This is a genomic window from Burkholderia sp. S-53, from assembly GCF_025560745.1.
Lineage (GTDB): Bacteria > Pseudomonadota > Gammaproteobacteria > Burkholderiales > Burkholderiaceae > Burkholderia > Burkholderia pyrrocinia.
Genome location: NZ_CP090484.1, coordinates 1,133,821 through 1,364,506, shown reverse-complemented (window position 1 = coordinate 1,364,506; position 230,686 = coordinate 1,133,821). Strand labels below are relative to the sequence as shown.

Sequence of the window (230,686 nt, the reverse complement as noted above, 5' to 3'; positions counted from 1 at the left end):
GCCGACCGGCATGACCAAGCACCCGGGCCTGCCGCTGCCGGCCGAGCTGCTCCACGCGGGCATGTGGGTGGCCGACATCGTGTATTTCCCGCTCGAAACCGAACTGATCCGTGCCGCGCGAGCGGCCGGCTGCGCCACGCTGCCGGGCGGCGGGATGGCCGTCTACCAGGCCGTCGACGCGTTCGAGATCTTCACCGGACGCACGCCCGACGCCGAGCGGATGTTCGATCACTTTCAGTCGCTCGTCGCGCGCTGACCCCCTTACTGCTACAGAAAGAGAGACCAGGAGACGACCATGCAGCACACCACCCACACGAATGCCGCGCCGGCGCAGGCGGCCGGCACGGTCCGGCGCACCTCGGCGCGCTACAAGATTCTCGCGCTGCTCGCGATCGGCACGATGATCAACTACCTCGACCGCACCGTGCTGGGGGTGGCTGCGCCGCAGCTCACCAAGGAGCTCGGCATCAACGCGGCCGTGATGGGCATCATGTTCTCCGCGTTTTCGTGGACGTACGTCGCGATGCAGGTGCCCGGCGGCCTGTTCCTCGACCGCTTCGGCAGCAAGATCACCTATTACTGGTCGATGACGCTGTGGTCGCTGTGCACGTTCCTGCAAGGTTTCGTGCCGGGCATCGCGACGCTGTTCGCATGCCGGCTCGGCCTCGGCGTGACGGAGGCGCCGTGCTTCCCGACCAACAGCCGCGTCGTCGCGACGTGGTTCCCGCAGAACGAACGCGCGATGGCGACCGGCACCTATACCGTCGGCGAGTACATCGGCCTCGCGTTCTTCAGCCCCGTGCTGTTCGCGCTGATGGGCGCGTTCGGCTGGCGCTCGCTGTTCTGGGTCGTCGGTGCGGTCGGCATCGCGTTCGGCCTGGTCTGGTGGAAGTTCTATCACGAGCCGCGCAATCATCCGGGTGCCAATTCGGAGGAGCTTGCGTATATCGAGGCGGGCGGCGGTCTCGTGCACGGTGCACGCAAGGGCGGCGACAACGGCGGCAAGGGCGAGCAGAAGAAGTTCAGCTGGGCGATGGCAGGCAAGCTGCTGAAGAAGCGCCAGCTCGCGGGCATCTGCCTCGGCCAGTTCGCCGGCAACTCGACGCTCGTGTTCTTCCTGACCTGGTTCCCGACCTACCTCGCGACCGAGCGCCACATGGGCTGGCTGAAGATCGGCTTCTTCGCGGTGATGCCGTTCATCGCCGCGTCGGTCGGCGTGATGTTCGGCGGGATCTTCTCCGACTGGCTGCTGCGCCGCGGCAAGTCCGCGAACCTCGCGCGCAAGCTGCCGATCATCGCGGGCCTGCTGCTCGCATCGACGATCATTCTCGCGAACTACGTGAAGAGCAACGAGGCCGTGATCGCGATCATGTCGGTCGCATTCTTCGCGCAGGGGATGGCTGCGCTCGGCTGGACGCTCGTGTCGGATATCGCGCCGGACGGCCTGCTCGGCGTGACGGGCGGCATCTTCAACTTCGCGGCGAACCTCGCGGGGATCGTCACGCCGCTGGTCGTCGGCTTCATCGTCGCGTCGACCGGCTCGTTCGTCGGCGCGCTCGTGTTCATCGGCGTGATCGCGCTGGTCGGTGCGCTGTCGTACATCTTCGTCGTCGGCGACATCAAGCGGATCGAGCTGTAAGCACCAGCTCCACGCACATCTCGTGCGTTCGCCCGGCGGCCGGTTGGCCGCCGGGCTTAATAGGATGGTCAGCCCGATCCTCACTCAGTGGACTACGCTGAGTGAGGATTTTGTCCTTCTGGAGGGCCATCATGGACACGGTATCGCTGATCGGAGTCGATCTCGGCAAGCACTGCTTCCACCTGCATGGACAGGATGCGTCCGGCAGGATGGTGTTCCGTAAGAAGCTCACGCGTAGCCAGATGTTCACGCTGCTGGGCAATTTCCCGAGTTGTACGGTGGTCATGGAGGCGTGCGCCGGTGCGCACTGGATCGCTCGCCGACTTCAAGCGCTGGGCCACGAGACCAAGCTGATTTCCCCGCAATTCGTCAAACCGTTCCGGCAAGGCAACAAGAACGATTTCGCGGACGCCCAGGCGATCTGCGAAGCGGCTTGCCGTCCGAGCATGCGTTTCGTGAGCCCACACAACGAAACCCAGCAGATCGTTTCAGCCTTGCACCGCGTGCGCGAGAGGCTGGTGCGGGAGCGCACCGGCACGATCAACCAGATTCATGCGTTTCTGTTGGAGTTCGGCATCAGCTTGCCGCGCGGCATGGCGGTGATCCGGCGACTGCCTGCCGTGCTGGAGGCAGAATCGTTGCCGCCGAGGCTGGTGGCTGTGCTCGAACGCTTGCAGGCGCACTTCAAGTATCTGGACGAGCAGATCCGCCAGCTCGAACGTGAGTTGCTTTCCCAGCTACACGAGGACGGACGCAGCGAACGGCTGCTCGAGATTCCCGGCATTGGCCCGATGACCGCCAGCGTGTTGATGTCGGAGTTGGGCGATGCTCATCAATATGGTTCGGCAAGGCAGTTTGCAGCGTCGGTCGGCCTGGTGCCGCGGCAGTACAGCACCGGCGGCAAACCAACGCTACTGGGCATTAGCAAGCGCGGGGACAAGGAACTGCGACGGCTGCTGGTGCAATGTGCGCGGACCATCATGCAGCGCATCGAGCACCGCACGGATGCATTGGGCGTCTGGATTCGCAGCCTGTTGGCGCGACGACACTCGAACGTGGTGGCCTGTGCCTTGGCCAATAAATTGGCGAGGATCGCCTGGGCCATCCTCGCCAAAGGGACACACTACCGAAGCATCGAGGCTGTTCCTTCAGTCTGACGCTTCTTGTCGCTTACGGCTTCAGTTGCAGTAGTCACACCTGGTTTTGCGACGCGAGATACGTGAAGGCATAAACGACTCAACGGCCGGACAAGTAACCTGACAACGAAAACAGCATCTCGATGCTGCGGGCTTTTTGAGGTTTGTCCGGTGCGGCTCCCATCATGGGGCGGGATCTTTCCCATCCACGACCCCGGATAGATTCGAGCAAGTCCACTTTAGGTCAACACTGCCTCGCTTGCAAAAATCGGGCTGACCATAGATTTTTGTTGGTGCGCCGACTGGTGTGCCGACTTGTATCCTGGCTCGCGTTGCGCGCTATGCGCGCTGCACCGCGATGCCGAGCGATTCGACCGCCTGCGCGATCGCCGCCACCGCGCGCCGGATATCGCCGGCATCGATCGCGCCGATGCAGCCGACACGGAACGTCTCGAGCCGCGTGAGCTTGCCCGGATACAGGATGAAGCCCGCGTCGCGCACCGCGTCGTAGAAGCGGCGGAAATCGTAGGCCGGATGGTCGGGCGCGTGGAATGTGACGATCACGGGCGCCTGCACGCTCGCGTCGAGGAACGGCACGAAGCCGAGCGCGCGCATCGATTCCACCAGCGTCCGGCAGTTTTCCGCATAGCGCGCGCCGCGTGCCGGCTGGCCGCCTTCGGCGAGGTACTGGTCGAGCGCGGCGCGCAGCGCGGCGATCACGTGCGTCGGCGGCGTGAAGCGCCACTGGCCGGTCTTGCGCAGGTACGCATATTGATCGTGGAGATCGAGCGCGAGCGACGGCGAGTTGCCTTCGCTCGCGTCGAGCGCGTCGCGCCGCACGATCGCGAAACCCATCCCCGGCACGCCTTCGAGGCACTTGCCGCTCGCCGAGATCAGCGCATCGATGCCGCTGTCCGCCAGCGCGATCGGCAGCGCGCCGAACGAACTCATCGCATCGACGATCAGCCGCTTGCCGTGGCGGCGGCACACGGCCGCGATTGCGTCCAGCGGATTCAGGATGCCGGCGCTCGTCTCCAGGTGCACGAGGGCGACGTGCGTGATGCGCGGCTCGCGTGCGAACGCAGCCTCGACCGCTGCCGCGTCGACGGCCGCGTCCTCGCCGAACGGCAATGCGATCGCGTCGAGGCCGAGACGGCCGAGGATCTTCAGGATGCGCGCGCAATACGCGCCGTTGTCGGGCACGAGCACGACGCCGTCGCGCGGCAACAGCGTGCCGAGCGCCGCCTCGACCGAGAACGTGCCGCTGCCCTGCATCGGCACGCACACGTAGTCGTCGCCGCCGCGCGCGATGGCGACGAGGTCCGCGCACACGCTGGCCGTCAGTTGGTTGAAAGCGGCGTCCCACGACCCCCAGTCATGTTGCATTGCGTGGCGGGTTGTGGCGGACGTGGTGAGCGGGCCGGGCGTGAGCAGGATCGGATCGGGCATGTTTTTTCTCCAGCAAAGGTCGGGCGAAACGCCGGGCGGCATTTCCGAATGACTTGCATGATAGTGGCAAAATGTGTCATTTTTTGGAAATTGTGGCATTCGTCACGGCTTTGTCACCGAACGCTGTGATCCTTCGGTTGCCGCGCGAAACCACCTTCGGCGCGGCAACGAGGCGGGCCGGCTAATCGGTTCGCCCGGATCGATAACAGGCTTTGCATGGGGCTGGAGTCGGCGCTGAAGCGCTAACGCCAGCCGACCGCGAAGCATGGGGCCAGGGTAAGCGCTGAAGCGCCAACTCTGGCCGACAGCGCCGGGATCGTGCCCCCGGCCAATTGGTGTTCCGCCTACGGAGAAGTGAGATGACACTGCAGAATTCCTCGCGCGCCGCTGCCGGCGCGTTCCGCAAGCTCGCGCTGGCCGCCTGCGCCGCCGGTCTGCTGCAAGGTGCCGCGATGCCGGCGCACGCGGCAAACGCGGTCGTGCTGTATACGGCGGACGGTCTCGAGAACCTCTATCGCGATGTGCTGCCGGCCTTCGAGAAGAAGGAAGGCGTCAAGGTCAACATCGTGACGGCGGGTAGCGGCGAGGTCGTCAACCGCGCGAACATCGAAAAGAATTCCCCGAAGGCCGACGTGATCGTCACGCTGCCGCCGTTCATTCAGCAGGCCGGCCAGATGGGCCTGCTGCAGCCGTACCAGAGCGTGAACTACAAGAACGTGCCGGCCATCGCAAAGGCCGAGGACGGGACGTGGGCGACCTTCGTGAACAACTACTTCTCGTTCGCGATCAACCCGGACGTCGTCAAGAACCAGCCGAAGACGTTCGCCGACCTGCTGTCGCCGAGCTATGCCGGCAAGGTCGCGTACTCGAACCCGGCGACCGCCGGCGACGGGATGGCCGTGCTGATCCTGACGACTTCGCTGATGGGCGAGGACAAGGCGTTCGACTACCTCGCGAAGCTGTCGCAGAGCGTGAAGTTCCACACGAAGGGCACGGGCTACCTGAACGTGCTGCTGTCGCGTAACGAGATCAGCGTCGCGAACGGCGACCTGCAGATGGACCTCGACGATGCCGAGCACGGCGCACTGTCCGTCAAGCCGATCTTCCTGGCCGCGAAGGACGGCGACCAGCCGACCACGTTCCAGCTCCCGTACGGCATCGGCCTGATCAAGAGCGGCCCGAACCAGGACGTCGGCAAGAAGCTGATCGACTACCTGATGTCGACGGAAGTGCAGTCGAAGGTGCCGGACATGTTCGGCATCCCGGGCCGCACCGACGTGCCGCTGGCCGGCAAGAACGGCGAGGCGGTCAAGAAGGCGATCGCGGGCGTGAAGCTGATCCCGGTCGACTGGACCCAGGTGATGGCGAAGAAGCCGGTGTGGATCGAGCGCTGGAAGAAGGACGTGATCGGCAGCTCGGGCAAGCAGCTCGACGTCGTCAAGCCGAAGTGATCGGCGCACGCCGCCTGTATTAGTGAGCAAGAGGATGAACCCGGTGGAAACCACCCTGACCCATCCCGGCGCATTCGGCGCCGCCGAACCGCACGCGACGCTGCGGTCCGGCGCGCCGGGCGGCGTGCAGATCGAGCACCTGAGCGTGCGCTACGGCGCGCGCACGGTGCTGGAAGATCTGTCGCTGTCGATCGGCGCCGGCGAATTTCTGACCGTGCTCGGCAAGAGCGGCTGCGGCAAGACCACGCTGCTGCGCTTCATCGCCGGGTTCGTGAAGGCCGACGGCCTGACCGGCACGCTGACCGTTGCCGGGCGTGACCTGACCTATGCGCCGCCGCACAAGCGCAATCTCGGTCTGCTGTTCCAGAATTACGCGCTGTTCCCGCACCTGTCGGTGTTCGAGAACGTCGCCTTCGGGCTGCGCGCGCGCGGCATGGCGTCGTCGGAAGTGACGCGCCGCGTCGCCGACGCGCTGAAGCTCGTGCAGCTCGGCGATGCGGGCCATCACCTGCCCGCGCAACTGTCGGGCGGGATGCAGCAGCGCGTCGCGCTGGCCCGCGCGCTCGTGATCGAGCCGGACGTGCTGCTGCTCGACGAGCCGCTGTCGGCGCTCGACGCCAACCTGCGCGCATCGGTGCGCAGCGAACTGAAGGCGCTGCACGAGCGCCTGCCGAACCTGACCGTCGTCTGCGTGACGCACGACCGCGACGACGCGCTCGTGCTGTCCGACCGCGCGCTGCTGATGCGCGACGGCCACATCGCGCAGCTCGGCACGCCGCAGCAGCTTTACGACGAGCCGCAGGACGGCTACGTCGCACGCTATCTCGGCCCGGCGAACCTGCTGCCGCCGCACGTGATCTTCCCGCTCGGCGATCCGCGCCACGAAGTGCGCGGCAAGGTCGCCTGCGTGCGCCCCGAGCGCCTGACCGTGATGCCGCCTGCGGCGGGCGGCTTGCACGGCACGGTGTCGTCCGTCGAATGGCAGGGTGCCGACCTGTCGATCGCGGTCGTGATCGACGCGGCGCCCGACGAACCCGTGCGCGTGACGATGCAACGCGGCCGCGGTGCGGCCCCCGAACGCGGTGCGCGCGTGTCCCTGCATTGCGAGGCAGACGATGTCGTCCTTATCGAGCCCTGAAGCCGGCCTGCCGCCGCACGTGCTCGCGTCGGCCGCCGCGCACGCCGCCGTCGCGCGGCGCCGCAAGCGCATGGGCGACCTGCACCTGGCCGCGCTCGCGGTCGTCGTGCTGGGCCCGCTCGTCGTCTATCCGCTGGTGCGGCTCGTGCTGCTGAGCGTGTCGGGCGATCACGGGCTGAGCTTTGCCGCGTACCGGACCTTCTTCGGCAACCCCGACACGCGCACCGTGCTGCTGACGACGCTCGGCGTGCTGTTCGCGAGCGCCGGCACCGCGTCGGTGCTCGGCGTGCTGCTCGCTGCGCTGCTGTTCTTCAAGCCGTTTCCGGGCGCATCGCTCGTCACGCGTTTCCTGGAACTGTACGTCGCGTTTCCGTCGTTCCTCGTCGCGTTCACGCTGATCTTCCTGTACGGCTCGCAAGGGTCGATCAGCATCGCGCTGCAGCACCTGTTCCATCTCGAGAATCCGCCGCTCGATTTCCTGTTCGGCATCGGCGGCGTGATTCTCGCGCAGACCGTGTTCTATACGCCGTTCGTCGTGCGGCCGACGCTTGCGTCGTTCGCGACGCTCGACCTGCGGCTGATCGAAGCCGCGCGCAGCCTCGGCGCGCCCGGCTGGATGCTCGCGCGCCGCGTCGTGCTGCCGATCGCGTGGCCGGGCATCGCCGCCGGCACCGTGCTGTGTTTCCTGCTGACGCTGAACGAATTCGGGATTCTGCTCGTGCTCGGCAGCGCGCGGCTCGTGACGCTGCCGGTCGCGATCTACAGCAGCGCGACCGTCGATCTCGACCTGCCGACCGCGTCGGCCGGCGCGGTCGTGATGCTTGCGCTGTCGCTGGCGCTGTATACGGTTTATCGCCGGGTGAACCGGCGTGCGACGGGAGGGAACGATGTCCGCTGAATTCCGTATCGGGCAGGGCGTGCCGCGCCACCAGATCGGCTGGAGCGACGCGCTGCTCAAGCATGCGTCGCGCGTCGCGCTCGCGCTGGCCGCATTCGCGTGCTTCTGGCTGTTCGTGCTGCCCGTCATCGTCGTCGCGCTGTCGAGCGTGTCGACGCAATGGTCGGGCACGATCTTGCCGGCCGGCTACAGCCTGCGCTGGTTCGAGCGGCTCGGGTCGCCGGAATACGATGCGCTGCTGACGAGCCTCGAAATCGGCTTCGGCGTGTCGGCGATCGGCACGATCCTCGGGCTGTGGCTCGCGCTTGCGCTCGAAGGGCGCGACCGGCGCGGCCTCGGCGCGGTGGTCGACGCGTTCGTGATGGTGCCGAACGGTGTGCCGAGCGTCGTGCTCGGGCTCGCGGTGCTGATTGCGTATCACCAGAAGCCGGTCGACCTGTCGAGCTCGGCGGCGATCGTCGTGCTCGTGCAGCTCGCGCTGATTCTGCCGTTCTGCTATCGCTGCGCGGCCGCCGCGCTGCGTCCGGAGCTGACCGTGCTGCGCGAAGCGGCGGCGAGCCTCGGTGCGCCGCCCGCGATGGTGCTGCGCCGCGTGCTGCTGCCGCAACTCGTGCCGGCGCTGCGCGCGAGCCTCGCGCTCGGCTTCGCGCTGTCGCTCGGCGAGCTCGGCGCGACGCTGACGGTTTATCCGCCCGGCTTTGCGACCGTGCCGATCGTCGTGATCGGCCAGGTGGAGCGCGGCTACTACCTGCCCGCCTCGGCGCTGTCGCTGCTGATGCTCGGTGCGTCGCTCGCGGCGCTGCTGCTGATCGCCGCGCGTGTGCCGCGCGGCAAGCGGGCGGCATCATGAACGCCGCGTTCGCATTGCGCCATCCCGGCGACACGTCGGCATCCGGCGCGTCGCCGGAACTCGCGGGACGCTCCGTCGACGTCAACGGCCGTCGCTACCGGCTGCCGGTCGAGCCGACCGTCGTCGTCTGCGTCGACGGCTGCGAGTACGCGTATCTCGAACGTGCGGTGGAAGCGGGCGTCGCGCCGTTCATCGGCCGGATGATCGCGGAAGGCACGGCGTGGCGCGCCGATTGCGTCGTGCCGACCTTCACCAACCCGAACAACTTGTCGATCGTCTGCGGCGTGCCGCCGTCGGTGCACGGGATCTGCGGCAACTACTTCTGGGACGCGACCGCCGACGGCGGGCGCGGCGCCGAAGTGATGATGAACGACCCGGCCTATCTGCGGGCCGGCACGCTGCTCGCGGCGGCGTCCGACGCCGGCGCGCGGGTGGCCGTCGTGACGGCGAAGGACAAGCTGCGCCGGTTGCTCGGCTGGCAGATGAACGGCATCTGCTTTTCGGCCGAAAAGGCCGCTCAGGCGAATCTCGCGGAAAACGGCATCGTCGACGTACTCGACTGGGTCGGCCTGCCGTCGCCGGATGTCTACAGCGCGGCGTTGTCCGAATTCGTGTTCGCGGCCGGCGTGCGGTTGGCGCAGACACGCCAGGTCGACCTGATGTACCTGTCGACCACCGACTACGTGCAGCACAAGTGCGAGCCGGGCAGCGCGGGCGCGAACGCGTTCTACGCGATGATGGACGGGTACCTCGCGCAGCTCGACGCGCTCGGCTGGGCGATCGGGCTCACGGCCGACCACGGGATGAACGCGAAGCACGATCCCGTGACGGGGCGACCGAACGTGATCTATCTGCAGGACGCGTTCGACGGCTGGTGCGGCGCACAGGCAGCGCGCGTGATCCTGCCGATTACCGATCCGTACGTCGTGCACCACGGTGCGCTGGGCTCGTTTGCAACCGTCTATCTCGCGCCGGACGTCGACCGGGCCGAGGCGATGTGGCGCGTCGGCGGCCTCGATGGCGTCGAGCTCGTGCTCGACAACGCGGAGGCCGCTGCACGCTTCGAGTTGCCGGCCGACCGGATCGGCGATCTCGTCGTGATCGGCCGCCGCGACATGACGCTCGGTACGCGCGAGCGCGAACACGATCTGTCGGGCCTCACGGTGCCGCTGCGTTCGCATGGCGGCGTGTCGGAGCAGGAAGTGCCGCTGCTGTTCAATCGCCGCATCGAGCGGGACGATCCCGCGCGTCGCCCGCGCAACTTCGACGTGTTCGATTTCGTGCTGAACCGGATCGCGACATGATGGCTCATCCCCGGCAAGACCATCCCGAGTTTCGCGCCGAGGCGCTGCGCTGGTGCGGCACGCGCGCGTCGCGCGAGCGCACCTTCGATATCGTCGATCCTTATACGGGCGCCCGGGTCGGCACCGCGCCGCTCGCAAGCGTCGACGACGTGCGCGCCGCGTTCGATTACGCGATGGCTTACCGGCCGAAGCTCACGCGCTACGAGCGTTCACAGATCCTCGAACGTGCGGCCGCGCTGCTGCGCGAGCGCACCGAGGAAGCATCAGATTTGATCACGCTCGAATCGGGGCTGTCGAAACAGGATTCCCGTTACGAGATCGGCCGCGTTGCCGACGTGCTGAAGTTCGCGGCGGTCGAGGCACTGCGCGACGACGCGCAGAGTTTCTCGTGCGACCTGACGCCCCACGGCAAGGCGCGGCGCGTGTTCTCGCAGCGGCAGCCGCTCGACGGCGTGATCGTCGCGATCACCCCGTTCAATCATCCGATGAACCAGGTTGCGCACAAGATCGCGCCGGCGATCGCGACCAACAACCGCGTGATCGTGAAGCCGTCGGAGAAGGTGCCGCTGTCGGCGTTCTATCTGGCCGACCTGCTGTTCGAGGCCGGATTGCCGGAGCCGATGCTGCAGGTGCTGACCGGCGATCCGCGCGAGATCGCGGACGAGCTCGTCACGCATCCGCATGCATCGCTGATCACGTTTACCGGCGGCGTCGCGATCGGCAAGGCGATTGCCGCGCGGGCCGGCTACCGGCGCATCGTGCTGGAACTGGGCGGCAACGATCCGCTGATCGTCCTCGAAGACGCCGATCTCGAACGCGCGGCATCGCTGGCGGTGCTCGGTTCGTACCGGAACTCGGGCCAGCGTTGCACGGCCGTCAAGCGGATGCTGGTGCAGCGCTCGATCGCGCCCGCGTTCACCGAGTTGCTCGTCGAGAAGACGCGCGCGTGGAAGTACGGCGATCCGTTCGATCCCGCGAACGAAATGGGCACGGTAATCGACGAGGCGGCGGCGCGGCTGTTCGAGGCGCGGGTCGACGAGGCGGTCGCGCAGGGTGCGCGCCTGCTGACCGGCAACGTGCGGCGCGGCGCGCTTTACGCGCCGACCGTGCTCGACAACGTCGATCCGTCGATGACGATCGTGCGCGAGGAGACGTTCGGTCCCGTATCGCCCGTCATCGCGTTCGACACGATCGACGACGCGATCCGGATCAGCAACGGCACCGCATTCGGGCTGTCGTCGGGCGTCTGTACCGACAGCACGGCGGCCGTCGTACGGTTCGTGAACGAGCTGAACGTCGGCACCGTGAACGTATGGGAAGTGCCCGGATACCGGATCGAACTGTCGCCGTTCGGCGGGATCAAGGATTCGGGGCTCGGTTACAAGGAAGGCGTTCAGGAGGCGATGAAGAGCTTCACGAACCTGAAGACGTTTTCGCTGCCCTGGGAGTAAACGAATGGCATTGACGGTGGAAGAGATCCACGGGCTGTATCGCGAGCATGGCCATGTGGCCTATAGCGGTGAACCTGTCACGCAGCTCGAGCATGCGTTGCAAAGCGGATTGCTGGCGGAAGAGGCGGGCGCTGACGAAGCGCTGGTCGCGGCGGCGTTCCTGCACGACCTGGGGCATCTGCTGAACCGTCAGGGCGAGACGCCGAGTGCGCGCGGGATCGACGATCTGCATCAGTATTACGTGCTGCCGTTCCTGCGGCCGCTGTTTTCCGACGCGGTGCTGGAGCCGATCCGGCTGCACGTCGACGCGAAGCGCTGCCTGTGCCGCACGGACGCCGGCTACTTCGAGAGCCTGTCGCCGGACTCGGTGCGCAGCCTTGCGCTGCAAGGCGGCATCTTCAGCGAAGAGGAGACGGCGGCGTTCCTGCAGCGCCCGTTTGCGGAGGACGCGCTGCGTCTGCGCCGCTGGGACGATACGGCGAAGGAAGAAGGAAAGGTGACGCCGGATCTCGATCACTATATGGAGATCGTCGCGCGTCAGGTGCGCGTGGCCTGACGGCTCGGCTGCTTCTATATAAGGCCCCGCACGCGGCAGCGTGCGGGGCCTTATATTTTTTTGAGAAACCCCTTGCGCGAACGGCTTGGGGTGCATAGAATCACGCCTCTTTCGCGCTAACGGAAACGCGGCGCGGAAGAGGGGAAGCGAAGTCGGTGGTGTGCAGCAGGTTGGGCGCACGGCTGGCGAAGGAAGATGGACCCCGCAGTCGCAACGAAGTAGTTCAAAAAGTTGTTGACGATCTGTGAAACACGGTTCATAATCTCGCTTCTCTGCTGCTGAAAACGCAGCGCTGCTGAGAAACACGACGTTCCTCGCAGAATGCTCTTTAAAAATTAACAGCCGATAAGTGTGGGCGCTTGATGGCAGCGAGCTGATCCTCGGATCAGAAAGCGAAAGTATCAAGAGTCTCACACTAAAGTAAGTCAGGTTTATGAAGCAATTCATATTCCTGTCAGCTTTGAGTGAGCGACCGGTTCGAAAGAACCGAAAACAGTAACAGGTTTAAACTGAAGAGTTTGATCCTGGCTCAGATTGAACGCTGGCGGCATGCCTTACACATGCAAGTCGAACGGCAGCACGGGTGCTTGCACCTGGTGGCGAGTGGCGAACGGGTGAGTAATACATCGGAACATGTCCTGTAGTGGGGGATAGCCCGGCGAAAGCCGGATTAATACCGCATACGATCGGATGAAAGCGGGGGACCTTCGGGCCTCGCGCTATAGGGTTGGCCGATGGCTGATTAGCTAGTTGGTGGGGTAAAGGCCTACCAAGGCGACGATCAGTAGCTGGTCTGAGAGGACGACCAGCCACACTGGGACTGAGACACGGCCCAGACTCCTACGGGAGGCAGCAGTGGGGAATTTTGGACAATGGGCGAAAGCCTGATCCAGCAATGCCGCGTGTGTGAAGAAGGCCTTCGGGTTGTAAAGCACTTTTGTCCGGAAAGAAATCCTTGGTTCTAATATAGCCGGGGGATGACGGTACCGGAAGAATAAGCACCGGCTAACTACGTGCCAGCAGCCGCGGTAATACGTAGGGTGCGAGCGTTAATCGGAATTACTGGGCGTAAAGCGTGCGCAGGCGGTTTGCTAAGACCGATGTGAAATCCCCGGGCTCAACCTGGGAACTGCATTGGTGACTGGCAGGCTAGAGTATGGCAGAGGGGGGTAGAATTCCACGTGTAGCAGTGAAATGCGTAGAGATGTGGAGGAATACCGATGGCGAAGGCAGCCCCCTGGGCCAATACTGACGCTCATGCACGAAAGCGTGGGGAGCAAACAGGATTAGATACCCTGGTAGTCCACGCCCTAAACGATGTCAACTAGTTGTTGGGGATTCATTTCCTTAGTAACGTAGCTAACGCGTGAAGTTGACCGCCTGGGGAGTACGGTCGCAAGATTAAAACTCAAAGGAATTGACGGGGACCCGCACAAGCGGTGGATGATGTGGATTAATTCGATGCAACGCGAAAAACCTTACCTACCCTTGACATGGTCGGAATCCTGCTGAGAGGTGGGAGTGCTCGAAAGAGAACCGATACACAGGTGCTGCATGGCTGTCGTCAGCTCGTGTCGTGAGATGTTGGGTTAAGTCCCGCAACGAGCGCAACCCTTGTCCTTAGTTGCTACGCAAGAGCACTCTAAGGAGACTGCCGGTGACAAACCGGAGGAAGGTGGGGATGACGTCAAGTCCTCATGGCCCTTATGGGTAGGGCTTCACACGTCATACAATGGTCGGAACAGAGGGTTGCCAACCCGCGAGGGGGAGCTAATCCCAGAAAACCGATCGTAGTCCGGATTGCACTCTGCAACTCGAGTGCATGAAGCTGGAATCGCTAGTAATCGCGGATCAGCATGCCGCGGTGAATACGTTCCCGGGTCTTGTACACACCGCCCGTCACACCATGGGAGTGGGTTTTACCAGAAGTGGCTAGTCTAACCGCAAGGAGGACGGTCACCACGGTAGGATTCATGACTGGGGTGAAGTCGTAACAAGGTAGCCGTATCGGAAGGTGCGGCTGGATCACCTCCTTTCCAGAGCTATCTCGCGAAGTTGAGCGCTCACGCTTATCGGCTGTAAATTAAAGACAGACTCAGGGGTCTGTAGCTCAGTCGGTTAGAGCACCGTCTTGATAAGGCGGGGGTCGTTGGTTCGAATCCAACCAGACCCACCATTGTCTGACGTGTCGGTGATCGTTAGCGCTTTAGCGCTTACGAGTACCTCAAGCCGACCGGCTCACACCTGAGAATATTCTGTACATGGGGGCATAGCTCAGCTGGGAGAGCACCTGCTTTGCAAGCAGGGGGTCGTCGGTTCGATCCCGTCTGCCTCCACCAATCTTCAATGGGAAGCGTTTGGATCACACGAAAGTGACGTGTGAGACGAGCATTTGCCATTGGCGATTGAGCCAGTCAGAGTGATACGTAGTACGTATCGGCTGTCGTTCTTTAACAATCTGGAAGAAGTAAGTAATTTGGATAGCGGAAGCGTCTTGAGATGGACGTGAAAACTATCCGGGTTGTGATTGTATCGATGTATCTCAAGATGATTCGAACTCTATGTTTGACTCAATTGGAATACGGCACAACGCGAAAACTCAACCTGTAACGACTGTCGGAGAGACAGACTCGTTATAGGGTCAAGCGAACAAGTGCATGTGGTGGATGCCTTGGCGATCACAGGCGATGAAGGACGCGGTAGCCTGCGAAAAGCTACGGGGAGCTGGCAAACGAGCTTTGATCCGTAGATGTCCGAATGGGGAAACCCGGCCCTTTTGGGTCATCCTAGACTGAATACATAGGTCTAGTGAAGCGAACGCGGTGAACTGAAACATCTAAGTAACCGCAGGAAAAGAAATCAACCGAGATTCCCAAAGTAGTGGCGAGCGAAATGGGATGAGCCTTGCACTCTTTATTTGTATTGTTAGCCGAACGCTCTGGAAAGTGCGGCCATAGCAGGTGATAGCCCTGTAGGCGAAAACAGTATGAAAGAACTAGGTGTGCGACAAGTAGGGCGGGACACGTGAAATCCTGTCTGAAGATGGGGGGACCATCCTCCAAGGCTAAATACTCGTGATCGACCGATAGTGAACCAGTACCGTGAGGGAAAGGCGAAAAGAACCCCGGGAGGGGAGTGAAATAGATCCTGAAACCGCATGCATACAAACAGTCGGAGCCTCGTAAGGGGTGACGGCGTACCTTTTGTATAATGGGTCAGCGACTTACGTTCAGTAGCAAGCTTAACCGTATAGGGCAGGCGTAGCGAAAGCGAGTCCGAATAGGGCGTTCAGTTGCTGGGCGTAGACCCGAAACCAAGTGATCTATCCATGGCCAGGATGAAGGTGCGGTAACACGTACTGGAGGTCCGAACCCACTAACGTTGAAAAGTTAGGGGATGAGCTGTGGATAGGGGTGAAAGGCTAAACAAACTTGGAAATAGCTGGTTCTCTCCGAAAACTATTTAGGTAGTGCCTCGTGTCTCACCTTCGGGGGTAGAGCACTGTCATGGTTGGGGGGTCTATTGCAGATTACCCCGCCATAGCAAACTCCGAATACCGAAGAGTGCAATCACGGGAGACAGACATCGGGTGCTAACGTCCGGTGTCAAGAGGGAAACAACCCAGACCGCCAGCTAAGGTCCCCAAATATAGCTAAGTGGGAAACGAAGTGGGAAGGCTAAAACAGTCAGGAGGTTGGCTTAGAAGCAGCCACCCTTTAAAGAAAGCGTAATAGCTCACTGATCGAGTCGTCCTGCGCGGAAGATGTAACGGGGCTAAGCTATATACCGAAGCTGCGGATGCGAGCTATGCTCGCATGGTAGGAGAGCGTTCCGTAAGCCTGCGAAGGTGCGTTGAAAAGCGTGCTGGAGGTATCGGAAGTGCGAATGCTGACATGAGTAGCGATAAAGGGGGTGAAAGGCCCCCTCGCCGTAAGCCCAAGGTTTCCTACGCAACGTTCATCGGCGTAGGGTGAGTCGGCCCCTAAGGCGAGGCAGAAATGCGTAGCTGATGGGAAGCAGGTCAATATTCCTGCACCATTGTTAGATGCGATGGGGGGACGGATCGCGGAAGGTTGTCCGGGTGTTGGAAGTCCCGGTCGCTGCATTGGAGAAGGCACTTAGGCAAATCCGGGTGCGCAATTCAAGGGTGTGGCGCGAGCTCCTTAGGGAGCGAAGCAATTGGAAGTGGTTCCAAGAAAAGCCTCTAAGCTTCAGTCTAACGATGACCGTACCGCAAACCGACACAGGTGGGCGAGATGAGTATTCTAAGGCGCTTGAGAGAACTCGGGAGAAGGAACTCGGCAAATTGGTACCGTAACTTCGGGATAAGGTACGCCCTTGTAGCTTGACTGGCCTGCGCCAGGAGGGTGAAGGGGTTGCAATAAACTGGTGGCTGCGACTGTTTAATAAAAACACAGCACTCTGCAAACACGAAAGTGGACGTATAGGGTGTGACGCCTGCCCGGTGCCGGGAAGATTAAATGATGGGGTGCAAGCTCTTGATTGAAGTCCCGGTAAACGGCGGCCGTAACTATAACGGTCCTAAGGTAGCGAAATTCCTTGTCGGGTAAGTTCCGACCTGCACGAATGGCGTAACGATGGCCACACTGTCTCCTCCCGAGACTCAGCGAAGTTGAAGTGTTTGTGATGATGCAATCTACCCGCGGCTAGACGGAAAGACCCCATGAACCTTTACTGTAGCTTTGCATTGGACTTTGAACCGATCTGTGTAGGATAGGTGGGAGGCTATGAAACCGGAACGCTAGTTTCGGTGGAGCCGTCCTTGAAATACCACCCTGGTTTGTTTGAGGTTCTAACCTTGGCCCGTGATCCGGGTCGGGGACAGTGCATGGTAGGCAGTTTGACTGGGGCGGTCTCCTCCCAAAGCGTAACGGAGGAGTACGAAGGTACGCTAGGTACGGTCGGAAATCGTGCTGATAGTGCAATGGCATAAGCGTGCTTAACTGCGAGACCGACAAGTCGAGCAGGTGCGAAAGCAGGTCATAGTGATCCGGTGGTTCTGTATGGAAGGGCCATCGCTCAACGGATAAAAGGTACTCTGGGGATAACAGGCTGATACCGCCCAAGAGTTCATATCGACGGCGGTGTTTGGCACCTCGATGTCGGCTCATCTCATCCTGGGGCTGTAGCCGGTCCCAAGGGTATGGCTGTTCGCCATTTAAAGAGGTACGTGAGCTGGGTTTAAAACGTCGTGAGACAGTTTGGTCCCTATCTGCCGTGGGCGTTGGATATTTGAAGGGGGCTGCTCCTAGTACGAGAGGACCGGAGTGGACGAACCTCTGGTGTACCGGTTGTCACGCCAGTGGCATCGCCGGGTAGCTATGTTCGGAAGAGATAACCGCTGAAAGCATCTAAGCGGGAAACTCGCCTTAAGATGAGATATCCCTGGGGACTAGATCCCCTTGAAGGGTCGTTCGAGACCAGGACGTTGATAGGTCAGGTGTGTAAGCGCAGTAATGCGTTCAGCTAACTGATACTAATTGCCCGTAAGGCTTGATCCTATAACAAGTCTGTCTCGATAGCCGTTAGCGCTTCAGCGCTTACGGATATCGAGCGTCGAGTGCAAGGCACTCGACGTACGACGGTTGAGCAACCGCGTACGTGTGAGATACAGCTCACAACCCAAAATTACTGCTTCTTCCCGATTGGTCGCGCTGCGAAGCAACGCGACAACCCTCTTTGCCTGATGACCATAGCGAGTCGGTCCCACCCCTTCCCATCCCGAACAGGACCGTGAAACGACTCTACGCCGATGATAGTGCGGATTCCCGTGTGAAAGTAGGTAATCGTCAGGCTCCCTAAGCCAAGAACCCCCGCCCGAAAGGCGGGGGTTTTTGCATTGGGGCGGACAAAATGCAGGTCGGCCAGGACGGGGCAGCGCGCTCGGAACTGGGCCGCCGAAGGCGTTGATCCAAGCATCGCAGTCCGTCCACACGATCGGCCGGGACATTCAAGTGATCCTGGATCCGCAATTCCGCGCCGCTGATATCTTCAGGCCCGTTCCTCTGCGCATCGCATCGATGCACCTCCACCCAGCGCTTGGTTGATGTCGATACATCCAAAGATGATGTTGCGATGACTCATGATGAGCGACGTTAATCGACAATGCTCGATAAATGACGCTTTCCTGCGAAAATCCTCCAGCTTTACCCACTCATCCTTCCACGCTTCGCCTCGACCCGTTCGAGCACGTCACTCGGTGGACGCAGCACGAAACCGTCCCCGAAATCTATGCGCATAAAGTGCATTCGTCCGACATGAGTCGGCAAAGCGAAGACCAAGCCCTTCGGGGTAATATCGCCGTTCGTTCCGATCCCCGGCGCTCGTCTGCATCTGCTGGCGGTCGGTGTCTTTCGAATTCCGTCTCCTGCACCGTTCATGACTGACAGCCCTGCCCAAGGTGGTCGGACGACCGACTTCTTGCCGTATCTCGTCGCCGCAACGTTCTTCATGGAGTACCTCGACACGACCGTGATCGCGACCGCGCTGCCGCAAATGGCGCACTCGTTCGGCGTCGGGCCGAACGCGCTGAGCCTCGGAATGACGGCCTACATGCTGGCGCTTGCGGTATTCATCCCGATCAGCGGCTGGATCGCGGACCGGTATGGATCGCGTACGGTGTTCGCCAGCGCGATCGTCGTCTTTACCGGAGCGTCGGTGCTGTGCGGGCTGTCCGATGGCGTGGTGACGTTCACGGCTGCGCGGCTGCTGCAGGGCGTCGGCGGGGCGATGATGGTGCCGGTCGGACGGATGATCGTCGTGCGCAGCACCGAGAAAGCAAGGCTGATGCGCGCAATCGCGACGATCACTTGGCCGGGCATCGTCGCGCCTGTCGTCGGGCCGCCGATCGGCGGCTTCATCACGACCTATGCGTCCTGGCGATGGATCTTCCTGTTGAACGTCCCGTTCGGCGTCGCCGCGCTCGTCTGTACCTGGCTGATCGTCCGGAACACGCGGGCCGACGAGCAGCGGCCGCTCGACTGGGTTGGCTTCGTGCTGGCCGGCGGAGCGCTGACTTGCCTGTTGATCGGCACCGAGACGGCGGGCCAGCAGGATGTCGATTTCACGCGTGCGGCGGTGCTGGTGGGCGCGAGCGTGCTGTTCGGCATCGCCGCGTGGTTGCATGCGCAGCGTAGCGCACATCCGCTGCTCGATTTCACGACGCTGAAGGTGCCGACGTTCTCGGTGACGGTGATCACCGGCTCGATCACTCGGATGGCGATCAACGCCGTGCCGTACCTGCTGCCGCTGCTGTTCCAGATCGGCTTCGGGCTGTCGCCGTTCCAGTCCGGCCTGCTGCTGCTTGCGAGCGCGCTCGGCAATCTCGGCATGAAGGCGGGTACGTCGTGGATCCTCGACCGCTACGGTTTCCGGCGCGTCGCGCTCGTCGACGTGACGATCGTCGGCATCTTCACGATCGCGTGCGGCTGGCTGACCGCGTCGACGCCGCTGGCCATCACGCTGCTCGTCGTATTCGTCTACGGGCTCACGCGGTCGATGCAGTTCACGACGCTCGCGACGCTGGCCTATGCGGATATCCCGGCTCACCAGACGAGCGCGGCCAGCACGTTGTGGAGCGCCGCGCAGCAGATGACGATCGGGATGGGGATCGCGTTCGGCGCGTTGTCGCTGCGGCTCGCGGCGCTGGTGCGTGGCGATGCGGCCGGCATGCATTACGTACTCGACGATTTCCGCTGGGCGTTTGTCGCGGCGGGTGTGCTCGCACTGTTGACGTTGCCGGGCTACGCGCGATTGGCAGCCGATGCAGGCGACCGGCTGCGGGCGAATATGGCGCGGGGGTAGGCCGAACCGCCAATCGCGTTGGTGTCGCGGCAGATGAGTGCTTTGGCTTTCTGTCGCTCACTTGAATCGTCGTCCGTCCTGGCTGCGATGACCTGACAGGTAGCGAAATCAGTCATCTGTCATGGTGGACAGGTGAGCAGATCGCACGGCGATGTCCAGCCGTAACGAACCGTGAGTGATGACGCGCGATTGGCGCGACAGATGCACGTCGTTTCCTGTGCGAATCCATCGACGTGACAAGCCGCACGACCGTACCGTGTTCGTCCCGGTGACCGTCACCTGTCACTGCGCGTCGTGGAAGATGATGCCGACCGTGTGGCGGTGTCCGCTTCTGATCCGGCTTACGCCGTGGCGCAGGTTGACGCGATAGACGCCGCGCGTTCCTTGCACGGGCCTGCCGTGCACGGCGAAGATCACCGCGTCGCCTTGCGTCAGCGGCACCACTTCCGCACGCGACTGCATGCGTGGCCGCTGTTCCGTCAACACGAACTCCCCTCCGGTGAAATCGCGGCCGGGCGCCGACAGCAGGATCGCGACCTGCAGCGGAAACACGTGCTCGCCATACAGATCCTGATGGAGGCAGTTGTAGTCGTCGGCACCGTATTGAAGGATCAGCGGTGTCGGTCGTGTCTGTCCCGCGGCGTGGCAGCGGTCGAGGAAGGCCGCATGGTCTTTCGGATAGCGGACGTCAATCCCGAGCGCCTGGTTCCAGCGATTCGCGATTGGCGCGAGATGGGGGTAGATCGTCGTACGCAGCTCCGCGACGATCGCGGGCAGCGGATACGCGAAATACTTGTATTCGCCGCGCCCGAATCCGTGCCGCGCCATCACGACGCGTGAACGATAGAGCGCATCACGCGGATAGAGCGATGCGAGCGCATCGCACTCGCTCGCCGAGATCACGCCCGGCACGCGCGCGCATCCGTAGCGATCAAGGTCGGCATCGACGGTCGTCCAGTCGAGTGTGTCGACGCGTTGCGCGATGTCCAGCGATTCGACGGCAGGTTGCAGATCGGCGATGTTCACGGGCGTACCTCGTTCGTCAGCAGTGTGGCGTCGTGCGGTCGCGCGGAATGCTCGGGAAACGTCGCGCGCACGGGTGAATCCACGATGAAAGTTGATGAACCCAGTCTAGCGATGTCCGTGCGCCGGCGCGCTCCAGATCTTGCGCTCCAATTCGGAAAAGGAAGAGGGGAAAGTTCCCGATGTGGCATGGGCGCACGCGAATGCGTCGAAGTGTCGAAGTGTCGGGGCGGAGAAGCGGAGAAGCGGGGAAGCGGGGAAGCGGAGAAGCGGAGAAGCGGAGAAGCGGAGAAGCGGAGAAGCGAGGGGCGGACCTTCTACGGAAGGCGGCCGGCTGCCGCCGGCCACCCGCCGCGTCCCCGATCAGGCCACCGACCGGAACAGCCAGTAGAGCCCGCCCGCGAGCGCGATCGACGCCGGCAGCGTCAGCACCCATGCGAGTACGAGGCTGCGCACCGTGCTCCATTGCAAGCCGGACCCGTTCGCCGCCATCGTGCCCGCGACGCCCGACGACAGCACGTGTGTCGTCGACACGGGCAGCCCGTACACGTCGGCGGCGCCGATCGTCAGCATCGCGACGAGCTCGGCCGACGCGCCCTGTCCGTACGTCAGATGCTGCTTGCCGATTTTCTCGCCGACGGTCACGACGATCCGCTTCCAGCCGACCATCGTGCCGAGGCCCAGCGCAATCGCAACGGCAACCTTCACCCACGTCGGAATGAACTTGGTCGCTTGATCGAGCTGCTTGCGATAGTTGTCGATCGCGAGCTTGTCGTCGGCGGCAAACGCGGGCTGACCCGACTTCTCGATCAGGCGAATCGCTTCGGACACCAGATACATCGTGTTGCGCACGTTGTCGACGTCGCGCTGCGGCACCGCCGCCATCGAGCCCGACGCGCCGACCGCGGTCGCGAGCGACGTGGACAACTGCTGCACGGCCGGCAGCACTGCGGGCGTCAACTCGCGGCGCTGCACGTAGTGTTCGACGTCGGCACGCGGGTTCGCGGACGGCGCAACGCCGTTCGTGTATTTCCCGAACGTCGCGGCTGCCTGGTTCGCGACCGCCACGAAGGTCTGCGATTCGGCCGGCGTAACGGCCTTGTTCAGCGCATACGCGGTCGGCACCGTGCCGATCAGGATCAGCATGATGAGACCCATCCCTTTCTGCCCGTCGTTCGAACCGTGCGCGAACGACACGCCCGTGCAGGTCAGGATCAGCAGGCAGCGGATCCAGAACGGCGGCGGCTGATCCTTCGGCGGCTCCTTGTACAGCTCCGGAATCCGCACGACGGCCTTCAGCACGAGCAGCAGCAGCGACGCGCACAGGAATCCGACGATCGGCGACAACAGCAGCGACTTGCCGACGCCGAGCGCCTGGCCCCAGTCGACGCCGCTCGTGCCCGACGGCCCGTGCATCAGCTGGTTCATCAGCCCGACGCCGATGATCGACCCGATCAGCGTATGCGAGCTCGACGACGGCAACCCGAAATACCAGGTCGCGAGGTTCCACACGATCGCGGCGATCAGCAGTGCGAACACCATCGCGAAGCCCGCGCTGCTGCCGACCTGCAGGATCAGCTCGACCGGCAGCAACTGCAGGATGCCGAACGCGACGGCGCCGCTCGAGACCATCACGCCGAGGAAGTTCCACATGCCGGACCAGATCACCGCGACGTTCGGCGTCAGCGCGTGCGTATAGATCACGGTGGCGACCGCGTTCGCCGTGTCGTGGAAACCGTTGACGAATTCGAAGCCGAGCGCGATCAGCAGTGCCGCGCCGAGCATCAGGTACGGGAACAGCGACCCTTCGCGGACCGGCGACAGATCGTCGATCAGGTGCGTGGCGATATAGACGGCGCCGACCGCGAGCACCAGCAGGAAGACGGCATAGCCGACCTGCCGGGTGCGTTCGACGGAGCCCGGATTGTTCGACGCGGACGAAGCTGGTTGATTCATGACGGCATCTCGTAAGGGAACCGTGTCCGATCCTAGCTTCGGCCAGCAGTCAGTTTGATGACAGTCGGGATGACGAACGGTATGTCTTGCAGTGATGTCAGGCAGGCATCGATATGCGATCGCGACGAGATACGTCGGCTCGCATCGCGGTCCACATAGTGAACGCAACACGGCAGGGGCTTACGCGTCGATGTCGTGGCGATCGCCGTCCGCGATCAACGTCCAGCCGTGCGGCGATGCAACGAACGTCGTGCACGACAGCGGTGCGACGTCGATGCCGGTTGCTGCCCTGGAATCCATCCGCAGCGTATGCGCGACGGCCGCGCGAACGATCGCCGCATGCGTGATCGCGACAATGTCGCAGCCGTGCTGCAGCGCATTCAACCATGCGCCGACGCGGCGCGTGGCTGCGTCGAACGATTCGCCGCCGTGCGGCGACGCGGACGGATCGCCGATCCATGCGCCCAGTTCATCCGGCAGGTCGCGTGCGAGGTCGTGCAGCCGCTTGCCGCGCCAGTTTCCGTAGTCGATGTCGCGCAACGCGTCATCGATGCCGGCACGCAGCCCGAGCGCATCGGCGGTCTGTCGCGCGCAGCATGCGGGGCTGCACAGCACGAGCGCGCCGGCGACGCCCGCCCAACGGTCGCGCAGCGCGGTGGCGTCGGCGAGCCCGCGTGCATCGAGCGGATCGTCGTCGGAAAACGTGCCGGTGCGCATCGCCCGGGTCGATGCGTGTGCGATCAGGCGCAGCGAGGCATGCATGTTCATGTCGGTTTTCGGCGGGGGCGGGGCAGTGCGCGGCCGTCCGCTGGGCTTCACTTCAATACGCGGATGTTCGAGCGTACAATTCGCCCGATACGAAACGCGGAAGCCGGTGCAATTCCGGCGCGGTCGCGCCACTGTAACCGGGGATCCTCGATCCCGGAAGCCAGACCTGCCTTCGTACCCATCCAACATTTGTCGGGGCGCGATTCCCCTGAGGTGCATCCATGAGCGAAGCAGTGCTGAAGCCGGCGGTCGTGCCGGCCCCCATCCCCGTCCGTGAACTGTTGCCGTGGGCCGTGTTCGTCGGCCTGATCCTGTTGCTCGCACTCTATTTCGTCGGCGCGGAACAGGGCGCGACGTCGCTCGTGCCGGGCATGTATGTGCACGAATTCGTCCACGACGGCCGCCATCTGCTCGGCTTTCCCTGCCACTGACGCGGAGTACACGATGGTCGGAAAGCTGCTCATGCGCGGGATGCTCGCAGGCATCGCCGCGGGCCTCCTCACGTTCGGTTTCGCGAAAATTGTCGGCGAACCGCAAGTCGATCAGGCAATCTCCTTTGAAGAAAAGCTCGATGCCGCCAAAGGCGACGCGCCGGAGCCCGAGCTGGTCAGCCGCGACACGCAGGCCGGCCTCGGCCTGCTGACGGGCGTCGTGACCTATGGCGCGGCATTCGGCGGGCTGTTCTCGCTGGTCTTTGCGTATGCATACGGGCGAGGCGGCCGCCTCCCGGCACGGCCGCTGGCCGCATGGCTTGCGCTGGCGGCGTTCGTCGCGCTCGTGATCGTGCCCAACATCATGTACCCGGCCAATCCGCCGTCGGTCGGCGATCCGGACACGATCGGCTATCGCACGGGGCTGTTCTTCCTGATGATCGCGATCTCGATCGCGACGATGGTGTTCTCGATCAGCGTGCGCCGCCATCTGCTGGCGAAGCTCGGCCAATGGAACGCATCGATCGTCGCGGGGCTCGTGTTCGTCGCGATCATCGCGGCCGTGCAGTTCGGGCTGCCGTCGATCAACGAAGTGCCGGCCACCTTCCCGGCCGCCGTGCTGTGGAAGTTCCGCGTCGCGGCCATCGGGATGCAGGTGATCATGTGGACGACGATCGGCCTGCTGTTCGGCGCATGGGTCGAGCGTGGCGAACGCACCGGCATGCGCGCCGCCTGAACGCATGGCAACAGGGCGCGCCTAGCGCAGCATGCGCGGCGCGCTCCACGTCGATTCGCGCGCAAGCGCGACGAACGCGGCCAGATAGTCGATCGACGCATCCGCTTCGCGGATGCCGAGGAAGATCTGCTTCGCGATCCCCTTCTTGCCGAGCTTGACCGGCACGACCGGCATCCGGTCCGCGTATTCGTCGGCGAGCCATCTCGGCAGCGCGGCCACGCCGCGCCCGCTCGCGACCATCTGCAGCATGATGTCGGTCGTCTCGATCGACTTGTGTCGCCTCGGCACGATGCCGGCCGGCGTCAGGAACTGGTTGTAGATGTCGAGCCGGTCGGTTTCGACCGGGTACGTGATCAGAATCTCGTCGGTCAGTTGCTCGGGCGTCACGTAGTCGGCGTTCGCGAACCGGTGCGAGTCGGCGACCACCAGCACCTGCTCGTAGTCGAACACGGGAACGAAGTGCAGGCCCGGCTTGTTCAGCGGATCGGGCGTGACGAGCACGTCGATGTCGTAACCGAACAGCGCGCCGATACCGCCGAACTGGAAGCGCTGCTTCACGTCCACGTCGACGTCGGGCCAGCGCGACAGGTACGGCGACACCACCTTCAGCAGCCATTGGTAGCACGGGTGGCACTCCATCCCGATGCGCAGCGTGCCGCGCTCGCCCTTCGCGTACTGCTTCATCCGCTCCTCGGCGAGCTCGAACTGCGGCAGCAGCCGGTTCGCCAGCTTCAGCAGATACTGCCCGCCCTGCGTGAGCCGCAGGCCGCGGCCCTCCCGATCCCAGATCGGCGTGCCGAGCTGCTGCTCGATTTTCCGGACGGTATGGCTGAGCGCCGATTGCGTGAGGTGCAGCGCATTGGCGGCCGCAGTCAGCGAGCCCTGGCGCTCGACTTCACGAATCACGACGAGATGGAATCGTTCCAGCATGGTTATCGCTCACCCAACGGATACATGAACAACTTTAATGGATGAATGAAATAATGCCATTTTATTTCATGTGTTGAAATCCCTATCATGGCTGCCGGACATTCACTACATCTGGACGGCAGCGTCATGGTCACCACACACAACCTCGGTTTTCCGCGCATCGGCGCGCAGCGCGAACTCAAGTTCGGTCTCGAACGCTACTGGAAAGGCGAATCGTCGCGCGACGAGCTGAAGGCGCTCGGCGCCGAGCTGCGCCAGCGTCACTGGAACGACCAGCGCGATCTGGACCTGGCACCGATCGGTGATTTCGCGTTCTACGACCAGGTGCTCGACATGAGCTTCACGCTCGGCAACCTGCCGAAGCGCGTGCAGGGCTTCCACGGCGACGTGCTCGACAACTATTTCCGCGTCGCGCGCGGCCGTTCGGCGCAGTCGGCGGACGAGCACGCCGCGTGCTGCGGCGGCGTCTCGGCCGGCGAAATGACGAAGTGGTTCGACACGAACTATCACTACATCGTGCCGGAATTCCACGCGGACACGAACTTCTCGCTCGACCCGTCGCGCCTGCTCCAGCAACTGTCCGAGGCGAACGCGCAGGGCGTGAACGCGAAGCCGGTGATTCTCGGCCCCGTCACGTACCTGTGGCTCGGCAAGGCGAAGGACGATTCCGATCGCCTCGCGCTGCTGCCGAAGCTGCTGCCCGTGTACGGTGCGCTGCTCGATACGCTGACCGCGCAGGGCGTCGAATGGGTGCAGATCGACGAACCGATCCTCGTCACCGAGCTCGACGCCGAATGGCGGCAGGCATTCCGCACCGCCTATGCGGCGCTGGAGACGCGCCGCATCAAGCTGCTGCTCGCCACCTACTTCGGCCAGCTTCAGGACAACCTGACGCTCGCTGCCTCGCTGCCGGTCGACGGCCTGCATATCGACGCGATCAATGCACGCGACGAAATCGATGCACTGGCGCGCGAACTGCCGGCCGGGCGCGTGCTGTCGGTTGGTGCGATCAACGGCCGCAACATCTGGAAGACGGACCTGAACGCGACGCTCGACTGGCTCGAACCGCTCGCGAAGCAGCTCGGCGATCGCCTGTGGCTCGCGCCGTCGTGCTCGCTGCTGCACGTGCCGGTCGATCTCGCGAGCGAGGAGAAGCTCGACGCGGAGATCCGTTCGTGGCTCGCGTTCGCGCTGCAGAAGCTCGACGAGCTGAAGGTGCTCGCGACCGCGCTGAACGAAGGCCGCGACCAAGTGGCCGATGCGCTTGCCGCGAACGCCGCCGCGATCGATTCGCGCCGCCGCTCGCCGCGCGTGAACAACCCGGCGGTGAAGGCCGCGATCGCGCGCATCGACGCGCAGCTCGGCAACCGCGCGAGCCCGTATACGCAGCGTGCGCCGAAGCAGTCGGCGCGACTGAACCTGCCGGCCTTCCCGACGACGACGATCGGCTCGTTCCCGCAGACGGCCGAGATCCGCCAGGCGCGCAGCCAGTTCAAGGCCGGCGCGCTGGATGAAGCGGGCTACCGCACCGCGATGAAGACTGAAATCGAACGCAGCGTCCGCGAACAGGAGTCGCTCGAACTCGATGTGCTCGTGCACGGCGAGGCCGAGCGCAACGACATGGTCGAGTACTTCGGCGAGCAGCTCGACGGCTACGCGTTCAGCCAGTTCGGCTGGGTGCAGTCGTACGGTTCGCGCTGCGTGAAGCCGCCTATCCTGTTCGGCGACATCAGCCGCCCGAAGGCGATGACGGTCGAATGGATCACATACGCGCAGTCGCTGACGAGCAAGCCGATGAAGGGCATGCTGACCGGCCCCGTGACGATCCTGAACTGGTCGTTCGTGCGTGACGACCAGCCGCGCTCGGTGTCGTGCTACCAGCTCGCGCTCGCGATCCGCGACGAAGTGCTCGATCTCGAGACGGCCGGCGTGCGCGTGATCCAGATCGACGAGGCCGCGCTGCGCGAAGGGCTGCCGCTGCGCCGCGCGCAATGGAGCGAGTACCTGAAGTGGGCAGTCGAATCGTTCCGCATCACCGCGAACGGCGTGCAGGACGATACGCAGATCCACACGCACATGTGCTATTCGGAGTTCAACGACATCATCGCGTCGATCGCCGACATGGATGCGGACGTGATCACGATCGAGACGTCGCGTTCGGACATGGAACTGCTCGATGCATTCGACAACTTCAGGTATCCGAACGAGATCGGGCCGGGCGTGTACGACATCCATTCGCCGAACATCCCGACGCAGGATCACATCGTCGGCCTGATGAAGAAGGCGGCGGAACGGATTCCGGCGGAGCGTCTGTGGGTGAACCCGGACTGCGGCCTGAAGACGCGCCAGTGGGCGGAGGTCATTCCGGCGCTGACGAACATGGTCGCGGCCGCGAAGACGCTGCGCAACCCGATGCAATAACGCGCGAACGCTGTGCGCCTGCTTGTCGCGATCGACGATCCGGCGACAGGCGCTGCATCGGTCCAGACCGTCCCGGGCAGGCCCCGGGACGCGTCGTTATCCGGATCGGCGTGAAGTACTACCGTGTGAAAACACCTGACGAAGGCAGTCGGGAAGACTGACGGTGACGTCGTCGCGAAACAGGCGGGGAGTGGATTCCCGGAAGAAGAACGGGCGACCTGTCGGCCGCCCCGTATGCGCGAGAACCGGGCAGGCGAAGCCGCCTGCCCGTCGTGCGTAAATTACGCGGTACGCGCCCCGCGCGGCAGCGACTCGTTCGTCTTGCCGGGCGCACTGGCATCGTCGATGCTGACGCGGCGCGAGATCAGCCACACGCACAGCGACGACAGGATCGCGGCACTCGTGTACTGGATCGCGAGCGGCCACCATTGCGGCGCGACGTTCTGCGCGATGACGGTCGCGACGAGCGGCGTGAGGCCGCCGGCGAGCGCGCCGCACACCTGGTATGCGATCGAGATTGCCGTATAGCGGATCCGCGCGACGAAGATGCCGCTGACGAAACCCGCGACCACCGAGTAGTAGCCCGATTCCGCGAGCGTCGCGAGGCCGACGCCGACCGTGATCGACAGCGGCGTGCCCATGTGCACGAGCGGCAGCATCACGAACGGGACGATCGCGGCCCATGCGCCGGTGATCAGCAGCACGCGCGTGGTGCCGAAGCGCTGCGCGAGGAACGCGGCCGCGAGCTGCACGACGAACTGCAGCACCGCGACGATCGTCATGCAATGCAGCACCATCGACCGGTCGAGCGACAGGAATTGCGTCGCGTAGCTGATCATGAAGATGTTGCTGAAATACACGCCGGCGATGCCGTACACGTTCGCGCCGATCGCGAGCAGCAGCAGCGGCCAGTACTTGAGCGCTTCGCGCACCGGGTTCTGCGCGGTGTTGCCGCTCCTCTTGACCTCCTCGAACTCGGGCGACTCGGACACGCTCGCGCGGATCACGAAGCCGACGATCAGCAGCACGGAACTCGCGAGGAACGGCACGCGCCAGCCCCAGCTCATCATGTCGTCCTTCGACAGCGTGCTGATCGCGCCGAACGCGAGCATCGACAGGATCAGCCCGCTCGCGCTGCCGAGCTGCGCGAACGATGCGAAGAACGTGCGCTTGCCTTCGGGCGCATGCTCGCCGGCGAGCAGCACCGCGCCGCCCCATTCGCCGCCGACCGCGATGCCTTGCAGCACGCGCATCAGCACGAGCAGGATCGGTGCGATCACGCCGGCTTGTGCATGGGTCGGCAGCAGGCCGATCGCGACCGTCGACACGGCCATCAGCATCAGCGTCGCGAGCAGCGAACGCTTGCGGCCGAAGCGGTCGCCGAGATAGCCGAACATCACGCCGCCGAGCGGTCGCGCGAAGAAGCCGACCGCGAACGAGCCGAACGACGCGAGCAGGCTGATGAAGCGGTTTTCGCCGGGAAAGAACAGCGGCCCGAACACGATGGCGGCGGCGGTCGCGTAGCTATAGAAGTCGTACCACTCGATCGTGGTGCCGACGAACGACGCGAGCGCCGCCCGCTTCGGTTGTTTGACGGAAGTCCCCATCCTTGCTTTGCTCCTCTTGAATCCTTTGATTTGGAATGTGTGTCGTGGTGTTGCGGCGGGATCAGTCGCGGTACTTGACGCCCGGCAGCACGCACAGCAGCTCGTACGCGAGGTTCGCGCCCAGCAGCGCTGTGGTGCCGAACGGGTCGTACGGCGGCGCGACTTCGACGAGATCGCAGCCGACGATGTTCAGCCCCTTCGCGCCGCGGATGATCTCGAGCGCCTGCGGCACCGTGAGGCCCGCGATTTCCGGCGTGCCCGTGCCCGGTGCGTAGGCCGGATCGATGCCGTCGATGTCGAAGCTGATGTAGACGGGCGTGTCGCCGACGCGGGCGCGCACTTCTTCCATCAGCGGCGCGAGCGACTTGTTCCAGCATTCCTCGGCCTGGACGACGCGGAAGCCCTGCTCGCGGCACCAGTCGAAATCCTCGGCCGCGTAGCCCGTGCCGCGCAGGCCGATCTGCGTGACCTTGTCGCCGTGCAGCAGGCCTTCCTCGACCGCGCGGCGGAACGGCGTGCCGTGCGCGATCTTTTCGCCCATCATCGTGTCGTTCACGTCGGCGTGTGCATCGACGTGGATCAATGCAACCTTGCCGTGCTTGCGGTGGATCGCGCGCAGGATCGGCAGCGCGATCGTGTGGTCGCCGCCGAGCGTGACCGGCTTGCAGTCGTGCTCGAGGATCGCGTCGTACGCGGCTTCGATGCGCGCGATGGAATCGTGCAGGTTGTACGGATTGATCGCGACGTCGCCGATGTCGGCGACCTGCAGCGAATCGAACGGCGCGGCGCGGGTGGCCATGTTGTACGGGCGCAGCAGCACGGATTCGGTGCGGATCTGGCGCGGGCCGAAGCGCGCGCCGGTGCGGTTGGACGTGCCGAGATCGAACGGCACGCCGACGAAGCATGCGTCGAGGCCTTCGGCGCTCGCCACGTGCGGCAGGCGCATCATCGTCGCGATGCCGCCGCAGCGCGGCATCTCATTGCCGCCGAGCGGCTGGAAATGGGTGTGGTCGTTCATGGGGCGCCTCTTCCGATGTGGGGTTGCCGTATCATTCGACGCGGCTTGGCGCACAGTTTTACGCGCTCCGCCGGGAAAGAAGAATGCGAAGATATCGACGTTAACATCGATTTTCATCGATGTATGGAAGGGGAAGAGCGTGCTGGGGAATCTGTCGACCCTCGATCTGCGGTTGATCCGCGTGTTTCTCGCGGTCACGGACGCGGGCGGCGTATCGGCCGCGCAGGCGGTGCTGAACGTCGGGCAGTCGACGATCAGCGCGCAGTTGTCGTCGCTCGAGACGCGGCTCGGCTACCGGCTCTGCGAACGCGGCCGCAGCGGCTTCCGGCTCACGCCGAAGGGCGAGCGGTTTCATGCGATGAGCCGCAAGCTGCTCGCGGCGCTCGATGAATTCGGGATGGCCGCGCGGCACATGGACCGCCAGCTGGTCGGCACGCTGAACATCGGCCTGATCGGCCATACGCCGGTCAGCCAGAACGCGCGGATCGCCGAGGCGATCGCCGCGTTCCGCACGCGCGACGAGGCCGTGCGCTTCTCGATTTCCGTGCGCGCGCCGGGCGATCTCGAGGAGAAACTGCTGAGCGACGAGATCCAGATCGCGGTCGGCTACTTCTGGCACCGCGTGCCGTCGCTGCACTACACGCCGCTGTTCATCGAGCGCCAGGTCGCGTACTGCGGCCGCGGCCATCCGCTGTTCGACGGCGCCGGCGCGCTGACGCCGGCCGACGTGGCCGGCTTCGAATGGGCGTGGCGCTCGTATCCGCTGCCGGAAGCGCAGATGTCGACGACGCCCGACCGCGTGACCGCGACCGCCGACAACATGGAGGCCGTCGCGCTGCTGATCCTGTCCGGCCATCACCTCGGCTACCTGCCGCAGCACTTCGCGGCGCCGTACGTCGCGCAGGGGCTGCTCGCGCCGCTCAATCCGGAGCAACTGCGCTACGACGTGACATTCCACATGGTCGTCGCGCGCAACGGGCGCGGTAATCCGCTCGTGGAGGCGTTTCTCGAGGATCTCGAGCGCGCACACCAGGCGCCGGACATCGCGTGATGCCGACGCCGCCGGCAATGTGAACGAGCGTTACATCGGCGCGGCCCGCCGCGCGCATCACGGCACCGGCAACCCCGCGTCGTGCTTCACCTCGCGCAGCGACAGCGCCGATTCGATCGACGTCACGCCCGGCAGCATCCGCAGCGAGTCGCGCAGGAACGTGCCGTAGTCGTCGAGGTCGCGCGCGACCACCTGCAGCAGGTAGTCGGCCGTGCCCGCGACGTTGTGGCACGCGAGGATCCGCTCGATGCCCAGCACTTCCCGTTCGAACCGGTCGGCGACCTTGCGGTCGTGCGTCGCGAACCGCACGAGCACGAACGCGACGACGCCGAAGCCGAGCGCCTGGCGCGACAGTTGCGCGCGGTAGCGCTCGATGTAGCCGTCGCTTTCGAGACGTTTCAGGCGTCGCGCGCAAGGCGTCTCGGACAGGCCGACGGATTCGGCGAGACGCGCGATCGGCAGGCGGCCGTCGCGCTGCACCGCAGCGAGGATCGCGCGATCGGTTTTGTCGAGTTCGGTCATTTTGGCGGAATCCGTGTTCAGGTTCCGTGATTGTGGCGGATTCCACTATGGAACGGCAATCCCGAGCCAAAGATGGCCAATAATCCCTCCATCTTCAGCGGCAACATATCGTCATTGAAGGACGGGGGCAGAACATGATTTCCACGCATTTGCTGTTGATCTATCTCGCCGCGCTGGCGGCCATTTATGCGGTGCCGGGGCCCGACATGGCGCTCGTGCTGCAGACCAGCATCGGCCGCGGCGTGCGGCCGGGATTGGCGGCGGCGGGCGGCCTGTCGCTTGCGCGCACCGCGCACGTGACGCTGTCCGCATGCGGCGTCGCAGCACTGATCCGCAGCGCGCCGTGGCTGTACGAGGTGATCCGCTACGGCGGCGCGCTGTATCTCGCGTATGTCGCGATCCAGGTGTTCCGCTCGCCCGTGTTCGCGCTCGGCGACAGCGATGCGGCCGCGACCGCCGACGAGCTGCGGCAGTCGTTCGTGAAGGGGCTGTTGACGAACCTGCTGAACCCGAAGGCGCTGCTGTTCTGCTCGGTGCTGCTGCCGCAGTTCGTGCGGCCCGAGGCCGGGCCGGTCGTCGTGCAGATGTTCGAACTCGGCGCGCTGCTGGTCGCGGCCGGCGTGTGCTTCGACCTCGCGTGCGTGTTCGGCGCGTCGCGCATCGCGGCGTGGATGCGCGCGCATCCGCTCGCGCAGACCGTGCAGCGCTGGACGTTTTCCGCGGCGCTGATCGGTTTCGCGCTGCGCCTGTCGATGGACTGAGCGCCACCGGCGCGTCGATACCGCGCGGGCCGACACTGGCCGAGCGGTATCGATGCACCGATCGGGTCAGGCCGCGCGCAATGCCGGCCTTCGCGCGCAAGCTCTGCTGCAGAAGGGCTTGCGCGCAAATCGTCTGACTGATCTAAACTCCGTTTAACTTCGCGCTGCTGCGAACCGACTGACCGAACGGAACCGACTTCCGCCGGCTATGTCCGATTTCCTGGCTGTTCCGTGCAACGCGGTACCAAGGAGGGTCAGAACATGGCAAGGCATCTTCACGCCGACCGTGAACCCCGAATCGTCGCCGAGTCCAAGTGCCTCGGTCCGTGCGATCCGGCAGAACGCATCCACGTCACGATCATGTTGCGGCGGCAGGAAGAAGGGCAACTCGACACGCTGCTTCACCAGCTCGCCACCGGCGACGCGCAAGCGAAACCGGTGTCGCGCGAAACCTTCGCGCAACGTTTTTCCGCCAATCCCGACGACATTCGCAAGGCCGAGGACTTCGCGCGCCGTCACCAGCTGACGGTCGATCGCGTCGATCCGGTCGAAAGCGTCGTCGTGCTGTCCGGCATGATCCAGCAGTTCGAAGCCGCGTTCGGCGTCAAGCTCGAGCGCTTCGAGCATCAGTCGATCGGCCAGTATCGCGGCCGCTCCGGCCCGATCGTGTTGCCCGACGATCTCGGCGATGCCGTCACGGCCGTGCTCGGTCTCGACAGCCGCCCGCAGGCGCGGCCGCACTTCCGGCTGCGTCCGCCGTTCAGGCCCGCGCGCGGCGGCGCGGCGGGCGTCACGTTCACGCCGGTCCAGCTCGCGTCGCTGTACGGCTTTCCGGCCGGCGATGGCGCCGGGCAATGCATCGCGATCGTCGAACTGGGCGGCGGTTATCGCGCGGCCGATATCCAGCAGTATTTCAGCGGGCTCGGGATCAAGACGCCGCCGACGCTCGTCGACGTGAACGTCGGCACCGGCCGCAATACGCCGTCCGGCGACCCGAACGGCCCGGACGGCGAAGTCGCGCTCGACATCGAGATCGCCGGCGCGATCGCACCGGCCGCGAAGATCGCAGTCTACTTCGCACCGAACAGCGACGCAGGCTTCATCCAGGCCGTCAACGCGGCCGTCAACGACACGACCAACAAACCGTCGGTGATCTCGATCAGCTGGGGCGGCCCGGAAGCGGTCTGGCAGGCGCAGTCGGCGCAGGCGTTCAACCGCGTGTTGCAGGCGGCAGCCGCGCAGGGCATCACGGTGTGCGCGGCATCGGGCGACAGCGGTTCGGGCGACGGGCTGCAGGACGGCGCCGATCACGTCGACTTCCCCGCATCGAGCCCGTACGTGCTCGGCTGCGGCGGCACGCAGCTCGACGCGCTGCCCGGGCAGGGCATCCGCAGCGAGGTCACGTGGAACGACGAGGCGTCGGGCGGCGGTGCGGGCGGCGGCGGTGTCAGCACGCTGTTCGACCTGCCGGCGTGGCAGCAGGGGCTCACCGTCACGCGCGCCGACGGCAGCAGCACGCCGCTCGCGAAGCGCGGTGTGCCGGACGTCGCCGGCGATGCGTCGCCGCAGACGGGCTACGAGGTGTCGGTCGCCGGAACGGCCGCCGTGATGGGCGGCACGAGCGCGGTCGCGCCGCTGTGGGCCGCGCTGATCGCGCGAATCAATGCGGCGGCCGGTGCATCGGCCGGCTGGGTCAATCCGGTGTTGTACAAGAATCCGGGCGCGCTGCGCGATATCACGAAAGGATCGAACGGCACGTATGCGGCCGCGTCGGGCTGGGACGCATGCACGGGCCTCGGCAGCCCGGACGGCGCGCAGCTCGCCGCGGTCCTCGCGCGCAAGCCGTCGAGCTGACGCATCGCCACACGCTTTTCCGTTCGACGCGGGTTTCCTGCCCGCGTCTTTTTTCACCTCCAGGAGCAGCACGATGGGCATCGATTCCGCATCTTCCGGCGGCGTTTATCCGCTGCATCACGGCGACCACAATTCGCAGAGCGTGCCGCCGACCGTCAATCCGGTCGCGTTGAGTCACGGCCGCGACCAGCCGTTCTTCGATCCGGTTGCGTACGGCAACGGCCCCGACGATTCGGTGACCGACACGACCGAAGCGGCCGCGATCACGCATCACGCGATCCTGATCGGCGGGAAGCGCATCGCGTACACGGCAACGGCCGGCCACCTCGTGACGGTCGACCCGAGCAGTTCGCAGCCGGCCGCGAAGATCTTCTACGTTGCATTCACGGCCGACGGCGCGACGGAGGAAACGCGGCCCGTGACATTCTTCTATAACGGCGGGCCCGGTTCGTCGTCGGTGTTCGTGCTGCTCGGCTCGTTCGCGCCGAAGCGCATCAAGACGTCGATGCCGGGTTTCACTCCGCCCGCGCCGTACCAGATGGAAGACAACCCGGACAGCATGATCGACCACAGCGACCTGGTGTTCATCAACCCGGTCGGTACCGGTTATTCGGCGGCCGTCGCGCCGAACAAGAACCGCAACTTCTGGGGCGTCGACCAGGATGCGGATTCGCTGAAGCAGTTCATCAAGCGCTACCTGACGAAGAACAACCGCTGGAATTCGCCGAAATACCTGTTCGGCGAATCGTACGGCACCGCGCGCAGCTGCGTGCTCGCGTACAAGCTGCACGAGGACGGCATCGACCTGAACGGCGTCACGCTGCAATCGTCGATCCTCGACTACCGGCAGGCCGGCAACCCGGTCGGCGCGCTGCCGACCGCGGCGGCCGACGCGTGGTATCACAAGAAACTCGGCGTCACGCCGGCGCCGACCGATCTCGGCGCGTTCGTCGAGGAAGTCGCGCAGTTCGCGCGCACCGACTACCTGAACGCGCTGCGCGCGGTCCCGCATGCGGATCCGGCCGCCGTGCAGAAACTGTCGGAATACACGGGCATCGACACGGCGACGCTGCAGTCGTGGAACCTCAACATCGCCGGCTACGACACGCGCGGCAATTCGCTGTTCCTGACGACGCTGCTGCATGCGCAGGGGCTCGCGCTCGGCTCGTACGACGGCCGCGTGACCGCGATCTCGACGGGCATCGCCGGCAAGATCGACCCGAACTCGGGCGGCAACGATCCGACGATGACGGCCGTGACGGGCGTCTATACGGCGATGTGGAACAGCTACCTGAACGAGCAACTGAAGTACACGTCGAATTCCGCGTTCACGGATCTGAACGACCAGGCGTTCCGGAACTGGGATTTCAGCCACATCGACCCGACCGGCGCGCAGCAGGGCATCGATGCGCAGGGGAACGTGATCCTCTACACGGCCGGCGATCTCGCCGCGGTGATGGCGTTGAACGTCGACCTGAAGGTGCTGTCGGCGAACGGCTTGTACGATTTCGTCACGCCGTTCTACCAGACCGTGATCGACCTGCAGCAGATGCCGCTCGAGGATCAGAAGGTGCGGCAGAACCTGTCCGCGCGTTTCTATCCGTCGGGGCACATGGTGTATCTCGACGGCGGCTCGCGCACTGCGCTCAAACGCGATCTCGCGACGATGTACGACACGACGGTCAGCGATACGGGCGCGCGGATGCGGATTCGCGCGCTGCAGGTGAAGAAGACGGAGACGGGCGGGCACGCGTAGCGTTGCCTGTCTCCTGGTTGCCGCGCGTTGCCGCCAGGGCTCGCGCGGCGGTCGGGTTCCGACGCTGCCGGCCGGTTGTCAGGCCGCAGCGCCGGATCGCGGCGGTATTTCCGCGTCAGTGGCCGGCTTGAGCGGTCGGCCAGTCGAACGGCGTGTACGGCAGCGCGCGCTTGTGGCGCGAACCGTCGTAGAAGCGCAGCACCGTTTCGTACACATGGTCGCTGACCGGCTTGCCTTCGAGGAAATCGTCGATCTCGTCGTAGCTGACGCCGTATGCGTGCTCGTCGGGGCGCAGCGGGCGCAGTTCCTCGAGGTCGGCCGTCGGCACCTTCATCACGATCGATTCCTCGCCGCCGAGCGCGCGGGCAACCGCGCGCACGCGGCGCTTGCTCAGGCCCGCGAGCGGCAGGATGTCCGCGCCGCCGTCGCCGAACTTCGTGAAGAAACCCATCAGCGATTCGGCCGCGTGATCGGTGCCGATCACGATGCCGCGCCGCGCGCCGGCCACCGCGTACTGCGCGATCATGCGCTCGCGCGCCTTGATGTTGCCGTGCACGAAATCCTGTTGCGCGGGCGTGTCGAATGCATGGCCGGATGCGACCAGCGACGCGAGCATCGCATCGGCGGCCGGCTTCACGTCGACGGTCAGTTCCTCGTCCGCACGCACGAACGCGAGCGCGCGCTGCGCATCGGCTTCGTCGTTCTGCACGCCGTTCGGCAAACGCATCGCGATGAAGCGCGCATCGTAGCCGTCGGCGCGCAGGCGTTCGACCGACAGTTGCGCGAGCCGCCCGGCCGTCGACGAATCGACGCCGCCGCTGATGCCGAGCACGTAGGTCCGCAGGCCGGTTGAACGAAGGTAGTGCGCGAGGAAATCGACGCGGCGGGCGATCTCGGCCTCGGCGTCGAAGTGCGGGGCGACGTTCAGTTCGGCAATGATCGCGCGTTGGCGGCTGGCGTAATCGGCGGATGTCATGAAGGGAGTTCCGGAACGAAATGCAAGGCGCCCATCATAAGCGCAATCGCGGCGGGGCGCCGCGCCGGGCATGCGATCCGGCCGCCCTGCGTTGCTTCGGCGAGACGCGCTGCCTCGCCGTGGTGCACGGTGCGCCGGGCGGGTGCAGGATGCTGCGGGAAGGGCGTTCGTGACGCAGGTCTCGATGAGCTTGTCGGCAAGCGTCGGCGCGGCCGCGCGACCGCACGACCGCACGACCGCACGACCGCACATGTGCGCCCGCGTCAGCGCCGCGCGAGCACGACGCCCGCCAGCGCGAGCGCGAAGCCGAACAGCTGGATCGCCGCGAGCGTCTCGCCGAACAACAGGTAACCCTGCAGCGCGGCAAGCGGCGGCGCGAGGAACAGCAGCGACGTTGCGCGCGCCGCGTTGCCACGCCGCAGCATCCACATCAGCATCGTGACCGCGCCGCCGGACAGGAACACGACGCCCCACACGAGCGACACCCACAGCGCCGGCGCGCCGATCCAGCGGGTTTCATGAAGCAGCACGACGAAGATCGCCGCGACGATCGCCGCGCCGAAGTTCTGCACGGCGACCGCGGTGCGCAGGTCGCTCTGCGCGAGCCTGCCTTTCTGGTACAGCGAACCGGCGGTGATCGACCCGACCGCGAGCACCGACACGGCAACCACGAACCATGCGGGCGCCGCGCCCGGCGGCGGCGCGACGCCGCCCGCGACCTTCGGCGCCAGCACGAGCGCGACGCCGGCGAGCCCGAGCGCCATCCCGAACCAGCCGCGCGCGGGCAGGCGCTCGTTGAACAGCGGGACGGCGAGCACGGCGGTGGCGAGCGGCTGCAGCGCGCCGAGCAGCGCCATGACGCCCGCGTTCAGCCCTTGCGCGACGGCCCAGTAGCTCGCGCCGAGATAGACGCCCTGCAGCAGCGCGCCTGCGATCAGGTGGCGCGGCCACTCGCGGCGGGCCGGCCACGGCGCGCGCGCGACGAGCGCCACCGTGCCGAACAGCGCGGCCGTGCCCGCGAAACGCGCGAGCAGGAACAGGTTGGGATCGGCGTAGGGCTTGATGGCCCGTGCAACGATGAAGCCGGTGGACCACAGCGCGACGAAAGCGGCGGCGACGATCGAGGTAAGCATGCGAGGCGGGCCGCGATGCGGCCGGACGGAATCGTAAAGTCGGCCAGTATCGGGGGAAGCGGCAGCGGCGTCTTGTCGAATCCTGCACTCGGGCCGCGCATCGTGTGAATGCGCCGGCGCTCGTTGCGTGCCGGGCGTCCTGCTTGAGGCGCGGGCCGGCTATCGGCGGGCGCGAGCGGAGCGCGGACGGGAAGGGCGCCACACCGCACGCGGTGCGGGCAAGCGAGAAGCGGCGGAGATCAGTCGATCGAGAACGTGTCGAGCGGCTGGTTGGCGCGCGCGTCGGTCGCGAAGCGTGCGGCGAGCTGCTCGTAGAGCCGGCGGGCCTCGTCGAGCGTCAGGTCGATCCAGTACGGATCGCCGGCCGCATCGTTGAGTCGTTCGGGCGGAAACTGGATTTCGATCACGCTGCCTTTGCGATACATTGTGCGGACCCCTTTGCCTGGTCTGTCGTTCGAGGAAGCGCAAAGTGTAGCAACCGGCACCGCGCCGATTCGCGCGCGTCAGGCAATACAGAATTTCGCTTTCGCGAAACCGGCCGGCCGCGTTTCGCGCCGCAGTCAAATCGCGGTCAAACGGCCGTAATACAATGGCCGGCTTACCCATTACCAGTCGCCTCGGGCGCACACGCGATGCTGGCGGAACAACGTCATCAATACATCCTGTCGGAGCTCGGACGGTCGGGCGCGTTGTCGGTCGCGGAGCTCGTGCGCTCGCTCGACGTGTCGCGCGAGACCGTGCGGCGCGACCTGAACGCGCTCGCCGCGCGCGGCCTGCTCGTGATGACGCACGGCGGCGCGCTGGCCGCCGATCGCCGCGAGCCGAGCCTGTCCGAGCGCGAAGCCGCGAACGCCGAAGCGAAACGCACGATCGGGCGGCGCGCGGCCGAGTTCGTGCCCGACGACGCATCGGTGCTGATCGATTCGGGCAGCACGCCGCATGCGGTCGCGCTGGCGCTCGCCGACCGGCACCGGCTGTCGATCTACACGAACGACTGGCGCACCGCGTTCGTGCTCGCGCGGCGCAACGGCAACCGCGTGACGCTGCTCGGCGGCGAGCTGTCCGACGACGAGGACGCAACCTTCGGGCTCGACACGATTCACCAGCTCGCGCAATACCACGTCGATTTCGCGTTCGTCGGCGCCGGCGGCATCACGCCCGACGGCGAGTGCACCGACTACTCCCGGATCGCGGCCGAGGTGCGCAGCCGGATGATCGCGGCGGCCGGCACGGCAATCATCGTCGCCGACCATTCGAAATTCGGCCGCGTGACGCCGGTGCGGATCAACGGCGCGGCCGCCGCGCGCTATCTCGTGACGGAACGCGCGCCCGACAAGGCCGTGCGCCGCGCGCTGACCGCACGCGGGATCGAACTGCTCGTGTGCGACTGACGCGCGTCCGACATACAAGGTTCATCGAACCGTCATTCCGCGGGAAGAACCTCTGCCGACACTGACCCATTCATTTCGACCGGCCTCGCGGCCAGGGAGCAACGAATGACCGTCAGCGTGCGCAGCTATCTTTCCCCCACTCTCGTCCTGCTGGCCTTCGACTGGGCCGATGCGCAGTCGCGCAACGATTTCCTCGGCTTTGCGATCCGGCGCACGCCGGGATTCTGGTCGGCCGACGGCAGGACGCGTGCACCGAACAACTGGCTGCCGAACCGCCTGACGTTCGACGGCCCGGCCGCCGACACACAGGGCGACGCGCCGACCGACCAGGCGCCGATCCAGAAATTCATGTGGTGGGACGCGCGCATCGATCCGCAGGACCGCGGCGCGTCGTTCCGCTACGACGTCTATCCGGTCGTCGGCACGCCGGCGAACCTGCAGGTGCTCGACGCGCAAGCCGGCGTGTGCGACGTCGTGCTGCCCGCGCATATCGAGGACGGCATCGGCACGTGGTTCAACCGCGCGGTGGTGAGCTCGCAGGCGTTCGCGAAGCAGGTCGCGGCGCTGGGCCTCGCGCCGAATGCGGCGCCGAGCGATGCGCAGGCACTGAAGCTGCGCACCTGGCTCGCGAACGACATGGAGCAGGTGTTCGCGGAGATGCTCGACCCCGCGTCGCGCGCGGCGTCGGCCGTCTATCACCTGACCGACACGCTGTGGGCGCTGCCCGCGTTCGAAGCGTTCGGGCACAAGCACGGCGACGCGTCGCTCGCGATCGTCTACGACGCGCACACGACGGCGCGCAAGGGCAAGCCGCCGCTGCCGTCGCCGAACCAGCCGGCTGTCGACGCGCTGCAGGGGCTTGCGACGCTCGCGCCGCGCGACAAGACGCACATCATGCACGACAAGTTCATCGTGACCGACGCGCCGTCGAACCCGGCGCCCGCGCGCGTGCTGACCGGTTCCGCGAACTTCACGACCGAGGGGCTGACGGAGCAGGCGAACGTGCTGCATGCCTTCGACTCGCCCGCGCTTGCCGCGCTGTACAACGACCGTGCGCATGCGCTGGCCGGCAATCCGTCGATCGCGGACACGGCACGGCTCTCACCGGGCTGGTCGGCGCCGATGACGATCGGCAGCGCGCAGGTGCGGCTGGCGTTCTCGCCTGAACCGGCGGGGCAGCGCACCGAGATCGACACGATCGTCGCCGCGATCGCGGCCGCTAAGCATTCGGTGTCGTTCTGCCTGTTCATGCCGACCGACGCGGCGTTGCGCGACGCGTGCTTCGCGGCCGGCGACCGCGGGCTGATGATGTTCGGGCTGGTGAACAAGATCAACATCGGCAGCGCGACGAAGGCCGATGCCGCGCAGCAGGCCGGCCAGCCGCTCGATGCGGCGACGCTCGCGAACCTCGAGCTGTATCACCGCAGCCGCGACAACCACGACGTGATCGACGCCGAGTACTTCTCGCCGGCGACGGTGCCGCAGGGCTTCGAGCCGGAATGGCGGCAGTTTCCGGGCGAACCGGCGCCGGCCTATCCGCCCGTCGTGATCCACCACAAGTTCATCGTGATCGATGCGGAAGGCGCGAATCCGGTCGTCTATACGGGCTCGGCGAACATGAGCCGCAATTCGGAGCAGTACAACGACGAGAACCTGCTCGAGATTCGCGACAAGCGGATCGCGGCGATCTATCTGGCTGAATTCCTGCGGCTCTACGAGCACTATCGCGCGCGTGCGCTGGCGATCGGGGCGAAGCAGCACGGCACGAGTACCGGCACGGGCACGCATGTACGGCTCGCGCTCGCGCCCGATTCGAGCTGGGCGAAGAAGTATTACGTGGCGGGAAGCCCGGAAGAGAAGGCGCGGATCGCGCTGGCGTCGACCGCGCCGACGGACTGATGCGGGAAGGGCGCGGTTGCTGCGTGCCCCGGGGTGCGCTGCCCGGGAGCCCGGGCAGCCGCCGCTTACGCGGCGACGTAGCGCAGCACGGCGTCGGCGATCGTGTCGCGATGCCGCGCGCGCAGGCGCGGCGCCGACGGATCGCGGCCGAACGCGGCGCCGAACGTATAGCGGTTCGACACGCGGTGGAAGCAGAACGAACTGATCAGCAGGTGCAGGTCGAATGCGTCGATGTCCTTGCGGAACGCGCCGCTTGCCGCGCCGCGCTCGACCAGTTCCTCGAGCGTCTTGATGATGCTGACGTTGCGGTTCTTGAACGACTTGAGCTGTTCGAGATACTTCGCGCCGTGGATGTTCTCGATCGACACGAGGCGGACGAAGTCGCGATGCTTGTCGTGATAGTCGAACGTGAATTCGACGAGGCGGCGCATGCCTTCGCGCGGCTCCATGTCGCCGACGTGCAGTTCCTGCTCGAGCGCGCGGATGTCGCCGTACACCTTCTCCAGCACGGCCTCGTACAGGCCTTCCTTGCTTTCGAAGTAGTAATAGAGCATCCGCTTCGTCGTGTTCGTGCGCTCGGCGATCGCGTCGACGCGCGCACCGGCGAGGCCCATCGCGGAAAATTCCTGCGTGGCGACATCGAGGATGTTGCGCTTGGTTTGCTCGGGATCGTATTTGCGCCGCGCGTCGGACGCAAGCGCGCGGCTTTCGGACGTGGCGGCCTTGCTTCCTGCTTTCATGTGATCTTGTTCTGGCTTCGCGGCGGCTTGGACCAGCCATTCTAGCATGTGGGAAATCCGCGTCCGGCCGACCTTCCGCTCTAATCGGCCAGGCCGTTTCGGCCGCCGCGGCTGCTCAGCGGCGGCAGGACGCGAGCGCGTCGCGGGCCTGGTACGCCGTGTACGTGAGCTGCGCGGCGGCGAGGCCGGCCAGCCCGAACGTGCGCGTGAGCCCGAACGCGGCGAAACCGTCCGGCACCGGCCGGCCTTCGGCCAGCGCGGCCGCGAGCGCTTCGCCGGCGACCGTGGTCGGCGCCATCCCGTGGCCGCCGAACGCGATCGCGTGCCACACGCCGTCCGCGTCGCGTCCGATCTGCGGCATCTTGTGCCGCGCGTAGCTCATCAGCCCGCCCCACGCGTAGTCGACCTTCACGCCTTCGAGTTGCGGATACACGCGCAGCAGGTCGCGCCGCAGCAGGCGCGCGATCGCGTCGGGGCCGCGGTCGAGCACCGAGATCCGGCCGCCCCACAGGATCCGCGTGTCCTTCAGCGGGCGGTAGTAGTCGAACGCGAAACGTGTGTCGTAGATCGCGTACGGCGCGTCGATCGCGTCCGGCAGGCGCGCGCCGAGCGGTTCGGTCGCGATCACGTAGGTCGCGATCGGCAGCACCGCGCGTTCGATGCGCGGCGACACGCCGCGCGCGTAGCCGCCGCCGGCGAACACGACGTCCTTCGCGCGCACCGCGCCCTGCGCCGTGCGCACGACGTATCCGGCGCCTTCGCGCGCGATGCCGAGCGCGGCCGAGCGTTCGTAGATGCGCGCGCCGCCGCGCGACGCGGCCGCCGCGACGCCGAGCACGTACTTGAGCGGATGGAAGTGGAATGCGTTCGGCTCGAACAGGCCGCCGTAGTAGCGCTGCGTCTTCAGCCGCGCGCGCAGCGCGTCCGTCGACACGGGTTCCCAGTCAACGCCGAGTTCGCGCTTCATCAGCGTACGCACGCTGTCGAGCCTGGAAGGATCGTCGAACCAGTTCGCGAGCATCACGCCCTCGTCGACGATGTCGCAATCGATCCCGTAGCGCGCGATCCGCGCGCGGATCAGGTCGACCGCATCGACGGTGAGCCGGTACAGCCGGCGCCCTTCGTCGCGGCCGAGCGTGCGCAGCAGGTCGGCGTTGTCGAGGCTGTAGCCGCCGAACACGAAGCCGCCGTTGCGGCCCGATGCGCCGAAGCCGACCCGTTCGCTGTCGAGCACGACGACGTCGTGCACGCCGCGTTCGACGAGGCCGAGCGCCGTGCACAGGCCGGCGAGGCCGCCGCCGACGATGCAGACCTGCGTGTCGATCGTGCCGGTCAGTTGCGGGTAGGGCTGGCGGGTAACGGTGGCTTCGTAGAAGTTCTGCATGCGATTCAATGACTCTTGACGGCGGAAAAACGGACGGCGCGCGTCGATCTTGCCTGAACGTGCGCGCCGCGTCGAATGGGGGCGCAGGGCGCCGGCTGCCGCGGTCGCGCGGCGGCCGGCGCGATGCGGATCGTCACGCGCCCGGCGTCGGGTTGGCCGGGCGGGCGACGTAGCCCGCGTAGCCGGTTTCGGCCTGCGGTGCCGCTTCGGGTATCGCGTTGCGTTCGATCCACGGTGCGATCTCCATGTCCTCGTAGCGCACCAGGCGGCATTTGCGCACGAGCGCGTAGCCGAGCCAGATCGCGAGGAAAAACGGCAGGCCGATGTAGGTCGCGGCGATACCCACCCAGTCGACCTTGTCGGCGAGGAACGCCTGGTAATCCTGGCCGAGCGCGACGACCGCGCACAGCGCGAACGCGAACAGCGGGCCGAACGGGAACCACTTCGCGCGGTACGGCAACTGGTCGAGCCGGTAGCCCTGCTTCAGGAAACCCTTGCGGAACCGGTAGTGGCTGACCGCGATGCCGAGCCACGTGATGAAGCCGGCCATGCCCGACGTGTTCAGCAGCCACAGGTACACCGTCTTGTCGCCGTACAGCGACGTGAGGAAGCACAGCGCGCCGACGGCCGTCGTCGCATACAGCGCATTGCGCGGCACGCCGCCCGGCGACAGCTTCGCGAACAGCCGCGGCGCGCGGCCTTCGACCGCGAGGTTGAAGAGCATCCGCGTCGACGCGTACATGCCCGAGTTGCCGGCCGACAGCACGGCGGTCAGGATCACCGCGTTCATCACGCCGGCCGCGAATGCGAGGCCCGCGTGGCGGAACACGAGCGTGAACGGGCTCACGCCGATGTCGGTCACGTCGCTCTTCAGCAGGCTCGGGTCGGTATAGGGAATCAGCACGCCGATCACGAAGATCGCGAACACGTAGAACAGCAGGATGCGCCAGAAGATCTGCTTCACCGCGCGCGGGATCGTCGTGCGCGGGTTTTCCGATTCGCCCGCCGCGACGCCGATCATTTCGGTGCCCTGGAACGAGAAACCCGCGATCATCGCGACGCCGAGCATCGTCGCCCAGCCGCCGGCGAACGGCGCGTCGCCGATCGTGAAGTTGCCCCAGCCCGCGCTCGGGCCGCCCTGCATGATCCCGAAGATCATCAGCAGGCCGACGCCGACGAACGCGAGCACCGTCAGCACCTTGATCAGCGCGAACCAGTATTCGGCTTCGCCGAAACCGCGCACCGACAGCGCGTTGAGCGCGAAGATCAGCGTGAGGAACAGCGCGCTCCACCAGACGCCCGGCACATGCGGGAACCAGTAGTTCATCACGAGCTGTGCGGCGACGAGTTCCACCGCCAGCGTCACGGCCCAGCTGTACCAGTAGTTCCAGCCGAGCGCGAAGCCGAAACCTTCGTCGACGAACTTCGCGCCGTAGGTCGCGAACGAGCCCGACACGGGCATGAACGCGGCCATCTCGCCGAGGCTCGTCATCAGGAAATAGACCATCAGGCCGATCACCATGTACGCGAGCATCGCGCCGCCGGGGCCGGCCTGCGAGATCGACGCGCCGGACGCGACGAACAGGCCCGTGCCTATCGAGCCGCCGATCGCGATCATCCGCAGATGGCGGGCCTGCAGCGCGCGGTGGAGGGACGGCTTCGCGGGCGGCGAGCCGGACGGACGGGGCGAATCGGGGCGGGCATCTGAGTGCATGGCGGGCGCTGGGTGCTGTCTCCGGGATTGTTTTTCGGTGACGAAGCGCGACGCGTTGCCGGCCGCGAGCCGGGCAGCGGTGATGCGTTGCGGAAACGGGCCGGATGAACCGGGTCGCGATGCGTGTCGCCTTCGTCGGTCGTCCGGCTGCCGTAGTGGCGGCCGGCGGCGCGCCGGGTGCGTTGCACCTCGACGTCGCATCGATTGTGTGTGCCCGATGCATGGGCCGGCAAACGATATTTCCGAACAGGGTGATGCGGCTTTGTCATCAACTTGCGTCACGTCGAGACGCGTCCGGCGGCCCGGCTACTGGCTTTGGAAACGTCCCGTGTCAGCACAAAAACACATCGGTCTGGCCGGCCGAGGTGTTGCGTTTTGGGAATGAAGTCGTGAGTTAATATCAATAGCGGCCCGACTTGTGGCCGCCGACAATGTGTTTCATGGATCGTGCCTCGCGAGGCGAGGGCGTGCCGTCCTGCCGGGCTTCCGGCGGCGGCGCAGCGCGATGCGCCGTGCGGCGCACCGGGCCCGCCGAGCTGCGCATCCGCTTGCACAGGGCGCGCGAACGCGCTCCAATCGAATCACGCGGGCGGCGCTGCCGCCGCACCGATCAATCTGTCCCTGAAGAGGAAGTGATGCAATTCAACGACATTCTTGCCGCGCTCGATATCGATCTCGCCCAGTGGAAAGGCAATGCGCTGACCGCGCGTTCGCCGCTCGACGGCGCGACGCTCGCGACGCTGGCTGTCGACACGCCCGCCGACGCCGAGCGCAAGATCGACGCCGCGCACGACGCATTCCTCAAGTGGCGCACGGTGCCGGCGCCGGTGCGCGGCGAACTCGTGCGCGTGTTCGGCAACGTGCTGCGCGAGCACAAGGCCGAGCTTGGCCGCCTCGTCACGCTCGAGGCCGGCAAGATCACGTCGGAAGGCCTCGGCGAAGTGCAGGAAATGATCGACATCTGCGATTTCGCGGTCGGCCTGTCGCGCCAGCTTTACGGCCTGACGATCGCGTCCGAGCGCCCGGGCCACCGGATGATGGAAACGTGGCACCCGATCGGCGTGTGCGGCGTGATCTCGGCGTTCAACTTCCCGGTTGCGGTGTGGGCATGGAATGCTGCGCTCGCGTTCGTGTGCGGCGATTCGGTCGTGTGGAAGCCGTCCGAGAAGACGCCGCTTACCGCGATCGCGTGCCACGTGCTGCTCCAGAAGGCGCTTCGCGAATTCGACAAGACGCATCCGGGCGTCGCGCCCGCGGAACTGAGCCAGCTCGTGCTCGGCATGCGCGATGTCGGCGAGGTGCTGACGGCGTCGAAGAAGGTGCCGGTCGTCAGCGCGACGGGCAGCGTGCGGATGGGCCAGGAAGTCGCGAAGGTGCTGAGCCAGCGTCTCGCGCGCGGCATCCTCGAACTGGGCGGCAACAACGGGATGATCGTCGCGCCGAGCGCCGATCTCGATCTCGTCGTGCGCGCGGTCACGTTCGCGGCGGTCGGCACGGCCGGCCAGCGTTGTACGACGCTGCGCCGCCTGATCGTGCATCGCAGCCTGGTCGAGCAACTGCTGCCGCGCATCGAGAAGGCCTACGCGTCGGTGAAGGTCGGCAACCCGCTTGAAGAAGGCACGCTGGTCGGCCCGCTGGTCGATCGCGCATCGTTCGATGCGATGCAGAAGGCGCTGGGCGACGCACGCGAACAGGGCGGCGAGGTGAAGGGCGGCGAGCGCGTCGACGTCGGTCACGCGGATGCGTACTACGTGCGTCCGGCCATCGTGCGGATGCCGAAGCAATCGGCCGTGGTCGAGCGCGAGACGTTCGCACCGATCCTGTACGTGATGGTCTACGACAACTTCGACGACGCGATCGAACTGCACAACGCGGTGCCGCAAGGCCTGTCGTCGGCGATCTTCACGAACGACATGCGCGAGGCCGAGCAGTTCATGTCGGCAGCGGGCAGCGACTGCGGGATCGTCAACGTGAACATCGGCACGAGCGGCGCGGAGATCGGCGGCGCATTCGGCGGCGAGAAGGAAACGGGCGGCGGCCGCGAGTCGGGTTCGGATGCGTGGAAGGCGTATATGCGCCGCGCGACGAATACGATCAACTACAGCCGGCAGCTGCCGCTGGCGCAGGGTGTGAAGTTCGACGTGTAATGCGGGGCGCCTGAAAGGGCGCGGCGCATGAATCGGAAGGGCCGGTTGCCGCGATGCGGCAACCGGCCCTTTGTTCGTCTGCGCAACGGCGATTTCGCGTGCGCGTCGTTACGCGTCTCCCACCGCCGGCATGTTCTGCACCACCAGCATCTGCGGGCTCGACAGCGTGATCCCCGCCGCGCGCAACTGCTTCAGGATCTCGAACAGCAGGTCGCTCTTCGTCGAACTCGCGATCCGCGGGCTCGCCACGTAACCCGTCACGCTCAGCGTGATCCCGTCCGGCGTGAGCTGGCTGAACGTTACCGACGGCGCCGGTTTCTCGAGAATCGCGTCATGCGTGCGATATGCGTCGAGCAGCAGGTCGCGCACCTGCTCGGGATCGGTGTTCAACGGGAACGTCAGCACCAGCGTCGCGACGCCCTGCGTGCTGTTGCCCATCGTCACGTTGCGCAGGTTCTGCGAGATCAGTTGCGAGTTCGGCACGATCACGGTCGAGCGGTCGCTGAGCTGGATCTCGGTTGCGCGGACGTTGATGCGGCGGATGTCGCCTTCGACGCCCGCGATGCTGATCATGTCGCCCACCTTCACCGGACGCTCGGTCAGCAGGATCAGCCCCGACACGAAATTCTTCACGATCTCCTGCAGGCCGAAGCCGATACCCACCGACAGCGCGCTGACGATCCACGCGAGGTTGTTCCACCGGACGCCGAGCAGGCCCAGCGTCATCAGCACGAGCAGCACGTAGCCGACGTTGGTGAACAGCGTGATCAGCGACACGCGCATCCCCGTATCCATGCCGAGCGCGGGCATGAACTCGCCGTCGAGCCAGCGGCGCAGCGAACGCAGCAGGTAGAAGCCGATCGCGAACCCGATCACGGCGTTCAGGATCCGGTCGGGCATGATGTTCAGGCTCTGCAGCCGCTGGCTGCCGATCATCGCGACCGCGCTGTCGAGCAGGTCGCCCGGCGTCGTGCCGAAGCCGCCCGTCAGCAGCGCGATGGCCGCGATCAGCATCAGCAGGCTCGTGCCGAAACCGGACAGGACCGTGCGGGCCTGGTCGAGGTGCCGGTCTTCGAGCGCGAACAGGTGTTTGATCTGCTGGCCCGTCGACAGGCTCACGGAGAACAGGCTTTCGCTCGCGTCGCGCGTCAACTGGATCAGGATATAGGTGGCACACAGCACGATCTCGAACCACACGAGTTCGTAGGTGATGAAGCGCGCGACCGTGATGTAGCCGATCAGGAGTGCGATCAGCGATACGACGATCGCCAGCGTGACGCCGGCGTGGATCAGCCCGGCGAGCGTCGAGCGCTGCTCGGGCGCCTCGCCGGCCGCCGCGAGCACACTGCGCGCGCGGTTCGAACGCAGCAGCGACGCGCCGACCGTCAGCGCGACGACGAGCGACACGATGCCGCGACCGAACAGCGTGACCGACAGGCTGGTGTCGACGATCCGGTTGATCGATTCGAGCGTGCCGGACATCAGCAGCAGCGCGGCCAGGATGCCGGGGAACGGCCTCATCGCGCGCGCGACGGGATCGGCCAGTGCCGGCAGGCGCCACGACGGATGCCTCGTGCAGAGCAGCGCGCGGCCGAGCCCGGCGATCAGTGCGCAGGTCGCGGCGAGTTTCGCGAACTGGTCCCACAGATCGGTCAGCGACGGCGTGAGCTCGTAGTGGCGTGCGACGGCGAGGTAGAGGATCTGAACGGCAAACGCGGTTGCCAGGAATGTCGACAGCGCGGTCGACAGCGCCAGCGCGCTGCGGCGCAAGCGGGTGGGCGGCAGGCGGTTCAGGCAGATCCACGCGAGCCCGCGCTCGATGAGCCGGCGGCCGCCGAGCCACATCGCGAACGACGCGATCAGCAGCAGCGCGGTGATCGCCCGATATCCTGGCACCCACGACGAGCGCAGCATGTCGCGCAGTTCGTCGTTGAAATCCTCGAGCCGCTGGACGTCGTCCGGCGAACGCTGGAACAGCGGCAGCCAGAACTGCGCGCTGAAGATGCCGCCAGAACGGAACGCGAGCTGGTTCTTCAACTGGCTGCGATGCAGCTTCGCGAACTGTTCGGTCAGGTTCGCGAGGTTGGTCTTCTGGTCGGCGGCCTGTTTCAGCGCGGCATCGAGTTGCGTCTTGCGCGCGTCCAGCGTCGCGCGCTGCTTCACGACGGCCGGCGTTTCCGGCGCGGCGCCTTCGGCCGGCGCCGGGCCGAGCACGTCGAGTTGCGCCTGGACCTGCGCGCGCTGCGGAACGAGCTGGCTCTGCAGCTTCGCGACATCGGTGCTCAGCTCCTGCGTTGCATCGCCGAGCGCGTCCAGCTCCTTGCTGTTGGACGCGGTCGAGGTCTGCTGCTTGATGCGGTCCTGTTCGACCTGCATCTGCTTGAGCTGCGCGACGGCGTCGTTCAGCGAGATGGTCGGCACGGACGCGTCGGTGCCGCTTGCGCCCGGGGCGGAAGCGGCCGCCGGAAACGCCGACGCGGTCGCGATCGCCGCGAACTGCAGCAGCGCGATCAGCGCGACCCGGCGGGCGTACGTGGATAGTCGTTGTATGAACATGGAATGCTTACGATTTGCCGACAATTCCGGCCGCCGAAAGGCGTCCGGAAGCCGGTAGTTGGCCCGGTAAGCATGTTACCGGGGCGGGGAACGCGTGGTTGTCCCGATTGCGTACCCCGTTTGCGGCGATTTCCGCGACCCGCGCCCGCGCGAAACGGCGTGTCAGGCCCGTACCGTCGGGCCGGCACCGCCGACGCGCGGCGCGGGCGGCGCCGGATCGCCGTTCCGACGCGATTGCCGTACCCGACACACGGTTACGCAATTTACACAATATCCGGCGCGAAATCGGGTGTCCGAATCGGTTCGGGGCGTGCAATACGGCCGGGCCGCCGGCGTGCACGTGCGCCGGACGGACGGGCCGGTACAATGCAGCGATTCACCCGACGGCGGCTCGACGGTCGCCGGACAACAATACACAACACGACACGATCAGGAGACGCGCCCAAGATGGCCTCAACGGACAGCCTTTCGCAGGCATCTTCCCAATCCCCCTCCATCGACCCTGGCTCGATCTCGGCCCGCCTCGACCGCTTGCCACCGACCCGCAGCGTCTGGAAACTCGTCGTCCTGCTGAGCCTCGGCTTCTTCTTCGAACTCTACGATCTGCTGTACAGCGGCTACGTCGCGCCCGGCCTCGTGAAAAGCGGCATCCTTTCGGCGACCACGCACGGCCTGTTCGGCACCACCGGCGTCGCGAGCTTCATCGCCGCGCTGTTCTCCGGGCTGTTCATCGGCACGATTGCGTGCGGCTTTCTCGCCGACCGCTTCGGCCGCCGCGCGATCTTCACGTGGTCGCTGCTGTGGTACACGGCCGCCAACGTCGTGATGGCGTTCCAGGACACCGCGGCCGGGCTGAACTTCTGGCGCTTCGTCGTCGGCCTCGGGCTCGGCGTCGAGATGGTGACGATCGGTACGTACATCTCCGAACTCGTGCCGAAGCAGATCCGCGGCCGCGCATTCGCGTGCGAGCAGGCGGTGGGGTTCGTCGCGGTGCCGGTGGTCGCGTTCCTCGCGTACCTGTTCGTGCCGCATGCGCCGCTCGGTCTCGACGGCTGGCGCTGGGTCGTGCTGATCGGCGCGCATGGCGCGCTCTTCGTATGGTGGATTCGCCGCGAACTGCCGGAAAGCCCGCGCTGGCTCGCGCAGCAGGGCCGCGTCGACGAAGCCGACCGCATCATGCGTGCGCTCGAAGCGAAGGTCGAAGCCGAATACGGGCGGCCGCTGCCGCCGCCTGCGCCGGCCGAGCCCGTGCCGCCGCGCGGCAGCTTCCGCGACATGTGGGTGCCGCCGTATCGCAGCCGCACGATCATGATGACGATCTTCAACGTGTTCCAGACGGTCGGCTTCTACGGCTTCGCGAACTGGGTGCCGACGCTGCTGATCAAGCAGGGCATCACGATCACGTCGAGCCTGATGTATTCGAGCGTGATCGCGCTCGCGGCGCCGATCGGCCCGCTGATCGGCCTCGTGATCGCGGATCGCTTCGAGCGCAAGTCGGTGATCGTCGCGATGGCCGCGGCGATCGTCGTCTGCGGGCTGCTGTTCAGCCAGACGACGGTGGGCGCATTCCTGATCGTGCTCGGCATCGGCCTCACGCTCGCGAGCAACATCATGTCGTACAGCTTCCACGCGTATCAGGCCGAGTTGTTCCCGACGTCGATCCGCGCGCGGGCCGTCGGTTTCGTCTATTCGTGGAGCCGCTTCTCGGCGATCTTCTCGTCGTTCGCGATCGCGGCCGTGCTGAAGGGCTTCGGCACCTTCGGCGTGTTCGCGTTCATCGCAGGCGCGATGGCGATCGTGATGGCCGCGATCGGGCTCATGGGGCCGCGCACGAAGGGCATCGCGCTCGAAGCCATTTCGAAGTAGCCGGTGGTTGTGCACGCGTGTCGCATGGTTCGTGCGGCATGCGTGCGATGCAGTTTTCTCCAGGGAGAAACTGCACCGCCGAAATGATTCGGCATACGAATTTACTGGGTGAAAACATCGTTGCGGACGGAAAGTGCAAGCGTCCCGGGCACACGCGCTGAAACGCCCAACGGACAAGCTTGCCGCGCAACGAAGCCGCAAGCGGAAACGCGTTGAAACAAAGCGTGACGAAGCGCAAGTCCGCCGCACAACCGCGACTTTCGCCGCTGCAGATGCTGGCGCGGACGCGTAAAATGAAGGGCCTGACGACTCATTAGCCGCCATCGGAGCGCACGCGTTGCATCAGCGAACGGCTCCGCCGCGAAGAGGCGTCGGCGCCGGGCGCACACGATGTGCCGGACGTATCGATGGCTCGCGCGGAAGATGCGCCGCTCGCAACAGCAACATGCGGCGGCCGGATCGGCCGATGGCTTCGAACGTATGATGCTTTCCAGCCTGACGCGGCGATTTGCGAAGCCGCGTTGCCTTACCCGCACAGTCGCCGCGTATATGTGGCTCGCCGCCGCGCTGGCGGTTTCCGTGCTTGCCGGGCGGCCTGCCTTTGCCGCGCCCGATGTCCCGTCGTCCGCTGCTACGTCATCCTCATCAGTTGCGTCGCCCGCGCCGGCGGCTTCCCGTGTGCATCCGGCGCCGCACGCGCATGCATCGTCGGGTGCATCGGCCGCGCAGCCCGCGTCCGCGGCATCGCACGTGCATCATGCGGATTCTGCCGGTGCGGCATCGGGTGCGTCTGCGTCCTCCGCAGCGCCTGCGTCTGCGGCATCCGCGGCGTCCGCTGCAGAACCTGCGTCGGCCGCATCCGCCGTACCGGCCAGCGAGGCCGAGGCGCCCGCGCCGACCCCGCCGCGCCGGCATCCGCCGCTGTCGGCCGACGACGCGAAAAACGCGACGGCACGCGCGATCGACATGCGCAAGCGCTTCACGCAGGAAGTCACGCGACGCCTGAACGCACCCTTGAGCGAGCAGCGCGCATACGGCGAGCGGCTCCAGAAGGCGCTCGCCGATGCAGACCTCGGCGACCTGGCCGGCGAATACGTCGCGATGGTCGACCGCGCACCGAACGTGCAGGCGCTGTTCATCTACTTTCGCGCGACGCCGGCCAATGCGTGGCTGATGATCGGCGCATCGCCGGTCGGCACCGGGCTGCCCGGCAAGTACGATCATTTCCTGACGCCGCTCGGCGTGTTCCATCACTCGCCCGACAACATGGATTTCCGCGCGGAAGGCACGACGAACGAGAACGGCATTCGCGGCTACGGCCGCCGCGACATGCGCATCTACGACTTCGGATGGGAGGACGGCGAGCGCGGCTGGGGCAAGGGCGGCGTGTCGCCGATGCGCTTCCAGATGCATGCGACCGACCCCGACCGCCTCGAAGCGCTGCTCGGCATCCGGCACTCGAAGGGATGCGTGCGGATTCCCGCGTCGCTGAACATGTTCTTCGACCGGCACGGCCTGCTCGACGACGACTACCAGGCGCGCGTCGAGGCCGGCAAGTCGCTGTGGGTGCTGCGTCGCGATCGCGACATCACGCCGATCGCGGGCCGCTACCTGGTCGTGATCGACAGCGCACGCAAGACACGCCCGGCGTGGGCGCCGTTGCCGGGACGCAACGCGTGGTCGAAGCTGCCGAAGGGCGGCGACACGGCGGATTGACCGCCGCTCCGGCGGGTGCGGGACACGTGAGGATAAGAATAAATCCGTTTTATTGATACATAAGAAAAGCAAACTTTTATTATCCGATCCGGGTTCGTATAGTCGAGGCCAGTTTCGCGGAACCCTGCCGCGCCTGGACCACCACCGATCACACGACCCGCATGAAAACTCTCTACAAGCTCGCCCCGCTCGCGATGCTCGGCGCCTTCGCGACCCATGCCTGCGCGCAAAGCAGCATCACGCTGTACGGTCTCATTTCGGCTGGCGTCGGGTTCGCGACGAACCAGGGCGGCAAGAACGCCTGGCAGGCGTTGTCCGGCACGAACCAGAACCCGCGCTGGGGGCTGAAGGGCAAGGAGGATCTCGGGCAGGGGCTGTCCGCGATCTTCCAGCTCGAGAACGGCTTCAACGTGATGACGGGCACGGCCGCGCAGAATGGCCGTGAGTTCGGGCGCATGGCCTACGTCGGTCTTGCCGACCGCACGTACGGCTCGCTGACGTTCGGCCGCCAGTACGACGCGATCCACGACTACCTCGGGCCCGTGATCATCGCGAGCAACGGCGTGAACATCGGCGACAACGATAACGGCTACAACGACATCCGCGTGCAGAACTCGGTGAAGTACGTGAGCCCCGTCTACTACGGCCTGAAATTCACCGCGCTGTACGGCTTCAGCAACGCGACGGGCTTCGCGAACAACAGCGCATACAGCTTCGGGCTCGGCTACGAGCAGGGCCCGCTGCGCTGGAGCGCGGTCTATGCGCAATACAACCATCCGTACAGCAGCACGAACCAGGACGGCGCGATCGCGAACGACTATGCATCGCCGCTGCTGATCTTCAGCAAGAGCGCGATGACGCCGGCGGCGTACGCGAGCCGGCAGCGGATCGCGGGCACGGGCGGCTTCTACACGATCGGCCGCGCGCAGTTCGCGGCGATGTTTACCGACGTGCGCTACGATTACCTCGACAATTCGCACCTGCACCTGCAGAACCTCGGCGTGAACGTCGTCTACACGATGACGCCGCAGCTCTTTCTCGGCGCCGCGTATGCGTTCACGAACGGCAGGTACGACGTGATCGACAAGCGTCCGAAATGGCACCAGGTGAACCTGCAGGCCGACTACTTCCTGTCGAAACGCACCGACGTCGCGCTGACGGTGATCGCGCAGCAGGCGGCGGGCGACGCGGAGCATGCGCAGATCTTCGCGTATGCGCGCTCGACCAGTACGCGCCAGATGATGGCGACGCTCGGCGTCCGGCACGTCTTCTGAGTCCGACCATGACCCATCCGATCGCATCCCGCCGCACCTTCCTGAAACTGTCCGCCGCGCTGGCCGGCACCGCATTGCTGCCCGAAACGGGCGCGTTCGCCGCTGGCGGCGACGCCGCGCGCCGCACGGTGATCATCGATACCGATCCGGGGCAGGACGATGCCATCGCGATCCTGTTCGCGCTCGGCGCGCAGGACCGGCTCGACGTGCGCGCGCTGACCGCCGTCGCGGGCAACGTGCCGCTCGATCTGACCGAACGCAATGCGCGGATCGTCCGCGACTGGGCCGGCCGTACGAAGACGCTGCCCGTCTATGCAGGCTGCCCGCGACCGCTCGAGCGCGAACTCGTGACGGCTGCGAACGTGCACGGCAAGACGGGGCTCGAAGGCGTCGAACTGCACGAGCCGCGCGCGCCGCTCGCGACCGGCCACGCGGTGTCGTATCTCGTCGATACGCTGAGCCGCGCGGCGCCGGGCAGCGTGACGCTGTGCGCGCTCGGCCCGCTGACGAACCTCGCGACCGCACTGGTCGAAGCGCCGCGGATTCGCGGCGCGTTGCGCGAAATCGTGCTGATGGGCGGCGCGTTCTTCGAACGCGGCAACATCACGCCGGCCGCCGAGTTCAACATCTATGTCGATCCGCAGGCAGCGGAAGTGGTGTTCGGCAGCGGCGTGCCGATCGTCGTGCTGCCGCGCGACGTCGCGGTGAAGGCGCCGATCACGCCGGCACGCGTCGCGCCGTTGCGCGCGCTCGGCAATCGCTGCGGCGCGATCGTCGCGGACATCATGGAAGCCGAGCTCGCGTACAACAAGAAGCGGCGCGGCGTCGACGACGGGCCGATGTACGACCCGACCGCGGTCGGCTATCTCGTCGATCCGACGATGTTCAACGGACGCAAGGTGAACGTCGTGGTCGAGACGACCGGGCAGTGGACGCTCGGCGAGACGATCGTCGACTGGAACGGGCGCAGCGGCCGAGCGGCAAATGCGACGTGGATCAACGAGGTCGACGCGGACCGTTTCTACGCGACGCTCGTCGAGCGCATCGCGAAGCTGCCCTGAGTGCGGGCCGTCGCGCGGCGAACGGAATCAGATGTGCTTCGCAATCCACTCGCGGCACGCGCGCACGTGCGGACCGCGATCGTCGGCGGCGAGCGAGATCAGCGAGATCGCGCGCGTGACGCGCGGTTTGTCGACGCGCAGCGCGACGAGTTCGGGATCGTGCAGATGCATCGTGTAGAGGCTCGGCAGCACGGCGGTCGCGAGGCCGTTGCGCGCGAGCGCGTAGAGCGGCTCGGTGTATTCCATCCGGTACGTGACGTTCAGGCGCAGCTTCTCGGCGCCGCCGGTGCGATGCAGCGATTCGCTGACGCTGCCGCGCACGAACACGGCCAGCTCGCGATCGACGAGCTTCGCCCACGTGACGCTCTTCGCGCGGGCGAGCGGATCGTCGTGCCGCACGACGATCACGATCTCGTCCTCGAACAGTTGCCGGTAGCGCAGCGTGCCGTCGTCGCTGTCCGGTTCGCGCACGCCGATGCCGAGATCGGCGACGCCATCGCGCACGGCTTCGACGAGCGCGCTGTTCGGCAGGTCGGTGAGCGTGAAGCGCAGCGTCGGGTGCGTGCCGCGCAGCGTGTTGAGCGCGGGCAGCAGGCGGCCCGCGACCGACGGGATGAACGCGATCCGCACCGTCTGGATGCGCTCGCCGATGAGCCGCGTCATGTCGTCGAAGGTGCCGCGCGCCTGGTTGAGCAGCCGTTCGGCGAGCGGCAGCACGGCTTCGCCCGCGGACGTCAGCGTGAGCCGGTGCGCGGAACGCGCGAACAGGCGCCCGCCGAGCAGGAACTCGATCTGGCGGATCGACGCGGTCAGCGCGGGTTGCGTGAGCGACAGCGCCTGCGCGGCCTGCGTGAAGCTGCGTGCATGGGCGAGCACGACGAAGTGCTGGACCTGCCGCAGCGTGAGCGCGGGCAGCAGCGACGAGCGGTCGGACGACATCGGGCAGTAACGGTCGGGGTGCGGTACGCGGCAGTATAAGACCGCGCTGCATGAACCGACACAGGACAATATTCGGAATCACAGGAGAACCACCATGTCAGCGACTGACACGATGCCGGCGCGAGCGCCGGCCAACTGGCTCGAACGCCGCTTCGCACTCGCCGCGCGCGGCACGAGCGTGCGCACCGAGACGATCGCGGGCATCACGTCGTTTCTCGCGGCCGCGTACCTGCTCGTCGTGATCCCGTCGCTGCTCGCGACGGGCGGCATGGAGCGCGGCGCGGCGACGACCGCGACAATCATCGTGTTCGTGCTGTTCACCACGCTGATGGGGCTCTATGCGAACCTGCCGTTCCTCGTCGGCCCCGGCATCGGCGGCTCGGTGATCATCGGCGTGACGCTCGCGACGACGGAACACGTCGGCTGGCAGACCGGCCTCGGCATCGCGTGCGTGTCGGGCGTGCTGTTCTTCCTGCTGACGATCCTCGGTGCGCGCGGCGTCGTGGTGCGGCTGATTCCGGTGCAGATCAAGCTCGGGCTCGGCGCGTCGATCGGCCTGTTCGTCACGATGCTCGGACTGCGCAATGCGGGGATGGTCGTCGCGAACGCGAAGACCAACGCGTTCGCGCTCGGCGACTTCTCGCGGCCGGGCGCGCTCGTCGCGCTGATCGGCCTGGCCGTCGCGGTCGTGCTGCAAGCGCGCAAGGTGCCCGGTGCGATCCTGATCGCGATCCTCGTTGCGGCCGCGGCCGGCGTGCCGCTCGGCGTCACGCACTTGCCCGCGTCGTTCGTGTCGCTGCCGCACAGCATCGCGCCGATCGCGTTCAAGCTCGATATCGGCAGCGCGTTGAGCCTGGCGGCCGCGCCGTACCTGTTCGCGTTCTTCGCGGCGGAATTCTTCTCGACGCTCGGCACCGCGCTTGCGGTCGGCGCAAAGGCGAACCTGCTCGACGAACACGGCAACCTGCCGGACATCAACCGGCCGTTCCTCGTCGATTCGCTGGCCGCGACGCTCGGGCCCGTGTTCGGCATACCCGCGCTGACCGCGCTGATCGAATCGGCGGCGGGCGTCGAGGCCGGCGGGCGCAGCGGGCTGTCGTCGCTGGCCGCGGCCGTGCTGTTCGCCGCGATGCTGCTGTTCGTGCCGGTCGCGCTCGCGATCCCGAAGGAGGCGACCGCGCCGGCACTGATCCTGATCGGGCTGTCGATGTTCGCGACGATCCGCCATACGCATTTCGACGACTTCACCGATGCGCTGCCCGTGATGTCGATGGTGCTGCTGACGCTGATGTCGAACAGCTTCGGCACCGGCATCGCGGGCGGGCTGCTGTGCTACGTGCTCGTCAAGCTGCTGGCCGGCCGCTGGCGCGACATGTCGTGGGGGCTCGTCGTGCTCGCGATTCCGCTCGGCTATTACTTCTGGACCGTCGTGAAGCCGCACTGAGAGACGGCTTTCATGACGTATCGGCACTACCCCAAACGAGACTGAAATGAAGGGAACACCAGGCAACGTCCCGGCCGCGCGCACGGGCATCGAGATCACGCCGGCCCACCGGGCCTTCTTCCACGCGCTGCCGAAGGTCGAGCTGCATTGCCACCTGCTCGGCGCGGTGCGGCACGACACGTTCGTCGCGCTTGCGGAACGCAGCGGCGCGCCGATCGAGCGCGCGGAAATCGACGCGTTTTATGCGCGCGGCGAGAAGCCGGTCGGCGTGCTGCACGTGCTGCGCGCGCTCGACAAGTATCTGCTCACGCAGCCCGACGACCTGCGAAGGATTGCATACGAATATCTGGAGGACGCGGCCGCGCACAATGTGCGGCATGCTGAATTCTTCTGGAATCCGACCGGTACGGTGCGCGTATCGGGCATCGCGTATGCGGACGCGCAGGCCGCGATCGTGACGGCGATCCGCGACGCCGCGCGCGACTTCGGGATCGGCGCGCGCCTGATCCCGAGCATCGACCGCGAGCAGGATCCCGACGAGGCGGTCGCGATCGTCGAATGGATGAAGGCGAATCGTGCGGACGAAGTCGCCGGGCTCGGCATCGACTATCGCGAGAACGACCGGCCGCCGGAACTGTTCTGGAAGGCGTACCGCAATGCGCGCGAGGCCGGCTTCCGCACGACCGCGCATGCCGGCGAGTTCGGGATGCCGTGGCGCAACGTCGAGACGGCCGTCGACCTGCTGCAGGTCGATCGCGTCGATCACGGTTATACGATCGTCGACAACCCGGAGCTGTGCGCGCGTTATGCGGAACGCGGGATCGTCTTCACCGTCGTGCCGACGAATTCGTACTATCTGCGCACGCTGCCGCCGGAGCAATGGGCGGAGCTGCATCCGATGCGCAAGATGCCGGGCCTCGGGCTGAAGATCCATCCGAACACCGACGATCCGACGCTGCACAAGGTCAATCCGGGCGAGGCGTGGGAGTTGATGTTCAGCCATTTCGGCTTCACGGTCGCCGAGCTGAAGCAGTTCATGCTGAACGGGATCGATGGCGCGTGGGTGGACGACGCGACGAAGGCCGCGTGGCGTGCGGCATGGGCGCCGGAGTTCGATGCGCTGGCCGCGACGCTCGCGGCGGGCTGAGCGCGGCTGCGTTTTGTGCCGGCGGGCACGTCAGCCGGCCGGCGATTCGTTCCGGTTCAGGTGGTAGCGCAGGTCGCCCGCGAAATCGAACAGCGTGTAGTCGCGGAACGTAAAGCGCCACACGCCGTCGACGCGTTCGAACGCGTCGTGATAGCGGCCCGCGGCGATCGGCTGCAGCGCGAGGCCGTCGACGGCCTGCAGCACCGTGTAGTACGAGCGCGCCGTCGCGCGATGCCCGGCCTCGTCGATCTCGATGATCGGATTCGTGACGACATGCTTCGTGCGCGGCGTACCGCACGCGTAGCGCTTCACGCTCGCGTCGAACAGCGCGAGCAGTTCATCGGCGCCGATCGTCGGCGCGCCTTCCTTCGTCTTGATGCGCGCGTGCCGGAACAGCGCCGCGACGCCCGGCAGGTCGCCGGCATCGAGCCGCTCCGCGTAGAGATACAGAAGGTTCGCGATGTCGACTGCGCTTTGGGTCATGGGGCCTCGATCATCGATGGTCAGTGACGACGATGGTGCGCGGCGCGCGGTGGGCCCGCTTCGTCCGGGTGGACTAATTCGGCGCGCTGCTGCGCTAATCGCGACGGGAAGGTCGGTCTCGTCGACGTGACGTGACGGGACGCGTCGTCGTCGAGCCGCGCTAATCGGCGGCGACGACGCGTCGATGAAACGGGCCGCCGTCATGCCGGCCGGCGTTGTCTGCCTGCGCCGCGCTCAGCGGAACAACTTCAGCCAGTCGAACAGGCCGGGATGCGGGCGGCGCCTCGGCGCCGGCGCCGGCGCGCTGCGTGGCCGGAAGTCGGGCGAGAACTGCGCGTGCGGATCGATCGCACGCGTGCGCAGCGCCGCATCGTAGAAACCGCCGACGATCGGCAGCGCGCTGTGCGCGCCCGCACCCCAGTAGTCGCTGCGCAGCGTCACGCTGCCGTCGTCGAAGCCGACCCATGCGCCGGCCACCAGTTGCGGATGCATCAGGATGAACCAGCCGTCCGCGTTGTCCTGCGTCGTGCCCGTCTTGCCGGCGACGTCGACGCGGATTCCGTAGCGCGAGCGGATGTCGGCGCCGGTGCCGTAGTCGACGACATCGCGCATCACGTCGACGAGCGTCTGCGCGGCAGGCGCCGGCAACGCGCGTTCGGGCGGCGCGCTGCCGAATGCGGCGAGCACCTTGCCGTCGCGATCCTCGATGCGCGTGATCATCTGCGGCGCGACGTACACGCCGCGGTTCGCGATCGTGCCGTACGCGGACACCATCTCCTTCAACGTGACGGGGCTCGTGCCGAGCGCGAGCGACGGCACCGCGTCGAGCGGACTGTCGCGCACGCCCATCGCGCGCGCAAGCTGCACGACTTTCGCGGCGCCTTCATGCTGCATCACCTGCGCGGTGATGCGATTGCGCGACAGCGCGAGCGCGTCGCGCAGCGTCATCGGTTCGCCCGTCGGCGGCTCCTCATCGGTCGGGCGCCAGACCGCGCGGCCGTCGATCGGGATCGCGACCGGGCGGTCGACGAACGTATCGCCCGGCCGCATGCCGTCCGCGAACGCGGCGCCATAGACGAACGGCTTGAACGTCGAGCCCGGCTGCCGCCGCGCCTGCGCGACGTGATCGAACGGCTCGCTGCCGAAATCGGGACTGCCGACCCATGCCCGGATCGCGCCGTTGCGCGGATCGATCGCGACGAAGCCGGCCTGCACCTGCGTCTTGCGCTCGCACAGCGCACGCATGAATTCGCGATTCGCGCCGAGTTGCTTCAGCGCCGCCGCATCGGCGAGCCCCGCGTCGCGAGCACTGCGATAGTCGGGTGTCTGGCGGATGAAGCCGCGGAACAGGTCGTTGCGCAGCCCGCAGCCGGACGGGCCGCGCCATGCGCTGTCGGCAATCGCCTGCAGCCGCTCGGTCTGCTGCGTCAGCGCCTGCGTCGCGATGTCCTGCAGCCGCGCATCGAGCGTCGTGCGCACGACGAGACCATCCGAGTAGAGGTCGTAGTTGTTGCGGTCGGCCCACGCGATCAACCACTTGCGAAGCTGCACCGCGAAGTGCGGCGCGAGGCCGGGCTGCGCCGTCTGCGGCTCGAAGTCGACGCGCAGCGGCTGGCGCTGCAAGTGTGCGAGCTGCTGCGGCGACAGCATGCCCATCGTCGCCATCCGGTCGAGCACGATGTTGCGCCGCTGCACCGCGCGTTCGGGATTCAGCACCGGGTTGTAGTAGCTGTTGCCCTTCAGCATCCCGACGAGCGTCGCGCTTTCGGCGATGTCGAGCTGGTCTGCCGATTTGCCGAAGTAGGTGCGCGCGGCCATCTCGACGCCGTACGCGTTGTACAGGAACGGCACGGTATTCAGGTAGGTTTCGAGGATCTCGTCCTTGCTGTACACCGTCTCGATCTTGAAGGCGGTGATCAGCTCCTTCACCTTGCGCGTGAGCGTCAGCGAACGGCCGACTTCGTCGGGGTACAGGTTGCGCGCGAGCTGCTGCGTGATCGTCGAGCCGCCCTGGCGTCCGCCCGAGAACGTGTGCAGCCCGGCCGCGATCGTGCGGCGCCAGTCGATGCCGTGATGCGAGTAGAAGCGATGATCCTCGGTCGCGATCAGTGCATCGACCATGTGCGGCGAGATCTGCTTGAGCGGCACCCATTCGCGGTTGACGGGCCGGAACTCGGCGATCAGCTCGCCGTCGGCCGACAGCACGCGCGCGGGGCGGTCGATGCGAGCCTTGCGGATGTCGCCGATGCTCGGCGTGAACGGAACGAACGCGAGCAGGACCAGCAGGCTCAGCACCGGGATCGCGGCGAGCGTCAACACCACGCCGCGCCGCGTCGGATGACGCAGGCGCTGCAGCGCGCCGGCACACAGCGCGCGGGTGCGCGCACGGCAGGCGGCGGCGAGCGGCGCGACGCTGGCGCGGCAACGGAGCCACGCGTCTCGAAGAAACGGCACGATGCGATTCACGGCGGCAGGGGCGTGGACGGAAGAGGCGCGATCCTAGCAAACCGCGCACGCGTGCCGGCGGCCGAAACGGCCGTTTGCTTGCAGGATTTACAGACGATTACGTTTGTTGCCTGCGGACAACCTTTTGCGGCGCGACCGGCCGCGATTCCTCCGACGAAACCACGTCCGCGAGCCGCTGCGCGGCCGCCTCCATCTGCGCGCGGCCGAACCCGCCGAAGCCGAGCACGAGCCCCGGGCGGGCGGTGCCCGGCGCGAACATCGGCGACACCGCGCGCACCGCGACGCCGGCCTGCGCCACGCGGGCGACCACATCGAGATCGTCGATCCCTTCGGCGAGCCACAGCACGACGTGCATCCCCTGGTCGCCCGGCTGCACCCACGCGCGTTCGCGCGGCAGCCGCGCGCCGAGCGTGTCGATCAGCAGCGCGCGTTGCTCCGCGTACACGCCGCGCACGCGGCGGATGTGGCGATCGAGATGGCCTTCCGCGATGAACGCGGCCAGCACGTGCTGGTCGGCGGTCGGCGCATGGCGATCCATCAGCACGCGCGCGCCGCAGAACGCGGGCACGAGATCGTCGGGCGCGATCACGTAGCCGAGCCGCAGCGACGGAAACAGGATCTTGCTGAACGTGCCGAGATAGATCACGCGGTCGGGGTCGAGCCCCTGCAGCGACGGGAACGGATAGCCTTCGTAGCGCAGCTCGCTGTCGTAGTCGTCCTCGACGATCCACGCGCGCTGCGCGCGTGCCCATGCCAGCAGCGCGTTGCGCCGCGCCATGCTCAGCGGCATGCCGAGCGGGTACTGGTGCGACGGCGTGACGAATGCGGCACGCGCATGCGGCGCGATGCGGATGCCCGCATCGACGTCGAGGCCGTCGGCATCGACCGGCACGCGGACCATCGCGTCGCGCCGCCCGGTGCTTTCGAGCAGCGCGGTGATGCCGCGATAGGCCGGATTTTCGACCCACGCCTGATCGTTCGTGCCGAGCAGCACCTGGCTCGCGAGATGCAGCCCCTGCTGCGTGCCGCTCGTGATCACGACCTGGTCGGCCGTGCAGCGCACCGAGCGCGACCGGCGCACGTAGTCGGCGATCGCCTCGCGCAGCGGCAGCGCGCCTTGCGGATCGGCATAGCCGGACGGCGCGCCGGCGCCGCGTGCGCGCAGGCGGTTGCCGAGCCGGCGCCAGATGTCGTCGGGCGCGGTGAGGCCGACCGGCACCGAGATCGCGAACGGCATGGCCGGCAGCGGCAGGAATTCGCGAGCGATTCGCGCGAAGGTGGCGGCCGGTTCCGGCAGCCCGGCGCGCGCCGGGCGCCCGCGTTGGGCTGGAGGTTCGGGTTCGTGGACGGGCGGCGGTTCGGCGAGCGCGTGCGCGACCCGCGTGCCCGCGCCGCCGCGCGATTCGAGGAAGCCTTCGGCGACGAGTTGCGCATACGCGTCGACGACGGTGCCGCGCGCGACCTGCAGCGCGGCCGCCAGCAGCCGCGTGGACGGCAGCGTATCGCCCGGACGGACGTCGCCGCGGCGCACGGCGTCGCGCAGCGCCTGCGCGAGCTGGCGGCTCAGGTCGCCGGCCGTGCGATCGAGCGCGCCGAGCGACGGGATTTCGACGTTCCGGGCCGTTCTTGCCATGATTCTGGTCTGCTGAAATTGTTCCAAACCGGCTCTACAGCATAAACCAGTTTGAGATCACAATCGGCGCATGACGGGCCAGCGCCCGCGCCATTCCAACCGCCGCACGACCGTGGAGCCGACATGTACGTCCCCGCCGATTTCAACGAGCCCAACCCCGACGCGCTGCGCGAGCTGATCGTGCAGCATCCGTTCGGCAGCCTGATCACGCACGGGACGAACGGGCTCGACGCGAACCACATCCCGTTCGAGCTGCTGCCGGGCGACGGCGGGCTCGGCGAGCTGCATGCGCACGTCGCGCGCAAGAATCCGGTCTGGCAGGACGTCGCGAATGGCGACGAGGTGCTCGTGATCTTCCGCGCCGGCGATGCGTACATCTCGCCGAACTGGTACCCGAGCAAGCACGTCGCGCACCGGCAGGTGCCGACCTGGAACTACGTGGTCGTGCATGCGCACGGCCGCATCACGGTGCGCGACGACGAGAAGTTCGTGCGCGGCGTGGTCGCGCGGCTGACGCGCACGCACGAAGCGTCGCAGCCGGTGCCGTGGAAGATGGCCGACGCGCCGGCCGATTTTCTCGACACGATGCTGCAGTCGATCGTCGGGCTGCAGATCGAAATCACGCGGCTCGTCGGCAAGCGCAAGCTCGGGCAGAACAAGGCGGTCGAGGATATTCGCGGTGCTGGTGATGCGCTGATCGCGGAGGGGAATCTCGCGATCGGGGAAGCGATGCTGATGGAAATCGAGCGCAAGGTTAAATAGCGCTGCGGCAGTACGGTGAACCTGGGTCACCAACAAGGTCACGGCGGCGCACGAGATGGCCCATCTGCGCCAAGGCCATTGTTTGTATGACAAGGCCTTGAGTGTGGCAAAGACAATCGACGGCCATCGGGGAACAAGGAAGCGTCGCCGAGACTAACTCGCCGTGAGATTCACATGGTGTCGCACAACCGGCTGAAGGCGGTGATGGCCTGGTTCAATTGATTCGGTTGACTTATAGAGCGACGTCTCCGTGACGATTGGGCGCCATACGAGATCTGAAACAACGAAAGCTGTTCGCTATATTTCACGTTAGATACGAAGTATGCGCACGCTTAGGAACATCAACAGCCAATGTGTTGCGATGGCGATTGCGATGTATCCGGCGATGACTTGCGGGCGGCGGCGGCGAGCAAACAGGATGAAGCCCAATGCCGCAAAGATAACCGGTGGCCCGAACACATAGAGAAACAGAGAGAGAGTTGAATGAAGGGTGGAGGCGCAGGCATCAACGCCGCCACCACACTCACCGAAGCGTGGCGCGCAGAATGACGCAAATTTTGCGCATATGCGCGTGTCTATCGCCGCCCATACAACGACGCTGATAAAGCCCGCGATGGTGAAAGCGACTACAGCGAAGAAGCGTCGCATTATTTTATTTCCCAAAAGTGTATCTGTTTGGAGTTGCGGAGGTCTGACCAACCGAAATCCGTTTCGGGGAGGAATGCGTGCATGCCAAAAGCTCGGCCAAACGTTGCTACAACACCGGGCATGCTGCTAACGGTCAGTCGCGACCCGTTCCACAAATCGATGTGACCTCCGCTCGCGTTTGCGGTCGATTCGCCACTGCGTGTCCAGTACCTCGAGAACTGGATGATACCGGTGCGGCCCTTGACCTTCGACTCCCAATCTTCTCCGGTGATGTTTTCGGCTTTTGGGAGCCCGGCGAACGGCTGTAGCTGCAACCATGCGCCTAGCTCATCGGCGCGTGTTGCAGCGGGTTTTCCGTCAAGCAAAATGCGACCGATACTGCTTGCGCCCAACATCGGCTTCACGTTCTTTGCATTGAATGACTTCATGCCGACGCCAACGCGATGCAGGGTGACGCTGAGGCGAATGGCGCATTGATTCGTATACTCAGCGTTGTCGTACGGATTGCCGGACGGGAAGTTATCCCAAAGCTCTTTGAAAGTGACGCCCGCTAACGGCACCTCTTTCTCCGAGCCTTTTGTGTCGGTAGAGCGGACTTTAGTGGGTTCGGTGTGCGGCATGAATTATTCTCCGTGTTGCTTCGCAAGCGCATCGTCGCCCCAGTAAACGATGTAATCGTTTGCCTCGTCGCCGGTATGGATGCGAGGTAGCGTGCCGCGTGCATCAAGCCGCCCGAAATGTACGCGACCGTCAGCGGTTTCGATGTAGTAGGGCAACCCTTCTGTTGCTTCCTTGGTTGCTCTCACCCGCTCATCGAATGCGCCTTTCCTGATCGATGCGACGCCTCCCGTCGTGGTGCGGCTCGAAACGACTTCACCGAGGCCCTTTAGCCCGTCACTGCACCACGCTTCACCGGCAAGCAATGCGACGATGCGAGGTGGAGTCGAGCAGCCACATAGGACGACATCGTCGTCTAGCGCGACTTCTCCCCGGAACTTGAGTCGATATGGGCCGCCCGCCTTTGCGATGGTGCCGATGCTTTGGCACGCGGTGCAGAATGCGCTCCCCCCAATCAGGGCCGCTTGATGGCCGTGCACGAGGAATCGCGGGCCGTCGTATGCGCTAATTGTCCCGCCGCTTGAAAGACTATCGCCAACAACTGCAATTCTTCTATTCATTGTTTGGCCCTCTCGGAATGCAGTCATCTTAGCTGTGCGGCGCTATAACGTATCTTGATATTGATAGGATGGTTTGAGATGAAACGTTTCAGCCATCACCTGTTGCGGGCAAAACAGCATGCTGCGATTGCCGAATCCGTTTCCGTCGGCCACTGGTGCCCTCTAATGCGTTCGTCCCACCGATGTTCCCGCCTGCGCGAGCGCACCGCGAATCGCCGCCTCGGTCTTGTCGTACCCGCCTTCGCCATAACGCGTATAGACGACCTTCCCGTTCGCATCGATCAGGTACAGCGCGGGCCAGTACTGGTTGCCGTACGCGCGCCACGTGTCGTAGCGGTTGTCCTGCGCGACCGGATACTGGATCCCGAAGCGCTTGATCGCATCGGCGACGTTGCCCGCGTCGCGCTCGAACGGATATTCGGGCGTATGCACGCCGACCACGACGAGCCCCTGGTCGCGATACTTCCGGTACCAGTCTTTCACGTACGGAATCGTATGAATGCAGTTGATGCACGAGTACGTCCAGAAATCGACCAGCACGACCTTGCCGCGCAACTGGTCGAGCTTGAGCGGCGCGCTGTTGTGCCAGCGGTCGATGCCGGTGAAGTCTGGTGCCGGCGTGCCGGCGAGCGAGGTTGTCATGCCCGGGTCGTCGCGGGTGCCGGCGAAGGCGGCGAGGCCGGCCGTGGCGGCGAGGGCGATGACGAGGGCGGTGGTCTTGAGTCGGGGCAGCATGGCGTTCTCCTGATCGGGAGGCCGCCGCTCGGGCGCGGCGGCCGGACGTGTTTCGACAGGCCCCATTAGGCTGCGCCGACGTATCTGCGATGTGTCCGGCGAACCGCGCGTGTGCAATGTTGTGTGTCGTCGCGGCGGCGCGATACATTGGGATACAAACGCGGGCCGGCCGTGCGGTATAACAGCGGACATCGCCAGCCCGAACACCCCGACACCGACTGCGACACCGACTTATGGACAAGACCGACCACGTGCTGATCGTCGACGACGATCGCGCGATCCGCGAACTGATCGCGGACTACCTGGAGAAGAACGGCATGCGCGTGTCGCTGGCCGCGAACGGCCGCGAGATGCGCAACGTGCTGGACGACGGCGCGCCCGACCTGATCGTGCTCGACCTGATGCTGCCGGGCGAGGACGGCCTCACGCTGTGCCGCGACCTGCGCGCCGGCAGGTTCCGCACGGTGCCCGTGCTGATGCTGACTGCGCGCGGCGAGGAAACCGACCGCATCATCGGCCTCGAGATGGGCGCCGACGACTACCTGGCCAAGCCGTTCGCGGTGCGCGAGCTGCTCGCGCGGATTCGCTCGGTGCTGCGCCGCGCGCGCATGCTGCCGCCCGGGATGCAGGTCACGGAAACGGCCGAGATGCTCGCGTTCGGCGAATGGCGGCTCGACACGACGGGGCGCCACCTGCTCGACGCCGAAGGCACGCTGGTCGCGCTGAGCGGCGCCGAATACCGGCTGCTGCGCGTGTTCCTCGACCATCCGCAGCGCGTGCTGACGCGCGACCAGCTGCTCAACCTCACGCAGGGGCGGCAGTCCGACCCGTTCGACCGGTCGATCGACCTGCTCGTGAGCCGGCTGCGCCAGCGGCTGCGCGACGGTGCGCGCGAACCGCGCTACATCAAGACGCTGCGCAACGAGGGCTATGTGTTCTCGTCGGCCGTGACCGCCGTCGACGGTACGTCATGAGCGCGCGCACGCTGTGGCACTGGCCGCGCTCGCTGTTCGCGCGGCTCGCGCTGATCCTGTGCGTGGGCCTCGCGCTCGCGCAGACGCTGTCGTTCTGGCTCACGGTGACCGAGCGCGACCAGGCGACCACCAACCTGATGATGGGCTACATCGAGCGCGAGGTCGCGAGCACGGTCGCGCTGCTCGATCACCTGCCGCCCGCCGAGCGGGCCGCATGGCTGCCGCGCCTCGCGCGGCGCAGCTATACGTTCATCCTCGGGCCCGGCGAGACCGGCACGCCGCCGGAGGCGCGGCTGTCGGCGCGCGTCGAGCGGTCGATTTCCGACGGCATCGGCGGCGACTACCCGCTGACCGCGAACGCGATCCCCGGCGACCGCGAACATCTGCAGGTGCATCTGCGGCTGACCGACGGGTCGCCGCTGACGATCGACATCCATCCGATGTCGACGGTGCCGCTGTCGGGCTGGCTGCCGGTCGTGCTCGTGCTGCAGCTCGCGGTGCTGGCCGCGTGCTGCTGGCTCGCGGTGCGGCTCGCGACGCGTCCGCTCAAGCAGCTCGCGCAGGCCGCCGACGCGCTCGGCCCGGACCTGAAGGGCGAGCGCCTGAACGAAGGCGGGCCGTCCGAGGTCGCGCGCGCCGCGCGTGCGTTCAACGCGATGCAGGATCGCATCGCGCAGTACATGGCCGAACGCATGCAGATCCTCGCGTCGATCTCGCACGACCTGCAGACGCCGATCACGCGGATGCGGTTGCGCGTCGACGTGATGGACGACGACGTGCAGGGCACGAAGCTGCGCCAGGACCTGCTCGAAATGGAGCATCTGGTGAAGGAGGGCGTCGCGTATGCGCGGACGCTGCATGGCACCGAGGAAGCCGCGCGACGCATCGATCTCGACGCGCTGCTCGACAGCATCGTGTGCGACTACACGGATGCGGGGCAGGAGGTCGCGCTGCACAGCCGCGCGCCGCTCGCGCTCGTCACGCGGCCGAAGGCGCTGCGCCGCATCGTCGGCAACCTGGTCGACAACGCGCTGAAGTTCGCGGGCGCGGCCGAGATCGACGTGCACGCCGCGCCGGACGGCGGCGCGGTCATCGCCGTGCTCGACCGCGGGCCCGGCATTCCGGAAGATCAGCTCGACGCGGTGTTCGAGCCGTTCCGGCGCGTGGAGACGTCGCGCAACCGCGAGACGGGCGGCACGGGGCTCGGTCTGGCGATCGCACGGCAACTCGCGCTCGCGATGGGCGGCACGCTCACGCTGCACAACCGGCCGGACGGCGGCGGGCTGGAGGCGACGCTGACGCTCAGGAATGCGGGGTGATACGGCGCGCGTGAGCGTCGCGGTATCAGGTTCAGGTTGAAGCAGTGGCGCGCGCGGTCACACGCGCCGCAGATGCGCGTCGACGAGCGGCGCGGGCGCGTCAGCACCGGCCGGTGCGCAGCGCGACCGTCCAGTCGTCGCGCCCGCGCGATGCCGCGGTGGCGGCGGCCGTGTGCCAGTCGTATTCGACCGCGTGGAATTCGACGTTCCAGCCGGCCGCCGTGCGCGACACCATCGCGTAGCGCGCATGCGGCGAGCCCGTTTCGATCCGGTGCGGATGCGGCAGGTCGTCCGTGTACGCCTGCAGCCCGACGCTGCCCGGGTTGACGATCAGCCGGCCGTCCGCGAGCTTCGCGGTGCGCGGCACGTGCGTGTGGCCGCACAGGATCAGCGACGCCGGCGCGTCGCCCGCGCGCTGCGCGATCTCGTCGGGCGTCGCCGCGCGGCAACCGTCGGGCGTGACCGTTTCGAGGAAATAGACGAGGTCGCTGGCCGGTGTGCCGTGCACCATCAACACGTCGTCGTCGAGCGTCGCGCGTTCGGGCAGCGCGGCGAGCCAGTCGAGATGATCGGCGCGCAGCGTGTCGTGCGCCCAGCGATCCGACAGCCGCATCGACTCGCGATCGCCGCCGAGCAGTTGCCGTTCGTGATTGCCCCTGACGGTCGGCAGGTCGAGCGCGATCAGGCGGTCGGCCGTTTCGGCCGGATGCAGCGCGCCCGACACGATGTCGCCGAGATTGACGATCACGTCGGCGCCGCGGCGGCGGACGTCGTCGAGCACCGCGTCGAGCGCGGCGAGGTTGCCGTGGATGTCGGAAAGCGCGGCGATTTTCATGGCGGGTCGTCGAGGCAGGGAACGGCGATTGTCGCCAATTCGGTGCGGGCCGTCCATTCGTGCCCGCCGGTGACGCCGCGCGCGGCGCGTCAGTCGGTGGCGAGCCGCGCGTACATCGCGAAATCGCCCGGCGTGCCGCGCACCATCCGGTACGCGCGCAGCAGCCCTTCGTAGCGGTAGCCGCACTTCTGCAGCACGCGCGCGGAGCCCGCGTTGCCGGTCAGCACGACACCCTGGATGCGCATGAAGCCGCCGTCGGCGAACGCCCACGCGGTGACGGCTTCGCACAGCGCGCTCGCGATCCCGCGCCCCCAGTGCGACGGCGCGACGTCGTATGCGATTTCCGCCGAACGGTTCGCGGTGGACACCGTATGCAGCCCGATCGTGCCGGCGAGCGCGCCCGATGCGGCGTCGACGATCGCGAGACGCCGGATCGAATCGGGGTGGGCCGATTCGATGTTGTCGAACAGCGGCAGCAGATCGTCGCGCGAGCGCAGGTTCCAGCTCGTATGACGGACCACGTCGGGGTTGGACAGGTACGCGTACCACGCGTCGAGATCCGCGCGTTCGAGCTGCCTGAGCGACAGGCCCGGAAAGCCGGAGCGGGGCGGCGCAGCGACCCTCATCGGCACCCGCCCCTATGCGGCATGTCGCCGGTACAGCGCCAGCGAACCGGCGAGCGCGAGCAGCATCGCGCCGCACGTGCGCTCGAGCCACAGCGCGCCCGAGCGTTTCAGCAGCCGCACCGCGCGTGCGCCGAGCAGCGCGTAGCCGAACATCACCGCGCCGTCGAGCAGCGCGAACGTGACCGCGAGCGCGACGTATTGCGGCGCGAGCGGCGCGGACGGATCGAGGAACTGCGGCAGGAACGCGGAGAAGAACAGATAACCCTTCGGGTTCGTCACCGCGGTCAGGAAGCTCTTCGCGAAGATCGACGCATTGCGTTCGGGCGCTGCGCCGCCATGCGCGGCGACGACGTCGAGCGAACCCTTCGACGCCAGCAGCCGGATGCCGACGTACGCGAGGTACGCGGCGCCGAGCCACTTCACCACCGAGAACCAGAACGCCGACGCCATCAGCAGCGCGCCGAGGCCGAGCGCGACTGCGACGATCAGCACGAAGTCGGACAGCATCGCGCCGGCGAAGCCGTACGCGGAGCGGCGCACGCCGTAGCGCGAGCCGTTGGTCAGCGCGAGCAGCACGGTCGGGCCGGGTGTCGCGATGCCGACGAACGCGACGGCGGCGAAGATCAGCAGGGTCGTTTCACGCATGAAGGAACTCCCGATGGAAGGCGCGCGTTCGATTATCGGGTGCGCGCGCCAGCGTTGTACAGACACGGCAGCCGTGCGGCCGGTCGCGCTTTCGACTATCTCGATTTTGGCAAGAAACTGTTTTCATCATTGCGCTTTAGTCTGGGATCGGTTCCATCTACCATGGCGGCCGCAGCGGGCCTGCCCGCCGCGACGCCGCGCGCGCCTGTCGCATGCGCGCGCTCCCGCGTGCGGACGCCTCGGCCGCGCACGGCCGGCGGCGCTCGCCTCCGCACGCGCTACTCGCACAGAACAACGGGTTCACCGCCCGGAGACACAAAACCATGAACAAGCCACTGATCGCAGCACCGCTGCTGCTCTCGCTCGCGGGCGGCGCCTTCGCGCAAAGCTCCGTCACGCTGTACGGCATCGTCGATGCGGGCGTGACCTATCGCAGCAACGAACGGGTCGGCTCGGCCGGCGCGTACACCGGGCATTCGAGCGTCGGGCTCACGACCGGCAACCTGTCCGGCAGCCGCTGGGGCATCAAGGGTTCCGAGGATCTCGGCGGCGGGATGCGCGCGCTGTTCGTCCTCGAGAACGGCTTCGACATCACGAACGGCACGTCGGGCCAGGGCGGCCGTCAATTCGGCCGGCAGGCATTCGTCGGCATCGGCAGCGACCGCTACGGCTCGGTCACGCTCGGCCGCCAGTACACGTCGCTCGACGATTTCGTGAGCCCGGTCGGCCCGTCGTCGTTCATCGGCGGGTTCGGCGCGCATCCGGGCGACATCGATGATCTCGACCAGACCGCGCGCGTCGACAGCTCGATCAAGTACACGAGCGCGAACTATTCGGGCTTCACGTTCGGCGCGCTGTACGGCTTCGGCGGCCAGCCGGGCAGCATGAAGCAGCGCAACACGTGGAGCGTCGGCGCGGCGTACGCGGCGGGTCCGCTGCGGGTCGGCGTCGGCTACGAGCGCTCGGACAACAGCAAGACGGGTGCGACCGACCCGACTGCGGGCAAGTGGCAGAGCACCGACGACGGGCTGTTCAACTCGTCGATCAACGAAGGTTATGCGAGCGCGCAGTCGCAGCAGGTCATCGCGACGGGTGCGACGTATGACTTCGGCCCGGCCGTCGTCGGCGTGAACTACAGCAACGTGCAGTACCGCGGCGGCGACCGTTCGCTGTTCGCCGGCCGCGCGACATTCAACGTCGCGGGCGTGTTCACGCGCTGGAACGTGCGGCCGCAGACGCAACTGTTCGCAGGCTACAGCTACACGCGCGGCAGCGATGTCGATGGCGTCGACGACCGCGCGCAGTATCACAACGTCACGCTCGGCGCCGTCTACGACCTGTCGAAGCGCACCAGCGTGTACCTGCTCGGCGCGTACCAGCATGCGTCGGGCATGACGCTCGACGCGCTCGGCCGGCCGGTGGCCGCGACCGCGTCGGTGTCCGACAAGGCGAACGGCCACTCGTCCGACTCGCGGTCGCAGGCGATCGTCAGCCTCGGGCTGCGCCAGAAGTTCTGACGCGCAGCGGTCGTTGCGGTCGCAACGTCGTTCGCAGCCGGTGCGGACGACGTTGCATGCCCGCACCTATACTGTCGCCTCCTTTCTTCGAGAAGACGACATGACCCGAACGCATTCCGCGAACTGCCTGTGCGGTGCCGTCACCGTCACGCTGCGCGGCGAGCCGGCGGCGCGCGCGAACTGCCATTGCGCGACCTGCCGCGATTTCTACGGCACGTCGATGCTGTCCGCGACCGCGTGGCCGCCGGAGCAGGTTGCGATCGACGGCGGCAGCGCGACGTTCCCGCATCCGTCGAAGTCGATGTCGCGCACATGGTGCGCGTCGTGCGGCGAGATCGTGTTCGGCACGAACCGGTTTGGCATGCGCGTCGTGCCGAACAGCCTGACCGCGCGTGCGCACGGCGGGCAACTGCCTGACGATCTGCAGCCGACGATGCACCTGTTCTACCGGCACCGCGTGATCGACGTCGTCGACGCGCTGCCGAAATACGTCGACGGCTGGGACGGCCCGACGCTCGACGACGCGAGCTGAACGATCGCGACCGCGTGCCGGCACGGCCGGCGCGCGGTTTGTTCCGCCGCCTCCTTCTTCCCCCTTCCTTGCTTCCGCCCGCCGCGTTCGCGGCACGCCCGATCCGCCGAATCGCGAAACGCCGATTGATCCGGATAATATTTTTTCTCTTTCATTTTAATTTCGATTTGTAATCATCGAGCCCACTCCGGGGAATGAAAAAGCAATGCGGTGTATCAGAAAAAATGACGCATTCGTTTTTGGTGACTCGGAAGAAAATGCCGGAAAAAAGCGCTTCAACCGCGCCGCCGGCAAGCCGTTGCGGCGCGGTGAGCGGGTTTGACCATCGTTGACGAAAAAAACGCCGGACGGAAAAAAGCATGGAGTGAATAATTCGGGATGGCGGCGAATGCGCCTTTGCCGGAATCACCAATATTTCATGCGCCGCGATTTACAGTGTCGACAAACGATCGTCTGGGAGAATTATTCATGTCAATGAAACAAATTCGCATGGCATTGCTGGGAATGTGCATGGCCATGCTGACGCCAGCGATTCACGCGCAGGTGCAATACACGACCGACTGGCTCGCGAACACGTTCGGCACGCTGGCCTCGCACGTCGGCAACGGTGCGCGCTCGATGTGGGTCGCGCCCGAGGGCGTGATCTACACGGCGTCGCGCTGGGACGAGAACGCGGGCGGCGTCGCGATCTACCAGAACGGCCAGCCGCTCGGCACGATCGGCATCCACGACGAATTCCAGGGCGGCGCAATCACCGGCAACTCGACGTCGCTGTTCGTCGCGCTCGGCTACAACCGCACGTTCGGCAGCGGCTCGGTGGGCCGCTACAACCGCGGCACGAACCTGCGCGACCTGCGCATCCCGGTCAGCACGTGGACGGGCATCCAGTACGCGGACGTGATCACGGGCCTCGCGACGGCCGGCAACCTGCTGTACGTGAGCGACTTCTACGGCAACCGCGTGCGCGTCTATACGACGGATGGTGTCTGGCAGCGCGACATCGGCGTCTCGGGGCCTGGCGCACTGGCGCTCGACGCCGCCGGCAACCTGTGGGTCGCGCGCAAGAGCGCGGGCGTCGTCGCGCAGTTCAGCGCGACCGGCACGGCGATGAACACGATCCAGATGGCGGCCGGCGCGCGGCCGGCGTCGCTGTACTTCGACGCGTCGATGGGCCAGCTGATGGTGGGCGACCAAGGGCCCGACATGAACATCAAGGTCTACAGCGGGCTGCTCGGCCTGCCGATGCAGGTCGGCACGTTCGGCGTGCAGGGCGGCTATCTCGACACGACGACGGGCATCAAGGGGCAGGTCGGCGACAAGCGCTTCACGCGCGTCGCCGCGCTCGGCAAGGATTCGGGCGGCAACCTGTACGTGCTGAACAACGCATGGGGCGGCGGCTGGGATCTCGGCCGCAACGGCAGCACCGACCTGCATTCGTACAGCCCGACGGGTGCGCTGCAATGGAAGCTGCAGGCGCTGAACTTCGAAGGGATCGCCGCGCCCGATCCGGTGACGGACGGCGCGTTCTTCTACAGCGGCAACAACGTGTACACGGGTTCGGCCGGCGGCACGTTCGTCGCGAACACGGTCGACCCGTTCACCTATCCGAAGGACCCGCGCCTCGACATGAACGACTACCAGCGCGGCCAGCACTTCGGCCAGGTCGTGATGGTCGGCGGCAACCGGATTCTCGTCGCGTCGGGCCAGAACCCGGGCAACTTCAACTTCTATTACTTCAACACGGCGAGCGGCTATATCGCGATTCCGGCCGGCTCGCTGCCGGGCAAGCCGTTCAATACGACGCTCCAGGTGACGGCCGGTTTCGACATCGACGGCAACGGCGACGTATGGGCAGGGCTGAACGGATCGAACGTGATTTCCCGCTTCCCGATGACGGGCTTCGACGCGACCGGCAAGCCGTCGTGGGGCAAGCCGACGACGACGCCCGTGCCGAGCAGCGTTGCGCCGGTCACGCGCATCATCTACCAGGCGGACAGCGACACGATGATCCTCGCGCAGGGTCTCGCGGGCAATTGGGACTGGACCGCGATGAACGGGCACATCGAGGTCTATCACGGCTGGAAGAACGGCAACACGAGCGCGCCGAATCCGGTGATCAACCTGACGAGCGCGAATCCGAAATCGATCGCGGCGGCCGGCCACTACCTGTTCGTCGGCTACGTGCACACGGTGCCGAACATCGACGTGTACGACCTGAACACCGGTGCGCTCGTCACCACGCTGACGAATTCGAATACGTCGGCGATGGATGTCGGCAACGACGTCGACTCGATGTACGGCGTGCGTGCGTACCTGCGCTCGACCGGCGAGTACGTGATCACCAAGGACAATTACAACGGCACGAGCATCGTCGTGTATCGCTGGCGTCCGTGACCGCGCCGGCCGGGCCGGCCTTCGCAAGCCAGCACGAATACGGTTCGAGCGCGACGGGGATCGGGTCGTCGGCCGGCGGCGCCTTGTCGTTCGTCGGATTTCTTCCGAGAAACCTTGCGGGCGAGGAATGAAAGGAGCGTAGCTGAATGGCCGCTTGTACCAAAGCTTGAGGCACGCGAGAGCTTATGACATGGTTAAGGCATGGATATCAAGCGTGCCTACAGATTCCGGTTCTACCCGACGTTCGAGCAAGAAGCCGTTCTTGCTCGAACGTTTGGATGTGCGCGCTTTGTGTATAACCAAATGCTACGAATGCGCACCGATGCGTGGCAGCAGCGTCAGGCCCGCGTTGGCTATCACGAAACCTCCGCCGCGCTCACGATACTGAAGAAAACCCCGGAACATGCGTGGCTTAACGAAGTCAGTTCGGTCCCGCTCCAGCAAGCGCTACGCCACTTGCAGACGGCGTTTGCGAACTTCTTCGCCAAGCGCGCCAAGTACCCAAAGTTACGGCGCAAAGTCGGCATGCAAACGGCCGAGTACACCGCAAGCGCTTTCAGATGGGATGGCACTTCGCTGAGGCTGGTGAAGATGAATGAGCCACTAGCGATCCGCTGGTCGCGCTCAATCCCTAAAGGCGCGAGGGTAACGACCGTCGCGGTGTCGAAAGACGCGGCCGGTCGATACCACGTATCGATGCTGTGCGACGACGTGGTTTCTGCAAAATCGAAAGCGACCGCCGTGGTCGGCATCGACTTCGGGTTGACAGATTTTGTCGTTCTTTCGACGGGCGAAAAGATCGCAGCACCGAAAGTGTTTCGCAAGAATGAAGCCGAGCTTGCCAAGCTTCAACGGCGGCTGGCGAGAAAGCAACCCGGTTCAGCCAATCGCAAAAAGGCAAGACTAAAAGTCGCACGCATGCATGCCCGGATAGCAAATTGCCGCAGGGACTTCCTGCACAAGCTTTCGGCACGATTGATCAACGAAAACCAAGTGATCGCCATCGAGAGCCTTGCCGTCAGGCACATGCTGAAGAACCGAAGACTCGCAAAGTCGATCAGCGACGCTAGCTGGTCGGAATTCGTGAGGCAGTTGACGTACAAAGCCAAGTGGTACGGCCGCACGTTGATCCGCATCGATCGCTGGTATCCGTCCAGCAAGCGATGTAGCGATTGCGGGCACACCGTCACCACGCTGCCGTTGAATGTGCGCGCGTGGGTCTGTCCGAATTGCGAGACTGCCCACGACCGCGACATCAACGCTGCGTGTAACGTTTTGGCCGCCGGACTGGCGGTATCAGCCCATGGAGAAAGCGTAAATCCCATGTCTCTTTGAGGCGATGTCGGGTGGCATTCGGTGAAGTGGGAATCTGCTTCTTTCAGGAAGGAGAGCAGTCAAGCTGTATTGAAAGCATCGCGGATTCGGTGGGCGGCGTGAGCGGCTTCGCGGTTGAAGCCGATGTGGAAGCGGCGGCCGACGGATGCAGCGTGATTGCGTCGGCTGCCCCGAGCCGTCAGAACGACACCTTCGTCGTCAGCGTGACGAGTCGAGGTTCACCGACCGCGATGATCAGGTTGTTGTTGCTCGACGGGTAGCAGATCTTGTCGAGCAGGTTTTTCGCGTTGAGCTGGAAGCACGCGGGGAACTTGCCGATCGCCGTTTCGCAGGTCGCGAACGCGTCGACGGTCACGTAGCCGCGCGGCGTCAGTGCGCCGTGCGTTCGCGCAGGACTTCCGACGGCCGGCTATTGCGCACGAATACGGCTGCCAGCACGGCGCCCGCCAGTGCGATCGCGCCGGCCAGCACGAATGCGGCCGCGAACGAGCCGCTGCGTTCGACGATGAGGCCGGTCACGGCCGGCCCGATCACGCCCGACAGGCTGCCCATGCAATGCAGGAAACCGCTCACGCCGCCGACGCGCGACGGGTGCACGACATCCTGCACGATCGCCCAGTAGATCGCGCCGGTGACGTACAGGAAGAACAGCGACACGGACATCAGCGCGACGGCGCCTTGCGTCGACTGCACGGTGCCCGCGATCGCGACGCATGCACCCGCGCCGAGCAGGCACGTGACGAGCACGATCCGGCGCGACAGCAGCAGGTTGCCGGTGAGCCGGTAGAGCGCATCCGAGATGGCGCCGCCGCACGCGAGGCCGACCGTGCCGACGAGCCAGGGCACGACGGTGGCGATGCTCATCTCCTTGATGTTGAGGTGATGCGCGTGCACCAGATAGCTCGGGAACCAGCTCAGGAAGAAGAACAGCACGTAGTTGTAGCTGAAGAACGCGGCCGCCGTGGCGAGGATGCGCGGCTGGCGCACGTAGTGCGACAGCGTGCGCGCGGGCGCCGATGCGTCGTTTCCGCTCGCGCGGGCGGCGGCCGGCACGCCGGGCGCGTCGTTCACCGGCACGGCCGGACGATCCGACGTCGACACCATCCACAGCACGACCCATGCGAGCCCGATCGCGCAGACGATCCAGAATGCCGGCCGCCAGCCGAACTGCGCGGCCAGCAGGCCGACGATCGGCCCCGCGATCGCGCCGCCGAGCGGCGAGCCCGCGCTGAGCAGGCCCATCGCGGTCGCGGCGGCGTCGCGCGGCAGCCAGTTGTTGACCATCTTGTTCGCGGCCGAGCACAGCGGGCCTTCGGCCATGCCGAACAGCAGCCGCACGATCAGCAGGCTCACGAAGCCGACGGTCAGCGCGGTCATCCCGCAGAAGATCGACCAGAGCCCGACCGACAGCACGTACACGAGCTTCGGCCCGAGCCGGTCGGACGCGAGGCCGCCGATGAAATTGAACAGTGCATAACCGACGAAGAACGTGCTGAAGACGAGGCCCATCTGCGCGGCGTCGATGCCGAGATCGGTCTGCACGATCGGCGCGACGATCGACAGCGCGACGCGGTCGAGATAGTTGATCCCGTACACGAGAAACAGCAGGAATACCGTGAACCACGCCTGCGTCTTTTGCTTCATGTTCGTCTCCTTCGTGCCGGTGGGCCAGCTGTCATGTCTGGTCTGTCATTCGCCGCGCCGACGTGCGCGCCGGCGGAATGGCGTCATGCGATTCGCGCGTGGCAGCGCAAACCGGTCGTGAGGTCGGTCAGCGCGTGTGCAGCGGCGCGAGCAGCGCATCGGTGCCGTGCGCACGCAGTGTCGACAGATGCGCGCCGACGCGCGCGACGAGCGCGTCGGGCCACGCGGCCGGGCCGGCGAGCGCGGCACTGGCGAGTGCCGCCCGCACCGCGCCGTTTGCATCGCCGGCAGCGCCGAGCAGCTCGGCGAGCGCGGCCGCGCCCGGGTCGCTGATCGTCAGCGGCCGGCCGTCGGCGTCGTGCGCGGTGGCCAGGTAGTGCAGCCAGAGCGCGAGCGCACGCTCCAGATACGGGCGCTCGATGCCCGCCGCCGCGCTGTCGGCGAGCGCGGGCAGCCAGCGCAGCGGCACCTTTTGCGTGCCGTCCATCGCGATCTGTTCGGTGCGGTGCGCGAGCGTCGGATTCCGGAAGCGCTGCACGAGCGTCGCGCAATAGTCGTGCGCGTCGAAGCCGGACGGCACGTCGACGGTCGCGAGCAGGTCGTGCGTCATCACGCCGTCGACGAACGCCGCGATCGCCGGATCGGCCATCGCGTCCGACACGGTCGCGCGGCCGCGCAGTTGTCCCGCATACGCGATCGCCGAATGCGAGCCGTTCAGCAGCCGCAGCTTCATCGTTTCGTACGGCCGCACGTCGGCGACGAGGCGCGCGCCGGCGTCTTCCCAGCGCGGGCGCGGGCCGGCGAAGCGATCCTCGATCACCCATTGAGAGAACGGTTCGCAGACGATCGCCGCCGCGTCGCGTGCACCGAGGTGCGCTTGCGCCCAGTCGAGCGACTCGGGCGTGGCAGCCGGCACGATCCGGTCGACCATGCTGTTCGGGAAGGCGACGTCGTCGCGGATGCGCCGCGCCAGCGCGCCGTCGTCGATGTATGCCGCGTAGTCGAGCAGCAGCGCGCGCAGCGTGTCGCCGTTGGACGTCATGTTGTCGCAGCAGACGACGGTGAGCGGTGCGCTGGCCGGCCGCCGCCGGAGGCCGGCGGCGATCACGCCGAGTGCGGTACGCGGCGTGTCGGGCGCGGCGAGGTCCGCGCGGAGGGCGGGATCGTCGGTGTCGAGGCCGCCGCCGGGACGGCGGCAATAGCCTTTCTCGGTCACGGTCAGGCTGACGATCGACACGCCCGGATCGGCGATCAGCGCAAGCAGCGCGGGCAGCGATTCCGGCGCGAACAGCGCGCCGTGCACGGCGCCGACGATCCGGGTGCGCGCGCCGTCGCCGTCGCGTTCGGTCACCGTGTACAGGTGGTCCTGTGCGGCGAGCAGGTCGACGGTATGGCGCCGCCGCAGCTCGACGCCGACGATCCCCCAGCGCAGGTCGCCCTGCTCGAGCACGGTCTCGGTATGGACCGCCTGATGCGCGCGGTGGAACGCGCCGAGGCCGAGATGGACGATGCCCGTGCGGACCGCGTGCCGGTCATAGCGGGGGCGGCGCGTGCCGGGCGGCGCGGTGCGCAGGAAGTCGGGTACGGGTGGCATGTCGGTCGGTGACGGTGTGTACCATGGTAGATAATGGAGTGAGTGAAGGTTATTGCGAGTTTTTGCTGGAAGTTATTGGTGTAAACGCCAGTTCGAACAATTTTGCTGTGTTGTGTACCATGGTAGTTATCGATATCAAGTCGGAAGCATCGGCAAACATGAACGAAACCGCAGCATTTGAGGAAGGCGTCGTCGTCACGGCGTTGCAGGCGTTCTCGCTGGACGAGAGCCGGTCCTATACGGAGCAGGTACACGCGCTGCTGCGCAACGCGATCGTGCGGGGCGCGCTGCCGCCGCACACCGCGTTATCCGAAGCCGTGATCTCGACGACGATCAAGGTCAGCCGCACGCCCGTGCGCGAAGCGTTCGCGCAACTGGCCGACGAGCGGCTCGTGCAGATCCACCGGAAGGTCGGCACGTTCGTCGCGCCGATCTCGGTATCGCTCCTCGAGGAAGGGCGGTTCGCGCGCAGCACGCTCGAATGCGCGAATCACGTCGAACTCGCGCAGAAGATTGCGCCCGCCCAACTGACCGAGCTCGCGCGGCTCATCGACGCGCAGCGCGACGCGGTCGACGTTGGCGATGTCGATGTGTTTTTCGCGCTCGACGAGAAGATGCACGCCCGCATGTTCGAGTTCGCCGGACGGCCGCACGTGTGGGAAATGCTGCAGCCAATCAAGCGTCAGTACGATCGCGTGCGCTGGCTGCTGCTCGACGACGTCGAGGGTCACGCTCGTCTCGCGTTGCAGGAACACGAGCAGATCCTCATGCATATCGCGTCGCGCAACATGGCGCTGCTCGGCGCGTCGGTCGCGTCGCACGTCGACCGGATCGGCTCGCATCTGCCGGCCGTGCGCAGCCGCGCCCCCCAATACTTTGTCGACTGAATCGCCCGCTGGAGGAGTGCAGTGAAAATCGAACGCTTGCAGACCATCGTCACGTGTCCGGGCCGGAACTTCGTGACGGTGAAGATCGTGACCGACGAAGGCGTCTACGGTCTCGGCGACGCGACGCTCAACGGGCGCGAGCTCGCGGTGCGCGCGTATCTGGAAGATCACGTGTTTCCGTGTCTCGTCGGCCGCGACCCGCGCAACATCGAGGACATCTGGCAATACCTGTATCGCGGCGCGTACTGGCGGCGCGGCCCCGTGACGATGACGGCGATCGCCGCGATCGACATGGCGCTGTGGGACATCAAGGGCAAGCTCGCGGGCATGCCCGTCTACCAGCTGCTCGGCGGCAAGAGCCGCGACGGCCTGATGGTGTACGGCCACGCGAACGGGCGCGATCACGAGGAAGCGGTCGACGCGGTGCGCGCACACATCGAGGAAGGCTTTCGTGCGATCCGCGTGCAGTCGGGCGTGCCGGGGCTCGACAAGGTGTACGGCGTCGGCAAGACCGCGGGCGCATACGAACCCGCCGAAAAAGGCTTGCCGCCCGAGGAGCCGTGGGACACCGCGCTCTACCTGCGCCATACGCCGGAACTGTTCCGCAAGGTGCGCGACGCGGTCGGCGACGCACCGCACCTGCTGCACGACGCGCATCACCGCCTCACGCCGATCGAGGCCGCGCGGCTCGGCCGCGATCTCGAGCCGCATCGCCTCTTCTGGCTGGAAGACGCGACGCCTGCCGAGAACCAGGACGCATTCCGCCTGATCCGCCAGCACACGACGACGCCGCTCGCGGTCGGCGAAGTGTTCAACTCGATCTGGGATTGCAAGGACCTGATCCGCGACCAGCTGATCGACTACATCCGCGCGACGATCGTGCACGCGGGCGGGATCACGCACGTGCGGCGCATCGCCGACTACGCAGCGATGTACCAGGTGCGCACGGGCTTTCATGGCGCGACCGACCTGTCGCCGGTCTGCATGGCGGCGGCGGTCAATTTCGGGCTGTGGGCGCCGAACTTCGGCATCCAGGAACTGATGCCGCACAACAAGCTGACCGATGAAGTGTTTCCGCACAGCTACCGCTTCGAGGACGGTTATCTCGTGATGGACGACGTGCCGGGCCTCGGCGTCGACATCGACGAGACGCTGGCCGCGAAGTATCCGTACGAGCGCGCGTACCTGCCGGTCGCCCGGTTGCGCGACGGGTCGATGTGGAACTGGTGAGCGGCGAAGAACCGAAGGAGAGAACCGAAATGTTGAGCGTCGTTGTCGATCGTCCGAACAGCATGAGCGTGCGCGACGTGCCGCTGCCCGCGCCCGCCGCCGGCGAAGTGCGCGTGAAGGTCCGCTATGCGGGCATCTGCGGGTCGGACCTGCACATCTTTCACGGCAAGAATCCGTTCGTGTCGTATCCGCGCATCATCGGCCACGAATTCGTCGGGACGATCGAGTCGGTCGGCGAGGGCGTCGATGCGGCGCGGCTCGGCGAGACCGTCGCGGTCGATCCCGTGATCAGCTGCGGGCATTGCCATGCGTGCACGATCGGCCGGCGCAACGTGTGCCGGCACCTGACCGTGCTCGGCGTGCATCGCGACGGCGGGTTCAGCGAGTATACGTGCGTGCCGGCCGGCAATGCCTACCGGATTCCGGCGGAGATCGCCGATACCTGCGCGGCGATCGTCGAGCCGTTCGCGGTCGCCGCGAATGCGACGTCGCGCACCGGCGTGCTGCCGGGCGATGTCGCGCTGATCTATGGCGCGGGCACGGTCGGGCTGACGATCCTGCAGGTGCTCAAGCGCGTGTACGGCATCCGCGCGTTCATCACCGACCGGCTCGACGCGCGCTTGCAGCTCGCGCGCAAGTGCGGCGCGGCGGAGGACGAGGTCATCAACACGAGCGTCGAGTCGTTGCCGGAAGCGTTGGAGAAGCGCGGCGTCGACGGCGGCCCGACGCTGATTTTCGATGCGGTCTGTCATCCGTCGATTCTGGAAGAGGCCGTGCGGCTCGCGGCGCCAGCGGGCCGGATCGGCGTGCTCGGCTTCTCGTCGGAACCGTCGGCGATCGTGCAGGCCGAGCTGACGAAGAAGGAACTCACGCTCGCCGCGTCACGGCTCAATTGCGCGATGTTCCCGCAAGTGATCGACTGGATCGGCCGCGGGCTGATTCAGCCGGAGCACATCGTCACGCACAAGGTCGGCTTCCGCGACGTCGTGCAGGCGTTCGAGATGGCCGAGCAGCGGCCTGCCGAGAGCTGCAAGATCCTGCTCGATTTCGCGGGCGATTGACGAGCGATACCGGCTCGCGCCGCGAGCCGGGGCGGCGGCATCCGGCTCCGGATCGAACCGCACCACAAGAACTTCAGGAGACACGCAAGATGATTCGAATTCCGTTCGAGGAGTTGCAGGGCGCCATTTATCTCGCGCTCCTGAATGCGGGCATGAGCGAGCACGACGCGGGCGTCTGCGCACGGGTGCATGCCGAGGCGACCTGCGACGGCGTCAATTCCCACGGCATCAATCGCGTCGCGCGCTTCGTCGACTACGTCCGCAAGGGTTGGGTGAATCTGCAAGGCGTGCCCACGCCGGTCAAGCGCTTCGGCGCGATCGAGATCCTGGACGGCAACCGCGGCCCCGGCATTCTCAATGCGTTGTCCGCGACCGAGCGCGCGATGGCGATCGCGTCCGAGCAGGGCGTCGGCATCGTCGCGCTGCGCAACACGACGCACTGGATGCGCGGCGGCACGTATGGCTGGCACGCGGCGGATCGCGGCTACATCGCGATCTGCTGGACGAATACCGAATCCTGCATGCCGGGCTGGGGCGCCAAAAAGCCGCGCGTCGGCAACAACCCGTTCGTGATGGCGGTGCCGCGGGACAAGGGCCCGATCGTGCTCGACATGGCCATGTCGCAGTACTCGTACGGAAAACTGCAGGCGACCCGCCTCAAGGGGAAGAACATGCCGTTCCCCGCCGGCTTCGACAGCGACGGGAAGCTGACCGTCGAGCCCGGCCCGATCGAGGCGTCGATGCGGATCCTGCCGATGGGTTACTGGAAGGGCTCGGGATTCGCGATCATGCTCGACGTGCTGGCCGCCGTGCTGTCGGAGGGGCTGGCGACGAACGGGATCGATGCGGTGCAGCAGGGCAGCTGCACCGGCTGCTCGCAGGTGTTCATCCTGATCGACCCGCGCAAGCTGGGCGGCGAAGCGTTCACGAACGAGGTCGCCGACGGCGTGGCCGATTACGTGAATACGTCGGAAGTCGCGGAAGACAGCGACGAGGTGCTGTATCCGGGGCAAAGCGCGCTGCGGACCCGCATCGACCAGCGGCAGCACGGCGTTGCCGTCGACGACGGCATCTGGGCCGACGTGCTCGCGCTCGCGCAGCAGTGAGGCCACCGAATCCGTGACGCGGCGCCGGCACGCAACCCGGCCCGCCACGAGCATGTGAAACGAACCGGCGTACGGATCGATCCCATCGCCGCCGAGGTTCTTGTTTTAGTCTGGAGAACTGACCATGAAGGCGGACGTCACGCTTGCGCTCGGCGCAAGCACCGAAGCACTGCACGAAGACGCGTTGTACCGGAAGGTGATACTGAGGATCGTCCCGCTGTTTTTCCTCGGGTTCATCATGTCCTATCTGGACCGCGTGAACATCGGCTTTGCCAAACTGCAGATGGCGGCCGATTTCGGGCTGACGAATGCGTCCTTCGCACTCGGCGCGAGCGTGTTCTTCTGGGGCTACATGTTGTTCGAGATTCCGAGCAACCTGATCCTCCGCCGGGTCGGCGCACGCGCATGGATTGCGCGGATCATGATCACGTGGGGGATCGTGTCGACCCTGATGATCTTCTCGCGGAACGCGGCCGCGTTCTATTCGCTGCGCTTCCTGCTTGGCGTGTGCGAGGCCGGTTTCGTTCCGGGCGTGATGTATTACACGAACACATGGCTGCCCGCCCGGCGCCAGAGCGGCATGTATTCGCTGTTCCTGATGGCGTTGCCGATTGCCGTCGTGTTCGGTGCGCCGCTGTCCGGCGCGATCATGGAGACGATGGACGGCGTGGCGGGCATCCGGGGGTGGCAGTGGCTGTTCCTGCTCGAAGGGCTGCCGTCCGCGGTGCTGGGCGTCGTGATTCTGGCGCTGCTGCGGAACCGGCCGGCCGACGTCGACTGGCTGACGCCGCGCGAGAAGCAGATCATCGAGGCAAATGTCGCGAAGGAGGCGGCGTTCAAATCGCATCGCGTCGCGGATGCGTTCCGGACGCCGAAGATCTATGCGCTGATCGTCGTGATGATCCTCTTCAACACCGCATTCTATGGGCTGACGTTCTGGATGCCGACGCTGTTTCATGACGCCGGCGTTGCGAACAGCCTGAATGTCGGGCTGTTCACGGCCATCCCGTTCGGCGTCGCGGCGATCTGCATGTACGTGAACGCGAAGTTCGCGGAGCGGTCCGGGCGGCTGCGCAGGCACGGCGTGGTGCCGGTCGCGCTGGCCGCCATCGGCCTGTTCGTCGCGACGGTCGCGCACGACAGCTTCTGGCTCGCGCTGATCATGCTGACCGTCGCGACGTCGGGCATCCTGTCGCTGATGCCGATCTACTGGACGCTGCCGGGGCGCGTGCTGTCCGGTGCGGCCGCGGCGGCCGGCCTCGCGCTGATCAACGCGTGCGGGAGCCTGTCGGGGATCCTCGGCGCGATGATCATCGGTTATGCGGGCATCCGGACCGGCATGGCGATCCTTGCCGGCTTCCTGCTGCTGTGCAGCGTCGTGTTCTACCGGGTCTGTCCGCCGACGGCGGAATGACGTCGAGCCGGGCCCGGCTTCCGGCTGCGCCGGGTCGTCAGAACGATACCGTCGTCGTCAGCGTGACGAGGCGCGGCTCGCCGACCGCGATGATCAGGTTGTTGTTGCTCGACGGGTAGTAGGTCTTGTCGAGCAGGTTCTTCACGTTGAGCTGGAAGCGCGTCGGGAACTTGCCGATCGTCGTTTCGTAGGCAGCGAACGCGTCGACGGTCACATAGCCGGGCAACGTGAAGCTGTTCGCGGTGTCGCCGGAGCGTGTGCCGACGAGGCGTGCGCCGCCGCCGAAGCGCCAGCGGCCGGGCAAGTTCGCGATCGCTGTGTCGTACACCGCGAACAGGCTGCCCGTGTGGCGCGCGACGTTGACGAGCGGCGTGTTGCTGTCGCGATTGTTCGCGTTCGTGTACGCATAGCTGCCGATCACGCTCAGGTGACGCGTGATCTGCCCGGCGACGTCGAGTTCGATCCCGCGCGAGCGCGCGGTGCCGATCGTCGACGTGATGTCACCGTTCGTGACCGCGACGTTGCGCTTGTCGATCTGGTATATCGCGAGCGTGCCCGTGATCGCGGGCTTCACGCTGAATTTCAATCCGGCTTCGAGCACGCGGCCGTATTCCGGCGCAAGCGGCGCGGCGACGTTTGTTGCGACGTTCGTCTTGAACGAGCGGCTGACGTTCGCATACGCGGTCAGCGCCGGCGTGAGCGCATACGCGAGCCCGAACTGCGGCAGCCAGACGTTGCCGCGCGAACGGTCGGCGAACACGAACGGCCGGCCCATCCCCGATTCCTGCTGCCAGTTTTCCCAGCGCAGCCCGCCGACCGCGGTGAGGCGCTCGGTGAGCTTCACCGAGTCCTGCACGACCATCGAATACGCATGCACCACCGAGCGCGAATCGCTTTGCTTCGGGTTGGGCGTGCCGCCCGGCGCGAGCAGGCCGTACACGGGATCGTAGAGATTGAAGCCCGTCGTCGCCTTGCCGCGGATCGTGTCGCCGCGGAAGCTGCGCTGCCGCTCGTATTCGCCGCCGATGTAGATCGCGTGATTCATCCCGGCAAGCGTCACGTTGCCGAGCACGCCGAGCGTTGCGATCTGGTCGGAATCGTTGCGTCCGAGATTCGCATCGGACGAGCGCGTCATTGCGCCCGTCCTGCTGTTGAACGTGTTGGCACGCGTGATGTACTGGTCGTAGCGGTCGCGGCCCCAGCCGTAGGTCGCGCGCACGCGCCACGCATCGGAGAAGCGGTGCTCGATGCGCGCACGCAGCGTTTCCTGGATGCCGCTGCTCTGCGACCACGCTTCTTCGTAGCGGCGGTAGCGCAGCGCGTCGTCGAGCTGGCCGTTCACGAGCACGGTGCCGCGATCGAACGGCGTCGTGTAATCGACGTACTGGTAGCTGACGTCGACCGACGTGTTCGCGTCGTGCCACGACAGCGCGGGCGCGATCAGCGCGTCGCGCTGGCGGCCGAAACTGCGCCAGTAGCGGCTCGTGTCGTATTCGCCGGTCAGCCGGAACGCGAGCGTGCCGCCCGCGACCTGGCCGGGCTTGCCGAGCGGGCCGGTGAGATCGAACAGCGCGCTGCTGCCGCCGTGGCTCGTGCGCGATGCCGAGATCGAGCCGCCGTACGTGTCTTCCGGCTTGCGCGTGACGAGGTTGATCACGCCGCCCGGGTCCTGCATCCCGTAGAGCAGCGAAGCGGGGCCTTTCAACACCTCGACGCGGTCGATCGTCGCGAGATAGCTGTGCAGCACCGGCGTGCGCACGCCGTCGACGAGCACGGAGCCGTCGTTGTTCGACCCGAAGCCGCGCTTGGTGAACGCGTCGCGCGTGCCGCCGAGCGTGTTCGTCTGCGTGACGCCGCTGATGTTGCCGAGCACGTCGTCGAGCGAGCGCGCCTGCTGGTCCTGCATCACGCTGCTGCTGACCACCGCGACCGATTGCGGAATCTCCTTGAGCGGGCGGTCGCTGCCGCCCGCGATGCTGCTGCTGCGCGGCTGATAGCCGATCGTCGGATCGACAGCCGCCGAGGCGTTGACGCTGATGGCCGGGAGTTCGCGTTCGGCGGGTGTGGCGGGCGTTGAGGCGGATGCGGACGCTGCGGGTTCGGCGTCGGCATGCGCGCCGCTGGCGACGCAAAGGGTGATCAGGGCAGGCAGGCTTGTACGCCACGGACGAAGAGTCCGGGTGCGGCGGGGCGTTCGACGGGATGGCATGAATCGATGCAGGACGGAGTGCTAAGGATCGTGTCGCGGGCCGCAGCGTTTCGCCGCAACCGGGGCGTGCATGATATATGGAATGAGAATCATTTGCAATTGTAATGAGATGATCGGTAGTGCGCGTGCCTTGGTTGCCGGGCCTTCGACCGTCTGCTACCGTAGCGGCCAAAATCAGACGCAGTGAAATTCAATGAGAGCCGGGGGCCGCACCATGTCATCTTCCTGTCGCGTCGCGTTCAGCGCGACGCACCGCACCGCACTCGACCATGCGGGTGGTGAAGTGATCGCAGCCGTGTTCCGCCATTCGAACGATTAAAGCAACGGAAGCGAAACCATCCGGCGTTGTGCCACGCAACCGGCGTAGCGCCGCCTTCAATCACTTCAACCACCACGCTTGACGGGAGACCACCCAATGAAGAAGATTTCCGCGCCGTTCGCGGCGGCCGCGCTGGCCGCGTGCGCGATGCTGGCGGGCGTCAGCCAGAACGTTTGTGCCGAAGCCGCGATCGACGCGCATTACAGCGCCGTGATCGAGGCCTATACGCAGGACATGGCCGCCGCAAAGGCGAAATACGACGGCAAGCGCCTCGCGTTCGTCGGCGCCGTGATCCGGATGGGCAGCGATCCGGGCGGCACGTACTTCGGCGCATTGACGACCGATGGCGGGCAGTTCGACACGCACTTCGACGTGGCCGACCAGGACGCGCTGAAACCGAAATTCCCCGGCGGCGAGATCAAGCCGTTCACGGCATCCGCGAATTTCCGGTTCAGTTGCGTGAACGAAGGCTATATCGACGCGCCGGTGCTGCCGGGGTTGAAGCTCTCGCATTGCCGGCTCGCCGATTGAGGTAGCGCGGGGGCCGGGGTTCAGAACTTCTGCTGGATGCCGGCCATCACGCCGAGCTGATTCATCCCGGTGCCGACCGTCCCGCCGGCGGCGACCGCGTTCGCGGCCAGCGTGCTGTTGAACATGTAGCCCACCGACGTATAGACGGTCGTCCGCTTCGACAGGAAATAGTTCGCGCGGCCGACGAGCAGCGTGGCGTTCGTGCCGCCTTCGCCGTTTTCGCGACGCTGCAGGTAGCGTACGCCCTGCAGGTCGAGCGCGAGGGTGGGCGTCGCATAGTATGTGCCGCCGGCGAACACGATGTCGGCCTGCAGGTGTGCGGCCGCCGCGAGGTTGCGGCGGATCCACCCGGCGCCCAGTTTCGCGGGGCCGATCTTCACGTAGCCGACGACGATGTCGCGCGTGTCGGTATACGCCGGATTGTTCAGCGGCGCGAGCGCGCCGCCGCCGCCGCGCATCACGTCGTGCGATGCGGCCAGCCCGAAATTGCTCGCGTCATACGCGAGCATCGCCGTGTATTGACGGCACGCGACGATGTCGCCGGGCACCTGTCCGGCGCAGCCCGTCGCCGACGGTCCCGCCGGCCCGGCCGCGTCGCGGCCGAAGCTGTAGGTGGCGCCGAGCGTCACGCCGTGGAACGTGCCCTTGTAGCCGATCGCATTGTCGCTGCGCGCGTTCGGCAGATAGGAGTCGAAATCCGCCATCGAATGAATCGACGGGCCGATCACGTCGGCATTGGTCAGCACGATCATCGACATGTTCATCTGGCGGCCGAGGGTCAGCGCGCCGAACGGACTGTTCACGCCCACGTTCGCCTGCCGCCCGAACAGGCGCCCGCCGTAGTTCAGCGCGCCGGTGCCGGGCTGGAAACCGTTTTCGAGCACGAAGAACGCCTGGTAGCCGCCGCCGAGATCCTCCGTGCCTCTCAGGCCCCAGCGTGAAGGCACCTCGCCGGTCAGCGTCGGCATCCCGGTGAACGACCCGCCGTGCGCGGCGTTGTTGTAGTAGGACACGCCGGTATCGATGATCCCGTACAGCGTGACGCTGCTTTGCGCGCAGGCCGGTCCGGCCAGCGCCATCGCCGTCGCGAGTGCGACGCCCAGTTTTGTTTTCATGGCTGTCTCCAAACAGTATGTAGATATGCTTATTGATTTTTTGATGACCCGGACATGTCCGGGATACCGACGGGTCTCGGCAGGACTGCGGGCGTCGCGCGTTACGACATCGCCGGATCGCGTTGCCGGTGCGGTGCCGCGGTGCGCGCGCCCGCCACGGCGACGGCGATCGCCGCGCCGGCCATCGGCACGAGGAACGCGAGATAGAGATGGGACACGGACCAGCCGTCGTCCAGCAGCGCACCGACCGTCATCGGCGACAGGATCGCGCCGAGGCGGCCGATGCCGACCGCGAGGCCGATGCCGGTCGTGCGGATCTCGGCGGGATACGGCGTCGGCGACAGCGCATACATGCCGGCCACGCACGCATTGATCACGGCGCCGAGGAACACCGCGACGGTCATCCCGATGCCGAGGGCGCCCGTGTTCATGCCGAACACGACCATCAGTGCGCCGCCCAGCAGCAGCGTCGCGCCCAGCAGGTTGCGCAGGCCGAAGCGCGTCGACAGCAGGCTGAAGAGCGACGCGCCCGCAATGCCGCCGAGATTGAGCAGCACGCCGCCGGTCACGCCCTGCGACGCCGACAGTCCGGCCTGGACCAGCAGTTTCGGCGTCCAGCTCACGACGAAGTAGAAGCTGCCCATCACGAGAAAGAACGCGATCCACAGTGCGATCGTGCGGCGCGCGAGCGGGGCGCGCAGCACGGCCGTCCAGCCCGACGCGGGGTGCGCCGTGTCGATGGAAGCAGTCGCAGCCGGCAGCGTGTCGATCGGCGCGCGCTTCATTCTCGCGAGGATGCGGTTGATTTTCTGCAGCGCGTTGTCCGGACGCCGCGCCAGCAGGAAGTCGAGCGATTCCGGCAGCAGCGCGAGCACCATCGGGATCGCCATCAAGGTCAGGATGCCGCCGAACGCGAACACGCTGCGCCATCCCCACACCGACAGCAGGTAACCGGCGATGACGCCACCGGCGGTGGCGCCGATCGCGTAGCCGGTCGACTGCATGCCGATCGCGGCGCTGCGCCATTTGTTCGATGCGTACTCGCCGCTGATGACGGTCAGGCTCGCGAGCATGCCGCCGATGCCGAGCCCCGTATAGGCACGCGCGACTGCGAGTTGCAGCGTGCTGTGCGTGGCCGCGCAGGCGAGCATCCCGGTCGAGATCACGGCGAGGCAGAGCAGGATGATGCGGCGGCGGCCGACCCGGTCGGCCAGCGGCGCGATCAGCACCGAGCCGATGCCCATGCCGGCTAGCCCGGCGCTCAGCAGCAGGCCGATTTCCTTGCCGCTCAGTTTCCATTCGGCCGCCAGATGCGGCGCGGCAAATGCGATGGCCAGCACGTCGAACCCGTCGAGCATGTTCAGCACGACGCAGGCCGTGACAGCCATCGTCTGGAACGCGCTCATCGGGGATGCGTCGATCGTATTGCGGATATTTGCGCTCACGTCAAAGATCCTTCATAAAATATAGTATGACTAATCAAATGGGATGGAATCGAAGCCGGCAGTAGCGAATGGGACGACAGCGTATGCGCGGGTCGACGGGCAACCCCGGGGAACGCCCGCCGCGACCGGCAGGCGTCGTTCGCGCGCCGGCGCGATGGTTATGCGGGTTCGGGTTGCAGCAGCAGCCGCTCGATCACGCGCCGTGCGCGATTGGGCCCCGCGTCGACGTGAATGTCGATCTGGCGGCCGCCCGGAAACCGCCTCTGATTCCGGTATTGCGCTTCGATCACGGTCTTGTCCTCGTCGAACGTCGCCGCGGATTGCGCGATGACCGTTTGCGCGACGCGTTCGACATCGTGTTGCGGATTGGTCGCGACGGTCCAGAAGTAGTGCGTCGTGGTGTCCGTCTCGGGCGTGATGCCGTGGAAGCCGCGCATGTGAAAGCCGCCGCGCGCCGGATCGAGCAGGTCGCCGGTTCCGGCGTCCATCGCGCCGGTCCAGATCCGGATGTGCGACACGTGGAATTCGATTTCCTGCCAGCGATCGACGCGGCCCTCGAACGGCCATGCGGCGGTGTAGGTCGGCGGCGGGTCGGAATCCGGCATCCGGCGGACCAGCGTCACCGTATCGCCGTCGGTGCTGACGCGGGTTTCCGCGCCCATGTGCAGCGGCGCGTTGCCGCCGATCGTTTTCAGGTGGACATAGCCGAGGTGGCTCAGGTCCATCAGGTTGTCGTGAATCAGCTGATACGGTGCGTCGTAATGGTAGTTGCCGCCGCCGAACCGATAGTGCGGATCCGTGTGGAACGCATAGCGCGGCGGCGCGCAGGTCGGTCGGGCGTGCGCGTCGGCGCCGATCCAGATCCACACGATGGCATCCTGTTCCTGCACCGGATACGACGATACGCACGCCTTCGCCGGAATCCGGTCCTGGCCGGGAATCTCCACGCATGTACCGCCGCGGTCGAACAGCAGGCCGTGGTAGCCGCAGCGCAGGCCGCGCGCTTCGAGCGAGCCGCACGACAGCGGCAGCGACTTGTGGCAGCAGCGATCCTCCAGTGCGCCGACTTCCCCTGACGGCAGCCGGAACAGGACGACCGGGCGGCCGAGCAGGGTGCGGGCGACGGGTTTGTCCGTCAGTTCGGATGACAGCGCGGCGACCCACCATCGGTCGATCGGAAATTTAGTAGTATTGATCGGTGGTCGGGCATCTTGCTCCATTGATCGTCTCCAGTATTGTGGTTGGCCGCCGCGTGTCGGGCGGTCCGTCTACAGGTCGAGCACCAGCAGGTCGGTTCGCGATCGCGAACAGCACGGCATGAACTGATCGCCGGCCGCTTGTTCCGCTTCCGTCAGGTACGAATCGCGATGATCGGGCTCGCCTTGCAGCACGCGCGTCACGCAGGTGCCGCATACGCCTTGCTCGCACGACGTCAGTACGTCGACGCCGTGGGCCGCCAGCGCCGCGATGACCGTGCATGCGGCCGGCACGTCGATCACCTTGCCGCTGCTCGCGATCCGGACCTGGAACGCGCGATCCGCGCCGGACGACGCAACGGCGCCGCCGAAGAACTCGTAGTGCAGCCGCGCGTCGGCCCAGTTGCGCTCGCGCGCTGCGTTCAGCACCGCATCCATGAAGCCGCGCGGGCCGCATACGTACAGGTGCGTGCCGTCGGGCGCGGCGGCGAGCACGGCGGCCAGGTCGAAGCGTTGCGCGGGAGCGCCGTCGTCGACATGGAAGCGGGCGCGGTCATGAAACCCGGCTGCGCCGATCCGCTCGACGAAGGCCATGCGGTCGGTCGAACGCGCGCAGTAGTGCATGTCGAACGGCATGCCGGACGAGAACAGCCGTTCCGCCATGCAGAGAATCGGCGTGACGCCGATCCCGCCCGCAAGCAACAGGTGGTGCGGTGCGTCGGGGGCGAGCGGGAATTGATTGCGCGGCATGCCGATCCGCACGAGGTCGCCTTGCCGGATTTCGTCGTGCATGGCGCGCGACCCGCCGCGGCCCTCGGCATCGCGCAGCACCGCGATCCGATAACGATCGCGTTGCTCCGGGTGATTGCACAGCGAGTACTGGCGCACGAGCCCGCCCGGCAAATGCACGTCGATATGGGCGCCGGCGTCGAAGCTCGGCAACGGCGAACCGTCGTCGCTGACGAATTCGAAGCCGCAGATGTCGCGCGCTTCCTGCCACTTGCGGGCCACCCGGACCGTCAGCGTCGCGGCGCTCATGACGCCTCCTTGATGTGCGCGAGCGGAATCACGGGCCGCTGCGGATTCGACGCGTTTTCGTCGGCGAGCAGCCGTTCGATCACCTTGCGCGACAGCACGCCGCCCGCGTCGATGTTGAGCTTGAGCAGCTTGCGGTCCGGCCACTTCTCGAGGTTGAGCTGCTGGCGCTCGAGCATCTCGAGATCCTCGGCGAAGATCTTGCCCTGGCCTTCGCGGATCTCGGCGGTCAGCGCGCGATCGTCGGGCCGGAAGTTGCGCGCCATCCCCCAGAAGTACCAGATCGAGGTGTCCGTCTCGGGCGTGATGAAGTCGACCACGATCGACGACGCCTTCAGGGCGGCCGGCGCGTCGTAGCCGCCGTGGCCCGCATGCGCGACGCCCACTTCGATCATCACGTGGCTCGGTGGCGTGAAGCGGCAGATCTGCCAGCGGTCGACCGGCACGTCGTCGGCGAGGCCGTTGCCGCGCAGCGCCATCTGCCAGAACGGCGGCGGCATCACGTTCTCCATGAAGCGGCTCGTGACGACTTCGTCGCCGTGGCTGGCCGTCTTCGGCGGCGCTTCGTCGATTTCCTTCTGGCCGATGCTCGTCGCATGCACGTAGGTCTCGTGCGTGAGGTCCATCAGGTTGTCGATCATCAGCCGGTAGTCGCAACGGATGTGATACAGGCCGCCGCCGTGCGCCCAGGCCGGATCTTCGGCCCACGGCAGCACGGGCAGCTTGCCGGGATCGGCTGCGGACGCATCGCCCGGCCAGACCCAGACGAATCCGTACCGCTCCACCACCGGGAAGCTGCGTATCGGCGGGAATCCGCCGACGCGCTGGCCCGGCATGCCGGCTGTCTTGCCGTTGCAGCCCATTTCCAGCCCGTGATAGCCGCACACGAGCACGCCGTCGCGCACGAATCCCAGCGACAGCGGCGCGCCGCGGTGCGGGCAGAAATCCTCGAGCGCGGCGATCTGGCCGTCCGCCCCGCGGTAGAACACCATCGATTCATTGCAGATCCTGCGGCCCAGCGGCTTGCCGTCGATTTCATCGGGCGTGCAGGCCACATACCAAGCGTTCTTGAGAAACACGTTCATCGTCTCCTTCGGGGCGGTGCCGCTGGTACGCGGCAGTTCTTCATTCCGTGTACTGAATGAGATTCAGTGTACTCATTGAGATTGGCAGGGGCAAGGCGGGCGGTATACTGGTTTTCCCGGGAAATGGCGCGAGGCAGCGCCATGCCGCGAGCGCACGCAACGGCGTGCGCCGCCTATGTCATCGACTCATTCATGGAAAAAACGAATCCCGCCGACGTGCCGGCTTTCCCGCTCGATCTGTATGACGAACCCGGGCACCTGATCCGGCGCGCACACCAGATCGCGGTTGCGATGTTCTACGAGAAGCTGGGCCGGGACGTGACGCCGGTGCAGTACGCGGTCCTGAGGATGCTGTACGAGTGTCCGGGGCTCGATCAGGTGACGCTCGCGCAGCGGGTGGCGCTCGACACGTCGACGACCGCGGACCTCGCGGTGCGGCTCGAAGCGAAAGGATTGATCGTTCGCGAAGTGCTGCCGCGGCGTCAGCGGCGCTTGCTGCTGACGCCGGCGGGCGTCGAACTGCTTACGCACCTGATTCCGTCGGTGAAGGAACTGCGTGCCGGCCTGTTCGACGGCATGGGCGAGGACGATTCGCAGGAACTGATGCGGCTGTTGCGCAAGTTCGTCCATTTGAACAACGAGCAGAGCCGCGCGCCGCTGCGGGTCGGCGAGGAGTCGTAGCGGCTGATTTCCGCGCGATGGAAGAGGAGATGCGGCAAGGCGGCGGGCGCTTCGCGCCGCCTGCCTGCATTACGGGCGTGACGCTTGCCCTTCCAGTCGCCGCACCGCTTCCGCGACTTCGTTCCTGAAGCGCACGAGCGCCGCCTGTTCCGGCGCGGGCGGCTGCACGGCGGCCCACAGCATGTCGACCAGCTGCGTGGCCGTCGTTTCCGTATCGAGCTTGCGGTGCCCGAGGATCGCATCCCACAGCACGTGCTCGATCGGCCCGAACACCATCGAGCGCAGCAGGCTCAGCGGCAGGTCCGCGCGGACCTGCCCGGCCGCCTGGCCGCGCGCGAGCACGTCCATCAGCGGCGCCGTGTAGCGGCGCTGAAGCGCGGTGAGCTCGTCGCTCAGTGCGTGCTGTTTCGCGCGGCCTTCCGACAGCACCAGCGCGCACAGCCCCGTGCCGTTCACGAGCATCAGCCGCAGGTGGGTGCGCACGATGAACGCGAACTGCTGCTGCACCGACGCATCCTGCGGCATCCCGTGCTCGAACGCGGCGATGATTTCGTCGTACCAATCCGCGATGACGCGCGCGCACAGCTCGCGCTTGCCGCGGAAATAGCTGAACACCGTCGCTTCCGACACGCCCACGCGCTGCGCGATCTCGGCGGCCGTCGCGTGCTCGTAACCTTTTTCGGCAAACACTTCACGACCGGCGCGCAGGATGTCCTGCACGCGCTGCTGGGATTTGCGCCCGGCGGGGGCGCGCGGCGTGTCGGCGCGGTCGGCTTTGACGGTGGCGGTCATGGTGTCGGCGGTAGCGGCTGTCATGTCCGCATGATATCTGAGTGTCACTCAAAAAACTATTGACGCCGAACCCGACGAGGCGCGAAACTGTGCAAAATTTCCGCTGTATTGGTCAATGAATCGACGCATTCATTCGATTTGAGCGAAACTCAGAAATCGGTGCATGCGACACACTTTCTGGAGACGGAGGAGACATGATCAACCTGCCCGGCGTGCAATTCATGCTCGGTGAAGACATCGAGATGCTGCGCGATGCCGTCGCGACGTTCGCGGCGAAGGAAATCGCGCCGCGCGCGGCGGAAGTCGACCGCACCGACCAGTTTCCGATGGATCTGTGGAAGAAGTTCGGCGATCTCGGCGTGCTCGGCATGACGGTCGCCGAGGAATACGGCGGCTCGAACATGGGCTACACCGCGCACATGGTCGCGATGGAGGAGATCTCGCGCGCATCGGCGTCGATCGGCCTGTCGTACGGCGCGCACTCGAACCTGTGCGTGAACCAGATCCACCGCAACGGCACCGAGGCTCAGAAGCAGAAATACCTGCCGAAGCTCGTGTCGGGCGAACACATCGGTGCGCTCGCGATGAGCGAGCCGAACGCCGGCTCCGACGTCGTCAGCATGAAGCTGCGCGCCGACAAGCGCGGCGATCGCTACGTGCTGAACGGCACGAAGATGTGGATCACCAACGGCCCCGATTGCGACACGCTCGTCGTCTACGCGAAGACGGACGTCGAAGCGAATTCGCGCGGCATCACCGCGTTCATCGTCGAGAAGGGGATGAAGGGCTTCTCGGTCGCGCAGAAGCTCGACAAGCTCGGCATGCGCGGCTCGCACACGGGCGAGCTGGTGTTCCAGGACGTCGAGGTGCCGGAAGAGAACATCCTCGGCCAGCTCAACGGCGGCGTGAAGGTGCTGATGAGCGGCCTCGACTACGAGCGCGCGGTGCTGTCGGGCGGCCCGACGGGCATCATGGCCGCGTGCCTCGATGCGGTCGTGCCGTATATCCACGACCGCAAGCAGTTCGGCCAGGCGATCGGCGAATTCCAGCTGATCCAGGGCAAGGTCGCCGACATGTACACCACGTTCCAGGCATGCCGCGCGTACCTGTACGCAGTCGGCCGCCATCTCGACTCGGCGGGCAGCGACCACATCCGCCAGGTGCGCAAGGATTGCGCGGGCGTAATCCTCTATACGGCCGAGAAGGCGACGTGGATGGCCGGCGAGGCGATCCAGATCCTCGGCGGCAACGGCTATATCAACGAATACCCGGTCGGCCGGCTGTGGCGCGATGCGAAGCTCTATGAAATCGGCGCCGGCACGAGCGAGATCCGCCGGATGCTGATCGGCCGCGAGCTGTTCGCGGAAACGATGTAACGCCCCACGATACGCGAACGGAGCCCCGTCGATGCCGATCATCGAATCCAGACTGAACCCGCGTTCGGAAGACTTCCGCGCGAACGCCGCGGCGCTCGAGGCGGTCGTCGCCGACCTGCGCGCGAAGATCGAACAGCTTGCGCAAGGCGGCGGCCAGGCCGCGCGCGACAAGCACCTGTCGCGCGGCAAGCTGCTGCCGCGCGACCGCATCGCGCAACTGCTCGATCCGGGCGCGCCGTTCCTCGAGCTGTCGCAGCTCGCGGCGAACGGCATGTACAACGACGACGCGCCGGGTGCGGGCGTCATCACCGGGATCGGCCGGATCGCGGGCCGCGAGTGCGTGATCGTGTGCAACGACGCGACGGTCAAGGGCGGTACCTACTACCCGGTCACGGTGAAGAAGCACGTGCGCGCGCAGGAAATCGCCGCGGAAAACCGGTTGCCGTGCGTGTACCTCGTCGATTCGGGCGGCGCCAACCTGCCGAACCAGGACGACGTATTCCCCGATCGCGATCACTTCGGCCGCATCTTCTTCAACCAGGCGACGATGTCGGCGGCGGGTATCGCGCAGATCGCCGTCGTGATGGGCTCGTGCACGGCGGGCGGCGCGTACGTGCCGGCGATGAGCGACGAGTCGATCATCGTGAAGGACCAGGGCACGATTTTCCTCGGCGGGCCGCCGCTCGTGAAAGCCGCGACCGGCGAGGAAGTGAGCGCCGAGGATCTCGGCGGCGGCGACGTGCACACGCGCCTGTCGGGCGTGGCCGACCATCTCGCGCAGAACGACGCGCATGCGCTGTCGATTGCGCGCAACATCGTCGATCATCTCGCACCGAAGATCGCGTCGCCGGTGGCGCTGCGCGAGCCGAAGCTGCCGCGCTACGACGCGAAGAGCCTGTACGGCGTGATTCCGGTCGATACGCGCAAGCCGTTCGACGTGCGCGAGGTGATCGCGCGCATCGTCGACGATTCCGAGTTCGACGAATTCAAGGCGCGCTACGGCACGACGCTCGTCACGGGCTTCGCGCACATCTGGGGCCATCCGGTCGGGATCGTCGCGAACAACGGCATCCTGTTTTCCGAATCGGCCGTGAAGGGTGCGCATTTCATCGAGCTGTGCTGCCAGCGCAAGATCCCGCTCGTGTTCCTGCAGAACATCACGGGCTTCATGGTCGGGCGCAAGTACGAGAACGAAGGCATCGCGCGGCATGGCGCGAAGATGGTCACGGCCGTGTCGAACGCGAAGGTGCCGAAGTTCACGGTGATCATCGGCGGCTCGTTCGGTGCCGGCAACTACGGGATGTGCGGCCGCGCATTCGGGCCGCGCTTCCTGTGGATGTGGCCGAACGCGCGGATTTCGGTGATGGGCGGCGAGCAGGCCGCGTCGGTGCTCGCGACCGTGCGCCGCGACGGTATCGAGGCGAAGGGCGGTTCGTGGTCGACCGACGAAGAGGAAGCATTCAAGCAGCCGATCCGCGACCAGTACGAGCGCCAGGGGCATCCGTATTATGCGAGCGCGCGGCTGTGGGACGACGGCGTGATCGATCCCGCGCAGACGCGCGACGTGCTCGGGCTCGGTCTTGCCGCGTCGATGAACGCGCCGATCGACGATACGCGCTTCGGCGTGTTCCGGATGTAACGAGCAAGGAGCGGACGATGCGATACGAAACCATCAAGGTCAACGAAGCAAACCGCGTGGCGACCGTCACGCTTGCGCGTCCCGACGTGCGCAACGCGTTCAACGAGACGACGATCGCCGAGCTGACCACCGCGTTCGAATGGCTCGATGCACACGAAGGCGTGCGCGCGATCGTGCTCGCGGCGGAAGGCACTGCCTTCTGCGCGGGCGCGGACCTGAACTGGATGAAGAAGATGGCCGGTTACTCGGACGACGAGAACCGTGCCGACGCGCGCAAGCTCGCGCGGATGCTCGAGGCGATCCATCGCTGCGGCAAGCCGGTGATCGCGCGCGTGCATGGCGACGCGTATGCGGGCGGCGTGGGCCTCGTCGCGGCGGCCGATATCGCGATTGCCGCCGACGGCGTGAAGTTCTGCCTGTCCGAAGCGCGGCTCGGGCTGATTCCCGCGACGATCGCGCCGTACGTCGTGCGTGCGATGGGCGAGCGCGCGGCGCGCCGTTACTTCACGACGGCCGAGGTGTTCGACAGCGCGCGCGCTGCGTCGCTCGGCTTCATTCACGACGCGGTGCCGGCCGACGCGCTCGACGAAACGGTCGCGAAGCTGGCCGCGACGCTCGTCGCGAACGGCCCCGACGCGGTGCGTGCGTGCAAGCGGCTCGTCGCCGATGTCGCCGGCCGCGCGCTCGACGCGACGCTGATCGACCAGACCGCCGACTGGATCGCGCGCACCCGCGCCGGCGCGGAAGCGCGCGAAGGGATCGCGGCCTTCCTCGAGAAACGCACGCCGTCGTGGCGTGAATGACGTCGTCGTGATCCACCCTTTCCGGACGAAACCGAAGCCATGTTCGACAAGATTCTGATCGCCAACCGCGGCGAAATCGCGTGCCGCGTCGCCGCGACGTGCAAACGTCTCGGGATCGCGAGCGTTGCCGTCTATTCCGACGCCGATGCGAACGCGAAGCACGTGGCCGCGTGCGACGAAGCCGTGCACATCGGCGGCTCGGCGGCCGCGGACAGCTATCTGCGCATCGAGCGCATCATCGAAGCCGCGCGCGCGACCGGCGCGCAGGCGATCCACCCCGGCTACGGCTTCCTGTCGGAGAACGAAGATTTCGCGCATGCGTGCGAAGCGGCCGGCATCGCGTTCATCGGGCCGCCGGTCGACGCGATCGCGGCGATGGGGTCGAAGGCCGCCGCGAAGGCGCTGATGCACGCGGCCGCCGTGCCGCTCGTGCCCGGCTATCACGGCGACGACCAGGACACGGCCTACCTGCATCGCGAAGCCGACGAGATCGGCTACCCGGTGCTGCTGAAGGCCAGCGCGGGCGGCGGCGGCAAGGGGATGCGCGTGGTCGAGCGCTCCGACGATTTCCCGGCGGCGCTCGCGTCGTGCCAGCGCGAGGCCGCGAGCAGCTTCGGCAACGACCGCGTGCTGATCGAGAAATACCTGACGCGCCCGCGCCACGTCGAGGTGCAGGTGTTCGGCGACACGCACGGCAATGCCGTGTACCTGTTCGACCGCGACTGCTCGGTGCAGCGCCGTCACCAGAAGGTGCTCGAGGAAGCGCCGGCGCCGGGCCTGCCCGACGACTTGCGCCGCGCGATGGGCGAGGCAGCGGTCGCGGCCGCGCGCGCGGTCCGTTATGTCGGCGCGGGCACCGTCGAATTCATCATGACGGGCGACGCGTTCTACTTCATGGAAATGAACACGCGTCTGCAGGTCGAGCATCCGGTCACCGAGATGGTCACCGGGCTCGATCTCGTCGAATGGCAACTGCGCGTCGCGTCCGGCGAGCCGCTGCCGCTGAAGCAGGACGAGCTGCGCGTGCAGGGCCACGCGCTCGAGGCGCGCCTTTACGCGGAGAACCCCGCGCGCGGCTTCCTGCCGTCCACGGGCACGCTGAAGCACCTGCGGCTGCCGGACGGCGTCGAGTTCGACATCGGCGCAGCGGTGCGTGTCGACAGCGGCGTGCGCGAAGGCGATGCGATCACGCCGTTCTACGATCCGATGATCGCGAAGCTGATCGTCCACGGCGCGGACCGCGCGGAAGCGCTGGGCCTGATGCTGCGCGCGCTGCGTGCATGCGAGGTGGTCGGCCTGCACACGAACGCCGCGTTCCTGCAGCGGATCGTCGCGTGCGAGCCGTTCGCGGCGGCCGATCTCGACACGGGCCTGATCGAGCGCAACCACGACGCGCTGTTCGCACCGCAACAGCCGCCGCGCGCGACGCTCGCGCTCGCTTGCGCGGCGCTGCTCGCGCGCGAACGCGGAGCGGCCGCACCGGGTGCGTCGCCGTGGGGCGCGCTGCCGGACTGGCGACTGAACGGCGGTTATCGCCGCACGCTCGAATGGCGCGCGGTCGATCGCGAAGCGGACGTGACGGTCGCATACGAAGACGACGGCGCCGTTGCGCGCATCGCGGCCGGCGACGCGGCCGCGCAGCCGTTCGCATGGACGCGCGGCGCTACGCCGCTCGATTTCGACGTGACGCTCGGCGGCGTGCGCAGCAGCGGCCGCGTGTATGCGGACGGCGACACGTTCCACGTGTTCACGCAGGGCGCGGCCGAGACGTTCGAATGGCGCAACCTGCTCGCGCATGCGGGCGATACCGAACAGGGCGGCGGGCGTTTGACGGCGCCGATGCCCGGCAAGGTGATCGCGGTGCTGGTCGAACCCGGCCAGAAGGTCGAAGCCGGTACGCCGCTGATCGTGATGGAAGCGATGAAGATGGAGCACACGATCGGCGCGCCGGGCGCGGGCGTCGTCGCGGAAGTGCTGTACGGCGTCGGCGACCAGGTCGCGGATGGCGCGCAACTGCTGATGATGGCGGAAGGCTGATCGAGGCTTTCGCCGTACGCGGGCCGGCGGCTGCCGGCCCGTGAAAACCGCTTCGCGAATCACCGCACGCAGGCGGTTGCGACAGGTGCTGCTTCGATTGCATCGGCACGCCGGCGCCGCACGAGGCTTTCGATCGCATTACGTTTTTCCGGCGAAACCCATACTTCCGTCGAACGCGCGGCCTGCTGCGCCACACTCTCCCTCCGCACGTCCATCTACACTCGACACTGTCGTGTAACAAGTCGAACATAGCATCTCGCCGTCGATATGACCGACGCGGATTCGCGTCCGCGTCACGTCATCACATCCACGGAGATACGTTATGCGAACGTCGGCCCTACGGCCTTTCGCGGTCGTCGGTCTGGTTGCGCTGATAGCACTCCTCAGCGCCTGCGGCGACGATCTGAATGCAGACCCCGCACCCGTCGCGCAGCAGAAGGCCGCCTGCGGCGGCGCCGCCGTCGCCACCGCGCAGATGCGCTGCCCGCCGGGTTTCACCGCGCCCGCATCCTCGCCCGCTTCCTGATACCGGTCGTTCCAACCAGAAATCCAATCAAGAGCAACCAGCATGGCCACCCATTCGCGACGCGATTTTCTGAAGTTCTCCGCCGGCCTCGCCGGCGCGACCGCCGCCACCGCACTGCTTCCCGAATCGATCCGCAAGGCGCTCGCGATCGAGCCGAATTCCGTGACGGGCACGATCCAGGATGTCCAGCACATCGTCGTGTTCATGCAGGAAAACCGCTCGTTCGACCACTACCTCGGGCACTTGAGCGGCGTGCGCGGCTACAACGACCGCTTTCCGGTCACGCTGCCGAACGGCAAGCCGGTGTGGTTCCAGCCGCGGCAGGAGGACAAGACGAGCGTGATCGCGCCGTTCCGCTACGACACGACCGACCCGGGCGTCAACGCGCAGTGCATCGGCGGCCTGCCGCATACGTGGGCGACGACGCACGGCGCGATCGACAACGGCCGCGCGGACCAGTGGGCGGTGCAGAAGTCCAACATGACGATGGGCTACCACGTCCGCGACGACATCCCGTTCCACTACGCGCTCGCGGATGCGTTCACCGTGTGCGACAACTACTTCTGCTCGATTCCGGGCAACACGCACCCGAACCGCATGTACCTGATGACGGGCATGGTCGATCCGCTCGGCACGGGCGGCGGCCCGCTGCTCGACAACACCGACTACATCGACAACCAGTTCGACAAGATCAAGTTGCCGCCCTTCAGCTGGAAGACCTACCCGGAGCGGCTCGAACAGGCCGGCATCTCGTGGCAGGTCTACCAGCAGGGCACCGGCTTCGACAACTTCACCGGCAACTACGGCACGAACATGCTGGCGTGCTTCGACAACTTCGTGAATGCGCCCGCCGGTTCGTCGCTGCAGACGCGCGGGATGAGCACGCGCCCGATCACGCAACTGAAGGCCGACGTGCAGGCGAATGCGCTGCCGCAGGTATCGTGGCTGCTGCCGCCGGCCGCGTATTCGGAACATCCGAAGTTCACGCCGCTGTACGGCGCCTACTACCTGTCGACGATCCTCGATGCGCTGACGTCCAATCCGGACGTGTGGAGCAAGACCGTGCTGCTCGTCATGTACGACGAGAACGACGGCTTCTTCGACCATGTCGTGCCGCCGCAGGCGCCGACGCTGCTGGGCTCCGGCATGAGCACCGTCGACGTGTCGCTCGAGCGGCACAACGTCGTGACCTCGACGCAGACCGGCACGTATACCGCCGACAACCTGCCGTACGGCCTTGGCCCGCGGGTGCCGATGTTCGTCGTGTCGCCGTGGTCGAAGGGGGGCTTCGTCTGCTCGCAGGTCTTCGATCACACGTCGGTGCTGCAATTCATCGAGAAGCGCTTCGGCGTGATGGAAACGAACATTTCGCCGTGGCGCCGCGCGATCTGCGGCGACCTGACGTCGGCGCTCGACTTCTCGAAATCGGATGCGACGTTGCCGACCTTGCCGAGCACGCAGGCGTATGTCGCGCAGGCGGACCTGCAATGCTCGCGTGCGTCGTCGCAGACCGCCCCGGCCAGCACCGCGCAGCAGGTCGTGACGGCGCAGGAGCCCGGCACGCGGCCGGCGCGCGCGCTGCCGTACGAACTGCACGTCACCGGCCAGCTCGGGGCGCAAGGCTACGCGCTGACGTTCGCGAATACCGGCACGCAAGGTGCGCACTTCTGGGTCTATACGGGCGACGCCACCGCGATGCCGCGCCGCTACACGGTCGAAGCGGGCAAGCAGTTGACCGATACGTGGGCGCTCGACGCGAACGGCAACTACGTGGTGAGCGTCTGGGGCCCGAACGGCTATTTCCGGCGCTTTGCGGGATCGGCGGCCGCGGACGCTGCCGCGAAGCCTGAAATCACCGCGTGCTACGACGCTGCGAACGGCGACGTCTACGTGACGTTCGCCAATGCGGGCAGCAGCGCGCTGACGGTCACGGCGACCGATGTCGCGTATGGCGGGGCGGCACGCACGCTGACGATTCCGGCGGGGCAGCGCGTCGAAGCGCACTGGGATCTGTCGTGCAGCAGCCACTGGTACGACCTGCAGTTCGCGGTTGCGGGGAATGCAGGCTGGACGCGCCGCATCGCGGGGCACGTCGAAACCGGCAAGGCCAGCATCACCGATCCGGCCGCGGTGGCGCCGACGATTACGCCGATCTGAGGGTAACCGGCACGTGCCGCCGGCCGGTTGCATCCGGCCGGCGCACGCGCTTGCGATGTCGATGTCGCGGTGCGGGCGTCAGCGCAGCAGCCCGTCGTCGTGCGCCATCATCAGCGCCCGCATCGCGGACCACATCCCGTAGTAATGCACGATGTAGCTGTCCGCGCGGCGAAACAGCCAGGGCGTGTTGAAGGTGACGAGGTCGGCCACGCCTTCGCCGTGCAACTGCCCGTCGCGCTCCATCGCACGAATGAAATGCAGCTGGTCGCCATCGCTGGCATAGACGCTCGACCTGTCCTGCAGCGCGGCGATCGTGGCCATCATGTCGCGCAGCATCGCGTCGTTGCGTTCGGTGCGGCGGAACGCCATCACGCCCGAGTTGAACGCCCACTGGCCGATATCCTGTGCGAGCAGCCAGTCGCGCCCTTCGAGCAGCGGCTCCAGCGCCTTCTGCTGGTCCGCGATCAGCACGTCGGCGTCGAGCCACACGACCCATTCATGGTGCTGCAGGTATGCGTGCAGCAGCCAGGGCTTGAACCAGTTGCCGGTCGCGTTCAGTCCGATCTCGGCGGGAATGTCGCGATGTACGTAGAACGTATAGCCGTGCGCGTCGCAATAGCGCCGGAAATTCCGCTCGGCGATGCGCGCATAGCTGCCGATGTTCGGCGTATAGAGCATCATCAGCGCAATCGAGCGGCCGGGATTGTAGGTGCTGCGCTCGGCGGATTCGTCCGGTGCATCGGCTGCGTCGTGATCGAACGAGAACATCGGCCGGCCGGCGGCACGGCATCGATTGACGTACGCGACTAGCGTGTCGCGAAACCGGGGCGTCGCGCCTTTCCGTTCGGGATCGTGCGGCGTGTCGTCGATGCTGATCGCGAACGTCGGTTCGCGGCTCCACATGGGATCGAGGTTGGGGCTGGCCGGCATGACCGGATACAGCCCGTCGATCTGCGTCATGTAGCGATGCGTGTCGAGATCCGCGAACAGCGCGGCCTCCGACGTCAGCCGCGGCTTGCTGCCGAGCTTGCACCGCTGCACGAGCCGCATCGCGATCGCGCGCACGGCCGCCGTGTTGCGCCAGACCTGCACGTCGACTTGCGGCAGCGGCGGCGCGAACGCGTCGACGAACAGCATGTCGCGCCCGGTCATCAGGCGATCCAGCGCGACGGGTTCGATGATCGCCGCGTCTTCGCTGAGCAGCAGCACGAGTTCGTCGGGCTGCGCGCCGCGCAGCACATGGAGCAGCGATTCGTAGCGATGCAGCGGCCGCAACGGCAGCGCCTGCGGCATCGCGGAGGCGTCGACGAATTCGTGACGATACCCGTGCGCCTGCGCGTACTGCCGGTGATTCTCGAGGCTCGCGGGCGCGTCGTGACTGAAATGGCTGAGGACGATCATCGTGCGCTCCGAAGCCCGGAAAGCGGGTGATGGCGAGTGATCCGCGCGGTTTTTTTCAGCGCGAAATCGCGGACGGGCACGCTTTCCCGTGCGGGCCACCCTTGTTCGTCATGGCGTGTCCGGAAGACTTGCGCGGCGTCGCGTTCCATTCTGTCAGTCTCTTTTCCAATAGCGTTGCTGCGAGGTCGTTTCTTGTCCGTTCCTGAATGCCGACAGTGCCGGACAACCCGGCGGCGCGGCTGGTCGCCGGAGTATCGCATAACCGAACTGGCGGCGAACGCCCCTGCCGTTCCTTGCTTCGGCAAGGGCGGTGTCGCTACAGCGGCGCAGGCGCGAATGGGTGAACGCGATGCGTTTCTTCTCGAGCATGGCGGCGACTTCTTGGTTGATATCGCGCAGAGGCTCGACGAAATACCGGTAGTGTGATTAGGGGCGACGGATTGTACGAACCGGTGCTGCGTGACGTCAGACGTGTCGTTTTGCAACAAGTACCAGCATTCCACTTTCTCTGCTAATTAATTTCTCAATAATTCTATTGAACTGGAAATCATTGCATGAGCGTTTGTCGCGAGAGATTTCGATGTTTCATTTCGGGTTGGAAATTACGAAATTTTAACGATTTGCAAACTTAATTTTGATGTTGCAGATTTAATTTGCAACTTTCGAAAATTTCGTATTTGTCTCATGGATTTTGTTATGAAGATTTGCTTAACTCGGGAAAATATGACGGCATCTTATTCCTGAGGTTGTAGCGAATGGGCGTGCCGATGTATGTAACCCGTCATGCAACGGTGGCCATGCGAACCATTCAGGATGTGCTCAAACACCCGAGCGCGATCGTTACCCAGTCTCTTCATCTCGAGATCGCGACGCTTGCCTCTCCGCTTTCCGTGTTCGAATTCACGCTCACGGAGGCGATGAACACGCCGTTTCTGGCCGACATCACGGTCACGTCTCCAGACAAGCATATCGATGGCGCGGCCTGCGTCGGGCGGCCGGCGATCTTCATGATCGACGAGCATGCTTCGGTGCCGTCCCTGCCGGGGTTGATCGACCCCGTGCGTCGCACCGCACGCACCGTGCACGGTATCGTCACGCAGTGGACGCGGATCAAGACCACGCGTGACGAGGCAACCTATCAACTGCATCTGAAGCCGCGCCTCGCGCTGCTCGAGTCGGTGCATGACTCGGCAGTGTTTCTCGACCGATCCTTGCGCGAGTTGCTCACCGACGCGATCGTCGACCGCAATCTGTTCCATTCCTTCGATGTCGAGTTCGAGCTGGAAGGGCTTGACGGGAAGTTCGAACAAACCGTGATGTACGAGGAGACGGTCGCGAACTTTATCGACCGGCATTGCCGGCGCGCCGGGGTCTACTACTACTTCAAACAGGCGAAGAAAGAAGACGGTCCGCAACGAGACACATTGGTGTTCGGCAATACAGCGCGAGGTTATGTGCGTGCGCTCGAAGTGCCGTTGCTGCCGCACTCTGGTCTGGTGAGTTGGCACGAGGCGATTCTGACGTTGGAAGCCACGCGTGCGCTGGTGCCGCAGACGGTACGCGAATGGGATCACAACTATCGCACTCCAGACGATCCGTTGCAGGTCGAATCGGTCGTGTCCGACGACGACCGCTCGGTCTATGGGAGCGTGAACCGCAGCATCGAGCACTTCCATTCGGTCGACGAGGGGCAGGCGCTGGCTGACGCGCGGCGTGACGAACTGCTCACGCGGCAGATGCGGCTCGCGGGCACGAGTAACGTGATTGGCATGATGCCCGGCATGGTGGTGCGGATCACCAATGACGTGGTGCCCGAAGCGCCACACGGGATCGTGATCACGAAGCTCGTCACGACCGGCAGTCGCAGCCAGTCGGTGATCAATACCTTCGAAGCGATCCCCGCGCACCAGACCTACCGGCCGGAGTATGTGCCCGAAAAGCACTGGCGATGGATCACCGGCATGCTGATCGGTGTGGTCGAGTCCGGCGATGACGAACCGTACGCGTGGATGGATGAACACGGGCGCTATCGCGTCAAGTTTCTGTTCACTCGGCACAGCGGCAAACGTGGCACGAACAGCATGCCGTTGCGCCTGCTGCGGACGTCTGCGTCGTATCAGGGTGGCTTGCACATCCCCTTGTTGCCAAGAACGGAGGTTCGCGTTGTCCCGACGCAAGGCAATTGCGATCGATTGCTGATTGCCGGGGCGGTTCATGACTACGCGCGCCGGGATCTGGTGCATGGCAAGGAGGGCTGGTATAGCCGTGCCGTGTTCCGTTCACCGTTGCTTGGCAACAAGCTGCGCTTCGAAGATTTGAAAAATCACGAGGGCATTCGGCTGGCGACGGTGTTCGGGCAGTCGTCGCTCAACTTGGGCTTCCTGGTCGACAGGGAGAAGAACAAGCGCGGTGAGGGCTTCGAACTGACCACGCAGCACTGGGGCACGGTGCGCGCGCCGAAGGGGCTGTTTTTCTCGGCGGACGCAGCAGCCGGGTCCGAGACGCCGCACCTCGATATGCCTGCCGCGATCGCGCAGCTCAAGGCAGCTTTGCAGCGCGTAACGGACCTTGCGGCAGCGACGACGCAGGCCAAGGCCGCCCCTGCGGACCGTGCGGCGCAGGCGGCACTGCTCGACGGGCTGAATCAGCTTCGCGACGCGGGGCTGCTTGCGAGCGCTCCCGGCGGCATGGCATTCGTGACACCGAAATCGACGCAGCACTCGGCGGGCGAGAACGTGATCGTCACCGCAGGCCAGGACATGGACGTGAGCATCGTCAAGCGCCTGCGCATGGTGGCGGGCGACCTGATATCGCTGTGCGCGCACAAGCTTGGCATCAAGATTTTCTCGAAAGGGAAAATCGAGTTGCAGGCACAAGGCGCCCCCATGGATCTCTTTTCCGACCAGCAATTGCACATGTCGAGCGCCAACGCGAACGTGCTCGTGAACGCCAAGACAAAGGCGATGGTGGCCAGCGGCGGCGCGTCAATGACCATCGAAAACGGCAGCATTGTCTTCAACTGTCCGGGTGAATTCCGTATCAAAGCGGCGTCGTTCAAGTTCGAAGGGCCAGGCCATACATCGGTCGACCTGCCACAACTGCCGGTAAGCGACTATCAGCCGAACACCCGATATAGCCACACGCATTAACGACCATGATCATCAGCCCTCCCTTTTTGCCGGAAGCAGGTCTCGCGGCCCCGACCGGGACGAACCCCGATCTGATGATGGACGCGGTGGACAAATTCGAATGCGCCCATGGTGTCTACCCGATCGCCTTCGATCGGCGCTGGCATTGTGGTGTGCATCTTCAGCCGAATACAAAGAGCAAGGTGTACGCGATCGCCGATGGTGAGGTCGTTGCCTACCGGGTGTGTCAGCATGGGGTTGACAGCGGCACGAGCCATACCGGCTTTGTGTTACTCAAACATACAACCGAGACTGGCGAAGGCCGCACGCTGACGTTCTATTCTCTCTACATGCATCTGCTGCCGTTGGTGGAATATGGGGAGCACAGTGCGGACTCTAAAGAGTTGCCTTACGAGTTCTTGCGCATGCCGACTGGCCCGGTGAGCAAGGGGCAGGTGACGCCGGCGGTCTCGGGGGAGGGCAAGAAGGTCCGGCGCAAGGACGTGCTTGGGTGGCTTGGAAAATATGAAGATATGCCGCATTTGCATTTCGAAATCTTCATGTTGCCGGAGGATTTCGACGCCTATTTTGGGCGCACGCAACTGGGTAACAGCACGCCTACCCCTCCCGCTCCTACTGAAACAGACTGGTGGGGGCATGCGTACTTCGTCATTCCAGCAGGCAGCACGTTTCGCCGTCTGCCTGAAAAGGCCGATGCCCGCAACAAATTACACGGAATCGCATTCAAGCCAGGTCACGAGGGCTCGAACACCCTGCCGTTGCTTGTCGAGACGTACTTCAGCCTCGGCTCGAAATACACCAATGTTTGGAGCTTGGCACAGGACGGCACCCGCGCGCTGCTCACGCCACAGCCCGTTGAGGAAAAGGACTACGAATACGATCTGTATAAGCGTGCCACAGCGCTTTATTCGTCATGTCCGAGCGATGGTTACGAACTGCTGCGTTTTGGTCGCATCCTGTCCACGGACAAAAAATTGGCTGCCGATGCATGCGTGACATGGATGCAAGTCAACTGGGCGGCGGACAGGGCTGGCTACATCGATATCAACGATTCGAATATTCACAAATTCTCCGACGCGGATTTCCTGTCCTTTATGGGCTGGCAGAAAATTAGCAACGGCAATACACCGTTCGGCAGCGACGGTCTATGCGATGTAGATGCGTTGAAAAAAATCGTCAAGGTCGCTGCAGAAGGTGAACAGCCAACGGTAGTGGTAAAAACGACCGAAAACCAGAAGGCAGCTGCGCTTTCGAACTATGTGAAATACAACGATCAGGTACGCCAGCAGTTGTACGGATTTGTCTGTAACGCGCCCAGCGAGTGGGACAGTACAAATAACGAGGAGCGCTACGCGAAGTTGCTTGATGAGGGGGGCTATTACCACGGCAATGACAAGGGCTACAACGATTTCATGAAGTATCTGAAGGAAGTTCAGTTTTGGAACAAGACAGGACTTCCGGCAGGGCAGAAGCTGTGGTTTTTCCATCCACTTGCGTTTATTCGGCACTTCAGAAAATCGGCATGGTTCAGCAAAGAGGAGTTCGCATTGCTTTACTCAGATAGTCACATGTCTGGCAATGCGAGTGCTATCCGGGAAAAATACAGAAAATCCTTGAATTTTTCTCTGCGAAAATACGGGCTGATGAGTTATCTGAAGCAGGCACATTTCTTAGGACAGGGGGCGGTGGAGTCCAATTTTCTCTGCACCATGCAGGAGTCGAGTATGGTGGGGAAAGTGACTGAAGTTGCGGTTTACGGGGTTCGCACAAATCCAATTTCGGTAAAATCTGAAAAGGACCTTGGGCATTGGTACGGTGAAATTCCCTCTGAGGATGATCCATACTTCAGACTGACCAAATACAATTCAAAAGGCGGCTTCATAGCGTCATCATATGATTGGAGATTTGGGAACTGTGATAGAGAGGATGCTCAAAAATTCCGTGGTCGCGGGTTTAAGCAGATTACATTTCGAAGTAATTACTCTGACTATTGGTTGTATCGAGGGTGGATTCATCAATCGAATTTTACTGCCTCGTGGTGGAGTGATCCTCAATATGGATCGAAAAATCGCGTGCTGATGAAAAAAATACCTGCCCGCATCGACAATCCTCAAATTATTGCCACGGAACCGGAAAATTGCTTGGATTCTGGAGCTTGGTATATAGCCTGCCTCAGGCCAAAAGTTGTCCGCGCTATCGATAAGGATAGTTTTTGTATACCGAAAACAGTGGCTGATTTCACGAAAGAGGAGCAGGTAATAAAGGATGTTACTAAGGGGATTAATGGAGAATTAAACGGGATTGATAAGAGAATCAAGTATACGCGCATGATCAAGGAGATCCTTCTTTGAAAGTAAAAATGTTCGCACTTATTGGTCTGCTAGCTGTCTCGGTTCAAGGGTACTGTCAGACTAATGGTGCCGTGAACACAGCGAAACCTTACAGCTTATCTGTGCGAACGATGGCTGGCGACCTTCATTGCCTAATCGACAAAAAACCCATAGACGCGACAGTCAGTTCAGATGGTGAGGCAATTATAGTTTCTGGTACTGACTACGTTCCTGTCGACGAGTTAAGTCATTGCAAGGCTGACACGCCGGTTCATGTTAGGCGTGCAGCCCCCCACGTCGGCTTCCTATCGGACATAAACATTAAATCGGGAATTTATGCATCAATGGTACCGGTTGCTGTTTCTCCTTTGAGTTTTGTGGCGGTTGTTGGGAGGATCGGAAGTGACAGGAATTTGGTTGAAATGCCAGGCTTCTATCGGAATACTGTAAGAAAGTCTAAATTGGGAGAGGAGGCATCTCCAGACATGAACCCCGTTATATCGCTTGATGGAAAATATATATCGCTAGATCGACATCAGTGCGGGACCGACTTGAAATTTGACGTCATTGAAATAAGAACGGGAAAGGTAGTGGAAATTGGCAGCAAAGCGTGTACAACATTGTTTAATTTTGGTAGGTAGTTACTTGTGGGTGTTGGTGGTTGTGGCGATTGGTTGGGTAAGATATTTTATCCTGTTTGTATTGAAGATTTTCTCGGCTGATTTTCGTGCTCAAGTTGTTAATTATTATCTTGGAGTTTATTCGGTAAATATTGTTGTTCGCAATGAAATGATTGTTCCGTGAGATGGGAAGTGCGTTGGGCGATGAAGGTTAATCAATGCATCGACAGCGGAGCGGTGCGACGGTGCGAGTGCTATTAAGGGGCAATTGGGGCGACGCCTTGCATTCGTGCGTTTTTGCCAAAAACAATTTCATGATGGCATGAAAATGGACAAATTTAGGCGACATTTGCTTGTGCTGGCTTCATCTTTTATTGCTGGGAGCGTATATGCGGGTGACGCCTATGAGGTAGTCGGGGCCTCGTTAAAAGTGGGTAGCTCAAAAATTTGCTCACTTGATAGAGAGCCGCGTTACGCGGTCGAAAGCTTCGACAAATCGGCAGTCATGCTCTCCGAGACGAGTTATGTTGATAAGCATCAGCTAGATCATTGCCGAGCTGGGGAAGGGGTTCACGTTCTGTCGATTCCTTCGGGTGTTGGTGTGCTATCGGATATAAATGTCTCGAAGGGAATTTATGTTGCGCTTGATTTTGTTAACGCGCAACCATTTACATATCTGGCTACCGTAGCTCGTGTCGGTACTTCGCGAAACCTTGTGTCTGTGAAAGGTGCATATGTTGTCGGTCGAAAAATCAGTGAACTGAAGAAAACAGCCTTTGGTGGTGGTGATGCGGGGGCAGCGATAATTTCTCCTGACGGACGCTATGTTGCGCCAACTGGGAGAATGGATTGTTCTCAAGAATCCTATCCGGGGGTATGGGATATCGAAAATAACAGACGGGTCGTAACAACGGATGATGCCTGTGTGGCACTTTTTAAACAAAAATGAAACCCTTGAAACAATCTGAGCTTAATGATGAGGTTGATGTTGCCGGAGAAGTGTTGACTAATTAACTTCACTCAAAAAATTGATTTTGGCAAACATGCTTGGGCCAGAGTGATATATGACGTTTATCAGAATTTTGCTGGTTTTGGTAGCGCTCGCGATATCATTTTTGACGTTTGCTGCTGATTTCTCAAAACGTTTTATGCCGTCTCCGGGAGCCGTGGCTGTAGTGGAGATCAAAGGTTCAAATTTGGTTTGGAGGCTATTCGGAAAGAACGGGATTAAGCAGGGCGAGGTAAGCGTCGATACAGAAAAGCCCCCGATTATCGAAATCGATAGTTATGATTTTAGTGGGCGGCTTGGCTTTTCGGTGTCGCACATAGACGATGGGATGGGGGCGTATGAGGTCGATAGAGTTTTCACGTTTTCTCCATCGTCTAATGAGTTCGTGGAGAGATTTCCGTCATGTGGGGATGAATTTGCTAACCTTTGGGTGGATAAAAAGAGGCGTTACTTGGTTAGCACTTATTGGGATCAAGGTGTCCCCAAAAGGTGTATCACTAAATTGTCAATTGCAAGGTGATAAGTGGATTAATTTTGGCGGCAACATGAATGCAAAATCGTCGATTCGCAAAGGCGACAAACTCAAACATGGCGATGAGGTCACCAGCGGCTCGCCCCGGAGGACATTCATGGGCAGGCCACTTGCTTGCAAGGGCGACGAGTCGACCTGCGAACTGCACGGTCCGACCGTCATTGACGAGGGCGCCGACAAGTTTCCCGATCGCGACCTCAAGCTGTTCGCGCTGGACGGCCATCGCTGCGCATGTGGCTGTCGGTTGATCTCGTCGTTGCCGAACGTCAACTTCGCGTAATGCCCGTCGACCTTTCTCGGGCCGGGCGCCCGAGCGCCTATCCGCGCCGCCCACGCTTCTGGCCGTGGTGGTTCTGCATCTGGCTGGCCTGCGCGGTGGTCGGGGCGGGCATTGTCCTGCCGATTTGGCTGGAAAGTTGTATTAACCACACTCAACGGACTTCAAAAATACTAATGGATCTAACATGAAAAATATAACCGCCATCACGCTTATCATTTTAACCGGGTTGCCTTGGCTCACATCACCTTCATATGCACAAAATCTTACATTTAACAACGGGACAAAGATTCATCTGCCAACTTACGAAAACAAACGAATCAACCCAGATGGCTCCGGCTCCGTATGCGTAGATGTTAATCGACTGGAAACGACAGCCGCCATATGTCTGTACAACAACGCTTCCGACAAAATTGCACAAGACAATGGATTCGTTAAATATAGAGAAATTTCTTCGGAAGGTAGAAATCGGATTTCTCCATTGCCTGATGATGCTCTTGTGTACGTAGAAGGTGGCTATAGCACGCTCTACGAAACAAGAAAGGAAAAAATTGGTGATTTTATCGTATATGAGGCTGATAACACGCTCTGCGACATTTCTGAAGCTGAAGAAAAACGTCCCGCAGTCTGTTATGTGGCAGCGTTAATTTCATCAAAAGAAATCAATATGCCTCCGGCAATTTTTGTCTCCGCCATCATTGAGCAGCCACCCACTCCCGGTGGAAAGTCTGGCAAAAAATCGGCAGATAAATTAAATTCAATCAAAAGAATTATTGAATCCATAAAGATCGGAAAATAGTCGTAAGGTGCAAGCCAAAATGAAATCTCCCATCCGCAAAGGCGACAAACTCGAACATGGCGGCGAAGTCACCAGTGGCTCGCCCTGGACCGAATTCATGGGCAGGCCGCTTGCCCGCAAGGGCGACGAGGCGATCTGCGAACTGCACGGCCCGACCGTCATTGACGAGGGCGCCGACAAGTTTCCCGATCGCGACCACAAGCTGTTCGCGCTGGACGGCCATCGCTGCGCATGTGGCTGTCGGTTGATCTCGTCGTTGCCGAACGTCCACTTCGCGTAATGCCCGTCGACCTCTCTCGGGCGGGGCGCCCGAGCGCCTATCCGCGTCGTCCACGCTTCTGGCCGTGGTGGTTTTGCATCTGGCTGGCCTGCGCGGTGGTCGGGGCGGGCATTGCCCTGCTGATGTGGCCGAAGGGGGATCGAGCGGGCGGCACATGGTTCTGGTTCTGTGTCGTCGGTATCCCGAACGGCTTGTTCGGTTTGCTCTTCACGATCGAGCGCGCACGCTATGAGGCCGTATGGTATCGCGCATACCACCGCAACCTCCATCGCGACCGATGGCTGGCGGAGCGCATCCGTGTCGCGCAGCAGCCGCTTCGAGTGCTTGGCGTCGGCTACTGCTTGCCCTTGAACGACCAGACGCTTTCACATGCCATTCATGCTGGCGCGCGTCTGCCGCGGCAGCAGCAGCCCCGCTCGGGCGCGGGTGTCATCGAGCATTGCCGCTTTGATGACCCGCCGGAAACGTTCGACGAGCCCGACTTGGCCGATCCGGATGACGAGAGTGGGGCCGGTGCCGTAGAGGATGCGGCTCCAAAGCGACCCGTTACTCAGCTTGCACTCAGGATTGCCGAAGCGCTTGAACCGCTCACTGCGAGCCTGCACGCGCTCACGCTCTATGAATCGGCTTATTGGCCAAAGGTGCGCGTGCTGGCCGAACCCGGCGAGGAAGTCTTGCGCGAGCAGGAGGTGCGCGACGCGCTGCAATTGGACGGTCTGCCACCGCTTACCGTGTTGGCGGTACCGGCTTCGCACGGATTGCTGGTGGCTGACGCGTGGCTCGACGCCCGCGAGGCATGCCCGCTGCTCGTGATTGCAACGGCATGGCACGAACGACAGCCTCCGGCCGGCAGCACGGAGGGATGTGTCGCGATGCTGCTCGATGCCGGCTTCTACCGTCTACCTGAAGGTGTGCCCGTGATGGGAACCCTGCATCGACCCATCGAGGGCAACGCCGACGAGATCGAGTACGGATTCGCGAATGCCGTGATTTGGGGCAGGGCGGATTTCTCTGCCGTGACGCGTGCATGGGTCACGCGTGCCGCCAAGCGTTGCAATCAGGGGCTGCGCATCGCGAATCTGGATGCGCTTGCGAACAGCGACGCCCAATGCGACCTCGCCTACATCGTCGGCGATTTTGGTAGCGCCAGCGGCTGGCTGTCCGTCGCAGCCGCCACCGAATGTGGTGCGGCGGACACACCGCATCTGATCATCGATGGCGTGCAGTCCGCCATTGTTCACGTTCTTCCCGATACACATGGGAAGGAGCCTTCGTTGCCTGAACACACTCAGCATGACCGATCCGAAACTGACCTTGCGACCGCTTGACTCAGCCTCCGCTGAGGAATCTGCGCCCTCTGGACGTCTCGCGCTCTGGGGAGTGACCGTTGCCGCCCTGATCGCCGCCGCGCTCGCGATTGGCCTCGTGTGGGGCCGGGGCGACCTGTTCGATCTCGCACCCGGTGTGGCGCGTATGCAGGTGGTGATCATCATCGTCATCGCCCTGCTCAGCTTCATCGCGATACATTTCTGCTTGTTTTTCATCGGCGCATACGCCGTTGCTGGACGGATGTTTCGCAAGGAGACCGGCGACACGACGGAGGCGCAGAAACCGCTCAAACGCGACGCACGTCTGCAACGTATGGTCGATGAACTACGTGTCTCGCAAGGCTGGCGCTGGCGATACCGATCACCGTGGCTGCTGGTGAGCGGGACAGACGCGTTGATCGATAAAGTCGCGCCGGGCCTCAAGCGCGCGGGTGCGATGTCCGTCGGCAACGCGATCCTCGTGCACGCGGCACCTGACGGCATCGACGCGAGCGAGTGGCGTCGCCAAATCCGGAGGCTGCGGCGTCGGCGGCCGGTCGATAGCATTGTGCAGGTCATGCACGTGGATTTCGATGAACGGGATACCGAACTGCCGCGTGTGCTCGCCGCGCTTGCGAGCGATCTTGGTTGGGCCGCGCCGGTTACCTTCTTGCATGCGGTGCCCGCGCAGGGCGGAAGCCCCGAGTCGTTCGAGGCAATTGGCGCATTTCCGGGGCTGGCGTACAGGGAGGCGCAAGCGGCGGTGGCTTTACGCGACCAGCTTGCGGCCATAGAGCGTGGCATGGCGGATGCAGGCGTGCAGCTTTGTGCCGCCCCCACGCACATCACCTATCTCGCCGAAATCTCGCGATACATCGGTAAACAGCACGAATACATCGTCACGAGCTGGCAAGCGCTACTTGCTTCGCACTCTTTGCGAGCGCCGCTGGCGGGGGTGATGTTCGCGCCTGTATTTGCAACGACGGTGACCATGCCGGCGCCTGCGCCGGTCGCCGAGGGTGGGGACGGGAGCGCGGCGCCAAACGCTGCGACTGTTCCGAACGGAACGGTCGAGTTCCCGAGGCAACCCGCCGCGTTGTTGCCAACATGGCTCGAAATTGCCAGCCGACGAGGCAATGGTCGGCGCGTGGGGTTCTACTGGCCGAACGCGCTGGCGATGTGCGTGACCGTTGCCGCGATTACATGGTGCATATGGATGACCGCATCGTTCGTCGGCAACCAGCAACTCATGCGCGAGGCGGAGGCGACGGCGAACGCTGCCGTCAGCGCCCGACCACAGACGGCAGTCGCTTGGCGCACACAGCTCGCGCTACAGCAGTTGATGGAAAAGCTTGAATACCGGCAGCAGCATGGCGCGCCGTGGTACCTGCGCGCGGGCCTGTCGCGCAATGACGATATTCTGAGTGGTCTCTGGCAACCATACCGAAGCGCGGCGACCCGTAACTTGCAGATACCCGTCGTGCAAACGATCGGCGAACTGCTGAAAGCCGCCGACCAGGCACGAGCCGACAGCCTTCAATCGCAGGACATACGCAGCAGTACCTACAACGCGCTCAAGACGTACCTGATGCTCGGCGACCCGTCGCGCGCCGATCCGGCGTTTCTAAAGCGCCTGCTGGTCGCCTTGTGGTTGCGACCCGTCGAGATGCCGCTAGTGTCCTGTTCCGCTGATTCGCGAACAAAGTCTGTGCAGCTTTTCGAGGATGGAATCGGCTGACGCGGTCCAGACGAACGGTTTGCAGTTTTCGTTGTAGTGGGAGACGAATTGATCGATACGGTTGATCAGTTGTTTGACCGAGCTGAACGAGCCTCTGCGGATCGCTTTGTCAGTGATCAGCGCAAAGAAGCGTTCGACCTGGTTAAGCCACGAACTGTAGGTGGGGATGAAATGCATGTGCCAGCGGGGGCGGGCTGCCAGCCACGCCTTGACCTTCGGATGCTTGTGACTGCCGTAGTTGTCCACGATGCAGTGCACGTCGAGATCAGCCGGGACAGCCTTGTCGATTTCACGCAGGAACGACAGGAATTCCTGGTGTCGATGACGTGGCTTGCAGGTCGCGAGCACGGCGCCATTGAGCACGTTCAGTGCAGCAAACAGCGTGGTGGTACCGTGACGAACATAGTCGTGCGTGACGCCTTCGACGTAGCCGAAACCCATCGGCAGCATCGGTTGCGTGCGCTCGAGCGCCTGACACTGGCTCTTCTCGTCCACGCACAGCACCAGGGCGTTCTCCGGTGGGCTCAAGTACAAGCCGACCACATCGCGCAGCTTCTCGATGAAGAACTGATCGGTCGAGAGCTTGAAGCTTTCGCTGCGATGCGGTTGCAGACCCAGCAGCTTGAAGTAACGGTGCACGCTCGTTGGCGAGATGGCAGTTTCGGCGGCAATCGTGCGCACGCTCCAGTGAGTGGAGCCATCTGCTGGCTTCGTGTGCAGGGTCTTATGAATCAGTTGAGCCAGCCGCTCGTCGTCGATCGTGCGTGGCTTGCCGGGGCGTACTTCGTCATAGAGTCCGTTGATTCGCTGCTCCAGAAACCGCAGACGCCACTTGCCCACCGTGGCACGCGTGAGTTGCAGGCGTTGCGCGATCGCGCTGTTGGGTTCGCCGTCAGCAGCCGCCAGCACGATGCGCGCCCGCGCGACCAGCGCAGCCGAAATCGAACGAGAACGTGCTATCGACATCAGCTGAGAGCGCTCGTCTTCGCTCAGCACCAGTTCCGCCTTCGGTCGTCCCATCGCCATGCTGACGTCTCCCGTTCCGTTGACGTCAACATGCTACGTGAACATAGATCAGTTAACAACAGAACAGGACACTAGGCGAGCGCGACGATACCGGCCGTCGGCTCGCGGCGTTTTACGCCGATCACCTCAAAGCGCATCCCGAATGGCGGATTGCGATGGACGACAGTGTCGTGACCTCGACCCGTAACATGCTGGTCACCCAAATGGGACTCGCATCGGCCGACGACACGGTGTACCAAAGTATTCTCGACGACGTTAAGAACAAATACGCCGACGCGTCGCTCGAAACCCTCCTGAACGGTGCCGATGCCTACGGGATGTTCACGGCGTCGCAGACTGTACCGGGAATCTATACGCGCGCAGCATGGGACGGGATGATCGCTGCGGCGATCGACAAGGCGTCGCACGAGCGCCGGGTGAGCAGTGACTGGGTGTTGACCGGTTCGCAGGCGTCGCAGACGAAAACCAACGCGATCGTCGACGAGAAGCGTGCGGCCGAGGAACTGAAGCAGCGGCTGACGGCGCGCTATTTTGGCGAGTACACGGCTGCGTGGCAGCGCATGCTCAACAGTATGCAGTGGCAGTCGGCATCCAATCTCGGCGGCGCGGTCGAACAGCTTTCTCGACTCGCGGATGCACAGACGTCGCCGTTGATCGCGCTGATGAAATCCGTGCAGTATCAGGCGCAGGCGGGTCGCCCGTCGCAGGCGCTGGCCGACACGCTGGTGCGCAAGGCGCAAGACCTGATCGGCACGGACGAGCAGGCGGGGGCGGCCGTCGTCAACCCGCTCGACAAGCCGTTTGGCCCGCTGCTCGTGCTGATGGGCGACACAGGCGCGTCGCCCGTCGCTGCAAATGGGAAGAGCGCTGCGCCGGCCAGTATCGCGCTGAACGGCGTGAGCCTGTCGCGCTACCTGACGGCAGTCACGACGATGCGGCTGAAGTTGCAGCAGATTTCCGGCAGTCCCGATGCGCAGGCGATGGCGCGCTCGCTTGCACAGGCGGTGTTCCAGGGGAAGTTGTCGGAGTTGTCGCAGGCGCGCGATGACGCGGCGCTGACGGCCGCAAGCCTGGGTACGGCGTGGGCGGGTTTTGGCGATGCGGTGTTTACGCGGCCGCTCGAGTCCGCGTGGCAGACGATCCTGCAACCGGCCGCAGCGAGCCTGAACGACGCATGGCGAGCCAGTGTTGCTGCGCCCTTCAACGCAGCGATGAGCGGCCGCTATCCGTTCTTCGATACGCAGGCCGATGCGTCCTTCGCCGAGCTTGGCCGCTATGTGCGGCCCGATACCGGATTGATTGCGCGTTTCGTCACCACACAACTGGCCGGCGTGATGAAGCTGGAGGGCGATCACTGGACGCCGAACGAGTTTGCGCCGCAGGCGCTGCAGTTCGACCCCAAATTCCTGAGCGCCGTCCGGCAGTTGTCGACGGTTGGCGCGCAACTCTACTTGCAGGGCGACGCAGGAGAGAAATTCGAAATGATGGCGCTGCCGACACCGAAGGTAACTCGCTCGGAACTGTCGGTCGACGGCAAGCAGATCGTCCATTTCAATCAGCAGGAGCGCTGGACGCCGCTGGCGTGGCCGGGAAATGGCCTGAACGGACACGCGGGGCTCACGTGGCAGACGCTCGACGCGGGCCTGCGGCAGGCGTTTGATTCGACCGGCGATTGGGCGTTCCTCCGTCTGCTGAGCAAGGCGGACGTCAAGCAGCTTGATAACACGCGCTATCGGCTCACGTGGAACACCGGGAACGGCGAGCCGCTTTCGTACGTGCTGCGCGCACAGGTCGGTGCCGGGCCGATCGACCTGCTGAAACTGCGCGGGTTCCGAATGCCTGATCGCATTTTCGTCGTCGGCAAGGCGGGTGTCGTGTCCGCATTGCCGCTCCTGCCGCCGTTGCCACCGGATCTCCAGCCATGAACGATGACAAAAATAAACCGTTGATGCCCGAAGGGGGCAGCTTCGGCGCGGAGGACGATCCATACCTGCGCTACTTCGACGCCGAGATGCGCTACCTGCGCGAAGCGGGGCGGGAATTTGCGAGGGACCAGCCGCAAGGCGCCCGCCGGGTGGGAATGACGATGATGCCCGGTGCGCTCCACGACAGCGTCGAGCAGACTTACGAGGGCTTCGCTTTCCTCGCGAGCCGGCTGCGCATGAAGCTCGACGACGCGTTTCCGGAAATCGCCGATCCGCTGATCGACCACCTGTGGCCGCATGCAGGTCGCACGATTCCGTCGCTGGCGATTCTTGAGTGCATGCCCCGCAGCGGCGAGGCGCGGGTTCTCGATACGTTGCCGCCGGGGTTGCAGGTCCGTTCGACACCGGTCGGCCGGGACGGGACGATATGCGTTTATCGAACCACTCAGGCGGTAAGCCTGTTGCCGCTCAACGTGCGCGAGGCGTACGCGCGCATGCGCGAGGACGGTCGCACGGTGATTCGGCTCGCATTCGACCTGCTGCACCGCGAGCAGCGGTTACTGGATGACCTGTCGCGCATCCGGCTTTACCTGCATGGCGACCGGCCGACTGCATCCGCGCTGTACGCGGTGTTCACGCGCCAGATCGAGTCGATCGGCGTGCGCATGCCGCGCATGCTCGACGGCCAGCTACAGCCGCGTCCGGCGATGAGGTTCGAGGCGGCTGGCTTTGGCGCGCAGGCGCGACTTTGGCCGATCGAGCGCGACGCACGCGACGCCGATCTCGATCGTGAGCAGACGATGCTCGAATATTTTGCGTTCCCGGAGAAGTTCCACTTCGTCGACTTGTGCGGTTTCGACGCGGCGAGTGTGCCACCGGGCGAAACGCGTCTTGAATTCGAAATCGCGATCCGGGATCGGCTACCCGGTGACGCCACGTTCGGCGCGGACAATATCCGGTTGTTCTGCACGCCGGTGATCAACCTGTTCGAGCTGGACGCGCAGGCAATCCGACCCAACGTACACGATCGCGACTATCCGGTGCTTCCGCCCGCGTCAGCGGGCGAGCACGTCGAGCCCTACGATGCGCTGTCAGTCGTGGCGACCGATCCGCGCACTGCCAATCAATACGCGTATCGGTCGATCAAGGAATTCCGTCACCGCGGCGGGATGATGCGGCACGAGTCGCCGGATCGCTACTACCACACGTCGATTCGGCGGGGCGTGACCGGCCAGCGCGAGATGGTCGTGACGTTAGGGGGGCACCTATGGGATGAGCCGGGCAGCGTGCCGGACGGACACGTGACGGTTCGGGTGTTGGCAAACAATGGCCGGTTGCCGCGGATGGCCCTGCGTGAATCGATGATTGCCACGCCTGCTTCGACTTTTAACGGTGTCGAGCGCGTACGCAACCTGACGGCCCCGACGATGCCGCTATATCCCCCGCGTGGTGGCGACTATGACTGGCAGGTGATCTCTCACTTCAATGCGGCCGGTGCGAGCGAACTGAACATGATGGACGCGAAGGTGTTGCGCGGCGCGCTGTTGTTATACGACTGGACGCGACAGGACGATAACCGGCGACGCATCGAGGCCATCCATTACGTGTGGCTCGACGAGGAAACGGAACTGGTGGGTGCGCGCGTCGATCGCATCGTGAACGTGAACGTAAGTATCGAACCGTCGGGTTTCGCGGGACCGGGCGACGTCGCGCTGTTCGGCGACGTACTCAGCCGCTTCGTAGGCCGCTACGCGTGTTGCCACTTTGCGGTGCGGCTCGTTCTGTACGAAGGCGTGGGCGGCCCGATCCGGCGCTATCCGTGCATGAGCAGGACGGGAGACTGGTTGTGATACCGAGAACACATCGGATGATGCGAAGCATTCGACTGGTAGCGGTCGGTGCGCTGACGGTCGCGTCGATGTCTGGCTGCGGCATGTGGCAGTCGGTGAAGGATACGACGGTCGATACGACGCGCGCGGTATTCATCGCGAAGGTCAAGCGGATGAATCTGGTGATCGAAAGCCGTTCCGCACTCAACGAAAACGAGCAAGGCCAATCGTTACCGGTTGTGGTGCGCGTCTACCAGTTGAAGGATGCGAAGGTCTTCGAAAAGGCGAGTTACGCCCAGCTGCTCGATGACGAAGGGGCGTTGCTGAAGGTCGATCTGCTCGGCAGCATGGAAACCACGCTCGGGCCTGACGCCACGGTGAAGCTGTCTGCGCCCATGGCGGATGATGCGCAAGCTGTCGGTGTTGCGGGATTCTTTCGTGATCAAGCGGGTGCCGAGTGGCAACTGGTGATTCCGAAATCGCAATGGAAGAAGACTGATCCGGTCAAGCTGATCGTGACCGGCAATCGGATGGAATTGGTGCCGTGAACGAGGTGCAGTTTCGAGAGCTTGATCGTCGGCGAGGGAATGCCTGATGTGATCTGGCGATAGCGAAAGCGCCGGAGCACCGACGCGACCCATTCACGGCGTTCGTCCGGGCTTGCCGCGGGTACCAGGTCCAGCGTTGGGGTGCCGTCGAGGATCGCTTGCACCTGCGCCATCGAGCGGATTCGGGATTCGTTCAAATCGATGATCGTCCGAGATCATCAAGCATCCCCGCCAACTTGCCGCCCACCGGCAGTCAACGTCGCCTGTACCTCGGCGGCCACGGGTGCCTCATTCGTTGGAAACGCGTCCCCGATCGGCTCCGGATCGCCCGTCCAGACTCATCCGCCAGTGGACCGTGTTATCAGCCCGCGCCGCGCGTGCCTGGCGCTAACCATCCATGACAGTGTGCCCGCCGGCGATTCGCTAGAATGCCCGCTTGCCGCCGCCGCTTGACGCGGGCGGCGCTACGCGCGCTACACTGCGTGGATTCCATTCCCATCCAACCTCCCATCCCGCCGACGATGACGTCTCCTGCCCTGAACGGCCTGCGCATCGGTATCACGATCGGATTGCGTGCCCCCGACGAAAGCCTGTGGATCAACGGCATCAAGCAGAACGCGCTGTTTCTCGCGAAGCTGCTGATGGCGTCGCCGCACGGCTACCGCGTGACGCTGGTCAACACGACCGACGTGCCGCTCACCGACGCGCTGCCGTGGGATCGCGCCGTGTACGACACGCGCGCATTCGCCGACATGAAGGATTCGCTCGACGTGGTGATCGAGCTCGGCGGGCAGGTCGACGGCGAGCAGACGGCCTACCTGAAAGCGCGCGACGCGAAGCTCGTCAGCTACTGCTGCGGCGTCGAGTACATCAACGCGATGGAGTCGATGCTGTTCGGCCGCCGGATGTGGGATTCGCTCTTCATCAACCGCGGTTACGACGAGGTATGGGCGATCCCGCAGATCGCGCCGTCGTCGCTGCCGTTCCTGCAGTCGCTGCGCCGCTGCCCGGGGCGCGTCGTGCCGTTCGTGTGGGATCCGATGTTCCTGAGCGCACGCGCACAATCGCTGCCGGAGCGCGGCGAATACCGGCCGCGCAGCGAGCCGGGCAAGCGGCTGACGGTGATGGAGCCGAACCACAACGTCGTGAAATTCTGCGTGTATCCGATGCTGATCATCGACGAGGCGTATCGCCGCGACCCCGATGCGATCTGCTTCGCGCACGTGACGAACGCCGATCGCCTCGCGCACGACAGCCCCGAGTTCGTGATGCTGATGAACTACCTGGACATCGTGCGCGCGGGCAAGGCGAGCTTCGTCGGGCGCTTCGATACGCCGCTGTTCCTGGCCGACCTGACCGATATCGTCGTGTCGCATCAATGGTCGAACCCGCTCAACTACTTCTATTTCGACGTGTGCTGGCAGGGCTATCCGCTCGTGCACAACGCGAGCCTCGCGCCCGATCTCGGCTACTACTATCCGGACAACGACGTGCAGCAGGGCGCCGATGCACTGCTGCGCGCGCTGCATACGCATGACGACGACTGGGAAGCGTACACGCGGCGCCAGCGCGACATCCTCAGGCGCTATACGTCGGCGAACCCCGCACTCGTCGCCGAATACGACGCGCTGCTCGCGAACCTGATCGGCGCGACGACCGTATAAGGTCCGTTTTCAGCGGCGCATACACGTTGCGCCGCAGGCCGTCATCGGGGTTGTCCCACCCTGATAGTCTGATGAAACAGTGCCGTTAAAAAAGAACCGTCGAACCCGTTCGGGTCGACGGTTTTTGAAGGCACGAAATTGACGGCTCCGAGGGAAGTCCGTCGAAAACAAGTTTATAGGTTAACGAGTCAGAAAGATTGTTAAATTTGGTTCGATCGATAATCATCATATAATTAAACGCGATATTATGGACTCAAGGCAGTTTGATTCTGTTTTGAAGTTGCGCAATATCGTTTGAAACGTGGAAATTGAATGCTGCGATGATCGAATGACACGCGGCGGCAGGTTTTCAGCGGGTGATGGCCTGGGCAACCAGCCACGGCGGTGGGCTGGCATTGAATGCGGTCGGCGCTTTGCGGGCCGATATTTATCTGATCAATTGAAAAACGCGATTTGCGAGAGTGGCATGTCGCGGGAAAACGATTCGGATTAAGTTGTTCAGACGAAAAAAATAAACGAATTCTTGATTGGGGTTCCGTAATTCGCGTTGTGTAACCTGTCGCACTGTCGGTGTTGCGCGGATATGGTGTATTCCCGGTAAACGAATGTCGTTGACAATATCGAATTTGACGGCGCGCCGAAACGATAAGTACGCTCCCGGAAAAAATCGACATAACAGAATGGGCCGGGTAGGCGGCGGAGCGCGTCATGGTCGGTTCGCTCCGCATGTTTGTTGAGGTCGAGCCGTCTTCGGCGGCTCGCCATTTGCCGGAGCGCCGGATGAATGCGGTCGAAGCTCGCCTGGAGGCGAATCGGGAAGCGAATCGTGACGAAATCGATCGCGTGTTCGGCGCACCCGCCGATCATCCCGATCTCGCGTCGGTACGCAGTTTCGTGGAAAGCCGGCTCGGGTTCGCGCAAGAGCCGGTGTGCCGTTCCGACCTGTCGGGCGGCGTGCTGTACCACGAGTGCCTGGCGCGGTTGCGCTGGGGCGAGCGCGACGTGCTGCCGCCGATTGCGTTCCTGCCGCGCCTCGAGGCGCTCGGGCTGATGCGCTGGTTCGACCGGCTCGTCGTGAGCCGGACGATCGACGAGCTGCGCGCCGATCCGGCCGCCGTCTACGGTTGCAACGTCACGGCGGCGAGCGCGGTCGTCGACGATGCGTGGCTGGCGATTTTCAGGCGGCTCGAGCGCGAGCCGTCGGTCGCGGCGCGGCTGGTGGTCGAGATCACGGAGACGGGGCCGCTGAATCCCGTCGCGGGCCGGTCGTTCGTGAACCGCTTCCGGCAGGCCGGAAGCCGGATCGCGATCGACGATTTCGGCGTCGGTTTCAGCGCGCTGAACAATCTGGTGGTCGGCAATCCGGACATCGTGAAGCTCGACCGGTCGATCCTGTCAATGATCAAGCGCAACTCGATCGGGCGCTATCAGTTCCGCAGGCTGATCGCGTTCGCGCATGAAGGGGCGCGGCACGTCGTCGTCGAAGGCGTGGAGAGCGAGATCGACCGGCAGATCATCCTGGATGCCGGCGTCACATGGGCGCAGGGCATCCGGTTTTCATGGCGGTCGCCGGCCGCCGCGTGACGGCGCGGGAACAGGCGGGGCGGCGTGCGTAATGCGCGCCGCAGTCGGGCGGGGCCGGCGCGTGGCCGGGACGAATCGCAAAGGGGCGTGGGCATGGCGGAGACGAAGGCCGGAGGCGGAACGGGCACGCAGGCGACGGATGCGTGCGACCTCGTCGCGATCGCCGAACTGGCCGACATGCTGTGGCAACTGGGCGCCGAATCGACCGATGTGCCGATCGACGTCACGCCGTATCTCGACGGCCTGAAGGCCGTCGTGTGCCGCATTCAGCGGATGACGCCGCTCGACGCCAACGGCTGCGAGCTGGCGGCGCGGCACTATTACGCGGGTGTCATCGCGGGTGCGTGCGGCGACGATTCGGCGATCGCGCGCGGCGTATCCGACAGTCTCGTGAAGCAATCCGGCGGCGCAAGCCGGCCGGCGGCCCGTTGCTTCGCCGTGCTCGCACGCACGGGGCGGCGGCATGGCCGCGCATTCGCCGCGCAAAGCGGCGCTCGGGTGCTGGTGTAGGGCACGTTCCCCTGTCTGGAAAAATCGTTCGTGGGGCTGGCCACCAGAAGGGCTCGTGATTGGCGTGAGCAGGCGCTGCCGCATCCGGCGCACGTGCGGGTCGGCATGCGGCCGGCCGGTCTTGATCAGCGCCTCGGCTTGCAGCGCACAGTGCCGGTTGATGACGAACGGCCGTGGATCGAATCGACCACGACGAAACTGCTGGCGATCTGATTGATGGGCGGGACGCGTGCGAATGCGGTCAGCCGGGCGCGCGGCCGGCGAACAGCTGCTGGATCTGCGCGGAATACGCGCGGACGTTGTGTTCGGCGAGCGCGTCGACCTGGTGCAGGCAGCGGCGGGCGGCCGCCGCGTAGTCGTCGAGCCGCGCGTCGTGCGTCTGCGCGGCGGTCGCGATCGCGCGCGCCGCGTCGAAGATCTCGAAGTCCGGGTAGTAGTAGCCGACGTCGCGCAGGAACGGCGAGTTGTGCACGAGCGGGTAGTTGCCGTACAGCGCGTCGTACAGCAGGTAATTGAGGCCGTTTTCCCAGTGGTGCGACACGACGATGTCGGTGTGATGCGCGGCCCACGCGACGAACGGCGCGCGCACGTCGGCCGTCGCCTTGCCGTCGCGCACCATCTCGAGCCCGAGCGCGAGATGCTTGAAGGCGACGTTTTCCTTCTTGTCGAACGTGTTGGTCATGTACACGTGCTCGACGAGCTCCGGATGCTCGACGTAGCACGCGTTCGCGGCGAGCATCGGCACGATCGAACTCTTCACGACATTCAGGTTCGGTTCGAAGAACGCGATGCGCTTTGCCGGGCCGTGGTTGCGGTAGCCGAAGCGGGCTTTCAGTTCGGGGTCGGCATCGAGGCTGCGCTCGATGAAATACGGCGACCAGATATGCGGCAGCTCGATCACCGGCGCGCGATACACGGCCTGGAAATAGGCCGCGCACGTATGCATGTGCTGCGGGTTGGTCCAGATCTCGTCGAACTGCACGCGGTGCGGGTTCGGCCGCCAGTCGTTCTTCTCGAAGTTGATCGTCTCGACCGCGATCACGTAGTCGTTGCCGAAGCGGTACGACACGCACTTGCCGCCGCGCTGGCGCACGACGTCCGTGTGCGTCGGGTCGACGAACGCGTTCATCTCGATCAGCAGGTCGGTCTGGTGGACGATGGCCGACAGCGGCCGCAGCGCGTCGCCGAACGCGTCCATCATCAGCGCCTGCGGATACTCGGTGATGCCGTCGTCGTGCGCGAGCCAGACCTCGCCGATCAGCGGCGACTGCTTCAACAGCATGTACAGGAACACGCAATGCTGGTTCGCGCCGTTGTACCAGATCGACTGCGTCGCGTCGCGCTGCACGTTCATCGTTATCGCGACATTGAGTTTCATATCGGCTCCGTGAGGCGGGCGGTGAGCGGCTTACTGCACGGCGCCTTGCGACTGGCGCGGCACGTAGCCCGTCAGGTGCCAGCGGCCGTCGTCGTCGAGGCGGAAGCTCAGCTTCTCGAACGCGGTTGTGCCGTTCGTCAGCGTGGTTGCATAGTCGACGTTCGCGTAGAGCCCGTCGGGCATCGCCGCTGCATTCGTATAGCGGATGCGCGTGATTTGCGCCCAGCCGCGATGGCCGACCGCACCGACGGACTGGCGGGCCCGCTGCATGTCCGCCGCGAACTGGTCCTGCTTGATGCGCGCCTTCACGAATGCGGCGGCATCGCTCCACACCGCGCCGTACTGGCCGGCGTCGAGCTGCTTGAACACTGCATCCGAGTCGCGAAGCAGCGTGTCGGCCGATTCGCCGGCGGATTGCGCGTGCGCGCCGATCGCGATCGAAGCGGCGGCGCAGCCGATCAGCCATTTGGCGCGGGTGAGGGTCGTGCGTACGTTCATGTCGGGGTCGGGAAAGGGCGGCGCGTCACGCGTCGCGATAGAGAGTGGCGATCGCGTCCGTATAGGCGGCGACGTTCTCGGGGTTATAGATGCTGACCGAACTGAGCACGTGCTTCGATTGCTCGCGGTAGGCTTCCAGGTTCGCGTCGTGCTCGGCGAATGCCTGCAGCAGCGCGCGGCCGCCGGCCTGGCAGTCGAAGTCCGGATAGAAATACCCGGCCTTGCCGAGGAACGGCGAGTTGTGGATCAGCGGATAGTCGCCGTACAGCAGTTCGTAATACAGGTAGTTCTGCGCGTTTTCCCACGTGTGCGACACCACTGCGTCGCCGTACGCGGCCATGAATTCGTACACCGCATATCGGCTTTCGAACGTCGTGATCCCGTGGTTCACGATGTCGAGGCTCTTCGCGAAGTGGACGAAGGTTGCGTGCTCCTTGATGTGGATCGTGTTGCACACGCGCACGAACTCGAGGAACTGCGGATTGGCGCGGTACGCCTCTTCCGTCACCAGCATCGGGATGATGCTCGTCTTCACCATGCAGATGTTCGGCTCGAACATCGTCACGCGCCAGCGCGGCTTGCCGGGCTGATAGCCGAACGACAAACCGGCGCCGAGCGTCGCGCGCGCCTTGTCGAACAGCATCGGGTGCCAGATGTGCGGGACGATCGTGACCGGCGCACGCAGGCCCGTCTGGTAATAGTGCAGGCACGAGCGCTCGAATTCGGGAATCGTCCACACCGCGTCGTACGGCGCGCCCGAGAACAGGAAGCCCGACGGCTTGTCGAACATCGCGCGTTCGATGTCGATCACGTAGTCGTTGCCGACCCGCATCGTGACGACTTTGCCGCCGCGGTCGCGGAACGCGCGCAGGTAATCCGCGCCGAACTGCGCGCTCATTTCGATCAGCACGTCGCAGCGTTGCAGCGCTTCGTCCATCGACAGCAGCGGCACGTCCCATTCGCCGAGCATCATCTGCGGATCGGCGACCTGTTCGCCGCCGTTCACCATCACGGCTTCCGCGACGAGCGGCGACTGGCGCAGCAGCAGGATCAGCAGCAGGCAGTTCTGGAAAATGCCGTTTTCCCACAGCGACTGGCCGGCGCCGCGCACGAACAGCGACACGCCGACGACGAGACGCTTGCCCTCGCCGGGCGCTTGACGGGCATTGGAGTCCGACATGCGTATTCTCCGGTTCAGGCGACCAGACGCGAGACGAACGCGTCGAGGTTCGCGGGGTTGTCGATCGAGACCGACTGCAGCAGCCGGCCGGCTTTCGTGCGGTAGTCGTCGAGGCGTTCGTCGTGATGCAGCCACGCGTCGAGCAGCGCGCGGCCGCCGGCGGCCGAGTCGAAGTCCGGGTAGTAATAGCCGGCATCGCCGATCAGCGTCGAGTTGTGGATCAGCGGGTAGCCGCCGTACAGCACGTCGTAATACAGATAGTTCTGCCCGTTTTCCCAGTGGTGCGACACGACCGCATCCGCGTGGCGCGCCATGAAGCCCGGCAGGTCGATGCGCGGCTCGAAGGTCGCCTTGTGCTGGCGCACGAGATCGAGGCTGTTCGCGAAGTGCACGAAGGTCGGATGCGCCTTCATGTGCATCGAGTTGACGACGAACATGTGTTGCACCGCGTCCGGCCGCGCACGGTAGAACTCGTCGCACGCGAGCATCGGGTAGTGGCAGGACTTGGCGACCGAGATGTTCGGTTCGAGCATCGCCAGGCGCCACGGGCGGCTGCCGGGCTGGTAGCCGAACGTCGCGCCTTCGCTGGCGAGCGCGGCGACGCGGCGATCGAGGAAGTACGGCGACCAGATGTGCGGCATCAGATGGACGGGCGCGCGCAGGATGGTCTGCAGCATCGGCGCCGCGGTCTTGTCGTACTGCGGCAGCAGCCACACTTCGTCGAACGGCGCGCCGTTGAAGATGTGCCCCGACGGTTTTTCGAAGATCGGGGTTTCGCACAGGCCGGCATACACGTGCCCGCAGAAGAACGCGGCGATTTTCTTGCCGAGCGCCTTCATGTGCCTGAGCCATTCGACCGGCAACTGCGCGCCCATTTCGATCACGACGTCGAGTTCGTGCGTGACGTCGGCGGGCTTCACGAGCGGGATGTCCAGGCCGTCGAGTTCGAGGCCGGCCGGTAGTGCGTTCGCGTCGCCGCCGTTCAGGAAATAAACCGCGCCGACGCGATCCGAGCGCTTGAGCATCATCGCGAGGAACGCGATGTTCTGATGAATGCCGTTTTCCCAGATCGCCTGGCCGTCCCGCGCAAACAGCGAGATGCCGACGGCCGGCCGTTGCTTGCGGGTGCCGCCCGCGGCGGCTTCATTGATGTCCGTCACCGGTTGGTTTCCTCTGCGGCGTCGTGCGTTCGGGCATGGCGTCGAGCGTCTGGCCCGGAAGCGGCGCGCCGTGGATTGTCATGATTGCATTCGCGCCGGTGCGGCGCGGCAGGCGAATCGGGCGACATGGTTCGCGAGGGCGGCAGCCGGATTCCGGCGTATCGTCGGGCACGCCTGGCACGGCGCGCGATCCGGGCAGGCTGCCCCGGCGACTGTCTGCGGCGATTGTGGCACGGAAATCGCCGGTTTGTGGGGGACGTGACGAACTTTGACATAGTCGCCGACCAACGGGAGCGGGGTGCCGGCGCAGCGGCGTTCGCGTTGTCAGGCGGATGTCAGGAGGATGTCCGGCGCGGCGCTGGCGGCCGGCCGGATCGGGCCGCCGCTCGCGGCGGCCGCCCGATCAGTGCCGCAGCTGGATTTCGACGCGGCGGTTGCTGGCGCGGCCTTCGGGTGTCGCGTTGGACGCGACCGGATCGGCCTTGCCGCGGCCCGTGACCGTCAGCGTGTCGGTCTTCAGTCCGTGCGCCTTCAGGTACGCGGCAACCGACTCGGCGCGGCGCTTCGACAGTGCGAGGTTGTAGTCGTCGCTGCCCACCGAATCGGTAAAACCGGTAACCGTCACCTGCGAGTACGTGCGGTCTGCGCGCTCGCTCAGCAGCCGGTCGAGCGATTCGCGCGCGGTCGGTGCGAGCGTCGCGTGGTCGGTCGCGAACAGCGCGTCGCCCGACAGGTTCACGCGTTCGACGACGGCAGGCGCCGGTTCGGCGGCCGAGGCCGCGGCAGCCTCGGCGGGTGCGGCCGGTGCGGCGCCGCACTGGAAGACCAGCGTCGCCGGATCGGATTTGTCGCGCAGCGCGCGGGCCGAGTCGACGGCACGCACGGGCTGGTCGCCGCAGATCTTGCGAGCAGCCTTCATGCAGGTCTGCGGGCCGGACAGCAGGCCGTGGCAGTCCACCTGGAAGGTGCGCACGCCGTCGCGCGGCTGCAGTTCGGAGGCGCTGAAGGTCGGGCCGGATGCGGTCGAGCACGCGGCGAGGGCCATTGCGGAAAGCGCGAGTGCAAGAGCGAGTTTGTTCACGATTACGTCCTTAAAACTTGGGTTGACCGAGGCAGGCCGCGGGTTGCGCGGCCGGCTCGTCCTGCCGTCGGGGCCGCCGCGGGCCGGCCGGCTGGCGAGCCGGACGGCCTGGCGGCGCGATGCATTACTTCCACTGGTACAGCATGCCGGCGCCGATCACCTTCTGACCGCCGCTGAAGCCGCCGTTGATCGACGCCTTCAGGTTCTCCGTGATGCGGGCCTGCATGTTGACCGCCATCGCCTTCTGGCCGAGGAAGGTCGACGTGCCGACACCCATACCGAAGTTGGCATCGCGATCGAGCTGCGGGATCGATGCCATCGCGCCGACAGCCGCGATACCTTGCTTCGCCATCTGGTCGGTCTGCTGCAGTTGCGAACCCAGCGAGTTGATCTGCGTCTGCTGGCCCGACAGTGCCGTCGACAGCGTCGTCTGCACCTGCGTCAGCTGGTTCACGTTCACCGCGTCGGTGCCCTGCGTACCCGGTGCGACGTTCACGATCTGGCGCTGCTGCGTGTCGCTGCCGACCGACACCACGTTCGAACGGCCGCCATCCGTCGAATTCGCGCCGATCGCCACCGAGTTCGAGCCGGCGGTGACGGTCGGGTGATCGCTGCCGGTACCGTTCATGTCGGCGGCGACGCCGTTGCTGTTCAGCGCACGCGTCGTGTTGTTGTTGATCGTCGTCGACAGCGCGTTCAGCGTGTTGCTGATGTTCGTCACGCCGGTCGACAGCGAGGCCACGTTGCTGTTCGTCGAGCTCAGGCCGGTGGACAGCGAACCGATGCCCGTCGAGGTCGACGTCGACAGCGAGTTGACGTTGCTGTTCGTCGAGCTCAGGCCGGTCGACAGCGAGTTGATCGCGGTCGAGGTCGACGTGGACAGCGACGTCACCGAGCTGTTCGTCGAGCTCAGGCCGGTCGACAGCGAGCCGATGCCGGTCGACAGCGACGCGACGTTCGATGCGGTGGACGTCGACAGCGCGTTGACTGCGTTGTTCGTCGCGTTGAGCTGGCTGCCGTTGATCGCGTCCGTGCTGCTGGCCGAGATCTGGCCGGCGGCGACGTTCGTGATCTGGCGTTCCGCGCCCGGCGCGCCGACGCTCACCACGCCGACCGGCGAGCTGCCCGCGAAGAAGTACGTGGCGCCGCCGATCGTGGCGCTCGACGTCGGGTTCGCTGCACTCGTGACCGAATTCGCACCGAGCGCGATCGAGTTGGCGACGTTGGCTTGCGCGTTCGTGCCGAAGGCGAGCGCGTCGGCGGCCGTGGCCTTGGCAGCCGAGCCGTAGGCCTGTGCGCCGGTCGCGCTGGCCGTGGACTGGCTGCCCAGCGCGATCGTGTTGTCCGCGGTGGCCTGGTTCGAGCTGCCGAGGGCGAGCGCGCTGGCGCCGTTCGCGGTGTTCGCGTTGCCGAGCGCCACTGCGCCGTTGCCGGTCGCCGTGTCGTTCGCGCCCAGCGCTACCGCGCCGGTACCCGTCGCGATGCTCGGATCGCCGATCGCGACCGCGCCGTCGCCGGTCGCGGTGTTGCCGGAGCCGATCGACACGGCCTTGCCGCCCGTTGCCGATGCGCTCTGGCCGATCGCGACCGCGCCTGCCGACTGCGCGTTCGAGCCGTTGCCGACCGCGACGCTGCTTGCGCCCGCCGCGCTGGCGTTGACGCCTGCCGCGATGGCGTTGGTGCCCGTCGCGCCAGTGTTGTCGTAGTTGGCTTGCTGCGTGCCGTTGTCGTTGACGCTGTAGTAGTGCGTCTTCGCGGCGTTGATCGCGGTCGAGGTCGACGTGGACAGCGACGTCACGGAGCTGTTCGTCGAGCTCAGGCCGGTGGACAGCGAGCCGATGCCGGTCGAAGTCGAGGTCGACAGCGACAGGATCGTGCTGTTGGTCGACGACAGGCCGGTGGACAGCGAGTTGATGCCGGTCGAGGTCGACGTGGACAGCGACGTGATCGAGCTGTTGGCGGACGACAGGCCGGTCGAGGTCGAGGTCGACAGCGAGGTGATCGAGCTGTTCGCCGAGGACAGGCCCGTCGACGTGGAAGTCGACAGCGACGACACCGAGCTGTTGGTCGAGCTCAGGCCGGTCGACAGCGAGTTGATGCCGGTCGAGGTCGAGGTGGACAGCGAGGTGATCGAGCTGTTGGCGGACGACAGGCCCGTCGACGTCGAGGTGGACAGCGACGTGATGGAGCTGTTGGCCGACGACAGACCCGTCGAGGTCGAGGTCGACAACGAGGCCACCGAGCTGTCGGTCGAGCTGAGGCCGGTGGACAGCGAGTTGATGCCGGTCGAAGTCGACGTGGACAGCGAAGTGATCGAGCTGTTAGCCGACGACAGGCCGGTCGAGGTCGAGGTGGACAGCGACGTGATGGAGCTGTTCGCGGACGACAGACCCGTCGAAGTCGACGTGGACAGCGAATCGATCGAGCTGTTAGCCGACGACAGGCCGGTCGAGGTCGAGGTGGACAGCGACGTGATCGAGCTGTTGGCCGACGACAGACCCGTCGAAGTCGAGGTGGACAAAGACGTGATGGAGCTGTTGGCCGATGACAGGCCGGTCGACGTTGACGTGGACAGCGAAGTGATCGAGCTGTTTGCCGACGACAGACCGGTCGAAGTCGAGGTGGACAGCGAAGTGATCGAGCTGTTTGCCGACGACAAGCCAGTCGAGGTCGAGGTGGACAGCGACGTGATCGAGCTGTTCGCCGACGACAGGCCGGTCGAAGTCGAGGTGGACAGCGACGTAATCGAGCTGTTCGCCGACGACAGACCCGTCGACGTGGAAGTCGACAACGAAGCCACCGAGCTATCCGTCGAGCTCAGGCCCGTCGACAGCGAGTTGATACCCGTCGAGGTCGACGTGGACAACGACGTGATCGAGCTGTTCGCGGACGACAAGCCGGTCGACGTGGAAGTCGACAGCGAAGTCACCGAGCTGTCGGTCGAGCTGAGGCCGGTGGACAGCGAGTTGATGCCGGTCGAGGTCGAGGTCGACAGCGACGTGATGGAGCTGTTCGCGGACGACAGGCCGGTCGACGTGGAGGTCGACAGCGAAGCCACCGAGCTGTCGGTCGAGCTGAGGCCGGTGGACAGCGAGTTGATGCCAGTCGAGGTCGAGGTGGACAGCGAAGTGATCGAGCTGTTGGCCGACGACAAGCCGGTCGACGTGGAAGTCGACAACGAAGCCACCGAGCTGTCGGTCGAGCTGAGGCCCGTGGACAGCGAGTTGATACCCGTCGAAGTCGAGGTCGACAGCGACGTGATGGAGCTGTTGGCCGACGAGAGGCCAGTCGAAGTCGAGGTCGACAGCGACGTGATCGAGCTGTTAGCCGACGACAGACCGGTCGACGTCGACGTGGACAGCGAGGTGATCGAGCTGTTGGCGGACGACAGACCGGTCGACGTGGAAGTCGACAACGAAGTCACCGAGCTGTCGGTCGAGCTGAGGCCGGTGGACAGCGAATTGATGCCAGTCGAAGTCGAGGTGGACAGCGAAGTGATCGAGCTGTTGGCCGACGACAGGCCGGTCGAGGTCGACGTGGACAGCGACGTGATGGAGCTGTTGGCCGACGACAAGCCGGTCGACGTGGAAGTCGACAACGAAGCCACCGAGCTGTCGGTCGAGCTGAGGCCGGTGGACAGCGAATTGATGCCGGTCGAAGTCGAGGTCGACAGCGACGTGATGGAGCTGTTCGCCGACGAGAGGCCAGTCGACGTGGAGGTCGACAGCGAGGTGATCGAGCTGTTCGCCGACGAGAGGCCAGTCGACGTGGAGGTCGACAGCGAGGTGATCGAGCTATTCGCCGACGAGAGGCCAGTCGAGGTCGAGGTGGACAACGACGTGATCGAGCTGTTGGCGGACGACAGGCCCGTCGACGTGGAAGTCGACAGCGAAGTCACCGAGCTATCCGTCGAGCTGAGGCCGGTGGACAGCGAGTTGATGCCGGTCGACGTCGAGGTGGACAACGACGTGATCGAGCTATTGGCCGACGACAGGCCGGTCGAGGTCGAAGTCGACAGCGAGGTGATCGAGCTGTTAGCTGACGACAAGCCGGTCGAGGTCGAGGTGGACAGCGACGTGATGGAGCTGTTGGCCGACGACAGGCCAGTCGACGCGGAGGTCGACAGCGAGGTGATCGAGCTATTCGCCGACGAGAGGCCAGTCGAGGTCGAGGTGGACAACGACGTGATCGAGCTGTTGGCGGACGACAGGCCCGTCGACGTGGAAGTCGACAGCGAAGTCACCGAGCTATCCGTCGAGCTGAGGCCGGTGGACAGCGAGTTGATGCCGGTCGAAGTCGAGGTCGACAGCGACGTGATGGAGCTATTAGCCGACGACAGGCCGGTCGAGGTCGAAGTCGACAGCGAGGTGATCGAGCTGTTAGCTGACGACAAGCCGGTCGAGGTCGACGTGGACAGCGACGTGATGGAGCTGTTAGCCGACGACAAGCCAGTCGAGGTCGAGGTGGACAACGACGTGATGGAGCTGTTCGCCGACGACAGGCCCGTCGACGTGGAGGTCGACAGCGAAGTGATCGAGCTATTGGCCGACGAGAGGCCGGTCGAGGTCGAGGTGGACAGCGAGGTGATCGAGCTGTTGGCCGACGACAAGCCGGTCGACGTGGAGGTCGACAGCGAAGTCACCGAACTATCGGTCGAGCTGAGGCCCGTGGACAGCGAGTTGATGCCGGTCGAAGTCGAGGTCGACAGCGACGTGATCGAGCTATTAGCCGACGACAGGCCCGTCGAGGTCGAGGTGGACAACGACGTGATCGAGCTGTTGGCCGACGACAGGCCCGTCGACGTGGAGGTCGACAGCGAAGTCACCGAACTATCGGTCGAGCTGAGGCCCGTGGACAGCGAGTTGATGCCGGTCGAAGTCGAGGTCGACAGCGACGTGATGGAGCTATTAGTCGACGACAGACCGGTCGAGGTCGAAGTCGACAGCGAGGTGATCGAGCTGTTGGCCGACGACAGGCCAGTCGAGGTCGACGTGGACAACGACGTGATCGAGCTGTTTGCCGACGACAGGCCGGTCGAAGTCGACGTGGACAGCGACGTGATGGAGCTGTTAGCCGACGACAAGCCGGTCGAAGTCGACGTGGACAGCGACGAAATGGCGCTGGTCGCGGTACCAACCTGTTGGGCAACCGAATAGAGCTGGCTGCCGTTGATCGCGTCGGTACTGGTCTGCGTCACCTGGCCGGCGGCGACGTTGGTGATTTGTCGCTCGTTGCCCGGACTGCCGACGCTAACGGTGCCGACCGGCGCGTTGCCTGCGAATCCACCGAACGTGACGCCGTTGACGGTCGCGCTGCTCGTCGGATTGGCCGCGGCGGTCTGCGAGTTGGCGCCGAGCGCGACCGAATTGTTGGTGCCAGCGACGGCGCCGCTGCCGATGGCGACGGCGTCGGTGCCGGTCGCGGTGCTGTCGGGGCCGGTCGAGTTCGCGTGGAAGTACTTGATGCCCTGGCTGTTGATGTTGTTGATCGCCGAGCCGACGCTGTTGGCGGTCGACGTCGTGCCGTTCGCGTTGTAAGTCGTGTATGCCGGCGCGGAGACCGTCCCGGTCGTCGGGTCGTACGTGGAGCCGCCACCGAGTGCTGATGCCGTGCTGTTGCCGAGGTTGTCCGTCTTGACCGTGACCGTGCTCAGGCCGGTCGACAGCGAGCTGATGCCAGTCGAGGTCGATGTGGACAGGGACGTGATGGAACTGTTAGCCGACGAGAGGCCGGTCGAGGTCGAACTGGACAGCGACGTTACCGAGCTGTTGGCCGAGCTCAGGCCAGTGGACAGCGAGTTGATGCCGGTCGAGGTCGACGTGGACAGGGACGTGATGGAGCTATTTGCCGACGACAGACCGGTCGACGTGGAAGTCGACAGCGAAGTGATGGAGCTGTTGGCCGACGAGAGACCCGTCGAGGTCGAGGTGGACAGCGACGTTACCGAGCTGTTGGCCGAACTCAGGCCCGTGGACAGCGAGTTGATGCCGGTCGAGGTCGACGTGGACAGCGATGTGATGGAGCTATTCGCCGACGACAGGCCGGTCGACGTGGAAGTCGACAGCGACGTGATCGAACTGTTAGCCGACGAGAGGCCGGTCGAAGTTGAGCTGGACAGCGACGTCACCGAGCTGTTGGTCGAGCTCAGGCCCGTGGACAGCGAGTTAATGCCGGTCGACGTGGAAGTCGACAGCGAGGTGATCGAGCTGTTAGCCGACGAGAGACCAGTCGAGGTCGAGGTGGACAGCGACGTCACTGAGCTATTGGCCGAGCTCAGGCCGGTGGACAGCGAGTTGATGCCGGTCGAGGTCGACGTGGACAGCGATGTAATGGAGCTATTCGCCGACGACAGGCCGGTCGACGTGGAAGTCGACAGCGACGTGATCGAACTGTTAGCCGACGAGAGGCCCGTCGAGGTCGAGGTGGACAGCGACGTCACCGAGCTGTTGGCCGAGCTCAGGCCGGTGGACAGCGAGTTGATGCCGGTCGAGGTCGACGTGGACAGCGATGTAATGGAGCTATTCGCCGACGACAGGCCGGTCGACGTGGAAGTCGACAGCGACGTGATCGAGCTGTTGGCCGACGACAGGCCGGTCGAAGTCGAGCTGGACAGCGACGTTACCGAGCTGTTGGTCGAGCTCAGGCCAGTGGACAGCGAGTTAATGCCGGTCGACGCGGAGGTCGACAGCGAGGTGATCGAGCTGTTGGCCGACGACAGGCCGGTCGAAGTCGAGCTGGACAGCGACGTTACCGAGCTGTTGGTCGAGCTCAGGCCAGTGGACAGCGAGTTAATGCCGGTCGACGTGGAAGTCGACAGCGAGGTGATCGAGCTGTTGGCCGACGAGAGACCCGTCGAGGTCGAGGTGGACAGCGACGTCACCGAGCTGTTGGCCGAACTCAGGCCAGTGGACAGCGAGTTGATGCCGGTCGAGGTCGACGTGGACAGCGACGTGATGGAGCTGTTCGCCGTCGACAGACCGGTCGACGTGGAAGTCGACAGCGACGTGATGGAGCTGTTCGCCGACGAGAGGCCGGTCGAAGTCGAGCTGGACAGCGACGTCACTGAGCTGTTGGCCGAGCTCAGGCCCGTGGACAGCGAGTTAATGCCGGTCGACGTGGAAGTCGACAGCGAGGTGATCGAGCTGTTGGCCGACGAGAGACCCGTCGAGGTCGAACTGGACAGCGACGTCACTGAGCTGTTGGCCGAGCTGAGGCCAGTGGACAGCGAGTTAATACCGGTCGACGTGGAGGTCGAAAGCGAGGTGATCGAGCTGTTGGCCGACGAGAGACCGGTGGAGGTCGAGGTCGACAGCGAGGTGATCGAGCTATTCGCCGACGAGAGGCCAGTCGACGTCGAAGTCGAAAGCGACGTGACCGAGCTATTGGCCGAGCTGAGGCCGGTGGACAGCGAGTTGATGCCGGTTGAAGTCGACGTGGACAGCGACGTGATGGAGCTGTTAGCCGACGACAGACCGGTCGACGTGGAAGTCGACAGCGACGTGATCGAACTGTTAGCCGACGAGAGACCCGTCGAGGTCGACGTGGACAGCGACGTCACCGAACTGTTGGCCGAGCTGAGGCCGGTGGACAGCGAATTGATGCCGGTCGAGGTCGACGTAGACAGCGACGAGATCGAGCTATTTGCCGACGAGAGACCCGTCGAGGTCGACGTGGACAGCGACGTCACCGAACTGTTGGCCGAGCTGAGGCCGGTGGACAGCGAATTGATGCCGGTCGAGGTCGACGTAGACAGCGACGAGATCGAGCTATTTGCCGACGACAGACCGGTCGATGCCGACGTCGACAGACTCGTGATGCTCGACGTCGTTGTGCTCGCGACCGAGTAGAGTTGGCTGCCGTTGATGGCGTCGGTACTGGTTGCGCTGACGAGGCCAGCCGCGACGTTCTGGATGCGGCGTTCCGAGCCGGGCGCGCCGACACTGACCACACCGTTCGCCGCGCTCGCGCCGGCGTAGGTGCCGAACGTCTGAGTGCCGATCGTGGTGCTGCTGACCGTCCCGGTGCCGCCGGTTGCCGTCGTCGCGGTGGCGCTCGTCACCGAGCCGTTGCCGAGGGCAACCGAGTTCGCTACGTTTGCCGTCGAGTTGACACCGAGCGCCACGGCATTGGTGGCTGTAGCGCTGGACCCTTGCGCAATCGCGACGGATCCGCTGCCGGACGCGTTGGAGTTTGCACCCAACGCGGTCGCGAACGAATTCGTGGCCACACTGCTCGAACCCAGGGCGACCGAACCTGCCGCCCCGCTCGCGGTCGAGCCGTTGCCGAGTGCCACTGCATCCGAACCGGAGGCGAGGGCCTTGGCACCGAAGCTCCCGCTGTTGCCGATCGCTATCGATCCAGTGCCGGTCGACGTCACCGAGTTGCCGATTGCAATCGAGCCGTTCGTGCCCGTGGCAGTTGCGGTGCTGCCGATCGCCACGGAGCTGCCATTCGACGTGGTGGCGTTGCCGATCGCCACGGCGCCCGTGCCGGTCGCCAAGTTCGCATTGCCAAGCGCGACAGCGCCCTGGCCGTTCGACGTGTTGTTCGCGCCGATTGCCAGAGCACCCGTGCCGGTTGCGCTGTTCGGATCGCCGATCGCGACCGCGCCGTCGCCGCTCGCCGACTGGCCGCGGCCGATCGCAACCGCGCCGCCGGCGGCCGAGCCGCTGTTGGCAGTGGTGCCGGACGAGCCGATCGCCACGTTCTGACCCGTCGCGCCGGAGGTGACACCGTCGCCTTGTGCAATGCCGAACGCGCCATTGACGGTCGCACCGCGGCCGACCGCGATACCCGACGTAGCGGTCGACGCGACGGACGACTGCCCGCCGACAGCGATGCTGTCCGAAGCGGCCGACTGTGCGCCCTTCGTTGCGTTGCTGCCAATTGCGATCGAGCCCGCGCCGGACGCGATGGTCGAATTCGCTTGCGACAGCGGCGTCGTGCCGTTACCGCCCGCGCCGCCGATCGCGACGGAGTTCAGCGCGTTCGCCGTCGAGCCGAAGCCGAGCGCTGTTGCACCGGTGCCACTGGCGGTGGTTTCAAGGCCGGCGGCGACGCCCCACAGGCCAGCGGACGACTGGATGCCGGTCGCCACGGCGCCGTTGCCGGTCGCCTGCGCGAACGCGCCATATACCGAGACGCCGGTCCAGCCGTTGCCGTTGGAGTTACATCCGGCCACGATCGAGTAAGTGCCGGAACCGTCGCCAGCCTGGTTTTGCGTGCCGCCCGGGTTGACGCGGCCGACCGCACCGCTGCTTCCAGTAAGGCAGGACTGCAGTGTGGTGAGTGTATTGGCCTCGGCGAGCCCCGGAAGGCCGATCGCCAGTGCGGCGGCGACGGCGACCACGACGGCCGACTTGTTCGGCTTGCCCCGTGCCGAATCGATTTCCGATGCCGCGACCCAGGCGCCAAGAGCTTCGTTCCAGATCGAGCGGTATGTGCGGTTCATGTCCTACTACCTCCAAATGTGCACGCTACACACCGGTCTCTTTCGTTAGAGGAATATGCCGTGCGCTCGCGCGAATCTCAAAATTGATGAGCGGAGTTTATTGGAGGTCGATTTTATGAATTGACAAATAGTGATAAATGGAAGGTTTTGAAAGTTAAAAGATGGTCAATGCATCATGTTTGGATACATCGACCAAGAATTAATTTGAAAGATACAAGAATGTTGTGTGTAGGGTTTGGTTTTTCTGCTGCTGCGCCGTGAAATTGTATGAAAATCAATGAGTTGAGAGTGTTTTGTGCGGTAGGTAACACATGCTGATGGTCTAAAAGTAAGACAAATGAAATAGCAAACGTTTGCGCAAACGTCACTCATTACATGTTTGTAATGTAATGCGATGTGTGGATTGATAATATGTTGAGCGTCTCGTTAATTTGTTAATTTGTGATTTTGTGTCGGATTTTCTTTTGTATTATCTGATTATCGGTAAATCAATTAAATATGAAGTTGCGAATATCGGGCTGTGCTGATTTGCGCATCTCGTCCGTCGAGGCTGCCCGTGTGGCGGGCGTTCCGGGCCGGCTAGCTCGTCGAATTTGTAAAAAATTGATACAAAGCGACAGATAGTGCTTGTGGCATTCAACTATCGGATTTGTCCTATTGACGATATCGGCAATGTCGGTATACGGGCAGGGTTCGAGTGCGTGTCGAACCGGTCCGGGAGGCGGTATCCGCCGTGATTGCCCACCTGGTGTCGACGGGATGTGAAAGACGCTGGTCGGCGTCGGCGGCGCCGCTCTCGAATTGTCTGAACATGGGTACGACAATTTGTCCTGCGCGCGGCGCGCGTATCGCAGCGCCGGTAGAAAAAGGGGAAGGAGTAAATGTGTCGGGCGCGCCACATTCGACAGGTGGATGCAGGTCGACGCGCACCGGCGAGCGCGCGGCACGTGCCGGCTCGCGCATCTCGCGGCCGCGCCCCTCGGCCTTACTTCTTGAGAAACCGCAGCGCGAACCGCGCCATCCGCGGCACGAACATCGGGCGCAGCAGGCGCTTGTCGTAACCGGCCATCCGACGGTCGTTCTCGACGAGACACAGCTCGATCAGCTCGCGCGGGTTCAGCGCATCGCCGATGTCGGCGGTGCCGGTCGCCGGGAAGTTCGCGTCACGCGCGACGCCGTCGGCGTCGATGCCGCGTGCGATGCCGATGCGTTCCCGGATCAGGAATGCCCACACGGCCGCGACGCGTGCGAAGAACCACGGCCGGCGCCACCACGGCAAACTGCGCCAGTACCATGCGTACCAGTTCACGAAGAACAGGATGTGCCGGCCTTCCTCCTGGATCACCGGCTCGAAGGTTTCGACGAGTTCGGACGGGAAATAGCCCGAGCGCTGCGCGGAGCGGAACAGGCCGAACGCGAAGAAGCTGTCGATGCATTCGCTGAAGCCGGTCACCATCCACGACCACTCGGGGTCCTTCGGCGCCGGGTAGGCCGGCTCGGGCGCGAGCCGGATGCCGTACGCCTCGACGAGCTTCGACAGCACGACCTTGTGGCGCGCTTCCTCGCCGCCGTCCATCTCGAGCGCGCGGCGCAACAGCGGATCGTCGATCGTCGCAGCGTAGGTCGCCACGCGGATCGATGCGCGGCCTTCGGTTTGCACCGCGATGTCCCAGATCGGCAGCGACGTGAGCCGCCTGAGTTCGGCGGGCTTGAGCGCCGGCCAGTCGATCACGGCCGGTTTGTACGGATTGTGTGTGTCGAGCAGCATGCGGCAGAACATCTGCTTGTGCGCATCGGAGCCGATCCTGACCGGACCTTGCCTTTCGAAAGTCCAGTTGCGCATCGCGTGATCTGCGGCTGCATGCGCTTCCTGCAGCGTGTCACTCATGGCTGTTGTCATGCGATTACGGGTCGAAAGATTCTTGCATAGCTTCCGTAAACGCGCATTTTCGTGCGGCCATGCGCACGCCGGTCAGGCGTGCGTCACACGTGCGTGTCGACCCAGAGGCGGCCCCAGCGGGACGCGTAGGCGAGCGCGTGTTCCTCTTCGAAGAAGAAATCGATCGCGTCGAACGAAACGGAGCGCGACGACGAGCCGCCGCTCGCCCGCGCGATCGTCAGGTTGGCGGCGAACAGCCCGTTCGGCAACCGGGCGGCAGCGGGGGCGACTTCATAGCCCTTGTAGCGGATCGTACGGTTCATGGCGTGCGCGGAGAAAGTTCGGGCTTTCAGCGTACGAAAACCCGCCGGCCGCGTGAACCAATCTTTCGGCCAATGCAAATCATGCGGCGGGCCGAATCGATATCGAGGGGGCATGCCGGGGAAGGGGATTCAACGCGAAGCGTCGGTGTGGTTTGTGCGTGAGGCTGTACCGGCGCGCACGGTACATCGCCGCGCGTTCGAAGGCGCGCCGCCCGCGCACGGCGAACCTTGTCGGCCGGGCGCGGGCGGCGGAATGCAGGAGATTAGTGGTTGGCGATCTTCAGCACGGGCGCGAGCGCGTCGACCGATGCCGCGTGTGTGGCCGCGCGATGCGACGCGAATGCGAGCGCGAACTCGGCCGCTTGCGCGCCGACCGTTTCGAGCTGTGCGACGACCTTCGGATCCGAGCAACTGTCGACGCTTTCGAAACGCGTTTCGAGCGTGTTGACGGTCGCGCCGAACGGCGTCGGCCAGCCGCGCAGCGCATGGACGATCGAGCGCAACGACGTCAGCACGGTGCCGGCCGCCTGCCAGCCGTACGCGGTGACGATCAGGCCGACCGCGCGGCCGTCGAGATAGGGGCGATCGTCCGCGCGCAGTTCCTCGAGCGTGTCGAGCGCGTTCTTCACGAGACCGGAGACGCCGCCGTGATAGCCGGGCGTCGCGATGATGATCGCGTCGGCCTGGCGCACGGTGTCGATCAGTTCGCGCTGCGCGTCGGTCAGCGTTTTGTGTTCGGGTGCGTAGTGCGGCAGCGTATGCAGGAACGGGCCGTCGAACAGTCGCGTGCGCGCGCCGGCGGCCTGCGCGCCGCGCAGCGCGAACGACAGCGCGCGTTCGGTCGACGACGCTGCTCGGGTGGTACCGCCGATGCCGACGACGAACGGGCGGCGGTGTTGATCGAATGCAGTCAAGGGGCGCTCCTCGGGGATGGCTTGCCCGGCTAAGCACAGGCTTAAAACCAGATGGTAACGACCCCGTCACCACTCTGAAAACGACTTTTCGTTCTATCGATATGCCGCGCGGCGGGGGCAATCGTGTGCGCGGCCACGCAGATCGATAGCAGAAATGCTTGGTTGGGGCGGTGCGCCACGGTCGATAACATGGGCCCGTCTCCTCCATGATGTCTCTACTGACATGGGTTGGCCCCGCCGCGCGGATGCTGGCGGGGCTTTTTTTCGTCCCGGTCAGGAAAAGGGGCGCGATGTCGGCGGGCGTTGCCGGTTACTCGAATACCGGCCGGAAGAAGCTGCGCTCGTAGCTGACGATGCAGCGCGTTTCGTCCGCATAGCGGAACGCGGCCTGGCACGCCGGATCGTCCTTCGAGCGTTCGCGATAGCGCTCGTACTCGGCGAGGCTCGGGAACGAGAACATCGCAAGCGCGATGTCGTTCGCGCCTTCGGACGGCAGGAAATAGCCGTGATGCGTGCCGCCGAACTTTTCGACGAGCGGAATCCACATCTTGCCGTAGGTTTCGAACTGGTCGAGTTTGTACGGATCGATGACGTAGCGAAGGAAGCAGGTGACCATGAGTGCTCGCGGTGCGGTGACGGAACGGCGAGTCTGGAGCGCGTCGCCGCTGGTGTCAACGGAGTGCGCGCGGCGTGTCGACGCCATCGCGGGATTGGTTGCTTGCGCGAACAACGATCGGCGCACTTTCATGCGTTCGCAACGACGCCGGCAGAGCGGCGCCACATACCGCCGCGACTGCTTTTCCTGCGCGCATTTCCCCAAACTTTTACGACATTTTTTCTTGCGACGCCCACCGGCGCGCTCCTAGACTTCCGGCATCCCAACCACGGAGCACTGCGATGTCGATACCCTGGAACGCGATTGCCGAACGTCTCCCCGCTGCGCCGCCTTCCGTGTGCGCCGACCGGGTGGTCGTACGGCGTTTCGATCCGGCAGTCGACAGCTATGCGCAACTCACGCCGATGCTGCATCGTGCGTTCGCGCGGCTCGGCGCGATGGGGCTCAACTGCACATGCGTCGATCAGGACGAGGACGTCACGCGCCGCCGCGCGGAAGCGGGCGAGTGCTATGTGGCCGTGTGCGGCGGGCGCGTGATCGGCACGGCCACGCTGTATGGGACCGATCCGTCGTCGGCCTGCTCGCTGTACCGGCGGGAAGGCGTCGCGAGCGTGCGCCAGGTAGCCGTGGATCCCGATTGCCAGAGCCGCGGGATCGGCGCGTTGCTGCTGTCGTTCGCCGAGCAGTGGGCCGCGTTGCGCGGCTATTCGTTGCTCGCGCTGGATACGCCGCATCCGGCGTCGCATCTGCTGGCGTTCTACGGTGCGCAGGGCTTCGAGGTCGTCGACTTGATGCGCTTCGCCGGCAAGCGCTACGACAGCGCGATCCTCTGCAAGCGGCCCGTCGCGCACGTCGTGCGCCGCGTGTCGCCGGCGTCGCGGCAGGCCGCGCGCGTGGCGGCCGGGCGGCGTCTTGCGCATGCGTGGCCGGCGCGCGTGGCCGCGGTGGCGCGACGCGACCTGCGCATGCGCCGCGGTACGGGATCGGCGGCGCGCCGCGCGGCCGGCGCCGCGAGCTGCCGCTCGTCGCCGCGGCGGCTGCGCCAGCATGGGCGCTACACGGTCGGCTGAGCGCCGCGTAGCGGCTCCATTTCCCGTTTTTACCGCGTAAGCATCGCGTGAGCGGAGTGTGGCGCTTCCGCTCGTGTACGGCCCTCGAGACACCCCCGCCGCGCCGCGGCGAAACCGATGTTTACGCGCTTTTTATGCTTTGCCGCAATCCTTTGCCGCGATCTTCACGCGAACGTTCATAAGATGGTTTCGTGGAAACGGATGCCGCGCGACCGTGCGCGCGACGGCGTCGGCCCGCGACAAGCGGTGCCGAAAGCCGCCACGACGGCTCGCCGGCGAAAGGAAACCGCCATGTCTCTCGCACCGTTGACAGGCCCGCGCCCCGATCGTACCGATCGTGCGCGCACGGCCGCGCGCTCGATGTTCGATCCCGCACTCGTGCGCCCGGCCATCGCCGATTCGTTCAGGAAGCTCACGCCGCGCACGCAGTTCCGCAACCCGGTGATGTTCTGCGTGTACGTCGGCAGCATCCTGACGACCATTCTGTGGATCGCCGCGCTGTTCGGCCAGGCCGAGGCGCCGGCGGGCTTCATCGTCGCGATCGCGTTGTGGCTGTGGTTCACCGTGCTGTTCGCGAACTTCGCGGAAGCGCTCGCCGAGGGGCGCTCGAAAGCGCAGGCCGCGTCGCTGCGCAGTGCGAAACACAATGTGGTCGCGAAGAAGCTCTCGGCGCCGCATGCGAAGGCCGCTGTCGAGGTGATGGCGTCGACCGACCTGCGCAAGGGTGATGTCGTGCTCGTCGAAGCCGGCGACACGATTCCGGCCGACGGCGACGTGATCGAAGGCGTCGCGTCCGTCGACGAATCGGCGATCACCGGCGAATCCGCGCCGGTGATCCGCGAATCGGGCGGCGATTTCTCGTCGGTGACGGGCGGCACGCGCGTGCTGTCCGACTGGATCGTCGTGCGGGTCGCCGTCAATCCGGGCGAGGCGTTCCTCGACCGGATGATCGCGATGGTCGAAGGCGCGAAGCGCAAGAAGACGCCGAACGAAATCGCGCTGACGATCCTGCTCGTTGCGCTGACGATCGTGATGCTGCTCGCGACCGCGACGCTGCTGCCGTTTTCGACGTTCGCGGTCGAAGCGATGAAGGCCGGCCACGTGGTGACGATCACCGCGCTCGTCGCGCTGCTCGTATGCCTGATCCCGACGACGATCGGCGGCTTGCTGTCCGCGATCGGCGTGGCGGGGATGAGCCGGATGATGCACGCGAACGTGATCGCGACATCGGGCCGCGCGGTGGAAGCGGCCGGCGACGTCGACGTGCTGCTGCTCGACAAGACCGGCACGATCACGCTCGGCAACCGCCAGGCGTCGGCGTTCGTGCCCGCGCCGTTCGTGACCGAGGAAGCGCTGGCCGATGCCGCGCAACTGTCGTCGCTCGCGGACGAAACGCCGGAAGGCCGCAGCATCGTCGTGCTCGCGAAGGAGCGCTTCAATCTGCGCGAGCGCGACATGCAGGCGCTGCACGCCGTCTTTCTATCGTTCAGCGCGCAGACGCGGATGAGCGGCGTCGACCTGTTCCCGGACGGGGCTTCGTCCGGCGGGGCGGGGCGCGAGATCCGCAAGGGCGCGGCCGACGCGATCGCGCATTACGTCGAGTCCCACGGCGGCCGTGTCACGCGCGAAGTCGAAGCGGCCGTGACCGACATCGCACGCCGCGGCAGCACGCCGCTTGCGGTCGCGGAGCGACGCGACGGCGTCGCACGCATGCTCGGCGTGATCGAGTTGAAGGACATCGTGAAGGGCGGCATCAAGGAGCGCTTCGCGGAACTGCGCAAGATGGGCATCAAGACCGTGATGGTGACGGGCGACAACCGGCTGACGGCCGCGGCGATCGCGGCGGAAGCGGGCGTCGACGACTTCCTCGCGGAAGCGACGCCGGAAACCAAGCTCGCGACGATCCGCGAGCACCAGGCGGCGGGGCGCCTCGTCGCGATGACGGGCGACGGCACCAACGACGCGCCGGCGCTCGCGCAGGCCGACGTGGCGGTCGCGATGAACACGGGCACGCAGGCTGCGAAGGAAGCGGGCAACATGGTCGACCTCGACTCGAACCCGACGAAGCTGATCGAGATCGTCGAGATCGGCAAGCAGATGCTGATGACGCGCGGCTCATTGACGACGTTTTCGATCGCGAACGACATCGCGAAGTACTTCGCGATCATCCCGGCTGCGTTCGCGACGACGTACCCGCAGCTGCGTGTGCTTGACGTGATGCACCTCGCGTCGCCGGCATCGGCGATCCTGTCGGCGGTGATCTTCAACGCGCTGATCATCGTTGCGCTGATTCCGCTCGCGCTGACGGGCGTGCGCTATCGTCCGCTCGGCGCCGCGCCGCTGCTGCGCAGGAACCTGCTGCTTTACGGCCTCGGCGGGGTGCTGTTGCCGTTCCCGTTCATCAAGCTGATCGACATGATGCTCGTCGCGTTCGGATGGGCCTAACATGGACGCGCACGGTGCCGGCCGCGACAGTACGCATGACACCGCGAACAGAGGCGCTGCCGCATGAGCGAACCGACCGTCGTCATCGCGATCGTCGACGAAGACAGGTTGATCCGGCATTTCGTCCGTGTCGCGCTGAAGGCCGAACACATGCACGTCTGCGAGGCCGCGACCGGTGTCGCGGGCGTGGCGGCCGTCACCGCACACCGTCCCGACCTGATCGTCGCGGACACGAACCTGCGCGATCTCGGCGGCACCGAACTGATCCGTGCGCTGCGCGCGTGTTCGGACGCGCCGCTGATCGTGCTGTCGGCGCTGAGCGCGGAAGGCGACAAGGTGGCCGCGCTCGACGCCGGCGCGGACGACTATCTGACCAAGCCGTTCGGCGCCGCCGAGCTGATCGCGCGGATTCGCGCGCACCTGCGTCGTCAGGCCGGCGGCGGGCGTCTCGATGCGGTGCGCGTGCGCTTCGGCGACGTGACCGTCGATCTCGGCGATCGCCAGGTGTTTCGCGGCGGTGCGCGCGTGCATTTGAGTCCGATCGAATACCGGTTGCTGGCCGTGCTCGCGCATCAAGCGGGACGGCTGCTGACGCACGACCGTCTGTTGAGCGAGGTGTGGGGTGCGGCGCACGGCAAGGATGCGCACTACCTGCGCGTGTATGTCGGCCACTTGCGGCGCAAGCTGGAGTGCGATCCGCGGCGGCCCGAGTACATCGTGACGGAGATGGGGGTCGGCTACCGGCTCGCCGGCGCCGCGTAGCGGCCGCGCTCAGGTCAGGGGTTCGCGGCCGTCCGCAATTCGTCGGCTGCCGCGCCGTTCGAACCGCGCAACTGCGCATCGAATTGCTGCACGCGCAGTACGACGCGCTGCGCATAGCGCTTCGTGCCGCCGTTGTAGCGCACGAGCGCGGTTTCGACGTCGCCGTCCGCATCGTCGAGGTAGCCGCGGAAGATGGCCGCGCCGATCCGCACGTTGGTCGCCGGATCGGACAGGTCCTTCACGTGCGCGACGAGGTCGCGATGCGCGGCCGGCAGCACCTGCATCAGCCCGCGTGCACCGGCAACACTGACCGCGTGGCGATCGAAGCCCGATTCGACCGCGATGATCGCCAGCAGCAGCGCCGGTGCGAGCCCGTAGCGGTCCGATTCGGTCTGCACCGCGCGGGCGATCGTGCGTGCGTCCGCATACGCGACGTGAAAGCGGTTGCGCAGCGTCGTGACGATCGTATCGATGCTTGGAGGGAGCGATGTATCGTGCGCGCTGGCGGCGCTGGCGGCGCTGGCGGCGCTGGCGGCGGTGGCCGGTGCCGCCGGCGTGTCGCCGGCCCGCGCGGGGAGCGCGACCGCCAGCGACAGCGCGATCGGGAAAAGCGGTAGCAGCCGCTTCAGCGGCAGGGCCGGGCGCGTGCGCGGCACCGGCTGGTCATGCGATGGATAGGTTTCCTGCATGTCGTCGCATCGTGGTTCCGATGCGACGACTGTACGCAGTCATGCGTTGCGACCGTCGAAAGAAACAGGGGTGCCGGATAAACGCCGCGTAAACACGGGCGATGGGTGTAATCGCGTCGCGTCACTCTTCGCGATTGCGCGACTCGCCGCCGCCTTTCGCGAGACGCCATGCGATCGTGCCGAGCACGCCGACCGCGACGACCAGCGCGCTCCACAGCACGTAGCGGCGCTTCGCGTCCGTATCGGCAGCCGCCGACGGCGCGACAGCCGATACCGGCAGCGCCGCGCCGACGCGCGCGGGCCGCACTTCGGGCGCCATGCCGACCAGCAGCGCGTCGCGGCTCACGGCCGACGACACGAGCGATGCGTCGCCGACGCCGAGCGTAAACGGCGGCGAACCGCGCGCGACGAAGGTCAGCGCGGCCGGATGCCACCCGATCGCAACCGCCGGCTGGCCGCTGCCGAATCCGCCGTTGCGCATGTCGACGACGATCCGCCACGCGCGATCCGTATTCGCCGCGAACTCGAGCGGCGCATTGCGCTGCTCGCTGGCCTTGCCCTGCAGCCGGAACAGCACGGCACTCGCGACGTCGCGCCACGGCGCCTGTGCGTCGGCGCGGCTTTGCAGCGTCGCACGCGCGACGGTGTTCGGCTGCGGCAGGTCGAGACGCACGCGGTCGACCGGATACGCGCCGTCGGTGTCGAACAGATACTCGCCGGGCGTGCCGCCGGCCCGCACGCGCGCGGCGTCGCGCCATTGGCGCGGCACGGACGCGGTGTCCGTCCCGCGCGCGTCGCGCGGATGCGTCTCGACGTCGATCGACGCAATCGCGGGCGCGCCGTCGAGCCAGTCCAGCCGCAGGTAGCGCGGCGCCGCGCCTTCGAGCGCGATGCGTTCCTGCACCAGCATGTCGTCGCCGCGGCCGACCTTCAGCAACTGCGTGCTGCCGAGCGAGCGCCAGCTGCGCAGGTCGTCGCTGGCGTCGACGGCCACCCGCCCCTGGTAGCTGTCGTCGCCCACGTGCACGAGCAGCGCGTCGATGTGACCGTCCGCACGCGACAGGTCGACGAGATCCGCGCCGCGCTTTGCCGGTGACGGCGTGGCGACGGCCGCGCGCAGCGAGCCGTCGGGGCCCACCGTCACGCCGAGCGGCGCTTTGCCGTTATCGGCGCGCACCGGCGGCAGCGGGAACCAGTGCACCGGCGTGCGCGATGGCGGCACGGCGGGCGTGGCCGCCGCGGGCGCGTCGAGCGAATACGGAACCGGCTCGCCCGCGCCGTTGAAGACGCGCACGTCGCCGAGATCGTCGCGCCGGCTGGCCGCATACACGGGTTGCGGTACGGTGAGCTGGTAATACGCGGCGCTGCCGTCGAGGTCGAGCGAGAAGCGCTGTGCGACGCGCCCGGCATCCGACGTGCCGTCGGCGGCCGCGAACGACGCGAGCAGGCTCAGTCCGAGCAGGGCTGCGAGTCGTTTCATTGCGAGTCGTCCTGGTGGGTCGCGGCCTTCGGCGGCAGCGGCGAGAAATAGCCGATCAACAGCAGCAGCACGCCGATGCCGATGAACGACACGATGCGCTCGATGCCGGTCACGTGCGACAGGTCGAACAGGAACAGTTTGACGACCGTGAGCGCGAGCAGCGCGGCGCCGACGAACCACAGCGGCCGCAGCCCGCGGCGCGTGGCCCAGATCGTTGTCGCGAGCGCGCAGACCGTCCAGTACACGGATACCGACGCCTGTACGAGCGTCGATTCGGCCATCGCGCCGAATTCGTACGGTACGCCGGCCCAGTGGTGCAGCGTGCGCAGCAGGATCGCGTTGAGCCACAGGAATACGGTCGCACCGGCCGCGCTCAGCAGTTCGACGCGATACTTCCCGAACGACCAGCCGAGCTTGCGCGCGCGTACGAACCACGACGCGGCGAGCGCATAGACGACCGCGAGCACGAGATCGAGCGGGTTGAAGAGCGGCACGCGCGCCCAGCTTCCGCCGTCCTGCGTGAAGTTCGCGTAGAAGGTCCACACCCACATCACGACGATCAGCGGCAGCGATGCGAGCGCACACACGCGGGCGACCCCGTCACGGCGCGTCAGCCACATCCCGGCGAACGCGAACAGGCTCCAGCCGACCATGAACACCTGCTGGATGCCGAACGACGACAGCACGGTGTCGATGTCGTAGGCCATGTGGAAGCGCTGATGCAGCGTGCGCAGCATCAGTGCGTTGAACCACAGGAATACGGTTGCGATCGCAACATAGTCGACAACGCGCGGATGCCACGCGATGCCGAGCGTCTTCAGGCGGCGCAGCCACGCGGCGAACGCGACGAAGACCAGGAACTGCGCGATGTCGAGCGGATTGAGCAGCGGCAGCCAGAAGAGCGGCGATGCGTCGCCGTCGCTCGTCACGCTGGCAAGGCTCCACAGCCACAACAGCGCGGCGAGCGGTGCCGCGCCCCATACCTGGTAAGCGCGCGGGAATGCCGCGACGGGCCAGCGCAGGCGCGAGCCGGGGCCCGATACGAGCAGGAGCAGCGCACCGAAACCGTAGGCCCACGCGCTCCAGCTCCACGCGCCTTCGGGGACGAATGCGCGCAGGCGCCAGAAGCCTTCGAGCGACAGCAGCCCGCACAGCGTCCAGAACATCAGCGTATGCAGCGGCGCGATCACGCCGGCGGCGATGGCTTGGCCGATGCCTGGCGCCGCACCTTTCGCGGCATCGGCGCTCGCCGGTGCGCGCGACTGGCGCCACAGCAGCGCAAGACCCGCGCCGACGGCGACAGGCCACGCGAACGCGCCCATGCCCGACAGCGGCGCTTCGTACGCATCGAATGCGCGCAACGCGAGCAGCGCCAGCACCGGCGTCAGCGCAAGCGCGGGCCATTCGGCGAGCGGCCATGCCAGCCGGCGGCGCGCGACGTGCGCGAGCCACGCGGTGCCGGCCGCGAACAGCGCGGTTGTGTCGACGACGAAGCGGTCGGCATGCAGGTCGATGTGACGGCTCGCGTAGACGAGGATCTCGTGCAGCCCGCCGCTCACCCACCACAGCAGCCCCCACGCCGCGGCTGCGGCGCCGATCTCGGGCATCCATGCATGCCATGCGCGCGCCTCGTCGCGCCCGTGCAGCCACCAGCCGGTGAACAGGCCGGCGAGCGCGATCAGCAGCATCGCGATATACGGGCTGTTGAGCACGGGCAGCGCGGTTGTATCGGCCGGCCCGAGCAGGCTCGTGAAGAACGCGCCGGCCGCGGCGACCTGCATCAGCAGGCCGAAGCCGAACGGCAGCAGGCGCTTCTGGCGCACCCCGAGCCACACGATGGCCGCGCCTTCGATCGCCCACGCGGCGCTCGTCGTCGGGCCGGAAAACGCGAGCGGCACCGCGAGCGTCGCGAAGATCACCGCGAGCGCGAGCATCGCTTCGAACAGCAGCGCGAGGCGGTCGCGGCGCCGCGCGAGCCACGCGGCGACCGCGACGTAGAACGCCGACAGCGCGACGGCGCTCCACGCGAGCCCGAACGGCGTGCCCTTCACGAGCGCTGCCTGCAGCGCGGTCGCGACGATCGGCGTGCCGAACACGAGCGTGCCGTCCACGTAATGCCGCAGCGCCAGTTCGCGTTTCACCGCATACAGCAGTGCGATGCCGACATACATCAGGAAGAACAGGATCAGGAACGGCTCGGTGCTCGCGAACAGCGCGGGGCGGTAGGCCGTCACGCCCCACGCCGAGCCGATCGTGAACGTGAACACGAAGCCGAGCAGGTTCAGCGGGCGCCATGCCTTGAACCACGCGATCGCGAAGATGCCCGCGTTCAGCAGCGCGTAGTAGCTGAACAGCGCGACATGGTTGCCCTGGCCGGTCGACAGCAGCACCGGCGCGAGAAAACCGCCCGCGCTGCCCATGAACGCGAGCGGCAGCGCGTTCTGCTTCACCGCCAGGAACGCGCTCAGCGCGCAGACCGCGACCATCAGCGGGAACGCGGCGCCGACGGGCAGCAGCGCATAAAGCTTGGTCGCGGCGAAGATCGTCAGGTACAGGATGCCGACGCCGCCGCCTTGCAGCACGAGGCCGTACGCGGCGCGGCGCGCACGCACGCGCCAGCCGATCGCGAGCAGCGCGGCCGCGGCGAGCGCGGTGCCCGCGAGGCGGAATTCGATCGGCAGCATGTTGTTGTCGGCCGCGTACTTGAGCAGGAACGCGACGCCGAAGAACAGCACGATGATCCCGACGCGCACGACCGTGTTGCCGCCGAGCAGCCAGTCGCGTGCGGCGCCGAACGCACGTTCGGCGATGCCGGGTTCGCGCGGCGCGGACGGGGCAGGGCGGGCGGGTGTGGCCGGTGCATTCGTTGCGTTCGTTGCCGCGTTGGCGGCAGCGGGAACGGCGGCGCGTGCTGCGGGTGCGGGAGCCGGCACCGATGCGGATGCCGGTGTGCCCGGGCGCGCGGCGGCTGCGATTGCGGGTTGCGCGGGCGGTGTCGCTGGCGTTGCCGAAGCAGGCGGCGCCAGCGGAGCGGACGGAGTGCCGGCCGCGCTGGACACCGGCGTTGGCGCGGCGCTGCCGGTAGCGGCCGCACCGGCCTTCGCGCCGGCGAGCTGGCCGCGCAGCGATTCGAGTTCGCGCGCGAGCGTTTCGACGGTGGCTTCGAGGCGTGCGACGCGCTCCGCGAGCGGTGCGGGCGTCGGTGGCGGCGTCGCGGGCATCGCGAACGCGTCGGGCGTGGCGCTGTTGTTCGTGAGTTTGCGCTGCCGCAGCGCATGACCGATGCAGAACCCGACGACGGCGCCGAGCAGCGAGCCGTTTGCGACCGAGAAATCCCCGATCAATGCGGCGATGCCGCCCACGATGAAGCCGATTACGGCGAATGCCCAGTTCAACGCCTTACTCCCTCTCGTATCGTTATCGTCCTTCGATCGCGGCGCGCACCGGATCGAGGCGGGTTCAGCACGGCCGGCAGGCGAACCGGCAAGTGCGCGCCGTTGGCGGACCGTCGTGCGCAACGCGTGCGGCAACGGCGCGATCGGCGTGTTTGCAGGCAATGTATCACAGCGGTCATGCGGGATTTTCTGGGTTGCGGACCGGCCGCGATGCGTGGCTGATTTCCGTTCATGACGATCGCGCGGCATGGCTTTTTTTGCACGGTCATGCTTTTTGCGAAGGGCCGACAGGCGCGGCGAGACGGGCGATTGACGTGCATTGGTCGGACGACATTCGCGCCGCGGGCCGATCGGACGTGAAATTGTCGTAAAGCGACGTGCGTCCGGCGCGAATTGGCGCAAAAAGCCCTCCGATACGCTCCGCGCTGCTGCGCACAAGTCTTGCGTCGGATGCCCGCCGTTGTTGGGTGTGCGCGTATTGCGCTGCCGCAATCGGGTATCGCCGCGTGCCGCGGCCCGGCGGGCGGGGCTGGAGGCCGTGTCGTATTTGCGCAAGCGTTTGTCGTAATTCGTCGGCAGGTCGGGGTTTTTTCTGGCAACTATGTAGGCACGCTGAGTGACACGCGTGAGTCCCCGCTACACGAGGAGAAGGTTTCGATGGATGCCCCCAAGGTCGTAGTCGAAGGTCTGTGCAAGGTATTTGGAAGTAACCCCCAGCAGGCGCTCGACATGCTCGCCGCCGGTGCGACGAAGGATGACGTGCTCAGGCGCACCGGCCAGGTCGTCGGCGTGCACAACGTCTCCTTCGATGTGCAGGAAGGCGAAATTTTCGTGCTGATGGGCCTGTCCGGCTCCGGCAAATCCACGCTGATCCGCCTCGTGAACCGCCTCGTCGACCCGAGCGCGGGCAAAGTGATGATCGACGGGCTCGACGTCGCGTCGGCGCGCCGCTCGGCGCTCACCGCGCTGCGCCGCAAGGACATGAGCATGGTGTTCCAGTCGTTCGCGCTGATGCCGCATCGCACCGTGGTGTCGAACGCCGCGTTCGGCCTCGAGGTCGGGGGCGTCGGGAAGAAGGAACGCGAACGGCGCGCGATGGAGGTGCTCGAACAGGTCGGCCTCGCACCGTTTTCGCACAAGCTGCCGTCCGAGCTGTCGGGCGGCATGCAGCAACGCGTCGGCCTCGCCCGCGCGCTGGCCGTGAACCCGTCGCTGATGATCATGGACGAGGCGTTCTCCGCGCTCGATCCGCTGAAGCGCCGCGAAATGCAGGACGTGCTGCTGCAGCTCCAGAAGGAGCAGCGCCGCACAATCATGTTCGTGTCGCACGATCTCGAGGAAGCGCTGCGCATCGGCAACCGCATCGCGATCATGGAAGGCGGCCGGCTCGTGCAGGTCGGTACGCCGCAGGACATCATCGCGAACCCGGCCGACGACTACGTGCGCGCGTTCTTCGACGGCATCGACACGAGCCGCTACCTCACTGCCGGCGACCTGATGCAGACGGGTGCCGTGCCGACCATGTCGAAGTGCGATGCCGCGAACGTCGCGGCGACGCTGAACGGCAGCGCCGAATACGCGTTCGTGCTCGACGCCCAACGCAAGATCCGCGGCTTCGTCACGCGCGATGCGATCGGTCAGGACACGCCGTCCGTGCGGCCGGTCGAAAGCATCCGGCGCGATGCGTCGCTCGAACATGTCGTCGCGCGCGTGGTCGCGAGCCCGAATGCACTGCCCGTCGTCGACGACGACGGCTGCTACTGCGGCTCGGTCGATCGTGCGCTCATCCTGAAGGCCATCACGCGTTCGCGAGGCTCCCATGTCTGAAATGATTCCGCTCGGTACCTGGGTCGACCAGTCCGTTCATTACCTGCTCGACCACGACGCGAAGACGTTCGACGCGATCGGTCAAGCGATCGAGGGTCTCGCGGCATTCGTCGAGCACAGCCTGCAGGCGATCCCGATGTGGCTGATGATGGCGATCTTCATCGGCGTCGGGCTGTGGCGGGTGGGCTGGCGCTTCGCGCTGTTCACCACCGCGTCGCTGCTGCTGATCTTCGCGACGGGCTTCTGGGATCAGACGGTCATCACGCTCGGCCTCACGCTGTCGTCGACGATCATCAGCCTCGTGCTCGGCATCCCGCTCGGCATCTGGGCCGCGAAGAGCAAGTGGGTCGCCGCGACCGTGCGCCCGATCCTCGACCTGATGCAGACGATGCCGGCGTTCGTCTACCTGATTCCGGCCGCGATGCTGTTCGGTCTCGGCCGCGTGCCGGGGATCCTGTCGACGGTGATCTTCGCGATGCCGCCTGCCGTGCGCCTGACGAGCCTCGGCATCCGTCACGTGAACCGCGAGATCGTCGAAGCCGGCCAGGCATTCGGCTGCACGCCGTGGCAACTGTTGTACAAGGTGCAGTTCCCGAACGCGCTGCCGTCGATCATGCAGGGCGTGAACCAGACGATCATGATGGCGCTGTCGATGGTGATCATCGCGTCGATGGTCGGCGCGGGCGGTCTCGGCAACGACGTGCTCGCGAGTATCCAGCGCCTCGACATCGGCCTCGGTTTCGAAAGCGGTCTGTCGGTGGTGTTGCTCGCGATCATTCTCGACCGCATCACCGAAAGCTTCGGCCGCGCACCGGGCACCGTGAAGGCGCCGCTGTTCTCGGGCCTCAAGCAGCTCTTTCGTGTGAAGGCGGCGCCCGCACAGGCCTGACCGACTGGCGGCCGGCCGGACTTCCGGCCGCCTTCCCTGAATCGATAACGGCTTCCGCGGCATTTGCCGCGGAGCTGGCCCCCTGCAACCTCCTCGCCAGGAGACCGATGTGACGTCTGCCGTCGCTGTTGCGCCCGCCGCCTGCGTTTCACCGGTTTCGTCCCTCGCCCATTTCGGCTTCCTGACGCTGCCGAACTTTTCGATGATCGCGTTCTCGAGCGCCGTCGAAGTGCTTCGGATGGCGAACTACGTCGGGCGCGCCGACCACTACCAGTGGTCGATCTACTCGCTCGACGGCGCGCCGGCGCATGCCAGCAACGGCATTGCGGTGCGGCCCACGCAGGCGCTCGACTACACGAACCTGCCCGACGTGATGATCGTGTGCGGCGGCATCCGCATCCGCGACGTGGTCGACGAAGGCGCGCGCGATACGCTCGCGGCGCTCGCCGAACGCGGGCTGCCGCTCGGCGGCATCTGCACGGGCGCGTACGCGCTGATGTCGAGCGGGCTGCTCGACGGCTATCGCTGCACCGTGCACTGGGAGAACCTGTCCGCGCTGCATGCCGAGTTTCCGCAGGTCGGCTTCGCCGACGAGCTGTTCGTCGTCGATCGCGACCGGCTGACCTGCACGGGCGGCACCGCACCGCTCGACCTGATGCTGAATCTCGTCGGCATGCGATTCGGCCAGCAGCTTGCCGCGCAGGTGTCGGAGCAGTTCATCCTGGAACGCATCCGCAGTTCGACCGATACGCAGCCGATTCCCGTCGATGCGCGCGTCGGCTTCTCGCGTGCCGAACTGATCGAGGTCGTGCGGCTGATGGAGGCGAACATCGAGGAGCCGCTGTCGCTCGAGGAACTCGCGCGGCTCGTGCGGCTGTCGCAGCGGCACCTGCAGCGGATGTTCAAGGTGTACCTGAACGTGTCGCCGACCCACTATTACCTGACGATGCGCCTGAAACGCGCACGCGACCTGTTGCGCACGACCGATGCGTCGATCGCACGCGTGACGACGGTCTGCGGGTTTCATTCGCCGTGCCATTTCAGCAAGGCGTACCGCGCGCAGTTCGGCCATGCGCCGAGCTACGAGCGCAGGTTGCCGGGGCGCTGACCGTCAAGAATCACCCAGTCCGCGACGTCGCCGGGATCGCGGCGCGCGGCTTCAATAAACGATCCCGCATTCATGCAAACGACATCACTTTGAGGAGAAGAAAGATGAAGCGCCTATTGATCGCAGCGGTGTGCGGGATCGGAATAACCGCACCGATGTCGGCCGTTTATGCGGCCGATCCGCCCGTATGCAAGAACGTGCGCTTCGCGGATGTCGGCTGGTCCGACATCGCGGCGACCACGGGCCTCGCATCGACGATGCTGCAGGGGCTCGGCTACAGCCCGACGAAGACGATTGCATCGGTGCCGATCACGTTCGCCGGGATCAAGAGCAAGCAGATCGACGTGTTCCTCGGCTACTGGTCGCCGACGATGGACCCGATCATCCAGCCGTTCACGAAGGCCGGCACGATCAAGGTGCTGTCGACGCCGAACCTGACCGGCGCGAAATACACGCTCGCGGTGCCCGACTACGTGTACCAGGGCGGCCTGAAGTCGTTCGCGGACATCCAGAAGTTCGCGGACAAGCTGAACGGCAAGATCTACGGGATCGAACCGGGCAACGACGGCAACCTGCTGATCAAGAAGATGATCGACGGCAACCAGTTCGGCCTCGGCAAGTTCAAGATGGTCGAATCGAGCGAGGCCGGGATGCTGGTCGAGGTGAATCGCGCGATCCGCGACAAGCAGTGGATCGTGTTCCTGGGCTGGGAACCGCATCCGATGAACGTGCAGATGAAGATCGACTACCTGAGCGGCGGTGACGACGTGTTCGGCCCGAACTACGGCGAAGCGAAGGTGCTGACGGCGACGCCGCCCGACTACGCGCAGCGCTGCCCGAACGTCGCGAAGTTCGTGTCGAACCTGCAGTTCACGACGACGATCGAGAACCACGTGATGGTGCCGATCATGAACAAGGAAGACCCGAACAAGGCGGCGGCCGAGTACCTGAAGGCGAACCCGCAGGCGCTCGACAAGTGGCTGGCCGGCGTGACGACGCTCGACGGCAAGCCGGGGCTGCCGGCGGTGAAGGCGTATCTCGGCGTGCATTGAGCATCGATGTGGCCGGCGTGCCCGCCGAAGGCGGCGCGCCGGCGTGATGAAACGCGGCCCTCCCGCATCGTGCGGGCGGGCCGCGTTGTTTTGGGCGTGGCGAAGCAGCGCGCGAGAACGAAGGTCACAACCCCTTCGTCGCCGCCGGCACGTCGAACACGCGATCGAACGCCCACTGGAACACGAACGCATAGCAGAAGAAGAACGCGAACAGCCCGATATCGACGACGAACGCGTCGAACCACGAGATGTCGAGCCACCACGACACGACGGGCACGAGCACGAAGATCAGGCCGCCCTCGAATCCGGTGGCGTGCAGGATCCGCCGCCCGAGCGTACGCGTCGGCTGCCGGCGCGACGCTTCCCAGCGCTCGAACAGCGCATTGAAGATCATGTTCCACAGCAGCGCGATCGCCGACATGGTTGCCGACAGCGCACCCGAATAGACGAGGTCCTGCTTGAAGATCGCCGCGATCGCGGGCGAGATGCAGGAGATGGCGATCGCTTCGTAGAGCACCGCCTGCGTGATCCTGCGCGGTAGGCCTTGCACGTTGTTTCTCCGGTTCGACGGCAACCGCCGCGGCACGGTGCCGCGACGTCCCGCAAGGCTATCCGCGTTGCGCACCCGCTTCAATTCACCTAATCTCACCCCGATTGAATCGAATTCAACCCGGCCGCATCCGGCCCGCGAGGCCCCGTGTTCTCGAAAATTCCCCTGACCGCATTGCGTGTATTCGAGTCGTCGGCGCGGCTCGGCGCATTCAAGGCCGCCGCGGACGAACTGTCCGTGACGCCGGCCGCCGTGTCGCACCAGATCAAGTCGCTCGAAAGCCGGCTCGGCGTGCTGCTGTTCGAGCGCGGCGCGAGCGGCGTGCGGCTCACGGAGGAGGGCGAGCGGCTGTTTCGCGCGAGTCACGATGCCTTGCTTGCACTGAGCCGCGGGCTCGATGCGGTGCGGCCCGAAGCGGCCGACGAGCGCACGCTCGTGCTGACCACCACGCCCGCATTTGCCGCGATGTGGCTGATTCCGCGTCTCGGACGGTTTCGCCGTGTCGATCCGCAATTGAACCTCAAGGTCGAAACCGGCAACGCGCTCGCCGATCTCGAACGCGACGCGCGAATCGATCTCGCGATTCGCGCGACGTCGCGCACGTTCCCGGCGCTGCACGAGATTGCGCTGATCGACGAGTATTTCGGCGCGTATGCGGCTGCCGGGTTCGATGCGCATCGTTCGGACGAGCGGCTCGATCTGATCGAGACCGTGTGGGATACGCCGCTGCCTGTATCGATCGACTGGGCGTCGTGGTGTCGCGCGGCGAATCGCGAAGCATGGCTCGAACGCGCGGTGTTCCGGCATTACGACGACGAGCACTACGCGTTGCAGGCCGTGTTGCACGGGCAGGGCGTCGGGCTGCTCAGCTCCGTGCTGGCGGCCGAGCATGTCGAGCGCGGCGCGCTGACGCCGATCGAGCCGTCGGTGCGTCTCGACGGCGCACGCTTCGTCGCGCTGTGCCGGCCCGGGCGGGAACGCGAGCCGCAGGTCAGGCGGTTCCTCGACTGGCTCGAAGCGGAAATCGCGCAGACGCGTGCGGCGGTGGCGCGGATGACGCCGGGCGATCGCCGCGCCGACGAGCACGTTGCGGTGAGATCCGCCGAGTGAGCGGGAACCCGACCATATCGGGTTCCGGGTGCCCGCCGCCCGCCGTTACCCGAACCTGACGCAATACACCGGCGGCAAATGCGCCGATACCATCTGCCAGTTGTCACCGCCGTCGCCGGACGTCCACAACCCGCCGGTCGTCGACGCCATCGCGAGGCGCGTGCCGGAATCGTCCACCGCGAGCCCGTGCCGATACACGAGGTCGTACGCGGGCGCGGCCGGCAACCCGTTCGACAAACTCTCGAAACTGCGGCCGCCGTCGCGCGTGCGCGTGACGACGAACCGGCCGTTCACCGGAATCCGGCACGCATCCTTCACGGCCGGCACGAACCACGCGGTGTCCGGTTGGTCCGGATGCACGGCGACCGCGAAGCCGAAGTTCGAAGGCTGCGCGTCGATCCGCCGCCAGTGCTCGGCGCCGTCGGTCGAGCGGAAGATCGCGCAGTGATGCTGCGTCCACAGCACGTCCGGGTTGGCTGCGCACTGCACGACGCGGTGCGGGTCCTGCGCGTTGGGCTCGCCGCGCCGTTCGGGCGGCATGTAGTCGGCTTCCATGCCGTCTGCCGTCACGCGCCAGGTCGCGCCGCCGTCGACGGTCTGCCAGACGCCGCCGCACGAGATGCCGACCGTCACGTGCCGGCTGTCGCGCGGATCGACCATCACCGAATGGATGCCCGGCGCGTCGTATCCGCCGCCGCCCCACTCGGCGCGTTCAGGGCGATCCCACAGCGGGCGGTTGAGCACCCACGAGTCGCCGCAATCGTCGGAGCGGAACAGCCCGCCGGGTATCGTGCCGGCCCACAGTACGCCCGGCTCGTCGGCGCCGCCGGCTTCGAGCGACCAGATCTGCTGAAGCGTCCAGGGCGGCCGGGGTGGGCTGGGGGGCTCGTCGTCCGCGTCGCCCGTGCTCGCATGCGCCGCGCTGGCGCTGGCGGGCGGTTCGTCGGCAGGCTGCGGCGGATAAACGGGGACTGCGCATTCTTCCCAGTCGGCGGCGCCCGCCCGCCTGCGGTGCAGCTTCACGCCGAAATGACCGAGGTTGAGCGCGGCGTACAGCGTTCCGTCGCGCGGGTCGGCGAGTGCCATGCTGACCGGTTCGCCGACGAAATGCGGCTCGCCGAGCGTCCAGCCGCCGTTGCCGTCGGGCTGCAGAACGAACAGGCCTTTGCGGGTGGCGACGAGCAATCGATCGTTCATGTTGGATGTCTCCTGATGGCCTGACTGGGCGCTTTGGCATCTTTTCGGGGCTTTTGCATAAGTCCCCTTATCCGCCCGTCAGCGCCTGCACGACATAAACCCGACTGGAGTCGCCGAGCGCATCGGACAGCCGTTGCCGGTCGCGCAGCGGCTGGCCGTCGATGAATACCGAGAGATGCTTGCGCAGTGCACCCTGGTCGTCGACGATGTAGCCGCGCAGTCGCGGCTGCTCGCTGAAAACGGTGTCGAATGCTTCGCCGAGCGTGTGTGCGTCGATCTCGCGCTCGGGCGTTTCGACGTGCCGCTGGATCGAAGCGGCGAAGAAGATATGCGCCATGGCAGTGGCCGGCAGGAGCCGCGCAAAGGGGACGGTCTGTAGTTTAGGCGATCCGTCGGGGGCCGAAGGACGAAGTCGGGTCGCCCCGTTGCGCATGACCGATCCGCGGTGGCGGTGTCACTCCGGCGTATCCGGCGTACCCGGCCTGTCTCGGTCGACACACGCCGACGAATCGGCAACAATCTCGCCCGGACCGCAATCGCATGGCCGTTCCGGCTGCGCGACGATCGACGGTCGCGCGATTTCAACTTGCCGAAGGAATGACTTGCCATGCCGCGACAGGCCCTGTCGATCGTGAAGCCCGCCGTCGACGATATCGTTGCGGGACGCAAGCAGGTGGAAATCCGGTCGTGGGCGCCACCGACCATTCCGTTGCTCGATCTCGTGCTGGTGCAAAACACGATCTATCTGCGACAGGACGGGCAGGAAGATCCCGACGGCCTCGCGCTCGCGCTGGTCGACGTCGTGGGCGTGCACGACTGGACGCCCGACGAAGCCCGCTTGCAGCGCAAGCAATGGTGTGCCGGATACGTGTGCTGGGAACTGGCGAATGTGCGGCCGATCGACCGGCCTTTCCGGTGTGTCGCCAGGCGAGGCATCTATGCGCTGGAGCCAGCTTCCGGGCAAGCATCCTGACGCTTGCGTCGCGCGCTAAACCGGAATCGACCGCCCCCGCACCCGAATTCCGAGCCGCACGACGCCGATCACCGCATTCGACAGCCACGTGAGCAAGCGCGGCATCCCGCGCCGGCGGATATCGAGCAGCAGCACGATCCGCACTTCATCGCTGTCGTTCCACACCTCGTGCATGAACGTGTCGTCCCACAGCAGGAAGCGGCCTTCGTCGAGCCGGTATTCGCATCCATCCACTTTCAGCACGGCGGCCGGTGTGCCGTCCGCGCGCTTCGGCATCGACAGCACGAGATAGCCGCGCAGGATGCCGCGAAACGGCCCGCGATGCGGCGGAATGTGCTTGCCCGGCGCGAGAAACGACAACGATGCGGACAGCACGTCCGGCGACGCCGCGACGATCGATGCGACAGTCGGGCAGCGCGACAGGTTGCGCGGAAACGGTTGGCCGTACGCCTGCATGATGAACATCCGCCAGTCGCGCGCATCGTTGGCCGAGATGTCGTACTGCTCGCGCATGATCTCGTGGAAGCGCGGGATACGCGGCATGTCGCGCGCCACGGCGAGCGCTTCCGCACGGATCGCAGGCCACGCGCGCACGAAGCGCTCGGCATCCGGGAACGCGGCCGTATCGAGCACCGCGTCGCCGTCGATATGGCGGTCGTACAGCGTGCGGAGCAGGCCGGCTGCATAGTCGTAAGCGACGGACATGGTCGATCGATCGGCGATCCGTGTGAGGTGTCGTCAGTCTGCGCGAAGCGCGACGGGCGCTGCGTTACGTCAGGTTACGCCGTCTGACGAAAGAATGACAGTTCGATGACCGCTCGACGCAAGCTGCCCGGGCCACAACGCGCGGGAATAAACGAACCCCTGCCGTCGTCATACGGGTGTAGCACGTCGTCTCGTTGACTTCTGAAGGAGCAAACCATGAACAAGCATTGGCTGGTGGCCGCCACGGTGGTGGCGATGTCTGTCGCGGGTGTCGCGACGCAAGCGTCGGCACAGGCGCTCACGCGAGCGCAGGTGAGGCAGGAACTGATCGACGCCGAAAACAACGGGCTGCGCTTCGTGACCGACACGTCGTATCCGGACGTGAGCCCGCTGTTCCAGCGGCAGGTCGATCAGATGCCGCAGCGTCAGTCCAGCACGGCGGTCGGCAGCGATCCGGCCGTTTCATCCGAAGCGGGCAAGCCGGCGGCGATGTTGCCGCGCCAGCGCCCGGCCGCATGCGTCGGCCCCGCTAGCTTCTGCTCGATCTATTTCGGAAGCTGATCCAACGCGCCTGCGTTCGCAAGTCAGGCATTCACCACGGTTGATGGATACGGAACATTGAAGGAGTTCATGATGAAAACATATATCGCAGTACTGATGATGATCGGAATGATCGTCGGTCAGTCGGCATTCGCGCAATCGGCCGCACCGCTGACGCGCGCGCAGGTTCGCGACGAGCTGATGCGTCTGGAAGCGGCCGGGTACGACCCGGCGAAGGGCGACGACGGCGAGTATCCGGCGGACATCCAGGCCGCGGAAGCGAAGCTCGCCGAGCAGGATCGGGCCAGGGCGGCAGCCGCCATGCATGCGCCGGCCCCCGGCATGCCGGCTCAGACCAGCAATTAGGTGTCGATATGTACGCGTGTGGCTTCTGGCCGTCGTGTTCGCGGTATGGCAATCCGCGTACCCTTCGCGCCGCTCGACGTGACCGAAGGGCACCGGCTGCCATGCCGCTGATTGCGCGCCGCTTCGCGCGACGTCGAGATCATCTCGTCAACCGATCGCGATGGGTCGGCAGGTTGATCGCGCGATGAACAGGAAGGCAGGCAATGTCGCGAACCGGAACAACCCGGTTCATTCAGGCAATGAGATGGTGCGCTGAAACAGGGGGGGCGATCACCACGGCATCATGCGCTGCACGACCCGGTCGCGCAGCACGAAGCGGTGCGCCAGCGCGGCTGCCACGTGCAGGCAAATGCCGGCGAACAGCGCCCATGCGAGGATGCCGTGCACGTCGCCCATTGCGTGACCGAATCCGGAACCGGCCGCCGACAGGGCCGGCAACGGGACGACTCCGATCAGCGTCACGGCCCAAGCGCGCGACGATGCGTTGATCCAGCCGAGCAGCGGTACCGCGAGCAGCAGCGCGTAGAGCGCGAAATGCGTCGCACCCGACAGCGCGCGCATCGCGGGCGGCAGGTCGCTTGCAGGCGGGCGATGCGTCGCGCGCCACAGCACGCGGCAAGCCATCGCCGCAAGCAATGCGGTACCCACGATCAGGTGCGCGGCGATCAGGCCGATCGGTTGCGTATCGCGATGCACATCGGGCATCGTCCAGCCGATCGCATATTGCGCGACGACCAGCGCCACGATCATCCAGTGAAGAAAGCGTGCAACTGCGTCATATCGGGCGGGCGTGGGCATGAAGACTCCTGACGGACTTTGGGGATCGTATGTGTCGGAGAATTCTACGGGTGAATCGTTAACGAATCGTTAAGCACGCGGCATCGCGCGCGATCGATCGTCGTGTTCGTCGGCCGGCGCACTGCGCGGCAACGATCCGGCTGCATTCACCGATGGCAGCGCGATGACGACGCCGAGACCCTGACCGCCGATGCCGACTTCGAACTGCACGGTGCCGCCGAAGTACTGCGCGATGCGTGTGACGATCAACAGCCCGAGCCCGCTGCCGGGCGACTGCGTGTCGCTGCCGATCAGGTCGTCGTCTTCAACAACGCGGAGTCGCATGATCAATTCGCGTGCAGGTGCCTGCGATTGCACGAGCCCGACTGTGCGTGCGATGCAACGGATTGTAATTGAGCTGTCTTAATCATCGCCGATCCTGAAGAGCGCTCAAGGTTTGCTGCTGTCATTCCCGCTACTATCGGCCACGACATTGCTCCCCCAATCCCGATCCCGATCCGGGTTTGCCGCGTCCGGCGCGGACCGAACGCACCGGCCCACGAATCCGCGACCCTTCAGTTTGATTTCAGATCGATCCGGGTCGCCTGCACGGGAGATTCATTCCTGATGGCACCTTCGACGATCCAGCGATGGCGCGCCCACCTGCTGATCGCCGCGCTGGCCGGCATGTTCATTCAGTGTTTCGTGCTGGTGTCGCTGCTTGCATTGCGCATACCCGAGGCGTTTTTCACCACGATGACATTTCGCGTCTGGACCGTCGTCGCGGTTGCGACCGCGATCCTTTCGGCCCGCAAGCTTGCCGATGCGGCGTTCAGGGCCGCGCTCGCGTGCGGATACGTGCGCGTGACCGGAATCGATCGACGGACGGTAGTTGTGTCATCTGATTGCGCGTATCGTCGATTGGTCGTCCTTGACATCCGGCTCAACGGGAATCGATACGGCAGCGTGCACGGGTGAGCCCGCGTGCGCGGCCGGTTGCGGTCGTACGGGTCACCACTGGGGAGAAGCATGGTTTTGCTGCATGTGCTGCACGCGCTGGCCGGGGCAATGTCGATCGTCTGCGGGCTGGGCGTGTTGCTGGGCATTGCCTACACGGTCACGGCCAGCGTGCTGGTCGGCAGGTTCTTTTCCCGGGCGCCGGCGGTGCCGCGCGATTACCCGGGCGTTACCGTCGCGAAGCCGCTGCACGGCGACGAATGGGATCTCGTACAGCATCTCGAAAGCTTCTTCGTGCAGGACTATCCGGGGCCGGTACAGCACCTGTTCGGCGTGCACGATGCGGGCGACGCGGCACTCGCGGCCGTCGAGACGCTGCGGGCACGCTATCCGGACGCGAACATCAAGGTCGTCGCCGATGCGCGGCTGTACGGGCCGAACCGCAAGATCGCGAATCTGGTCAACATGCTCGAACACGCGGAGCATTCGGTGCTCTGTCTCGCCGACAGCGACGTGGTGGTCGAGCGCGATTATCTGCGTGCGGTCGTCGGCGCGCTACAGCAGCCGGAAGTCGGCATCGTGACGAGCGTCTATCGCGGTGTCGCGTCGCCGGGCTTCTGGCCCCGCGTTGCCGTCGCGATGACGAACTACCATTTTCTACCGGGTGTGATTACCGGGCTTTTCATCGGGCGTGCACGGCCATGCTTTGGACAGACGATTGCGATCACGCGCACGACGCTCGAACGCATCGGCGGGCTCGCGCGTTTCGCGCATCACCTGGCCGAGGATCACGCGCTCGGCGAAGCGGTGCGGCAAGTGGGTACGCAGGTCGTCATCCCGCCGTTCGTCGTCGGGCATGCCTGTGTCGAAGAGACGTTCGCGAAGCTGTACGCGCACGAACTGCGCTGGAGTTGCACGATCCGCGCCGCGGACCGGCTCGGTCATGCCGGGTCGGTGCTGATGCACCCGGTGCCGCTCGCGCTGCTGGCCGTGCTGTTCTCCGGCGGCGCGCTCGCCGCCTGCTGGCTGACGGTCGCGGCGCTCGCCGCGCGGGCGCTGCTGATGCTGAAAACGAGCCGAGCGACCGGTGCCGGCCTGCGCGGCGCCCTCTGGCTGCCGTTCGTCGATCTGCTGCAGTTCCTGGTCTTCGTGTCGAGTTTCTTCTCGTCGCACGTCGTCTGGCGCGGCACGCGCTTTCGCGTCGACCGGGAAGGCTTGCTGTCGCCGGCGGGTGAATCATGACGATCGAGACGAACCCCGGCAACGCCGACGCGGACCGGCGGTCCGCGCGTCACGACGCGCGGCTCCGGCATGCGGGGCGCGCGGCGGCGCTGGCCGGGCTGGCGCTCGCGGTGTGGCTGATCTGGCGCGAGCATCCGCTGGAAATCCTGCATCGGTTGCGGCTCGCCGGCGCCGGGCTGCTCGTCGCCGCGCTGGCCCACATCCTGCCGATGCTCGCGAATGCGTGGGACTGGCGGATGCTGATCCGCGGGCCGCGCCGCCCGTCGTTCGCGACGATGCTGAAGCTCGTGTGGATCCGTGAATCGATCAACGGGCTGTTGCCGGTCGCGCGGATCGGCGGCGAGATCGTGTCGTTCGGGTTGCTGCGGCAGGCGGGCGTGCGGCCGGCGACTGCCGTGGCCAGCCTCGTCGCCGACATGCAGCTCACGCTGATCAGCCAGCTGGTGTTCGCGCTGATCGCGATCGGCTATGTGCTCGAACGCGTGTCGTCCGACGCTGCGCGGGTGGCCGCGCACCTCGCGATCGGCATGGCGGCGCTGGTACCGGTGTTGCTGCTGTTCGCGCTGGTGCAGCATGCGCGGCCGTTCGAGCGCGCGATGCGCGTGATCAACCGGATCACGAGCGGCAAGGTGGTGGCGCTGGTCGGCGAATCGGCGCGCACCGATCAGTCGATCCGGATGATCTGGAGAAAGACCGGCATCGTCGTGCGCTATCTGGGGATCTGGCAGACGCTGCAGTTTGCGGGTTATGCGCTGGAGATCTGGCTTGCGCTGTACTTCCTCGGCGCCGATCCGACCTTTGCGCAGGCGCTCGCGATCGAGGCCTTGATCCAGCTCGTGAGCAGCATCGCGTTCCTGATGCCGGGTGGTTTGGGCGTGCAGGAGGGCGGGTTCGTGCTGATCGGCGGGCTGCTCGGGTTCGACGCGCCGACCTGTCTTGCGCTGGCCGGCGCCCGCCGCGTGCGCGATCTGCTGTTCTATCTGCCGGGTTTGCTCGCGTGGCAGTGGGCGGCCGGATCGGCGAAACGACCGGGCGGCACGAAGCGCGGGTCGCTGAGCATCGGGGAATCCGCCAGGCCGCGCTGACGCGGCCCGACGGCGCTGCGTGCGTGCCGGGGCGGCGCGTATCCGCCGACGCGCCGCGGCGCGTGAATCAGCGCCGTTCGTCCGCGATATGGCTGCGGATCACGTCCGCGAACGACGTGTCGCCCGTCAGCCCGAGCGCTTCCGCGCGCGTCGTGTCCCAGCGGCCCGGCCAGCTGCCGACGATCTTCTCGACGCGCTCGTCGGGCACATGGCGGATCAGCTTCACGACGTCGTCGCCCGCGACTTCGCGCAGCGCTTCGATCATCTCGTCGACCGACACCGACAGGCCGGGCAGGTTGATCACGCGCTTGTTGCCGAGCTTCGCGCCGTCGATCTCGCAGCCCGCGACGAGCGCTTCGATCGCACCGCGCGGCGACAGCAGCCACAGCCGCGTCGAACCGGGCACCGGGCACACGCTTTCCTCGCCGTTCAGCGGCTCGCGGATGATGCCGCTCGCAAACGACGACGCGGCCGCGTTCGGGCGGCCGGGCCGCACGCTGATCGTCGGCAGCCGCAGCACGCGGCCGTCGACGAAGCCGCGCCGCGCGTAGTCGCACAGCAACAGTTCGGCGATCGCCTTCTCGGCACCATATGACGATTGCGGGTTCAGCGCGGTGTCGTCCTGCACGACGTCGGGCAGCGCGCCGCCGTACACCGCCACGGAGCTCGTGAACACGACGCGCGGCTGGTGGCCGCGCGCGCGGCACACTTCGAGCAGCGTGCGCGATGCGTCGAGGTTGATCCGCATGCCGAGATCGAAATCGGCTTCGGCCTGCCCGCTGACGATTGCCGCGAGGTGGAAGATCGCGCCCGTCTGCGTGTCGATCGCGCTTTCGAGCACCGCGCGATCGGCGATGTCGCCGACGATCGACGTCACGCGCGCATCGCCGAAATCGCTGCCCTTGACGACGTCGAGCAGCACCAGCTCGTCGATCTTCGCGATCCGGCCGTCGGGGCCGGTCAGTTCGCCGCGCTCGAGCAGCTTGCGCGCGAGGCGCTGGCCGAGAAAGCCGGCGCCGCCGGTGATCAGTACTTTCATGTTCTTTATCCTCTTGGGAATGCTGGAATCACAGGTACGGTCAGGGCCTATTCCCGCCAATAACGGGCTTGCGAACGTGCCTTGCCGGCTGTCCCCCAAGGGGACTTCCTTCGGGGCGCGTGCAAGAAGCAAGGAGCGCCGTTTGGCCGAGCCAAACAAGCGACGCGCGACGCCGCAATGCGGCCGGCAAGGCACGTTCCCCTGTTTGGAAAAAATCATTCGTGGGGCTGGCCGCCAGAAGGGCCGATCGCCGCGTCATGCTCCTCGCGAATACGTCGAGTATTCGCTTCGTCGTATTCCTTGCGCTCGGCCCTTCTGGCGGCCAGCGCAAGCCCGTTATTGGCGGGAATAGGCCCTAAGCCAGCCGAGGCCGGCCGACGTGCCGGCCTTCGGGCGGTATTCGCAGCCGATCCAGCCGTCGTAGCCGAGCGCGTCGATCAGGTCGAACAGGTACGGGTAATTGACTTCGCCGAGATCCGGCTCGTGGCGCTCGGGCACGCCCGCGATCTGGATGTGGCCGATGCCCGCGAAATCGCGCTTGAGCTTCATCGCGAGATCGCCTTCGACGATCTGGCAGTGGTAGCAGTCGAACTGCACCTTCAGGTTCGGCGCGCCGACTTCCGCGCAGATCGCCTGCGCATCGTCCTGGCGGCTCAGGAAATAGCCGGGCATGTCGCGCTGGTTGATCGGCTCGATCAGGATCGTGACGCCGCGCGGGGCGGCGGCCTGCGCCGCATGCCGCAGGTTCGACAGGTAGGTGTCGCGATGGCGCGCGCGGTCGGCGCCCGGCGCGACCATGCCGGCCATCACGTGCAGCTTCTTGTTGCCGAGCACGCGCGCATAATCGAGCGCCTGGTCGATGCCGCGCCGGAACTCGTCCTCGCGGCCCGGCAGCGATGCGATGCCGCGTTCGCCCGCGGCCCAGTCGCCCGGCGGCGCGTTGAACAGTGCCTGTTCGAGGTTGTGCGAGTCGAGGCGCGCACGGATGTCCTCGGCGGCGAAGTCGTACGGGAACAGGTACTCGACGGCCTTGAAGCCGTCGTACGCGGCAGCGGCGAAGCGTTCGAGGAACGCGTGCTCGTTGTACATCATCGAGAGGTTGGCGGCGAAGCGTGGCATGGCAGCGGGTCCTGTGAATGAATGGGGCGGGGCGTACGGCGCCCCGCGTCGAATGGCGGCTCAGCGGCTCAGCGGCTCAGCGGCTCAGCGGTTCACGAGTTTCGCCGGCGTGAGCCACACGGCGATCGCGCCGAGCACGAGCATGGCCGCCAGCACGTACATGCCGGACGACGTGCTGTGCGTGGCGTCCTTCAGGTAGCCGATCACGTACGGGCTCGCGAAACCGGCGAGGTTGCCGACCGAGTTGATGATCGCGATCCCGGCGGCGGCCGCGGAGCCCGCGAGGAACGCGGTCGGCAGCGACCAGAACAGCGGTGCGCAGGTCAGCACGCCGCCCGCCGCGAGCGACAGGAACACGATCGACACCGTCGTATTGTGCGAGTACGACGCCGCGACCGCAAACCCGACCGCGCCCATCAGCGCCGGCACGATCAGGTGCCAGCGGCGTTCGCGGCGCTTGTCCGCACTGTGGCCGAACAGGTTCATCACGACGATCGCGACGACGAACGGGATCGCAGACAGCAGGCCGATCTGCAGCGTATCGGTGATGCCGGTCGATTTCACGAGCGTCGGCATCCAGAACGTGAGGCCGTACTGGCCCGTCACGAACGCGAAGTAGATCAGCGACATCCACCACATGCGCGGGTCCGAGAACACGGCCTTCAGCGAATGGCCGTGCTTCCCCTGTTCCTGCGGCTGCGCGGCGATCTCGTCTTCGAGCAGCTGCTTCTCGCGCTCGTCGAGCCACTTCGCACCGCGGATGCTGTTGTCGAGATACAGGATCGTCGCGATGCCGACCAGCACGGCGGGCACGGCTTCGATCATGAACATCCATTGCCAGCCGTGGAAGCCCGAGCCGCCGTGGAAGCGCTCCATGATCCAGCCCGACAGCGGGTTGCCGAAGATGCCCGACACGGGAATCGCGGACATGAACACCGCGATGATCTTCGCGCGGCGGTGCGACGGGAACCAGTACGTGAGGTACAGGATCACGCCGGGGTAGAAGCCGGCTTCCGCGAGGCCGAGCAGGAAGCGCAGCACGTAGAACTGGGTGGGCGTCTTCACGAATGCGAACAGCGCGGACAGCAGGCCCCACGTGATCATGATCCGCGCGATCCAGATGCGCGCGCCGAGGCGGTGCATCAGCAGGTTGCTTGGCAGTTCGAACAGAAAGTAGCCGAGGAAGAAAATCCCCGCGCCGAGGCCGAACACGGTTTCGCTGAACGCGAGATCCTGCGACATCTGCAGCTTCGCGAAGCCGACGTTCACGCGGTCGAGATACGCGACCACGTAGCAGAGCATCAGGAACGGCACGATGCGCCAGAACACTTTCTTGTAGGTGCGGTCGAGTTCCGCAGAATGGGCAGGCGCAGCGGCCGAGCGGCTTGCGGCCGCATCGAGAGCAGTCATCGTCGTCTCCAGGGATGTCGTGTGCCGGTGGCGCGTACGCCACCGGATCGTTTGTGTGTGCTGACGGAAGGGCCCGCGCACACGGCGGGCATGGGAATCGGTACGTGGTGCGCGCCGCGTTACCAGCGCGCGCCGAAGGTCTCGCGCAGTTCGTCGAGCGCCGCGTCGGAAAGCGGCTCGGGCTTCGGGTTCGTCATCAGCCACAGCCGTGCGGTTTCCTCGAGTTCCTCGAGCGCATACGACGCGTGCGACACCGACGGCCCCCACATCACCGGGCCGAGGCGGTCGAGCAGCACGCCTCGCACCTGGTCGGCGAGCGCCGCGACTTCGGCCGCGACGGCCGGGTCGCCGGGGCGGCGGTAACGGATCAGCGGAATGTGGCCGACCTTCATCACGTAGTACGGCGTGATCGGCGGCAGCACGTCGGTGTCGCGCCACACGCCCGCGAGCGTCAACGCGACGAGGTGCGTCGAATGCGTGTGGACGACGCCGTTCGCTTCCGCGTTGCGCGCATAGATGCCGCGATGCAGCGCGAGCGTCTTCGACGGCTTGCCGCCCGATACGGGCTGGCCGTCCAGGCCGACCTTCGCGATGTCGTTCGGGTCGAGCCGGCCGAGGCACGCGTCGGTCGGCGTGATCAGCCAGCCGTCGGGCAGGCGCGCGCTGATGTTGCCGGCGCTGCCGACCGCGTGGCCGCGTGCGTACAGGCTGGCGCCGACGACGCAGATCTCTTCGCGCAGTTTCGCTTCGTGGCTCATCATGCGGCTCCGTCCAGCGCACGCAGCGCCTTGTCGAAAAAGTCCGTCGCGCCGAAGTTGCCGGATTTCAGCGCGAGGCCGAGCGGCTGCGCATCGATGGTGGCCGTGGCCGGCACGCCCGGATCGATCTGCGCGCCGATCTGCAGCGACTTCACGTCGAGCGCCTGCACGACCGCGCCGGACGTCTCGCCGCCGGCGACGACGAACTTGCGCACGCCGAGTTCGCGCAGGCCCCGCGCGATCGCCGCGAGCGTGTTTTCGACGAGATGGCCGGCCGCTTCGACGCCGAGCGCCTGCTGCACGGCCTTCACTTCGTCGGGCGTCGCGGTCGCGTAGATCAGCACTGGCTGCGGCAGGTGCGAGCGTGCGAAGGCGAGCGCTTCATCGACGACGGGCTCGCCGCGCGCCGCCGCGAGCGGATCGATGCGGAAGCTCGGCCGCGTCGCGCGCCACGCGGCGACCTGCGCGTTGGTGGCTTTCGATGCGCTGCCGGCGAGCACGGCCGACAGCCCGTCGATGCGCGGCAGCGATGCCGCGTTGTCGCGCTCGGGCAGTTGCTCCGCGCGGCGGAAATTCGCGGGCAGGCCGAGCGCGATGCCCGAGCCGCCGGTGACGAGCGGCAGGCCCGCGCATGCTTCGCCGAGCACGTACAGGTCGCGGTCGGACAGCGCGTCGGCGATCGCGAAGCGCGCGCCTTCCGCGCGCAACTGGTCGATCCGCGCGCGCACCGCGGCCGCGCCCAGCGCGATCGTGTCGTAGCGGATCAGGCCGACCGGCGACTGCGTTTGCTGCTGCAGCACGCGCACGAGGTTCGCGTCCTTCATCGGCGTGAGTGGATGGTTCTCCATCCCCGATTCGTTCAGCAGCACGTCGCCGACGAACAGGTGGCCGCGATAGATCGTGCGGCCGTTCTCGGGGAATGCCGGGCATGCGATCGTGAAGCCGCCGCCGGCCGCATCGAGCAGCGCGTCGGCGACGGGCCCGATGTTGCCCGCGTCGGTCGAGTCGAAGGTCGAGCAGTACTTGAAGAAAAACTGCCGGCAGCCCTGCGCGCGCAGCCATTCGTACGCGGCGAGCGATTGCGCGACGGCGTCGGCCGCGGGGATCGTGCGCGACTTCAGCGCGACGACGATCGCGTCGGCGTCGAGCGCGGCGCCGTCGCCGGGCACGCCGATCGTCTGCACGGTGCGCATGCCGCTCTTGACGAGCATGTTCGCGAGATCGGTCGCGCCGGTGAAATCGTCGGCGATGCAGCCGAGCAGGGGACGGGAAGCGGAAGCGGTCATGGCAGGAACGTCGTTCGAATCAGCGGGCGGGCGGCAGCGTGATGCCGGGGAAAGTCTTGATCACGGCGGAATCGTCCTCGCCGCCGTGGCCGGCGCTCGACGCGCTCATGAACATCTGGTGCGCGGTGGCCGACAGCGGCAGCGGGAATTTGCTGCGGCGTGCGGTATCGAGCACGAGGCCGAGATCCTTCACGAAGATGTCGACGGCCGACAGCGGCGTGTAGTCGCCGTTCAGGATGTGCGGCACGCGGTTCTCGAACATCCACGAATTGCCTGCGCTGTGCGTGATCACGTCGTACAGCGCGTCGGCATCGACGCCTTCGCGCAGGCCCAGCGCCATCGCCTCGGCGGCCGCCGCGATGTGCACGCCGGCCAGCAACTGGTTGATGATCTTCACTTTCGAGCCGATGCCGTGCGCGTCGCCGAGGCGATAGACCTTGCCGGCGATCGCGGCCAGCACGTCCTCACAGCCCGCGTACGCGGCGGCGGGGCCCGACGTCATCATCGTCATCTCGCCCGATGCCGCGCGCGCGGCGCCGCCCGACACGGGCGCGTCGAGCATCTGCAGGCCGGCGGCCTCGATCCGCGCGCCGAGCGCGACCGCGAATTCGGGCGCGACGGTCGCGCTCGCGATCACGACGCCGCCCGGCTTCATCGCCGCGACCGCGCCGTGCTCGCCGAACAGCACCGTTTCCGTTTGCGCGGCATTGACGACGAGCGTGACGACGACGTCGCACTGCGCGCCCAGTTCGGCCGGCGTCGCGCAGGCAATGCCGCCTTCGGCGGCGAACGCCTGCAGCACGGTGTCGCGCACGTCGCATGCGTGCACGCGCAAGCCGGCGCGCAGCAGCGAGCGGGCGACGCCGAGGCCCATCGCGCCGAGGCCGATGACTCCAATATTTCGTGACATGGTCAACCTTGATCGATTCGGGAGAGGTTCGGGACAACGGCGGCGGCGGCGGGCGCCGCCGGCTTCAGCAGATGCCGGCTTCCGCGAGACGGCGGGCGGCGTTGTACATGTGCGTGCGCGCCGCGTTGCGCGCCGCCATCGGGTCGCGCGCGCGGATCGCGTCGGCGATCGCCGCGTGTTCCTCGCGCACCTGACGCGAGAAATCGTCGCGCGTCGCTTCGTTGCCGCGCGTGACTTTCACGCCGGCTTCGAGGTACTGGTTCAGGAACTGCAGCGTCTTCAGGAAATACGGGTTGCCGGTGACGGCGGCGATCGTGCGATGGAACGCGACGTCTTCCGCGACGCCGTCGCGCCCTTCGGCTACCGCATCGTCGATCTTGCGCAGCGCGTCGTCGATGTCGGCCATGTCGTCGGCGGAGTGGTGCAGCGCGGCTTCGGCCGCGACTTCAGCCTCGATCGCGCGACGCACCGCGAGCAGGTGCGGCAGCGAACTCGCCTCGACGGCTTCCGCATAGTCGATCCGCAGCGGCCGGATCGCGCCGTGCTGGTTCACGTACACGCCGCTGCCCTGGCGCGGCTCGACCACGCCTTCGTTCTTCAGCCGCGAGATCGCTTCGCGGATCACGGTGCGGCTCACGCCGAATTCCTGCGCGAGCACGGCTTCGGTCGGCAGCTTGCCGGTGGCCGAGAAACTGCCGACTTCGATCTGCTTGAGCAGTTGCTGCGCGACATGGTCGCTCATCGCACGGGCGGGAATTTTCTCGAACATGGCGCTCAGGTTTGTAAGGTGATGTGGTCATCATACAAATTTGAGCGCGAAGCAGCATCCGTGATAACCCTCGGTCAATGGTGTGCAACGTCGGTCAAGTTGACTGAAACCGGTTCCATTTGAATCGAAACCGGCGCGATCGGATGTCGCTTCGCGGTCGGTCGGCCGGTCTGGAAAGCGAAGTGCGGGTACCTTCGGCCGTCAGTCGGCGATGTCCTCGACGGGGTCGGTCGTCGCATCCGGCGCCGCGCCGGCTTCCGCCACTTCGCCGCCGCGCTCCCGATACGTCGCCGGCGGCACGCCGAACTGCTTGCGGAATTCGCGCCCGAGGTGCGACGCATCGGCGAACCCGCAGCTCGATGCGATATCGGCCACCGTCCGGTCCGAACTCGTCAGCAGCCACGCGGCGGTGCGCAGCCGCACCTGCTTCGCGAACACCTGCGGGCTCTTGCCCGTCTCGGCCTTGAACAGGCGCTCGAGCTGCCGCGTCGACAGGTCGAGCTTGCACGCCAGTTCATCGAGCGGCAGCGTGCGCCCGACATGCTGTTCCATCAGGAGAATCGCGCGCTTGACCTTCGGATGCGTCGCGGGCTCGAGCCCCGGCGGATGCGGCTGCGGCGCGTTGCCCTTCTGCATCTCGCCGACGAGCAGGATGCGTAGCGCCTTCTGCACGGTTGCGTGGTCGAAATGGCGCAGCAGGATCGCGGCGGCGACGTCGATCGACGCGCGGCCGCCGGAACAGGTAATCCGGCGCCGGTCGATCACGAACAGCCGGTCGGCGATCAGCAGGTCGGGATCGGCGGACGGGAAGCGCTCGATGAAGTCCCAATAATGGAACCAGCTCACGCAGGTGCGGTAGCCGTCGAGCACGCCGGCGCGCATCAGCGTGAACACGCCGGTGCAGATCCCGACGACCGTCGCGCCGCCCGTCGCCGCGCGGCGGATGAAGTCGAGCGTTTCGGGGCCGGCTTGCGGCCCCGAATGCAGCAGCCCGCCGACCACGACCACATAGTCGAACGGCTCGGCCGCGTCGAACGTCTCCCACGGCGTGATCTGGATCCCGCAACTCGCGCGCACCGGCGCGAAGGTCTCGCCGATCACGCTCCACGCGCAGCGCACGGGCTTGCTGTAGTCGCCGTCGTCGGCCGACAGCCGCAGCATGTCGACGAAACCCGAGAAGGCCGTCAGCGTGAAGTTCGGCAGCAGCACGATGCCGAAGCGGATACGCCGCGGTGCGGGTTCTGCAAGGGGGGAAGCGGGTACGTCGGGTGTCATCGCGGCCAATCTCGTCACGCCGGGCAGGCGGTCTCACTCATTTCACTCTGGTTGCGGGTACGGCTGCCGGGGCGGCGCGGATGGTGCCAGCGTCGCCGATCGGCTTCGGCCGGACTTGTGGTTTTCCGTCGAGAACCATCGCCAAAACGTACTTTCGGGCCGGCCGGCGCGGTACTTGGCGGCGGTATCCCACGCCGATGCCGTTTTTGTTCTATCGGCCAATTTTACGCTTTGATGTACTGGTGCCCAACGTCATTCCACGCATGTCATCCAGAGGAAGCCAGATGAACGTCAGCGCGTTCGACCTGTTCAAGATCGGCATCGGCCCGTCCAGTTCGCATACGGTCGGCCCGATGATCGCCGCGTGCCGCTTCGCGTCGCACGTGGAGGACGCGAACCTGCTCGGCTTCGTGCGCCGCGTGCGGGTCGAGTTGTACGGCTCGCTCGGCGCGACCGGCAAGGGCCACGGCACCGACAAGGCCGTGCTGCTCGGCCTCGAGGGGCACTTGCCCGACACGATCGATCCCGACCTGATCGAGCCGCGCCTCGCCGCGATCCGCGCGGAGAAGTCGCTGTCGCTGCTCGGCAAGCAGACGGTCCGCTTCGAGGAGAAGGAGCACATCGGCTTCTTTCGCAAGATGATGAGCGGCACGAGCATCGTGCACCCGAACGGGATGCGCTTCCAGGCATTCGACGAACACGGCCAGTTGCTGGTCGAGAAAGAGTATTACTCGGTCGGCGGCGGCTTCGTCGTGAACCGCGACGGCGATCGCGTGAACGGCGTGCGCGCGGCGGTCGAGGTGCCGTACCCGTTCCGCACCGGCGACGACCTGATGCGCCAGTGCCGCGAACACGGGCTGTCGATTGCCGAGCTGATGCTGCGCAACGAAAGCGCGCTGCGCCCCGCCGACGAAGTGCGCGCCGGGCTGCTCGCGATCTGGCGCACGATGGCCGCATGCGTCGAGCGCGGCTGCAAGGTCGAGGGCGAGCTGCCCGGCCCGATGCGCGTGAAGCGCCGCGCGGCCGAGCTGAACGGCAACCTGCGCGCGCGCTCGGAAGAGTCGCTGCGCGACCCGCTGTCGATGCTCGACTGGGTCAACCTGTACGCAATGGCCGTCAACGAGGAGAACGCGGCGGGCGGGCGCGTCGTCACCGCGCCGACCAACGGCGCGGCCGGCGTGATCCCCGCGGTGCTGCACTACTACGTGAAATTCGTGCCGGGCTCGAACGAAGCCGGCATCGTCGAGTTCCTGCTGACGGCCGCGGCGATCGGGATCATCTACAAGGAAACCGCGTCGATCTCCGGCGCGGAAGTCGGTTGCCAGGGCGAAGTGGGCGTCGCGTGCTCGATGGCCGCGGCCGCGCTCGCCGCGGTGATGGGCGGCACGCCCGACCAGGTCGAGAACGCCGCCGAGATCGGTATGGAACACAACCTCGGGATGACCTGCGACCCCGTCGGCGGGCTCGTGCAGATCCCGTGCATCGAGCGCAACGCGATGGGCGCGATCAAGGCGCTGAACGCGTCGCGCATGGCGCTCAAGGGCAACGGCCAGCACTACGTGTCGCTCGATTCCGTGATCAAGACGATGCGCGAGACGGGTGCCGACATGAAGACGAAATACAAGGAAACGTCGCGCGGCGGTCTCGCCGTGAACGTCATCGAATGCTAACGAAGGGTCAATCATCATGAGCCGCTACTCGATATTCAGCCTGTTCCGCAACGGCCTCTCGTATCACGAGAACTGGGAAAAGCAGTGGAAGAGCCCGGAACCGAAGAAGGAATACGACGTCGTGATCGTCGGCGGCGGCGGCCACGGCCTCGCGACCGCGTACTACCTCGCGAAGGAACACGGGATCACGAACGTCGCGATCCTCGAGAAGGGCTGGATCGGCGGCGGCAACACTGCGCGCAACACGACGATCGTGCGCTCGAACTATCTGTGGGACGAATCGGCCGCGCTGTACGAGAAGGCGATGAAGCTGTGGGAAGGGTTGTCGCAGGACCTGAACTACAACGTGATGTTCAGCCAGCGCGGCGTGATGAACCTCGCGCACACGCTGCAGGACGTGCGCGACACCGAGCGCCGCGTCAATGCGAACCGGCTGAACGGCGTCGATGCCGAATTCCTGACGCCCGCGCAGATCAAGGAAATCGAGCCGACGATCAACCTGAACAGCCGTTATCCGGTGCTCGGCGCATCGATCCAGCGCCGTGCGGGCGTCGCGCGTCACGACGCGGTGGCCTGGGGCTTCGCGCGCGGCGCGGACCGCGCGGGCGTCGACATCATCCAGAACTGCCAGGTGACGGGCATTCGCCGCGAAGGCGGTGCGGTGGTCGGCGTCGATACGGTGAAGGGCTTCATCAAGGCGAAGAAGGTCGCGGTGGTCGCGGCCGGCAACACGACGACGCTCGCCGACATGGCCGGCGTGCGCCTGCCGATCGAAAGCCACCCGCTGCAGGCGCTGGTGTCGGAGCCGATCAAGCCGGTCGTCAACTCGGTGATCATGTCGAACGCGGTGCACGCGTATATCAGCCAGTCCGACAAGGGCGACCTCGTGATCGGCGCGGGCATCGACCAGTACACGGGCTTCGGCCAGCGCGGCAGCTTCCACATCATCGAAAGCACGCTGCAGGCGATCGTCGAGATGTTCCCGGTGTTCTCGCGCGTGCGGATGAACCGCCAGTGGGGCGGCATCGTCGACGTGTCGCCGGACGCGTGCCCGATCATCACCAAGACCGACGTGAAGGGCCTCTATTTCAACTGCGGCTGGGGCACCGGCGGTTTCAAGGCGACGCCCGGCTCGGGCTGGGTGTTCGCGCACACGATCGCGCGCGACGAACCGCATCCGCTGAACGCGCCGTTCGCGCTCGACCGCTTCTATACCGGCCACCTGATCGACGAGCACGGCGCTGCCGCCGTTGCGCACTAACCCGACCATTGGAGAAAGAAACATGTTGCTGATCGAATGTCCGTGGTGCGGGCCGCGCGCCGAATCCGAGTTCTCGTGCGGCGGCGAAGCCGACATCGTGCGCCCCGTCAATAACGAGAACATGACCGACCGCGAATGGGGCGAATACGTGTTCATGCGCGAGAACAAGCGCGGGCTGCACAAGGAGCAATGGCTGCACGCACAGGGCTGCCGCCGCTGGTTCAAGGCCACGCGCGACACGGTGACCTACGATATCAAGGGCTACGAAAAGTTCGGTGGGGCTGCCATCAGTGGCGCAGCCGCCGGCAACGCACACGAAGAGGGCACGAGCAAATGAGCCAGAAAGACCGTCTCGGCACCGGTGGCCGCATCAATCGCGCGATTCCGTTGACGTTCACGTTCAACGGCCGCACGTACCAGGGCTTCCAGGGCGACACGCTCGCGTCCGCGCTGCTCGCGAACGGCGTGCACTTCGTCGCGCGCAGCTTCAAGTACCACCGTCCGCGCGGGATCGTGACGGCGGACGTCGCGGAACCGAATGCCGTCGTGCAACTCGAATCGGGCCCGTACACGGTGCCGAACGCGCGAGCGACCGAAATCGAGCTGTACCAGGGGCTCGTCGCGTCGAGCGTGAACGCCGAGCCGACGCTCGAGAACGACAAGTACGCGATCAACCAGAAGCTGTCGCGCTTCCTGCCGGCCGGCTTCTACTACAAGACCTTCATGTGGCCGCGCAAGATGTGGCCGAAGTACGAAGAGAAGATCCGCGAGGCGGCCGGCCTCGGCAAGGCGCCCGAGGCGCTCGACGCCGATCGCTACGACAAGTGCTACGCGCACTGCGACGTGCTCGTCGTCGGCGGCGGCCCGTCGGGGCTCGCGGCCGCGCATGCGGCGGCCGTGGCCGGCGCGCGCGTGATCCTCGTCGACGACCAGCGCGAACTCGGCGGCAGCCTGCTGTCGTGCCGCGCCGAGATCGACGCGAAGCCCGCGCTGCAGTGGGTCGAGAAGATCGAGGCCGAGCTGCGCAAGCTGCCCGACGTGACGATCCTGTCGCGTAGCACCGCGTTCGGCTACCAGGACCACAACCTCGTGACGGTCACGCAGCGCCTGACCGATCACCTGCCGGTGTCGATGCGCAAGGGCACGCGCGAGCTGCTGTGGAAGGTCCGTGCGAAGCGCGTGATCCTCGCGACCGGCGCGCACGAGCGTCCGATCGTGTTCGGCAACAACGACCTGCCGGGCGTGATGCTCGCGTCGGCCGTATCCACCTACGTGCATCGCTTCGGCGTGCTGCCGGGCCGCAACGCGGTCGTGTTCACGAACAACGACCGCGCGTACCAGACCGCGCTCGACCTGAAGGCGTGCGGCGCGAAGGTGACGGTCGTCGATGCGCGCGCATCGTCGAACGGCGCGCTGCCGGCCGCCGCGAAGCGGCAGGGCGTGACGGTGATGAGCGGCGCGGTCGTGACGGCCGCAGCGGGCAAGTGGCGCGTATCGTCGGTCGACGTCGCGTCCATCACGAACGGCCAGGTGGGCGGCAAGCTGCAGACGCTGCCGTGCGACCTCGTCGCGATGTCGGGCGGCTTCAGCCCCGTGCTGCACCTGTTCGCGCAGTCGGGCGGCAAGGCTTGCTGGAACGACGAGAAGGCATGCTTCCTGCCGGGCAAGCCGGTGCAGGCTGAAGCGAGCATCGGTGCTGCGGCGGGCGAATTCGGCCTGGCGCGTGCGCTGCGGCTCGCGGTCGATGCGGGCGCGGAAGCGGCGAAGGCGGCGGGCTTCACGGCCGCGCAGCGCCCGGTCGCGCCGCAGGTTGCGGAAGCCGTCGAAGGCGCGCTGCAGCCACTGTGGCTCGTCGGCAGCCGCGAGGCCGCGGCGCGCGGGCCGAAGCAGTTCGTCGATTTCCAGAACGACGTGTCGGCCGCCGACATCCTGCTCGCCGCGCGCGAAGGCTTCGAGTCGGTCGAGCACGTGAAGCGCTATACGGCGATGGGCTTCGGCACCGACCAGGGCAAGCTCGGCAACATCAACGGGATGGCGATCCTCGCGGGGGCGCTCGGCAAGACGATTCCGGAAACGGGCACGACGACGTTCCGCCCGAACTACACGCCGGTGACGTTCGGCGCGTTCGCGGGCCGCGAGCTCGGCGATTTCCTCGATCCGATCCGCAAGACCTGTGTGCATGAGTGGCACGTCGAGCATGGCGCGCTGTTCGAGGACGTCGGCAACTGGAAACGGCCGTGGTATTTCCCGAAGAACGGCGAGGATCTCCATGCGGCCGTAAAGCGCGAATGCCTCGCGGTGCGCAACAGCGTCGGCATCCTCGACGCATCGACGCTCGGCAAGATCGACATCCAGGGCCCCGATGCAGTGAAGCTGCTGAACTGGATGTACACGAACCCGTGGAACAAGCTCGAAGTCGGCAAGTGCCGCTACGGGCTGATGCTCGACGAGAACGGGATGGTGTTCGACGACGGCGTGACGGTGCGCCTCGCCGACCAGCATTTCATGATGACGACCACGACCGGCGGCGCGGCGCGCGTGCTCACGTGGCTCGAACGCTGGCTGCAGACCGAATGGCCCGACATGAAGGTGCGGCTGTCGTCCGTCACCGATCACTGGGCGACGTTCGCGGTGGTCGGCCCGAAGAGCCGCAAGGTCGTGCAGAAGGTGTGCCAGGACATCGACTTCGGCAACGAGGCGTTCCCGTTCATGAGCTATCGCAACGGCACCGTCGCGGGCGCGAAGGCGCGCGTAATGCGGATCAGCTTCTCGGGCGAACTGGCCTATGAAGTGAACGTGCCGGCGAACGCGGGCCGCGCGGTGTGGGAAGCGCTGATGGCGGCCGGTGCCGAGTTCGACATCACGCCGTACGGCACCGAGACGATGCACGTGCTGCGAGCGGAGAAGGGCTACATCATCGTCGGCCAGGATACCGACGGCTCGGTCACGCCGTACGACCTCGGGATGGGCGGGGTCGTCGCGAAGTCGAAGGACTTCCTCGGCAAGCGCTCGCTCGCGCGCTCGGATACCGCGAAGGAAGGCCGCAAGCAGTTCGTCGGCCTGCTGACCGAGGACGAGCAGTTCGTGCTGCCGGAAGGCGCGCAGATCATCGCGAAGGACACGCAGGTGTCGGCGGTCGATCCGACGCCGATGATCGGCCATGTGACGTCGAGCTACTACAGCCCGATCCTGAAGCGCTCGATCGCGCTCGCGGTGGTGAAGGGCGGCCTGAACAAGATGGGCGAGAGCGTCGTGATTCCGCTGGCCAACGGCAAGCGCATCACCGCGAAGATCTCGAGCCCGGTTTTCTACGATACCGAAGGGGTGCGCCAGCATGTGGAATGAAACGAGAAACCAGACGCAGGTGGCGGGCGCGGGCGCCGTGACGCTTGAATCGCCGTTCGTCGGTGCGATCGACGTGCTGAAGACGCACCAGGCGCGCGCATCGAACAAGTTCACGCTGCGCGAGCGGCCGTTCCTCGATCTCGTCAACGTGCGCGGCGAGTTGAGCGATCCGGCGTTCGTGAGCGCGTTCGAGCGCGTGGTCGGCTGCCGGCCGCCCGCGCAGCCGAACACGGTCGCGCGCGGCGCCGAGTACGACGTGCTGTGGCTCGGCCCCGACGAATGGCTCGTGCGCTCGAATGGGCCCGTGCCGGCCGGCGTGCTCGAGGCCACGCTCGCGGAGGCCGTGCAGGGCACGTATTCGGCGGCCGTCGACGTCGGCAGCGGCTACACGGTCGTCGAGATCAGCGGCGAACGCGTGCGCGACGTGCTTGCACGCGGCTGCCCGCTCGATCTCCACCCGCGTGCGTTCAAGCCGGGCCAGTGCGCGCAGTCGCATTACTTCAAGTCGTCGATCGTGCTGATCCCGACCGGCGACGATGCGTTCGAGATCGTCCTGCGCCGCAGCTTCGCCGACTACTTCGTGCGCATCATGCTCGACGCAGCCGCGCCCCTCGCGTCATGAAGCCGTTCGACGAACCGTTCGTGGCGATCGACGCGCCGCGCCTGCGCGGGCGCGGCTGGAGCGTGTTCGTCGACGAACTGAAGGTGCCCGCGCGGATCGGCATTCACGCGCACGAGCATGAAGCGCCGCAGCCGATCGTGATCGATGCGCGGCTCGGGTATCGCTGCGAGCCGAGCGAACAGGGCGAGTGGATCGATTACGACGGCTATTGCACGCGCGTCGCGGCGTTTCTGTCGCACAAGCCGCATACGCGGCTGCTGGAGACGCTCGTCGCCGATATCGCGGTGCTGTCGTTTCGCGAATGGCCCGCGCTGGAGTCGCTGACGCTGTCGGTGTACAAGCCGAAGATCCGGCCGGGCACGAAGCGCGTCGGCGTGTCGCTCGACTGGACGCGCGGGGACTATTTGCGGTGGACGGGGGCGGCGGGGCAGATTTGATGCGGCCGGATGGCCGCGGTCGGCCGGAGTTTGCCGACGTGAATTGTTCCTGAAATATGAGAACAATCAGCGTGCGGTCGACGCCGAAGGCATTGTTCCTGAAATATCGGAACAATGGGCCGTTCCGCCCTACGTCGTCGCCGTAACGAACTGACGCCGCGACACCCGTTCCGGCGTGTCGCGGCCTCGCGCTGTGCGCTTACGTTACGCCGCAGCCGTACCGTTCAACGCCGGATAATCCACATACCCGCGCGCATCGCCGCCGAAGAACGTGTCGCGCTGCGCGTCGTTCATCGGCGCGCCCGTCTTCAATCGCGTCACGAAATCCGGATTCGCGAGCACCATCTGACCGTACGCTTCGAGATCGGCGACACCCGTTGCGACATCCGTACCGATCGCATCGCGCGCGCGGCCCGGCCGGTTCACGATCAGCGTGCCGTTCCAGCGTGCGCGCAGGTCCGCGAGCAGCGGCTCGTCGCCCTGGTGCATCACGTGCAGGTACGCAAGGCCGAGCCGGTCGAGCTGCGTCGCCAGGTGGCGATACAGGTCCGGCCCTTCCGCGCCTTCGTCGATCCCCCACAACGTGGTGCCGGGCGACAGGCGGATCGCCGTGCGGTCCGCGCCGATCTCGTCGGCGATCGCCTCGGCCACCTCGATCGCGAAGCGCGCGCGATTCTCGATCGAACCGCCGTACACGTCGGTGCGCGTGTTGGCGTTCGGCGCGAAGAACTGCTGGACCAGATACCCATTCGCGCCGTGGATCTCGACGCCGTCGGCGCCGGCCTCGATCGCGCGGCGCGCGGCGAAGCGGAAGTCGTTCACCGTCTCGCGTACCTCGTCCGTCGTCAGCGAGCGCGGCGCGGGAATCTCCTGCATCCCCTTCATCGTGAACATCGGCACGCCCGGCGCGATCGCCGACGGCGCGACGCCCTGGCGATGATGCGGCGTATTGTCGGGGTGCGACATACGCCCCACGTGCATCAACTGGATGAACAGGCGGGCGCCGCGCGCGTGCACGCGGTCGCTGACCGCCTTCCAGCCGGCGACGTGCGCATCGGTGTAGATGCCGGGCGTCGTCAGGTAGCCCTGGCCATCGTCGGACGGCTGCGTGCCTTCGCTGACGATCAGGCCGAGGCCCGCGCGCTGTGCGTAGTATTCGGCGGCCAGTTCGCCGGGCGTGCCGTCGAACGCGGCGCGGCTACGCGTCATCGGTGCCATGACCAGGCGGTTCTGCAGCGTGTAGCGGCCGACACGGGCCGGGGTGAACAGTGCGTCCATGATGCGTGCTCCTTGAGGGTCGGGTAACGGCACCGGGGCGATGCCGTATCGGGCGCCGGCCGCGCACCGTTGCGCCAGCCTTGCCGCCATGGACACATCATCCATTGCTTCCTTTTCGAGATAAATATGGTAGTTTGGATAACATTGATCCATTGATGGAGCGGTGGACGTGGAACTGCTGAACGACATGGCGCTGTTCGTGGAGGTCGTGAAGGCGAAGGGCTTTCGCAGCGCGGCCGACGCGCTGGGCATGCCGAATTCGACGCTGTCGCGGCGGATCGGCGCGCTGGAAAAGGCGATCGGCTTGCGGCTGCTGCATCGCACGACGCGGCGGATCGAACTCACGGAGGCCGGGCAACTGTATTTCGAGCGCTGCAAGCGCATCGTCGACGAGGCGCGTCTCGCGCACGAGCAGCTCGGCGAGCTGCTGGCCGAACCGGCCGGCGTGCTGCGCGCGTCGTTTCCGGTCGATTTCGCGGTGATCTACCTGACGCCGCTGATCGTCGAATTCGCGAACCGTTATCCGAAGCTCACGTTCGATTTCGAACTGACGTCGCGGCGCGTAGACCTCGTGAGCGAGCCGTTCGACGTCGCGATCCGCATCGGCGAATCGGCGGATTCGCAACTCGTCGCGCGGCGGCTCGCCACGTTTCGGAATCAACTGTATGCGTCGCCGCGCTATCTCGAGCGCTCGGGCGAGCCGCTCGAACCGGGCGACCTGACGCGGCATCAGTGCCTGAGCGTGCAGCGCGTCGATGCGTGGACGCTGCATGACGCCGCGCGGGAGGTCGAGGTGCCGGTGGGCGGGCGCTTCGTCGTGAACAGCGTCGGCATGATCCGGCAACTGGCCGTGCAGGATGCGGGGATCATCCAGATGCCGGAGGAGGTCGTGGCCGACGACGTGGCCGCAGGAAGGTTGCGTCGCGTGCTGCCCGGATGGGAGGGCACGCCCGTTCCCGTCTACGCGATGACGGAAACGCGCTTGCTGCCCGCGAAGACGCAGATTTTCATCGAGTTTCTGCGTGCGCATTTTGCGCAGGCATAGCGTCCCGGGGCGGCCGGAAAAATTCGGGAATCGTCGGCGTGCGCGGAGTGCGCTTAGCGCGTGCTGCGGGTCGTGGTCGGCGCCGACGCCGACGTGTCGCTGACCGGCACCATCCGCGCCTTCGTGTCGTTCGCGGCTTTCACTTCGTCGGGTTCGAGCACGAAGCGGAACGAATCGACCCGCTGCATCACCTTCGCCGCATACGCGTTCGAACCGCCATAGCTTTTCAGCCCGGCCTGTACGTTGCCGCCCGCCGCTTTCACATAGCCCGACAGGATCGCGGAGCCGGCTTCGACGTTCGCGTTCGGCTCGGTCAGATCCTTCACGTTGCGCAGCAAGCCGCGGTGCGCGGCCGGCACGACCTGCATCAGCCCGGTCGCGCCGTGCTGGCCGCGCGCCTTTTCCTGGAAGCGCGATTCGATCGAAATAATGGCGTAGACGAGTGCCGGCGGCAGCGAATATTTCGTCGCAGTCACGCTCACGATATCGGCGAGCTTTGCGGCCCGTTCTTTCGCGACACCGAATTTCTTTGTCAGGTAGGACGTGATGCGGCGGTTTGCTTCGTTCGGCTGATCGTTGGCGTCGGCGAGCGGCGCGGATGCGACGGTCGGTGCCGATGCGGCCGCCTCGGGCGCGGACGCAGGCACTGCGAGCGCTTGCTGCGCCGATGCCTGTTGCGCGATGCCGAGCGAAAGCACGATCAGCCAGAGAAACCGTCGCATGGTGGAGTGCGGGGAAATGGGAGGCGCATAGTATATCGGCCAATCGAAGCAAATGTTCGATTGCGGGCTCGAATGAAAGCGCCGTGTAGGCTTGTTTCGGTTCGCAAGAATCGCCGGGGCCGATCGTTGCACGAACATGCATCGGAGTCCGGATGACCGTCAAGAATCGTTAAATCGGGATCACGTTACACGCACATGACAGGGTGCGGCCCTGCGTGCCTTACGCGCGCCGCGCGGCCGCCATCCGCGCAATCGCGCCGATCGCATCGCTGACGAGCACCGCGAGCAGCCCGACGATCACGCCGCCCTGCAGCACGAACGCGGTGTTCGACGTCTGCAGGCCCGCGATGATCACGTCGCCGAGCCCGCGCGCGGCGACCGTCGAGCCGATCGTCGCGGTGCCGAGATTGATCACGACCGCGAGCCGGATCCCGTTGACGATCACCGGGAACGCGAGCGGCAGCTCGACCGACACCAGTTGCTGCCAGCCGCTCATCCCCATCCCGCGCGCAGCGTCGACGACGTCGCGCGGCACGTCTTCGAGCCCCGCGATCGTGCTTTCGAAAATCGGCAGGAGCCCGTACAGCACGAGCGCGATCAGCACGGGTTTCAAGCCGAAACCGACGGCCGGCACCGCAAGCGCGAGCACCGCGACCGGCGGAAAGGTCTGGCCGATATCGACGACGCTGCGCGCGACCGGCAGGAAATCCGCGCCGGCCGGCCGCGTGACGAAGATGCCGGCCGCGACCGCGACGATCGTGCCGATCACGCTCGACAGCGCGACGGTGCCGAGATGCGCGAGCGTGAGGTCGAGCAGGCTCGCGCGATCGTAGATGACGGGCGCGCCGTTGTCCGCGAACGGTGCGAAGAGGCCCTGCAGCCACGCGGGGCGCAACAGCAGCACGAGCAGCAGCGCGAGCGCGGCCGCGCGGGCCACGAACGCGGGAAGGTTGCGGGGAAGGGCCGAACGTGACGGCCGCTCGCCGCGCGCTGCTTCCGGCGTCGTCATGCCGGCTTCCTCGCATGCGCGCGGATCGCATCGAGCGTGATGCGTCGCGTGCGGTGTGCGTCGTTGCCGTTGCCGTCGTCGACGGGCAGCGCATCGACACCGCGCCACAGCAGTTCGGACACCGCATCGCGCAGCGTGCGCGTCGCGGCGATCGGTTCGCCGTCGGCATGACCGGGTTCGGCTACCGCGTCGATCGGCGTCAGCGCGAGCAGGCGCAGCGGCCGGTCGACGCCCGCGACGAGCTGCTCGACGACGCCGGCCGCCGGCTTGCCGAGAATCTCGGCGGGCGGCGCGACCTGCAGCAGTCGTCCGCCGTCCATCACCGCGATCGTGTCGCCGAGCTTCAGCGCTTCCTCGATATCGTGCGTGACGATCACGACGGTGACGCCGAGGCGGCGCTGCAACGCGAACAGGTCGTCCTGCGCCTTGCCGCGAATGATCGGATCGAGCGCGCCGAACGGTTCGTCCATCAGCAGCATCGCGGGCTCGGCCGCGAGCGCGCGCGCGACGCCGACGCGCTGCTGCTGGCCGCCCGACAGTTCGTGCGGCAGCTTGCCGGCGAATTCGGACGGCGCGAGATGGAACAGTTCGAGCAGTTCGTTCACGCGCGCGTCGATGCGCGCGGCCGGCCAGCCGAGCAGGCGCGGCACGGTCGCGATGTTGCGCGCGACGCTCCAGTGCGGAAACAGCCCGTGCCCCTGGATCGCATAGCCGATGCCGCGCCGAAGCTGCTCGGGCGCGACGCTCGCCGTATCGACACCGTCGATGCGGATCGTGCCGCTGCTGGGCGCGATCAGCCGATTGATCATGCGCAGCAGCGTCGACTTGCCGCTGCCCGATGCGCCGACGAGCGCGGTGATCGTGCCGCGCTTGATCGTCAGCGAGACATCGTCGACGGCGATGATGTCACCGAAGCGTTTGCCGACCCGTTCGATCTCGATCATCCTGCACGCCCCTTCGCGAGCGACGTCGCGGCTTCGAACACGACGGCGGCCGCCAGTGCGAGCGCGATCGTCGGGATAGCGCCGAGCAGCACGAGATCGGCGGCCGATTGCCCGATCCCCTGGAAGATGAAGGTGCCGAACCCGCCGCCGCCGATCAATGCGGCGACCGCGGTCAGGCCGATGTTCTGCACGAGCACGATGCGCACGCCGCTCAGGATCACCGGCAGCGCGAGCGCGAGGTCGACGCGCAGCAGCCGCTGCGCGCGTGTCATGCCCATCGCGCGCGCCGCTTCGGTCACGTGCGGCGGCACTTGTCCGAGCCCGACCACGACGCTCGATGCGATCGGTAGCAGCGAATACAGGAACAGCGCGAGCACGGCAGGCGCGACGCCGATCCCGCGGATGCCGAGCGCGGCCGCGAGCGGCACGTGCGCGGCGAGCAGGCCGAGCGGCGCCATCATCAGCCCGTACATCGCGATGCTCGGGATCGTCTGCACGATATTGAGCACGGGCATCGCGACGGTACGCACCGCCGCGACGCGCGCGCACGCGATGCCGAGCGGCACGCCCGCGACGAGCGCGGCGGCGACCGAGCCGCCCGCGAGCGACACGTGACGGAGCGCTTCGCGCCAGAAATCGTCGCTGCGCACCGCGTATTCGCGCATTACGGAGAGGCCGTCCCACCAGCCGCTCGCGAGCGGCACCGAGATCGCTGCAATCGCGACGACGAGTGCGACGAGGCGCCGCCATGGGCCGAACGCGAGCCGAGCGAGCGCGTCGGCGACGAGCACGGCCCACGCGAACAGCAGCAGCCAGACACCGGCGGCGGGCGACACGCGTGCGAGCACGTCGTCGGGCGCGACGACGTGCGTCGCGGCTGCACCGACCGCATACGCGAGTGTCGCGAGCCACGTGCAGCCGGCCGCGAGCCGCCACGCGGGGCGGCTCGCCGTCATCGCCCACAGTGCGCCGACGATCCACAGCGCGGCGAGCGCCGCGCCCTGCACGGCGGGGAGCGCGGCGAACACCGACAGATCGGCGCCGGCGGCGATCCGGTTCGGCCGCAACACGGCGAACGGCAGGCCGAGCACGGCGACGATCGTCAGTACCCCGATCAGGATGCCGACCTTGTCGGGTGTCACGCGCCGCGCGGACGCCGCCGCGCGACCCGTCATTTAACGAAGCCCTTCGCTTTCAGGTAGCTTTTCGCGACGCCGGCCGCCGGCTCGCCGTTGATCTGGATGCGCGCGTTCAGCGACTGCAGCGTCTTCAGGTCGAGGCTCGCGAACACGGGCTTCAGGTAGTCGGCGATCTGCGGATGCGCTTTCAGCACGGCTTCGCGGATCACGGGTGTCGGCGCATAGACGGGCTGCACGTGCTTGTCGTCGTCGAGCACCGCGAGGCCGCTCGACGCGATGCCGCCGTCGGTGCCGTATACCATCGCCGCATTCGCGCCGTCGGTCTGGTTCGCGGCGGCCTTGATCGTCGCGGCCGTATCGCCGCCCGACAGCACGACGAGCTGCTCGGGTTTCAGCTTGAAGCCGTACGCCTTCTCGAACGACGGCAGCGCGGACGCGCTGTTCACGAATTCGGCCGACGCGACGAGCTTCACCTTGCCGCCACCCGTGACCCACTTGCCGAAATCGGAGAAGGTCTTCAGGTGCTGCGACTGAGCGACGGGCGCGAGCACGGCGACGCCCCATGTGTTGTTCGCGGGCGCCGGGGCGAGCCACACGAGATGGTTCGCCGCGTAGTCGAGCTTTTTCGCGGTGTCGTAGCCCTGGCTCGCGTTTTTCCACACCGGATCGTCGGCCTTGTTGAAGAAGAACGCGGCATTGCCTGTGTATTCGGGGTAGATGTCGATCTCGCCGCTCGTGAGCGCCTTGCGCACGATCGGCGTCGTGCCGAGCGCGATCTTTTCGGTAACCGGAATGCCGTGGGCCTTCAGCACCTGCGCGATCAGGTTGCCGAGCAGGTTGCCTTCGGTGTCGATCTTCGACGACACCACGACGGGCGTGTCGGCGTGCGCGCCGGGCGCGACGAGCGCGGCGGCGAATGCGAGGCCCAGGATCCGGGCGGGCAGGGCGAGCTTCATCGGGGCCAATCTCCAGGACGGGGGCGTACGCCGAAAGTTACTTGACTGAGCCGGCTTTGGCAAACCGCGTGCGGCGGCGTGCCCACAGCCCGTGTGGGGATAACCCGCATCCGTCATGCGGGCTTGTTACACTGAAATCCGTTCCCGCCTGCGGACACTTCCTGCCTTGAAGCCCGAGCTGCTGGTCCTCATCGCATTGCGCGGCGACGCGCATCGCGAGATCGCCGCGTCGTTCGACGTGCGCTATGCCCCGACTCCCGAAGAACGCGAACGCGCGATCGCCGAATCCGGCGGCACGATTCGCGCGGTGCTGACCAACGGCAGCACGGGCCTCGCCGCCGCCGACATCGACCGGCTGCCGCAACTCACGTTCGTCAGCGCGCTCGGCGCCGGCTACGAGCATATCGACGTCGCGCATGCGAAGGCGCGCGGCGTCACGGTCGTGACGGGCGCCGGCACCAACGACGATTGCGTCGCCGATCACGCGTTCGCGCTGCTGCTCGCGGCGGTGCGCGGCGTCGTGCGGCTCGATGCGAAAACCCGCGCGGGCGTGTGGCGCGAAGGGCTGCCGATGCCGCCGAACGTGTCGGGCAAGAAGCTCGGCATCGTCGGGCTCGGCAAGATCGGCGAGAAGTGCGCACGCCGCGCGGCCGGCTTCGACATCGAGACCGGTTATCACAACCGTTCCGCGAAGGACGTTCCCTACCGCTATTTCGACCGGCTCGACGCGCTCGCGCAGTGGGCCGATTTCCTGATCGTCGCGACGCCGGGCGGAGCGGGCACGCGGCACCTGATCGACCGCGCGGTGCTCGACGCGCTCGGCCCCGGCGGCTTTCTCGTCAACGTGTCGCGCGGCAGCGTCGTCGATACCGCTGCTTTGGCGGATGCGCTGCGCGAAGGGCGCATCGCGGGCGCGGGGCTCGATGTGTATGAAGGGGAACCCGAGCCGCCACGCGCGCTGACGGATCTCGACAACGTCGTGCTGACACCGCATATGGGCGGCTGGTCGCCGGAGGCGCTCGATCGTTCGGTGCAGCAGTTTCTCGACAACGCCGCGCGGCATTTCGCGGGGCAGCCGGTACTGACGCCCGTTTGAGTCACGGTTGAAGCAGGTTTTTCGGAGATAAAACAGTGCGGACGGCGATCGACGTCGAGAAGACGTCGGTCGCCGTCCGCTTTGCGTTACGCGAGCCGGCTCAGGACGAAGCCGAAACCAGCGGCACCGTTACCGCCGTGCCGGCCGGATCGAGCGTCAGACCGGTGCCCGGCGTCGGCCGCAGCGTCGCCTCGTTGTCGCTCGACAGGACGACGAGCCCCAGCCGGTGGCCGGCTTCGAGCTTGTAGTCGCGCGGCATGAACGTCAGCTTCAGGTCGTACGGCATCCCGGGCAGCACGGGTTCCGACAGCCAGTCGGACAGCCGGTTGCGCGGGTCGGTCCACGCACGCGTGACGATCGTGGCCGTGCCGTCCGGTGCGCGATCGACCAGCAGCGCCGTCACGTTCGCCACACCGGTGAAGGTCAGCCTGACACGTGCCGTTGCGGTGCCGGACAGTCGCGTCGCGGCCGTGAACGGCGCGGTCTCGAAGCGGCTGCGGTTCTCGCCGGTCGGCGCATTCGCCAGCGTGAGCGCGGTAATGCGCGCATCGTCGGTGAAGCGTGCGAGCGGGCCGCCGGTCGGCATCCGCAGCAGCGTGCCGGTACCCGCGCCGTCGCCGCCCGCGAAATACGAAACCGGCGTCGCATGGCGCGCGGCCCAGTCGGCTTCCTTCAGCAGCGTGCCGTCCGCCTGCGCGATCACCGCGCGCGGATCGCGTTCGACGCCGTTGTCGAAGCCGATCAGGTAGCGCGTGAACCACCGGTTCACCTCCGCGGTCCATGCGTCGGCCATCGCCGGCACGCGCGATGGATCGGTGTGCTTCAGGCGATGCAGCCACAGCTGCGTCGGCACGCCCTGGCGCCGCATCGCGAGATACCACGACGTCGACTGGTCGACGCGCACGTTGTCGTCGGTCAGCCCCTGCGCGACGAGCGCCGGCGCGACCGCGAACGCGGTCGGGATGTCGCGCGCGGCCCAGAACGGCGAATAGTCGCCGGTCGTGCGGTTTTCCTTCTGCAACGCTTCGTCGATCAGGTGCGTGCAGCGCTCCGGATGCGCGTTCGTCAGCAGCGCCTTGATGTACACGTCGACGTCTTCGCCCTGATAGCCTTCCGGCGCGCGCACGAGCCCGCCCGAGCGGTAATAGCCGTACATGTTCGTCAACCCGGCGACCGGCACGATCGCATCGAGCCCGCGCGTGCGCAGGCTCGCGACCATCTTCGGCAGCGTGCCGTCGTACGACACGCCGTACATGCCGACGTGGCCCGTCGACCAGTTCGCGACGACCGTCTTGCCGCTCGCGTCCTTCGCGGTTGCGTCGCGGCCGAGCCAGCGGATCACCGACGCCATCGCGACCGATTCGTCGCGCGTCAGGATCGTCGGGCAGCCGTCCGAGCCGGCGGTGCCGAGCGAATCCGCATAGACGATCGTGAAGCCGCGCGGCACGAAGTAGCTTTCGATCCACGAGCGCCCGGCGGCGGCCGCTTCGACCTGCTGCAGCATCCGTGTCTGCGGTGCGGCGGCCATGATGCGCGCGGACGTCGACGCGGCTGCTGATGCGTTCGCGGCCGGATGCGGCGTGCCGTCGAGCTCGACGTCGACATTGTGGTTCGGGCTGTCGGCGAGCCCTGCGTAGTACGGGCTCGCAAGCACGATGACGGGCGTGCGTGCGCCGTTCGCGGTTTCGGACGGGCGCACGATGCGCACGTGAATGCGGTCGCGCGTGCCGTCGCCGTCGGAATCGACCGGCGTGTCGACCCACGCGTTCTCCTCGATCGTGCCGCCCGACAGCGACGGCTGCACCTGGCCGTTCGCGATCACGGGGCGGTAGCGGCCGCCGCTGGCCGGGTTGGCGTACGGGACGCCGGACGGCGAAACGCGTGACGCCAGCGACTGCGTATCGGCCGCCGATGCGGCGGCCCCCTCCTGTTGGCCCTGAGCGAGCGCAGATGCTCCCGCCACGCTGCCGCCGTCGTCGCCGCCGCAGGCGGCGAGCGTCGTGGCGGCAACGAGCGCGGGAAGCCACGCGCGCCGCAATCCGGTTCGATGAATGTTCATTTCGACCTCGTTCTTGTTCGTGATTGTCGTGAACCGGCCGGCTCGCGATATGCCCCCTGCTGCCTGGCCGGGTGCTGCGTCGGATGAAGCGGAACTGCACCTGCGAAAGCGCCGGGCGCGATGCCCGGATGTCACGGCCGGTGTCGGCGCGCGTCATGCGGCACGCAACCCGGCGAGTGTCGGGGGACTGCAGTGCCCCGACAGGAAAGCGTCAGCGTGGCGGCCGGTTCGGGCCGCGCGGTCGAAGTAACGGCGCCAGCACGATACAAATGCAGGACTACGAATCAAATGCAGGCATGCCCGACCTTCCTTCAGGTTTCAGTTGAAACGGAACGGCACGATGCGATGAGGCGGGGGTGTTGCGAACGACGATGCTGCAACGGCAGGAAAGCGCGACACATGTCGGCATGGCTGGCCGGATTTCTTTCCGGAAGCTTGCGCAAACTTATCTCAGTGAAATCTTGGTGTCAAACTTTTTTAGTTTGTATCAAACAAAGTTTCGATGTGCGCGCGGCATGCGGGCGGCAATCCTTGCGACATCGGTCTCAACTTCGCTGGAGTCGATCCGTAGCAATCAAAACAGTCTGAAAGGAGAGAGGGCCACGACGATTTCGGTCACGCCCGGCGACGGCACCAGCGTCGGTTTCCACGACATCGCGTAACGCCCGCGCCGGACAGCGCGCCTATTCGTCGCGCAACGCGTCGGCGGGCCGGACCCGTGCGGCACGCCAGCTCGGATACAGCGTCGCGACGCACGACATCAGGAACGCGGCCGCGGCGATCCCGATCACGTCGGGCGCCACGAGCTTCGACGGCAGCGAACTGAGGAAATACACGGACGGCGTCAGGAAGCGGATGCCGAGCAACTGCTCGATCGCCGGCAGCACCCACGGGATGCTGATCGCGATCGCGCAGCCGAGCGCGACGCCCGCCAGCGTGCCGGCGAGGCCGATCGTCATCCCCTGGATCGCGAAGATCTTCGTGATCGACCCGGGCGGCGCGCCGAGCGTGCGCAGGATCGCGATGTCGCCCTGCTTCTGCGTGACCGTCATCACCAGCGACGACACGAGATTGAACGCGGCGACCGCGACGATCAGCATCAGGATCAGCGACAGCATGCGCTTCTGCAGCCGCTCGGCTTCGAACCACGTGCGGTTCTGCCGCGTCCAGTCGCGGATATAGAGATCGCCCGACAGCGTGCGCGACAGCGCCAGCGCGATGTCCGGCGCGCGCTGCAGATCGTCGAGCCGCAGCCGGATGCCGGTCGGCGCGGGCACGTTGAACAGTGTCTGCGCGTCGCGGATGTGGATGTACGCGAGCGCGCTGTCGTACTGGTAGTGACCCGACTCGAACGTGCCGACCACGTTGAACTGCCGGAACCGCGGCAGCGCTTCGCCGATGCGCGACGTATTGCCGGGCGCGAAGAACGTGATGCGGTCGCCGATCTTCACGTGCAACGCGTCGGCCAGCGCGGCGCCGAGCACGATGCCCATCTCGCCCGGCACGAGCGCATCGAGGCGCCCGGTCTTCAGCTTGCGCGCGATCTCGGACACGCGCGGCTCGAGCACCGGATCGATGCCGCGCAGCGCGACGCCCGTCACGCTGCCCGCGTTCGTCAGCAGCGCCTGCGCGTCGACATAGGGCGCGACGGCGCGCACGGCCGGGTTCTGCAGCGATTCGTGCGCGGTGAGCCGCCAGTCGGGCAGCGCGCCGGACGGCGAGAAGATTTCCACATGCGCGAGCACCGACAGCATCCGGTCGCGCACCTCGGTGCGAAAGCCGTTCATCACCGACAGCACGACGATCAGCGCGGCGACGCCGAGCGCGATGCCGGCCATCGCGGCGCCGGCAATGAACGACACGAAGCCGTCGCCGGCCGAGCGCCGGCCGCCGCGCGCATAGCGCAGCCCGATCTGCCATTCGAACGGGAGTTTCAAGCGATTTCCTTTCAATTCGATACGAACCACGTCGAGCCGCGCATTCTAGCGAACGCGGCGCGACCGCGTGCAGAGATTGCGACGCGGGCGGAATACCACCCGACCGGCCGGTCGTCGGCCTGCGTTGCGCGCCCGCACACCGATATTTCCATCGTTTCGGCTGTGACCCATAATGTCGGCCAGCATCCGGTCGAACAAAACATTCCAAGCATTTACGGCGCAACCAGGGCCGCGCCGTCACAGACCAATAAATCTCGGGGTACGTTGCCGCAGCCGGCAGCACGTCCTTGAACAAGGAAATAACAAAATGGATTTGCTGCGCTTCCTGCTGCTCCTGCCGATTCGCGCGGCGGGCTTCGTCTGGCGCCTGCTCGGCCGCGTGCTGCGGCCGCTGGTCGGCGACGTGTCGTGGACGGCGCCCGCGTGGGCGGGCATCACTGTCGCGGCCGTGCGCCGCCGCCCGTGGCATGCCGGCGGCATCGTGCTGCTCGCGGCCGCGCTCGGCTACGGCGGGTATTGGTTCAAGCATCGCCCGAAACCGCCCGAGCCTGAAACCGTCGGCCTTACCGTGAAGGCGCCTGCGATCACGACCTACGAGGCCGACGACAGCGACAAGCCGAAGATCGCCGTGCATCCGCTCGAAGTGGCGTTCTCCCGATCGGCTGCGCCGATCGAACTGGTCGGCAAGCCGGCCGGGCAGGGCATCGAGATGACGCCCGCGCTGAAGGGCGCGTGGGAATGGGCCGACGACAAGACGCTGCGCTTCACGCCGGCGGCCGACTGGCCGGTCGGTGCACACGTCGAGGTGCGCTTCGCGGTGCATCAGGTGTTCGCGCCGCAGGTCGTAATGCACGACGACCATTTCGCGTTCGACCTGCCGGCCTTCACCGCGACGTCGGGCGACAACCAGTTCTACCAGAACCCCGACAATCCGGCGGAGAAGCAGGCGCTGCTGCAGTTGCGCTTCAACTATCCGGTCGATCCGGCCGAGTTCGAGAAGCGCATCGGCCTCGTGCTGGTCGGCCGCGACGGCAAGACCGTGTCGCCGCTGCGGTACACGGTCAACTACGACAAGATGAAGACGAGCGCGTGGGTCTACTCGCAGCCGCTCGAGATTCCGCGCGATCCGCTGTCGGTGCGGCTCGACGTCGACAAAGGCGTGAAGAGTACGCGCGGCGGCGAAGGTACGCCGGCGGCGCTGCACGCGTCGGTCGGCGTGCCGGGGCTCTACAGCCTGACAATCGACAACGTTGCGCCGACGCTCGTCGACAACGAGCGCTACGAGCCCGAGCAGGTGCTCGTCGCGGAAACGTCCGACGGCGTGCGCAGCGCCGATCTCGCCGCGCGTGCGAAGGCGTGGGTGCTGCCGAAGCGCAAGCCGGGCGTCGATCAGTCGGACGACGATCCGCCGTACGAATGGAACGTGGCCGACATCAGCGACGCGGTGCTGAAGCAGTCGAAGCCGCTGCCGCTCGCAGCGGTGCCGACCGAGAACGATTTCGCGACGCTGCAAAGCTTCAAGTATCACGCGACGCCGGGCGACCGCATCGTCGTGCGTTTCGAAGGCGACCTGAAATCGGCGGGCGGCTATCTGCTCGGCGCGCCGGTGACGACCGCGTTCACGGTGCCCGACTATCCGAAGCTGCTGCGCTTCATGGCCGACGGTTCGCTGCTGTCGATGAGCGGCAGCAAGCGGCTGTCGGTCGTGTCGCGCAACCTGCCGGGGATGAAGGTCGAGATCGGCCGGGTGGTGCCCGACCAGCTCCAGCATCTGGTGAGCTTCAACAACGGCACGTATGCGCGGCCTGAGCTGTCGTATTCGTTCAGCGAGGATCACATCGTCGAGCGCTTCGTGCAGACGCGTGCGTTCCCGGCCGGCGAACCCGGCAAGGCGCATTACGAAGGCATCGATCTCGGCCAGTACCTGAAGGGCGGCAAGCGCGGCGTGTTCCTGCTGCACCTGTCGAAGTACGACCCGGCGGCCGAGAAGAAGAAGGCCGACGATGCGAAGGACAGCGATGCTTCGTCGGGCGACGGCAACCAGGATCAATCCGACAACGCCGATTCCGGCGACAGCAACGGCAACGGCGACGACAGCGACAAAGCGCTCGGCGACACGCGCCTGATCGTCGTGACCGATCTCGGGATGCTGGTGAAGCGCGCGCTGGACGGCAGCCAGGACGTGTTCATCCAGTCGATCCGCAACGGCCGCCCGGTTGCGGGCGCAACCGTGTCGGTGCTCGCGGTGAACGGCCAGGCGCTGTTCACGCAGACCACGAGTGCCGACGGCGTCGTGCATTTCCCCGCGTTCAAGGGGCTCGACCGCGAGAAGCGTCCGCAGTTGTATGTCGTGAAGAAGGACAGCGACCTGTCGTTCCTGCCGGTTGCAGGCCGCGACCGCCAGTTGGACTTCTCGCGCTTCGACGTCGACGGCGAACGCAACGCGACAGGCCAGGGGCAACTGTCCGCGTACCTGTTTTCGGATCGCGGCCTGTACCGGCCCGGCGACCCGTTCCATATCGGCCTGATCGTGCGCGCGGCGAGCTGGGCGCGCAGCCCGGCCGGCGTGCCGCTGCAGGCGGAGATCGTCGACCCGCGCGGGATTACCGTCGAGCGCAAGCCGGTGACCGTCGACGCGACGGGCTTCACGGAACTCGGCTATACGACGGCCGACACGTCGCCGACCGGCACGTGGACGGTCAACCTGTACATCGTCAAGGACGGCCAGCCGGGCGCCGAGCCGATCGGCAGCACGACGGTGCAGGTGAAGGAGTTCCTGCCCGACCGGATGAAGGTCGACGCGAAGCTGTCGCAGCAGGTCGTCGAAGGGTGGGTGAAACCGAAGGGGCTGAAGGGCGTCGTCGATGCGCAGAACCTGTTCGGCACGCCGGCCGAGAAGCGCCGCGTCGCGGCGACGCTGACGCTGCGCCCGGTATGGCCGTCGTTCCGCAGCTGGCAGGGTTATCACTTCTTCGATGCACGCCGCGCGAAGGAAGGTTATACGACGACGCTGCAGGACGGCACGACCGACGACAAGGGCCACGCCGAGTTCGACCTCGATCTCGACAAGTACGCGGATGCAACCTACCAGCTCTACTTCCAGGCGAAGGCGTATGAAGCGGAAGGCGGGCGCAACGTCGCCGCGAACGCGCAGACGCTCGTGTCGAACAACGACTGGCTCGTCGGCTACAAGTCGGTCGACGATCTCGGTTACGTGAAGCGCGGCAGCCCGCGCACGGTGCGGCTCGTCGCGATCGACCCGGGTGCGAAGGCGATCGACGTGAAGGACCTGCGCGCGCAGCTCGTCGAGGAACGCTACGTGTCGGTGCTGACCAAGCAGGATTCCGGCGCGTACAAATACGATTCGCGACTGAAGGAAGTGCCGGTCGACGAGAAGCCGCTGACGATTCCGGCGGCCGGGCTCGACTTCACGCTGCGCACCGACAAGCCGGGCAGCTATGCGCTCGTGATCCGCGGCGCGGACGGCACCGCGGTGAACCGGATCGAGTATTCGGTCACGGGCGACGCGAACGTCACGCGCTCGCTCGACCGCAATGCCGAGCTGCAGGTGAGCCTCGCGAAGCACGACTACAAGCCGGGCGAGCAGGTGGAGATCGCGATCCGCGCGCCTTACGCGGGCAGCGGCCTGATCACGATCGAGCGCGACAAGGTGTATGCGCACGCATGGTTTCATGCGGATACGACGAGCTCGATCCAGCGCATCACGGTGCCGGCCGGCTTCGAAGGCAACGGCTACATCAACGTGCAGTACATCCGCGATCCGTCGTCGGACGAGATCTTCATGAGCCCGCTGAGCTACGGCGTCGTGCCGTTCTCGGTGAACCTCGACGCGCGCCGCAACGCGCTCACCGTCGATACACCGGCGCTTGTGAAGCCGGGCGACACCGCTACCTTCACCGTGCATTCGGCGAAGCCCGCGAAGGTCGTCGTGTTCGCGGTCGACGAGGGCATCCTGCAGGTCGCGCGCTACAAGCTCGGCGATCCGCTGAAGTTCTTCTTCCGCAAGCGGATGCTCGAAGTCGGCACGTCGCAGATCCTCGACCTGATTCTGCCGGACTTCGAGAAGCTGATGGCGATGGCCGCGCCCGGCGGCGACGCCGACGATGCGATCGGCCGCCAGTTGAATCCGTTCAAGCGCAAGCGCGACAAGCCGGTCGTCTACTGGTCGGGGATCGTCGACGTGAACGGCGACACGCGCCTGAGCTACACGGTGCCTGACTATTTCAACGGGAAGCTGCGCGTGATGGCCGTGTCGGTGTCTCCGGACCTGGTCGGCACGTTCGAAGGCGCAACGACGGTGCGCGGCGATTTCGTGCTGTCGCCGAATGTGCCGACGACGCTCGCACCGGGCGACGAGGCCGACGTGAGCGTCGGTGTCGCGAACAACCTGACGGGTGTCGGCAACCAGCCGGTGCCGGTCGCGGTCACGCTGAAGACGGGCCCGCAGTTGCAGGTGATCGGGCCGGCGACGCAGAACGTCGCGCTCGCGCCGCAGCACGAGGGTGTCGCGCTGTTCCGCGTGAAGGCGACCGACACGCTCGGCTCGGGCATGCTGTCGTTCGGTGCGCGCTACGGCGCGAAGGGCGCGCAGCAGCGCGTCGACGTGTCGGTGCGGCCGGCCGCCGCGTTCCGCACGCAGCTCGACCTCGCGCGGCTCGATCCGGGCAAGAAGGCGAGCGTGCCGAACCTGCGGCCGATGTACGACGCGTATGCGTCGCGCGACGCGAGCATCTCGACCGCGCCGCTCGTGTTGTCGGAGGGGCTGTCGTCGTATCTCGTCAACTTCGACCACTACTGCAGCGAGCAGATGGTGAGCTCGGTCGTGCCGCGCGTGTTCGCGTCGAAGTGGCTGTCGGTGCGCGCGCTGACGAGCGCGATGCATGCGCCGGAAGCCGGCGCCGATGCGGCGAATGCGAGCGCAATCGCGCAGTTCCTCGGCGTGCTGCGCAGCCGGCAGAATGCGCAGGGCGGCTTCGGCCTGTGGAGCGCGACGCCGGATGCCGATCCGTTCGTGTCCGCTTATGCGATGCACGTGCTGCTCGACGCGCGCGAGCGCGGCACGGCCGTGCCGAAGGACATGCTCGACGCGGGCAACGCGTATCTGCAGAAGCTCGCGGCGAACGATTCGCTCGGCTCGCTCGACCTGCTGCGGCAGCGCGCATACGCGGTCTACCTGCTGACGCGCCAGGGTAACGTGACGACCAACAGCCTCGCGGCGGTGCAGAAGCGCCTGCAGGATGCTTATCCGAACGACTGGAAGAACGATCTCGCGGCCGCGTGGCTGGCCGCGTCGTATCAACTGCTGAAGCAGGACAAGGAGGCCGCCGCGCTGATCGCGGGCCCGCAGGCGCTGCTCGAACGCAAGCGTGCGTCCGACGGCGGTTATGCGACCGGCTACTACATCGATCCGCTGACGCGCGACGCGAGCGTGCTGTATCTGCTCGCGAAGCACTTCCCCGAGCGCGTGCGCAAGCTGTCGCCGCGGGCGATGGACAACATCGCCGCGCCGCTGGTCGACAACCGCTACAACACGCTGTCGTCGGCGATGACGATCCTCGCGCTCGATGCGTATGCGGCGTCGAACGCGGGCCAGCTCGACCAGCTCGCGATCAACGAAGTGCGCGCGAGTGCCGCGCCGAAGGACGTGTCGGCGATCCAGGCGAACCTCGTGCGCTCGGGCACGTGGGCGGCCGGCGCGTCGCGCGTCGACTTCGTGAACGGCAGCGCATTGCCCGCGTGGTGGGTCGCGAGCCAGTCGGGCTACGACCGCGGCACGTCGACGAAGGCGATCAAGAACGGGCTCGAGATCGTGCGCGACTACACCGACACGAACGGCAAGCCGCTCGACAAGATCACGCTCGGCGAGGAGATCGACGTGCACCTGAAGATCCGCGCGACGGGCTCGGCGAACGTCGGCAACGTCGCGATCGTCGACCTGCTGCCGGGCGGCTTCGATCCGGTAATTGCGCCGCCGCCCGCGACCGACGCGCAGGACGGCGACGGCAATGGCGACGGCGGCGCGTCGGCGCCAGCGGCCGATGCGCCGTGGCGCTCGCCGATCGGCGTGACGGGTTCGACGTGGCAGCCGCAGTTCGCGGACGTGCGCGAGGATCGTGTGGTGATCTACGGCACTGCCACGACGGACGTGCGCGAGTTCGTCTACCGGATCAAGGCGAGCAACGCGGGCCGCTTCGTCGCGCCGCCCGCGTACGGCGAGTCGATGTACGACCGCCGCGTGCAGGCGCAGGCGCCGGGCGGCACGACGCTGACGGTGGAGCGCGTGCGATGACGGTGCGGCTGTACCGGCCTTGCAAGCCGCGCCGGGAGCGAGGGGCGCCCGCGCGTGGCTGACGAATCGATGCTCCGGCGCGTGCTGCACGGCGCCGGCCGCTGGCTGCATCGCTGGCAGAACTGGATCGCCGGCGCGCTGCTCGTGTTCGGCGCGCTGGCCGCGTGCCGGCTGTGGCCGCATCCGCCGTTGCGCGACTGGAAGCCGTCGTCGGTCGCGGTGGTCGACGCGCACGGCCGGCTGCTGCGCCTGACGCTCGCGAAGGACGACCGCTACCGGCTGTGGGTGCCGCTCGACCGGATGTCGCCGCAACTCGTCGAAGCCGTGATGCTGCACGAGGACCGCTGGTTCTGGTGGCATCCGGGCTTCAACCCGTACGGGCTCGCGCGCGGCGCGTGGATCACGTACGTGCGCGGCGGCAATCCGCAGGGCGGCTCGACGCTGACGATGCAGCTTGCGCGCTCGCTGTGGCGGCTGAACACGCGCACGCCGGCCGGCAAGCTCGAGCAGGTCGCGCGCGCGGTGCAGCTCGAACTCTTCTACTCGAAGCGGCAGATCCTCGAAGCCTATCTGAACGATGCGCCGTATGGCCGCAACGTCGAAGGGGCGGGCACCGCGAGCGTCGTCTATTTCGACCGGATGCCCGACGCGCTGACGCTGCCCGAGGCGCTCGCACTCGCGGTGATTCCGCAGGACCCGGCGCGGCGTGTGCGCGGCGGGCAGGACGCGATCAACCGCGCACTGGCCGCGTCGCGCAACCGGCTGTACGCGCGCTGGCTGACGAAGCACCCGCGCGATGCGTCGCTCAAGCCGCTGTTCGCGTTGCCGCTCGCGATGCGGCCGCTGTCGGCGCTGCCGTTCGACGCACCGCACGCGGTCGACCAGGCGCTCGCCGCGCGCAGCGCATGGCGCACGACATCGGGCGATGCCGATGACACGAGCGATGCCGGCGCGCGGTTGGTGACGACGCTCGATCTCGATCTGCAGCGCACGCTCGAACGGCAGATCGCGCGTTACGTCGCACGCAACGACACACGCGGCGTGCGCAACGCGGCTGCGTTGCTCGTCGATACGCGCGACATGGGCGTGAAGGCGCTCGTCGGCTCCGCGAACTTCTTCGATCGCACGATCGACGGGCAGGTGAACGGCACGCTCGCGCGGCGCTCGCCGGGCTCGACGCTCAAGCCGTTCATCTATGCGCTCGGCTTCGACCAGGGCGTGCTGCATCCGCAGACCGTGCTGCGCGACGTGCCGACCGCGTTCGGCCCGTATGCGCCGGAGAATTTCGACGGCCATTTCCTCGGGCCGATCACCGCGACCGACGCGCTGAACCGCAGCCGCAACGTGCCGGCCGTGTGGGTCGCGTCGCAGCTCAAGTCGCCCGATCTTTATCAATTCCTGCAGGAGGCCGGCGTGCGCCGGCTCGCGAGCGCGCAGCACTACGGGCTCGCGCTCGTGCTCGGCGGCGGCGAAGTGACGATGCAGGACCTCGCGGCGCTCTACGCGATGCTCGCGAATCGCGGCGAGTTCCGGCCGCTGCGGCTGCGCGCGGACGAACCGGCCGCGCCCGGCCGGCGCCTGCTGAGCGCGGAGGCGAGCTACATGACGATGGACATGCTGCGCCAGCACCTGCGGCCCGACGAGACGAGCGGCGCGCAGCCGTCGAGCGTGCCCGTCTACTGGAAGACCGGCACGTCATGGTCGTTCCGCGATGCGTGGACGGCCGGCGTGTTCGGCCCGTATGTGCTGGTCGTGTGGGTCGGCAACTTCGACAATTCGACCAACACGGCATTCGTCGGCGTCGATGCGGCCGCGCCGCTGTTCTTCCAGGTCGTCGACGCGCTGAACGCCGAACGCCCGCTCGTCGAGCCGCCGCGCACGGTGCCGCCGCACTTGAAACGCGTGCGAATTTGCCTCGCGAGCGGCGAGTTGCCGAACGAGTGGTGCCCGCAGCAGGGCTGGACCTGGTTCATTCCCGGCACGTCGCCGATTCGCGTGAGCACGGTGCACCGGCCCGTCGTGATCGACGATGCGACCGGGAAGGCCGCATGCCCGCCGTATGACGGCAAGCACACGCATACGGAGATCTTCGAGTTCTGGCCGTCGGACCTGCAGCAGGTGTTCGCGCAGGCCGGCATTCCGCGCCGGCGGCCACCGCAGAACGCGGACTGCCGCGATGCGGGGCAGGTCGACGGCGATCCGCCGCGCATCACGTCGCCGTTGCGCGGCAGTACGTATGCGATGCGCGTGAAGAGCGCCGACGCTACGCGCATCGCGTTCAACGCGACGGCCGACGCGAGCGCACATGCGTTGTACTGGTTCGTCAACGATGCGTATGTCGGCCGCAGTGCGCCGGGCGACGCGCTGTTCTGGCAGCCGAGTACCGCCGGCAGCTATGCGGTGCGCGTGGTCGACGATCATGGCCGCAGCGATCAGCGGCCGTTGGCGGTGGGGCTGGAGCAGTAGGGGGCGCGCGACGATATCGATCGCGGCGATCTCGACCGGGTGGCAGACGGACGCGGCGAAGCGGCAGCATGCCGGAGCGTGCGGTCACATGTGCGATCTGTCCGGGCCGGCGTTTCGTGCGCCGCTGCGGGCGCCGCGCGGATGACCCGCTAGCGCCGGTTCATGCGCTGTAGCCGATCCGCAGCACACCCCATTGCCGTCCGCCGACCACGATGGGCGCCGAAACGTCCTTCATCAGCGCGAAGTTGCCGTTGCCCATGTCGCGCCGATAGGTCTGCAGCAGGAACGGCTTGGTATGCGACACGGAGGTGCGCGCCGTCCGGTCCGTATAGATCCGGCGATTCCGGCAGTGCGCCGCGTTCCACGCGGCGTCTGCGCGCTGGGGCAGCGAGAACTTCCGGTTGTGGGTCGGCAGGTAGCACTGTCTGTCGAAACTGGCGCAATAGACGATGCGCTCGTCGATTTCGAGCACCGGCTCCTGGACGGCCGGCAGCACGCGATCGGTGAAGGCCGTGAAGCGCGTCATGAACTGCTGCGGATCGGTGCCGGGAATCGGCACGTAGTTCGCGTCGAACAGCGCGTCGAGCGCGATATCGCCGCGCGCGACCGCATCGTCGAAGAGCTTGCTGATCGCCGCGGCCGTGTTACGCGCGGTTTCGATAAAGCGTGTGTCGGGCGACTCGATGCCGGTCGCGGCCGTGAGTTCGATGAGCGTCTCGGAGACGGAGAGCAGGTTGCCGAGCCGGTCCTTGGCCTGCGAGAAGTTGTCGCTGGAATCCTCGACGCCGGATGCCATTTCGCCAACCTGTTCCTCGAGGTGGTGGCACTGCGTCTCGATTTCGTCCGTCAGCGATGCGATCTGTTCGGCCTCGCCGGCGAGTTCGGTGATCGCGTGCCCCGTCGTGTGCACGACCTCGCCGATCGTGCGCGTGCCTTCGCGTACGCGAAGGGCGCGCGCGGCGTTGTCGGTTCCCTCCGCGATCAGGTGTTCGGTCTGCTCGGCCAGGCGCGCGAGGGTCGTCTCGATCTGCGCCGTCGCCTGCCCGGTCTTCGCGGACAGGTTCTTGACCTCGGCCGCGACGACCGCGAAGCTGCGGCCCGACTCGCCGGCGCGCGCGGCCTCGATCGCGGCGTTCAGCGCGAGCAGGTGGGTCTGGCGGGCGATGACGGAGATCTCCTCGGACACGGCGCGCACGTGATCGAGCGCGTCGCGCAACGCGCCCATCTGGCTGCCGATCGACGTGACGCCCTCGACGAGGCCGTGGATGTCGGCGAGCGATGCCTCGATCGTCTGTTGCGACTTCTGGACCGCATTCGACGCATTGGCGCTGACGGCGCGCACCTGCTGCGCGACCTCGGCGATCCGGTGATTGCCGCGCAGCGTGACGGCGGCTGATTCACGCAGCGTGTGGCAGACCTCTGCCTGCCTCGCGACGCGGGCGGCGACTTCCTCGACATGACCCGAGACGTCGCAGATCTCGATGCCGAGCTTGCCGGCCTGCTCGGCGATGTCGCCGACGAGCGCGCGCGATGAACGGCGGCCGCGGCCGATTCCGAAGAGGTTCACGTTGCTGGGTCTCCTAGAGGGCGCGCATTCCCTGTTTTTGACAGATTCTGGGTGTGCGTACCTGACTTGACGGCAGCGTGGCCGCCGACTTGAGGGCGGGTAAACGTCAGGATCGGAAATCCGCACGGTCGGGCCAGCGTCGTGCGTTTCCCGTGTTCGCGGTGGCCGTCTTCCGGCGCGGTTTCGTACGTGCTCACGCCGCCGCCCGTCGCTCGGATCCGCACGGCGTTGTCGACCGGGTTGCCGTTGCTGTCGAGATCCGCATACGCGACACCTTCGTTCCATACGGTTTCGCCGGCCCACATCGTGGTGCCGGTGGTCGAGAGCGTCGTGCCGCCGACCGCGACGACATACGGTGAGTTGGCGCTGCCGTGCGGAAGGCATCAACTTGCGCGGAACCTTCCTTCTTTTCTTTCTTTGCCGCGTTCCCGATTCCTGTCGTGGCAGCGCGCAGGTAACGCGATGCGCGTCACTTCCAGACCATCACCCGTCGTCGGCCTTCGCCTGCAGATCCTTCAACCCCTGAATCACGACCAGCAGCGCGCGCCCGTGCTCGTCGGAGCCGTCCCACGCATCGACGATCGCGTCGCGCAGCAGTTCGTTATAGCGGCGGCGTGACGGCCCTGCATCGACGCCATAGAAACTGCATAGCTTATTGAATGGCGCGCTGCGGCGCAGCCGATGCCCGTTCGACAGCCGCAGTCGCGACACGGTGGGCTGGCTGACCCCGGAAAGCCGCGCGATTTCGCTGGACGAGCGTGTATCTGCCATCAGGCGGCGCAACAGGTCTTGAACGGGAAAATCTTGGTCCGGGGCTTCCATGCGATGCATTATACCTATACAGTTACGGCTGTTGAATGGGCTTCCTGTCACCAGCGAGGCTGTATCCCGAGAAAGTTGATGACGCTGAAACACCTCCCACCCACGTTCTGCTGGACCAAGATCGGTACCGAGTCCGGCGAGGAACTGCCGACCGTCGTGCTCCGCAAGGAATGGGAGCGCCGGCTCGGGGGCGGGCGTTTTCTGTGGGGCATCAACCAGCCGCTCGGCAGCAGCGCGCAAGTCGCCGCGCATCGCACGGGCTCGCTGCTCGCGCTGTTTTCGCCGGTCGCATCGCGCCCGCGCGCGGGCGAGCGCAAGGACGCGCTGCTGTGGAACGCGTGGGTCGACGCAAGCGGCCAGGTGCGGCCGCTTCCGCCGCACACGTTCATCGCGAGCCGCTCGACGCTGCCGTCGGGCCGGCGTCGCGAGCAGCACTACGCGCTCGTGTGCGCGTCGTCCACCGCGCTGACGGTCGGTACGCAGTTGCGTGTGTTTCCCGATCACCTGCGCAGCGTGAGCACGGGCAAGCCGCTCGGCGCTGCACAGGGTGCGGCCGTGGTCGATTGCATCGGGCGTGCGAAGGAGCAGACGGGCAAGAGCTATCCGCTCGCGCTGTCGGTCGAGCTTGAAGCACCGTATTTCGTGCGGCTAGCGCAGCCGTGCGTGCTGAAGGCGCGCGATCTCGCGGAAGTGAACAAGGCGACGCGCGCGGGTGATTTCGATCGCTTCGTCGAGCTGGTTGCGCGCTTGCGCGGCCGTTCGCCGACGGATGCCGTGCGCGGCGTCACGCGCGATCTGTTCGACGTGCCGCCGCTCGAAACCGCGGCTGCGTATGTCGCGCCCACGCATGCGGCGCGGCTGCGCAGCCGGCCGGCGGCCGAGCATCCGCGCGATCGCACGGGCGATCTGTTCGACCTGTCGCCGGGCGAGGCCACTGCGTTCGGCGGCCTTGCACACCCGCGCATCGGGCGCGCGTGACGGCACGCGCGGAGAAGGTCGCGCAAGAATTTGTTGCAATCTCGCCATAGCGGATCGGCGAGTGCGGAGGGACAATCGGCACGAAGCGCGCGGCGCGGCGGCCGATGCGTCGACCACCGATGCGCCGTGGTTCACGCCGCCGACATGCGCACCACGCACACTGGGCGTCGGCATGCTTCACACTGCAACCCTGTAGGAGAAGTGTCGATGTCGACCCACATCTGTTCGCAGGAGGCCCGGGCCGCGCAACGCTTCGTCGAAGCGACGCGCAACGTCGATCAGGCGTTTCGCGCGGTGCGCGGCGAAAGCGACGACGACGTCTCGTCGGCCGAATACGCACGTGCGATGTCGCGCCTCGATCGCGCGCTCGACGAGCTGGCGCGTGCGCAGGAAGTCTTCGATCGCGTCGTGAGCGCCGACGCGGCACGCGGCAACTGATTCCGCCGCTTCCGCTGTTTCGCGCGTCGGGCGACGCGCGTTCATCTTCATGCCGGGCGTGCTGCCCGGCATGTCAGTCGTTCATCCCATCCCGACTTCAGACCTTGCGGCCTTCGACCGGATAACCGGGATCGGTGTAGCCGTGCGTCGACGCGTGCCCCGGCGGCACGAGCGAATCGACGAACCGTTCGTCATCGGGGCCGAGTTCGAGCGTCAGCGCATCGAGGTAGCTGTCCCAGTGCGCTTCGGTGCGCGGCCCCGCGATCGTCGAGCTGACGATGCGGTTCTTCATGACCCACGCGAGTGCGAACGCGACCGACGTCGTGCCGCGCGCAGCCGCATGCGCGGCCACCTGCTGCGCGATATGCAACGACTCGTGCCGCCATTCCGTTTGCTGGATGCGCCGGTCGCCGCGGCCCGCGCGCGAATCGGCGGGCGGTTGCGTATCCACTGCATATTTGCCGGTCAGCACGCCGCGCGCGAGCGGGCTGTACGGCACGACGCCGATTCCGTAATGCGCGGCGGCCGGAAGCTGTTCGACTTCGGCCGTGCGATCGACGAGGTTGTACAGCGGCTCGCTCGCGACCGGACGATCGATGCCGAGCTGGTCCGCGAGCCGCACGATCTCGGCAATGCGCCAGCCCTTGAAGTTCGACAGCCCGACGTAGCGCACCTTGCCTTGCCGGATCAGGTCGGCCACCGCGCGCATGGCTTCGTCGAGCGGCGCGTCGCTCAGTGCACGATGGAAATAGAGGATGTCGATGTAATCGGTGCCGAGCCGCTTCAGGCTCGCGTCGACCGATTCGACGATCCATTTGCGCGACTGGCCCTGCCGGTTCGGCCCCGCGGCCGGTCCGGCCGGATAGCCGAACTTCGTCGCGACGACCCAGCTGTCGCGACGCGGTGCGATCGCGCGACCGACGATTTCTTCCGAACGGCCGGCGTGATAGACGTCGGCCGTGTCGATGAAATTGACGCCCTGGTCGAACGCCTTGGCGATGATGCGCGCCGACGTCGCTTCGTCGGTCTCGCCGCCGAACATCATTGCGCCGAGGCACAGCGGCGACACCTTGAGCGCGCTGCGCCCGAGATAGCGGTAATCCATGTTTGAGGCTCCATGCGGGGGTGTAATCCGCCGGTTGAATGAAGGGGCGCCGCGCTTATACGCCGGCTTCGTCGAACACGCGCTGCGCGATCGGCAGCGCCGAGCTCGCGGTCGGCCAGCCCGAGTAGAACGCGAGGTGCGTGATCGCTTCGATCAGTTCGTCGCGAGAGAGGCCGTTGTCGAGCGCCTTCTTCAGATGGAACGGCAGTTCGTTCACGCGATACAGCGACACGAGGCTCGCGACCGTGACGAGGCTGCGATCGCGCGGCGACAGGCCGCTGCGCTGCCATACATCGCCGAACAGCACGTTGTCGGTGTAGTCGGCGAGCGCGGGCGCGATGGCGCCGAACGCCTTGTGCGCGGCGGAAGTCGGTTCGGACATCGAGGGCTCCGGGAAGCGTTGGGGACCCCGACGATGGTAGCGACCGGCGCGCCTATCGATAATCCCCGACGATGCGCATGCACTTATCGAGCGGATTCATGAATCGCGGCCCGGTGCCGACGCCCGCGCAGCTCATGCGCGATAGCGCAGCGCATCGACGATCACCGTGAGCGCGCGCGACGACTGCCGCCGGCTCGCGTAGTACAGGTGATGGCCGGGAAACGTCGGGCACCAGTCGTCGAGCACGCTGTCGAGGCGGCCGGCGGCGACATGCGGCGCCGCGAGTTCGGCGGGCACGTACGCAAGCCCGTAGCCGGCGAGCGCCGCGTCGAGCATTTCGTACGTGCCGTTGAACGTGACCTGCCCGTCGACGCGCACCTGCAGCGTGTCGCCGCCGCGCGCAAGCTCCCATGCGTACAGCGCGCCATGAGTCGGCAGGCGCAGGTTGATGCAGTCGTGCGCGACGAGATCCTGCGGCGACGCGGGGCGTTCGCGGTCCGCAAAATACGCGGGCGCGCCGACGATCGCCATCTTCAGATCGGGCGAGATGCGCACGGCGATCATGTCCTTCGCGACCTGGTCGCCGAGCCGGACACCGATGTCGAAGCGTTCCGCGACGATATCGGACAGCCCGTAGTCGGTCACGAACTCGACCTTCAGGTCGCGATAGTCGCGCAGCACCGGCGCGAGCTTCGGCCACAGCAGCGTGCGGATCGCATAGTCGGTCGCGTTGATGCGCACGGTGCCGGCCGGCTTGTCGCGCAGTTCCGCGAGCGCCGACAGCTCGGCCTCGATTTCGTCGAAGCGCGGCGCGAGATTGCGCAGCAGCCGCTCGCCGGCTTCGGTCGGTGCGACGCTGCGCGTCGTGCGCGTGAGCAGGCGCACGCCGAGGCGCGTTTCGAGCGAGCGGATCGTATGGCTGAGCGCGGATTGCGACACGCCGAGCTGGGCGGCTGCACGCGTGAAGTTGCGCTCGCGCGCGACGGCGATGAAGGCGAGCAGGTCCGCAAAGTTGTCGCGCGGCATGGAGGAAGTCGGGTGGTCGGTGCCAGCGCATCGTACCACCGCGTTCACCGGGCCGCGCGGCGGCGCGGCGCGCGCGTCAGCCTGCGCGCGTCATGCCCGGCGCAGGGTTCGCGGGACGGAACGCGTAGCCGCGATGCTGGAACGACGCCGCGAAGAACTGCATCTGGTAGCGGATCGCATTCGACCAGTAATCCCACGTATGGCCGCCCGGCCGCTCCGCGTAGTCGTGCGGCACGCCGAGCGCGACGAGCCGTTCGTGCAGCGTGCGGTTCGAGCCGACGAACGCATCGTCGCGGCCGCAGTCGATCGTCACGTCGAGATGCGCGCGCACGAACGCGCGCGCGCTTTCGACGATCACGTTGCGGTTCCAGAACGACGGATGGCGGCCGGGGTCGCCGAACACGTGGTCGATGCCCGGCTCGTCCTCGCAGCAGCGCGGATCGACCGCGCCGCTGATGCTGCCGACCGCGCCGAACGTGTCGGGCCGGTCGAGCGCGATGCGCAGCGCGCCGAAGCCGCCCATGCTGAGCCCGGTGATCGCGCGGGCGCGCTGCGTCGCGATCGTGCGGAAGTGCGAATCGACATAGGACACGACTTCGTCGCCGATGAAGGTTTCGTAGCGGCTGCCCGAATCGAACGGGCTGTCGATGTACCAGCTTTCGTGTCCGCCGTCGGGCATCACGAGGATCACGCGGTAGCGATCGGCGAGTGCGGCGATGTGCGTGTTCGACGTCCAGTCGGTATGGTCGCCGCCCGAGCCGTGCAGCAGATAGACGACCGGATAGCGTTCGCCGTTGCGGTTCGCGCGTGCGTAGTCGTCGGGCAGCACGACGGTCGCCCTGAGCGTCTCGCTCATCGCGGCGCTGGGGATCGCGACGACCCGCGCATGAAACGCGAAGGCAGGGCTCGTGACGGCGAGCAGCAGAAGCAGCCAGCAGGCGCGTGCCACGTACATCGGTCCTCGCATGTGTCGACTCCGTCCGGCGCCGGACGCCGGGAAAACCCTGTTCGGACGACTCTAGCAACCGCACCTTTCAACCAAATTTCGGCGAATCCTACCGGCTGTCAGGCGGGCGGCGCGCACACGATGCGTTCGACTGCTGCGCGAAACGCGTCGGGCCGCTCGGCCGGCATCAGGTGCCCGCAGCGTTCGATCGTGTCGAATCCGGCGCAGCGCGCGAGCGCCCAGTCCGGCACATGCCAGCCCGCGCGCGAACGTTCGCCCGCGACGAGCCAGACCGGATGACGCTCGAACACCTGCGCGAGCGCTTGCAGGTAGCCCGGTGCGCCGGTCGTCGCGACCACCGAGCGGCCCATCGCGCGCAGCGTCGACGCCGGCTGATGCGCGAGCCAGCGGCGGGCGTCGTCGAGCATCCGCGGCGACGGATCGTCGATCGCGCCACGCAGCCAGGCGAGCGGATCGGCGCGCAGGCCGTCGAGCATCGCGTCGGCTTCGCCGGGCGTCATGCGGCCGACGGACGCCGACCAGAACGCATCGTCGAGCGTGAAGTTGCCTTCGACGTTGACGACGCGCCGCACGCGCTCGGGGTGTGCATGCGCGAACAGCATCGCGATCGCGCCGCCGACCGAGTGGCCGACGACATCGACCGGCTGCGCGCCGAAATGCGCGTCGACGGTTTGCCGGACATGCTCGACCTGCGCGGCGAGCGTGATCGCGTCGAACGGCGTCGCGCGATGTGCGCCGTAGCCGAGCAGGTCGGGCGAAAGATGCGGGCCGCTCCATCCGCGTACGTCGAACGTGCCGATGAAACCGTGAATGAAGACGACGGGGGCGGGCTGGGTCATTGGGCGGGCGCGGAAGGAACGGGCGGCAACTCGAGTTCGGCGAGCAGTTCGTCGAGTTCGAGCACGTGCGTGCGGTCGTGATCGAGCAGTTCGCGCACGTGTTCGTCGAGCGACATGCGGCGGATGCCGTCGCGCAATCCGCAGCGCGTGAGCTGCGCGGGTTCCAGCGCGGCGGCGGTCGCACACAGCGCGGCGCGGCCGGCGCGGAATGCTGCGACGGTACGGTCGAGCGGCTGCGCGAGATAGTCGCGCTGCGCGGCGAGCGCGGTGCCGTCGACGGATGCGATCACCGGCAGTTCGACCGTGCGTACGGCGTCGATGCGTTCGGCGAACACCGCGTCGAGGTCGCGCAGGTGGCATGCATGCTCGACGAGCGAGAAGCCGGTGCCGGCCGGGCGACGCGTGCGCAGCGCGGCCGGCACATGCGCGGCATACGCGGCGAGCCGGTCGGGCATGCGGGCCAGCGCGGCGACGACGTCGTCGAACGGCAGCCGTTGCGGATACGCGCTGAACACCGCGCCATAGCTGAACAGCGTGCCGCCGAGCCGCCCGCGCGCCTGCACGACGTCGTGGCCGTGGCGGCGCATGACTTCCGCGACCATCGCGCCGCAGAACTGGCGGGCCGTCGTGTCGGCTTCGATTTCGGGGAAGTTGCGCGCGATCTCGTGCTGGATCGCGCCGATCGCGGCGACGCCGACGCGCGACAGCGCCGCGAATTCCGGATAACGCTCGGGCTGTGCGATCAGCGCTTCGAGCTGGGTGCCGAGCGCGGTCGTACGGAAACGGTCGAAACGGGAATGCATGGCGAACGGGCCCTGTCTAGTAACGTATCAAAACGATACGTTACTAGACAGGGCCGCGTCAACCGGGCGGTGCGACCCGCCCGGCGCTGCACTAGCCGGCGAGCGCCGCGAGCAACGGGTTCCGCAAGATTACGGTCGCCAGCGGCTGACGGCCGAATTCATGCCGCCCGATGTGACGCCGCCACATCGCGCCGGGAATCGGCTTCATGAATGGCAGCGGATCGTCGCTCCATGTCCGAGCGCCGCGCGGGTTCCGCGCCCGCCCGCCGCTCAGGATTTCTGCCGGGCGTCGATTTCCGCGCGCAGTTGCGCTTCCTGCTCCTGCAGCTCGGGCGTGAATTCCGCGCCGAAATCCTCGGGCGAAAACACCTGGCGGATCTCGATGTCCGATTCGCCCGGCATCGGGTTCGGGCAGCGCTTCACCCATTCGATGGCTTCGTCCATCGATTTCACTTCCCACAGCCAATATCCGGCGATGAGTTCCTTGGTTTCGGCGAACGGGCCGTCGATTACCGTCCGGTCCTTGCCGGCGAAGTGCACGCGTTTGCCGCGCGAACTCGGATGCAGCCCTTCGCCGGCGAGCATCACGCCGGCCTTCACGAGTTCCTCGTTGTACTGGCCCATCGCGGCCAGCAGTTCGGTGCCGGGCATCTTGCCGGCTTCGGAATCGGCGGTTGCCTTGACGATGACCATGACGCGCATTGTTGTTTCTCCTGGATCGGGAAAGGTGGAGTGGGTGTCGGCCGTGCGGGAATACCGAATATCGACCAGTGCTTGCGATGGTACGACGGACGACGCGCGCCCAAATCGACATCGGCACGAAAAAAAAGCGCCGTTGCGCGGGCGGTGGCCGAGCTGGCCGACCTCCCCGCCAAAACTGGTATGCTGATCCTCACCACGTTTACGCGGAGGGTGCCATGGCTGCTAAAGAAGTTTCGAAGAAGAAATACCTGAAAATCCTGAACAAACGCTTGCGTGCCGAACCGACTGCCCCGGACGGCGCGTCGTTCGTGTTTTTCCCGCTGGGCGCGAAGGCGAAGCACGCGACGGGCGTCGTGTCCTCCGACGCGCGCAGCAAGCGCGAGCTGGCGGTGATGGCTGCGGTCCAGCGCAAGGCGGCCGAAGAGTTCGTCGTCACCGGCGCCTGATAGGCATCCGTCATACCACCGCTTGCGTTGCCGCCTGCGTGCCTTACGCGGCGGCGGCTTCGCAATGCGCGATCGCACCGGCCAGCACGCGCGGGATGTCGTGCGTGATGGCCGGTTCGTGCATCGGCAGGATGATGTCGAGATCGAGCGCCTGGATGCGGCGCAGCGCGCTCGCCAGATGCGCGAGCGCCGGCAGGTAGTCCGAGCGCGCGATCGAATCGAGGATCGCCGGCAGCGGGGCGTCCGTTGCTTCGTCGCCGAAGCGCATCAGGATGTCCGACGACAGCACCGTCGTGCGATTGCCGCGACGCATCAGCAGCCGCACGAAGCGGTGCGTCGATGCAGTCTGGCAGCGTCGATCCGGACGTGAAGCCCGTTGGTTTACGCGGCGGCCGGGAACGGCGTTGAACACCATCCCGGCCTGAGCCTGAAAGAAAACCGCGATTCGATCCGCGGATCAGGACACCTTGTCCGCTGCCGCCGCCGGATACCGGCTGCTGCCACCGGCGTCGTCGCCCGCCGCCAGTTGCTCCAGCGCGAGGCCCTTCGTCTCGATCCCGAGCGTCCACACGGCGATCGCGGCCGCGATGAACGACAGCGCGCCGAGCGTGAACACGCCGCCCTGGCCGAACACGGGCAGCACGACGCCGACCACGTAAGGCCCGATCAACGAGCCGACGCGCCCGATCGCCGATGCGAAGCCCGAGCCCGTCGCGCGCGCGCCGGTGCCGTACAGCTCGGGCGTGTACGTGTACAGCGCGGCCCACATCCCGAACAGGAAGAACTGCATCGCGAGGCCGGTGCCGATCAGCAGCGCCATGCTGCCGCCGTACAGCGCGCTCTGGCCGTACGCGTACGCCATCGCGCCGCCGCCGATCAGCGACGCGATGCAGGTCGGCTTGCGCCCCCAGCGCTCGACGAGCCACGCGGCGCACAGGAAGCCCGGCACGCCGCCGAGCGAGATCAGCACCGTGTAGAACACCGATTTCGTGACTTCGAAGCCGGCCTGCTGCAGCAGCGCGCCGAGCCACGACGTGAGGCCATAGAAGCCGAGCAGCGCGAAGAACCACAGCAGCCACACCATCACCGTGCGACGGCGGTACACGCCGCTCCAGATCTCGCGCAGCGCGCCGCGGCCGCGCGCGGCGACCGGTTCGGCGAGCCGCGACGGCGGCGGCAGCGTCGTGACGCCGGCCGAGCGCATCACCTTCGCCTCGATCGTGTGCATCACCGTGTCGGCTTCCGCGAGCCGGCCCGCATGCTCGAGCCAGCGCGGCGATTCGGGCACGATGCGGCGCACGACGAGCACGAACACCGCGGGAATCGCGAGCAGCGCGAACACCGTGCGCCAGCCGAACTGCGGCAGCACGAAGTACGCGACGATGCCGGCCGTGATGAAGCCGAGCGGCCAGAAGCCGTCCATCAGCGCGATCAGGCGGCCGCGTTTCTCGGTCGGCACGAATTCGGACAGCAGCGTCTGCGCGACCGGGAATTCCATGCCCATCCCGATCCCGAGCAGCACGCGGTAGACGATCAGCGCGTCAACGCTCTGCGCGGTCGAGCACAGGTACGACGCGGCGCCCCACAGCACCATGCTCCACTGGAACACGGGCCGGCGGCCGAAGCGGTCGGCGAGCAGGCCGGCGACGGCCGCGCCGAGCACCATCCCGAAGAAGCTTGCGCTCGCAACGAGGCCGGCGGCCGCGGTCGACAGCCCGAACTCCTTGCGGATCGAGCCGAGCACGAACGTCATCGTGCCGAGGTCGACCGAATCGAAGAAGAACGCGATCGCGATGATGAAGAAGATCCGCTTGTGATAACCGGAGAACGGCAAGCGTTCGAGCCGGGCGGCGGCGGAGGCGGGAGCGGTGGCGGCGGGCATGGCGTCCTCTGAAATGAAAAGGGGCCTCGCAGCGCATGCTCCAGGGCCCCGATGCTTCGGTATTCAGTAGACGCGACCACAAAGTGCCGTATCGGAGGAAAAGCGCCGCCTGCTTGCTCAAATGCGTCATCGGCGGGCGGCGCGCGATGCGTCAGTTCTTCAGCTTGTATCCGGTGCGGAACATCCACGCGACGATCGCGAGCAGGATCACGAGGAACAGCCCGGTTGCGGCGAGGCTGATCCACACGTGCACGTCGGCGAGCCCGTAGAACGACCAGCGGAAGCCGCTGACAAGATACACGATCGGGTTGAACAGCGTGATGATGCGCCACGCGGGCGGCAGCATGTCGACCGAGTAGAAGCTGCCGCCGAGGAACGTGAGCGGCGTGATGATCAGCAGCGGCACGAGCTGCAGCTTCTCGAAGCTGTCGGCCCAGATGCCGATCACGAAGCCGAACAGGCTGAACGTGACCGCCGTCAGCACGAGGAACAGCACCATCCAGAACGGATGCAGGATATGCAGCGGCACGAACAGGCCGGCCGTCGCGAGGATGATGACGCCGAGCAGGATCGACTTCGACGCGGCCGCGCCCACGTAGGCGATCACGATCTCCCAGTACGACACGGGCGCGGACAGGATCTCGTAGATCGTACCCGTGAAGCGCGGGAAGTAGATGCCGAACGACGCGTTCGAGATGCTTTGCGACAGCAGCGACAGCATCACGAGGCCCGGCACGATGAACGACCCGTAGCCGATGCCGTTCACGTCGCTGATGCGCGAGCCGATCGCGGAGCCGAACACGACGAAATACAGCGACGTCGAGATCACCGGCGCGATGATGCTCTGCATCAGCGTGCGGCGCGTGCGGGCCATTTCTGCGCGGTAGATCGCGCGGATTCCTTGCAGGTTCATGTGCGTCAGGCTCCTTGTACGCCGTTGCGGCGGTTGTCGATCAGGCTGACGAAAATATCCTCGAGCGAACTCTGCGTCGTGTGCAGGTCGCGGAAGCCGATGCCGGCCGAGCCGAGCGCGTTGATCAGCGTCGCGATGCTCGCGTCGTCGCGCTGCGAGTCGTACGTGTAGACGAGCGCGGCTCCATCGTCCGCGCGTTCGAGCCCGAACGACGACAGCGCGGGCGGCAGGTCCGCGAGCGGCTGCTCGAGATGCACGGTGAGCTGCTTCTTGCCGAGCTTGCGCATCAGCTCGCGCTTTTCCTCGACGAGCACGAGCTCGCCGCCGAGGATGATGCCGATCCGGTCGGCCATCTCTTCGGCTTCCTCGATGTAGTGCGTGGTCAGCAGGATCGTCACGCCGCTTTCGCGCAGCGAATCGACGAGCTTCCACATGTCGCGGCGCAGCTCGACGTCGACGCCGGCCGTCGGCTCGTCGAGGAACAGGATGCGCGGCTCGTGCGACAGCGCCTTCGCGATCATCACGCGGCGCTTCATCCCGCCCGACAGCGTCATCAGCTTGTTGTCGCGCTTGTCCCACAGCGACAGCGCCTTCAGCGTCTTCTCGATATGCGCGGGATCGGGCGCCTTGCCGAACAGGCCGCGGCTGAACGACACGGTCGCCCAGACGGTTTCGAACGCGTCGGTGGTCAGCTCCTGCGGCACGAGGCCGATCATTTCGCGGGCCGCGCGGTATTGATCGCGGATGTCGTGGCCGCCGACCGTCACGCGGCCCGAGGTCGGCGTGACGATGCCGCAGATCGAGCCGATCAGCGTCGTCTTGCCGGCGCCGTTCGGCCCGAGCAGCGCGAAGATCTCGCCGGGGCGGATGTCGAGGGTCACGTGCTTCAGCGCCTGGAAGCCGGACGCGTAAGTCTTGGAGAGGTCGGAGACGGAAAGGATCGGTTGCATGCTCACGGATGGCACGGCCGGCCGGCGCGACGGTGTGTGCCGCGCGTGCCCGGCGTCGCCGCCGCTGCGAAGCGGCCGGGATCGGGGACGGCATGGCGAACGGGCGTCATGTCGAACGGCGTGGTGGTGCGGGATCGCGGGACCGCCATATTAGCAACCGGCAGATGGAAATGCATTCTGGTGGAAAGGGCGGGCGTTGCCGGTGCCGGATTTGCCCGGAATGCCCGGACCTCGATCGACAAAGCGGTGTTTTATTTGGGTGGGGCGAACAATCGGCGTGGTTTTCGGCGAATCGGGCAGCGATCGCGTTTTCGCGTGCCGGCGCCGCGGCCGGCCCGCCGACTGTGCTGCCCGAACGTCTTTGCGCCGTACCGGGACGGCATGCGCGGCGCTCGCGATAATGCGTTCCTTTCACGGTTCACGATTCACGGAGCAGCGCACATGTCCTTGATCGATTTCAAATCCGTTGCGGCCGCACAGGCCGTGGCATGGAAGTCCACGATCGTCGGCGAAGTCGGGCCGGCCAGGATCAAGGTGTTGCGCATGGATGCGCAGCCTTACGAAGCGGAAGTGCACGACTACAACGAGGGGCTGCTGGTGCTCGACGGCAAGCTGATGCTCGAAGTCGGCGCGGAAACGGTCGTGGTCGAGGCCGGGCAGATGTATCTCGCGCTTGCCGGCACGTGCCATGCGGTGCTGCCCGGCAGCCATGGCACGCTCGCGATCATCGACGTGTAAGGTTGCGCGGCCGCGTCGGCGAGGCCGCCTGCGGGCCGGCTCGCCCGCCCGGCGCGGGAAGCGGCCCGCCGCGCCAGGCCGTTGCGCGGGCCATCTATTTGTCTGAGCAAAGAAATTGAAGGCCGTTTGAAAAACTGTCAAACACCGTGAAAACACGAGGATCGCGCGGTTCCGTTCGTTTGGAACTCTGCATCCATTTACTTGTTTGAATGGTCCGATCATAGTCTCGACGAACGACGCATCACGATAACGAATCAAGCGTACGTACGGAGACCAATTCATGCGACGCGTATCCGCGGGGCCAGTCGGGCTGCTTTTTCCCGGTTTTTCGCTGAATGCAGGCGCGACGCAGGTCGCCCGCCTGCGTTGTCGCATCGCCGTGTAGCGGCGAACCACTTTCCGTTTCGATCGATCCGACGGCGCCGTGCCGCATGACGGCGCCGCGGGAGCGCGCTTGTCTGCCGCCGCGGCTTTCGTCGCATTTGCATGAACTGCCGGGCGGTCGTTTTGCGAACACCATCATGCGCCGCGCATTCGTGCGGCGGCGCGATACCAACCGGCGGGCCATGCAGCCCGTCCGGACGAGACCTGTCGTACCCGAAAAGGAGGGGTTGATGATTTGCATTCCTGAATGGCGGAAGGCGATCCTGTCGTGCGCGGTACTGGCGCTGCCGTTCGTCGCCGGTTGCGGCGGCGGCGACGATCCGGGGCCGATCAACGTGCCGCAGTGCTCGGGCAGCGCATGCGGGCCGAGCGGTCCGATCACGCAGCCGCCCGTCGTGACGAAGCTGTGTCCCGATGCGCTCGACTACACGACGACCTACACGGGCGGCGCCGGCAGCGGCGAATACGTGAAGGTGAAATTCGACACGACGAAGCTCACCTACCAGATGCAGTTCATCGAATCGTCGGTGCCGACGTCGGCAGGGCAAGTCAACAACACACGCGCGGGCCTGACGATCAGCGGCGCGTTCCATCATCCGACCAATCTCCCGACCGCCGAGCAGAACCGCTGCGCGTTCGTGCTCGATAGCGGCGCGACGAGCGACGCTGCGTATTCGGTGACGATCAATCGTGCGGATCCGCCGATGCTGTTCGTCGGCAACGGCGTGGTCGGCGGCGGGATTCCGGGGGCGACGATCGCGTTCGCCGGGATCGAACCGTTCCCGGGCTTCGTGCTCGGCGTCGTGCCGTCGCGCACGTTCGATTTTTATCCGTTCATCGGCTTTACCGAAACCGAAACCGATTTCACGAAGGTCGCGGGCAACTACAACGAAGTGGGCATCCACCTGTCGCCCGTCGGCGGCAGCGCCCAGAGCAGTACCGGCGCGGTCGGCTGGGAGCCGGACGTGGTCAACTGGAACCAGACGCTCAATGCGGACGGTTCGTGCACGATCACCCAGAATAGCGACTACTCGTGCCAGACCACCGGGTCGCCGTGGGCATTGCGCAAGAACGCCGACGGATCGGCCGACAACGTGTTCGTGAGCAACGCGGTGGCGAACCAGTTCGGTGCGGTTTCGTATCCGGTGGCGGGTCAGGCGCCGGGCCTCGTGATCTCGACGCCGAGCCAGGCGAAGGGGATCATGATCGTCGGCAAGCTGAACGGTGTGCGGGTGCCGGTCGTGATTCGAGTCGGTTACACGCATGTCGATGCGAGCAATGCGCTGGCGTCGGTCGCCGATGCCGAAGTGGGGATCTCGATGCTCTCGTCGACCACCGCCATCGCGACAAACTCGCTGAAGGGCGGCTTCATCGGAGCCACGAGCGCGTCCGCATGCGGTGTCGTGGCGCCCAGCACGGCGACGTTCGCGGTCGCGAATTCGGGCCCGAGCTTCAACAACAACGTGCCGCACCCGGATCTGCCCGGCAGTTTCAACGGCACCTTCTTCCTGGCGCAGGCGGGCAGCTGCAACGACGGCACCGCGGTATCGACGATCGCCGCGAACTATACGTCCACGCTGTTCCAGGGCAATACCGCGGCGTTCATCGATCCGCAGACGTCGTCGGTGACCTCGCAGTTCGCGCTCGATTATACGCAGGCCACGCCCGGCAAGATCAAGGTCACCGCCACGCAGGACTTCAACGCGAAAGGCGCAAGCGGCAACGTCGCGATCTTCAAGAAGGGCGACACGGGCTGGATCGTGACGGCCGGCAACGTCTACGCGATGGTCGTCAACAACAGCCAGGTCAACCCGTTCTTCACGGTCGGCGCGTTCGTCCAGTAACCGCGCACTGAACCAGTCGCACCGGCGGCGCATGCGCCGCCGCCGGCGAAACGAATTTCAAGAGGATTCCTATGAATTTGAAACAATGGATGGCCGCGGCGTCGCTCGCGCCCGTGCTGGCTGCGTGCGGCGGCGACGGCGACCCGCCGCCCGCGCCGGTGGTGCGGCTGTGCCCGCAGACGATCGACTACAACACGGTGTTCGTCGGCGGCTCCGGGTCGGGCGAGCTCGTGAAAGTGCAGCTCGACACGACGAAGATGACGTACCGGATGACCTACCTCGCATCGCCGGTGCCGACGTCCGCAGGCACCGTGCAGCCGACGCGCGACACGGCGCCGGCCAACGTCGTCGACGGTACGCTGGCCGACGAAACGGGCCTGCCGACCGTGAAGCTGAACCAGTGCACGTTCCGGATGCAGAACGCGAGCCTCGACCCGAGCCGTCCCGCACGGCTGTTCCTCGGCGAAGGTGTGCTGGGCGGTGCGATTCCGGGCGCGACGATCCAGTTCGACGGCGTGATCGGCGTCGGCAGGATTCCGAAGACGACGTTCCCGTACTACCCGTTCATCAGCTTCTCGTCGCTGGAAACCGATCTCACGAAGATCGCCGGAACCTACAACCAGCTCGGCTATCACCAGGTGCCGTCGCAGAACTTCCAGCCGGTGGCGCTCGATCAGAAGGTGACGATCAACGCGGACGGCAGCTATGTCGAGACCGACAACTTCGGCAAGAAGAACGGCGGGCAGCCGCTCGCGTCGAGCGCGACCGTGAACCAGCCGTTCACGCTGCGTCCGGATTCACCGGCATTCCAGTCGCTCAACTACCAGCCGCAGATTCCGCCGACGCTCGCCGCGCTCGATCCGGCGAAGGCCGGCAAGGGGATCCTGATCGTCGGCAAGCTGCGCAACCAGCTCGTGCCGATCTTCATTCGCACCGGCGCCGCGAACGCGGACCTCACGCAGGGCCCGCCGAGCGCGGACGACGAATCGGGCATTTCGATCCTGAGCCCGCAGACGGCGATCGCGCCGGGCTCGCAGAACGGCGAGTACACGGGTGTCGACAGCGCGTTCAACTACCGCGCGACCGCGCTCGTCGGTGCGCAGGCCACGCTGCTCGATCCGTTCAACGCATCGCAGGCCGCGCTCACGCGCGCGCTGAACCTCGACTACACGCAGAAGGTGCCGGGCGTCGTCACGACCGTGCATGCGGATGCGGCGTCCGGCCCGGCGACCGGCAAGTTCGTGTTCACCGGCGGCGTGTTCGGGTTCCTCGACATGGCCGATACGAGCAATCCGTACTTCACGGTCGGCGCGTTCGTGCAGTGACCACACCCGGATGGAGACACGGCGGCGTCGCGCGCGGATGCGCGGCGCCCGGACAGAATGAAGGGGAGACTTGATGAAGAAGCTGATTGTCGCGGGTGTCGTCGCAGGCATGTCGACGCTCGCATCGGCCCAGCAGGCGGGCGACAACGTCGCGACGCTCGGGTGGTTGCACATCATGCCGCAGGATTCGACCAACGGTCTGACGACGAATCTCGCGAGCATGCCGATCAACGGGCCGCTGCGCCTGCCCGGGTCGTTCACGTCGCCGGGCACGAGCCTGACGGTCAACAACGCCGACACGGTCGGCCTCACGCTCACGCACTTCTTCACCGACCACATCGCGGTGACGTCGGTGCTCGGCGTGCCGCCCGAGTTCACGCTGACCGGCCACGGCACGATCAAGCCGCCCGGCCCGGCCGGCGCGCTCGGCAGCGTCAACATGGACGATCCGGCGAACCAGCCGGCCGTGAAGAACGCGCGGCAGTGGAGCCCGACGATCATCCTGCAGTACTACTTCAATTCGTCGACCGCGCGGTTCCGGCCGTTCGTCGGGATCGGCGTGGCCTACAGCTGGTTCAGCAACATCGAACTGAACGGCAACTTCGCGAAGGACATCAACCAGAACCTCGGCAGCGTGCTCGCGGCGGGCGCCGGCAAGCCGGGACCGACGTCGGTGGAGGGCAAGGCGTCGTCGTCGTTCACGCCGGTCTACAACGTCGGTGCGAGCTACGCGATCGACAAGCACTGGGGGCTGACGGCGACGCTCACGTACATGCCGCTGAAGACCTACTCGTCGCTCGTGATCAAGGCCGCGGACGGTTCGACGCTCGCGACCACGCGCACACGGTTGAAGGCCGACCCGCTGATCACGTTCGTCGGGATTTCCTACAAGTTCTGAGCCGTCCGGCGCGCATGACGCGCGCCGGCGGTTTCCTGCGACCGGCCGGCCGGGCCATTCCGGCCGGGAGGTCGCGTTCCTGGCGGCGTGCCGCCATTTGTGAAGAGAGGGGGCAGTTCAAATGAGCATTCGCAAAATCGCATCGCTTGTTGCTGCAGTGGCTTTCACCGCGGTTTCGGCCGCGCCTGCTTTCGCAGTTACCGTTACGCGTGCCGACGGGCAGCCGATGAATCCGAACGGCGAGCCGTTCTCCGTGTCGGGGCTCACGAACCTCAGCAAGGGCTCGATCAGCGCGACCTGCAATGCGACGTTCAACGGCACGATCACGTCGACCGGTATCGTCACCATCACGTCGACGTCGTTCACCGGCGGCGCCACCTGCGGCCTGATCAGCGGCACGGCGAGCAGCACGTCGCCGTGGACGGGCCAGGCCGACAGCACGACGCAGCTGTCGATCAACAACGTGCACGTGAACGTCGCGCTGCTCGGCGCGTGCGGCCCGAGCAAGGTGGTCACGGCATGGAGCGATCCGAACTCGTCGCTGACGTTCAATAACTCCGTCTTGACGCCGAATTGCACGGTGTCCGGCACGGTCACGACGTCGCCGAAGTTCCACGTGCAATAAGCGTCGCGGATCGAAGCGGAGCACCCGCCGCGCGCGAGGGCCGTGCGGCAGGCGTGGCGGGTTTCCGCGGCTTCGATGCGTTCGTGTCGTCGCGCGTATCGGCGCGACGGCCGATTGGCCGCCCGTGTCGCGATCCGATGCGGGCGGACATACACGGGGGCACGGCATACCGCGCCACCCGATTCGATTGAAACAACATTATTCCAATTGGCCAGAACTATTCTGGACGACCCATGCTCACCGACCCAGCGAAGTATGGCGATGCCCGCGGCGCGACGCCTGACCGGCTGCGCACGGCCGCGTGGCTGCAGTACCTGATCGAACATCTCGACGCTGCCGCTTGCGCGGTGGCGGCGGGCGACGCCGGCGACACGACGGTCGTCGCGTCGCACGCGATACGCATGCGGGCAGGGGTGAACCTGTCGCGCGACGCGACTGCGATTCTTCACCGGCTGGTGCCGTGGATCGCAACGGACGGCGGCGGCTGCGGATGCGATCCGACCGATCCGCTCGGCGCGTGCTCGCATGTGCCTTCCGCGCAGCAGCTCGCCGAAGCCGAACGCCAGTGCCCCGGTTCGCACGCCGTGTTCGAAGCCGCGCACGGCGTGATCGATGCGTGCGCATTCGACGATCCCGATGTCGGCTGGGCCGCGCTCGAGCGGATTGCAGGCGGTGTCGAGTGCAACGGCGAAGACGCTGGCGTATGCACCGCAGATGAACGAGACGGGCAGGGCGAGACGCCCGTTGCGAAGAACCTGAGAGAAAAGCTGGCCGTCGCCGCGGCGACGAGTGCGGAAACTCCGGCCCGGCCCGGCGCCATCATCGACGCGATCGTGTTGCGCGCATGCGGCCCGCGCGACGATGCGTCGCGCATCGACGAGATGGCCGTGCTCGCGATGTTCTCGGCCGCGCTCGCCGCCGGCAACGGGATTTCCGTTGCCACGTATGGCGGTCAGCACAACCTCGTTGCGCAGGCGATACGCACCCATCGCGCCGATCTCGCGTCGACGGACGGGCTGCTTGCCGCGCTGTCCGTGTGCCGGCTCGACCGACTCGTCGGCGCGGGAAGCTTCTGGGCGTACTACCTGCTGGCGGGTATCGTGATCGCAGCGCCGGACGCGGTGCGGGAAATCGGCCGCCGCTTTCATGGCGACGCGTGGCAGACGTGGCTCGATCACGTGCTCGCGTGGCCTGCGGTCAGCCGCTTCGGGCCGAAGGAGGATGTCGCGTTCGAACACCTGCGCGAAGCGATGAGCCTGACGTCGCGATGGAACCCGATCATCCGCGCAAAGCGGATGCGGACCGTGGCGACGGCCCGGTTCGGCGAAGACGCGGGGAAGGCTGATCGGCCCTCAGCCGTTGGTGACACGAAACGAAACGACCCGCGCGCGAACACCCGTTCGCGCTGAAATACGGCCCCCCATTCGCGAGCGCGAGTGGGGCGCCAAGCGGCGGCGACCCCAAGCCGTCATGCCGTCGGCGACTCCCGCCGACCGCGCGCCATGCCACGCTGACCGACCGCACGGCACCCGCAGATCCGGGCCGCATCGACCGGACGCAGTATGATGCCGCAGTCGATGCCGGCGATCGATCGATTCGGAGTACCCGACCGCCCGCGCCGCCGAAGATTCGCCAAGCTTGTTGAAAGCCGGACGCGAGACGCAGTTGCGTGAGAGCGCCGCTGCCGAACCCGCGTCCGGATCACCTTCATCGAAACGGTCAGTCAGATGTCAAAGCAAAACAAGAAAATCCTTCTCCTGAGCGTCAGCGCCGGCGCCGGTCATACCCGCGCGGCCGAAGCGATCCGCGCATTCGCCGACAGCCATCCCGCCGGCATCGAAGCCACGCACCTGGACGTGATGGATTTCGTGTCCACCGGCTTCCGCAAGCTGTACACCGATCTCTACATCAAGCTCGTCAGCAGCCAGCCGGCGCTGTGGGGCTACCTGTACCAGAAGACCGACGAGGTCGATCCCGCCGCACCGTCGCAGAAAATCCGGCGCGCGATCGAGCGGCTCAATTGCCGCCAGTTGCTCGCGGAGATCGAACGGCAGCGCCCGGACGCAATCGTCTGCACGCATTTCCTGCCGGCCGAACTGCTGTCGCGCGAGATCCGCAAGGGGCGCGTCGACACGCCGGTGTGGGTGCAGGTCACCGATTTCGACCTGCACAGCATGTGGGTCGTACCGAACATGCGCGGCTACTTCGCGGCCAACGACGAGATCGCGTGGCGCATGCACGCGCGCGGCATGGCGCCCGAAACGGTGCACGTCAGCGGCATTCCGATCATGCCGGCGTTCGGCCAGCCGCTCGATCGAGCGGCCTGCGCGGCCGAGTTCGGCCTCGATCCCGCGCGACCGACGTTCCTGATGATGTCCGGTGGCGCGGGCCTCGGCGGGCTCGACGTGCTGGCGACGCGCCTGCTGCAGATGGACGCCGATTTCCAGTTGATCGCGCTGGCCGGCAAGAACCAGGCGATGCTGGCGTCGCTGCAGGCGCTCGCCGCGCAGCATCCCGGCCGGCTCTTTCCGCAGGGTTTCACGCAGCAGGTCGAACGCCTGATGGCCTGCGCCGACCTCGTCATCACGAAGCCGGGCGGCCTGACGACGTCCGAATGTCTCGCGATGCAGTTGCCGATGATCGTCAACTCGCCGATTCCGGGCCAGGAAGAGCGCAATGCGGATTTCCTGCTCGAACAGGGCGTCGCGCTGAAGGCCATCGACGACGATGCGCTCGTCTACCGGATCCGCGCGTTGCTGCAGACGCCGGAGCGCCTCGCCGACATGCGTCGCCGTCTGGCTCCGCTCGGGCGGCCGCTGGCCGGACGTTTCGTGCTCGATCGCGTGCTGGGCCTGGAGCCTGCCGCATGAGCGTCGCGCGCTTGGTGCCGACGCGCCATACGTTGTTCGTCGTCGCGTGGGTCGTGTTGCTCGCGTTCTTGTTCGCGAACGTCGAGATCCAGATCGAGGGCAGCGCGGGCTGGGCCGCGAACCTGCCGACCTGGCGCATCGAGCATCACTGGCTGCTCGACATCTTCTGGGGCGGGCGCCCGATGACCGGCTACCACGCGTGGGTGTTCCCG

The 230,686-nt window shown here is 66.0% G+C and carries 188 protein-coding genes, 2 tRNA genes, 3 rRNA genes, 4 pseudogenes and 1 riboswitch (2 of these 198 running past the window's edge); of the genes and pseudogenes, 106 read left to right on the top strand and 91 right to left on the bottom strand.

The genetic code is table 11. The features are described from left to right. From LXM88_RS28200 to LXM88_RS28190, 3 genes are all read left to right on the top strand, one after another. Window positions 1–256 carry the final stretch of a shikimate dehydrogenase gene (locus LXM88_RS28200; RefSeq protein ID WP_262546325.1) on the top strand. 614 nt of this gene lie to the left of the window's left edge, so 256 of the gene's 870 nt are visible here — the last part of the coding sequence; its start codon lies off the left edge, out of view; the stop codon is at window positions 254–256. Window positions 257–295: 39 nt separating this feature from the next. Then, on the top strand, window positions 296–1,639 hold the full coding sequence (locus LXM88_RS28195; protein WP_262546322.1) for an MFS transporter: 1,344 nt from the start codon (window positions 296–298) through the stop codon (window positions 1,637–1,639). A gap of 131 nt (window positions 1,640–1,770) precedes the next feature. Further along, a complete protein-coding gene (locus LXM88_RS28190; RefSeq protein ID WP_262546319.1) occupies window positions 1,771–2,796 on the top strand; it encodes an IS110 family transposase in 1,026 nt (341 codons plus the stop codon). 318 nt (window positions 2,797–3,114) lie between these two features. On the opposite strand, the gene LXM88_RS28185 is transcribed toward LXM88_RS28190, so the two are convergent. Continuing rightward, window positions 3,115–4,224: a 2-aminoethylphosphonate--pyruvate transaminase gene (locus LXM88_RS28185; protein ID WP_262546316.1), complete on the bottom strand. Its 1,110-nt coding sequence runs from the start codon at window positions 4,222–4,224 to the stop codon at window positions 3,115–3,117. A gap of 359 nt (window positions 4,225–4,583) precedes the next feature. On the opposite strand from LXM88_RS28185, the gene phnS reads away from it, so the two are divergent. The 13 genes from phnS (at window position 4,584) to LXM88_RS28120 (ending at window position 19,696) form a co-directional block, all read left to right on the top strand. Continuing rightward, window positions 4,584–5,675, top strand: a complete 1,092-nt coding sequence (phnS, locus tag LXM88_RS28180) for a 2-aminoethylphosphonate ABC transporter substrate-binding protein (protein WP_262546314.1) — start codon at window positions 4,584–4,586, stop codon at window positions 5,673–5,675. A gap of 34 nt (window positions 5,676–5,709) precedes the next feature. After that, on the top strand, window positions 5,710–6,813 hold the full coding sequence (gene phnT, locus LXM88_RS28175; protein WP_262546312.1) for a 2-aminoethylphosphonate ABC transport system ATP-binding subunit PhnT: 1,104 nt from the start codon (window positions 5,710–5,712) through the stop codon (window positions 6,811–6,813). Next, on the top strand, window positions 6,791–7,711 hold the full coding sequence (gene phnU / locus LXM88_RS28170; protein WP_262546309.1) for a 2-aminoethylphosphonate ABC transporter permease subunit: 921 nt from the start codon (window positions 6,791–6,793) through the stop codon (window positions 7,709–7,711). Before phnT ends, phnU begins: the two co-directional genes overlap by 23 nt. Continuing rightward, on the top strand, window positions 7,701–8,561 hold the full coding sequence (gene phnV, locus LXM88_RS28165; protein ID WP_262546306.1) for a 2-aminoethylphosphonate ABC transport system, membrane component PhnV: 861 nt from the start codon (window positions 7,701–7,703) through the stop codon (window positions 8,559–8,561). Before phnU ends, phnV begins: the two co-directional genes overlap by 11 nt. Then, complete coding sequence (gene phnA, locus LXM88_RS28160) at window positions 8,558–9,865, top strand: phosphonoacetate hydrolase (protein ID WP_262546303.1); 1,308 nt, start codon at window positions 8,558–8,560, stop codon at window positions 9,863–9,865. Before phnV ends, phnA begins: the two co-directional genes overlap by 4 nt. Continuing rightward, window positions 9,862–11,316, top strand: a complete 1,455-nt coding sequence (gene phnY, locus LXM88_RS28155; protein ID WP_262546299.1) for a phosphonoacetaldehyde dehydrogenase — start codon at window positions 9,862–9,864, stop codon at window positions 11,314–11,316. The genes phnA and phnY overlap by 4 nt, the downstream gene beginning before the upstream one ends. Before the next feature lie 4 nt (window positions 11,317–11,320). Further along, window positions 11,321–11,872, top strand: a complete 552-nt coding sequence (locus tag LXM88_RS28150) for a phosphonate degradation HD-domain oxygenase (protein ID WP_205817912.1) — start codon at window positions 11,321–11,323, stop codon at window positions 11,870–11,872. 506 nt (window positions 11,873–12,378) lie between these two features. Then, window positions 12,379–13,908 (top strand): 16S ribosomal RNA (locus LXM88_RS28145). A gap of 63 nt (window positions 13,909–13,971) precedes the next feature. After that, window positions 13,972–14,048, top strand: a tRNA-Ile gene (locus LXM88_RS28140). 87 nt (window positions 14,049–14,135) lie between these two features. Next, window positions 14,136–14,211: transfer RNA gene (locus LXM88_RS28135), tRNA-Ala, on the top strand. Between the two features lie 300 nt (window positions 14,212–14,511). Continuing rightward, window positions 14,512–17,394 (top strand): 23S ribosomal RNA (locus LXM88_RS28130). A gap of 181 nt (window positions 17,395–17,575) precedes the next feature. Beyond that, window positions 17,576–17,688, top strand: a 5S ribosomal RNA gene (gene rrf / locus LXM88_RS28125). The 16S, 23S and 5S rRNA genes sit together here with 2 tRNA genes alongside, the layout of an rRNA operon. A gap of 583 nt (window positions 17,689–18,271) precedes the next feature. Further along, entirely contained in the window at window positions 18,272–19,696 is a 1,425-nt protein-coding gene (locus LXM88_RS28120) for a DHA2 family efflux MFS transporter permease subunit (RefSeq protein WP_262546294.1), read from the top strand. 282 nt (window positions 19,697–19,978) lie between these two features. Here the strand turns inward: LXM88_RS28120 and LXM88_RS28115 are convergent, their stop codons facing one another. From LXM88_RS28115 to LXM88_RS28105, 3 genes are all read right to left on the bottom strand, one after another. Next, window positions 19,979–20,722, bottom strand: a complete 744-nt coding sequence (locus LXM88_RS28115; protein ID WP_262546291.1) for a 2OG-Fe(II) oxygenase — start codon at window positions 20,720–20,722, stop codon at window positions 19,979–19,981. A 360-nt stretch (window positions 20,723–21,082) separates the two neighbouring features. Continuing rightward, window positions 21,083–22,675: an inorganic phosphate transporter gene (locus LXM88_RS28110; RefSeq protein ID WP_262546288.1), complete on the bottom strand. Its 1,593-nt coding sequence runs from the start codon at window positions 22,673–22,675 to the stop codon at window positions 21,083–21,085. A 180-nt stretch (window positions 22,676–22,855) separates the two neighbouring features. Then, window positions 22,856–23,443 (bottom strand): histidine phosphatase family protein, encoded by a 588-nt coding sequence (locus LXM88_RS28105; protein ID WP_262546285.1) that lies wholly within the window; start codon window positions 23,441–23,443, stop codon window positions 22,856–22,858. Between the two features lie 46 nt (window positions 23,444–23,489). Next, window positions 23,490–23,631, top strand: a riboswitch (cobalamin riboswitch). A 33-nt stretch (window positions 23,632–23,664) separates the two neighbouring features. Between LXM88_RS28105 and LXM88_RS28100 the strand changes: the two genes are divergently transcribed. Together LXM88_RS28100 and LXM88_RS28095 are read left to right on the top strand one after the other, a co-directional pair. After that, window positions 23,665–23,874 (top strand): CbtB domain-containing protein, encoded by a 210-nt coding sequence (locus LXM88_RS28100; RefSeq protein WP_006488502.1) that lies wholly within the window; start codon window positions 23,665–23,667, stop codon window positions 23,872–23,874. A gap of 13 nt (window positions 23,875–23,887) precedes the next feature. Further along, window positions 23,888–24,610 (top strand): CbtA family protein, encoded by a 723-nt coding sequence (locus LXM88_RS28095; RefSeq protein ID WP_262546269.1) that lies wholly within the window; start codon window positions 23,888–23,890, stop codon window positions 24,608–24,610. Window positions 24,611–24,631: 21 nt separating this feature from the next. On the opposite strand, the gene LXM88_RS28090 is transcribed toward LXM88_RS28095, so the two are convergent. Beyond that, window positions 24,632–25,540 carry a LysR family transcriptional regulator gene (locus LXM88_RS28090; RefSeq protein WP_262546267.1) on the bottom strand — a complete coding sequence of 303 codons (909 nt, stop codon included), beginning with the start codon at window positions 25,538–25,540 and terminating at the stop codon, window positions 24,632–24,634. A 126-nt stretch (window positions 25,541–25,666) separates the two neighbouring features. Here LXM88_RS28090 and metE point away from each other — a divergent pair, with 126 nt between their 5' ends. Then, entirely contained in the window at window positions 25,667–27,961 is a 2,295-nt protein-coding gene (gene metE / locus LXM88_RS28085; RefSeq protein WP_262546265.1) for a 5-methyltetrahydropteroyltriglutamate--homocysteine S-methyltransferase, read from the top strand. A 281-nt stretch (window positions 27,962–28,242) separates the two neighbouring features. On the opposite strand, the gene LXM88_RS28080 is transcribed toward metE, so the two are convergent. Together LXM88_RS28080 and speB are read right to left on the bottom strand one after the other, a co-directional pair. Continuing rightward, window positions 28,243–29,568, bottom strand: a complete 1,326-nt coding sequence (locus LXM88_RS28080) for an MFS transporter (RefSeq protein WP_262546264.1) — start codon at window positions 29,566–29,568, stop codon at window positions 28,243–28,245. 61 nt (window positions 29,569–29,629) lie between these two features. Further along, window positions 29,630–30,586, bottom strand: a complete 957-nt coding sequence (gene speB / locus LXM88_RS28075; protein WP_175962088.1) for an agmatinase — start codon at window positions 30,584–30,586, stop codon at window positions 29,630–29,632. A gap of 139 nt (window positions 30,587–30,725) precedes the next feature. Here speB and LXM88_RS28070 point away from each other — a divergent pair, with 139 nt between their 5' ends. Continuing rightward, window positions 30,726–31,637 (top strand): LysR family transcriptional regulator, encoded by a 912-nt coding sequence (locus tag LXM88_RS28070; RefSeq protein WP_262546260.1) that lies wholly within the window; start codon window positions 30,726–30,728, stop codon window positions 31,635–31,637. Window positions 31,638–31,694: 57 nt separating this feature from the next. On the opposite strand, the gene LXM88_RS28065 is transcribed toward LXM88_RS28070, so the two are convergent. Continuing rightward, window positions 31,695–32,159 (bottom strand): Lrp/AsnC family transcriptional regulator, encoded by a 465-nt coding sequence (locus LXM88_RS28065; RefSeq protein WP_059238912.1) that lies wholly within the window; start codon window positions 32,157–32,159, stop codon window positions 31,695–31,697. A gap of 134 nt (window positions 32,160–32,293) precedes the next feature. On the opposite strand from LXM88_RS28065, the gene LXM88_RS28060 reads away from it, so the two are divergent. The 3 genes from LXM88_RS28060 (at window position 32,294) to LXM88_RS28050 (ending at window position 36,530) form a co-directional block, all read left to right on the top strand. Beyond that, window positions 32,294–32,920 (top strand): LysE family translocator, encoded by a 627-nt coding sequence (locus tag LXM88_RS28060; RefSeq protein WP_262546255.1) that lies wholly within the window; start codon window positions 32,294–32,296, stop codon window positions 32,918–32,920. Window positions 32,921–33,181: 261 nt separating this feature from the next. After that, complete coding sequence (locus LXM88_RS28055; RefSeq protein WP_262546253.1) at window positions 33,182–34,774, top strand: S53 family peptidase; 1,593 nt, start codon at window positions 33,182–33,184, stop codon at window positions 34,772–34,774. 73 nt (window positions 34,775–34,847) lie between these two features. Further along, window positions 34,848–36,530, top strand: coding sequence for a S10 family peptidase (locus tag LXM88_RS28050; protein ID WP_262546250.1), 1,683 nt, complete (start codon window positions 34,848–34,850; stop codon window positions 36,528–36,530). A 115-nt stretch (window positions 36,531–36,645) separates the two neighbouring features. Here the strand turns inward: LXM88_RS28050 and nadE are convergent, their stop codons facing one another. From nadE to LXM88_RS28035, 3 genes are all read right to left on the bottom strand, one after another. Beyond that, on the bottom strand, window positions 36,646–37,506 hold the full coding sequence (gene nadE, locus LXM88_RS28045) for an ammonia-dependent NAD(+) synthetase (protein ID WP_262546248.1): 861 nt from the start codon (window positions 37,504–37,506) through the stop codon (window positions 36,646–36,648). 263 nt (window positions 37,507–37,769) lie between these two features. Next, on the bottom strand, window positions 37,770–38,639 hold the full coding sequence (locus LXM88_RS28040) for a DMT family transporter (protein WP_262546246.1): 870 nt from the start codon (window positions 38,637–38,639) through the stop codon (window positions 37,770–37,772). Window positions 38,640–38,878: 239 nt separating this feature from the next. Continuing rightward, complete coding sequence (locus LXM88_RS28035) at window positions 38,879–39,064, bottom strand: hypothetical protein (protein ID WP_006480515.1); 186 nt, start codon at window positions 39,062–39,064, stop codon at window positions 38,879–38,881. Between the two features lie 207 nt (window positions 39,065–39,271). On the opposite strand from LXM88_RS28035, the gene LXM88_RS28030 reads away from it, so the two are divergent. Together LXM88_RS28030 and LXM88_RS28025 are read left to right on the top strand one after the other, a co-directional pair. After that, complete coding sequence (locus LXM88_RS28030; RefSeq protein ID WP_175918620.1) at window positions 39,272–40,030, top strand: DeoR/GlpR family DNA-binding transcription regulator; 759 nt, start codon at window positions 39,272–39,274, stop codon at window positions 40,028–40,030. Between the two features lie 105 nt (window positions 40,031–40,135). Next, window positions 40,136–41,929 (top strand): phospholipase D-like domain-containing protein, encoded by a 1,794-nt coding sequence (locus tag LXM88_RS28025; RefSeq protein ID WP_262546197.1) that lies wholly within the window; start codon window positions 40,136–40,138, stop codon window positions 41,927–41,929. A 65-nt stretch (window positions 41,930–41,994) separates the two neighbouring features. Here LXM88_RS28025 and LXM88_RS28020 read toward each other — a convergent pair whose 3' ends face one another. The 3 genes from LXM88_RS28020 to LXM88_RS28010 all read right to left on the bottom strand — a co-directional run bounded on the left by LXM88_RS28020 (window position 41,995) and on the right by LXM88_RS28010 (window position 45,767). Then, window positions 41,995–42,669: a TetR family transcriptional regulator gene (locus LXM88_RS28020; RefSeq protein ID WP_034180911.1), complete on the bottom strand. Its 675-nt coding sequence runs from the start codon at window positions 42,667–42,669 to the stop codon at window positions 41,995–41,997. Between the two features lie 115 nt (window positions 42,670–42,784). Next, on the bottom strand, window positions 42,785–44,053 hold the full coding sequence (locus LXM88_RS28015; RefSeq protein WP_262546192.1) for an NAD(P)/FAD-dependent oxidoreductase: 1,269 nt from the start codon (window positions 44,051–44,053) through the stop codon (window positions 42,785–42,787). A gap of 133 nt (window positions 44,054–44,186) precedes the next feature. Beyond that, on the bottom strand, window positions 44,187–45,767 hold the full coding sequence (locus LXM88_RS28010; protein WP_262546189.1) for an amino acid permease: 1,581 nt from the start codon (window positions 45,765–45,767) through the stop codon (window positions 44,187–44,189). 635 nt (window positions 45,768–46,402) lie between these two features. Here LXM88_RS28010 and amaB point away from each other — a divergent pair. Continuing rightward, entirely contained in the window at window positions 46,403–47,914 is a 1,512-nt protein-coding gene (gene amaB, locus LXM88_RS28005) for an L-piperidine-6-carboxylate dehydrogenase (RefSeq protein WP_262546187.1), read from the top strand. 108 nt (window positions 47,915–48,022) lie between these two features. Here amaB and LXM88_RS28000 read toward each other — a convergent pair whose 3' ends face one another. Beyond that, window positions 48,023–50,470, bottom strand: coding sequence for a DUF3772 domain-containing protein (locus LXM88_RS28000; protein ID WP_262546184.1), 2,448 nt, complete (start codon window positions 50,468–50,470; stop codon window positions 48,023–48,025). 447 nt (window positions 50,471–50,917) lie between these two features. On the opposite strand from LXM88_RS28000, the gene LXM88_RS27995 reads away from it, so the two are divergent. From LXM88_RS27995 to LXM88_RS27980, 4 genes are all read left to right on the top strand, one after another. Further along, entirely contained in the window at window positions 50,918–52,336 is a 1,419-nt protein-coding gene (locus LXM88_RS27995) for an MFS transporter (RefSeq protein WP_262546183.1), read from the top strand. Window positions 52,337–52,726: 390 nt separating this feature from the next. Continuing rightward, window positions 52,727–54,052: a hypothetical protein gene (locus tag LXM88_RS27990; protein ID WP_412524170.1), complete on the top strand. Its 1,326-nt coding sequence runs from the start codon at window positions 52,727–52,729 to the stop codon at window positions 54,050–54,052. Window positions 54,053–54,213: 161 nt separating this feature from the next. After that, window positions 54,214–55,326: a porin gene (locus LXM88_RS27985; RefSeq protein WP_262546180.1), complete on the top strand. Its 1,113-nt coding sequence runs from the start codon at window positions 54,214–54,216 to the stop codon at window positions 55,324–55,326. Window positions 55,327–55,334: 8 nt separating this feature from the next. Then, window positions 55,335–56,387 carry a nucleoside hydrolase gene (locus tag LXM88_RS27980; protein ID WP_262546177.1) on the top strand — a complete coding sequence of 351 codons (1,053 nt, stop codon included), beginning with the start codon at window positions 55,335–55,337 and terminating at the stop codon, window positions 56,385–56,387. 27 nt (window positions 56,388–56,414) lie between these two features. Here LXM88_RS27980 and LXM88_RS27975 read toward each other — a convergent pair whose 3' ends face one another. Next, a complete protein-coding gene (locus LXM88_RS27975; protein ID WP_034180899.1) occupies window positions 56,415–57,326 on the bottom strand; it encodes a LysR family transcriptional regulator in 912 nt (303 codons plus the stop codon). A 94-nt stretch (window positions 57,327–57,420) separates the two neighbouring features. On the opposite strand from LXM88_RS27975, the gene LXM88_RS27970 reads away from it, so the two are divergent. Together LXM88_RS27970 and add are read left to right on the top strand one after the other, a co-directional pair. Next, the gene (locus tag LXM88_RS27970; RefSeq protein ID WP_262546172.1) at window positions 57,421–58,770 is read left to right on the top strand and encodes an NCS2 family permease; all 1,350 of its coding nucleotides are present in this window, start codon (window positions 57,421–57,423) and stop codon (window positions 58,768–58,770) included. A gap of 46 nt (window positions 58,771–58,816) precedes the next feature. Beyond that, entirely contained in the window at window positions 58,817–59,917 is a 1,101-nt protein-coding gene (gene add / locus LXM88_RS27965) for an adenosine deaminase (RefSeq protein WP_262546170.1), read from the top strand. Between the two features lie 30 nt (window positions 59,918–59,947). Here the strand turns inward: add and LXM88_RS27960 are convergent, their stop codons facing one another. From LXM88_RS27960 to pdxR, 3 genes are all read right to left on the bottom strand, one after another. Then, entirely contained in the window at window positions 59,948–60,400 is a 453-nt protein-coding gene (locus LXM88_RS27960; protein WP_262546168.1) for a nuclear transport factor 2 family protein, read from the bottom strand. A 234-nt stretch (window positions 60,401–60,634) separates the two neighbouring features. Beyond that, a complete protein-coding gene (locus tag LXM88_RS27955; protein ID WP_262546166.1) occupies window positions 60,635–62,866 on the bottom strand; it encodes a penicillin-binding protein 1A in 2,232 nt (743 codons plus the stop codon). A gap of 97 nt (window positions 62,867–62,963) precedes the next feature. Further along, the gene (gene pdxR, locus LXM88_RS27950) at window positions 62,964–64,499 is read right to left on the bottom strand and encodes a MocR-like pyridoxine biosynthesis transcription factor PdxR (protein ID WP_262546164.1); all 1,536 of its coding nucleotides are present in this window, start codon (window positions 64,497–64,499) and stop codon (window positions 62,964–62,966) included. Between the two features lie 123 nt (window positions 64,500–64,622). Here pdxR and LXM88_RS27945 point away from each other — a divergent pair, with 123 nt between their 5' ends. Then, window positions 64,623–65,261 carry an FMN-binding negative transcriptional regulator gene (locus LXM88_RS27945; protein ID WP_262546161.1) on the top strand — a complete coding sequence of 213 codons (639 nt, stop codon included), beginning with the start codon at window positions 64,623–64,625 and terminating at the stop codon, window positions 65,259–65,261. A 309-nt stretch (window positions 65,262–65,570) separates the two neighbouring features. On the opposite strand, the gene LXM88_RS27940 is transcribed toward LXM88_RS27945, so the two are convergent. From LXM88_RS27940 to LXM88_RS27925, 4 genes are all read right to left on the bottom strand, one after another. Continuing rightward, window positions 65,571–65,909, bottom strand: coding sequence for a hypothetical protein (locus LXM88_RS27940; RefSeq protein ID WP_262546159.1), 339 nt, complete (start codon window positions 65,907–65,909; stop codon window positions 65,571–65,573). Beyond that, a complete protein-coding gene (locus LXM88_RS27935) occupies window positions 65,909–66,529 on the bottom strand; it encodes a type VI secretion system amidase effector protein Tae4 (RefSeq protein WP_262546157.1) in 621 nt (206 codons plus the stop codon). Before LXM88_RS27935 ends, LXM88_RS27940 begins: the two co-directional genes overlap by 1 nt. 3 nt (window positions 66,530–66,532) lie before the next feature. Next, a complete protein-coding gene (locus LXM88_RS27930) occupies window positions 66,533–67,087 on the bottom strand; it encodes a PAAR domain-containing protein (protein ID WP_262546155.1) in 555 nt (184 codons plus the stop codon). Window positions 67,088–67,249: 162 nt separating this feature from the next. After that, the gene (locus tag LXM88_RS27925; RefSeq protein WP_262546153.1) at window positions 67,250–67,822 is read right to left on the bottom strand and encodes a thioredoxin family protein; all 573 of its coding nucleotides are present in this window, start codon (window positions 67,820–67,822) and stop codon (window positions 67,250–67,252) included. A 233-nt stretch (window positions 67,823–68,055) separates the two neighbouring features. On the opposite strand from LXM88_RS27925, the gene LXM88_RS27920 reads away from it, so the two are divergent. Further along, window positions 68,056–68,796, top strand: a complete 741-nt coding sequence (locus LXM88_RS27920) for a response regulator (RefSeq protein ID WP_262546151.1) — start codon at window positions 68,056–68,058, stop codon at window positions 68,794–68,796. After that, complete coding sequence (locus LXM88_RS27915) at window positions 68,793–70,115, top strand: ATP-binding protein (RefSeq protein WP_262546149.1); 1,323 nt, start codon at window positions 68,793–68,795, stop codon at window positions 70,113–70,115. The genes LXM88_RS27920 and LXM88_RS27915 overlap by 4 nt, the downstream gene beginning before the upstream one ends. 100 nt (window positions 70,116–70,215) lie before the next feature. Here the strand turns inward: LXM88_RS27915 and LXM88_RS27910 are convergent, their stop codons facing one another. From LXM88_RS27910 to LXM88_RS27900, 3 genes are all read right to left on the bottom strand, one after another. Next, the gene (locus LXM88_RS27910; protein ID WP_262546147.1) at window positions 70,216–70,950 is read right to left on the bottom strand and encodes a metallophosphoesterase family protein; all 735 of its coding nucleotides are present in this window, start codon (window positions 70,948–70,950) and stop codon (window positions 70,216–70,218) included. 89 nt (window positions 70,951–71,039) lie between these two features. Beyond that, window positions 71,040–71,576 (bottom strand): GNAT family N-acetyltransferase, encoded by a 537-nt coding sequence (locus LXM88_RS27905; RefSeq protein WP_262546144.1) that lies wholly within the window; start codon window positions 71,574–71,576, stop codon window positions 71,040–71,042. Between the two features lie 12 nt (window positions 71,577–71,588). After that, window positions 71,589–72,221 (bottom strand): LysE family translocator, encoded by a 633-nt coding sequence (locus LXM88_RS27900; protein WP_262546142.1) that lies wholly within the window; start codon window positions 72,219–72,221, stop codon window positions 71,589–71,591. A gap of 323 nt (window positions 72,222–72,544) precedes the next feature. Between LXM88_RS27900 and LXM88_RS27895 the strand changes: the two genes are divergently transcribed. Both LXM88_RS27895 and LXM88_RS27890 read left to right on the top strand, forming a co-directional pair. Next, a complete protein-coding gene (locus LXM88_RS27895) occupies window positions 72,545–73,738 on the top strand; it encodes a porin (protein WP_262546140.1) in 1,194 nt (397 codons plus the stop codon). 100 nt (window positions 73,739–73,838) lie between these two features. Then, entirely contained in the window at window positions 73,839–74,270 is a 432-nt protein-coding gene (locus LXM88_RS27890) for a GFA family protein (protein ID WP_262546138.1), read from the top strand. Between the two features lie 151 nt (window positions 74,271–74,421). Here LXM88_RS27890 and LXM88_RS27885 read toward each other — a convergent pair whose 3' ends face one another. Further along, on the bottom strand, window positions 74,422–74,631 hold the full coding sequence (locus tag LXM88_RS27885) for a hypothetical protein (RefSeq protein WP_262546136.1): 210 nt from the start codon (window positions 74,629–74,631) through the stop codon (window positions 74,422–74,424). A 107-nt stretch (window positions 74,632–74,738) separates the two neighbouring features. Between LXM88_RS27885 and LXM88_RS27880 the strand changes: the two genes are divergently transcribed. Together LXM88_RS27880 and LXM88_RS27875 are read left to right on the top strand one after the other, a co-directional pair. Beyond that, window positions 74,739–76,664, top strand: coding sequence for an SMP-30/gluconolaconase/LRE-like region family protein (locus LXM88_RS27880; RefSeq protein WP_262546134.1), 1,926 nt, complete (start codon window positions 74,739–74,741; stop codon window positions 76,662–76,664). Between the two features lie 201 nt (window positions 76,665–76,865). After that, window positions 76,866–77,999 carry a transposase gene (locus LXM88_RS27875; RefSeq protein WP_262546132.1) on the top strand — a complete coding sequence of 378 codons (1,134 nt, stop codon included), beginning with the start codon at window positions 76,866–76,868 and terminating at the stop codon, window positions 77,997–77,999. Window positions 78,000–78,177: 178 nt separating this feature from the next. Here the strand turns inward: LXM88_RS27875 and LXM88_RS27870 are convergent. From LXM88_RS27870 to LXM88_RS27860, 3 genes and pseudogenes are all read right to left on the bottom strand, one after another. Beyond that, window positions 78,178–78,369: pseudogene (locus LXM88_RS27870) on the bottom strand (hypothetical protein); the annotation flags it as partial. Continuing rightward, on the bottom strand, window positions 78,369–79,643 hold the full coding sequence (locus LXM88_RS27865) for an MFS transporter (RefSeq protein ID WP_262546128.1): 1,275 nt from the start codon (window positions 79,641–79,643) through the stop codon (window positions 78,369–78,371). The gene LXM88_RS27865 and the pseudogene LXM88_RS27870, both read right to left, overlap by 1 nt. A 127-nt stretch (window positions 79,644–79,770) precedes the next feature. Further along, window positions 79,771–81,237 carry a mannitol dehydrogenase family protein gene (locus LXM88_RS27860; protein WP_262546126.1) on the bottom strand — a complete coding sequence of 489 codons (1,467 nt, stop codon included), beginning with the start codon at window positions 81,235–81,237 and terminating at the stop codon, window positions 79,771–79,773. 158 nt (window positions 81,238–81,395) lie between these two features. Between LXM88_RS27860 and LXM88_RS27855 the strand changes: the two genes are divergently transcribed. The 5 genes from LXM88_RS27855 (at window position 81,396) to LXM88_RS27835 (ending at window position 86,935) form a co-directional block, all read left to right on the top strand. Then, the gene (locus tag LXM88_RS27855) at window positions 81,396–82,124 is read left to right on the top strand and encodes a GntR family transcriptional regulator (RefSeq protein WP_262546950.1); all 729 of its coding nucleotides are present in this window, start codon (window positions 81,396–81,398) and stop codon (window positions 82,122–82,124) included. A 21-nt stretch (window positions 82,125–82,145) separates the two neighbouring features. Further along, a complete protein-coding gene (gene manD / locus LXM88_RS27850) occupies window positions 82,146–83,354 on the top strand; it encodes a D-mannonate dehydratase ManD (RefSeq protein ID WP_262546124.1) in 1,209 nt (402 codons plus the stop codon). 29 nt (window positions 83,355–83,383) lie between these two features. Then, on the top strand, window positions 83,384–84,415 hold the full coding sequence (locus tag LXM88_RS27845) for a Zn-dependent oxidoreductase (protein WP_262546122.1): 1,032 nt from the start codon (window positions 83,384–83,386) through the stop codon (window positions 84,413–84,415). An 89-nt stretch (window positions 84,416–84,504) separates the two neighbouring features. Further along, window positions 84,505–85,521 carry a 3-dehydro-L-gulonate 2-dehydrogenase gene (yiaK, locus tag LXM88_RS27840; protein ID WP_262546121.1) on the top strand — a complete coding sequence of 339 codons (1,017 nt, stop codon included), beginning with the start codon at window positions 84,505–84,507 and terminating at the stop codon, window positions 85,519–85,521. Window positions 85,522–85,645: 124 nt separating this feature from the next. Then, window positions 85,646–86,935, top strand: a complete 1,290-nt coding sequence (locus LXM88_RS27835; RefSeq protein WP_262546119.1) for an MFS transporter — start codon at window positions 85,646–85,648, stop codon at window positions 86,933–86,935. 37 nt (window positions 86,936–86,972) lie between these two features. Here the strand turns inward: LXM88_RS27835 and LXM88_RS27830 are convergent, their stop codons facing one another. Next, on the bottom strand, window positions 86,973–89,144 hold the full coding sequence (locus LXM88_RS27830) for a TonB-dependent siderophore receptor (protein WP_262546117.1): 2,172 nt from the start codon (window positions 89,142–89,144) through the stop codon (window positions 86,973–86,975). A 415-nt stretch (window positions 89,145–89,559) separates the two neighbouring features. Here LXM88_RS27830 and LXM88_RS27825 point away from each other — a divergent pair, with 415 nt between their 5' ends. Continuing rightward, complete coding sequence (locus LXM88_RS27825; RefSeq protein ID WP_262546115.1) at window positions 89,560–89,994, top strand: hypothetical protein; 435 nt, start codon at window positions 89,560–89,562, stop codon at window positions 89,992–89,994. Between the two features lie 20 nt (window positions 89,995–90,014). On the opposite strand, the gene LXM88_RS27820 is transcribed toward LXM88_RS27825, so the two are convergent. The 5 genes from LXM88_RS27820 to LXM88_RS27800 form a co-directional block, all read right to left on the bottom strand. Beyond that, window positions 90,015–91,109: a porin gene (locus tag LXM88_RS27820; RefSeq protein WP_262546113.1), complete on the bottom strand. Its 1,095-nt coding sequence runs from the start codon at window positions 91,107–91,109 to the stop codon at window positions 90,015–90,017. A gap of 101 nt (window positions 91,110–91,210) precedes the next feature. Next, entirely contained in the window at window positions 91,211–92,554 is a 1,344-nt protein-coding gene (locus LXM88_RS27815) for an MFS transporter (protein ID WP_262546111.1), read from the bottom strand. Window positions 92,555–92,712: 158 nt separating this feature from the next. Beyond that, window positions 92,713–93,774 carry an aromatic ring-hydroxylating dioxygenase subunit alpha gene (locus tag LXM88_RS27810; protein ID WP_262546109.1) on the bottom strand — a complete coding sequence of 354 codons (1,062 nt, stop codon included), beginning with the start codon at window positions 93,772–93,774 and terminating at the stop codon, window positions 92,713–92,715. 48 nt (window positions 93,775–93,822) lie between these two features. After that, window positions 93,823–94,788 carry a PDR/VanB family oxidoreductase gene (locus LXM88_RS27805; protein ID WP_262546107.1) on the bottom strand — a complete coding sequence of 322 codons (966 nt, stop codon included), beginning with the start codon at window positions 94,786–94,788 and terminating at the stop codon, window positions 93,823–93,825. Beyond that, a complete protein-coding gene (locus tag LXM88_RS27800; RefSeq protein WP_262546949.1) occupies window positions 94,785–95,864 on the bottom strand; it encodes an aromatic ring-hydroxylating dioxygenase subunit alpha in 1,080 nt (359 codons plus the stop codon). Before LXM88_RS27800 ends, LXM88_RS27805 begins: the two co-directional genes overlap by 4 nt. Window positions 95,865–96,062: 198 nt before the next feature. Between LXM88_RS27800 and LXM88_RS27795 the strand changes: the two genes are divergently transcribed. Next, on the top strand, window positions 96,063–96,551 hold the full coding sequence (locus LXM88_RS27795; protein ID WP_262546105.1) for a MarR family winged helix-turn-helix transcriptional regulator: 489 nt from the start codon (window positions 96,063–96,065) through the stop codon (window positions 96,549–96,551). A gap of 69 nt (window positions 96,552–96,620) precedes the next feature. Here the strand turns inward: LXM88_RS27795 and LXM88_RS27790 are convergent, their stop codons facing one another. Beyond that, window positions 96,621–97,367, bottom strand: coding sequence for a TetR/AcrR family transcriptional regulator (locus LXM88_RS27790; protein WP_262546103.1), 747 nt, complete (start codon window positions 97,365–97,367; stop codon window positions 96,621–96,623). A gap of 170 nt (window positions 97,368–97,537) precedes the next feature. On the opposite strand from LXM88_RS27790, the gene LXM88_RS27785 reads away from it, so the two are divergent. The 6 genes from LXM88_RS27785 (at window position 97,538) to LXM88_RS27760 (ending at window position 105,881) form a co-directional block, all read left to right on the top strand. Continuing rightward, window positions 97,538–98,719: an isovaleryl-CoA dehydrogenase gene (locus LXM88_RS27785; RefSeq protein WP_262546101.1), complete on the top strand. Its 1,182-nt coding sequence runs from the start codon at window positions 97,538–97,540 to the stop codon at window positions 98,717–98,719. A gap of 31 nt (window positions 98,720–98,750) precedes the next feature. Then, complete coding sequence (locus LXM88_RS27780; RefSeq protein WP_262546099.1) at window positions 98,751–100,358, top strand: carboxyl transferase domain-containing protein; 1,608 nt, start codon at window positions 98,751–98,753, stop codon at window positions 100,356–100,358. A gap of 17 nt (window positions 100,359–100,375) precedes the next feature. Further along, window positions 100,376–101,161 (top strand): enoyl-CoA hydratase/isomerase family protein, encoded by a 786-nt coding sequence (locus LXM88_RS27775; protein WP_262546073.1) that lies wholly within the window; start codon window positions 100,376–100,378, stop codon window positions 101,159–101,161. Between the two features lie 39 nt (window positions 101,162–101,200). Then, window positions 101,201–103,198, top strand: coding sequence for an acetyl/propionyl/methylcrotonyl-CoA carboxylase subunit alpha (locus LXM88_RS27770; protein ID WP_262546070.1), 1,998 nt, complete (start codon window positions 101,201–101,203; stop codon window positions 103,196–103,198). Window positions 103,199–103,520: 322 nt separating this feature from the next. Continuing rightward, window positions 103,521–103,724 (top strand): lipase chaperone, encoded by a 204-nt coding sequence (locus tag LXM88_RS27765; protein ID WP_047902437.1) that lies wholly within the window; start codon window positions 103,521–103,523, stop codon window positions 103,722–103,724. A gap of 42 nt (window positions 103,725–103,766) precedes the next feature. Then, the gene (locus LXM88_RS27760) at window positions 103,767–105,881 is read left to right on the top strand and encodes a phosphocholine-specific phospholipase C (RefSeq protein ID WP_262546067.1); all 2,115 of its coding nucleotides are present in this window, start codon (window positions 103,767–103,769) and stop codon (window positions 105,879–105,881) included. Between the two features lie 78 nt (window positions 105,882–105,959). On the opposite strand, the gene LXM88_RS27755 is transcribed toward LXM88_RS27760, so the two are convergent. Both LXM88_RS27755 and LXM88_RS27750 read right to left on the bottom strand, forming a co-directional pair. Next, a complete protein-coding gene (locus LXM88_RS27755; protein ID WP_262546064.1) occupies window positions 105,960–107,282 on the bottom strand; it encodes a galactosyl transferase GMA12/MNN10 domain protein in 1,323 nt (440 codons plus the stop codon). A gap of 153 nt (window positions 107,283–107,435) precedes the next feature. Next, window positions 107,436–107,651, bottom strand: coding sequence for a hypothetical protein (locus LXM88_RS27750; protein WP_262546061.1), 216 nt, complete (start codon window positions 107,649–107,651; stop codon window positions 107,436–107,438). A 428-nt stretch (window positions 107,652–108,079) separates the two neighbouring features. Between LXM88_RS27750 and LXM88_RS27745 the strand changes: the two genes are divergently transcribed. The 10 genes from LXM88_RS27745 to LXM88_RS27700 all read left to right on the top strand — a co-directional run bounded on the left by LXM88_RS27745 (window position 108,080) and on the right by LXM88_RS27700 (window position 119,323). Then, window positions 108,080–110,431, top strand: coding sequence for a type VI secretion system Vgr family protein (locus LXM88_RS27745; protein ID WP_262546947.1), 2,352 nt, complete (start codon window positions 108,080–108,082; stop codon window positions 110,429–110,431). 5 nt (window positions 110,432–110,436) lie between these two features. Beyond that, a complete protein-coding gene (locus tag LXM88_RS27740) occupies window positions 110,437–112,782 on the top strand; it encodes a M23 family metallopeptidase (RefSeq protein WP_262546059.1) in 2,346 nt (781 codons plus the stop codon). A 110-nt stretch (window positions 112,783–112,892) separates the two neighbouring features. Next, a complete protein-coding gene (locus LXM88_RS27735; RefSeq protein WP_262546057.1) occupies window positions 112,893–113,402 on the top strand; it encodes a hypothetical protein in 510 nt (169 codons plus the stop codon). A gap of 301 nt (window positions 113,403–113,703) precedes the next feature. Then, a complete protein-coding gene (locus LXM88_RS27730) occupies window positions 113,704–114,330 on the top strand; it encodes a hypothetical protein (RefSeq protein ID WP_262546055.1) in 627 nt (208 codons plus the stop codon). Window positions 114,331–114,445: 115 nt separating this feature from the next. Then, window positions 114,446–114,910, top strand: coding sequence for a hypothetical protein (locus LXM88_RS27725; RefSeq protein WP_262546052.1), 465 nt, complete (start codon window positions 114,446–114,448; stop codon window positions 114,908–114,910). A 25-nt stretch (window positions 114,911–114,935) separates the two neighbouring features. Next, complete coding sequence (locus LXM88_RS27720) at window positions 114,936–115,202, top strand: PAAR domain-containing protein (protein WP_262546050.1); 267 nt, start codon at window positions 114,936–114,938, stop codon at window positions 115,200–115,202. A 184-nt stretch (window positions 115,203–115,386) separates the two neighbouring features. Beyond that, window positions 115,387–115,998 carry a hypothetical protein gene (locus LXM88_RS27715; RefSeq protein ID WP_262546048.1) on the top strand — a complete coding sequence of 204 codons (612 nt, stop codon included), beginning with the start codon at window positions 115,387–115,389 and terminating at the stop codon, window positions 115,996–115,998. A gap of 19 nt (window positions 115,999–116,017) precedes the next feature. Next, on the top strand, window positions 116,018–116,278 hold the full coding sequence (locus LXM88_RS27710) for a PAAR domain-containing protein (RefSeq protein WP_262546946.1): 261 nt from the start codon (window positions 116,018–116,020) through the stop codon (window positions 116,276–116,278). Beyond that, complete coding sequence (locus LXM88_RS27705; RefSeq protein ID WP_262546046.1) at window positions 116,278–117,606, top strand: hypothetical protein; 1,329 nt, start codon at window positions 116,278–116,280, stop codon at window positions 117,604–117,606. Before LXM88_RS27710 ends, LXM88_RS27705 begins: the two co-directional genes overlap by 1 nt. Beyond that, a complete protein-coding gene (locus LXM88_RS27700; RefSeq protein WP_262546044.1) occupies window positions 117,572–119,323 on the top strand; it encodes an ImcF-related family protein in 1,752 nt (583 codons plus the stop codon). Before LXM88_RS27705 ends, LXM88_RS27700 begins: the two co-directional genes overlap by 35 nt. Here LXM88_RS27700 and LXM88_RS27695 read toward each other — a convergent pair. Continuing rightward, a complete protein-coding gene (locus LXM88_RS27695) occupies window positions 119,258–120,349 on the bottom strand; it encodes an IS630 family transposase (protein ID WP_262530515.1) in 1,092 nt (363 codons plus the stop codon). The two genes, LXM88_RS27700 and LXM88_RS27695, sit on opposite strands and share 66 nt — an antisense overlap. Before the next feature lie 140 nt (window positions 120,350–120,489). Here LXM88_RS27695 and LXM88_RS27690 point away from each other — a divergent pair. From LXM88_RS27690 to LXM88_RS27670, 5 genes and pseudogenes are all read left to right on the top strand, one after another. After that, window positions 120,490–120,975 (top strand): annotated as a pseudogene (locus LXM88_RS27690) (ImcF-related family protein); the annotation flags it as partial. A gap of 36 nt (window positions 120,976–121,011) precedes the next feature. Continuing rightward, window positions 121,012–122,274 carry a type VI secretion IcmF C-terminal domain-containing protein gene (locus LXM88_RS37125; protein ID WP_318654718.1) on the top strand — a complete coding sequence of 421 codons (1,263 nt, stop codon included), beginning with the start codon at window positions 121,012–121,014 and terminating at the stop codon, window positions 122,272–122,274. Then, entirely contained in the window at window positions 122,271–124,124 is a 1,854-nt protein-coding gene (gene tssF / locus LXM88_RS27680; protein WP_262546042.1) for a type VI secretion system baseplate subunit TssF, read from the top strand. Before LXM88_RS37125 ends, tssF begins: the two co-directional genes overlap by 4 nt. Window positions 124,125–124,141: 17 nt before the next feature. Next, window positions 124,142–124,651: a type VI secretion system lipoprotein TssJ gene (gene tssJ, locus LXM88_RS27675; RefSeq protein ID WP_262546040.1), complete on the top strand. Its 510-nt coding sequence runs from the start codon at window positions 124,142–124,144 to the stop codon at window positions 124,649–124,651. Between the two features lie 521 nt (window positions 124,652–125,172). Beyond that, window positions 125,173–126,315, top strand: coding sequence for a DUF2827 domain-containing protein (locus LXM88_RS27670; RefSeq protein ID WP_262546039.1), 1,143 nt, complete (start codon window positions 125,173–125,175; stop codon window positions 126,313–126,315). Window positions 126,316–126,560: 245 nt separating this feature from the next. Here the strand turns inward: LXM88_RS27670 and LXM88_RS27665 are convergent, their stop codons facing one another. Beyond that, window positions 126,561–127,025, bottom strand: coding sequence for a hypothetical protein (locus LXM88_RS27665; protein WP_262546037.1), 465 nt, complete (start codon window positions 127,023–127,025; stop codon window positions 126,561–126,563). A gap of 70 nt (window positions 127,026–127,095) precedes the next feature. Between LXM88_RS27665 and LXM88_RS27660 the strand changes: the two genes are divergently transcribed. The 3 genes from LXM88_RS27660 to LXM88_RS27650 all read left to right on the top strand — a co-directional run bounded on the left by LXM88_RS27660 (window position 127,096) and on the right by LXM88_RS27650 (window position 128,622). Next, window positions 127,096–127,899 (top strand): EAL domain-containing protein, encoded by an 804-nt coding sequence (locus tag LXM88_RS27660; RefSeq protein WP_262546035.1) that lies wholly within the window; start codon window positions 127,096–127,098, stop codon window positions 127,897–127,899. A gap of 93 nt (window positions 127,900–127,992) precedes the next feature. Next, window positions 127,993–128,409: a hypothetical protein gene (locus LXM88_RS27655; protein WP_262546033.1), complete on the top strand. Its 417-nt coding sequence runs from the start codon at window positions 127,993–127,995 to the stop codon at window positions 128,407–128,409. A gap of 30 nt (window positions 128,410–128,439) precedes the next feature. Continuing rightward, a complete protein-coding gene (locus LXM88_RS27650; RefSeq protein ID WP_262546031.1) occupies window positions 128,440–128,622 on the top strand; it encodes a hypothetical protein in 183 nt (60 codons plus the stop codon). 28 nt (window positions 128,623–128,650) lie between these two features. Here the strand turns inward: LXM88_RS27650 and LXM88_RS27645 are convergent, their stop codons facing one another. The 10 genes from LXM88_RS27645 to LXM88_RS27600 form a co-directional block, all read right to left on the bottom strand. Continuing rightward, a complete protein-coding gene (locus tag LXM88_RS27645; protein WP_262546029.1) occupies window positions 128,651–129,787 on the bottom strand; it encodes a DUF2827 domain-containing protein in 1,137 nt (378 codons plus the stop codon). A gap of 30 nt (window positions 129,788–129,817) precedes the next feature. After that, entirely contained in the window at window positions 129,818–130,285 is a 468-nt protein-coding gene (locus tag LXM88_RS27640; protein ID WP_262546026.1) for a DUF4019 domain-containing protein, read from the bottom strand. Window positions 130,286–130,310: 25 nt separating this feature from the next. Then, window positions 130,311–131,465, bottom strand: coding sequence for a DUF2827 domain-containing protein (locus LXM88_RS27635; protein ID WP_262546024.1), 1,155 nt, complete (start codon window positions 131,463–131,465; stop codon window positions 130,311–130,313). A 14-nt stretch (window positions 131,466–131,479) separates the two neighbouring features. Next, window positions 131,480–132,625, bottom strand: coding sequence for a DUF2827 domain-containing protein (locus LXM88_RS27630; protein WP_262546022.1), 1,146 nt, complete (start codon window positions 132,623–132,625; stop codon window positions 131,480–131,482). 403 nt (window positions 132,626–133,028) lie between these two features. Next, window positions 133,029–133,706 carry an OmpA family protein gene (locus LXM88_RS27625; protein ID WP_262546019.1) on the bottom strand — a complete coding sequence of 226 codons (678 nt, stop codon included), beginning with the start codon at window positions 133,704–133,706 and terminating at the stop codon, window positions 133,029–133,031. 124 nt (window positions 133,707–133,830) lie between these two features. Then, window positions 133,831–143,157, bottom strand: coding sequence for an ESPR-type extended signal peptide-containing protein (locus LXM88_RS27620; RefSeq protein ID WP_262546943.1), 9,327 nt, complete (start codon window positions 143,155–143,157; stop codon window positions 133,831–133,833). A 985-nt stretch (window positions 143,158–144,142) separates the two neighbouring features. After that, window positions 144,143–145,045 carry a ferritin-like domain-containing protein gene (locus LXM88_RS27615; RefSeq protein WP_262546017.1) on the bottom strand — a complete coding sequence of 301 codons (903 nt, stop codon included), beginning with the start codon at window positions 145,043–145,045 and terminating at the stop codon, window positions 144,143–144,145. A gap of 95 nt (window positions 145,046–145,140) precedes the next feature. Then, window positions 145,141–145,359, bottom strand: coding sequence for a transcriptional regulator (locus tag LXM88_RS27610; RefSeq protein ID WP_262546014.1), 219 nt, complete (start codon window positions 145,357–145,359; stop codon window positions 145,141–145,143). Between the two features lie 263 nt (window positions 145,360–145,622). After that, entirely contained in the window at window positions 145,623–146,273 is a 651-nt protein-coding gene (locus LXM88_RS27605; protein ID WP_262546011.1) for an NADPH-dependent FMN reductase, read from the bottom strand. A 310-nt stretch (window positions 146,274–146,583) separates the two neighbouring features. Beyond that, window positions 146,584–146,889, bottom strand: a complete 306-nt coding sequence (locus LXM88_RS27600) for an NIPSNAP family protein (protein ID WP_262546009.1) — start codon at window positions 146,887–146,889, stop codon at window positions 146,584–146,586. Window positions 146,890–147,170: 281 nt separating this feature from the next. Between LXM88_RS27600 and LXM88_RS27595 the strand changes: the two genes are divergently transcribed. From LXM88_RS27595 to LXM88_RS27585, 3 genes are all read left to right on the top strand, one after another. Beyond that, complete coding sequence (locus tag LXM88_RS27595) at window positions 147,171–147,959, top strand: GNAT family N-acetyltransferase (RefSeq protein WP_262546008.1); 789 nt, start codon at window positions 147,171–147,173, stop codon at window positions 147,957–147,959. Window positions 147,960–148,319: 360 nt separating this feature from the next. Continuing rightward, window positions 148,320–150,404 carry a potassium-transporting ATPase subunit KdpB gene (kdpB, locus tag LXM88_RS27590; RefSeq protein ID WP_262546941.1) on the top strand — a complete coding sequence of 695 codons (2,085 nt, stop codon included), beginning with the start codon at window positions 148,320–148,322 and terminating at the stop codon, window positions 150,402–150,404. 63 nt (window positions 150,405–150,467) lie between these two features. Next, on the top strand, window positions 150,468–151,166 hold the full coding sequence (locus LXM88_RS27585) for a response regulator (protein WP_262546006.1): 699 nt from the start codon (window positions 150,468–150,470) through the stop codon (window positions 151,164–151,166). 14 nt (window positions 151,167–151,180) lie between these two features. Here the strand turns inward: LXM88_RS27585 and LXM88_RS27580 are convergent, their stop codons facing one another. From LXM88_RS27580 to LXM88_RS27570, 3 genes are all read right to left on the bottom strand, one after another. Further along, window positions 151,181–151,855, bottom strand: coding sequence for a lytic transglycosylase domain-containing protein (locus LXM88_RS27580; protein WP_262546004.1), 675 nt, complete (start codon window positions 151,853–151,855; stop codon window positions 151,181–151,183). A gap of 121 nt (window positions 151,856–151,976) precedes the next feature. Further along, on the bottom strand, window positions 151,977–153,335 hold the full coding sequence (locus LXM88_RS27575) for a DUF3999 domain-containing protein (RefSeq protein ID WP_262546002.1): 1,359 nt from the start codon (window positions 153,333–153,335) through the stop codon (window positions 151,977–151,979). Further along, on the bottom strand, window positions 153,332–156,730 hold the full coding sequence (locus LXM88_RS27570) for a DUF2339 domain-containing protein (protein ID WP_262546000.1): 3,399 nt from the start codon (window positions 156,728–156,730) through the stop codon (window positions 153,332–153,334). The genes LXM88_RS27575 and LXM88_RS27570 overlap by 4 nt, the downstream gene beginning before the upstream one ends. 473 nt (window positions 156,731–157,203) lie before the next feature. Between LXM88_RS27570 and LXM88_RS27565 the strand changes: the two are divergent. The 4 genes and pseudogenes from LXM88_RS27565 to LXM88_RS27550 all read left to right on the top strand — a co-directional run. After that, window positions 157,204–158,557: pseudogene (locus LXM88_RS27565) on the top strand (quaternary amine ABC transporter ATP-binding protein); the annotation flags it as partial. Beyond that, entirely contained in the window at window positions 158,550–159,446 is an 897-nt protein-coding gene (gene choW, locus LXM88_RS27560) for a choline ABC transporter permease subunit (protein ID WP_262545998.1), read from the top strand. The pseudogene LXM88_RS27565 and the gene choW, both read left to right, overlap by 8 nt. Before the next feature lie 109 nt (window positions 159,447–159,555). Continuing rightward, window positions 159,556–160,554, top strand: a complete 999-nt coding sequence (locus tag LXM88_RS27555) for a GlxA family transcriptional regulator (protein WP_047902460.1) — start codon at window positions 159,556–159,558, stop codon at window positions 160,552–160,554. A 104-nt stretch (window positions 160,555–160,658) separates the two neighbouring features. Then, window positions 160,659–161,606 carry a choline ABC transporter substrate-binding protein gene (locus LXM88_RS27550; protein ID WP_262545995.1) on the top strand — a complete coding sequence of 316 codons (948 nt, stop codon included), beginning with the start codon at window positions 160,659–160,661 and terminating at the stop codon, window positions 161,604–161,606. A 124-nt stretch (window positions 161,607–161,730) separates the two neighbouring features. Here LXM88_RS27550 and LXM88_RS27545 read toward each other — a convergent pair whose 3' ends face one another. Continuing rightward, window positions 161,731–162,156 (bottom strand): PACE efflux transporter, encoded by a 426-nt coding sequence (locus tag LXM88_RS27545; protein ID WP_262545994.1) that lies wholly within the window; start codon window positions 162,154–162,156, stop codon window positions 161,731–161,733. Window positions 162,157–162,303: 147 nt separating this feature from the next. On the opposite strand from LXM88_RS27545, the gene LXM88_RS27540 reads away from it, so the two are divergent. Continuing rightward, on the top strand, window positions 162,304–163,266 hold the full coding sequence (locus tag LXM88_RS27540) for a LysR substrate-binding domain-containing protein (protein WP_262545992.1): 963 nt from the start codon (window positions 162,304–162,306) through the stop codon (window positions 163,264–163,266). Window positions 163,267–163,311: 45 nt separating this feature from the next. On the opposite strand, the gene LXM88_RS27535 is transcribed toward LXM88_RS27540, so the two are convergent. Then, window positions 163,312–164,463, bottom strand: a complete 1,152-nt coding sequence (locus LXM88_RS27535; RefSeq protein WP_262545989.1) for a WD40/YVTN/BNR-like repeat-containing protein — start codon at window positions 164,461–164,463, stop codon at window positions 163,312–163,314. Between the two features lie 67 nt (window positions 164,464–164,530). Further along, the gene (locus LXM88_RS27530) at window positions 164,531–164,800 is read right to left on the bottom strand and encodes a MoaD/ThiS family protein (RefSeq protein ID WP_262545987.1); all 270 of its coding nucleotides are present in this window, start codon (window positions 164,798–164,800) and stop codon (window positions 164,531–164,533) included. A gap of 270 nt (window positions 164,801–165,070) precedes the next feature. On the opposite strand from LXM88_RS27530, the gene LXM88_RS27525 reads away from it, so the two are divergent. Next, window positions 165,071–165,436, top strand: a complete 366-nt coding sequence (locus LXM88_RS27525; protein WP_262545985.1) for an ASCH domain-containing protein — start codon at window positions 165,071–165,073, stop codon at window positions 165,434–165,436. A gap of 15 nt (window positions 165,437–165,451) precedes the next feature. Here the strand turns inward: LXM88_RS27525 and LXM88_RS27520 are convergent, their stop codons facing one another. Then, on the bottom strand, window positions 165,452–166,141 hold the full coding sequence (locus tag LXM88_RS27520) for an aspartyl/asparaginyl beta-hydroxylase domain-containing protein (RefSeq protein ID WP_262545983.1): 690 nt from the start codon (window positions 166,139–166,141) through the stop codon (window positions 165,452–165,454). Between the two features lie 216 nt (window positions 166,142–166,357). Between LXM88_RS27520 and LXM88_RS27515 the strand changes: the two genes are divergently transcribed. Together LXM88_RS27515 and LXM88_RS27510 are read left to right on the top strand one after the other, a co-directional pair. After that, the gene (locus LXM88_RS27515) at window positions 166,358–166,702 is read left to right on the top strand and encodes a DUF4148 domain-containing protein (protein ID WP_262545981.1); all 345 of its coding nucleotides are present in this window, start codon (window positions 166,358–166,360) and stop codon (window positions 166,700–166,702) included. A 72-nt stretch (window positions 166,703–166,774) separates the two neighbouring features. Continuing rightward, window positions 166,775–167,047 carry a DUF4148 domain-containing protein gene (locus LXM88_RS27510; protein WP_262545979.1) on the top strand — a complete coding sequence of 91 codons (273 nt, stop codon included), beginning with the start codon at window positions 166,775–166,777 and terminating at the stop codon, window positions 167,045–167,047. Between the two features lie 270 nt (window positions 167,048–167,317). On the opposite strand, the gene LXM88_RS27505 is transcribed toward LXM88_RS27510, so the two are convergent. Both LXM88_RS27505 and LXM88_RS27500 read right to left on the bottom strand, forming a co-directional pair. Then, window positions 167,318–167,845 (bottom strand): cytochrome b, encoded by a 528-nt coding sequence (locus LXM88_RS27505; protein ID WP_262545977.1) that lies wholly within the window; start codon window positions 167,843–167,845, stop codon window positions 167,318–167,320. A 69-nt stretch (window positions 167,846–167,914) separates the two neighbouring features. Further along, entirely contained in the window at window positions 167,915–168,169 is a 255-nt protein-coding gene (locus LXM88_RS27500) for a hypothetical protein (RefSeq protein WP_262545975.1), read from the bottom strand. 282 nt (window positions 168,170–168,451) lie between these two features. On the opposite strand from LXM88_RS27500, the gene LXM88_RS27495 reads away from it, so the two are divergent. From LXM88_RS27495 to LXM88_RS27485, 3 genes are read left to right on the top strand one after another with little or no spacing between them, the layout of a single operon-like run. Further along, window positions 168,452–168,802, top strand: a complete 351-nt coding sequence (locus LXM88_RS27495; protein WP_262545973.1) for a hypothetical protein — start codon at window positions 168,452–168,454, stop codon at window positions 168,800–168,802. 51 nt (window positions 168,803–168,853) lie between these two features. After that, entirely contained in the window at window positions 168,854–170,023 is a 1,170-nt protein-coding gene (gene hpnI / locus LXM88_RS27490) for a bacteriohopanetetrol glucosamine biosynthesis glycosyltransferase HpnI (RefSeq protein ID WP_262545971.1), read from the top strand. After that, window positions 170,020–171,108, top strand: a complete 1,089-nt coding sequence (locus LXM88_RS27485) for a lysylphosphatidylglycerol synthase domain-containing protein (protein ID WP_262545970.1) — start codon at window positions 170,020–170,022, stop codon at window positions 171,106–171,108. The genes hpnI and LXM88_RS27485 overlap by 4 nt, the downstream gene beginning before the upstream one ends. A gap of 67 nt (window positions 171,109–171,175) precedes the next feature. On the opposite strand, the gene denD is transcribed toward LXM88_RS27485, so the two are convergent. The 8 genes from denD to LXM88_RS27445 all read right to left on the bottom strand — a co-directional run bounded on the left by denD (window position 171,176) and on the right by LXM88_RS27445 (window position 179,674). Further along, the gene (gene denD / locus LXM88_RS27480) at window positions 171,176–172,147 is read right to left on the bottom strand and encodes a D-erythronate dehydrogenase (protein ID WP_262545967.1); all 972 of its coding nucleotides are present in this window, start codon (window positions 172,145–172,147) and stop codon (window positions 171,176–171,178) included. A gap of 336 nt (window positions 172,148–172,483) precedes the next feature. Then, window positions 172,484–173,266 carry a 2-oxo-tetronate isomerase gene (gene otnI, locus LXM88_RS27475; RefSeq protein WP_262545964.1) on the bottom strand — a complete coding sequence of 261 codons (783 nt, stop codon included), beginning with the start codon at window positions 173,264–173,266 and terminating at the stop codon, window positions 172,484–172,486. A gap of 84 nt (window positions 173,267–173,350) precedes the next feature. After that, window positions 173,351–174,676 carry an MFS transporter gene (locus LXM88_RS27470; RefSeq protein ID WP_262545962.1) on the bottom strand — a complete coding sequence of 442 codons (1,326 nt, stop codon included), beginning with the start codon at window positions 174,674–174,676 and terminating at the stop codon, window positions 173,351–173,353. Between the two features lie 119 nt (window positions 174,677–174,795). Further along, window positions 174,796–175,437: a 3-oxo-tetronate 4-phosphate decarboxylase gene (otnC, locus tag LXM88_RS27465; RefSeq protein ID WP_412524169.1), complete on the bottom strand. Its 642-nt coding sequence runs from the start codon at window positions 175,435–175,437 to the stop codon at window positions 174,796–174,798. Beyond that, a complete protein-coding gene (otnK, locus tag LXM88_RS27460; RefSeq protein ID WP_262545960.1) occupies window positions 175,434–176,720 on the bottom strand; it encodes a 3-oxo-tetronate kinase in 1,287 nt (428 codons plus the stop codon). The genes otnC and otnK overlap by 4 nt, the downstream gene beginning before the upstream one ends. A gap of 19 nt (window positions 176,721–176,739) precedes the next feature. After that, window positions 176,740–177,630: an L-threonate dehydrogenase gene (gene ltnD, locus LXM88_RS27455; protein WP_096473522.1), complete on the bottom strand. Its 891-nt coding sequence runs from the start codon at window positions 177,628–177,630 to the stop codon at window positions 176,740–176,742. 64 nt (window positions 177,631–177,694) lie between these two features. Beyond that, a complete protein-coding gene (locus LXM88_RS27450) occupies window positions 177,695–178,399 on the bottom strand; it encodes a FadR/GntR family transcriptional regulator (protein WP_262545957.1) in 705 nt (234 codons plus the stop codon). A 201-nt stretch (window positions 178,400–178,600) separates the two neighbouring features. Further along, on the bottom strand, window positions 178,601–179,674 hold the full coding sequence (locus LXM88_RS27445) for a GlxA family transcriptional regulator (protein WP_262545954.1): 1,074 nt from the start codon (window positions 179,672–179,674) through the stop codon (window positions 178,601–178,603). A 284-nt stretch (window positions 179,675–179,958) separates the two neighbouring features. On the opposite strand from LXM88_RS27445, the gene LXM88_RS27440 reads away from it, so the two are divergent. The 6 genes from LXM88_RS27440 to LXM88_RS27415 are packed head-to-tail and all read left to right on the top strand — an operon-like array spanning window position 179,959 to window position 187,009. Then, on the top strand, window positions 179,959–181,344 hold the full coding sequence (locus tag LXM88_RS27440; protein ID WP_262545951.1) for an L-serine ammonia-lyase: 1,386 nt from the start codon (window positions 179,959–179,961) through the stop codon (window positions 181,342–181,344). Between the two features lie 16 nt (window positions 181,345–181,360). Then, on the top strand, window positions 181,361–182,605 hold the full coding sequence (locus LXM88_RS27435) for a sarcosine oxidase subunit beta family protein (protein WP_006480591.1): 1,245 nt from the start codon (window positions 181,361–181,363) through the stop codon (window positions 182,603–182,605). A 22-nt stretch (window positions 182,606–182,627) separates the two neighbouring features. After that, window positions 182,628–182,942 (top strand): sarcosine oxidase subunit delta, encoded by a 315-nt coding sequence (locus tag LXM88_RS27430; RefSeq protein ID WP_129515706.1) that lies wholly within the window; start codon window positions 182,628–182,630, stop codon window positions 182,940–182,942. Continuing rightward, entirely contained in the window at window positions 182,939–185,950 is a 3,012-nt protein-coding gene (locus LXM88_RS27425; RefSeq protein ID WP_262545904.1) for a sarcosine oxidase subunit alpha family protein, read from the top strand. Before LXM88_RS27430 ends, LXM88_RS27425 begins: the two co-directional genes overlap by 4 nt. Further along, window positions 185,940–186,572, top strand: a complete 633-nt coding sequence (locus LXM88_RS27420) for a sarcosine oxidase subunit gamma (RefSeq protein ID WP_262545902.1) — start codon at window positions 185,940–185,942, stop codon at window positions 186,570–186,572. Before LXM88_RS27425 ends, LXM88_RS27420 begins: the two co-directional genes overlap by 11 nt. After that, window positions 186,569–187,009 carry a dihydroneopterin aldolase gene (locus LXM88_RS27415; RefSeq protein WP_262545900.1) on the top strand — a complete coding sequence of 147 codons (441 nt, stop codon included), beginning with the start codon at window positions 186,569–186,571 and terminating at the stop codon, window positions 187,007–187,009. Before LXM88_RS27420 ends, LXM88_RS27415 begins: the two co-directional genes overlap by 4 nt. Window positions 187,010–187,213: 204 nt before the next feature. Here the strand turns inward: LXM88_RS27415 and LXM88_RS27410 are convergent, their stop codons facing one another. Next, the gene (locus tag LXM88_RS27410) at window positions 187,214–188,287 is read right to left on the bottom strand and encodes an alkene reductase (RefSeq protein ID WP_262545899.1); all 1,074 of its coding nucleotides are present in this window, start codon (window positions 188,285–188,287) and stop codon (window positions 187,214–187,216) included. Between the two features lie 169 nt (window positions 188,288–188,456). Here LXM88_RS27410 and LXM88_RS27405 point away from each other — a divergent pair, with 169 nt between their 5' ends. Further along, on the top strand, window positions 188,457–189,332 hold the full coding sequence (locus tag LXM88_RS27405; protein WP_262545897.1) for a LysR family transcriptional regulator: 876 nt from the start codon (window positions 188,457–188,459) through the stop codon (window positions 189,330–189,332). Window positions 189,333–189,385: 53 nt separating this feature from the next. Here LXM88_RS27405 and LXM88_RS27400 read toward each other — a convergent pair whose 3' ends face one another. The 5 genes from LXM88_RS27400 to osmF form a co-directional block, all read right to left on the bottom strand. Beyond that, window positions 189,386–190,054, bottom strand: coding sequence for a lytic transglycosylase domain-containing protein (locus LXM88_RS27400; protein ID WP_262545895.1), 669 nt, complete (start codon window positions 190,052–190,054; stop codon window positions 189,386–189,388). A 220-nt stretch (window positions 190,055–190,274) separates the two neighbouring features. Beyond that, window positions 190,275–191,063, bottom strand: a complete 789-nt coding sequence (locus tag LXM88_RS27395; RefSeq protein ID WP_262545893.1) for an ABC transporter permease — start codon at window positions 191,061–191,063, stop codon at window positions 190,275–190,277. After that, complete coding sequence (locus LXM88_RS27390; RefSeq protein ID WP_262545891.1) at window positions 191,060–192,007, bottom strand: ABC transporter ATP-binding protein; 948 nt, start codon at window positions 192,005–192,007, stop codon at window positions 191,060–191,062. Before LXM88_RS27390 ends, LXM88_RS27395 begins: the two co-directional genes overlap by 4 nt. Then, on the bottom strand, window positions 192,004–193,182 hold the full coding sequence (locus tag LXM88_RS27385; protein ID WP_262545889.1) for an ABC transporter permease: 1,179 nt from the start codon (window positions 193,180–193,182) through the stop codon (window positions 192,004–192,006). Before LXM88_RS27385 ends, LXM88_RS27390 begins: the two co-directional genes overlap by 4 nt. Beyond that, window positions 193,179–194,102 carry a glycine betaine ABC transporter substrate-binding protein OsmF gene (gene osmF / locus LXM88_RS27380; RefSeq protein WP_262545887.1) on the bottom strand — a complete coding sequence of 308 codons (924 nt, stop codon included), beginning with the start codon at window positions 194,100–194,102 and terminating at the stop codon, window positions 193,179–193,181. The genes LXM88_RS27385 and osmF overlap by 4 nt, the downstream gene beginning before the upstream one ends. A 166-nt stretch (window positions 194,103–194,268) precedes the next feature. On the opposite strand from osmF, the gene LXM88_RS27375 reads away from it, so the two are divergent. Beyond that, window positions 194,269–195,198: a 2-hydroxyacid dehydrogenase gene (locus LXM88_RS27375; protein WP_262545885.1), complete on the top strand. Its 930-nt coding sequence runs from the start codon at window positions 194,269–194,271 to the stop codon at window positions 195,196–195,198. Between the two features lie 100 nt (window positions 195,199–195,298). On the opposite strand, the gene LXM88_RS27370 is transcribed toward LXM88_RS27375, so the two are convergent. After that, complete coding sequence (locus tag LXM88_RS27370) at window positions 195,299–197,257, bottom strand: Xaa-Pro dipeptidyl-peptidase (RefSeq protein WP_262545883.1); 1,959 nt, start codon at window positions 197,255–197,257, stop codon at window positions 195,299–195,301. A gap of 371 nt (window positions 197,258–197,628) precedes the next feature. Between LXM88_RS27370 and LXM88_RS27365 the strand changes: the two genes are divergently transcribed. Next, the gene (locus LXM88_RS27365; protein WP_262545882.1) at window positions 197,629–197,919 is read left to right on the top strand and encodes a hypothetical protein; all 291 of its coding nucleotides are present in this window, start codon (window positions 197,629–197,631) and stop codon (window positions 197,917–197,919) included. A gap of 21 nt (window positions 197,920–197,940) precedes the next feature. On the opposite strand, the gene LXM88_RS27360 is transcribed toward LXM88_RS27365, so the two are convergent. Next, complete coding sequence (locus LXM88_RS27360; RefSeq protein ID WP_262545881.1) at window positions 197,941–199,194, bottom strand: lipoprotein-releasing ABC transporter permease subunit; 1,254 nt, start codon at window positions 199,192–199,194, stop codon at window positions 197,941–197,943. Window positions 199,195–199,501: 307 nt separating this feature from the next. Here LXM88_RS27360 and LXM88_RS27355 point away from each other — a divergent pair, with 307 nt between their 5' ends. Both LXM88_RS27355 and pbpC read left to right on the top strand, forming a co-directional pair. Beyond that, window positions 199,502–205,504, top strand: coding sequence for an alpha-2-macroglobulin (locus LXM88_RS27355; RefSeq protein WP_262545879.1), 6,003 nt, complete (start codon window positions 199,502–199,504; stop codon window positions 205,502–205,504). Window positions 205,505–205,558: 54 nt separating this feature from the next. After that, on the top strand, window positions 205,559–207,970 hold the full coding sequence (pbpC, locus tag LXM88_RS27350) for a penicillin-binding protein 1C (RefSeq protein WP_262545877.1): 2,412 nt from the start codon (window positions 205,559–205,561) through the stop codon (window positions 207,968–207,970). 160 nt (window positions 207,971–208,130) lie between these two features. Here pbpC and LXM88_RS27345 read toward each other — a convergent pair whose 3' ends face one another. The 3 genes and pseudogenes from LXM88_RS27345 to LXM88_RS27335 all read right to left on the bottom strand — a co-directional run bounded on the left by LXM88_RS27345 (window position 208,131) and on the right by LXM88_RS27335 (window position 210,359). Next, the gene (locus LXM88_RS27345; RefSeq protein WP_262546938.1) at window positions 208,131–209,537 is read right to left on the bottom strand and encodes a methyl-accepting chemotaxis protein; all 1,407 of its coding nucleotides are present in this window, start codon (window positions 209,535–209,537) and stop codon (window positions 208,131–208,133) included. Between the two features lie 172 nt (window positions 209,538–209,709). Next, a pseudogene (locus LXM88_RS27340) lies at window positions 209,710–209,902 on the bottom strand (S53 family peptidase); the annotation flags it as partial. 118 nt (window positions 209,903–210,020) lie between these two features. Beyond that, on the bottom strand, window positions 210,021–210,359 hold the full coding sequence (locus LXM88_RS27335; protein WP_262545875.1) for a helix-turn-helix domain-containing protein: 339 nt from the start codon (window positions 210,357–210,359) through the stop codon (window positions 210,021–210,023). Window positions 210,360–210,437: 78 nt separating this feature from the next. Here LXM88_RS27335 and LXM88_RS27330 point away from each other — a divergent pair, with 78 nt between their 5' ends. Together LXM88_RS27330 and LXM88_RS27325 are read left to right on the top strand one after the other, a co-directional pair. Next, the gene (locus LXM88_RS27330) at window positions 210,438–211,337 is read left to right on the top strand and encodes a hypothetical protein (protein WP_262545873.1); all 900 of its coding nucleotides are present in this window, start codon (window positions 210,438–210,440) and stop codon (window positions 211,335–211,337) included. A gap of 207 nt (window positions 211,338–211,544) precedes the next feature. After that, complete coding sequence (locus tag LXM88_RS27325) at window positions 211,545–211,775, top strand: hypothetical protein (protein ID WP_262545872.1); 231 nt, start codon at window positions 211,545–211,547, stop codon at window positions 211,773–211,775. Between the two features lie 97 nt (window positions 211,776–211,872). Here the strand turns inward: LXM88_RS27325 and LXM88_RS27320 are convergent, their stop codons facing one another. The 7 genes from LXM88_RS27320 to LXM88_RS27290 form a co-directional block, all read right to left on the bottom strand. Then, window positions 211,873–212,880 (bottom strand): aldo/keto reductase, encoded by a 1,008-nt coding sequence (locus LXM88_RS27320; protein ID WP_262545870.1) that lies wholly within the window; start codon window positions 212,878–212,880, stop codon window positions 211,873–211,875. 55 nt (window positions 212,881–212,935) lie between these two features. Next, window positions 212,936–213,262 carry a carboxymuconolactone decarboxylase family protein gene (locus LXM88_RS27315; RefSeq protein WP_262545869.1) on the bottom strand — a complete coding sequence of 109 codons (327 nt, stop codon included), beginning with the start codon at window positions 213,260–213,262 and terminating at the stop codon, window positions 212,936–212,938. Window positions 213,263–213,394: 132 nt separating this feature from the next. After that, window positions 213,395–214,288 carry a LysR family transcriptional regulator gene (locus tag LXM88_RS27310; RefSeq protein WP_262545868.1) on the bottom strand — a complete coding sequence of 298 codons (894 nt, stop codon included), beginning with the start codon at window positions 214,286–214,288 and terminating at the stop codon, window positions 213,395–213,397. A 76-nt stretch (window positions 214,289–214,364) separates the two neighbouring features. Further along, window positions 214,365–215,243, bottom strand: a complete 879-nt coding sequence (locus LXM88_RS27305) for an alpha/beta hydrolase (protein WP_262546937.1) — start codon at window positions 215,241–215,243, stop codon at window positions 214,365–214,367. 110 nt (window positions 215,244–215,353) lie between these two features. Then, window positions 215,354–216,094: an alpha/beta fold hydrolase gene (locus LXM88_RS27300; protein ID WP_262545866.1), complete on the bottom strand. Its 741-nt coding sequence runs from the start codon at window positions 216,092–216,094 to the stop codon at window positions 215,354–215,356. Then, window positions 216,091–216,897 (bottom strand): DinB family protein, encoded by an 807-nt coding sequence (locus LXM88_RS27295; RefSeq protein ID WP_262545864.1) that lies wholly within the window; start codon window positions 216,895–216,897, stop codon window positions 216,091–216,093. The genes LXM88_RS27300 and LXM88_RS27295 overlap by 4 nt, the downstream gene beginning before the upstream one ends. A gap of 270 nt (window positions 216,898–217,167) precedes the next feature. Beyond that, window positions 217,168–217,599 carry a YciI family protein gene (locus LXM88_RS27290; RefSeq protein WP_262545862.1) on the bottom strand — a complete coding sequence of 144 codons (432 nt, stop codon included), beginning with the start codon at window positions 217,597–217,599 and terminating at the stop codon, window positions 217,168–217,170. Window positions 217,600–217,814: 215 nt separating this feature from the next. Here LXM88_RS27290 and LXM88_RS27285 point away from each other — a divergent pair, with 215 nt between their 5' ends. After that, window positions 217,815–218,045 (top strand): hypothetical protein, encoded by a 231-nt coding sequence (locus tag LXM88_RS27285; RefSeq protein ID WP_262545860.1) that lies wholly within the window; start codon window positions 217,815–217,817, stop codon window positions 218,043–218,045. A 43-nt stretch (window positions 218,046–218,088) separates the two neighbouring features. Here the strand turns inward: LXM88_RS27285 and LXM88_RS27280 are convergent, their stop codons facing one another. The 4 genes from LXM88_RS27280 to LXM88_RS27265 form a co-directional block, all read right to left on the bottom strand. Further along, entirely contained in the window at window positions 218,089–218,370 is a 282-nt protein-coding gene (locus LXM88_RS27280; protein WP_262545859.1) for a hypothetical protein, read from the bottom strand. Between the two features lie 132 nt (window positions 218,371–218,502). Beyond that, window positions 218,503–219,927 (bottom strand): MFS transporter, encoded by a 1,425-nt coding sequence (locus LXM88_RS27275; protein WP_262545858.1) that lies wholly within the window; start codon window positions 219,925–219,927, stop codon window positions 218,503–218,505. 151 nt (window positions 219,928–220,078) lie between these two features. Beyond that, window positions 220,079–220,840 carry an ABC transporter permease gene (locus LXM88_RS27270; protein ID WP_047902503.1) on the bottom strand — a complete coding sequence of 254 codons (762 nt, stop codon included), beginning with the start codon at window positions 220,838–220,840 and terminating at the stop codon, window positions 220,079–220,081. Window positions 220,841–220,845: 5 nt separating this feature from the next. After that, on the bottom strand, window positions 220,846–221,790 hold the full coding sequence (locus LXM88_RS27265) for an ABC transporter ATP-binding protein (RefSeq protein WP_262545857.1): 945 nt from the start codon (window positions 221,788–221,790) through the stop codon (window positions 220,846–220,848). 441 nt (window positions 221,791–222,231) lie between these two features. Between LXM88_RS27265 and LXM88_RS27260 the strand changes: the two genes are divergently transcribed. Further along, window positions 222,232–222,528, top strand: coding sequence for a cupin domain-containing protein (locus tag LXM88_RS27260; RefSeq protein ID WP_262545855.1), 297 nt, complete (start codon window positions 222,232–222,234; stop codon window positions 222,526–222,528). A gap of 241 nt (window positions 222,529–222,769) precedes the next feature. Here the strand turns inward: LXM88_RS27260 and LXM88_RS27255 are convergent, their stop codons facing one another. Further along, a complete protein-coding gene (locus tag LXM88_RS27255) occupies window positions 222,770–223,153 on the bottom strand; it encodes a hypothetical protein (RefSeq protein WP_262545854.1) in 384 nt (127 codons plus the stop codon). Here LXM88_RS27255 and LXM88_RS27250 point away from each other — a divergent pair. The 7 genes from LXM88_RS27250 to LXM88_RS27220 all read left to right on the top strand — a co-directional run. Further along, window positions 223,143–224,756 (top strand): DUF2957 domain-containing protein, encoded by a 1,614-nt coding sequence (locus LXM88_RS27250; protein ID WP_262545852.1) that lies wholly within the window; start codon window positions 223,143–223,145, stop codon window positions 224,754–224,756. The genes LXM88_RS27255 and LXM88_RS27250 overlap by 11 nt on opposite strands. Before the next feature lie 71 nt (window positions 224,757–224,827). Continuing rightward, window positions 224,828–226,081: a DUF2957 domain-containing protein gene (locus LXM88_RS27245; RefSeq protein WP_262545851.1), complete on the top strand. Its 1,254-nt coding sequence runs from the start codon at window positions 224,828–224,830 to the stop codon at window positions 226,079–226,081. A gap of 73 nt (window positions 226,082–226,154) precedes the next feature. Further along, window positions 226,155–226,979: an OmpW/AlkL family protein gene (locus LXM88_RS27240; RefSeq protein WP_048243265.1), complete on the top strand. Its 825-nt coding sequence runs from the start codon at window positions 226,155–226,157 to the stop codon at window positions 226,977–226,979. A gap of 121 nt (window positions 226,980–227,100) precedes the next feature. Continuing rightward, a complete protein-coding gene (locus tag LXM88_RS27235) occupies window positions 227,101–227,604 on the top strand; it encodes an activator protein (protein WP_262545850.1) in 504 nt (167 codons plus the stop codon). Window positions 227,605–227,837: 233 nt separating this feature from the next. Next, entirely contained in the window at window positions 227,838–229,013 is a 1,176-nt protein-coding gene (locus tag LXM88_RS27230; RefSeq protein WP_262545849.1) for a hypothetical protein, read from the top strand. Window positions 229,014–229,331: 318 nt separating this feature from the next. Beyond that, window positions 229,332–230,474 carry an MGDG synthase family glycosyltransferase gene (locus tag LXM88_RS27225; RefSeq protein ID WP_262545848.1) on the top strand — a complete coding sequence of 381 codons (1,143 nt, stop codon included), beginning with the start codon at window positions 229,332–229,334 and terminating at the stop codon, window positions 230,472–230,474. After that, window positions 230,471–230,686 carry the beginning of a hypothetical protein gene (locus LXM88_RS27220; protein ID WP_262545846.1) on the top strand. The gene runs 282 nt beyond the window's last position, so 216 of the gene's 498 nt are visible here — the first part of the coding sequence; the start codon lies at window positions 230,471–230,473; its stop codon lies beyond the right edge, outside the window. The genes LXM88_RS27225 and LXM88_RS27220 overlap by 4 nt, the downstream gene beginning before the upstream one ends.

Excerpts from the sequence above, each read along its gene's own strand:
- LXM88_RS28195 (WP_262546322.1), top strand. The coding sequence starts at position 296 with ATGCAGCACACCACCCACACGAATGCCGCGCCGGCGCAGGCGGCCGGC.
- LXM88_RS28190 (WP_262546319.1), top strand. The coding sequence starts at position 1,771 with ATGGACACGGTATCGCTGATCGGAGTCGATCTCGGCAAGCACTGCTTC.
- LXM88_RS28185 (WP_262546316.1), bottom strand. The coding sequence starts at position 4,224 with ATGCCCGATCCGATCCTGCTCACGCCCGGCCCGCTCACCACGTCCGCC.
- phnS (WP_262546314.1), top strand. The coding sequence starts at position 4,584 with ATGACACTGCAGAATTCCTCGCGCGCCGCTGCCGGCGCGTTCCGCAAG.
- phnT (WP_262546312.1), top strand. The coding sequence starts at position 5,710 with ATGAACCCGGTGGAAACCACCCTGACCCATCCCGGCGCATTCGGCGCC.
- phnU (WP_262546309.1), top strand. The coding sequence starts at position 6,791 with ATGTCGTCCTTATCGAGCCCTGAAGCCGGCCTGCCGCCGCACGTGCTC.
- phnV (WP_262546306.1), top strand. The coding sequence starts at position 7,701 with ATGTCCGCTGAATTCCGTATCGGGCAGGGCGTGCCGCGCCACCAGATC.
- phnA (WP_262546303.1), top strand. The coding sequence starts at position 8,558 with ATGAACGCCGCGTTCGCATTGCGCCATCCCGGCGACACGTCGGCATCC.
- phnY (WP_262546299.1), top strand. The coding sequence starts at position 9,862 with ATGATGGCTCATCCCCGGCAAGACCATCCCGAGTTTCGCGCCGAGGCG.
- LXM88_RS28150 (WP_205817912.1), top strand. The coding sequence starts at position 11,321 with ATGGCATTGACGGTGGAAGAGATCCACGGGCTGTATCGCGAGCATGGC.
- LXM88_RS28120 (WP_262546294.1), top strand. The coding sequence starts at position 18,272 with ATGACTGACAGCCCTGCCCAAGGTGGTCGGACGACCGACTTCTTGCCG.
- LXM88_RS28110 (WP_262546288.1), bottom strand. The coding sequence starts at position 22,675 with ATGAATCAACCAGCTTCGTCCGCGTCGAACAATCCGGGCTCCGTCGAA.
- LXM88_RS28105 (WP_262546285.1), bottom strand. The coding sequence starts at position 23,443 with ATGAACATGCATGCCTCGCTGCGCCTGATCGCACACGCATCGACCCGG.
- LXM88_RS28100 (WP_006488502.1), top strand. The coding sequence starts at position 23,665 with ATGAGCGAAGCAGTGCTGAAGCCGGCGGTCGTGCCGGCCCCCATCCCC.
- LXM88_RS28095 (WP_262546269.1), top strand. The coding sequence starts at position 23,888 with ATGGTCGGAAAGCTGCTCATGCGCGGGATGCTCGCAGGCATCGCCGCG.
- LXM88_RS28090 (WP_262546267.1), bottom strand. The coding sequence starts at position 25,540 with ATGCTGGAACGATTCCATCTCGTCGTGATTCGTGAAGTCGAGCGCCAG.
- metE (WP_262546265.1), top strand. The coding sequence starts at position 25,667 with ATGGTCACCACACACAACCTCGGTTTTCCGCGCATCGGCGCGCAGCGC.
- LXM88_RS28080 (WP_262546264.1), bottom strand. The coding sequence starts at position 29,568 with ATGGGGACTTCCGTCAAACAACCGAAGCGGGCGGCGCTCGCGTCGTTC.
- speB (WP_175962088.1), bottom strand. The coding sequence starts at position 30,586 with ATGAACGACCACACCCATTTCCAGCCGCTCGGCGGCAATGAGATGCCG.
- LXM88_RS28065 (WP_059238912.1), bottom strand. The coding sequence starts at position 32,159 with ATGACCGAACTCGACAAAACCGATCGCGCGATCCTCGCTGCGGTGCAG.
- LXM88_RS28060 (WP_262546255.1), top strand. The coding sequence starts at position 32,294 with ATGATTTCCACGCATTTGCTGTTGATCTATCTCGCCGCGCTGGCGGCC.
- LXM88_RS28055 (WP_262546253.1), top strand. The coding sequence starts at position 33,182 with ATGGCAAGGCATCTTCACGCCGACCGTGAACCCCGAATCGTCGCCGAG.
- LXM88_RS28050 (WP_262546250.1), top strand. The coding sequence starts at position 34,848 with ATGGGCATCGATTCCGCATCTTCCGGCGGCGTTTATCCGCTGCATCAC.
- nadE (WP_262546248.1), bottom strand. The coding sequence starts at position 37,506 with ATGACATCCGCCGATTACGCCAGCCGCCAACGCGCGATCATTGCCGAA.
- LXM88_RS28040 (WP_262546246.1), bottom strand. The coding sequence starts at position 38,639 with ATGCTTACCTCGATCGTCGCCGCCGCTTTCGTCGCGCTGTGGTCCACC.
- LXM88_RS28035 (WP_006480515.1), bottom strand. The coding sequence starts at position 39,064 with ATGTATCGCAAAGGCAGCGTGATCGAAATCCAGTTTCCGCCCGAACGA.
- LXM88_RS28030 (WP_175918620.1), top strand. The coding sequence starts at position 39,272 with ATGCTGGCGGAACAACGTCATCAATACATCCTGTCGGAGCTCGGACGG.
- LXM88_RS28025 (WP_262546197.1), top strand. The coding sequence starts at position 40,136 with ATGACCGTCAGCGTGCGCAGCTATCTTTCCCCCACTCTCGTCCTGCTG.
- LXM88_RS28020 (WP_034180911.1), bottom strand. The coding sequence starts at position 42,669 with ATGAAAGCAGGAAGCAAGGCCGCCACGTCCGAAAGCCGCGCGCTTGCG.
- LXM88_RS28015 (WP_262546192.1), bottom strand. The coding sequence starts at position 44,053 with ATGCAGAACTTCTACGAAGCCACCGTTACCCGCCAGCCCTACCCGCAA.
- LXM88_RS28010 (WP_262546189.1), bottom strand. The coding sequence starts at position 45,767 with ATGCACTCAGATGCCCGCCCCGATTCGCCCCGTCCGTCCGGCTCGCCG.
- amaB (WP_262546187.1), top strand. The coding sequence starts at position 46,403 with ATGCAATTCAACGACATTCTTGCCGCGCTCGATATCGATCTCGCCCAG.
- LXM88_RS28000 (WP_262546184.1), bottom strand. The coding sequence starts at position 50,470 with ATGTTCATACAACGACTATCCACGTACGCCCGCCGGGTCGCGCTGATC.
- LXM88_RS27995 (WP_262546183.1), top strand. The coding sequence starts at position 50,918 with ATGGCCTCAACGGACAGCCTTTCGCAGGCATCTTCCCAATCCCCCTCC.
- LXM88_RS27990 (WP_412524170.1), top strand. The coding sequence starts at position 52,727 with ATGTGCCGGACGTATCGATGGCTCGCGCGGAAGATGCGCCGCTCGCAA.
- LXM88_RS27985 (WP_262546180.1), top strand. The coding sequence starts at position 54,214 with ATGAAAACTCTCTACAAGCTCGCCCCGCTCGCGATGCTCGGCGCCTTC.
- LXM88_RS27980 (WP_262546177.1), top strand. The coding sequence starts at position 55,335 with ATGACCCATCCGATCGCATCCCGCCGCACCTTCCTGAAACTGTCCGCC.
- LXM88_RS27975 (WP_034180899.1), bottom strand. The coding sequence starts at position 57,326 with ATGTCGTCCGACCGCTCGTCGCTGCTGCCCGCGCTCACGCTGCGGCAG.
- LXM88_RS27970 (WP_262546172.1), top strand. The coding sequence starts at position 57,421 with ATGTCAGCGACTGACACGATGCCGGCGCGAGCGCCGGCCAACTGGCTC.
- add (WP_262546170.1), top strand. The coding sequence starts at position 58,817 with ATGAAGGGAACACCAGGCAACGTCCCGGCCGCGCGCACGGGCATCGAG.
- LXM88_RS27960 (WP_262546168.1), bottom strand. The coding sequence starts at position 60,400 with ATGACCCAAAGCGCAGTCGACATCGCGAACCTTCTGTATCTCTACGCG.
- pdxR (WP_262546164.1), bottom strand. The coding sequence starts at position 64,499 with ATGGCAAGAACGGCCCGGAACGTCGAAATCCCGTCGCTCGGCGCGCTC.
- LXM88_RS27945 (WP_262546161.1), top strand. The coding sequence starts at position 64,623 with ATGTACGTCCCCGCCGATTTCAACGAGCCCAACCCCGACGCGCTGCGC.
- LXM88_RS27940 (WP_262546159.1), bottom strand. The coding sequence starts at position 65,909 with ATGCGACGCTTCTTCGCTGTAGTCGCTTTCACCATCGCGGGCTTTATC.
- LXM88_RS27935 (WP_262546157.1), bottom strand. The coding sequence starts at position 66,529 with ATGCCGCACACCGAACCCACTAAAGTCCGCTCTACCGACACAAAAGGC.
- LXM88_RS27930 (WP_262546155.1), bottom strand. The coding sequence starts at position 67,087 with ATGAATAGAAGAATTGCAGTTGTTGGCGATAGTCTTTCAAGCGGCGGG.
- LXM88_RS27925 (WP_262546153.1), bottom strand. The coding sequence starts at position 67,822 with ATGCTGCCCCGACTCAAGACCACCGCCCTCGTCATCGCCCTCGCCGCC.
- LXM88_RS27920 (WP_262546151.1), top strand. The coding sequence starts at position 68,056 with ATGGACAAGACCGACCACGTGCTGATCGTCGACGACGATCGCGCGATC.
- LXM88_RS27915 (WP_262546149.1), top strand. The coding sequence starts at position 68,793 with ATGAGCGCGCGCACGCTGTGGCACTGGCCGCGCTCGCTGTTCGCGCGG.
- LXM88_RS27910 (WP_262546147.1), bottom strand. The coding sequence starts at position 70,950 with ATGAAAATCGCCGCGCTTTCCGACATCCACGGCAACCTCGCCGCGCTC.
- LXM88_RS27905 (WP_262546144.1), bottom strand. The coding sequence starts at position 71,576 with ATGAGGGTCGCTGCGCCGCCCCGCTCCGGCTTTCCGGGCCTGTCGCTC.
- LXM88_RS27900 (WP_262546142.1), bottom strand. The coding sequence starts at position 72,221 with ATGCGTGAAACGACCCTGCTGATCTTCGCCGCCGTCGCGTTCGTCGGC.
- LXM88_RS27895 (WP_262546140.1), top strand. The coding sequence starts at position 72,545 with ATGAACAAGCCACTGATCGCAGCACCGCTGCTGCTCTCGCTCGCGGGC.
- LXM88_RS27890 (WP_262546138.1), top strand. The coding sequence starts at position 73,839 with ATGACCCGAACGCATTCCGCGAACTGCCTGTGCGGTGCCGTCACCGTC.
- LXM88_RS27885 (WP_262546136.1), bottom strand. The coding sequence starts at position 74,631 with ATGCTTTTTTCCGTCCGGCGTTTTTTTCGTCAACGATGGTCAAACCCG.
- LXM88_RS27880 (WP_262546134.1), top strand. The coding sequence starts at position 74,739 with ATGTCAATGAAACAAATTCGCATGGCATTGCTGGGAATGTGCATGGCC.
- LXM88_RS27875 (WP_262546132.1), top strand. The coding sequence starts at position 76,866 with ATGGATATCAAGCGTGCCTACAGATTCCGGTTCTACCCGACGTTCGAG.
- LXM88_RS27865 (WP_262546128.1), bottom strand. The coding sequence starts at position 79,643 with ATGAAGCAAAAGACGCAGGCGTGGTTCACGGTATTCCTGCTGTTTCTC.
- LXM88_RS27860 (WP_262546126.1), bottom strand. The coding sequence starts at position 81,237 with ATGCCACCCGTACCCGACTTCCTGCGCACCGCGCCGCCCGGCACGCGC.
- LXM88_RS27855 (WP_262546950.1), top strand. The coding sequence starts at position 81,396 with ATGAACGAAACCGCAGCATTTGAGGAAGGCGTCGTCGTCACGGCGTTG.
- LXM88_RS27845 (WP_262546122.1), top strand. The coding sequence starts at position 83,384 with ATGTTGAGCGTCGTTGTCGATCGTCCGAACAGCATGAGCGTGCGCGAC.
- yiaK (WP_262546121.1), top strand. The coding sequence starts at position 84,505 with ATGATTCGAATTCCGTTCGAGGAGTTGCAGGGCGCCATTTATCTCGCG.
- LXM88_RS27835 (WP_262546119.1), top strand. The coding sequence starts at position 85,646 with ATGAAGGCGGACGTCACGCTTGCGCTCGGCGCAAGCACCGAAGCACTG.
- LXM88_RS27830 (WP_262546117.1), bottom strand. The coding sequence starts at position 89,144 with ATGCCATCCCGTCGAACGCCCCGCCGCACCCGGACTCTTCGTCCGTGG.
- LXM88_RS27825 (WP_262546115.1), top strand. The coding sequence starts at position 89,560 with ATGAAGAAGATTTCCGCGCCGTTCGCGGCGGCCGCGCTGGCCGCGTGC.
- LXM88_RS27820 (WP_262546113.1), bottom strand. The coding sequence starts at position 91,109 with ATGAAAACAAAACTGGGCGTCGCACTCGCGACGGCGATGGCGCTGGCC.
- LXM88_RS27810 (WP_262546109.1), bottom strand. The coding sequence starts at position 93,774 with ATGGAGCAAGATGCCCGACCACCGATCAATACTACTAAATTTCCGATC.
- LXM88_RS27805 (WP_262546107.1), bottom strand. The coding sequence starts at position 94,788 with ATGAGCGCCGCGACGCTGACGGTCCGGGTGGCCCGCAAGTGGCAGGAA.
- LXM88_RS27795 (WP_262546105.1), top strand. The coding sequence starts at position 96,063 with ATGGAAAAAACGAATCCCGCCGACGTGCCGGCTTTCCCGCTCGATCTG.
- LXM88_RS27790 (WP_262546103.1), bottom strand. The coding sequence starts at position 97,367 with ATGACAGCCGCTACCGCCGACACCATGACCGCCACCGTCAAAGCCGAC.
- LXM88_RS27785 (WP_262546101.1), top strand. The coding sequence starts at position 97,538 with ATGATCAACCTGCCCGGCGTGCAATTCATGCTCGGTGAAGACATCGAG.
- LXM88_RS27780 (WP_262546099.1), top strand. The coding sequence starts at position 98,751 with ATGCCGATCATCGAATCCAGACTGAACCCGCGTTCGGAAGACTTCCGC.
- LXM88_RS27775 (WP_262546073.1), top strand. The coding sequence starts at position 100,376 with ATGCGATACGAAACCATCAAGGTCAACGAAGCAAACCGCGTGGCGACC.
- LXM88_RS27770 (WP_262546070.1), top strand. The coding sequence starts at position 101,201 with ATGTTCGACAAGATTCTGATCGCCAACCGCGGCGAAATCGCGTGCCGC.
- LXM88_RS27765 (WP_047902437.1), top strand. The coding sequence starts at position 103,521 with ATGCGAACGTCGGCCCTACGGCCTTTCGCGGTCGTCGGTCTGGTTGCG.
- LXM88_RS27760 (WP_262546067.1), top strand. The coding sequence starts at position 103,767 with ATGGCCACCCATTCGCGACGCGATTTTCTGAAGTTCTCCGCCGGCCTC.
- LXM88_RS27755 (WP_262546064.1), bottom strand. The coding sequence starts at position 107,282 with ATGATCGTCCTCAGCCATTTCAGTCACGACGCGCCCGCGAGCCTCGAG.
- LXM88_RS27750 (WP_262546061.1), bottom strand. The coding sequence starts at position 107,651 with ATGCTCGAGAAGAAACGCATCGCGTTCACCCATTCGCGCCTGCGCCGC.
- LXM88_RS27745 (WP_262546947.1), top strand. The coding sequence starts at position 108,080 with ATGCGAACCATTCAGGATGTGCTCAAACACCCGAGCGCGATCGTTACC.
- LXM88_RS27740 (WP_262546059.1), top strand. The coding sequence starts at position 110,437 with ATGATCATCAGCCCTCCCTTTTTGCCGGAAGCAGGTCTCGCGGCCCCG.
- LXM88_RS27735 (WP_262546057.1), top strand. The coding sequence starts at position 112,893 with ATGGCTGGCGACCTTCATTGCCTAATCGACAAAAAACCCATAGACGCG.
- LXM88_RS27730 (WP_262546055.1), top strand. The coding sequence starts at position 113,704 with ATGAAAATGGACAAATTTAGGCGACATTTGCTTGTGCTGGCTTCATCT.
- LXM88_RS27725 (WP_262546052.1), top strand. The coding sequence starts at position 114,446 with ATGACGTTTATCAGAATTTTGCTGGTTTTGGTAGCGCTCGCGATATCA.
- LXM88_RS27720 (WP_262546050.1), top strand. The coding sequence starts at position 114,936 with ATGAATGCAAAATCGTCGATTCGCAAAGGCGACAAACTCAAACATGGC.
- LXM88_RS27715 (WP_262546048.1), top strand. The coding sequence starts at position 115,387 with ATGAAAAATATAACCGCCATCACGCTTATCATTTTAACCGGGTTGCCT.
- LXM88_RS27710 (WP_262546946.1), top strand. The coding sequence starts at position 116,018 with ATGAAATCTCCCATCCGCAAAGGCGACAAACTCGAACATGGCGGCGAA.
- LXM88_RS27705 (WP_262546046.1), top strand. The coding sequence starts at position 116,278 with ATGCCCGTCGACCTCTCTCGGGCGGGGCGCCCGAGCGCCTATCCGCGT.
- LXM88_RS27700 (WP_262546044.1), top strand. The coding sequence starts at position 117,572 with ATGACCGATCCGAAACTGACCTTGCGACCGCTTGACTCAGCCTCCGCT.
- LXM88_RS27695 (WP_262530515.1), bottom strand. The coding sequence starts at position 120,349 with ATGGCGATGGGACGACCGAAGGCGGAACTGGTGCTGAGCGAAGACGAG.
- LXM88_RS37125 (WP_318654718.1), top strand. The coding sequence starts at position 121,012 with ATGAAATCCGTGCAGTATCAGGCGCAGGCGGGTCGCCCGTCGCAGGCG.
- tssF (WP_262546042.1), top strand. The coding sequence starts at position 122,271 with ATGAACGATGACAAAAATAAACCGTTGATGCCCGAAGGGGGCAGCTTC.
- tssJ (WP_262546040.1), top strand. The coding sequence starts at position 124,142 with ATGATGCGAAGCATTCGACTGGTAGCGGTCGGTGCGCTGACGGTCGCG.
- LXM88_RS27670 (WP_262546039.1), top strand. The coding sequence starts at position 125,173 with ATGACGTCTCCTGCCCTGAACGGCCTGCGCATCGGTATCACGATCGGA.
- LXM88_RS27665 (WP_262546037.1), bottom strand. The coding sequence starts at position 127,025 with ATGACGCGCTCCGCCGCCTACCCGGCCCATTCTGTTATGTCGATTTTT.
- LXM88_RS27660 (WP_262546035.1), top strand. The coding sequence starts at position 127,096 with ATGAATGCGGTCGAAGCTCGCCTGGAGGCGAATCGGGAAGCGAATCGT.
- LXM88_RS27655 (WP_262546033.1), top strand. The coding sequence starts at position 127,993 with ATGGCGGAGACGAAGGCCGGAGGCGGAACGGGCACGCAGGCGACGGAT.
- LXM88_RS27645 (WP_262546029.1), bottom strand. The coding sequence starts at position 129,787 with ATGAAACTCAATGTCGCGATAACGATGAACGTGCAGCGCGACGCGACG.
- LXM88_RS27640 (WP_262546026.1), bottom strand. The coding sequence starts at position 130,285 with ATGAACGTACGCACGACCCTCACCCGCGCCAAATGGCTGATCGGCTGC.
- LXM88_RS27635 (WP_262546024.1), bottom strand. The coding sequence starts at position 131,465 with ATGTCGGACTCCAATGCCCGTCAAGCGCCCGGCGAGGGCAAGCGTCTC.
- LXM88_RS27620 (WP_262546943.1), bottom strand. The coding sequence starts at position 143,157 with ATGAACCGCACATACCGCTCGATCTGGAACGAAGCTCTTGGCGCCTGG.
- LXM88_RS27615 (WP_262546017.1), bottom strand. The coding sequence starts at position 145,045 with ATGAGTGACACGCTGCAGGAAGCGCATGCAGCCGCAGATCACGCGATG.
- LXM88_RS27610 (WP_262546014.1), bottom strand. The coding sequence starts at position 145,359 with ATGAACCGTACGATCCGCTACAAGGGCTATGAAGTCGCCCCCGCTGCC.
- LXM88_RS27600 (WP_262546009.1), bottom strand. The coding sequence starts at position 146,889 with ATGGTCACCTGCTTCCTTCGCTACGTCATCGATCCGTACAAACTCGAC.
- LXM88_RS27595 (WP_262546008.1), top strand. The coding sequence starts at position 147,171 with ATGTCGATACCCTGGAACGCGATTGCCGAACGTCTCCCCGCTGCGCCG.
- kdpB (WP_262546941.1), top strand. The coding sequence starts at position 148,320 with ATGTTCGATCCCGCACTCGTGCGCCCGGCCATCGCCGATTCGTTCAGG.
- LXM88_RS27585 (WP_262546006.1), top strand. The coding sequence starts at position 150,468 with ATGAGCGAACCGACCGTCGTCATCGCGATCGTCGACGAAGACAGGTTG.
- LXM88_RS27580 (WP_262546004.1), bottom strand. The coding sequence starts at position 151,855 with ATGCAGGAAACCTATCCATCGCATGACCAGCCGGTGCCGCGCACGCGC.
- LXM88_RS27575 (WP_262546002.1), bottom strand. The coding sequence starts at position 153,335 with ATGAAACGACTCGCAGCCCTGCTCGGACTGAGCCTGCTCGCGTCGTTC.
- choW (WP_262545998.1), top strand. The coding sequence starts at position 158,550 with ATGTCTGAAATGATTCCGCTCGGTACCTGGGTCGACCAGTCCGTTCAT.
- LXM88_RS27550 (WP_262545995.1), top strand. The coding sequence starts at position 160,659 with ATGAAGCGCCTATTGATCGCAGCGGTGTGCGGGATCGGAATAACCGCA.
- LXM88_RS27535 (WP_262545989.1), bottom strand. The coding sequence starts at position 164,463 with ATGAACGATCGATTGCTCGTCGCCACCCGCAAAGGCCTGTTCGTTCTG.
- LXM88_RS27530 (WP_262545987.1), bottom strand. The coding sequence starts at position 164,800 with ATGGCGCATATCTTCTTCGCCGCTTCGATCCAGCGGCACGTCGAAACG.
- LXM88_RS27525 (WP_262545985.1), top strand. The coding sequence starts at position 165,071 with ATGCCGCGACAGGCCCTGTCGATCGTGAAGCCCGCCGTCGACGATATC.
- LXM88_RS27520 (WP_262545983.1), bottom strand. The coding sequence starts at position 166,141 with ATGTCCGTCGCTTACGACTATGCAGCCGGCCTGCTCCGCACGCTGTAC.
- LXM88_RS27515 (WP_262545981.1), top strand. The coding sequence starts at position 166,358 with ATGAACAAGCATTGGCTGGTGGCCGCCACGGTGGTGGCGATGTCTGTC.
- LXM88_RS27510 (WP_262545979.1), top strand. The coding sequence starts at position 166,775 with ATGAAAACATATATCGCAGTACTGATGATGATCGGAATGATCGTCGGT.
- LXM88_RS27505 (WP_262545977.1), bottom strand. The coding sequence starts at position 167,845 with ATGCCCACGCCCGCCCGATATGACGCAGTTGCACGCTTTCTTCACTGG.
- LXM88_RS27500 (WP_262545975.1), bottom strand. The coding sequence starts at position 168,169 with ATGCGACTCCGCGTTGTTGAAGACGACGACCTGATCGGCAGCGACACG.
- LXM88_RS27495 (WP_262545973.1), top strand. The coding sequence starts at position 168,452 with ATGGCACCTTCGACGATCCAGCGATGGCGCGCCCACCTGCTGATCGCC.
- hpnI (WP_262545971.1), top strand. The coding sequence starts at position 168,854 with ATGGTTTTGCTGCATGTGCTGCACGCGCTGGCCGGGGCAATGTCGATC.
- LXM88_RS27485 (WP_262545970.1), top strand. The coding sequence starts at position 170,020 with ATGACGATCGAGACGAACCCCGGCAACGCCGACGCGGACCGGCGGTCC.
- denD (WP_262545967.1), bottom strand. The coding sequence starts at position 172,147 with ATGAAAGTACTGATCACCGGCGGCGCCGGCTTTCTCGGCCAGCGCCTC.
- otnI (WP_262545964.1), bottom strand. The coding sequence starts at position 173,266 with ATGCCACGCTTCGCCGCCAACCTCTCGATGATGTACAACGAGCACGCG.
- LXM88_RS27470 (WP_262545962.1), bottom strand. The coding sequence starts at position 174,676 with ATGACTGCTCTCGATGCGGCCGCAAGCCGCTCGGCCGCTGCGCCTGCC.
- otnC (WP_412524169.1), bottom strand. The coding sequence starts at position 175,437 with ATGATGAGCCACGAAGCGAAACTGCGCGAAGAGATCTGCGTCGTCGGC.
- otnK (WP_262545960.1), bottom strand. The coding sequence starts at position 176,720 with ATGACCGCTTCCGCTTCCCGTCCCCTGCTCGGCTGCATCGCCGACGAT.
- ltnD (WP_096473522.1), bottom strand. The coding sequence starts at position 177,630 with ATGTCACGAAATATTGGAGTCATCGGCCTCGGCGCGATGGGCCTCGGC.
- LXM88_RS27450 (WP_262545957.1), bottom strand. The coding sequence starts at position 178,399 with ATGTTCGAGAAAATTCCCGCCCGTGCGATGAGCGACCATGTCGCGCAG.
- LXM88_RS27445 (WP_262545954.1), bottom strand. The coding sequence starts at position 179,674 with ATGACACCCGACGTACCCGCTTCCCCCCTTGCAGAACCCGCACCGCGG.
- LXM88_RS27440 (WP_262545951.1), top strand. The coding sequence starts at position 179,959 with ATGAACGTCAGCGCGTTCGACCTGTTCAAGATCGGCATCGGCCCGTCC.
- LXM88_RS27435 (WP_006480591.1), top strand. The coding sequence starts at position 181,361 with ATGAGCCGCTACTCGATATTCAGCCTGTTCCGCAACGGCCTCTCGTAT.
- LXM88_RS27430 (WP_129515706.1), top strand. The coding sequence starts at position 182,628 with ATGTTGCTGATCGAATGTCCGTGGTGCGGGCCGCGCGCCGAATCCGAG.
- LXM88_RS27425 (WP_262545904.1), top strand. The coding sequence starts at position 182,939 with ATGAGCCAGAAAGACCGTCTCGGCACCGGTGGCCGCATCAATCGCGCG.
- LXM88_RS27420 (WP_262545902.1), top strand. The coding sequence starts at position 185,940 with ATGTGGAATGAAACGAGAAACCAGACGCAGGTGGCGGGCGCGGGCGCC.
- LXM88_RS27415 (WP_262545900.1), top strand. The coding sequence starts at position 186,569 with ATGAAGCCGTTCGACGAACCGTTCGTGGCGATCGACGCGCCGCGCCTG.
- LXM88_RS27410 (WP_262545899.1), bottom strand. The coding sequence starts at position 188,287 with ATGGACGCACTGTTCACCCCGGCCCGTGTCGGCCGCTACACGCTGCAG.
- LXM88_RS27400 (WP_262545895.1), bottom strand. The coding sequence starts at position 190,054 with ATGCGACGGTTTCTCTGGCTGATCGTGCTTTCGCTCGGCATCGCGCAA.
- LXM88_RS27395 (WP_262545893.1), bottom strand. The coding sequence starts at position 191,063 with ATGACGACGCCGGAAGCAGCGCGCGGCGAGCGGCCGTCACGTTCGGCC.
- LXM88_RS27390 (WP_262545891.1), bottom strand. The coding sequence starts at position 192,007 with ATGATCGAGATCGAACGGGTCGGCAAACGCTTCGGTGACATCATCGCC.
- LXM88_RS27385 (WP_262545889.1), bottom strand. The coding sequence starts at position 193,182 with ATGACGGGTCGCGCGGCGGCGTCCGCGCGGCGCGTGACACCCGACAAG.
- osmF (WP_262545887.1), bottom strand. The coding sequence starts at position 194,102 with ATGAAGCTCGCCCTGCCCGCCCGGATCCTGGGCCTCGCATTCGCCGCC.
- LXM88_RS27370 (WP_262545883.1), bottom strand. The coding sequence starts at position 197,257 with ATGAACATTCATCGAACCGGATTGCGGCGCGCGTGGCTTCCCGCGCTC.
- LXM88_RS27365 (WP_262545882.1), top strand. The coding sequence starts at position 197,629 with ATGCTGCAACGGCAGGAAAGCGCGACACATGTCGGCATGGCTGGCCGG.
- LXM88_RS27355 (WP_262545879.1), top strand. The coding sequence starts at position 199,502 with ATGGATTTGCTGCGCTTCCTGCTGCTCCTGCCGATTCGCGCGGCGGGC.
- LXM88_RS27335 (WP_262545875.1), bottom strand. The coding sequence starts at position 210,359 with ATGGAAGCCCCGGACCAAGATTTTCCCGTTCAAGACCTGTTGCGCCGC.
- LXM88_RS27330 (WP_262545873.1), top strand. The coding sequence starts at position 210,438 with ATGACGCTGAAACACCTCCCACCCACGTTCTGCTGGACCAAGATCGGT.
- LXM88_RS27325 (WP_262545872.1), top strand. The coding sequence starts at position 211,545 with ATGTCGACCCACATCTGTTCGCAGGAGGCCCGGGCCGCGCAACGCTTC.
- LXM88_RS27320 (WP_262545870.1), bottom strand. The coding sequence starts at position 212,880 with ATGGATTACCGCTATCTCGGGCGCAGCGCGCTCAAGGTGTCGCCGCTG.
- LXM88_RS27315 (WP_262545869.1), bottom strand. The coding sequence starts at position 213,262 with ATGTCCGAACCGACTTCCGCCGCGCACAAGGCGTTCGGCGCCATCGCG.
- LXM88_RS27310 (WP_262545868.1), bottom strand. The coding sequence starts at position 214,288 with ATGCCGCGCGACAACTTTGCGGACCTGCTCGCCTTCATCGCCGTCGCG.
- LXM88_RS27305 (WP_262546937.1), bottom strand. The coding sequence starts at position 215,243 with ATGTACGTGGCACGCGCCTGCTGGCTGCTTCTGCTGCTCGCCGTCACG.
- LXM88_RS27300 (WP_262545866.1), bottom strand. The coding sequence starts at position 216,094 with ATGACCCAGCCCGCCCCCGTCGTCTTCATTCACGGTTTCATCGGCACG.
- LXM88_RS27295 (WP_262545864.1), bottom strand. The coding sequence starts at position 216,897 with ATGCATTCCCGTTTCGACCGTTTCCGTACGACCGCGCTCGGCACCCAG.
- LXM88_RS27290 (WP_262545862.1), bottom strand. The coding sequence starts at position 217,599 with ATGCGCGTCATGGTCATCGTCAAGGCAACCGCCGATTCCGAAGCCGGC.
- LXM88_RS27285 (WP_262545860.1), top strand. The coding sequence starts at position 217,815 with ATGGCTGCTAAAGAAGTTTCGAAGAAGAAATACCTGAAAATCCTGAAC.
- LXM88_RS27275 (WP_262545858.1), bottom strand. The coding sequence starts at position 219,927 with ATGCCCGCCGCCACCGCTCCCGCCTCCGCCGCCGCCCGGCTCGAACGC.
- LXM88_RS27270 (WP_047902503.1), bottom strand. The coding sequence starts at position 220,840 with ATGAACCTGCAAGGAATCCGCGCGATCTACCGCGCAGAAATGGCCCGC.
- LXM88_RS27265 (WP_262545857.1), bottom strand. The coding sequence starts at position 221,790 with ATGCAACCGATCCTTTCCGTCTCCGACCTCTCCAAGACTTACGCGTCC.
- LXM88_RS27260 (WP_262545855.1), top strand. The coding sequence starts at position 222,232 with ATGTCCTTGATCGATTTCAAATCCGTTGCGGCCGCACAGGCCGTGGCA.
- LXM88_RS27250 (WP_262545852.1), top strand. The coding sequence starts at position 223,143 with ATGATTTGCATTCCTGAATGGCGGAAGGCGATCCTGTCGTGCGCGGTA.
- LXM88_RS27255 (WP_262545854.1), bottom strand. The coding sequence starts at position 223,153 with ATGCAAATCATCAACCCCTCCTTTTCGGGTACGACAGGTCTCGTCCGG.
- LXM88_RS27245 (WP_262545851.1), top strand. The coding sequence starts at position 224,828 with ATGAATTTGAAACAATGGATGGCCGCGGCGTCGCTCGCGCCCGTGCTG.
- LXM88_RS27240 (WP_048243265.1), top strand. The coding sequence starts at position 226,155 with ATGAAGAAGCTGATTGTCGCGGGTGTCGTCGCAGGCATGTCGACGCTC.
- LXM88_RS27235 (WP_262545850.1), top strand. The coding sequence starts at position 227,101 with ATGAGCATTCGCAAAATCGCATCGCTTGTTGCTGCAGTGGCTTTCACC.
- LXM88_RS27230 (WP_262545849.1), top strand. The coding sequence starts at position 227,838 with ATGCTCACCGACCCAGCGAAGTATGGCGATGCCCGCGGCGCGACGCCT.
- LXM88_RS27225 (WP_262545848.1), top strand. The coding sequence starts at position 229,332 with ATGTCAAAGCAAAACAAGAAAATCCTTCTCCTGAGCGTCAGCGCCGGC.